At 61.4% G+C, this 226,309-nt stretch carries 212 protein-coding genes and 2 pseudogenes (2 of these 214 cut by a window edge); 150 read left to right on the top strand and 64 right to left on the bottom strand.

What is annotated here, in order from left to right; all coding sequences use genetic code 11:
* The 3 genes from era to pdxJ form a co-directional block, all read left to right on the top strand.
* Positions 1-843, top strand: partial view of a GTPase Era gene (gene era, locus J5M73_RS10050; protein ID WP_019094760.1) — the 3' portion only. Its footprint begins 60 nt before the window's first position; only the last 843 of its 903 coding nucleotides appear in the window; its start codon lies off the left edge, out of view; its stop codon occupies positions 841-843.
* 118 nt (positions 844-961) lie between these two features.
* The gene (gene recO, locus J5M73_RS10045) at positions 962-1,651 is read left to right on the top strand and encodes a DNA repair protein RecO (protein WP_102861279.1); all 690 of its coding nucleotides are present in this window, start codon (positions 962-964) and stop codon (positions 1,649-1,651) included.
* Between the two features lie 132 nt (positions 1,652-1,783).
* Positions 1,784-2,530: a pyridoxine 5'-phosphate synthase gene (gene pdxJ, locus J5M73_RS10040; RefSeq protein ID WP_047301928.1), complete on the top strand. Its 747-nt coding sequence runs from the start codon at positions 1,784-1,786 to the stop codon at positions 2,528-2,530.
* A 64-nt stretch (positions 2,531-2,594) separates the two neighbouring features.
* On the opposite strand, the gene mltF is transcribed toward pdxJ, so the two are convergent.
* Entirely contained in the window at positions 2,595-4,055 is a 1,461-nt protein-coding gene (mltF, locus tag J5M73_RS10035; RefSeq protein ID WP_102861280.1) for a membrane-bound lytic murein transglycosylase MltF, read from the bottom strand.
* Between the two features lie 286 nt (positions 4,056-4,341).
* On the opposite strand from mltF, the gene purL reads away from it, so the two are divergent.
* Positions 4,342-8,238 carry a phosphoribosylformylglycinamidine synthase gene (gene purL / locus J5M73_RS10030; protein WP_102861281.1) on the top strand — a complete coding sequence of 1,299 codons (3,897 nt, stop codon included), beginning with the start codon at positions 4,342-4,344 and terminating at the stop codon, positions 8,236-8,238.
* A gap of 5 nt (positions 8,239-8,243) precedes the next feature.
* A complete protein-coding gene (locus J5M73_RS10025) occupies positions 8,244-8,555 on the top strand; it encodes a YqfO family protein (RefSeq protein ID WP_102861282.1) in 312 nt (103 codons plus the stop codon).
* A 123-nt stretch (positions 8,556-8,678) separates the two neighbouring features.
* On the opposite strand, the gene nagE is transcribed toward J5M73_RS10025, so the two are convergent.
* From nagE to J5M73_RS09990, 7 genes are all read right to left on the bottom strand, one after another.
* Complete coding sequence (gene nagE / locus J5M73_RS10020) at positions 8,679-10,385, bottom strand: N-acetylglucosamine-specific PTS transporter subunit IIBC (protein ID WP_102861283.1); 1,707 nt, start codon at positions 10,383-10,385, stop codon at positions 8,679-8,681.
* A 22-nt stretch (positions 10,386-10,407) separates the two neighbouring features.
* Positions 10,408-12,930 carry a phosphoenolpyruvate--protein phosphotransferase gene (gene ptsP, locus J5M73_RS10015; protein WP_102861284.1) on the bottom strand — a complete coding sequence of 841 codons (2,523 nt, stop codon included), beginning with the start codon at positions 12,928-12,930 and terminating at the stop codon, positions 10,408-10,410.
* Between the two features lie 27 nt (positions 12,931-12,957).
* Positions 12,958-13,980: an SIS domain-containing protein gene (locus tag J5M73_RS10010; RefSeq protein ID WP_102861285.1), complete on the bottom strand. Its 1,023-nt coding sequence runs from the start codon at positions 13,978-13,980 to the stop codon at positions 12,958-12,960.
* A complete protein-coding gene (nagA, locus tag J5M73_RS10005) occupies positions 13,961-15,067 on the bottom strand; it encodes an N-acetylglucosamine-6-phosphate deacetylase (RefSeq protein WP_102861286.1) in 1,107 nt (368 codons plus the stop codon). Before nagA ends, J5M73_RS10010 begins: the two co-directional genes overlap by 20 nt.
* Positions 15,068-15,096: 29 nt before the next feature.
* Positions 15,097-15,828, bottom strand: coding sequence for a GntR family transcriptional regulator (locus J5M73_RS10000; protein WP_102861287.1), 732 nt, complete (start codon positions 15,826-15,828; stop codon positions 15,097-15,099).
* 274 nt (positions 15,829-16,102) lie between these two features.
* The gene (locus J5M73_RS09995; protein ID WP_102861288.1) at positions 16,103-16,606 is read right to left on the bottom strand and encodes a L,D-transpeptidase family protein; all 504 of its coding nucleotides are present in this window, start codon (positions 16,604-16,606) and stop codon (positions 16,103-16,105) included.
* A gap of 49 nt (positions 16,607-16,655) precedes the next feature.
* Positions 16,656-17,207 carry an NUDIX hydrolase gene (locus J5M73_RS09990; protein ID WP_102861289.1) on the bottom strand — a complete coding sequence of 184 codons (552 nt, stop codon included), beginning with the start codon at positions 17,205-17,207 and terminating at the stop codon, positions 16,656-16,658.
* A 146-nt stretch (positions 17,208-17,353) separates the two neighbouring features.
* Between J5M73_RS09990 and J5M73_RS09985 the strand changes: the two genes are divergently transcribed.
* The 5 genes from J5M73_RS09985 (at position 17,354) to purT (ending at position 20,583) form a co-directional block, all read left to right on the top strand.
* A complete protein-coding gene (locus tag J5M73_RS09985) occupies positions 17,354-17,953 on the top strand; it encodes a CoA pyrophosphatase (RefSeq protein WP_102861290.1) in 600 nt (199 codons plus the stop codon).
* Positions 17,954-18,008: 55 nt separating this feature from the next.
* Positions 18,009-18,533, top strand: coding sequence for a gamma carbonic anhydrase family protein (locus J5M73_RS09980; RefSeq protein ID WP_207815515.1), 525 nt, complete (start codon positions 18,009-18,011; stop codon positions 18,531-18,533).
* On the top strand, positions 18,530-18,745 hold the full coding sequence (locus J5M73_RS09975) for a DUF1289 domain-containing protein (RefSeq protein WP_102861292.1): 216 nt from the start codon (positions 18,530-18,532) through the stop codon (positions 18,743-18,745). The genes J5M73_RS09980 and J5M73_RS09975 overlap by 4 nt, the downstream gene beginning before the upstream one ends.
* 89 nt (positions 18,746-18,834) lie before the next feature.
* On the top strand, positions 18,835-19,302 hold the full coding sequence (locus J5M73_RS09970; RefSeq protein WP_102861293.1) for a VUT family protein: 468 nt from the start codon (positions 18,835-18,837) through the stop codon (positions 19,300-19,302).
* A 99-nt stretch (positions 19,303-19,401) separates the two neighbouring features.
* On the top strand, positions 19,402-20,583 hold the full coding sequence (purT, locus tag J5M73_RS09965; protein WP_102861294.1) for a formate-dependent phosphoribosylglycinamide formyltransferase: 1,182 nt from the start codon (positions 19,402-19,404) through the stop codon (positions 20,581-20,583).
* Positions 20,584-20,660: 77 nt separating this feature from the next.
* Here purT and J5M73_RS09960 read toward each other — a convergent pair whose 3' ends face one another.
* From J5M73_RS09960 to ccsA, 3 genes are all read right to left on the bottom strand, one after another.
* Complete coding sequence (locus J5M73_RS09960) at positions 20,661-21,977, bottom strand: MFS transporter (RefSeq protein ID WP_102861295.1); 1,317 nt, start codon at positions 21,975-21,977, stop codon at positions 20,661-20,663.
* Positions 21,978-22,278: 301 nt separating this feature from the next.
* Positions 22,279-23,508: a transporter associated domain-containing protein gene (locus tag J5M73_RS09955; RefSeq protein ID WP_102861296.1), complete on the bottom strand. Its 1,230-nt coding sequence runs from the start codon at positions 23,506-23,508 to the stop codon at positions 22,279-22,281.
* Between the two features lie 9 nt (positions 23,509-23,517).
* Complete coding sequence (ccsA, locus tag J5M73_RS09950) at positions 23,518-24,321, bottom strand: cytochrome c biogenesis protein CcsA (protein WP_180988523.1); 804 nt, start codon at positions 24,319-24,321, stop codon at positions 23,518-23,520.
* Between the two features lie 217 nt (positions 24,322-24,538).
* Between ccsA and ffh the strand changes: the two genes are divergently transcribed.
* From ffh to rplS, 5 genes are all read left to right on the top strand, one after another.
* Positions 24,539-25,915, top strand: a complete 1,377-nt coding sequence (gene ffh, locus J5M73_RS09945; RefSeq protein WP_102861298.1) for a signal recognition particle protein — start codon at positions 24,539-24,541, stop codon at positions 25,913-25,915.
* Between the two features lie 249 nt (positions 25,916-26,164).
* On the top strand, positions 26,165-26,416 hold the full coding sequence (rpsP, locus tag J5M73_RS09940; protein ID WP_007927680.1) for a 30S ribosomal protein S16: 252 nt from the start codon (positions 26,165-26,167) through the stop codon (positions 26,414-26,416).
* Between the two features lie 5 nt (positions 26,417-26,421).
* Positions 26,422-26,958, top strand: a complete 537-nt coding sequence (gene rimM / locus J5M73_RS09935; RefSeq protein WP_207815514.1) for a ribosome maturation factor RimM — start codon at positions 26,422-26,424, stop codon at positions 26,956-26,958.
* Positions 26,940-27,713, top strand: a complete 774-nt coding sequence (gene trmD, locus J5M73_RS09930) for a tRNA (guanosine(37)-N1)-methyltransferase TrmD (protein ID WP_170001093.1) — start codon at positions 26,940-26,942, stop codon at positions 27,711-27,713. Before rimM ends, trmD begins: the two co-directional genes overlap by 19 nt.
* A 45-nt stretch (positions 27,714-27,758) precedes the next feature.
* Entirely contained in the window at positions 27,759-28,109 is a 351-nt protein-coding gene (gene rplS, locus J5M73_RS09925) for a 50S ribosomal protein L19 (protein ID WP_007927677.1), read from the top strand.
* 58 nt (positions 28,110-28,167) lie between these two features.
* On the opposite strand, the gene J5M73_RS09920 is transcribed toward rplS, so the two are convergent.
* Positions 28,168-30,294, bottom strand: coding sequence for a DUF4132 domain-containing protein (locus J5M73_RS09920; RefSeq protein ID WP_207815513.1), 2,127 nt, complete (start codon positions 30,292-30,294; stop codon positions 28,168-28,170).
* A gap of 326 nt (positions 30,295-30,620) precedes the next feature.
* Here J5M73_RS09920 and J5M73_RS09915 point away from each other — a divergent pair, with 326 nt between their 5' ends.
* Positions 30,621-31,034 (top strand): acyl-CoA thioesterase, encoded by a 414-nt coding sequence (locus tag J5M73_RS09915; RefSeq protein ID WP_102861301.1) that lies wholly within the window; start codon positions 30,621-30,623, stop codon positions 31,032-31,034.
* 57 nt (positions 31,035-31,091) lie between these two features.
* Here J5M73_RS09915 and J5M73_RS09910 read toward each other — a convergent pair whose 3' ends face one another.
* On the bottom strand, positions 31,092-32,894 hold the full coding sequence (locus J5M73_RS09910) for a sodium:proton antiporter (RefSeq protein ID WP_207815512.1): 1,803 nt from the start codon (positions 32,892-32,894) through the stop codon (positions 31,092-31,094).
* Between the two features lie 107 nt (positions 32,895-33,001).
* Between J5M73_RS09910 and xerD the strand changes: the two genes are divergently transcribed.
* From xerD to J5M73_RS09880, 6 genes are all read left to right on the top strand, one after another.
* Positions 33,002-33,898 carry a site-specific tyrosine recombinase XerD gene (gene xerD / locus J5M73_RS09905; protein WP_102861303.1) on the top strand — a complete coding sequence of 299 codons (897 nt, stop codon included), beginning with the start codon at positions 33,002-33,004 and terminating at the stop codon, positions 33,896-33,898.
* Between the two features lie 149 nt (positions 33,899-34,047).
* Complete coding sequence (locus tag J5M73_RS09900) at positions 34,048-34,779, top strand: thioredoxin fold domain-containing protein (RefSeq protein WP_102861304.1); 732 nt, start codon at positions 34,048-34,050, stop codon at positions 34,777-34,779.
* A 135-nt stretch (positions 34,780-34,914) separates the two neighbouring features.
* Positions 34,915-36,219: a homoserine dehydrogenase gene (locus J5M73_RS09895; protein WP_060842565.1), complete on the top strand. Its 1,305-nt coding sequence runs from the start codon at positions 34,915-34,917 to the stop codon at positions 36,217-36,219.
* Positions 36,220-36,326: 107 nt separating this feature from the next.
* The gene (gene thrC, locus J5M73_RS09890) at positions 36,327-37,736 is read left to right on the top strand and encodes a threonine synthase (protein ID WP_207167113.1); all 1,410 of its coding nucleotides are present in this window, start codon (positions 36,327-36,329) and stop codon (positions 37,734-37,736) included.
* A 91-nt stretch (positions 37,737-37,827) separates the two neighbouring features.
* Entirely contained in the window at positions 37,828-41,442 is a 3,615-nt protein-coding gene (locus tag J5M73_RS09885) for a transporter substrate-binding domain-containing protein (RefSeq protein WP_207815511.1), read from the top strand.
* A gap of 89 nt (positions 41,443-41,531) precedes the next feature.
* Positions 41,532-42,797, top strand: coding sequence for an EAL domain-containing response regulator (locus tag J5M73_RS09880; RefSeq protein ID WP_102861307.1), 1,266 nt, complete (start codon positions 41,532-41,534; stop codon positions 42,795-42,797).
* Positions 42,798-42,815: 18 nt separating this feature from the next.
* On the opposite strand, the gene J5M73_RS09875 is transcribed toward J5M73_RS09880, so the two are convergent.
* Positions 42,816-43,469 carry a response regulator transcription factor gene (locus J5M73_RS09875; RefSeq protein WP_180988524.1) on the bottom strand — a complete coding sequence of 218 codons (654 nt, stop codon included), beginning with the start codon at positions 43,467-43,469 and terminating at the stop codon, positions 42,816-42,818.
* 218 nt (positions 43,470-43,687) lie between these two features.
* Between J5M73_RS09875 and J5M73_RS09870 the strand changes: the two genes are divergently transcribed.
* Positions 43,688-43,975: a DUF3509 domain-containing protein gene (locus J5M73_RS09870; protein WP_102861309.1), complete on the top strand. Its 288-nt coding sequence runs from the start codon at positions 43,688-43,690 to the stop codon at positions 43,973-43,975.
* A gap of 168 nt (positions 43,976-44,143) precedes the next feature.
* Here J5M73_RS09870 and J5M73_RS09865 read toward each other — a convergent pair whose 3' ends face one another.
* Both J5M73_RS09865 and J5M73_RS09860 read right to left on the bottom strand, forming a co-directional pair.
* On the bottom strand, positions 44,144-44,986 hold the full coding sequence (locus J5M73_RS09865; RefSeq protein ID WP_240322075.1) for a TIGR02285 family protein: 843 nt from the start codon (positions 44,984-44,986) through the stop codon (positions 44,144-44,146).
* A gap of 85 nt (positions 44,987-45,071) precedes the next feature.
* Entirely contained in the window at positions 45,072-46,271 is a 1,200-nt protein-coding gene (locus tag J5M73_RS09860; protein WP_102861311.1) for a CaiB/BaiF CoA-transferase family protein, read from the bottom strand.
* 318 nt (positions 46,272-46,589) lie between these two features.
* Between J5M73_RS09860 and J5M73_RS09855 the strand changes: the two genes are divergently transcribed.
* The 6 genes from J5M73_RS09855 to J5M73_RS09830 all read left to right on the top strand — a co-directional run bounded on the left by J5M73_RS09855 (position 46,590) and on the right by J5M73_RS09830 (position 56,807).
* Positions 46,590-47,210 carry a YjfI family protein gene (locus tag J5M73_RS09855; protein WP_102861312.1) on the top strand — a complete coding sequence of 207 codons (621 nt, stop codon included), beginning with the start codon at positions 46,590-46,592 and terminating at the stop codon, positions 47,208-47,210.
* Positions 47,211-47,225: 15 nt separating this feature from the next.
* A complete protein-coding gene (locus tag J5M73_RS09850; protein ID WP_102861313.1) occupies positions 47,226-47,921 on the top strand; it encodes a PspA/IM30 family protein in 696 nt (231 codons plus the stop codon).
* Between the two features lie 66 nt (positions 47,922-47,987).
* Positions 47,988-48,629, top strand: a complete 642-nt coding sequence (locus J5M73_RS09845) for a hypothetical protein (protein WP_102861314.1) — start codon at positions 47,988-47,990, stop codon at positions 48,627-48,629.
* A gap of 36 nt (positions 48,630-48,665) precedes the next feature.
* Positions 48,666-50,741 carry a flotillin family protein gene (locus tag J5M73_RS09840; protein WP_102861315.1) on the top strand — a complete coding sequence of 692 codons (2,076 nt, stop codon included), beginning with the start codon at positions 48,666-48,668 and terminating at the stop codon, positions 50,739-50,741.
* Between the two features lie 192 nt (positions 50,742-50,933).
* Entirely contained in the window at positions 50,934-56,078 is a 5,145-nt protein-coding gene (locus J5M73_RS09835; protein ID WP_102861316.1) for a DNA repair ATPase, read from the top strand.
* A 39-nt stretch (positions 56,079-56,117) separates the two neighbouring features.
* On the top strand, positions 56,118-56,807 hold the full coding sequence (locus J5M73_RS09830; protein ID WP_102861317.1) for a phospholipase D-like domain-containing protein: 690 nt from the start codon (positions 56,118-56,120) through the stop codon (positions 56,805-56,807).
* A gap of 29 nt (positions 56,808-56,836) precedes the next feature.
* On the opposite strand, the gene J5M73_RS09825 is transcribed toward J5M73_RS09830, so the two are convergent.
* Together J5M73_RS09825 and J5M73_RS09820 are read right to left on the bottom strand one after the other, a co-directional pair.
* Positions 56,837-58,567, bottom strand: coding sequence for a hypothetical protein (locus tag J5M73_RS09825; protein WP_102861318.1), 1,731 nt, complete (start codon positions 58,565-58,567; stop codon positions 56,837-56,839).
* Positions 58,568-58,705: 138 nt separating this feature from the next.
* The gene (locus J5M73_RS09820; protein ID WP_102861319.1) at positions 58,706-60,442 is read right to left on the bottom strand and encodes a hypothetical protein; all 1,737 of its coding nucleotides are present in this window, start codon (positions 60,440-60,442) and stop codon (positions 58,706-58,708) included.
* A 219-nt stretch (positions 60,443-60,661) separates the two neighbouring features.
* Between J5M73_RS09820 and J5M73_RS09815 the strand changes: the two genes are divergently transcribed.
* The 3 genes from J5M73_RS09815 (at position 60,662) to J5M73_RS09805 (ending at position 64,534) form a co-directional block, all read left to right on the top strand.
* On the top strand, positions 60,662-61,204 hold the full coding sequence (locus J5M73_RS09815; protein ID WP_041116152.1) for a YaeQ family protein: 543 nt from the start codon (positions 60,662-60,664) through the stop codon (positions 61,202-61,204).
* A 57-nt stretch (positions 61,205-61,261) separates the two neighbouring features.
* The gene (gene recJ, locus J5M73_RS09810) at positions 61,262-62,971 is read left to right on the top strand and encodes a single-stranded-DNA-specific exonuclease RecJ (RefSeq protein ID WP_207815509.1); all 1,710 of its coding nucleotides are present in this window, start codon (positions 61,262-61,264) and stop codon (positions 62,969-62,971) included.
* Positions 62,972-63,427: 456 nt separating this feature from the next.
* Positions 63,428-64,534 carry an NADH:flavin oxidoreductase/NADH oxidase gene (locus tag J5M73_RS09805; RefSeq protein WP_102861321.1) on the top strand — a complete coding sequence of 369 codons (1,107 nt, stop codon included), beginning with the start codon at positions 63,428-63,430 and terminating at the stop codon, positions 64,532-64,534.
* A 138-nt stretch (positions 64,535-64,672) separates the two neighbouring features.
* Here the strand turns inward: J5M73_RS09805 and J5M73_RS09800 are convergent, their stop codons facing one another.
* Positions 64,673-66,292 carry a glucan biosynthesis protein D gene (locus tag J5M73_RS09800; RefSeq protein ID WP_102861322.1) on the bottom strand — a complete coding sequence of 540 codons (1,620 nt, stop codon included), beginning with the start codon at positions 66,290-66,292 and terminating at the stop codon, positions 64,673-64,675.
* A 199-nt stretch (positions 66,293-66,491) separates the two neighbouring features.
* Here J5M73_RS09800 and J5M73_RS09795 point away from each other — a divergent pair, with 199 nt between their 5' ends.
* Positions 66,492-67,025: a GNAT family N-acetyltransferase gene (locus J5M73_RS09795; protein WP_102861323.1), complete on the top strand. Its 534-nt coding sequence runs from the start codon at positions 66,492-66,494 to the stop codon at positions 67,023-67,025.
* On the opposite strand, the gene J5M73_RS09790 is transcribed toward J5M73_RS09795, so the two are convergent.
* From J5M73_RS09790 to J5M73_RS09780, 3 genes are all read right to left on the bottom strand, one after another.
* A complete protein-coding gene (locus J5M73_RS09790) occupies positions 67,022-68,215 on the bottom strand; it encodes a DUF418 domain-containing protein (protein ID WP_102861324.1) in 1,194 nt (397 codons plus the stop codon). The two genes, J5M73_RS09795 and J5M73_RS09790, sit on opposite strands and share 4 nt — an antisense overlap.
* Positions 68,216-68,399: 184 nt before the next feature.
* Positions 68,400-69,422, bottom strand: coding sequence for a hypothetical protein (locus tag J5M73_RS09785; protein WP_243433737.1), 1,023 nt, complete (start codon positions 69,420-69,422; stop codon positions 68,400-68,402).
* 35 nt (positions 69,423-69,457) lie between these two features.
* Positions 69,458-69,868, bottom strand: coding sequence for a hypothetical protein (locus J5M73_RS09780; RefSeq protein WP_102861325.1), 411 nt, complete (start codon positions 69,866-69,868; stop codon positions 69,458-69,460).
* Positions 69,869-70,270: 402 nt separating this feature from the next.
* Between J5M73_RS09780 and J5M73_RS09775 the strand changes: the two genes are divergently transcribed.
* The 14 genes from J5M73_RS09775 (at position 70,271) to J5M73_RS09710 (ending at position 86,258) form a co-directional block, all read left to right on the top strand.
* Positions 70,271-70,996: a tellurite resistance TerB family protein gene (locus tag J5M73_RS09775; RefSeq protein WP_102861326.1), complete on the top strand. Its 726-nt coding sequence runs from the start codon at positions 70,271-70,273 to the stop codon at positions 70,994-70,996.
* A gap of 214 nt (positions 70,997-71,210) precedes the next feature.
* On the top strand, positions 71,211-72,833 hold the full coding sequence (locus J5M73_RS09770; RefSeq protein ID WP_102861327.1) for a methyl-accepting chemotaxis protein: 1,623 nt from the start codon (positions 71,211-71,213) through the stop codon (positions 72,831-72,833).
* Entirely contained in the window at positions 72,833-73,369 is a 537-nt protein-coding gene (locus tag J5M73_RS09765; RefSeq protein ID WP_102861328.1) for a chemotaxis protein CheW, read from the top strand. The genes J5M73_RS09770 and J5M73_RS09765 overlap by 1 nt, the downstream gene beginning before the upstream one ends.
* Positions 73,366-74,643: a protein-glutamate O-methyltransferase CheR gene (locus tag J5M73_RS09760; RefSeq protein WP_102861329.1), complete on the top strand. Its 1,278-nt coding sequence runs from the start codon at positions 73,366-73,368 to the stop codon at positions 74,641-74,643. The genes J5M73_RS09765 and J5M73_RS09760 overlap by 4 nt, the downstream gene beginning before the upstream one ends.
* Positions 74,640-75,326 carry a chemotaxis protein CheW gene (locus J5M73_RS09755; RefSeq protein ID WP_102861330.1) on the top strand — a complete coding sequence of 229 codons (687 nt, stop codon included), beginning with the start codon at positions 74,640-74,642 and terminating at the stop codon, positions 75,324-75,326. Before J5M73_RS09760 ends, J5M73_RS09755 begins: the two co-directional genes overlap by 4 nt.
* Positions 75,323-77,641 (top strand): hybrid sensor histidine kinase/response regulator, encoded by a 2,319-nt coding sequence (locus J5M73_RS09750; protein WP_102861331.1) that lies wholly within the window; start codon positions 75,323-75,325, stop codon positions 77,639-77,641. The genes J5M73_RS09755 and J5M73_RS09750 overlap by 4 nt, the downstream gene beginning before the upstream one ends.
* Positions 77,638-78,648 (top strand): chemotaxis response regulator protein-glutamate methylesterase, encoded by a 1,011-nt coding sequence (locus J5M73_RS09745; RefSeq protein WP_110652336.1) that lies wholly within the window; start codon positions 77,638-77,640, stop codon positions 78,646-78,648. The genes J5M73_RS09750 and J5M73_RS09745 overlap by 4 nt, the downstream gene beginning before the upstream one ends.
* A gap of 48 nt (positions 78,649-78,696) precedes the next feature.
* The gene (locus J5M73_RS09740) at positions 78,697-79,698 is read left to right on the top strand and encodes a PleD family two-component system response regulator (protein WP_102861333.1); all 1,002 of its coding nucleotides are present in this window, start codon (positions 78,697-78,699) and stop codon (positions 79,696-79,698) included.
* A 235-nt stretch (positions 79,699-79,933) separates the two neighbouring features.
* A protein-coding gene (gene prfB, locus J5M73_RS09735; protein ID WP_102861334.1) for a peptide chain release factor 2 occupies positions 79,934-81,029 on the top strand; the annotation gives its coding sequence in 2 pieces (ribosomal slippage) (positions 79,934-80,005 and positions 80,007-81,029; 1,095 coding nt in all).
* Between the two features lie 92 nt (positions 81,030-81,121).
* Positions 81,122-82,624, top strand: coding sequence for a lysine--tRNA ligase (gene lysS, locus J5M73_RS09730; protein ID WP_102861335.1), 1,503 nt, complete (start codon positions 81,122-81,124; stop codon positions 82,622-82,624).
* Positions 82,625-82,729: 105 nt separating this feature from the next.
* On the top strand, positions 82,730-83,446 hold the full coding sequence (locus tag J5M73_RS09725) for a TetR family transcriptional regulator (protein WP_102861336.1): 717 nt from the start codon (positions 82,730-82,732) through the stop codon (positions 83,444-83,446).
* 243 nt (positions 83,447-83,689) lie between these two features.
* Complete coding sequence (locus J5M73_RS09720) at positions 83,690-84,967, top strand: flavohemoglobin expression-modulating QEGLA motif protein (RefSeq protein WP_102861337.1); 1,278 nt, start codon at positions 83,690-83,692, stop codon at positions 84,965-84,967.
* 53 nt (positions 84,968-85,020) lie between these two features.
* Positions 85,021-85,935: an alpha/beta hydrolase gene (locus J5M73_RS09715; RefSeq protein WP_102861715.1), complete on the top strand. Its 915-nt coding sequence runs from the start codon at positions 85,021-85,023 to the stop codon at positions 85,933-85,935.
* A complete protein-coding gene (locus J5M73_RS09710) occupies positions 85,932-86,258 on the top strand; it encodes a hypothetical protein (protein WP_016967760.1) in 327 nt (108 codons plus the stop codon). The genes J5M73_RS09715 and J5M73_RS09710 overlap by 4 nt, the downstream gene beginning before the upstream one ends.
* A 112-nt stretch (positions 86,259-86,370) precedes the next feature.
* On the opposite strand, the gene J5M73_RS09705 is transcribed toward J5M73_RS09710, so the two are convergent.
* The 3 genes from J5M73_RS09705 to J5M73_RS09695 all read right to left on the bottom strand — a co-directional run bounded on the left by J5M73_RS09705 (position 86,371) and on the right by J5M73_RS09695 (position 88,252).
* Positions 86,371-87,159 (bottom strand): OmpA family protein, encoded by a 789-nt coding sequence (locus J5M73_RS09705; RefSeq protein ID WP_102861338.1) that lies wholly within the window; start codon positions 87,157-87,159, stop codon positions 86,371-86,373.
* A 50-nt stretch (positions 87,160-87,209) separates the two neighbouring features.
* Positions 87,210-87,623, bottom strand: a complete 414-nt coding sequence (locus J5M73_RS09700; RefSeq protein WP_016967758.1) for a DUF4398 domain-containing protein — start codon at positions 87,621-87,623, stop codon at positions 87,210-87,212.
* Between the two features lie 284 nt (positions 87,624-87,907).
* On the bottom strand, positions 87,908-88,252 hold the full coding sequence (locus J5M73_RS09695; protein WP_060837735.1) for a hypothetical protein: 345 nt from the start codon (positions 88,250-88,252) through the stop codon (positions 87,908-87,910).
* A gap of 205 nt (positions 88,253-88,457) precedes the next feature.
* Here J5M73_RS09695 and ppc point away from each other — a divergent pair, with 205 nt between their 5' ends.
* The 7 genes from ppc (at position 88,458) to J5M73_RS09660 (ending at position 95,712) form a co-directional block, all read left to right on the top strand.
* A complete protein-coding gene (gene ppc / locus J5M73_RS09690) occupies positions 88,458-91,088 on the top strand; it encodes a phosphoenolpyruvate carboxylase (RefSeq protein ID WP_102861339.1) in 2,631 nt (876 codons plus the stop codon).
* Between the two features lie 289 nt (positions 91,089-91,377).
* The gene (gene adk / locus J5M73_RS09685; protein ID WP_102861340.1) at positions 91,378-92,025 is read left to right on the top strand and encodes an adenylate kinase; all 648 of its coding nucleotides are present in this window, start codon (positions 91,378-91,380) and stop codon (positions 92,023-92,025) included.
* Positions 92,026-92,115: 90 nt separating this feature from the next.
* The gene (gene tsaB / locus J5M73_RS09680) at positions 92,116-92,790 is read left to right on the top strand and encodes a tRNA (adenosine(37)-N6)-threonylcarbamoyltransferase complex dimerization subunit type 1 TsaB (RefSeq protein WP_102861341.1); all 675 of its coding nucleotides are present in this window, start codon (positions 92,116-92,118) and stop codon (positions 92,788-92,790) included.
* A 186-nt stretch (positions 92,791-92,976) separates the two neighbouring features.
* Positions 92,977-93,279 (top strand): hypothetical protein, encoded by a 303-nt coding sequence (locus tag J5M73_RS09675; protein ID WP_102861342.1) that lies wholly within the window; start codon positions 92,977-92,979, stop codon positions 93,277-93,279.
* Positions 93,276-94,136, top strand: a complete 861-nt coding sequence (locus J5M73_RS09670; protein WP_102861716.1) for a DUF72 domain-containing protein — start codon at positions 93,276-93,278, stop codon at positions 94,134-94,136. The genes J5M73_RS09675 and J5M73_RS09670 overlap by 4 nt, the downstream gene beginning before the upstream one ends.
* Before the next feature lie 33 nt (positions 94,137-94,169).
* Complete coding sequence (locus tag J5M73_RS09665; protein ID WP_102861343.1) at positions 94,170-95,000, top strand: isocitrate lyase/phosphoenolpyruvate mutase family protein; 831 nt, start codon at positions 94,170-94,172, stop codon at positions 94,998-95,000.
* A gap of 13 nt (positions 95,001-95,013) precedes the next feature.
* Positions 95,014-95,712 (top strand): extensin family protein, encoded by a 699-nt coding sequence (locus tag J5M73_RS09660; protein WP_207815507.1) that lies wholly within the window; start codon positions 95,014-95,016, stop codon positions 95,710-95,712.
* A 9-nt stretch (positions 95,713-95,721) separates the two neighbouring features.
* Here the strand turns inward: J5M73_RS09660 and J5M73_RS09655 are convergent, their stop codons facing one another.
* A complete protein-coding gene (locus J5M73_RS09655; RefSeq protein WP_102861345.1) occupies positions 95,722-96,339 on the bottom strand; it encodes an energy transducer TonB in 618 nt (205 codons plus the stop codon).
* 93 nt (positions 96,340-96,432) lie between these two features.
* On the opposite strand from J5M73_RS09655, the gene J5M73_RS09650 reads away from it, so the two are divergent.
* The gene (locus tag J5M73_RS09650) at positions 96,433-97,215 is read left to right on the top strand and encodes a class I SAM-dependent methyltransferase (protein ID WP_102861346.1); all 783 of its coding nucleotides are present in this window, start codon (positions 96,433-96,435) and stop codon (positions 97,213-97,215) included.
* 147 nt (positions 97,216-97,362) lie between these two features.
* Here the strand turns inward: J5M73_RS09650 and J5M73_RS09645 are convergent, their stop codons facing one another.
* A complete protein-coding gene (locus J5M73_RS09645) occupies positions 97,363-97,998 on the bottom strand; it encodes a TetR/AcrR family transcriptional regulator (RefSeq protein ID WP_102861347.1) in 636 nt (211 codons plus the stop codon).
* A gap of 94 nt (positions 97,999-98,092) precedes the next feature.
* Here J5M73_RS09645 and J5M73_RS09640 point away from each other — a divergent pair, with 94 nt between their 5' ends.
* Both J5M73_RS09640 and J5M73_RS09635 read left to right on the top strand, forming a co-directional pair.
* On the top strand, positions 98,093-99,181 hold the full coding sequence (locus tag J5M73_RS09640) for an efflux RND transporter periplasmic adaptor subunit (RefSeq protein WP_102861348.1): 1,089 nt from the start codon (positions 98,093-98,095) through the stop codon (positions 99,179-99,181).
* A 6-nt stretch (positions 99,182-99,187) separates the two neighbouring features.
* Positions 99,188-102,244: an efflux RND transporter permease subunit gene (locus J5M73_RS09635; RefSeq protein WP_110596471.1), complete on the top strand. Its 3,057-nt coding sequence runs from the start codon at positions 99,188-99,190 to the stop codon at positions 102,242-102,244.
* A gap of 366 nt (positions 102,245-102,610) precedes the next feature.
* Here J5M73_RS09635 and J5M73_RS09630 read toward each other — a convergent pair whose 3' ends face one another.
* The 3 genes from J5M73_RS09630 to plsB are packed head-to-tail and all read right to left on the bottom strand — an operon-like array spanning position 102,611 to position 106,279.
* Complete coding sequence (locus J5M73_RS09630) at positions 102,611-103,300, bottom strand: DUF4197 domain-containing protein (RefSeq protein WP_025127623.1); 690 nt, start codon at positions 103,298-103,300, stop codon at positions 102,611-102,613.
* 24 nt (positions 103,301-103,324) lie between these two features.
* Positions 103,325-103,723, bottom strand: a complete 399-nt coding sequence (locus tag J5M73_RS09625; RefSeq protein ID WP_102861350.1) for a YbaY family lipoprotein — start codon at positions 103,721-103,723, stop codon at positions 103,325-103,327.
* 51 nt (positions 103,724-103,774) lie between these two features.
* Complete coding sequence (gene plsB / locus J5M73_RS09620; RefSeq protein ID WP_102861351.1) at positions 103,775-106,279, bottom strand: glycerol-3-phosphate 1-O-acyltransferase PlsB; 2,505 nt, start codon at positions 106,277-106,279, stop codon at positions 103,775-103,777.
* 253 nt (positions 106,280-106,532) lie between these two features.
* On the opposite strand from plsB, the gene J5M73_RS09615 reads away from it, so the two are divergent.
* Positions 106,533-106,742: a cold-shock protein gene (locus J5M73_RS09615; RefSeq protein ID WP_011059510.1), complete on the top strand. Its 210-nt coding sequence runs from the start codon at positions 106,533-106,535 to the stop codon at positions 106,740-106,742.
* A gap of 100 nt (positions 106,743-106,842) precedes the next feature.
* On the opposite strand, the gene J5M73_RS09610 is transcribed toward J5M73_RS09615, so the two are convergent.
* The 4 genes from J5M73_RS09610 to J5M73_RS09595 all read right to left on the bottom strand — a co-directional run bounded on the left by J5M73_RS09610 (position 106,843) and on the right by J5M73_RS09595 (position 112,046).
* Entirely contained in the window at positions 106,843-107,220 is a 378-nt protein-coding gene (locus J5M73_RS09610) for a hypothetical protein (RefSeq protein ID WP_102861352.1), read from the bottom strand.
* A gap of 88 nt (positions 107,221-107,308) precedes the next feature.
* A complete protein-coding gene (locus J5M73_RS09605) occupies positions 107,309-108,118 on the bottom strand; it encodes a putative RNA methyltransferase (protein WP_102861353.1) in 810 nt (269 codons plus the stop codon).
* Complete coding sequence (dapE, locus tag J5M73_RS09600) at positions 108,118-109,269, bottom strand: succinyl-diaminopimelate desuccinylase (RefSeq protein ID WP_102861354.1); 1,152 nt, start codon at positions 109,267-109,269, stop codon at positions 108,118-108,120. Before dapE ends, J5M73_RS09605 begins: the two co-directional genes overlap by 1 nt.
* A 185-nt stretch (positions 109,270-109,454) precedes the next feature.
* Positions 109,455-112,046 (bottom strand): glycosyltransferase, encoded by a 2,592-nt coding sequence (locus J5M73_RS09595; protein ID WP_102861355.1) that lies wholly within the window; start codon positions 112,044-112,046, stop codon positions 109,455-109,457.
* Positions 112,047-112,263: 217 nt separating this feature from the next.
* On the opposite strand from J5M73_RS09595, the gene tcdA reads away from it, so the two are divergent.
* Positions 112,264-113,073, top strand: a complete 810-nt coding sequence (gene tcdA, locus J5M73_RS09590; RefSeq protein ID WP_060842598.1) for a tRNA cyclic N6-threonylcarbamoyladenosine(37) synthase TcdA — start codon at positions 112,264-112,266, stop codon at positions 113,071-113,073.
* A 123-nt stretch (positions 113,074-113,196) separates the two neighbouring features.
* Here tcdA and J5M73_RS09585 read toward each other — a convergent pair whose 3' ends face one another.
* From J5M73_RS09585 to J5M73_RS09570, 4 genes are all read right to left on the bottom strand, one after another.
* Entirely contained in the window at positions 113,197-113,607 is a 411-nt protein-coding gene (locus J5M73_RS09585; protein WP_102861356.1) for a SufE family protein, read from the bottom strand.
* Positions 113,604-114,809: an aminotransferase class V-fold PLP-dependent enzyme gene (locus J5M73_RS09580; RefSeq protein ID WP_102861357.1), complete on the bottom strand. Its 1,206-nt coding sequence runs from the start codon at positions 114,807-114,809 to the stop codon at positions 113,604-113,606. Before J5M73_RS09580 ends, J5M73_RS09585 begins: the two co-directional genes overlap by 4 nt.
* 239 nt (positions 114,810-115,048) lie before the next feature.
* Positions 115,049-116,083, bottom strand: coding sequence for a 2,3,4,5-tetrahydropyridine-2,6-dicarboxylate N-succinyltransferase (gene dapD, locus J5M73_RS09575; protein ID WP_102861358.1), 1,035 nt, complete (start codon positions 116,081-116,083; stop codon positions 115,049-115,051).
* Positions 116,084-116,116: 33 nt separating this feature from the next.
* Positions 116,117-116,479 (bottom strand): ArsC family reductase, encoded by a 363-nt coding sequence (locus tag J5M73_RS09570; protein ID WP_102861359.1) that lies wholly within the window; start codon positions 116,477-116,479, stop codon positions 116,117-116,119.
* Between the two features lie 237 nt (positions 116,480-116,716).
* On the opposite strand from J5M73_RS09570, the gene J5M73_RS09565 reads away from it, so the two are divergent.
* On the top strand, positions 116,717-118,363 hold the full coding sequence (locus J5M73_RS09565) for a Na+/H+ antiporter (protein WP_102861360.1): 1,647 nt from the start codon (positions 116,717-116,719) through the stop codon (positions 118,361-118,363).
* Positions 118,364-118,432: 69 nt separating this feature from the next.
* Here the strand turns inward: J5M73_RS09565 and J5M73_RS09560 are convergent, their stop codons facing one another.
* The 7 genes from J5M73_RS09560 to map form a co-directional block, all read right to left on the bottom strand.
* Complete coding sequence (locus tag J5M73_RS09560) at positions 118,433-120,043, bottom strand: AAA family ATPase (RefSeq protein ID WP_102861717.1); 1,611 nt, start codon at positions 120,041-120,043, stop codon at positions 118,433-118,435.
* Positions 120,040-120,597, bottom strand: coding sequence for a 4Fe-4S single cluster domain-containing protein (locus tag J5M73_RS09555; protein WP_102861361.1), 558 nt, complete (start codon positions 120,595-120,597; stop codon positions 120,040-120,042). The genes J5M73_RS09560 and J5M73_RS09555 overlap by 4 nt, the downstream gene beginning before the upstream one ends.
* On the bottom strand, positions 120,598-121,230 hold the full coding sequence (locus J5M73_RS09550) for a DUF2997 domain-containing protein (RefSeq protein WP_102861362.1): 633 nt from the start codon (positions 121,228-121,230) through the stop codon (positions 120,598-120,600). It lies immediately after the preceding gene.
* A gap of 1 nt (position 121,231) precedes the next feature.
* Positions 121,232-122,215 (bottom strand): hypothetical protein, encoded by a 984-nt coding sequence (locus J5M73_RS09545; RefSeq protein ID WP_102861363.1) that lies wholly within the window; start codon positions 122,213-122,215, stop codon positions 121,232-121,234.
* 421 nt (positions 122,216-122,636) lie between these two features.
* Entirely contained in the window at positions 122,637-123,836 is a 1,200-nt protein-coding gene (gene dapC / locus J5M73_RS09540) for a succinyldiaminopimelate transaminase (protein WP_102861364.1), read from the bottom strand.
* A gap of 38 nt (positions 123,837-123,874) precedes the next feature.
* Positions 123,875-126,577: a [protein-PII] uridylyltransferase gene (locus tag J5M73_RS09535; RefSeq protein ID WP_102861365.1), complete on the bottom strand. Its 2,703-nt coding sequence runs from the start codon at positions 126,575-126,577 to the stop codon at positions 123,875-123,877.
* A 48-nt stretch (positions 126,578-126,625) separates the two neighbouring features.
* On the bottom strand, positions 126,626-127,408 hold the full coding sequence (map, locus tag J5M73_RS09530; protein ID WP_102861366.1) for a type I methionyl aminopeptidase: 783 nt from the start codon (positions 127,406-127,408) through the stop codon (positions 126,626-126,628).
* A gap of 396 nt (positions 127,409-127,804) precedes the next feature.
* Between map and rpsB the strand changes: the two genes are divergently transcribed.
* The 23 genes from rpsB (at position 127,805) to ispD (ending at position 153,924) form a co-directional block, all read left to right on the top strand.
* Positions 127,805-128,542: a 30S ribosomal protein S2 gene (rpsB, locus tag J5M73_RS09525; RefSeq protein WP_011059524.1), complete on the top strand. Its 738-nt coding sequence runs from the start codon at positions 127,805-127,807 to the stop codon at positions 128,540-128,542.
* 203 nt (positions 128,543-128,745) lie between these two features.
* Positions 128,746-129,612, top strand: a complete 867-nt coding sequence (gene tsf / locus J5M73_RS09520; protein WP_016962579.1) for a translation elongation factor Ts — start codon at positions 128,746-128,748, stop codon at positions 129,610-129,612.
* 208 nt (positions 129,613-129,820) lie between these two features.
* Positions 129,821-130,564, top strand: a complete 744-nt coding sequence (gene pyrH / locus J5M73_RS09515) for a UMP kinase (protein ID WP_011059526.1) — start codon at positions 129,821-129,823, stop codon at positions 130,562-130,564.
* Positions 130,561-131,118, top strand: coding sequence for a ribosome recycling factor (gene frr / locus J5M73_RS09510; RefSeq protein ID WP_102861367.1), 558 nt, complete (start codon positions 130,561-130,563; stop codon positions 131,116-131,118). The genes pyrH and frr overlap by 4 nt, the downstream gene beginning before the upstream one ends.
* Positions 131,119-131,133: 15 nt before the next feature.
* Entirely contained in the window at positions 131,134-131,889 is a 756-nt protein-coding gene (gene uppS, locus J5M73_RS09505) for a polyprenyl diphosphate synthase (protein ID WP_102861368.1), read from the top strand.
* Positions 131,889-132,695 carry a phosphatidate cytidylyltransferase gene (locus J5M73_RS09500; RefSeq protein WP_207815505.1) on the top strand — a complete coding sequence of 269 codons (807 nt, stop codon included), beginning with the start codon at positions 131,889-131,891 and terminating at the stop codon, positions 132,693-132,695. The genes uppS and J5M73_RS09500 overlap by 1 nt, the downstream gene beginning before the upstream one ends.
* Positions 132,692-133,882 carry a 1-deoxy-D-xylulose-5-phosphate reductoisomerase gene (gene ispC / locus J5M73_RS09495; RefSeq protein ID WP_102861370.1) on the top strand — a complete coding sequence of 397 codons (1,191 nt, stop codon included), beginning with the start codon at positions 132,692-132,694 and terminating at the stop codon, positions 133,880-133,882. Before J5M73_RS09500 ends, ispC begins: the two co-directional genes overlap by 4 nt.
* Positions 133,883-133,930: 48 nt before the next feature.
* Entirely contained in the window at positions 133,931-135,283 is a 1,353-nt protein-coding gene (gene rseP, locus J5M73_RS09490) for a sigma E protease regulator RseP (RefSeq protein WP_102861371.1), read from the top strand.
* Positions 135,284-135,357: 74 nt separating this feature from the next.
* Positions 135,358-137,748 carry an outer membrane protein assembly factor BamA gene (gene bamA, locus J5M73_RS09485; RefSeq protein WP_102861372.1) on the top strand — a complete coding sequence of 797 codons (2,391 nt, stop codon included), beginning with the start codon at positions 135,358-135,360 and terminating at the stop codon, positions 137,746-137,748.
* A gap of 44 nt (positions 137,749-137,792) precedes the next feature.
* Positions 137,793-138,296, top strand: coding sequence for an OmpH family outer membrane protein (locus tag J5M73_RS09480; protein ID WP_102861373.1), 504 nt, complete (start codon positions 137,793-137,795; stop codon positions 138,294-138,296).
* A 3-nt stretch (positions 138,297-138,299) separates the two neighbouring features.
* The gene (gene lpxD, locus J5M73_RS09475) at positions 138,300-139,355 is read left to right on the top strand and encodes a UDP-3-O-(3-hydroxymyristoyl)glucosamine N-acyltransferase (RefSeq protein ID WP_102861374.1); all 1,056 of its coding nucleotides are present in this window, start codon (positions 138,300-138,302) and stop codon (positions 139,353-139,355) included.
* Between the two features lie 109 nt (positions 139,356-139,464).
* Entirely contained in the window at positions 139,465-139,905 is a 441-nt protein-coding gene (fabZ, locus tag J5M73_RS09470) for a 3-hydroxyacyl-ACP dehydratase FabZ (protein WP_007924058.1), read from the top strand.
* The gene (lpxA, locus tag J5M73_RS09465; RefSeq protein WP_102861375.1) at positions 139,902-140,678 is read left to right on the top strand and encodes an acyl-ACP--UDP-N-acetylglucosamine O-acyltransferase; all 777 of its coding nucleotides are present in this window, start codon (positions 139,902-139,904) and stop codon (positions 140,676-140,678) included. The genes fabZ and lpxA overlap by 4 nt, the downstream gene beginning before the upstream one ends.
* 2 nt (positions 140,679-140,680) lie before the next feature.
* Positions 140,681-141,811 (top strand): lipid-A-disaccharide synthase, encoded by a 1,131-nt coding sequence (gene lpxB, locus J5M73_RS09460; protein WP_102861376.1) that lies wholly within the window; start codon positions 140,681-140,683, stop codon positions 141,809-141,811.
* Positions 141,812-141,822: 11 nt separating this feature from the next.
* Entirely contained in the window at positions 141,823-142,455 is a 633-nt protein-coding gene (gene rnhB, locus J5M73_RS09455; protein WP_102861377.1) for a ribonuclease HII, read from the top strand.
* Between the two features lie 69 nt (positions 142,456-142,524).
* The gene (gene dnaE, locus J5M73_RS09450) at positions 142,525-146,046 is read left to right on the top strand and encodes a DNA polymerase III subunit alpha (protein WP_102861378.1); all 3,522 of its coding nucleotides are present in this window, start codon (positions 142,525-142,527) and stop codon (positions 146,044-146,046) included.
* Positions 146,047-146,185: 139 nt separating this feature from the next.
* Positions 146,186-147,133 carry an acetyl-CoA carboxylase carboxyltransferase subunit alpha gene (locus J5M73_RS09445; protein WP_016964689.1) on the top strand — a complete coding sequence of 316 codons (948 nt, stop codon included), beginning with the start codon at positions 146,186-146,188 and terminating at the stop codon, positions 147,131-147,133.
* A gap of 115 nt (positions 147,134-147,248) precedes the next feature.
* On the top strand, positions 147,249-148,565 hold the full coding sequence (gene tilS, locus J5M73_RS09440) for a tRNA lysidine(34) synthetase TilS (RefSeq protein ID WP_102861379.1): 1,317 nt from the start codon (positions 147,249-147,251) through the stop codon (positions 148,563-148,565).
* A 274-nt stretch (positions 148,566-148,839) separates the two neighbouring features.
* Entirely contained in the window at positions 148,840-150,471 is a 1,632-nt protein-coding gene (locus tag J5M73_RS09435) for a CTP synthase (protein ID WP_207815503.1), read from the top strand.
* A gap of 5 nt (positions 150,472-150,476) precedes the next feature.
* A complete protein-coding gene (gene kdsA / locus J5M73_RS09430) occupies positions 150,477-151,322 on the top strand; it encodes a 3-deoxy-8-phosphooctulonate synthase (RefSeq protein ID WP_011059542.1) in 846 nt (281 codons plus the stop codon).
* A gap of 157 nt (positions 151,323-151,479) precedes the next feature.
* Positions 151,480-152,769, top strand: coding sequence for a phosphopyruvate hydratase (eno, locus tag J5M73_RS09425; protein ID WP_102861381.1), 1,290 nt, complete (start codon positions 151,480-151,482; stop codon positions 152,767-152,769).
* Between the two features lie 172 nt (positions 152,770-152,941).
* A complete protein-coding gene (ftsB, locus tag J5M73_RS09420) occupies positions 152,942-153,220 on the top strand; it encodes a cell division protein FtsB (protein WP_102861382.1) in 279 nt (92 codons plus the stop codon).
* Positions 153,217-153,924 carry a 2-C-methyl-D-erythritol 4-phosphate cytidylyltransferase gene (gene ispD / locus J5M73_RS09415; RefSeq protein WP_102861383.1) on the top strand — a complete coding sequence of 236 codons (708 nt, stop codon included), beginning with the start codon at positions 153,217-153,219 and terminating at the stop codon, positions 153,922-153,924. Before ftsB ends, ispD begins: the two co-directional genes overlap by 4 nt.
* 116 nt (positions 153,925-154,040) lie before the next feature.
* On the opposite strand, the gene J5M73_RS09410 is transcribed toward ispD, so the two are convergent.
* Complete coding sequence (locus J5M73_RS09410) at positions 154,041-154,940, bottom strand: LysR substrate-binding domain-containing protein (RefSeq protein ID WP_102878559.1); 900 nt, start codon at positions 154,938-154,940, stop codon at positions 154,041-154,043.
* 104 nt (positions 154,941-155,044) lie between these two features.
* On the opposite strand from J5M73_RS09410, the gene J5M73_RS09405 reads away from it, so the two are divergent.
* The 8 genes from J5M73_RS09405 to rpoS all read left to right on the top strand — a co-directional run bounded on the left by J5M73_RS09405 (position 155,045) and on the right by rpoS (position 162,272).
* Positions 155,045-156,157 carry an S-(hydroxymethyl)glutathione dehydrogenase/class III alcohol dehydrogenase gene (locus J5M73_RS09405; protein ID WP_102861385.1) on the top strand — a complete coding sequence of 371 codons (1,113 nt, stop codon included), beginning with the start codon at positions 155,045-155,047 and terminating at the stop codon, positions 156,155-156,157.
* 87 nt (positions 156,158-156,244) lie between these two features.
* On the top strand, positions 156,245-157,090 hold the full coding sequence (gene fghA, locus J5M73_RS09400; protein ID WP_102861386.1) for an S-formylglutathione hydrolase: 846 nt from the start codon (positions 156,245-156,247) through the stop codon (positions 157,088-157,090).
* A 52-nt stretch (positions 157,091-157,142) separates the two neighbouring features.
* Positions 157,143-157,616, top strand: coding sequence for a 2-C-methyl-D-erythritol 2,4-cyclodiphosphate synthase (gene ispF, locus J5M73_RS09395; protein ID WP_060837777.1), 474 nt, complete (start codon positions 157,143-157,145; stop codon positions 157,614-157,616).
* The gene (truD, locus tag J5M73_RS09390) at positions 157,613-158,671 is read left to right on the top strand and encodes a tRNA pseudouridine(13) synthase TruD (protein WP_102861387.1); all 1,059 of its coding nucleotides are present in this window, start codon (positions 157,613-157,615) and stop codon (positions 158,669-158,671) included. Before ispF ends, truD begins: the two co-directional genes overlap by 4 nt.
* Positions 158,659-159,408, top strand: coding sequence for a 5'/3'-nucleotidase SurE (gene surE, locus J5M73_RS09385; protein WP_102861388.1), 750 nt, complete (start codon positions 158,659-158,661; stop codon positions 159,406-159,408). The genes truD and surE overlap by 13 nt, the downstream gene beginning before the upstream one ends.
* Positions 159,409-159,449: 41 nt before the next feature.
* Positions 159,450-160,085: a protein-L-isoaspartate(D-aspartate) O-methyltransferase gene (locus J5M73_RS09380; RefSeq protein ID WP_170001073.1), complete on the top strand. Its 636-nt coding sequence runs from the start codon at positions 159,450-159,452 to the stop codon at positions 160,083-160,085.
* Between the two features lie 212 nt (positions 160,086-160,297).
* Positions 160,298-161,158: a peptidoglycan DD-metalloendopeptidase family protein gene (locus J5M73_RS09375; protein ID WP_102861390.1), complete on the top strand. Its 861-nt coding sequence runs from the start codon at positions 160,298-160,300 to the stop codon at positions 161,156-161,158.
* A 106-nt stretch (positions 161,159-161,264) separates the two neighbouring features.
* Positions 161,265-162,272, top strand: a complete 1,008-nt coding sequence (gene rpoS, locus J5M73_RS09370; protein ID WP_102861391.1) for an RNA polymerase sigma factor RpoS — start codon at positions 161,265-161,267, stop codon at positions 162,270-162,272.
* A 517-nt stretch (positions 162,273-162,789) separates the two neighbouring features.
* Here the strand turns inward: rpoS and fdxA are convergent.
* A complete protein-coding gene (fdxA, locus tag J5M73_RS09365; RefSeq protein WP_102861392.1) occupies positions 162,790-163,113 on the bottom strand; it encodes a ferredoxin FdxA in 324 nt (107 codons plus the stop codon).
* Positions 163,114-163,255: 142 nt separating this feature from the next.
* Entirely contained in the window at positions 163,256-165,823 is a 2,568-nt protein-coding gene (gene mutS / locus J5M73_RS09360) for a DNA mismatch repair protein MutS (RefSeq protein WP_207815501.1), read from the bottom strand.
* Between the two features lie 192 nt (positions 165,824-166,015).
* Here mutS and J5M73_RS09355 point away from each other — a divergent pair, with 192 nt between their 5' ends.
* Positions 166,016-166,873, top strand: coding sequence for a hypothetical protein (locus tag J5M73_RS09355; protein ID WP_207815498.1), 858 nt, complete (start codon positions 166,016-166,018; stop codon positions 166,871-166,873).
* Here J5M73_RS09355 and J5M73_RS09350 read toward each other — a convergent pair.
* The 13 genes from J5M73_RS09350 to J5M73_RS09290 all read right to left on the bottom strand — a co-directional run bounded on the left by J5M73_RS09350 (position 166,848) and on the right by J5M73_RS09290 (position 174,746).
* A complete protein-coding gene (locus tag J5M73_RS09350; protein WP_207815496.1) occupies positions 166,848-167,840 on the bottom strand; it encodes a tyrosine-type recombinase/integrase in 993 nt (330 codons plus the stop codon). The two genes, J5M73_RS09355 and J5M73_RS09350, sit on opposite strands and share 26 nt — an antisense overlap.
* A gap of 11 nt (positions 167,841-167,851) precedes the next feature.
* The gene (locus J5M73_RS09345) at positions 167,852-168,046 is read right to left on the bottom strand and encodes a DUF4224 domain-containing protein (RefSeq protein ID WP_065364539.1); all 195 of its coding nucleotides are present in this window, start codon (positions 168,044-168,046) and stop codon (positions 167,852-167,854) included.
* Positions 168,030-168,251 (bottom strand): hypothetical protein, encoded by a 222-nt coding sequence (locus J5M73_RS09340; RefSeq protein WP_207815492.1) that lies wholly within the window; start codon positions 168,249-168,251, stop codon positions 168,030-168,032. The genes J5M73_RS09345 and J5M73_RS09340 overlap by 17 nt, the downstream gene beginning before the upstream one ends.
* Entirely contained in the window at positions 168,248-170,281 is a 2,034-nt protein-coding gene (locus J5M73_RS09335) for a DNA cytosine methyltransferase (protein ID WP_207815488.1), read from the bottom strand. Before J5M73_RS09335 ends, J5M73_RS09340 begins: the two co-directional genes overlap by 4 nt.
* Positions 170,278-170,895, bottom strand: coding sequence for a hypothetical protein (locus tag J5M73_RS09330; RefSeq protein WP_207815487.1), 618 nt, complete (start codon positions 170,893-170,895; stop codon positions 170,278-170,280). Before J5M73_RS09330 ends, J5M73_RS09335 begins: the two co-directional genes overlap by 4 nt.
* A gap of 77 nt (positions 170,896-170,972) precedes the next feature.
* Positions 170,973-171,794, bottom strand: coding sequence for a DUF2303 family protein (locus tag J5M73_RS09325; RefSeq protein ID WP_207815486.1), 822 nt, complete (start codon positions 171,792-171,794; stop codon positions 170,973-170,975).
* Between the two features lie 33 nt (positions 171,795-171,827).
* Positions 171,828-172,172 carry a hypothetical protein gene (locus tag J5M73_RS09320; RefSeq protein WP_207815485.1) on the bottom strand — a complete coding sequence of 115 codons (345 nt, stop codon included), beginning with the start codon at positions 172,170-172,172 and terminating at the stop codon, positions 171,828-171,830.
* 52 nt (positions 172,173-172,224) lie between these two features.
* Positions 172,225-172,467, bottom strand: coding sequence for a pyocin activator PrtN family protein (locus tag J5M73_RS09315; protein WP_207815483.1), 243 nt, complete (start codon positions 172,465-172,467; stop codon positions 172,225-172,227).
* A complete protein-coding gene (locus J5M73_RS09310; protein ID WP_207815480.1) occupies positions 172,464-172,847 on the bottom strand; it encodes a hypothetical protein in 384 nt (127 codons plus the stop codon). The genes J5M73_RS09315 and J5M73_RS09310 overlap by 4 nt, the downstream gene beginning before the upstream one ends.
* A complete protein-coding gene (locus J5M73_RS09305) occupies positions 172,844-173,119 on the bottom strand; it encodes a phage antirepressor KilAC domain-containing protein (RefSeq protein WP_207815479.1) in 276 nt (91 codons plus the stop codon). Before J5M73_RS09305 ends, J5M73_RS09310 begins: the two co-directional genes overlap by 4 nt.
* 10 nt (positions 173,120-173,129) lie before the next feature.
* A complete protein-coding gene (locus J5M73_RS09300; RefSeq protein ID WP_207815477.1) occupies positions 173,130-173,705 on the bottom strand; it encodes a deoxynucleotide monophosphate kinase in 576 nt (191 codons plus the stop codon).
* Positions 173,702-173,887 (bottom strand): hypothetical protein, encoded by a 186-nt coding sequence (locus tag J5M73_RS09295; RefSeq protein ID WP_207815476.1) that lies wholly within the window; start codon positions 173,885-173,887, stop codon positions 173,702-173,704. Before J5M73_RS09295 ends, J5M73_RS09300 begins: the two co-directional genes overlap by 4 nt.
* A 136-nt stretch (positions 173,888-174,023) precedes the next feature.
* A complete protein-coding gene (locus tag J5M73_RS09290) occupies positions 174,024-174,746 on the bottom strand; it encodes a LexA family transcriptional regulator (protein WP_243433735.1) in 723 nt (240 codons plus the stop codon).
* 468 nt (positions 174,747-175,214) lie between these two features.
* Between J5M73_RS09290 and J5M73_RS09280 the strand changes: the two genes are divergently transcribed.
* From J5M73_RS09280 to J5M73_RS09115, 34 genes are all read left to right on the top strand, one after another.
* Entirely contained in the window at positions 175,215-175,703 is a 489-nt protein-coding gene (locus J5M73_RS09280; RefSeq protein ID WP_207815472.1) for a phage regulatory CII family protein, read from the top strand.
* Positions 175,696-175,902, top strand: a complete 207-nt coding sequence (locus J5M73_RS09275; protein ID WP_207815470.1) for a TraR/DksA C4-type zinc finger protein — start codon at positions 175,696-175,698, stop codon at positions 175,900-175,902. The genes J5M73_RS09280 and J5M73_RS09275 overlap by 8 nt, the downstream gene beginning before the upstream one ends.
* On the top strand, positions 175,899-178,595 hold the full coding sequence (locus tag J5M73_RS09270) for a DUF5906 domain-containing protein (RefSeq protein ID WP_207815468.1): 2,697 nt from the start codon (positions 175,899-175,901) through the stop codon (positions 178,593-178,595). Before J5M73_RS09275 ends, J5M73_RS09270 begins: the two co-directional genes overlap by 4 nt.
* A gap of 328 nt (positions 178,596-178,923) precedes the next feature.
* On the top strand, positions 178,924-179,406 hold the full coding sequence (locus J5M73_RS09265) for a hypothetical protein (protein ID WP_207815464.1): 483 nt from the start codon (positions 178,924-178,926) through the stop codon (positions 179,404-179,406).
* 263 nt (positions 179,407-179,669) lie between these two features.
* Positions 179,670-180,014: a phage holin family protein gene (locus J5M73_RS09260; RefSeq protein ID WP_207815462.1), complete on the top strand. Its 345-nt coding sequence runs from the start codon at positions 179,670-179,672 to the stop codon at positions 180,012-180,014.
* 205 nt (positions 180,015-180,219) lie between these two features.
* Positions 180,220-180,792 (top strand): terminase small subunit, encoded by a 573-nt coding sequence (locus J5M73_RS09255; protein ID WP_207815460.1) that lies wholly within the window; start codon positions 180,220-180,222, stop codon positions 180,790-180,792.
* 4 nt (positions 180,793-180,796) lie between these two features.
* Positions 180,797-182,809 (top strand): phage terminase large subunit family protein, encoded by a 2,013-nt coding sequence (locus J5M73_RS09250; RefSeq protein ID WP_102863741.1) that lies wholly within the window; start codon positions 180,797-180,799, stop codon positions 182,807-182,809.
* 1 nt (position 182,810) lies between these two features.
* On the top strand, positions 182,811-183,017 hold the full coding sequence (locus J5M73_RS09245) for a hypothetical protein (protein ID WP_065364517.1): 207 nt from the start codon (positions 182,811-182,813) through the stop codon (positions 183,015-183,017).
* Positions 183,017-184,498, top strand: a complete 1,482-nt coding sequence (locus J5M73_RS09240) for a phage portal protein (protein WP_102863740.1) — start codon at positions 183,017-183,019, stop codon at positions 184,496-184,498. Before J5M73_RS09245 ends, J5M73_RS09240 begins: the two co-directional genes overlap by 1 nt.
* Positions 184,495-185,637 carry a head maturation protease, ClpP-related gene (locus J5M73_RS09235; protein WP_207815458.1) on the top strand — a complete coding sequence of 381 codons (1,143 nt, stop codon included), beginning with the start codon at positions 184,495-184,497 and terminating at the stop codon, positions 185,635-185,637. The genes J5M73_RS09240 and J5M73_RS09235 overlap by 4 nt, the downstream gene beginning before the upstream one ends.
* Entirely contained in the window at positions 185,634-185,978 is a 345-nt protein-coding gene (locus J5M73_RS09230) for a head decoration protein (protein WP_207815456.1), read from the top strand. Before J5M73_RS09235 ends, J5M73_RS09230 begins: the two co-directional genes overlap by 4 nt.
* A gap of 63 nt (positions 185,979-186,041) precedes the next feature.
* Entirely contained in the window at positions 186,042-187,037 is a 996-nt protein-coding gene (locus J5M73_RS09225) for a major capsid protein (RefSeq protein WP_207815454.1), read from the top strand.
* A gap of 2 nt (positions 187,038-187,039) precedes the next feature.
* On the top strand, positions 187,040-187,354 hold the full coding sequence (locus tag J5M73_RS09220; protein ID WP_207815447.1) for a hypothetical protein: 315 nt from the start codon (positions 187,040-187,042) through the stop codon (positions 187,352-187,354).
* On the top strand, positions 187,351-188,007 hold the full coding sequence (locus J5M73_RS09215; protein WP_207815446.1) for a hypothetical protein: 657 nt from the start codon (positions 187,351-187,353) through the stop codon (positions 188,005-188,007). The genes J5M73_RS09220 and J5M73_RS09215 overlap by 4 nt, the downstream gene beginning before the upstream one ends.
* Entirely contained in the window at positions 187,997-188,509 is a 513-nt protein-coding gene (locus J5M73_RS09210; protein ID WP_207815444.1) for a hypothetical protein, read from the top strand. Before J5M73_RS09215 ends, J5M73_RS09210 begins: the two co-directional genes overlap by 11 nt.
* Entirely contained in the window at positions 188,506-189,099 is a 594-nt protein-coding gene (locus J5M73_RS09205) for a phage baseplate assembly protein V (RefSeq protein WP_207815439.1), read from the top strand. The genes J5M73_RS09210 and J5M73_RS09205 overlap by 4 nt, the downstream gene beginning before the upstream one ends.
* A gap of 64 nt (positions 189,100-189,163) precedes the next feature.
* Positions 189,164-189,367 (top strand): hypothetical protein, encoded by a 204-nt coding sequence (locus J5M73_RS09200; protein WP_207815438.1) that lies wholly within the window; start codon positions 189,164-189,166, stop codon positions 189,365-189,367.
* Positions 189,368-189,371: 4 nt separating this feature from the next.
* Positions 189,372-189,698, top strand: coding sequence for a GPW/gp25 family protein (locus tag J5M73_RS09195; RefSeq protein WP_072444073.1), 327 nt, complete (start codon positions 189,372-189,374; stop codon positions 189,696-189,698).
* The gene (locus J5M73_RS09190) at positions 189,695-190,576 is read left to right on the top strand and encodes a baseplate J/gp47 family protein (protein ID WP_207815437.1); all 882 of its coding nucleotides are present in this window, start codon (positions 189,695-189,697) and stop codon (positions 190,574-190,576) included. The genes J5M73_RS09195 and J5M73_RS09190 overlap by 4 nt, the downstream gene beginning before the upstream one ends.
* Position 190,577: 1 nt before the next feature.
* Positions 190,578-191,183, top strand: a complete 606-nt coding sequence (locus J5M73_RS09185; protein ID WP_207815433.1) for a phage tail protein I — start codon at positions 190,578-190,580, stop codon at positions 191,181-191,183.
* On the top strand, positions 191,180-192,571 hold the full coding sequence (locus J5M73_RS31840) for a phage tail protein (protein ID WP_243433734.1): 1,392 nt from the start codon (positions 191,180-191,182) through the stop codon (positions 192,569-192,571). Before J5M73_RS09185 ends, J5M73_RS31840 begins: the two co-directional genes overlap by 4 nt.
* 10 nt (positions 192,572-192,581) lie before the next feature.
* Positions 192,582-193,007 (top strand): phage tail assembly chaperone, encoded by a 426-nt coding sequence (locus J5M73_RS09175; RefSeq protein WP_243433733.1) that lies wholly within the window; start codon positions 192,582-192,584, stop codon positions 193,005-193,007.
* Positions 193,008-193,106: 99 nt separating this feature from the next.
* Positions 193,107-194,273: a phage tail sheath family protein gene (locus tag J5M73_RS09170; RefSeq protein ID WP_207815431.1), complete on the top strand. Its 1,167-nt coding sequence runs from the start codon at positions 193,107-193,109 to the stop codon at positions 194,271-194,273.
* A 12-nt stretch (positions 194,274-194,285) separates the two neighbouring features.
* Positions 194,286-194,795 carry a phage major tail tube protein gene (locus J5M73_RS09165; RefSeq protein WP_207815430.1) on the top strand — a complete coding sequence of 170 codons (510 nt, stop codon included), beginning with the start codon at positions 194,286-194,288 and terminating at the stop codon, positions 194,793-194,795.
* A gap of 12 nt (positions 194,796-194,807) precedes the next feature.
* A complete protein-coding gene (locus J5M73_RS09160; RefSeq protein WP_207815429.1) occupies positions 194,808-195,113 on the top strand; it encodes a phage tail assembly protein in 306 nt (101 codons plus the stop codon).
* Positions 195,114-195,254: 141 nt separating this feature from the next.
* Positions 195,255-197,813, top strand: coding sequence for a phage tail tape measure protein (locus J5M73_RS09155; protein ID WP_207815428.1), 2,559 nt, complete (start codon positions 195,255-195,257; stop codon positions 197,811-197,813).
* Between the two features lie 9 nt (positions 197,814-197,822).
* Entirely contained in the window at positions 197,823-198,668 is an 846-nt protein-coding gene (locus tag J5M73_RS09150; protein ID WP_207815427.1) for a phage tail protein, read from the top strand.
* On the top strand, positions 198,643-198,849 hold the full coding sequence (locus J5M73_RS09145; protein ID WP_207815426.1) for a tail protein X: 207 nt from the start codon (positions 198,643-198,645) through the stop codon (positions 198,847-198,849). Before J5M73_RS09150 ends, J5M73_RS09145 begins: the two co-directional genes overlap by 26 nt.
* Before the next feature lie 61 nt (positions 198,850-198,910).
* A complete protein-coding gene (locus J5M73_RS09140) occupies positions 198,911-199,954 on the top strand; it encodes a contractile injection system protein, VgrG/Pvc8 family (protein ID WP_207815425.1) in 1,044 nt (347 codons plus the stop codon).
* Between the two features lie 70 nt (positions 199,955-200,024).
* Positions 200,025-200,852 (top strand): methyltransferase, TIGR04325 family, encoded by an 828-nt coding sequence (locus J5M73_RS09135; protein ID WP_207815424.1) that lies wholly within the window; start codon positions 200,025-200,027, stop codon positions 200,850-200,852.
* Positions 200,853-201,052: 200 nt separating this feature from the next.
* On the top strand, positions 201,053-201,604 hold the full coding sequence (locus J5M73_RS09130; RefSeq protein ID WP_207815419.1) for a glycoside hydrolase family 19 protein: 552 nt from the start codon (positions 201,053-201,055) through the stop codon (positions 201,602-201,604).
* Between the two features lie 32 nt (positions 201,605-201,636).
* Complete coding sequence (locus J5M73_RS09125; protein ID WP_207815519.1) at positions 201,637-202,122, top strand: lysis system i-spanin subunit Rz; 486 nt, start codon at positions 201,637-201,639, stop codon at positions 202,120-202,122.
* Between the two features lie 231 nt (positions 202,123-202,353).
* Entirely contained in the window at positions 202,354-203,478 is a 1,125-nt protein-coding gene (locus J5M73_RS09120) for a DUF4238 domain-containing protein (RefSeq protein WP_207815417.1), read from the top strand.
* Between the two features lie 18 nt (positions 203,479-203,496).
* Complete coding sequence (locus J5M73_RS09115) at positions 203,497-203,970, top strand: hypothetical protein (protein WP_207815415.1); 474 nt, start codon at positions 203,497-203,499, stop codon at positions 203,968-203,970.
* A 497-nt stretch (positions 203,971-204,467) separates the two neighbouring features.
* Here the strand turns inward: J5M73_RS09115 and J5M73_RS09110 are convergent, their stop codons facing one another.
* Complete coding sequence (locus tag J5M73_RS09110) at positions 204,468-205,514, bottom strand: YaaC family protein (protein WP_207815412.1); 1,047 nt, start codon at positions 205,512-205,514, stop codon at positions 204,468-204,470.
* Between the two features lie 651 nt (positions 205,515-206,165).
* On the opposite strand from J5M73_RS09110, the pseudogene J5M73_RS09105 reads away from it, so the two are divergent.
* Positions 206,166-206,396 (top strand): annotated as a pseudogene (locus J5M73_RS09105) (glycoside hydrolase family 19 protein); the annotation flags it as partial.
* A 68-nt stretch (positions 206,397-206,464) separates the two neighbouring features.
* Here the strand turns inward: J5M73_RS09105 and J5M73_RS09100 are convergent.
* Both J5M73_RS09100 and J5M73_RS09095 read right to left on the bottom strand, forming a co-directional pair.
* Positions 206,465-207,031 (bottom strand): hypothetical protein, encoded by a 567-nt coding sequence (locus tag J5M73_RS09100; RefSeq protein WP_207815411.1) that lies wholly within the window; start codon positions 207,029-207,031, stop codon positions 206,465-206,467.
* Positions 207,028-207,498: a type II toxin-antitoxin system antitoxin SocA domain-containing protein gene (locus J5M73_RS09095; RefSeq protein WP_207815410.1), complete on the bottom strand. Its 471-nt coding sequence runs from the start codon at positions 207,496-207,498 to the stop codon at positions 207,028-207,030. Before J5M73_RS09095 ends, J5M73_RS09100 begins: the two co-directional genes overlap by 4 nt.
* Before the next feature lie 563 nt (positions 207,499-208,061).
* On the opposite strand from J5M73_RS09095, the gene J5M73_RS09090 reads away from it, so the two are divergent.
* From J5M73_RS09090 to J5M73_RS08980, 23 genes and pseudogenes are all read left to right on the top strand, one after another.
* Positions 208,062-208,808, top strand: coding sequence for an XRE family transcriptional regulator (locus J5M73_RS09090; RefSeq protein ID WP_102861394.1), 747 nt, complete (start codon positions 208,062-208,064; stop codon positions 208,806-208,808).
* A 519-nt stretch (positions 208,809-209,327) separates the two neighbouring features.
* The gene (locus J5M73_RS09085; protein ID WP_102861395.1) at positions 209,328-209,678 is read left to right on the top strand and encodes a phage holin family protein; all 351 of its coding nucleotides are present in this window, start codon (positions 209,328-209,330) and stop codon (positions 209,676-209,678) included.
* A 79-nt stretch (positions 209,679-209,757) separates the two neighbouring features.
* Positions 209,758-210,279: a hypothetical protein gene (locus J5M73_RS09080; RefSeq protein WP_102861396.1), complete on the top strand. Its 522-nt coding sequence runs from the start codon at positions 209,758-209,760 to the stop codon at positions 210,277-210,279.
* Entirely contained in the window at positions 210,276-210,866 is a 591-nt protein-coding gene (locus J5M73_RS09075; RefSeq protein WP_102861397.1) for a phage baseplate assembly protein V, read from the top strand. Before J5M73_RS09080 ends, J5M73_RS09075 begins: the two co-directional genes overlap by 4 nt.
* A 103-nt stretch (positions 210,867-210,969) precedes the next feature.
* Entirely contained in the window at positions 210,970-211,173 is a 204-nt protein-coding gene (locus tag J5M73_RS09070) for a hypothetical protein (RefSeq protein ID WP_102861398.1), read from the top strand.
* Between the two features lie 4 nt (positions 211,174-211,177).
* Positions 211,178-211,504 carry a GPW/gp25 family protein gene (locus J5M73_RS09065; protein ID WP_102861399.1) on the top strand — a complete coding sequence of 109 codons (327 nt, stop codon included), beginning with the start codon at positions 211,178-211,180 and terminating at the stop codon, positions 211,502-211,504.
* The gene (locus J5M73_RS09060; RefSeq protein ID WP_102861400.1) at positions 211,501-212,382 is read left to right on the top strand and encodes a baseplate J/gp47 family protein; all 882 of its coding nucleotides are present in this window, start codon (positions 211,501-211,503) and stop codon (positions 212,380-212,382) included. Before J5M73_RS09065 ends, J5M73_RS09060 begins: the two co-directional genes overlap by 4 nt.
* Before the next feature lies 1 nt (position 212,383).
* Entirely contained in the window at positions 212,384-212,989 is a 606-nt protein-coding gene (locus J5M73_RS09055) for a phage tail protein I (protein ID WP_102861401.1), read from the top strand.
* A pseudogene (locus J5M73_RS31835) lies at positions 212,986-213,465 on the top strand (phage tail protein); the annotation flags it as partial. The gene J5M73_RS09055 and the pseudogene J5M73_RS31835, both read left to right, overlap by 4 nt.
* A 473-nt stretch (positions 213,466-213,938) precedes the next feature.
* A complete protein-coding gene (locus tag J5M73_RS09045; RefSeq protein ID WP_146036383.1) occupies positions 213,939-214,709 on the top strand; it encodes a hypothetical protein in 771 nt (256 codons plus the stop codon).
* Entirely contained in the window at positions 214,706-215,158 is a 453-nt protein-coding gene (locus J5M73_RS09040; protein WP_242553905.1) for a phage tail assembly chaperone, read from the top strand. Before J5M73_RS09045 ends, J5M73_RS09040 begins: the two co-directional genes overlap by 4 nt.
* A gap of 101 nt (positions 215,159-215,259) precedes the next feature.
* Positions 215,260-216,426: a phage tail sheath family protein gene (locus tag J5M73_RS09035; protein ID WP_207167144.1), complete on the top strand. Its 1,167-nt coding sequence runs from the start codon at positions 215,260-215,262 to the stop codon at positions 216,424-216,426.
* A 12-nt stretch (positions 216,427-216,438) separates the two neighbouring features.
* Complete coding sequence (locus J5M73_RS09030; RefSeq protein ID WP_016965333.1) at positions 216,439-216,948, top strand: phage major tail tube protein; 510 nt, start codon at positions 216,439-216,441, stop codon at positions 216,946-216,948.
* Between the two features lie 12 nt (positions 216,949-216,960).
* Positions 216,961-217,266, top strand: coding sequence for a phage tail assembly protein (locus J5M73_RS09025; protein ID WP_060842616.1), 306 nt, complete (start codon positions 216,961-216,963; stop codon positions 217,264-217,266).
* Positions 217,267-217,407: 141 nt separating this feature from the next.
* The gene (locus J5M73_RS09020) at positions 217,408-220,032 is read left to right on the top strand and encodes a phage tail tape measure protein (protein WP_207815408.1); all 2,625 of its coding nucleotides are present in this window, start codon (positions 217,408-217,410) and stop codon (positions 220,030-220,032) included.
* 9 nt (positions 220,033-220,041) lie between these two features.
* Entirely contained in the window at positions 220,042-220,887 is an 846-nt protein-coding gene (locus J5M73_RS09015) for a phage tail protein (RefSeq protein WP_102861406.1), read from the top strand.
* Positions 220,862-221,068 (top strand): tail protein X, encoded by a 207-nt coding sequence (locus J5M73_RS09010; RefSeq protein WP_047302087.1) that lies wholly within the window; start codon positions 220,862-220,864, stop codon positions 221,066-221,068. Before J5M73_RS09015 ends, J5M73_RS09010 begins: the two co-directional genes overlap by 26 nt.
* A 61-nt stretch (positions 221,069-221,129) precedes the next feature.
* Positions 221,130-222,173, top strand: coding sequence for a contractile injection system protein, VgrG/Pvc8 family (locus J5M73_RS09005; protein WP_102861407.1), 1,044 nt, complete (start codon positions 221,130-221,132; stop codon positions 222,171-222,173).
* A gap of 104 nt (positions 222,174-222,277) precedes the next feature.
* On the top strand, positions 222,278-223,429 hold the full coding sequence (locus tag J5M73_RS09000; protein WP_102861408.1) for a glycosyl hydrolase family 18 protein: 1,152 nt from the start codon (positions 222,278-222,280) through the stop codon (positions 223,427-223,429).
* A gap of 181 nt (positions 223,430-223,610) precedes the next feature.
* Positions 223,611-224,111 carry a fimbrial protein gene (locus J5M73_RS08995; protein ID WP_102861409.1) on the top strand — a complete coding sequence of 167 codons (501 nt, stop codon included), beginning with the start codon at positions 223,611-223,613 and terminating at the stop codon, positions 224,109-224,111.
* A gap of 197 nt (positions 224,112-224,308) precedes the next feature.
* A complete protein-coding gene (locus tag J5M73_RS08990; RefSeq protein ID WP_102861410.1) occupies positions 224,309-224,893 on the top strand; it encodes a hypothetical protein in 585 nt (194 codons plus the stop codon).
* Positions 224,890-225,072 (top strand): DUF2635 domain-containing protein, encoded by a 183-nt coding sequence (locus J5M73_RS08985; protein ID WP_047302105.1) that lies wholly within the window; start codon positions 224,890-224,892, stop codon positions 225,070-225,072. Before J5M73_RS08990 ends, J5M73_RS08985 begins: the two co-directional genes overlap by 4 nt.
* Positions 225,072-226,309, top strand: the 5' portion of a protein-coding gene (locus tag J5M73_RS08980) for a phage tail sheath subtilisin-like domain-containing protein (protein ID WP_102861411.1). The gene runs 259 nt beyond the window's last position; only the first 1,238 of its 1,497 coding nucleotides appear in the window; its start codon is at positions 225,072-225,074; the stop codon falls past the right edge of the window. The genes J5M73_RS08985 and J5M73_RS08980 overlap by 1 nt, the downstream gene beginning before the upstream one ends.

Raw genomic sequence — 226,309 nt, 5'->3', positions numbered from 1 at the left:
GGCAAGTCGACGCTGCTCAACCACATCCTCGGCCAGAAGCTGGCGATCACCTCGCGCAAGCCCCAGACCACTCGTCACAACATGCTCGGCATCAAGACCGAAGGCGCCATCCAGGCGATCTACGTCGACACCCCCGGCATGCACAAGAGCAACGAGAAGGCGCTGAACCGCTACATGAACAAGACCGCTTCGGCGGCCTTGAAAGACGTGGACGTGGTGATCTTCGTAGTCGACCGCACCAAGTGGACCGACGAGGACCAATTGGTCCTTGAGCGCGTGCAGTACGTGCAGGGGCCGGTGATCCTGGCGATCAACAAGACCGACCGCATCGAGGACAAGGCCGAGCTGATGCCGCACCTGACCTGGCTGCAGGAGCAACTGCCGAACGCCGAGATCGTGCCGGTTTCCGCGCAGCAGGGGCATAACCTCGAAGCCCTGGAAGGCCTGATTGCCAAGCATCTGCCGGAGAACGACCACTTCTTCCCGGAAGACCAGATCACCGACCGCAGTTCCCGCTTCCTGGCGGCCGAGCTGGTGCGCGAGAAGATCATGCGCCAGCTGGGTGCCGAGCTGCCGTACCAGATCACCGTGGAAATCGAAGAGTTCAAGCAGCAGGGCAAGACCCTGCATATTCATGCCTTGATTCTCGTCGAGCGCGACGGACAGAAGAAAATCATCATTGGCGACAAGGGTGAGCGGATCAAACGCATCGGCATGGAAGCGCGCAAGGACATGGAGCTGCTGTTCGACTCCAAGGTCATGCTCAACCTCTGGGTCAAGGTCAAGGGCGGCTGGTCCGACGACGAGCGCGCCTTGCGCTCCCTGGGCTACGGCGACCTCTGACGCCCTTCGCCGGCCAGCCGGCTCCTGCAGCGCCCTGTAGGAGCCGGCTGGCCGGCGAACAGTTCCAACACTTCTTTCGGACCCGGTTCCCTCTCTGCCCCTGAGATCCCTCGCAACCATGTCCAGCACCGCTCCAGTCGGCCAACTTGCCTACGTCCTGCACAGCCGCGCCTACCGCGAAAGCAGTGCATTGGTGGATTTCCTTACCCCCCAAGGTCGCCTGCGTGCTGTCCTGCGCAACGCACGGGGCAAGGCCGGTACCCTGGCGCGACCCTTCGTTCCTCTGGAAGTCGAGTTTCGCGGCCGCGGCGAGCTGAAGAACGTCGGGCGCATGGAAAGTGCCGGCATCGCATCCTGGCTCAATGGCGAAGCGCTGTTCAGTGGTCTGTATCTGAATGAACTGCTGATCCGCCTGCTACCGGCGGAAGATCCCCATCCGGCGGTATTCGACCACTACGCCGCCACCTTGCTGGCCCTGGCCGAAGGCCGGCCCCTGGAGCCCCTGCTGCGGGCCTTTGAGTGGCGCCTGCTGGACGATCTGGGCTACGGCTTCGCCCTGGACAGCGACATCCACGGCGCGCCCATCGCTGCCGATGGGCTGTATCGCCTGCAGGTGGATGCCGGACTGGAGCAGGTGTTCCTGCTGCAACCGGGCCTGTTCAATGGCACCGAGCTGCTGGCCATGGCCGAGGCCGACTGGAGCGCTCCTGGCGCGTTGTCGGCAGCCAAGCGCCTGATGCGCCAGGCCCTGGCCGTGCACCTGGGCGGCCGGCCCCTGGTCAGTCGCGAGCTGTTTCGCAAGCCTTGAGCCTGGCTGTTGTCTGACCGTCGGCATCGGTAGTCCATCTGGCGCCGCCATTGTGCGTTCGCGCAAATGGCAACAGACCCTGTTCTCCCCGTATGCTGTGCGCCGAATCTTCATTTACTCAGGAGCGCATTCGTGACCACCAGCAATCGCATTCTTCTCGGCGTGAACATCGATCACGTTGCCACCCTGCGTCAGGCCCGCGGCACTCGTTACCCGGACCCGGTCAAGGCCGCGCTGGACGCTGAAGAAGCGGGCGCCGACGGCATCACCGTGCACCTGCGCGAAGACCGTCGGCATATCCAGGAGCGCGATGTGCTGCTGCTCAAGGACGTACTGCAGACCCGCATGAATTTCGAGATGGGCGTCACCGAAGAAATGATGGCTTTTGCCGAGCGCATCCGCCCGGCGCATATCTGCCTGGTGCCGGAAACCCGCCAGGAGCTGACCACTGAAGGAGGACTTGACGTGGCCGGGCAGGAAGCGCGGATCAAGGCGGCGGTGGAACGCTTGTCGAAAATCGGTGCCGAAGTGTCCCTGTTTATCGACGCTGACGAGCGTCAGATCGAGGCCTCCAAGCGCGTTGGCGCACCGGCCATCGAGTTGCACACGGGTCGCTATGCCGATGCCCAGACGCCGAGTGAAGTGGCCGATGAGCTGCAGCGTATCGTCGACGGGGTTGCCGTGGGCTTGGCCCAGGGGCTGATCGTCAATGCTGGCCATGGCCTGCATTACCACAACGTTGAAGCGGTGGCGGCGATCAAGGGCATCAATGAGTTGAACATCGGCCATGCCCTGGTGGCTCATGCCCTGTTCGTCGGTTTCAAGGGAGCGGTAGCCGAGATGAAAGCGCTGATCCTGGCGGCTGCAGCCAAGGCCTGATTGTTCTTCGCCGGCAAGCTGATTCCTGCAACCTCTGTAGGAGCCGGCTTGCCAGCGAAGGTTTTCAGAGCGGCGGATTGTCTTCCGTCGGCTTGGTCTTGTTGACCCCGGGGACGTGCAGGTTGCCCTCGGCGACCTGATCGCCTTCCAACTGCGGCTGGGTCACCCAGGTCAGGATGTCGTAGTAGCGCCGGATGTTGGCCACGAAATGCACCGGCTCGCCGCCTCGGGCATAGCCGTAGCGGGTCTTGCTATACCACTGCTTCTGCGACAGCCGCGGCAGCATCTTCTTCACATCCAGCCACTTGTTCGGGTTCAGGCCTTCCCGTTCTGCCAGCTTGCGGGCGTCGTCCAGGTGGCCGGTGCCGACGTTGTAGGCGGCGAGAGCGAACCAGGTACGGTCCGGCTCCTCGATCTTGTCGTCCAGTTGTTCCTTGATGTAGGCCAGGTACTTGGCGCCGCCGCTGATGCTCTGCTTGGGGTCCAGGCGGTTGGACACGCCCATGGCCTGGGCAGTGTTCTGGGTCAGCATCATCAGTCCGCGCACGCCAGTCTTGGAGGTGACCTCGGCCTGCCACATGGATTCCTGGTAACCCACGGCCGCCAGGAGTCGCCAGTCCACCTTTTCCTGTTTGGCCGAGGCCTTGAAGTGCTTCTCGTACTTGGGCAGGCGCTGCTGCAGGTGCTGGGCGAAGGTGTAGGCGCCGACATAACCGAGCACGTCCACGTGACCGTAATAGCGGTCCTTGAGGCGTTGCAGGGTGCCGTTCTTCTCGACCTTGTCGAGGAAGCTGTTGATTTCGTTGAGCAGGCTATTGTCGTCACCGGCGGCCACGGCCCAGCTCTGGCTGCGGGCGTCCCCGAGGTCGAAGGCCACCCGCACCTTGGGGAAGTACACCTGGTTCATCGCCAGTTCGTTGGAGTCCACCAGGGTCAGGTCGATCTGTCCCTCGTCCACCATGCGCAGCAGGTCCACGACTTCCACGGCGTCGGACTCTTCGTATTCGATCCCGGGGTACTTGAGCTTGAGCTCCGCCAGTTGCTCTGCGTGACTGCTGCCCTTGAGCACCATGATGCGCTTGCCCACCAGGTTCTGTGCGCTGGTGGGCCGGGACTGGCCATTGCGATAGATGACTTGCGGGGTGACTTCCAGATACGGATGGGAAAACCGGACTTGCTGCTTGCGCTTTTCGCTGCCGACCAGGCCGGCGGCGGCCAGCACCGGGCCCTTGGGTTGACCCAGCTGGTTGAACAGATCGTCGAGGTTGTCGGCGGTCTCGATCTTCAGCTCCACCCCCAGATCATCGGCGAAGCGCTTCACCAGCTCGTACTCGAAGCCGGTTTCGCCGTTGCGGTCCTGAAAGTAGGTGGCGGGGCTGTTACGGGTGATCACCCGCAGCACGCCATCCTCCTTTACGCGCTCAAGGGTGCTGGGTTTCTCAACACAGGCGCCGAGCATCAGGAAGAGTCCGGTTACGATGAGCCACTTGGCGCAGCGCGGACGTAAAGCCATAGGGGAAAACATTGGCGCAGTATACGCAAAGGATAACGGCCGCCATATCTCGACAGCGAAGGGCTTGTCTGCTAGCGCCGGGTGGCCTGGGCTGGAGGCCTCAAGAATGGGGCTTCGGCCGTCTATGTGACGATTAAAATAACCTACGGCAATGACCTTGATGAGCCTTTGTTATAGGCCGTCGGGTCTGGGCCGACGTCCGGGGGCACCACGGTTTGCGTTTCGAGTGCCGATGCCAACGGTTTACGTTAGAATGCACGGCCTCAAAGCACACCCCCTTCCCGAGGCTGTCCCGAAGATGTTGATCCTGCGCGGCGCTCCTGCCCTTTCTGCCTTTCGCCACAGCAAACTCCTTGAGCAACTGAGCCAGAAGGTTCCGGCTGTCAGTGGCTTGTATGCTGAATTCGCTCACTTCGCCGAAGTCACCGGCGTCCTGACCGGCGACGAACAGCAGGTGCTTGCGCGCCTTCTGAAGTACGGCCCAAGTGTTCCGGTACAAGAGCCGACCGGCCGTCTGTTCCTGGTCTTGCCGCGTTTCGGCACCATCTCGCCCTGGTCGAGCAAGGCCAGCGACATCGCCCGTAACTGTGGCCTGGCGAAGATCCAGCGCCTGGAGCGTGGTATCGCTTTCTACGTCGCCGGTGAGTTCAGCGACGCTGACGCGCAGTTGATCGCCGAAGCGCTGCACGATCGCATGACTCAGATCGTCGTGGGTAACCTGGAGCAGGCTGCCGGCTTGTTCAGCCACGCCGAACCCAAGCCGCTGACGGCCATCGACATTCTCGGCGGTGGTCGCGCCGCGTTGGAAAAAGCCAACAGCGAACTGGGCCTGGCCCTGGCCGAAGACGAAATCGATTACCTGATGAACGCCTTCCAGGGCCTCAAGCGTAATCCCCACGACATCGAACTGATGATGTTCGCCCAGGCCAACTCCGAGCACTGTCGCCACAAGATTTTCAACGCCAGTTGGGACATCGACGGCCAGAGCCAGGAAAAAAGCCTGTTCGGCATGATCAAGAACACCTACCAGATGCACAGCGAAGGTGTGCTTTCTGCTTATAAGGACAACGCGGCGGTCATCGTCGGTTCCGTTGCCGGGCGTTTCTACCCGAACCCTGATACCCGCCAATACGGTGCGGTGCAGGAGCCGGTGCACATCCTGATGAAGGTCGAGACCCACAACCACCCGACTGCCATTGCTCCATTCCCTGGCGCCTCCACCGGTTCCGGCGGCGAAATCCGTGACGAAGGCGCTACCGGTCGCGGCGCCAAGCCGAAAGCCGGCCTCACCGGTTTTACCGTGTCCAACCTGCAGATCCCGGGCTTCGAGCAGCCGTGGGAAGTGCCTTATGGCAAGCCAGAGCGCATCGTCACCGCCCTCGACATCATGATCGAAGGCCCGCTGGGCGGCGCTGCGTTCAACAACGAATTCGGCCGTCCGGCCCTGACCGGTTATTTCCGTACCTTCGAGCAATCCATTACCACGCCTCGTGGCGATGAAGTTCGTGGTTACCACAAGCCGATCATGCTGGCAGGCGGCATGGGCAATATCCGTGACGAACACGTGCAGAAAGGCGAGATCACCGTCGGCTCCAAGCTGATCGTCCTCGGCGGTCCGGCCATGCTCATCGGTCTGGGCGGCGGCGCGGCATCCTCCATGGCCACCGGCACCAGCTCGGCGGACCTGGATTTTGCTTCGGTACAACGTGAAAACCCGGAAATGGAACGCCGTTGCCAGGAAGTCATCGACCGTTGCTGGCAACTGGGGGACAACAACCCCATCAGCTTCATCCACGACGTGGGTGCCGGCGGCCTGTCCAACGCCTTCCCGGAACTGGTCAACGACGGCGGCCGTGGCGGTCGCTTCGAACTGCGCAACATCCCCAACGACGAGCCGGGCATGGCGCCGCACGAAATCTGGTCCAACGAATCCCAGGAGCGTTATGTCCTGGCGGTGGGCGCAGCAGACTTCGAGCGCTTCAAGGCCATCTGCGAGCGCGAGCGTTGCCCATTCGCGGTGGTCGGCGAAGCCACTGCCGAGCCACAGCTGACCGTGACCGACAGCCACTTCGGTAACAGCCCGGTGGACATGCCGCTGGAAGTGCTGCTGGGCAAGGCCCCGCGCATGCACCGTTCGGCGGTTCGGGAAACCGAGTTGGGTGATGATTTCGATCCAAGCAGCCTGGATATCGCCGAGAGCATCGAGCGCGTTCTGCACCACCCGGCCGTGGCCAGCAAGAGCTTCCTGATCACCATCGGCGACCGCACCATCACCGGCCTCGTGGCCCGTGACCAGATGGTCGGCCCATGGCAGGTGCCGGTGGCCGACGTGGCCGTGACCGCCACCAGCTTCGACGTCTACACCGGTGAAGCCATGGCCATGGGCGAGCGCACGCCGCTGGCCCTGCTGGATGCCCCGGCGTCCGGCCGCATGGCGATCGGCGAAACCCTGACCAACATCGCGGCGTCGCGGATCAACAAGATCAGCGACATCAAGCTCTCCGCCAACTGGATGTCGGCTGCCGGCCACCCGGGTGAAGACGCGCGTCTGTACGACACCGTCAAGGCGGTGGGCATGGAGCTGTGCCCAGAGCTGGGCATCACCATCCCGGTGGGCAAGGACTCGATGTCCATGGCCACCCGCTGGAACGAAGAAGGCGTGGACAAGAGCGTCACCTCGCCGCTGTCGCTGATCGTGACCGGCTTCGCGCCTGTGGCGGACATTCGTCAGACCCTGACCCCGCAACTGCGCATGGACAAGGGCACCACCGACCTGATCCTGATCGACCTCGGTCGCGGTCAGAACCGCATGGGCGCCTCGATCCTGGCCCAGACCCACGGCAAGCTCGGCAAGCAAGCGCCGGACGTCGATGACGCCGAAGACCTGAAAGCCTTCTTTGCGGTGATCCAGGGCCTCAACGCCGACGGTCACCTGCTGGCCTACCACGACCGTTCCGATGGCGGTCTGCTGGTCACTGCCGTGGAAATGGCCTTCGCCGGTCACTGCGGCCTGAACCTGAGCCTCGATGCTGTCGCGGAAAACGCTGCGGAAATCGCCGCCATCCTGTTCAACGAAGAGCTGGGTGCGGTGATCCAGGTGCGTCAGGACGCCACTCCTGACGTGCTGGCCCAGTTCAGCGCCGCCGGCCTGGGCGACTGCGTGGCCGTGATCGGCCAGCCGATCAACAACGGTGAAGTGAGCATCTCCTACAACGGCGAAAGCGTATTCACCGGCCAGCGTCGTCTGCTGCAGCGTCAGTGGGCAGAAACCAGCTACCAGATCCAGCGCCTGCGGGACAATGCCGAGTGCGCCGAGCAGGAATTCGATGTCCTGCTGGAAGAAGACAACCCGGGCCTGAGCGTCAAGCTGGGCTTCGACGTCAACCAGGACATCGCCGCGCCGTACATCAAGAAAGGCGTGCGTCCCCAGGTGGCGGTGCTGCGTGAGCAGGGCGTCAACGGCCAGGTGGAAATGGCTGCGGCTTTCGACCGCGCCGGCTTCAATGCCATCGACGTGCACATGAGCGACATCCTCGCCGGTCGTGTCGACCTAAACGACTTCAAGGGCATGGTTGCCTGCGGCGGCTTCTCCTACGGCGACGTACTGGGTGCCGGTGAAGGCTGGGCCAAGTCGGCGCTGTTCAACAGCCGCGCGCGGGATGCCTTCCAAGGCTTCTTCGAACGTACCGACAGCTTCACCCTGGGTGTGTGCAACGGTTGCCAGATGATGTCCAACCTGCACGAGCTGATCCCGGGCAGCGAGTTCTGGCCGCACTTCGTGCGCAACCGCTCCGAGCAGTTCGAAGCCCGGGTGGCCATGGTCCAGGTCCAGGAGTCGAACTCGATCTTCCTGCAGGGCATGGCCGGTTCGCGGATGCCGATTGCCATCGCCCACGGTGAAGGTCATGCGGAGTTCGAAAGCGAAGAGGCGCTGCTGGAAGCCGATCTGTCCGGTTGCGTGGCCCTGCGCTTCGTCGACAACCATGGCAAGGTCACCGAGCGTTACCCGGCCAACCCGAACGGCTCGCCGCGCGGGATCACCGGCCTCACCAGCCGCGACGGTCGCGTCACCATCATGATGCCGCACCCTGAGCGGGTGTTCCGTGCCGTGCAGAACTCCTGGCGTCCGGATGACTGGAACGAAGACGCGGCGTGGATGCGCATGTTCCGCAACGCTCGCGCCTGGGTGAACTGAGACTGATGTACAAGCTCAGTTTCTTCGTGCCTCCCAGCCATGTGGAGCAGGTCAAGAGCGCCGTATTTGCCGCCGGTGGCGGACGTATCGGCGCCTATGACCAGTGCGCCTGGCAGGTGCTCGGCCAGGGCCAGTTTCGCCCGCTGGACGGCAGCCAGCCGTTTCTCGGGCAGACCGGTCAGGTGGAGCGAGTGGAGGAATGGAAAGTCGAGCTGGTGGTGGCCGATGAACTGATTGCTGATGCAGTGGCGGCCCTCAAGCAGAGCCATCCCTACGAGACGCCGGCCTATGAAGTCTGGCGTCTGGAAGCGTTCTGAGGTTATCCACCGATAAGAAGCCCGCTGCACCGGAGACGGTCAGCGGGCTTTTTTGTGGGCCTTTTCAGGCAAGCCGGCACCTATAGGAACGGTGTAGGTGCCGGCTTGCCGGCGAAGGCGGCTTCAGACGCTCGCCTCCACCTTCTTGTGCAGCAGCGTTTGCAGAGCGGCCTGCAATCCCCCAGCCTTCTCGCCAATCAGCACGTGCCAGACATCCCCCTCCAGGCGCCGCGTACCCTGGCAGCCCAGGGCATTGAGCGCCGACTCCGACAGACTGCGGCTGTCACTGAGTTGCACCCGCAAACGGGTCAGGGCCACGCAATCCATCTGCAACAGATTTTCCCGACCACCCAAGGCGTTGAGCCACTGCTGGGCTTCCTGGTTGGAGACTTCGATCGATTGGGACGCCTCGACTGGTGCCGCTGGCGCCGCGACCGGGGCTGCCACCGGCAGCGCTAGACGAATCTGGTCGGCGATACTGTCGGCCATCGGTCCCACCACCACCTGCAAGCTGCCGCCCTTGCCGGGGCGTACCACAGCCATGGCGCCCAAGGTTTTCAGTTCGGCGTCCACAGCCAGGCTGCGATCCGCCAGTTCCAGGCGCAGGCGCGTGGTGCAAGCGCCGACAGTGATCAGGTTGCTCGCGCCGCCCAGGGCCTTGATGTAGGCCGCGGCACGCTGATCGGCGTTGAGTTCGGATTTCTCGCCGGATGGGCTGTCTTCGCGTCCCGGTGTCTTCAGGTTGAAGCGGCGGATGCAGAAGTCGAACACCAGGTAGTACACCACCGCATACAGCAGCCCCACCGGAAACACCTTCCAGCCATTGGTGGAGCGGCCCCAGCCCAGGGCCATGTCGATGGCGCCACCGGAGAAGGTGAAGCCCAGGTGGATGTTCAGCAGATTGGTCAGGGCCATGGCCAGGCCCGTCAGCAGTGCATGCACCAGGTACAACAGGGGCGCGAGGAACATGAAGGCGAATTCGATGGGCTCGGTGACCCCGGTCAGAAAGGAGGTCAGGGCCATGGACAGGAAGATCCCGCCCATCACCTTGCGCCGCTCCGGCCGGGTGTTGCGGTACATCGCCAGGCAGGCGGCGGGCAGGCCGAACAGCATCACCGGGAACATCCCGGTCATGAACTGGCCGCCTTTGGGGTCGCCGGCGAAATAGCGGGTCAGGTCGCCAGTGACCACCGCGCCGGTGCTCGGGTCGGTGAAACTGCCAAAGATGAACCAGGCCATGTTGTTGAGGATGTGGTGCAGGCCGGTGATGATCAGCAGGCGATTGAACACACCGAAGACGAAGGCGCCGAAGCTGCCGCTTTCCAGCAGCAACTGGCCAAAGCTGTTGATGCCGTGCTGGATTGGCGGCCAGATCAGACCGAACGCCACCCCCAGGCCCACGGCGGTAAAGCCGGTGGCGATGGGCACGAAGCGCCGACCGCCGAAGAACGCCAGGTACTCCGGCAGTTTGATGTCCTTGAAGCGGTTGTACAGCGCGCCGGCCATCAGCCCGCTGATGATCCCGGCGAGCATGCCCATGTTGATGCTGGCGTCCAGCACCTTGAGGGTCGATATCATCACCAGGTAGCCAATGGCCCCGGCGAGTCCGGCGGTGCCGTTGTTGTCCTTGGCAAAGCCCACGGCGATGCCGATGGCGAAGATCAGCGCCAGGTTGCCGAAGATCGACTGTCCGGCATCGTGGATGATGGGAATGTTCAGCAGATCGGTGTCACCCAGGCGCAGCAGCAGGCCGGCAATCGGCAGGATGGCAATGGGTAGCATCAGCGCCCGGCCGAGGCGTTGCAGGCCCTCGATGAAATACTGGTACATGGCGTCTCTCCTGGAGTTCTTGTTATGAGTGCAGAGGCCAAAGCCGTTCGCAGGCCTGACGGACTGCGGTGGCGCCGGGCAGGTTGAGCAGCGGTTGGCTGAGGTGGCGGCATTGGCCGGCGTCCAGTTGGCGAACCCGGTCCTTGATCTCGCCGATCTGAGGCGGGCTGACCGACAGCTCGCTGACCCCCAGGCCAATCAGGACGGGGGTGGCCAGCGGATCGGAAGCCAGTGCACCGCAAACCCCGACCCAGCGTCCGTGGCGCTCGGCGCCGGCACAGGTCTGAGCGATCAGCCGCAGCAGGGCGGGGTGCAGGGCATCGACCCGGGCTGCCAGGCCAGCGTGGTCGCGGTCCATGGCCAGGGTGTACTGGGACAGGTCGTTGGTGCCGATGGACAGGAAGTCGGCGTGTTCCGCCAGTTGCTCGGCCATCAGCGCGGCAGCCGGTACTTCGATCATCACCCCCAGCTCCGGGCGCTGGCTCAGTCCCAGTTCCACCGCGAGCCGATCCAGGCGCTGACGGATATGCAGCAGTTCGGCCACTTCGGTGACCATGGGCAGCATGATCCGGCAGCGCTGCACCGGGCTGACCTGGAGCAGCGCCCGCAGTTGCTGGTCCAGCAGTTCCGGGCGGGCCTGGGCCAGGCGGATGCCCCGCAGGCCCAGCACCGGGTTGGCTTCCACTGGCAGAGGCAGGTAGTCCAGTTGCTTGTCGCCGCCGACATCGATGGTGCGGATGATCACCGGCTTGTCGCCCATGGCATCCAGCACCGCTTGATAGGCCTGTAGCTGCTCGGCTTCATCCGGAGCGGTCAGGCGATCGACGAACAGGAACTCGGTGCGCAGCAGGCCGACGCCATCAGCGCCACCCTGGTGGGCGTCCCGCGCTTCATTGCTGGAAGCCACGTTGGCTGCCACCTCGATCTGCTGGCCGTCCTGGGTCAGGGCGGACTCATGGGCTTTTTGCTGTTGCAGCGCACGGCGCTGGCGTAGGGTTTCACCAGCCTGTTGCACCTGTGCGATGCGCTGCGGGCCGGGTGCCAGTTCCAGGCGCCCGCCGTCGGCATCCAGCACCACCTGGCGGTCGCCGTCCAGGCCCAGCACTTCCGGACCCATGGCCACCAGACAGGGCAGGCCTTTGCCGCGGGCGAGGATCGCCACATGGGAGGTGGCGCCACCGGCGGCCATGCACAGCCCGGCCACGCCCTGGGCGCTGAGTTGCAGCAGGTCGGAAGGGGTCAACTCCTCAGCGGCGACGATCGCTCCGGGTGGCAGGTCGTAGTGCCAGGCTTCGCCCAGCAAGGCCCGCAGAACGCGTTGCTGCAGGTCTCGCAGGTCGTTGGCGCGTTCGGCCAGCAGCGGATTGTCCAGTTGTTGCAGGACCTGGCACTGCTCGGCAATCGCTGCGCTCCAGGCGTGGGTGGCGGCGCGTCCCTGGGCGATGGCCGCGTCGGCCGCGTCCAGCAGGGTCGGGTCTTCGAGCAGGGCCAGGTGGGCGCTGAAAATGTCCTGTTCCTGCTGGTCGCGGCGTTGCCGGGCCTGCTCCAGGGTGTGGCGGATTTCTCCGCGCACCTGCTCCAGGGCAGCACTCAATGCCTGTCGTTGGGGCTCGGGCGGATGCTGGCCATGATCCTCTGCCAGGACCATGGCGTTGAGCCGCACCAATGGCCCGGACACCAGGCCCGGTGCGGCGCAGACGCCCGGCAGCACGCCATCTTCCGCGGGGCGTTGGGCGACCGGTGCCGGTGCCGGGGTTTCGCCATGGGCATCTGCGGCCATGGCGGTACCGAGGGTCAGCAGCATCGCCTGCAAGGCGTCCTGGCAATCGGCGCCCTGGCAATTGACCAGCACTTCATCCTGTTCACCGATACCCAGGCTCATCAGGGCGATCAGGCTGGTGCAGGGGGCGCTCTTGTCCTTGAAGGTCAGTTGCGAATGGCTGTTGAAACCCAGGGCGGTCTGGCGCACCAGGGCGGCTGGGCGGGCATGCAGTCCGCCGCGATGGGCCACCTTGATCCGGGCGCTGGCCTGCTGCTCGGATGGCTCTTGCGCCAGCGGTTGCGGGTCAGCGTTGGCACGGCGGCTGATGTGCAGCAACGGCTCGCCCACCTTGACCGCGGACAGGGGCAGGGGGCGCAGGTCGAAGCTCTCGCCGTTGGTCAGGATCAACAGGCTGATCAGGCTTCGGCAATGCTGCGCCACATGGTCCAGGTCAACCCGCAGCAGGGGCTGGCCGGCGCTGACCTGCTGGCCTTGCTCCACCAGCAGGGCAAACCCTTCACCTTGCAGTTCGACGGTGTCCAGCCCCAGGTGCAACAGCAGTTCGGCGCCGTTGGCCGCCCGCAGGGTCACGGCGTGCCCGGTGCGAGCCACTTGGATCACTTCACCGGCGCAAGGGGCGTGCAGGGTGTCGTTGAGCGGGTCGATGGCAATCCCGTCACCCATGGCGCCACTGGCGAATACCGGGTCGGGGACGCTGTGTAGCGGCAGGACAGGCCCGCTGAGGGGGGCACTGAGCGTCAGGTCGTTATTGTTGTTGTGCATGGCGCAGTACTCATCGATCAAAAGGGCTTAGTGCGTGCGGGTCACTTTGCTCAGGTGACGCGGCTGGTCGGGGTCCATGCTGCGGGCTTCGGCCAGGCCGGCGGCCATCACATAGAAACTCTGGATCGCCAGGATCGGGTCCAGCGCCGGGTGTTCCGCGCGGCTCAGGGTCAGGTCCCGTTCGCCGATGTCATCCGGTGCCGCCAGCAGCACCTTGGCGCCGCGCTGGCGCATGTCGGCGGCCAGGCTCAGCAGGCCGCCCTGTTCGGCGCCCCGGGGGGCGAACACCAGCAACGGGTAGTCGTGGTCGATCAGGGCCATCGGGCCATGGCGCACTTCGGCGCTGCTGAAGGCTTCGGCCTGGATCGCCGAGGTCTCCTTGAGCTTGAGCGCGGCCTCCTGGGCGATGGCGAAGCCGGCACCGCGGCCGATGACCATCAGCCGCTGGCAATCGCGCAGGGCGTTGACCGCCAGGTCCCAGTCCTGGGTCGCGGCCTGTTGCAGGCCTTCGGGCAGCGCCAGGCCGGCTTCCAGCAGGTGGCTGTCCTCGTTCCAGTGACCGATCAGCCGGGCGCTGGCGCTGAGGGTGGCAATGAAACTCTTGGTCGCGGCCACGCTCTGCTCGGTGCCGGCGTACAGCGGCAGGGAGAATTCGCTGGCGGCTTCCAGTGGGCTGTTTTGTGCGTTGACCATGGCCACGCTCAGGGCTCCGCGCTTGCGCAGCAGGCGCACGCTGTTCACCAGGTCCGGGCTCTGGCCCGATTGCGAGAAGGCGAACACCGCCTGGCCGCTGACCCGCAGGGGGGCCTGTTGCATGGTCACCACCGACATCGGCAGTGAGGCCACGGGGATGCCCACCTGTTGCATGGTCAGGTAGGCGAAGTAGCTGGCGGCATGGTCGGAACTGCCCCGGGCCACAGTCATGGCCACTTGTGGCGGCTGGCGACGCAGGCGGCCGGCGACTTCGAGCAGCGACGCATCCAGGTGCTGCAGTTGACTGCTTACGGCAGCGTGCGAGGACAGGGCCTCTTCAAGCATTTTTGAAGTCAATGTCTTCTCCTTCGACCATGACGGCGGTCAGTGTGAGTGCGCGGTCCAGGCGCACGCTGTCGGCCCAGCTGCCAGGTTGCAGACGGCCGCGTTCAGGGATGCCGAGGTAGTCGGCGGGAAATTGCGACAGGCGTTGGGAAGCGTCCGCCAGGGGCAGGCCGATCTTCACCAGATTGCGCAGGGCCTGGTCCATGGTCAGGGTGCTGCCGGCCAGGGTGCCGTCCGGCAGGCGCACGCCGCCCAGGCACTTGGTCACGGTGTGGCTGCCCAGTTGGTACTCGCCGTCGGGCATGCCGGCGGCCGCGGTGGAGTCGGTGACGCAATACAGGCAGGGGATCGAGCGCAGGGCCACGCGCATGGCGCCGGGGTGCACGTGCAGCAGGTCTGGGATCAGTTCGGCGTACTGGGCATGAGCCAGGGCCGCACCGACGATGCCCGGCTCGCGGTGATGCAGCGGGCTCATGGCGTTGTACAGGTGAGTGAAACTGGTGGCGCCGGCGGCGAGGGCGGCCACGCCTTCTTCGTAGCTGCCCAGGGTGTGGCCGATCTGCATGCGCACGCCACGGGCGCTGAGAGCACGGATCAGGGCGTCGTGGCCGGCGATTTCCGGGGCGATGGTGATCACCCGGATGGGCGCCAATTGCAGGTACTTCTCCACTTCCGCCATGAGCGCGGTGTGGGCGAAGTTGGGTTGTGCACCGAGCTTGCCGGGATTGATGTACGGGCCTTCCAGGTGCACGCCGAGGACCCTGGCGCAGCCCTGGGGACGCTGTTCGGCGTAGGTTCCAAGCTCAGCCAGAACCTGGCTGATTTCCGCGCTGGGTGCGGTCATGGTGGTGGCCAGCAGCGAGGTGGTGCCGAAACGCACATGGGTACGCGTGATGGTCTCGAAGGCTGTGCGGCCTTGCATGACGTCCTTGCCGCCACCGCCGTGGACGTGCAGGTCGATGAAGCCCGGCAGCAGGTAGGGCAGGTCGTTGTCCGCCGGGTCGCAGGGGCTGCCTTCGATGGCGACGACCTTGCCGTCCTGGTGGATCAGGCGGCCGCGGACCCAGCCTTGGGGCGTGAGGATATTGTCTTCGGACATGGGCGTTTCTCTGGCTCCAGGGGGCGGATTCAGCGTCGCAGTTCGGCGACGAAGTCGTAGTAGTCGTTGCGGCAATAGGTGTCGGTGACTTCGATCGGTGTGTTGTCTTCCAGGTAGCCAACCCGGGTCATCAGCAGCATGGCGGTGCCGGGGGCGATGCCCACCAGGGCGGCGAATTCGTCCGACGCGTTGATCGCCTGGATGTGCTGCAGGGCCCGGACCACGGGACGGCCGATGCTGTCGAGGTACTCGTAGAGCGAATCGCCGACGGCCTCGGGCTGGGCAATGATGCTGGCCGGCAAGGTACTCATCTCGATCGCCATGACCGCATCGTCGGCTTTGCGCAGGCGCTTGAGGCGCGCCACCTTGTCGTTGGGCGACAGCCCGAGGCGGATCAGCTCTTCGTGGGTCGGCGGGGTCAGTGTGCGTTCCAGCCATTGCGAGCCGGGGACGAAACCTTTGAGGCGCAGCATTTCGCTGAAGCCGGAAAGGCGCGACAGCGGTTGCTCAAGGCGCGGGGTAATGAAAGTGCCCGAGCCCTGGCTGCGCCGGATCAGGCCCCGTTCGAAGAGGACTTCCAGGGCCTTGCGCGCAGTCACCCGGGAGATGCCCAGCAGTTCGCTAAGGTTGCGTTCCGAAGGCAGCGCCTGCTCGGCTTTCCATTGGCCGGAGTGAATCGCCGCTTCCAGGTTGCGAGCCAGTTGCAGGTACAGCGGGGTCGGCTGAGTGTCGTCGGGACGCAGGGTCAGGAGGTGATTCATCTGTAGGTTTTCCGATGCGGTTATGAGGTTGTTGTCGCCCGGTAATGCCGAAAAACTAATACCACTTAAATACCATGTCAACGCCACCTATCAGGTGGAGGTGCAGTAAATCCGGCGCTTTCGGGGTGTTTAGGAGGATAAAGGATTGAAGTGGTATTAGGCAGGTCTGGCCGCGAAGGCTATAGCTCGAGGTGGCGACCCGCGGTGGGTCGCCAAGTGGTATGCGCGCTGGGGGAGGGCGGCGGGGAGGAAAATATTTTTTGTGCTGGAGGGATTAAGGGCGAATTTCGATCAGGGTGCCGTCTTTGACCAGGCTCCAGACTTCGCGCATGTCGACATTGCGCATGGCGATGCAGCCGTCGGTCCAGTCCAGGGTGTGGAAGTACTGCTCGGGAAACTCTTCGGTGTCTGGAGTGCCATGGATCATGATCATGCCGCCGGGATTGACCCCTTCGCGACGCGAGCGGGCGGCATCGGTGATGTTCGGGTAGGAGATGTGCATGGCCAGGTTGTAGCGGTCGCTGGTCTTGCGCCAGTCGAGCCAGTAGAGGCCTTCGGGGGTGCGTTTATCGCCTTCCATGAGCTTGGGCCCCTTGGGCTTCTTGCCCAGGGAGATCCGATAGGTTTTCAGGGGCTTGCCGCCATTGATCAACTGCAGTTGATGGGCGGACTTGAGCACCAGGACCTTTTCGATGACCTTGCCGTCCAGGGTTTCCACCGTGGAGGCCTGAGACAGAGTGACGACGGAACAGCACAGCAGGGCAAGCAACCAGCGCATTGACACGATATCCCCAGGCGCGCACAGAGTCCGTGCACGTTTTTATTGTTTAACTGATGGCAGGCTGAGAGAGCGGCGGAATGGATTCGGAGCGTACGGCATAAGCCTGTGCCCGCCGGTCAGCGAAGAAGCATTCTAAGGTACGACCGACGGTGCGGAAAGCCAGCTCGGACCAAGGGATATCGGCTTCGTCGAACAGCTGCACCTCCAGGCTCTCGGGACCGGCGGCAAAGTCCAGGTCCGCCAGCTCGGCGCGAAAGAATACATGCACCTGGCTGATGTGCGGCACGTCGATCAGGGTGTAGATATTCAGGTTGCGCACCCGGGCACAGGCTTCCTCGAAGGTTTCGCGGATGGCCGCCTGTTCCACCGTTTCGCCGTTTTCCATGAAACCCGCCGGCAGGGTCCAGTAGCCCAGGCGCGGTTCGATGGCGCGACGGCAGAGCAATACCTTGCCCTCCCAGGTGGCCAGGCAGCCGGCAACGATGTTGGGGTTCTGGTAATGGATGGTCTGGCAGTGATCGCAGACAAAGCGCAGGCGCGAATCGCCTTCGGGAATGCGCTGGGTCACCGGGTTGCCGCACTGGCTGCAAAATTTCATGAGGGGTATCCGAAAAGGCTGGGGCTATCTTGGCGCGCCGCCCGATTGTCGGCAAGTTGTCGTTAAGCGACATGCCCGAGAGCAGGGGTTGGGCCACCGATTGGATTGGTGCATGATGCACGGTAGCCAACAGATCGAGATGCCTCATGCTGGACGAGCTACTTCATCGGGTAAGCCATTACACGCCAAGAACGCTGGAGACCGACCGACGTTTTCCCGAGGCTGCGGTGCTGGTGCCCATCACCCGCAGCGATGAACCGGAGCTGGTGCTGACCCTGCGCGCCAGCGGGCTTTCGACCCATGGTGGTGAAGTGGCCTTCCCCGGTGGTCGGCGCGATCCGGAAGACCCGGATCTGATCTTCACCGCGCTACGGGAGGCCGAAGAAGAAATCGGCCTGCCGCCGGGACTGGTGGAAGTCATCGGCCCCTTGAGCCCACTGATTTCCCTGCACGGGATCAAGGTCACACCCTACGTCGGGGTGATTCCCGACTATGTCGAATACCAGGCCAATGATGCCGAGATCGCTGCCGTTTTCAGCGTCCCTCTGGAGTTCTTTCGCCAGGACCCCCGTGAACACACCCACCGCATCGACTATCAGGGCCGCAGTTGGTACGTCCCCAGCTACCGCTTCGGCGAGTACAAGATCTGGGGTCTGACCGCGATCATGGTGGTCGAACTGGTCAACCTGCTGTACGACGCCGATATCAGCCTGCATCACCCGCCGAAATCCTTTATCGACACCTGAAGCCATGGCTTGGCATGGCATAAACCGCGGCTGCCTGACCCATAAGGACAACAAGATGAAATACCGCCTGGGCGATGCCCGAGTCGACACCCATCCACAGAGTTGGGTGGCCCCGAACGCCACCTTGGTGGGTAAGGTCAAGCTGGAAGAGGGGGTCAGTGTATGGTTCAACGCCGTGTTGCGTGGCGACAACGAGCTGATCCTGATCGGCAAGCACAGCAACGTCCAGGACGGGGCCGTGATGCACACCGACATGGGCTTTCCGCTGACCCTGGGCACCGGCGTGACCATCGGCCATAACGCCATGCTGCATGGCTGCACCGTGGGCGATTACAGCCTGATTGGTATCAACGCGGTCATTCTCAATGGCGCGAAGATCGGCAAGAACTGCATCATCGGCGCCAATTCGCTGATCGGCGAAGGCAAGGAAATACCTGACGGTTCGCTGGTCATGGGCTCGCCGGGCAAAGTGGTTCGCGAACTGACCGATGCTCAGAAGAAAATGCTCGAAGCCAGCGCCGCCCACTACGTTCATAATGCTCAACGTTATGCCCGAGACCTGGTTGAGCAAGAACAATGACTGCCCCTGAAAGACCCGTCGCCTCGCCTTGCGTGAGCATCTGTGCCCTGGATGAGCAGGACATCTGCACCGGCTGTCAGCGCACGGTGGATGAAATCACCCGCTGGAGTCGCATGGACAACAGTGAGCGCCGCGCAGTCCTGGCCCTGTGCCATGAGCGAGCCAAATCCAGTGGCTTGCTGTGGATGATCGGCTCCAGCTCGGCAAGCTGATCCGCCCGTTCGCCGGCGCAAGGGTTTCTTGGCCCAACCCCGGGCCTGCAGTAACCTGTGCTCCTTCCCGATAGGTACCCTTGGCCCCCATGCTTTTCCTGATCACCTATATCAGCAGCGTCGTGCTGATCAATTACGCCTTTTCCGTCGCGCCGCAACTGGATATCGTCTGGTCGGCCTGGGGCGGGCTGGTGTTTGTCCTGCGGGACATGGTGCAGACACGCTTCGGCCATGGCGCCATCGTCGCCATGCTGGCGGCCCTGGTGTTGTCCTATGTCACCTCCGACCCGACCATTGCTCTGGCCAGTGCCACGGCATTCGCCGTCTCGGAATGCATCGACTGGCTGGTGTTCAGCATCACCAAGCGGCCCCTGCATGATCGCCTGTGGATCAGTTCTGCCCTGAGCATTCCCCTGGATACCTTCATCTTCTACGGCATGATCGATGCGCTGACCCCCGGGGTCGTGCTGACCGCCCTGGGGTCGAAGTTCGCCGGGGTCACCGTGGTCTGGCTGGCGATGGCCTGGCGTTTGCGCAAAGCGGCGTGCGTCGGCTGAGCCAAAGGCTGCGGTTCATGTAAAATGCCGCGCTCTTTCCCCATGGGTCGCCCGCCTGGCGCTCGGCCCTCGATGATCCGCTCCTTTGAGGACCTTCAGATGACTCGTATCGGAACTCCATTGTCGCCAACCGCGACCCGCGTCTTGCTTTGTGGCTGTGGTGAGTTGGGCAAGGAAGTGGTGATCGAGCTGCAACGCCTGGGTGTCGAGGTGATTGCCGTGGACCGCTACGCCAATGCGCCGGCGATGCAGGTGGCCCATCGCAGCCACGTGATCAACATGCTCGACGGTGCGGCCCTGCGGGCGGTGATCGAGGCTGAGAAGCCGCACTTCATCGTTCCGGAAATCGAAGCCATCGCTACCGCGACACTGGTGGAACTGGAAGCTGAAGGCTTCACCGTAATCCCCACCGCCCGGGCCACTTCGCTGACCATGAACCGTGAAGGCATTCGTCGTCTGGCGGCTGAGGAGCTGGACCTGCCGACCTCGCCTTACCATTTCGCCGATACCTTCGAAGACTATTCCAAGGCGGTGCAAGACCTGGGATTCCCTTGCGTGGTCAAGCCGGTGATGAGCTCCTCGGGCAAGGGCCAGAGCCTGCTGCGCAGTGACGATGACGTACAGAAAGCCTGGGACTACGCCCAGGAAGGCGGGCGTGCCGGCAAGGGCCGGGTGATCATCGAGGGCTTCATCGATTTTGACTACGAGATCACCCTGCTGACCGTGCGCCACGTAGGCGGCACCACTTTCTGTGCGCCGGTCGGTCATCGTCAGGAAAAGGGCGACTACCAGGAATCCTGGCAGCCTCAGGCCATGAGCCCCAAAGCCCTGGCCGAATCCGAGCGGGTGGCCAAGGCAGTGACCGAAGCCCTGGGCGGCCGCGGCCTGTTCGGCGTGGAGCTGTTCATCAAGGGCGATCAGGTGTGGTTCAGCGAAGTGTCGCCGCGTCCCCATGACACCGGCCTGGTGACCCTGATTTCCCAGGATCTGTCGCAGTTCGCCCTGCATGCGCGGGCGATCCTCGGCTTGCCGATTCCGCTGATCCGTCAGTTCGGTCCATCGGCTTCGGCAGTGATTCTGGTAGAAGGCAAATCCACCCAGACCGCGTTCGCCAACCTCGGCGTCGCCCTGAGCGAGCCGGACACTGCGCTGCGCCTGTTCGGCAAGCCTGAGGTCAACGGCCAGCGCCGCATGGGCGTGGCTCTGGCTCGTGATGAGTCGATCGAGGCCGCCCGGGCCAAGGCGACCCGCGCTGCGCAAGCGGTAGTGGTCGAACTCTGAGAAACATCGCGAGCAAGCTGGCTTCCACAAGGTTTGCATTGAACCTGTAGGAGCGAGCTTGCTCGCGAAGCGGTCGCTCAGACGACCCGATTCAGATCGTTATTGCGCGTTTCCTTCAAGCACAGCACCGCGATCAAGCTCAGGATTGCCGCCCCCGACACATACCCGCCTACCCAGCTCAACCCGCCCATCGCCACCAGTTTCTGGGCGAAGAAGGGGGCGGCCGATGCACCGACAATGCCCCCCAGGTTGTAAGCCGCTGAAGCGCCGGTATAGCGCACGTGGGTCGGAAACAGTTCCGGCAGCAGTGCGCCCATCGGGGCGAAGGTCACCCCCATCAGGAACAGCTCAATGCACAGAAACAGTGCTACACCGGCGGTGGAGCCCTGAGTCAGCAAGGGTTCCATGGTGAAGCCGGAGAGAATAGCCAGCACGGCACCGACAACCAGCACGGGCTTGCGCCCGAAACGGTCGCTGGCCCAGGCCGACAGGGGCGTGGCCGCGGCCATGAACAGCACTGCGAAACACAGCAGGCCGAGGAAGGTTTCCCGGCTGTAGCCCAGGGTAGCGACGCCGTAGCTCAGGGAAAATACCGTGGAAATGTAGAACAGCGCGTAGCACACCACCATCGACGCGGCGCCCAGCAGCACTGGCAGCCAGTACTGGCTGAAGAGCTCCACCAGTGGCATTTTCACCCGTTCCTGGCGTGCCATGGCGTTGGCGAACACTGGGGTTTCGTGCAGCTTCAGGCGCACATACAGGCCCACCATCACCAGCGCCGCGCTGAGCAGAAACGGAATGCGCCAGCCCCAGGAGCGGAACTGTTCGTCATCCAGGCCCATGGCCAGGGCCAGGAACAGGCCGTTGGCGGCGAGAAAGCCGATGGAGGGGCCCAGTTGCGGGAACATGCCGAACCAGGCGCGTTTGCCTGCCGGGGCGTTTTCCGTGGCCAGCAGAGCGGCGCCGCCCCATTCACCGCCCAGTCCGAGGCCCTGGCCGAAGCGCAGCACGCAAAGCAGGATCGGTGCCCAGGCGCCAATGCTGTCGTAGCCCGGCAGCACGCCGATCAGGGTGGTGCACACCCCCATCAGCAGCAGGGAGGCGACCAGGGTCGATTTGCGTCCGATACGGTCGCCAAAGTGGCCGAACAGCGCCGAGCCCAGGGGGCGGGCGAGGAAGGCAATGCCAAAGGTCAGAAAGGCCGAGAGCATCTGGGCGGTGCCGGACGTCTGGGGGAAGAATACCGGTCCGATCACCAGCGCAGCGGCGGTGGCATAGACGTAGAAATCATAGAACTCGATGGCGGTGCCGATAAAACTGGCGGTGGCCACCCGGGTGGTGGAATTGCTCGGTTGAGCGGGCGCGCAGGCGCTGTAGGCGGTGTTGGTCGTCATGCGGATATCCCTGACAGTCTGTGCTCCAGTGGAGCGAATTATTATGGTCGAGCACCCAGGGATGTGGGTTTGGCGCGGTCGTCACTCGGGATGGGAGTGGCGTCGAACAGTGGCGGGTGATGCATGCAGGATCGTCTGCGGTGCGGGTAGCACGCGGATCTGCGGGGCTTGGGTAAGCAGCGCGATTATAGAAAGGCTGCTAACGATCCAACAAGGGCTGTGGTCGTTGGTGGTCTTGCGTGACTGCGCCAGGCCTCGAAACTCCTTTGCAGAGGTTCAAGGCGCAGGCATCAGCATCGAGTCAGGCTCGGGCGGGAACGCTGCTGGTGTGCCAGAGCAGCACGCGGCTGACGCGGTTTTCCTCGGTTTCGAGGATCTCCAGGCGGTAGCGGCCGATCTTCAGGCACACGGCGCTGTCGGGAATGGTTTCCAGGGCTTCGGTGACCAGGCCGTTGAGGGTCTTGGGGCCGTCGCTGGGCAGGTGCCAGCCCAGGCTCTTGTTCAGTTCACGGATCGATGCCGCGCCCTCCACCACATAACGGCCATCGGCCTGTGGCTGGATGTGAGGGTTGTCCAGGCTGTGCTCGTTTTCGAACTCGCCGACGATTTCTTCGAGGATGTCTTCCAGAGTGACGATACCCAGCACTTCGCCGTATTCGTCCACCACCATGCCCAGGCGCCGTTGCTGCTTGTGGAAATTGAGCAGTTGTAACTGCAACGGGGTGCTTTCGGGGACGAAGTAGGGTTCGTGGCAGGCGGCCAGCAGGGTTTCCTTGGTCAGGCTGGCGTCCGGCAGCAGGTGGCGGATCTGGCGGGTGTTGAGCACCGCTTCGACCTGGTTGATATCACTGTGGAATACCGGTAGCCGGGTGCGCTTGTTCAGGCGCAGTTGGGCAATGATCTCTTCGATCGGGTCGTCGAGGTTGATGCCCTGCACTTCGCTGCGGGGCACCAGGATGTCGTTGACGGTGATGTTGTCCAGGGCGTGGATGCCGGACAGGGCGTGGTGTTCCTGAGGCGCGGGCTCATCGTCCAGCAGCGCCGGATCGTCGTCGCTGTGCCTGACCGCGCTGGCCTTGGCGGCGAACGGGCGCAACAGCAACTGGCCGATGGCCTGCAGCAGCCAGGCCAGGGGATAGACAAGCTTCATGGGGATGGCCAGCAGGCTGTTGCCAAAGCTCAGAGTGCTTTCCGGGTAGCGCAAAGCCAGGGTGCGGGGCAAGTACTCGGCCAGTACCAGCAAGCCGCTGGTGCTGATCAGGCAGGCCAGCCAGGGGCCGTTTTCCGCCCAGTAGAACAGCGCCAGCAAGGTGCTGATGATCACCGCCAGGACTCGGCACAGGGTGTTGCACAGGATCAGGCTTTCCTTGGGGAAGGCCAGCTGTGCCGTCGGTTTGTCGCCTGAGCGTGAGCCGTTGCGTTGGGTCAGCAGGTGCTGCTGGGCGGCATCGATGGCAGTGAACAGCCCCGACCAGACGATCAGCAGGGCGATTACCGTGAGCATGGGCCCGGAGGGCAAGGAGTCGGTCATGGCCGGTCGTCAGATGTGCAGGATGTATTCACGAACCAGCTTGCTGCCGAAGTACGCCAGCATCAGCAGGCAAAAACCCGCGAGGGTCCAGCGAATCGCCTTGTGCCCGCGCCAGCCCAGGCGGTTGCGGCCCCACAGCAGCACGCTGAACACCACCCAGGCCAGGCAGGCCAGCAGAGTCTTGTGCACTAGGTGCTGGGCGAACAGGTTCTCGACGAACAGCCAGCCGGAGATCAGCGACAGCGACAGCAGGGTCCAACCGGCCCAGAGAAAACCGAATAGCAGGCTTTCCATGGTTTGCAGGGGCGGGAAGTTCCTGATCAGCCCGGAGGGGTGCTTGTTCTTCAGTTGATGGTCCTGCACCAGTAGTAAGAGGGACTGGAACACCGCAATGGTGAACATGCCGTAGGCCAGGATCGACAGCAGGATGTGGGCGAGAATTCCCGGTTCCTCATCGATCACCGGCACGGTTCCGGTAGGCACGAACTGCGCCAGGAGCGCAGTCAGGGCGCCGAGGGGGAACAGCAGCACCAGCAGGTTTTCCACGGGAATCCGCCAGCAGGCCAGCAAGGTCAGGGCGATGACCGCGGCAGCGATCAGGCTGGCAGCGCTGAAGAAGTCCAGGCCCAGGCCCGTCGGGGTCAGCAAATGGGTCAGCAGGCTGATGCCGTGGGCGAGCAGGGCCAGGATGCCCAGCATAACCAGCAGGCGCTTGTTTGCCTTGGCGCCGGTGGCCAGGCGAGAGCCTTGATAGAAGGTCGCAGCGGCATAAAGGACGGCGGCGGCGAGGGTGGGTAGCAAACTGGGTGACAAGGGGAGCATAAATCCTGTTAGGCAAGCCCGAAAGTCACTGAGTTTGGCATAGAACCCACAGCCCTGAAAGACCACGCAAGCAGACGGCGAGGTGTCCGCCACGCACAGTCTTCGCTATAATCCGCGACCTGCCCACGCCGCAGGCTCATCGAGCACTTGTTTATTCCGCTCTGGGCCGCCATTACCCCGGTCTACCTTGGGCCTGAAAGGATCGAGCATGTTTGAAAACCTAACCGACCGTCTCTCGCAGACGCTGCGCCATGTCACCGGCAAGGCCAAGCTGACCGAGGACAACATCAAAGACACCCTGCGCGAAGTGCGCATGGCGCTGCTCGAAGCCGACGTTGCGTTGCCGGTGGTCAAGGACTTCGTCAACTCGGTGAAGGAGCGTGCGGTCGGCACCGAAGTGTCCCGCAGCCTGACCCCGGGCCAGGCCTTTGTGAAAATCGTCCAGGCCGAGCTGGAAAGCCTGATGGGCGCGGCCAACGAAGACCTCAACCTCAGCGCCGTGCCGCCAGCCGTGGTGCTGATGGCCGGTCTGCAAGGTGCGGGCAAGACCACCACCGCCGGCAAACTTGCGCGCTTCCTTAAAGAGCGCAAGAAAAAGAGCGTGATGGTGGTGTCCGCCGACGTCTACCGCCCGGCGGCGATCAAGCAGCTGGAGACCTTGGCCAACGACATCGGCGTGACCTTCTTCCCGTCGGACCTGAGCCAGAAGCCGGTGGCCATCGCCGAAGCAGCCATAAAGGAAGCGAAGCTCAAGTTCATCGACGTGGTGATCGTCGACACCGCCGGTCGCCTGCACGTCGACAGCGAGATGATGGACGAGATCCAGGCGCTGCATGCGGCGATCAAGCCGGTGGAAACCCTGTTCGTGGTCGACGCCATGACCGGTCAGGACGCCGCCAACACCGCCAAGGCCTTTGGTGACGCGCTGCCGCTGACCGGGGTGATCCTGACCAAGGTCGATGGTGACGCCCGTGGCGGTGCCGCACTGTCGGTGCGGGCCATCACTGGCAAGCCGATCAAGTTCATCGGTATGGGCGAGAAGACCGAGGCGCTGGAGCCATTCCACCCTGAACGTATCGCTTCGCGGATTCTTGGCATGGGCGACGTGCTCAGCCTGATCGAGCAGGCCGAGCAGACCCTCGACAAGGAAAAGGCCGACAAACTGGCCAAGAAGCTGAAGAAGGGCAAAGGCTTCGACCTCGAAGACTTCCGCGATCAGCTGCAACAAATGAAGAACATGGGCGGTCTGGGCGGCCTGATGGACAAGCTGCCGAACATCGGCGGCGTCAATCTGGCGCAGATGGGCAACGCACAGAATGCCGCTGAAAAGCAGTTCAAGCAGATGGAAGCCATCATCAACTCCATGACCCCGGCCGAGCGCCGCGACCCTGAGCTGATCAGCGGTTCGCGCAAGCGCCGGATCGCCATGGGTTCCGGTACCCAGGTGCAGGACATCGGCCGCTTGATCAAGCAGCACAAGCAGATGCAGAAGATGATGAAGAAGTTCTCCGCCAAGGGCGGGATGGCCAAGATGATGCGCGGCATGGGCGGCATGTTGCCCGGCGGCGGCATGCCGAAAATGTGAAGAATCCGCGCCGGCATTCATGTCGGCGCTATTCCACGGGGACGTGGAATCTCGAGCAAACCCTCGATTGGGGCGTGCTCACTCGCTGCCGCTTGCGGCGGCTCCATAGCAAATCTGAGTGGCAGCCGATAGGCGCCGGAAAAAGTCATTTGCAAAAGTCCGGATATTCCTTAGAATATGCGGCCTTTCGGGCACCCATGCCCGCTGTGCATTTAGATTTGCAGCACCGACTACAGGAACGATGTTCACATGCTAACAATCCGTCTTGCCCTTGGCGGCTCCAAAAAGCGCCCGTTTTACCACTTGACCGTGACCGACAGCCGTAACCCACGCGACGGTTCGCACAAAGAACAAGTTGGCTTCTTCAACCCGATCGCTCGTGGTCAAGAAGTCCGCCTGTCCGTGAACCAAGAGCGCGTAGCCTACTGGCTGAGCGTTGGTGCACAGCCTTCTGAGCGTGTTGCTCAGTTGCTGAAGGAATCGGCTAAGGCTGCAGCCTGAACCCTATGAACGCGACGCCAGCTCCTGCTGATGATTTGATCGTTATCGGCAAAATCTACTCTGTTCATGGCGTTCGCGGCGAAGTGAAGGTCTTTTCCTTTACTGATCCGATTAAAAACCTGTTGGACTACAAAACCTGGACGCTCAAGCGCGAAGGTAGTGTGAAACAGGTTGAGCTGGTCAGCGGACGCGGGAACGACAAGTTCCTGGTCGCAAAGCTCAAGGGTCTTGATGATCGCGAAGAAGCTCGTCTTCTGGCCGGTTACGAGATCTGCGTGCCGCGCAACCTGTTCCCTGAACTGACCGACGGCGAGTACTACTGGTACCAGCTGCAAGGTCTCAAGGTCATCGACACCGTCGGGCAACTGCTCGGGCAGATCGATCACCTGCTGGAGACCGGCTCGAACGATGTAATGGTGGTCAAGCCTTGCGCTGGCAGCCTGGATGATCGCGAACGCCTGTTGCCCTATACCGAGCAATGCGTGTTGGCCGTCGATCTGGCAGCGGGCGAGATGAAGGTGGAATGGGATGCGGACTTCTAAGCGTGGCTAACTTGCGCGTAGAAGTGATCAGTTTGTTTCCCGAGATGTTTTCCGCCATCAGCGAATACGGCATAACCAGCCGCGCGGTGAAACAGGGGCTCTTGCAGCTCACTTGTTGGAATCCGCGAGACTACACCACGGATCGACATCACACTGTGGACGATCGCCCGTTTGGCGGTGGCCCTGGCATGGTGATGAAGATCAAGCCCCTGGAGGATGCACTGGTTCAGGCCAGAAACGCAGCCGGGGAGGGTGCGAAGGTGATCTACCTGTCGCCCCAAGGCCGTCAACTGAATCAGTCGGCGGTACGCGAGTTGGCGAATGAGGATGCATTGATCCTGATTGCTGGTCGTTATGAAGGCATTGACGAGCGGTTTATTGAAGCTCATGTCGATGAAGAGTGGTCGATTGGCGACTATGTACTCTCCGGTGGCGAGCTGCCGGCGATGGTCCTGATTGATGCGGTTACGCGACTGCTGCCCGGAGCTTTAGGGCATGTGGATTCCGCGGAGGAAGATTCCTTCACGGACGGTCTGCTGGATTGCCCGCACTACACCCGACCGGAGGTGTATGCGGATCAGCGTGTTCCCGACGTGTTGCTAAGTGGCAACCACGCACACATCCGGCGTTGGCGTTTACAGCAGTCCCTTGGTCGGACCTATGAACGACGCGCCGATCTTCTGGAAAGCCGCTCGCTTTCTGGAGAAGAGAAGAAGCTGCTCGAGGAATATCTCCGCGAGCGGGACGATAGTTAACAACGTATCGATGGTAGATCCGACGATTTACCTTAGGAGCACAGCATGACCAACAAAATCATCCTTGCACTCGAAGCAGAGCAGATGACCAAAGAGATCCCAGCCTTTGCCCCGGGCGACACCATTGTCGTTCAGGTGAAAGTGAAGGAAGGCGATCGTTCCCGTCTGCAGGCGTTCGAAGGCGTAGTTATCGCCAAGCGCAACCGCGGTGTGAACAGCGCGTTCACCGTACGTAAAATCTCCAACGGTGTTGGCGTAGAGCGTACTTTCCAGACCTACAGCCCGCAGATCGACAGCATGGCTGTCAAGCGTCGCGGTGACGTGCGTAAAGCCAAGCTGTACTACCTGCGCGACCTGTCGGGTAAAGCAGCTCGCATCAAGGAAAAACTGGTTTAAGTCCAGCTTCCGATGCAGAAAAAAGCAGCCTACGGGCTGCTTTTTTGTTGCCTGTCATTTAATGCCCGGAGCGGTTCAGCAGGGCGCAGACCGTGTTGGCGATCCGTTCCAGCAGTACCTCGTCATAAGGCAGCCAGGGCAGGGCGGCCAATTTGCCACTTTGTGCCGCCAGTGGCAGGTCCACCGCGGCTCCATCGCGTGACACGCGCCCGGTCACCAGGTGCACGGCGTAGTCACCGACCCGCACATGGCGCTCATCCATACTCAGCTTTCCTGCCTTGATGTGCGTCGCAAAGGCGGTATTCAGCACCTGTTGGCGCATCAATGTCATTTGCGTGAGATTGTGCCCGGCCAGTCGATTCAGGCGCTCTTCGCGCTTGCCTGGCGAGGCCTGGGGAAGAGGAATGCCAGCGGCGGTCTGCGTCAGTTCTTCAACGGCGAAAGCGCTGATGCTGACCAGCAGATCGATGGCTCGGCAAGCCTCTGAAAAGACCTGCACCGGCACATTTTTCAGCAGCACAGGCTGCCAGTGTTTCTCGGTGCGACGAGCGAAGCACGTGGCGCCGGACAAGCAGTGCCCCTGTAAGCCGGGATAGAGTGGCACGTCGACATTCAGAGTCACTCGGATGTCGCTCAGGTTCCGGCTCAGGCTACCGTCTCTGTCGATCTTCCAGCCCTCGCGGCGTGCCAGGCCGATCAATGGGCGAATGGATAGGCTGTACCCGGCGAATGCTTGGTAGGAGGGGCTTTCCAGCTCATGCTCAGGCGCCTGGTAGTGCTCGCGAAATACCTGGCGCAGTGGTTGCCTGATCTGGCGCTCGGTGATCACGGCTTGCCAGGCTTGGCGCTCTGCTTCGTCGCTCGACAGGGGGTGCCACAGCGAAATCCGGCATCCGGCGTCCAGGGACAGCGGCTGACCCCGCACGTCAAGAGCTTGCGCGTTTTGGGTCAATAGGAAACTGCAGCGTTGGCCACAGTCGTTGTGAGCCACCCATATCAACGAGTGGGCAAAGGGCGCGCCCACGGCAGAATCCACCAGTTGCCTTCGCCAGTCGCTCAAAGACAGCTCGAAGTGTTGCCACAGTCCTGACTCCAGGCAACTGGCCAGAAGCGCGTGCTGGGCTTTTCCGGGAGCACTGACTGGGGCAAGGCGCAGGGCAATCTCGGGGCGTTGGGCCAGCCCGCGCTCGGCGGGTTTGAGATTGCGCGTGAGTTTTTTCTGCAGGCCGGCATGTCGCACCAGACTCAGGGCGCTGCGCAGCGTTTGCACGCTTTCCGGCGTTGGTATCTGTTCGATGCAATGACCCAGGGCAATGGCCAGGGATTGCGACGGCGCGGTTTTGGCCTGGGTTGGGGCGACGCAAGCCTTGGTCAGCAAAGTGTCCATCAGTGGCGGTAGCCAGGGCGCATCGCGCCGCAGGGCGATCCGGGCGGCACGGGCGATTACTGGCGTGTCATGGGTGCTGAAGGCACCATCGGCCACATAGGGGGTGGCGCCGCTGTGAATATCTTCCAGGCGCTGGGCGGCGGTGTTGAGGATCTGCTGGGAGAACTCGACGTAGGCCGCATCGTCGGCCAGCGCCGTTGCGGGGTCGCTGCTCAGTGAGTGATGACCGGTCCAGTACTCGCTGCTGGCAAGGGCCAGTCGGGATTGCGGTTCCAGTTGTTCAAGCAGTTCGAACTCCTGCCGGACGTAGGGCGCATCGGCGTAGTGTTGTTCCACGCAACGGTGCAGGGCTGCCTGGGCTTGTGCATCCAGCCATTGTGCCAATACGTACGTCTGGTGGTAGTCCGCAGCCCAGCGTATCGAGGGTTCGCCGAGGATTCTATGTAACTCGCGGCTCACTGCACTGCTCGGTCTGCCGCTGTGATAGGCAAGTTGCTCCACCGCCTCCTGGCCGCTCAGACAAGTGCGCAGCACCTCCAGCAGGGTGGTCTGATCGAGTTGTGGGCACAGTTCCAACTGTGCGGCCTGCTGCACAATTGAGTTCGCCATCTGCTGCGCAGCCGGGTTTTCAGGGGTGCGCAGTGCTCGGCGGATAGCCGGCCACAAGCTGCCCAATTGAGCGGGTGTCAGTGGGCTGATATCGATGGGCGCGCCAATGAAACTCGGATGATCCGTTGTCGCGGCGCTCAGGCGTTGCTGCAGGTGCTCGACGAGCGAAGGCGCGGAAAGGGCATCCATGACGGCGGTTCTCCTTGTTGGGGGCGCGGATGATCGCATTTTTTATCGCCGATCGTGACCTCTGACCCCTGCCGGGTTCTTTCGGCCCCTGCCGGGCGGCGATATACTCGCCGACCCAATAAAGTGTGATCGCCCGCGCCGTGCAGCCTGCACGGAACGCCCAGGGTGCGTCACACCCTCCCGGCGTTACTGGCCTGTTGTTATCCACAGGCAGGCAGCCCCCGATTGTTCCCATCAAGCCTTTGGTCGCTGCCTTGCAGCGCTCATCGGCGTTCCATGCCCGCAGCGTGCCCCTGCGCGGATCTATCCATTCAGGCAGTAGTCCGATGACCCTTCGTGAGCAAGAAATCCAGCGTCGTACCGAACTCTCGGTGACCCGTGTGACCAAGGCGGTATTCCCGTCCACCACCAATCATCACAACACCCTGTTCGGCGGCACCGCCCTGGCCTGGATGGACGAAGTGTCGTTTATCGCCGCCACGCGCTTTTGCCGGTTGCCACTGGTGACAGTGTCCACCGACCGTATCGACTTCAATCATCCGATTGCCGCTGGTTCTATTGTCGAGCTGGTAGGGCGGGTGGTGAAGGTGGGCAACACCAGCCTCAAGGTTGAGGTAGAGGTGTTTGTCGAGAGCATGAGTTGCGACGGACGGGAAAAGGCCATTCATGGTCTGTTCAGTTTCGTCGCCATTGATGACGACAAACGTCCGGTGCCGGTGCTTCCGGGATTCGCAGCGTAGGAGCCGGCTTGCCGGCGAAGGCATTCCTGCGGGCCCCTTCGCCGACAAACCCGCTTCTTAGAGAGACTCGGGTTGGATCAGTGCCAGCAGGGTCCAGCCAGCCGTCGGCTTGAGGCCGCTTTCCGGGGTGATTACATGCACCCAGCCGTTGCTGTCGCGGGCGAACAGCAGGGTTGCGCGTTCGCCGTGCAAAGTCTGGTAGTCGTTCCAGCCAAAGGCTTCGGTCAGGTGCGTGCTGTACAGCTCTGCGCCTTGGCCCAGCAGGCTGGCCAGCTTGGTGTAGGTCAGGGCCTCGCTGCCCAGTAGCTGGCCGCGATGTTCGTGGCTGGCGCGGTGCTTGTCGGTGCGTCGGCTCTCCTGACTGTTGGCCAGGGCAAAAAGGCGCTGATGGCCAAAGTCGTGTCGAAAGCGCATGGCTGCCAGGGTATTGAGTTCGCCTGAAGGTGAGAGCGCCAGCAAATGCCCCAATCCCACCAGATCCAGATGCGCGTCGGCGTGCTGCGAGGCCGGGTTGCCGAAATAGGTGGGCAGGCCTTCCATGCGTGCTGCACGGATATTCTCCCAACTGGAGTCGGTCAGCAGCACTCGGCTGCCCAGCTGCTGCAAGGCCTTGCCAATGGTGCGTGCCGGGCCATTGGCGCCGACAATCAGGAAGCCGCTGGGAGCGGGCTCCGCGACTTTGAGCAGGCGCGCCAAGGGCCGGGCAGTAGCGCTTTGCAGGACCACGGTGCCGATGATCACGGCAAAGGTCAGTGGCACCAGCAGCAAAGCCCCCTCGTGACCGGCTTCATCCAGGCGGATGGCGAAGATGGCCGACACCGCTGCCGCAACAATCCCCCGTGGCGCAATCCAGGCCAGCAAGGCGCGTTCACGCCAGTTGAGGCTGGAGCCGGCAGTGGACAGCAGCACATTCAGCGGGCGAGCGATGAACTGGATCACCAGCAGCAGGATCAGCACCAGCGGCCCCAGGGCGATCAGTGCCTTGAGGTCCAGGCGCGCTGCCAGCAGGATGAACAGTCCGGAGATCAGCAACACGCTGAGGTTTTCCTTGAAGTGCAGGATGTGTCTTACGTCCACGCCCTTCATGTTGGCCATCCACATGCCCATCAGCGTCACCGCCAGCAGCCCGGATTCGTGCATCACCTGGTTGGACGCGATGAAGATTCCCAGGACTGCGGCCAGGGTCGCCAGGTTGTGCAGGTACTCCGGTAGCCACTGGCGACGCATGATGGTGCCCAGGGCCCAGCCGCCGGCGATGCCGAACAGGCTGCCGCACAGAATCACTCCGCCAAAGGTCAGCAGGCTGTGGCTCAGGCCCTCGCCGGCGGCGCTGGCGATGATGAAGCTGTAGACCACCACCGCCAGCAGGGCGCCGATAGGGTCGATGACGATGCCCTCCCAGCGCAGGATATTGGCGATCGAGGCCTTGGGTCGTACCACTCGCAACATGGGCACGATCACCGTCGGCCCAGTGACCAGCGTCAAGGTGCCGAACAGCAGGGCCAGCATCCAGTCGAAGCCCAGCAGCCAATGGGTGGCCAGGGTGATCACCGCCCAGGTGGACAGCGCGCCGATGGTCACCATGCGGCGCACCACGCTGCCGATTTCACGCCATTCCGAGAGGTGCAGGGTCAGGCTGCCCTCGAACAGGATCAGCGCCACCGCCAGGGACACCAGGGGCATCAGCAGCGGGCCGAACATCTCCTGGGGATCGAGCCAGCCCAGCACTGGACCGGCAAGAATGCCGCTCAGCAGCAGGAACAGAATGGCTGGCAGTTTCAGCCTCCAGGCCAGCCATTGGCAGCCCAGTGCTGCCGCGCCGATGCCGCCGAAGGCCAGCAGAATCTGTTGTTCGCTCATCAATGCACCCTGTTCCTTGAAATGGCTGGCTATGAAAGACTAGCGACCCTCTGCGCAGTTCACTATTTTTTTACGCGTGGCCCCTGGGCCGTGCCTTTCGAGTCTTTATGCCCGCCATCGACCACCCCCTGATCGACCGTTTTCTCGATGCCCTGTGGCTGGAGAAAGGCCTGTCCGACAACACCCGCCATGCCTATCGCAGTGACCTGGCGCTGTTCAACGGCTGGCTGCAGGAGCAGGGGGTGGAGTTGCCGCAGGCCGGACGCGAGCTGATCCTCGATCATTTGGCCTGGCGCGTGGAGCAAGCCTACAAGCCCCGTTCCACGGCCAGATTCCTCTCGGGGGTGCGGGGCTTCTATCGCTATTTGCTGAGAGAAAAACTGATCGAGATCGATCCGACTTTGCAGATCGATATGCCGCAACTGGGGCGCCCGCTGCCCAAGTCCCTGTCGGAGGCCGATGTCGAGGCGTTGCTGGCGGCACCGGATTTGAGCGAGGCCATCGGCCAGCGCGATCGCGCCATGCTGGAGGTGCTCTACGCCTGCGGCCTGCGGGTGACTGAGCTGATCAGCCTGACCCTGGAACAGGTCAACCTGCGCCAGGGCGTGTTGCGGGTCATGGGCAAGGGCAGCAAGGAGCGCCTGGTGCCTATGGGCGAGGAATCGATTGTCTGGGTCGAGCGCTACATGCGTGATGCCCGGGCCGAGCTGCTGGGCGGGCGGCCCAGCGATGTACTGTTTCCCAGCTTGCGTGGCGAGCAGATGACGCGGCAGACCTTCTGGCACCGGATCAAGCACCAGGCCAAGGTCGCCGGGATCGGCAAGGCGCTGTCACCTCACACCCTGCGCCACGCCTTCGCCACGCACTTGCTCAATCACGGGGCCGATCTGCGAGTGGTGCAGATGTTGCTGGGCCACAGTGATCTGTCCACCACCCAGATTTATACCCATGTGGCGCGTGCCCGCCTCCAGGATCTGCACGCCAAGCATCACCCGCGGGGTTGATTTGGCTCCCGGGTGGCGCTTTGCGTCGCCCGTAGTCGGTGCCGGCAAACAGATGTGGTAGGCTTTGCCGGTTTGCAAAACGGGTGTTTGCGGGCCGTTGCCATTGCGACCGCTCCCAGTTGCCCATTTGCCCGCCTTCAGGAGTTCCCATGCGTTTGACCCAGATTTTTGCCGCCGCCTCCCTGGCGTTGCTCAGCACCTTCGCCGTGGCCGATGACAGTGCCGAGAAAGCCATCCGCAAGAGCCTCGAGACGCTGCAGCTCGAAGTGCCGGTGGAGAGCATCACCGCCAGTCCTCTGGCCGGGCTGTACGAGGTCAAGCTCAAGGGCAGTCGCGTGCTTTATGCCAGCGCTGATGGCCAGTTCGTGGTCCAGGGCTATCTGTTCCAGCTCAAGGACGGCAAACCGGTGAACCTGACGGAAAAAACCGAGCGCCTGGGCATTTCCAAGTTGATCAACGGCATTCCGGTCGCAGAAACTGTGGTCTATCCGGCCATCGGCGAGACCAAGACCCACATCACCGTATTTACCGACACCACCTGCCCGTACTGCCACAAGCTGCACGCGGAAATACCGGCACTGAACAAGCAGGGTGTGGAAGTGCGCTATGTAGCGTTCCCGCGTCAGGGCCTGGGTTCGCCGGGTGACGAACAGCTGCAGGCAGTCTGGTGTTCGGCGGACAAGAAAGCCGCCATGGACAAGATGGTCGACGGCAAGGAAATCAAGGCCGCCAAGTGCGATAACCCGGTGTCCAAGCAATTCGCCCTGGGTCAGTCGATCGGCGTCAATGGCACGCCGGCCATCGTCCTGGCTGATGGCCAAGTCATTCCCGGCTACCAGCCGGCACCGCAGATCGCCAAACTGGCCCTGGGTGCGAAATAATCCTGCATCGTCACGCTAGCCTTTGACGATCATGCTCCTCCGGTTGCAACCGAAGGGGCATTAATAGAGAGCCGTGCTGTTTGCGGCTGTTTTCCACGGCCGGCCTTGAGTCGGCCGTTTTATGGGGAGTTCAGAGTGAATCCGGTCAAAGTAGGCATCTGTGGGCTGGGTACTGTCGGTGGCGGTACCCTAAACGTACTTCAGCGCAACGCCGAGGAGATTGCCCGCCGTGCCGGGCGTGGAATCGAAGTAGCGCAAATTGCTACCCGTACGCCAAAGCCTCAGTTCCAGACGACCGGTATTGCGATTACCAACGATGTCTTCGCCGTGGCCACCAACCCTGAAATCGATATCGTTATCGAGCTGGTGGGCGGCTATACCGTGGCCCGTGAGTTGGTGCTCAAGGCCATCGAGAATGGCAAGCATGTGGTTACCGCGAACAAGGCGCTGATTGCCGTCCACGGTAACGAGATTTTCGCCAAGGCCCAGGAGAAGGGCGTGATCGTGGCCTTCGAAGCCGCCGTGGCCGGTGGCATTCCGGTGATCAAGGCGATCCGCGAAGGGCTCTCGGCCAACCGCATCAACTGGCTGGCGGGGATCATCAACGGCACCGGCAACTTCATCCTCTCGGAAATGCGCGAGAAGGGTCGTACCTTCGAAGACGTGCTGGCTGAAGCCCAGGCCCTGGGTTATGCCGAAGCCGATCCGACCTTCGACGTTGAAGGTATCGACGCCGCGCACAAGCTGACCATCCTGGCGTCCATCGCCTTTGGTATCCCGCTGCAGTTCGACAAGGCCTACACCGAAGGCATCACCAAGCTGACCACGGCCGACGTGAACTACGCCGAAGCCCTGGGCTACCGCATCAAGCACCTGGGTGTGGCGCGCCGCACCGAGGCCGGCATCGAGCTGCGGGTGCACCCGACCCTGATCCCGGCCGACCGCCTGATCGCCAACGTCAACGGCGTGATGAACGCGGTGATGGTCAATGGCGACGCTGCCGGTTCGACCCTGTTCTACGGCGCTGGCGCCGGCATGGAGCCGACCGCTTCCTCGGTAGTGGCCGATCTGGTGGACGTGGTTCGCGCCATGACCAGCGATCCGGAAAACCGCGTGCCGCACCTGGCCTTCCAGCCTGATTCCCTGTCCGATCACCCGATCCTGCCGATCGAGTCCTGCGAAAGCGCCTACTACCTGCGCATCCAGGCCAAGGATCACCCGGGCGTACTGGCCCAGGTGGCGAGCATTCTTTCCGAGCGCGGCATCAACATCGAATCGATCATGCAGAAGGAAGTGGAAGAACAGGATGGCCTGGTGCCGATGATCCTGCTGACCCACCGCGTTCTGGAGCAGCACATCAACGATGCGATTACCGCGTTGGAGGCCCTGCAGGGCGTCGTCGGCCCAGTGGTCCGTATCCGCGTCGAACATTTGAATTAATGAAGCAGCCGCAAGTGGCGAGCGGCAAGCGCCAAGTCAGAAGCTGATGTGCTTTGACTTGAGGCTTGAAGCTTGCGGCTTGAGGCTCAAACCGAAGGTTTGTCCCCATGCGCTATATCAGTACTCGTGGCCAGGCACCGGCCCTGAATTTCGAAGATGTGCTGCTGGCCGGTCTGGCCAGTGATGGCGGTCTCTATGTGCCGGAGAACCTGCCGCGCTTTACCCAGGAAGAAATCGCTTCCTGGGCCGGCCTGCCGTATCACGAGCTGGCGTTCCGGGTCATGCGCCCGTTCGTCACCGGCAGCATTCCGGATGCCGACTTCAAGAAGATCCTGGAAGAAACCTACGCGGCCTTCTCTCACAACGCCATTGCCCCGCTGCGTCAGCTGAACGGCAATGAGTGGGTGCTGGAGCTGTTCCACGGCCCGACCCTGGCGTTCAAGGACTTCGCCCTGCAACTGCTGGGGCGCCTGCTGGACTACGTGCTGGAGAAGCGCGGCGAGCGCGTGGTGATCATTGGCGCCACTTCCGGTGACACCGGTTCGGCGGCCATTGAAGGCTGCAAGCGTTGCGACAACGTCGACATCTTCATCCTGCATCCGCACAACCGTGTCTCGGAAGTGCAGCGCCGGCAGATGACCACTATCCTCGGCGAGAACATCCACAACATCGCCATCGAAGGCAACTTCGACGACTGCCAGGAAATGGTCAAGGCCAGTTTCGCCGACCAGGGCTTCCTCAAGGGCACCCGTCTGGTGGCGGTGAACTCGATCAACTGGGCGCGGATCATGGCCCAGATCGTCTACTACTTCCACGCGGCCCTGCAGTTGGGCGGCCCGGCGCGCTCCATCGCGTTCTCGGTGCCCACCGGCAACTTCGGTGACATCTTCGCCGGCTACCTGGCACGCAACATGGGCCTGCCCATCAGCCAGCTGATCGTCGCCACCAACCGCAACGACATCCTGCACCGTTTCATGAGCGGCAATCAGTACGTCAAGGAAACCCTGCACGCGACCCTGTCGCCGTCCATGGACATCATGGTCTCGTCGAACTTCGAGCGCCTGCTGTTCGACCTGCACGGTCGCAATGGCGCGGCGCTGGCGGGGTTGATGGAGAGCTTCAAGCAAGGCGGCGGTTTCAGCGTCGAAGAGGATCGCTGGAGCGAAGCGCGCAAGCTGTTCGACTCCCTGGCGGTGAACGACGAGCAGACCTGCGAGACCATCGCCGAAGTCTTCGAGCAGACCGGCGAGGTGCTCGACCCGCATACCGCGATTGGCGTCAAGGCCGCCCGTGAGTGCCGTCGCAGCCTGGATACACCGATGGTGATCCTGGGCACGGCGCACCCGGTCAAGTTCCCGGACGCGGTGGAGAAGGCCGGTATCGGCAAGGCTCTGGAACTGCCGGCGCACCTGTCCGACCTGTTCCAGCGCGAAGAACGCTGCACGGTCCTGGCCAATGACCTGAAAGCGGTGCAGGCTTTTGTCAGCCAGCACGGCAATCGTGGCAAGCCACTCTGATCCCTTGGTCTTGTCGTCCACGAAGCCCGTCTCCTGACGGGCTTTGTTTTTTCATGCGCAAGCTTGGCCCGCCAGGGGCAGGGAGGCCCGGATGATGCTTCGTCAAACGTACAGGGTAGGGCGCGTTCTGGGCCTGCTAGTGGCGAGCCTGCTGGCCTGGGCCGTGCTCTGGGGTGTCGCGCTGGCCGGCACGGCGAAGAACCTGCCCTTCAAGCTGGTGCCGGCGTTCGCCGATCTGCAGCCTCTGGCCTTGGCGCCTGCCGAACAGCAATGGTTGGCGAGGCATCCGCGCCTGAGGGTGGGGATCGCCATTGATGACTACCAGCCCATCGACATCACCCGTGACCGCAATCGCTATCAGGGCATCAGCGCCGATTACCTCGGTCTGGTGGGCGAGCGATTGGACGTGACAATGGAAGTCCTGGGGTTTTCCGAGCGCGAGCAGGCGGTCGAAGCGCTGCGTAACGGCACCATCGATGTGCTGACCAGCGCCAATGGCTATGAGCGCGGCCTTTCGGGGCTGCGCTTCACCAGCGACTACATGCCCGACAGGGCGGTGGTGGTGGTGCGCCGCGACGGGTCGAGCCCCAGTGATGATCTGGCCGGCAAGAAACTGGTGTTGTTGGACGGTTATGCCAACGCCGAACAGGTGCATGCGGCGTATCCGAACAGTCAGATCATGCTCTCGCCCAATCTTTACAGCGGCCTGGAGGCATTGAACCAGGGCGACGCCGACGCCTTCATCGGTAATGAGATCATCGTGCGTGCCTACAAGGCCCTGCGCCCTTACCTGGCGGTGCGGATTCAGGATGAAAGCCGTTTGCCGCCGACGGGCTTCGCTTTTGCCACCCGTGATGACAACGCCCTGCTGGCAGGCCTGCTGGAGCAGGCACTGCAGAGCATTGACGAATCCCTGCAGCGGGAAATACAGGCGCGCTGGACCACCGGCCTGGGGGCGAATATCTCCGGTGAGCGGATCGAGCTCAGTGCCGAGGAGCAGGCCTGGATTCTCCAGCATCCCCACGTGATGGTTGCCTCCCAGCAATATCCGCCCCATGTGTTCAAGGACAAGGAGGGGCGCTGGGCCGGTCTGAACATCGACCTGCTCAACCGTATCTCGCGCATGACCGGCCTGCATTTTGTGCACAAGGAGAGCCTTTCCACAGCGCAGACCCTGGAGTGGCTGGAGAGTGGGCAGGCGCAGATGACTTCTACCCTCACGGCCAGTGAGGACCGGCGGTTGTTCCTGAATTTCTCCCATGCCTTCGGTGGTGCCGCCTGGGTCTTTGTCGTGCGTCCCGAGGATCGCCGCCTGAGCAGCCTGGAGCAGATGGCCGGTGAGGTGCTGGCGTTGCCGGCGCGGCACACCCTTGAGAGCTACATCCGGCGCTACTATCCCGATATTCGGCTGCGCAGTGTCGACAGCTATGAGCAAGCCCGGGCCCTGGTCAGCAGTGGTGAAGCCATGGCCACCATTCAGAACGAGGTCCAGGTCCAGGCGCTGGGGTTGGGGCCCGCTGACGATGGATTGCGGGTGGGGCGCAGCGTCGAAGGTACCTGGTCGGCCGACGAGTTTTCCGTGCGCAAGGATCAACCCGAGCTGCTGAGTATCCTCAACAAGTCGCTGGAGGCGCTGCCCGTGGCGGAGCTTAGCGCCATCCGTCTCAAGTGGCTGGGGGCCACGCCGGTGCCGATGCCGGTCTGGCAGCGGGTGCCGACCTGGGTGTACTGGGCCATTTCCACCGCGCTGCTGTTCGGTCTGATTTCCCTGGCCTGGAGCAGTCGGCTCAAGCTGCAGATTCAGCAGCGATTGCAAGCCGAGCAACGGCTCAACGATCAGTTGGTGTTCATGCGGGCCCTGCTTGACGGCATCCCCAACCCGATCTTTGTCCGTGATCTGCAAGGGCGCCTGATCACCTGCAACAAGAGTTATGAACAGCAGTTGGGGACGAGCCTGGAACAGATTCGGGGGCGACAACTGACAGAGCTGGATCTGCTGCCTGCAGCCACCGCGCGCCAGCTGCATGGCGAGATCATGCAGTTGCTGGCGTCCGAGGAGTCGGTATTCGCCGACCGCCAGGTGCAGACGCGCAACGGATCGATCCACGCCTATCAATGGACGGTGCCGTTCTACAGTGCCGAGGGCCGTCTGCAGGGCTTGCTGGGTGGCTGGATCGATATCACCGAGCGCAAGCGTCTGGAGAACCAGTTGGTACAAGCGCGTCAGTCCGCCGACCAGGCCAATGCCGCCAAGAGTGCTTTTCTCTCCACCATGAGTCATGAGATCCGCACGCCGATGACCGCCATCGTTGGCTTGCTGGAACTGGAGAAAGAGCAGGCCAGGGTGCGTGGCGCGCCTTTTTCCGAGGCTCTGCGGGTGGCTTATCAGTCTGCCCAGGAGTTGATCAGCCTGATGGGGGACAGCCTTGATCTGGCCAAGATCGAGGCCGGCCATATGCAGCTGGTGCCGCAGGTCACCGCCCTCAAGCCTTTTTTCGACAGCGTCCGGCAGCTCTTCGAAGTGACTGCGCGCAACCAGGGCGTGCATTTGCAGCTGGTCTTCCACGAGGAAGCCCGGGGGCGTTATCTCTTTGATCCGTTGCGCTTGCGCCAGGTGCTGCACAACCTGTTGAGCAACGCCTTGAAGTTCACCGCTGAAGGTGAAGTGCGGGTGACGGTGGAGCGCCAGCCGGATGAGTCCGGTATCCCGTGTCTGCGTATCAGCGTCGCGGATACCGGCCCGGGAATCAGTGCCGAGCAGCAAGCGAGGATATTCACGCCCTTTGTCCAGGCCGATGCCATGACCTCTTCAACCTATGGCGGCACCGGGCTGGGTCTGAGCATCTGCCGGCAGTTGATCGAGTTGATGGGCGGGCGCATTCACCTGCTGAGTGAGCCAGGAGCCGGAACCGTTGTTGTCATCGAGCTGTATCTGGAGCGGGTCAGCGAGGATCTCGATCCGCAAGTCTCGCCGCCTGCCGAGCGTCCGCCGAGCCGCAGCATCGAAGTGCTGGTGGTGGATGACTTGAGCGCCAACCGCATGGTCCTGAGCCAGCAGCTGATGTTTCTCGGGCATCGGGTCGTGGCCTGTGACAACGCCCGTGAGGCGTTGCAGCGCTGGCGCTCCGGGACCTTTGATGTGCTGATGACCGATTGCAACATGCCGGGCATGAGTGGCTACGCCCTGACCGAGGCCATCCGCCAGATCGAGGCGCAGGAAGGGCGTTCGCCCTGCCCGGTGATCGGTTGCACGGCCAACGCGTTCGAAGACGAGCGCGAGCGTTGTGAGCGCGCCGGCATGGATCAGTTGCTGGTCAAGCCGGTGACCCTGGATCAGTTGGCCCAGTCTCTGGCCCGTTTCCTGCCGTCGCCATCCTTCAACATCCAGACCTTGCGCGGCATGACCCAGGCCGACGAACACGTGTTGCAGCGCATGTTGCAGGAGCTGTTGCGTAACCTTGCCCAAGAGCAGCAAGCGCTGGAAGAGGCTTTGGCGGTGCTGGATTGGGAGCGCCTGAGAGGCACCTTGCATCGGCTCAAGGGTGTGTGCTGCCTGATCGACGCCTTGCCCCTGGCCAAGGCCTGTATCGAGCTGGAGGTGCTGGTCAAGGAGCGCCAGGAGCAGGCGCTGGGCCGTCAATGGCCGCTGCTGCTTGAGGTCATGGGGATTTTACGCAGCGATATTCAGATGGCTCTGGACGAATAAGACTTGTCCTATGTGTGATTAGGACTTGTCTGATTACCGTATCGGCCCGTAGTGGACTGTTCCCACCTGCGCCGATCGGAGGTTGCCCCATGCATTCGCTAAAAGTGCTGATTCTCGAAGACAACTCGTTCCAATTGATGGCCTTGCACCAGATGCTCAACGCCAATGGTGTCTTCAACGTGCTGACCGCCGAGAACCAGCAGTCCGCGCGGCGCTCGCTGGACAGCAAGGGGCCGGTGGATATCGCCATCTGCGATCTGTACCTGGAGCAGACCGATGGCCTGGAGTTGATCCGCGAACTGGCCCAGCAGCAACTGGCCAAGGCCCTGATCATTCTCAGCGACGCAGAGCCGGATGTCCTTGAAGGTACAGCCGGCATGGCTCGCGAGTTGGGCTTGAAAGTGCTCGCGTGCTTGCCCAAGCCGGCTTCGGCTGCTGTGCTCGGCGACTTGCTCTGTGCCTATCAACAGCACGCCAGGGCAGCCGGCCCCGAACTGAACCAGACATTGCTCCGGGACTTGCTGGGCCTTGAGCCCTTTGTCTTCGAGGACGTGACTCAGGATGAGGGGCTTGCGGCGGTGCTGGGTTGTGGGGTTGCGCATTTTCAGCCGGTCATCCATGAGCATGGCGAGCTTCAAGGTGTCGAGGCGCTAGCACGCTGGCAGCATCCTGAGCGGGGCCTGCTGATGCCCGGCGAATTTCTTCCGCTGATCGAGTTCGCCGGCCTGCAAGAGGTCTTCACCTGGCACATGCTGGAGCAGGCACTGGAACTGGTGGCCGGGGTGAAACTGGTGCTGGGCTACTGGCTGCCGGTTGCCGTGAACATTCCCACCGGCATCCTCGAGCGGCCGTTGTTCCCCCGTCAGTTGGAGGCGTTGCTGAGGCGCTTCGAAGTGCCGGCCCGGATGCTGACCCTGGAAGTCATCGACACCACGCAACTGCAGACCGATACCGCCCATGTGGAGGCGCTGCTGCGCCTGCGGATGATTGGTTGCAAGTTGTCCATCGGCGATTTCGGCACCGGTGGAACCAGCCTGCAGCGCTTGCTGGAGTTGCCGTTCACCGAGCTGAAGATCCCTCCGGTGTTTGTCGCCGGCATGGCCGCGGATGAGCGCAAGCGGGCGCTGGTCGGCGGTGCGATGAACATGGCGCGACGCATGTCCCTGGGGGTGGTGGTGACCGGTATCGAGACCGAGTCCGACTGTGTGGCGGCCAGGGGCCTGGGGGCGGCTCATCTGCAGGGTTGTTTCATCGCCCCGCCGATGAGCGCCGCCCAGATGCGCCAATGGCTGGCCGAGACCCCAGGCGTGGGCAGCAATGGCCTGGATGGGCAGGCCGCCGGTCTGTGTGCTTAAGGTCGCTGCCCGTAGCGCCTAGGACAGCCCGTGTTCCTGGACATAGATGTACAGCGCGGCTTCGCTGGCCAGGCCCAGTTTGCGCATGGCGCTGACTTTCTGCGCGCTGACCGTCTGTTTGCTGCGGTTGAGCTGAGTGGCGATGGTTCCCACTGCATGGCCGGCGGCCAGCAGGCGGATCACTTCCAGTTCCCGGGGCGACAACTGATCCTTGGAGACCAGTCGATCCGGTCCCACTTCACCGGCAAGGCTCAATGCTCGCTTGATGGCCTGGGCCACATAGCGTTTGTGCTGTCGCGCATGGGCAATGGCTGACGGCAGTTCATCGGCCAGGCTGGCCTTGCTCAGCAACCCCATCACCCCCAGGTCGAGGATCGAGCGAAACAGCCCGGCGTGATTGAGCATGGTCACCACCACGATGGGCAGGTCGGGATGATGCCGGCGCAATTGCTCGATCAGGCGCAGGCCGTCGTTCTGCTGCTCCTCGGGCATCATGAAGTCCGTGACCAGCACGTCGCACTCGACTTCCTGCATCAGCTGGCTCAGGGCAGAAGGCGAGCGGGCTTCACCGACAATGGCCAGGCTGTCGTCCTGCTCCAGCACGGCACGCAAGCCAATCAGGAAGATCGGATGATCGTCGGCAAGGATGATGCGCAATTTGTTGTTCGACATTGCTTTCAAAGCTTGGGCTCCAATGCAACGGCGGCGTGGTTTGCGCCTGGTCGGCCGTTTTATATCTGTCATGTTACCCGTGCATGCTCGAATGACTCAGGTCGGCAGCAGTAGGTGTGGCGAACTTTCTTCTCTGAGCGATGGTCACTTGAATGTCAGAAAGCTACCGGCATTTTTGTTTTCGAACCTCTAATTCGAGCTATTGAGTGGTGATCTAGATGGAAAGTATCAGTCTTTTGTTGAGCGAGTCGCTGAGTCCGTACCAGGTCACACTGACGCCTTGCGGCGGCCATGGCGAATGCCTGGTGACCCTGAAGAACGCGGCTGGCGCCATGGTCTTGGAGCGTGAGGTCAATCAGGCCCAGCTCACCGACAAGCGCCTGCTTACCGACGTAGTCGATGGTCTGCACCGTGACGTGCTGATCGCCGAAGGCCGGCTGGAACCCTGTGTGATCGCCGCGTTGCGCCATGCAGCTGAAGGCAAGGTGTTCGATCAGCGCAACTGATGCAAATTTTTGCGGAACCTTCCTGTCACCCGGTCAGTCAGACTCAGTATCAGCAGGATCAGGCATTGTGCTCCGGTGCTTGTAGCCGGCTGATACCGGTCGTCAAAGACCGCGTTTAACCCCGAGTCGTCTCCCCACTTCTCGGGGTTTCTTTTTGCCCGGGATTTGTCAGTGGTCGTGCAGATCGCGGAAATAGGCCCGGGCGTCGGCACGGTATGGGTCGCGCATCTCCGGCTCCAGCCAGGCGGCATACAGCTCAACCAGGCGATCCTCACGCAGCTTGAGCAGGGCCTGGTTGATCCGGGCTATGGCTTGTCGCCCTTGGGCGGTCTTGCTGCAGCCGATATGGATCTCCTGATACTGCTGGGTGCCCTGGATCGGATAGAACTCCAGCTCCTGCGGGTCCATGCCTTGCTGCATTGCCTGGTAGCGAATTTCCGGCCAGTAGCCCAGCAACACACGCAGGCGCCCCAGGCGCTGCATCTGCAACAGGCTGCCCAGGGCGTCGTTGCCGTGGTGGGCATTGACCGAGTCCGCGGGGGCTGCTTGCAGCAGGTTATCGACTTGCTGGCCATAGCTGCGCTCGGCAACCACTCCGACTTTTTCCTGGCCGCTGGCGAGCAGGGCGCGCAGATCGACCTTGCCCTCCCGGACGAACGGGGTCAGGTGTTCATGGTCGGCGCGGCGGATCACCAGGCCATTGCTCAGGACTCGGAAGCTGGTGATGGAGAAGGTCACCCACTGTTCGCGCTCCTTGTTCATGATCAGCGACGGGTCGCAGACGAAGGTCGGCTCGCGCAGCATCTGCAAGCCCCGGGCGCGATTGACCCGCACTATCTGTTGTGGGTACTCCGGCAGGCTGGCGATCAGTTGCGGCATCAGCAGGTCGATGACCCCTTGTCCTTTCTGCTCGCCCTCGAAAATGCTCAGCGGCGGCAGGTCTCGCAGCAGCCAGAACAGCGTCTCCTTGGGTTCGCTGGAGGCGTTCGGCAGCCACAGCAGGGCGAGCAGAAACGTCACGCAGCACCTAAGGCGACGGCGTAGGAAGGGTGGATGGGCGCCGGACAGGGCGCTGATGGAAAACCGGTTTTTCAGCTTAGATCGCCCCAGAGTTGCGCAAGTGTTGGATCTGTTCGCTGCTGTAGCCCAGGCTCGCCAGGACTTCTGTCGAATGCTCGCCGAGCTCGGGGCCGACCCAGTCCGCGGAGCCGGGCGTCTCAGAGAGTTTCGGCACGATGCCGGGCATCTTGAAGGGCTTGCCGTCGGGCAGTTTGGCCTGGAGGAACATTTCCCGAGCGAGGAACTGCGGGTCGTGGAACATGTCCTCGGCGCTGAAGATCCGGCTCGCCGGGACGTCAGCCTGATTCAGCTGCTGCAGTACCTGGTCCAGGGGCAGGGAGGCCACCCAGCGGTCGATCACGCCATAGAGTTCATCGCGGCGGGTATCGCGTCCGTCGTTGCTGGCCAGGGCGGGATCGTTGGCCAGGTCGTCGCGACCGATAAGCAGCATGAAGCGCTTGAAGATCGCATCGCCGTTGGCGCCGATCTGCACATGCTTGCCATCGGCGCTGGTGTGGATCGAAGACGGGGTAATGCCGGGCATGATGTTGCCGCTGCGCTCGCGGATAAAACCGAACACGTCGAACTCCGGAACCATGCTTTCCATCATGGCGAAGATCGCCTCATACAGCGCCACGTCCACCACTTGCCCCTGGCCGCCGTTGACCTCGCGATGACGCAGGGCCATCAGCGCGCCGATCACGCCCCACAGGGCCGCGATGGAGTCGCCGATGGAAATCCCGGTGCGTACCGGCGGACGATCCTCGAAGCCGGTGATATAGCGCAGGCCGCCCATGGACTCGCCCACGGCGCCGAAGCCCGGCTGGTCCTTCATCGGGCCGGTCTGGCCGAAGCCCGACAGGCGCACCATCACCAGTTTGGGGTTGAGGGCGTGCAACACGTCCCAGCCCAGGCCGAGCTTTTCCAGGACCCCGGGGCGGAAGTTTTCGATCAGGATGTCGGCTTCGGCCAGCAGTTGCTTGAGCACCGCCAAGCCTTCGGGATGCTTGAGGTTCAGGGTCAGGGATTTCTTGTTGCGGGCCTGGACGAACCACCACAGCGAAGTGCCTTCATACAGCTTGCGCCACTTGCGCAGCGGATCGCCGCCGTCCGGAGACTCGACCTTGATCACCTCGGCACCGAACTCGGCGCAGATGCGCGAGGCGAAGGGGCCGGCGATCAAGGTGCCGAGTTCGATCACTTTCAATCCGGCGAGGGGCTTGCTGAGGCTGTTCATGGGGCATCCGCTGGGCAGGAAAATCCGCCTAGCCTAGACCATTGGTTGCCATTAAGGCAGCGCTGGACGGTGGCCTTCATTCATTATTTTCAGGTCGATGGCGGGATAATTGTGCTTCTCATTCTCTTGGGTGGCGGGTTTAATGGCGCCTTTCATGAGAAGGGCGGTTGCAAATCCTTCGATCTGGTCTATGCCCCGTGACAGGTTCGACGTTTTGTTCCGAGTGGATTGATAGAAAACTATTGTTACAAATACCCCATTAAAAAATTACATGTGATGAATTGAAAGTCTTACATGTGATGCTCTAGTCTGTGCGCCATGGAAAACAAATCCTCAGCCCATTACCAACGTTTATTCCGCCAGCGCCTGCGTGATCAGGGCTTGGTGAAAAAGGAAGTCTGGATACTGCCCGAGAACGCCCAGGCGTTGCTGGCGGTTGAACGCAAACTGCGTCAGCCCTTTGACGGGCTGGCTCCTGTGGAAAAGGATGGAGAAATGAGCATGCCGCAGATCTGGAATGCCCGATCGCTGTGCCAGGCCCTGATGGCCACCGAGTTGTTCAGCAGCGGCGAAGCCAGCATTGAACTGCTTGAAGGCGCCGAACCGAGCTTGCACGTGACCATGCGCGAATACGGCGACCTGCCGCTGTTTGTCGCCCTGTCCGGCGAGCAGATCCTGGTCGAAGCCCTGCTCTGGCCGCAAAGCGAAGTCACCGATGTGCAAGCCTTCAATGAAGAAGTGCTGCTCAGCCGCCAGTTGTTCCCGCTGTCGAGCATCGGCCTGGAAACCGGCTTGGGCGGCGAGCGCTTCTACATGATGTTCGGTGCGCTCAGCGCCACCTCGATCCTCTCCAACGTGCTTTACGAGATCGAAACCCTGGCCAGCAACGTGATCAGGGCTACCGAGGCCTATGAAGGCTACCTGAAGGCTCAGGCCTGACCTGGAGGAATGCACATGAACGTATGGAGCAAGTTGCTTACCGCCCTGCGCGGTGGCGCCAATGAGGCGGGCGAAGCCATGGTGGACAGCCAGGCCCTGAGGATTCTGGATCAGGAAATCCGCGACGCCGACCAGGAACTGCGCAAGTCCAAGGAAGCCCTGGCCGAAATCATGGCCCGGCAGAAACTCGCCGCCGAGCGCGCCAACGGCAGCGCGGCGAAGATCGCCGAGTATGAAAGCTACGCCCTCAAGGCCCTGGAAGCGGGTAATGAAAATCTTGCCCAGGAAGTGGCGCAGAAGATCGCCAATCTGGAAAATGACCTGGCGGTCGAGCGCGAGCAGGCCGATGGCTTTGCCGCCAGCGTGGCCCAATTGCGCAAGGCTGTGACCCAGGCCGAAGGCAATATCAAACATCTGAAACAACAGGTGGATACCGTCAAGGCCACCGAGAGCGTGCAGAAGGCCCAGCAGGCCGTGGCCCAGCGCTACGGTGGCTCGCAGAGCAAGCTGCACACCGCGGTGGAGTCCCTGGAGCGGATCAAGCAGAAGCAGGCCGAGCGTGCGGCGAAGATGGAAGCCGCAGCGGAGCTGGCCAGCACCAGCAACCCCGACGATGCCCTGGACGCCAAGTTGCGCGAGGCCGGGATCGTCGCCGGCAGCACCAGCGCCGACAGCGTGCTGGCGCGCCTCAAGGATCGCAACAAGTCCTGATTCATCGTTGTGTTGTAGGGGCGGGGCCGATGGGCCTTGCCCGGCTTTTTCAGGGATAGGAAAGCAATGGAAATCTTCCTGCAGACAGTGTTGTCGTTCCCCACAGTGCTGTTCAGCTTCATGCTCTGCCTGGCGGTAATCTACTGGGCCGTGGTGGCCATGGGCATGCTCGAGGTCGATCTGCTGGACTTCGAGGCTGATTCGCTGCTCGAAGGCGCCCATGCCACTGAAGGCCTGGCCGGGCTGCTGATCAAGTTCAAGCTCAACGGGGTGCCGGTCACCCTGGTGCTGACCCTGCTGATGTTCTTCAGCTGGTTTTTGACCTATTTCGCCGAACTCTACGTCCTCAGCCACCTGCCCCTGGGTTGGCTGCGTTATCCCCTGGGCCTGTTGCTGGCTGTGGTTGCGCTGTTTCTGGCGGCCCCCATCAGCGCGGCCATCTGCCGTCCGCTGCGTCCGCTGTTTCACAAGATGGAAGCCACCAGCAGCCAGTTGGTGCTGGGGCAGACCGCCGTGGTACGCAGCGGCAGAGTCACCCTGGAGCACGGCGAAGCCGTGCTCGAGAACGGCGGCGCGGGCCTGATCCTGCGTGTGCGTGCCGATGAGGCGCGAGCTTTCAAACGCGGCGATCGCGTCGTGTTACTGGAGTATCTGGAGGCGCAACACGCCTATCGGGTCATTACCGAGGACGAGTTTCGCGGCCTCTGAGCCCGGGCTTCCTCAGAATCAAAGGAGATTGATTGCATGAATTTACCGTCGCTGCTGCCCATCCTGCTCGGGATCGGCCTCGTCGTACTGGTGGTCTTCGGCCTGTTGGCCCTGTTCAAGGCCTTCTATATCAAGGTCCCCCAAGGCACGGCGCTGATCGTCAACGACATGTCCTCGACGCCCAAGGTGCACTTCACCGGCGCCCTGGTGTACCCGGTCATCCACCTCAAGGAGTTCATGCGGATCTCGCTGATCACCCTGGAAGTCGACCGTCGGGCCAAGGATGGTCTGATCTGCCGCGACAACATGCGCGCCGACATCACCGTGGCTTTCTACCTGCGGGTCAATGAAACCCAGGAAGACGTGCTCAAGGTGGCCAAGGCCATCGGTGTCGACCGTGCCTCCGACCGCGCCGCGGTCAACGAGCTGTTCAACGCCAAGTTCTCCGAAGCGCTGAAGACCGTGGGCAAGCAGTTCGACTTCGTCCAGCTGTTCGAAAACCGCCAGGACTTCCGCGACCGCATCATTGAGATCATTGGCAACGACCTCAACGGCTATGTGCTGGAAGACGTGGCCATCGACTACCTGGAGCAGACCGCCAAGCATTCCCTGGACCCGAGCAACATCCTCGACGCCGAAGGTATCCGCAAGATCACCGAGCTGACCGCGGCGCAGAACGTCATCACCAACGAACTGGAGCGCAACCAGGAACTGGCGATCCAGAAGAAAAACGTCGAGACCCGCGAAGCCTCGCTGTCGCTGGAGCGCCAGCAGGCCGACGCCGAAGCACGGCAGAAGCGCGAGATCGAAACCATCCGCGCCCGCGAGGAAGCCGAGACCGCCAAGGTCAAGGAAGAAGAGCGCCTGAAGGCCGAGCAAGCACGCATTCAGTCGCAGCAGGAAATCGACGTGCGCACCGAGAACCATCAGCGCGAAGTCGAAGTGGCCCAGCAGAACCGTCAGCGTGCGGTGGTCATCGAAGTGGAGAAAGTCACCCGCGCCAAGGACCTGGAAGTAGTGGCCCGCGAGCGTGAAGTGGAACTGCAGCGCATCGAGAAAGAAAAGGCTCTGGAAGAGCAGCGCAAGAACATCGCCACCGTGATCCGTGAGCGGGTAGCGGTCGAGAAGACCGTGGCCCAGGAAGAAGAGCGGATCAAGGAAGTACGCGAAATTTCCGAAGCCGAACGCGCCAAGCAAGTGGTGGTGATCCAGGCCCAGGCCGAAGCCGAGCAGGATCTGGTGCGTCAGGTCAAACAGGCCGAAGCCGACGAGACTCGCTCCAAGCACAAGGCCGTGGAGATCAACAACCTGGCCCAGGCCGAACTGGAAGCGGCGGCCAAACAGGCCGAAGCCAAGAAGCGCCTGGCCGAAGGCCTGGAAGCCGAGCGCGCCGCGCCTGGTCTGGCCGATGCCCGCGTGCTGGAAATCACCGCAGCGGCCCAGGAAAAAGAAGGCCTGGCGCAAGCCCGCGTCCGCACCGAGCAGCTGATTGCCGAAGCTCGCGGCGAGCAGGAAAAAGGCCTGGCCGACGCCCGCGTCATGGAAGCCCAGGCGGCTGCCAAAGAGAAGGACGGCCTGGCGGAAGCCAAGGTCATGGAAGAGAAGCTCGGTGCTCAAGCCCGTGGCGAAGAGCAACTGGGCGCGGCCAAGGCCAAGGCCACCAAGGACCTGGGTTCGGCCGAAGCCGAAGTGCTGCTGCAGCGTCTGAACGCCGAAGCCGAAGGCCTGGGCAAGAAGTTCGGTGCCCTGGATTCCCTCAGCGACAGCGCTCGCCAGCACGAAGAGTTCCGCATGCAACTGGAGAAGAACTTCGAGGAAGCGATGGCCGCCATCGCCGCCAACAAGGACATCGCCAAGGACCAGGCCGAAGTGCTGTCCGCCGCCCTCAGCAAGGCCAAGATCGAGATCGTCGGCGGCGAAGGCGACTTCTTCAATTCCTTCGCCAAATCGCTGTCGGTGGGCAAGGCCATCGAGGGCGTGGTGGGCAAGAGCCCGGTGGTCCAGGACGTCCTGGCACGCCTGCTCAACGGCAAGGGCGCACCGGCCGTTGCCGCTGAACTGGCCGCCGCTGCCGTCTCGCGCAAGGCCGAGGCGCCGTCTGCCGAAGCCTGACCCACACCTGACACACCTGTAGCCGCTGCCGAAGGCTGCGACCGACTCCGTAGGAGGCGCAGCCCTTGAGGGCCTTCGGGCCCTCAAGCACGCAGCCCGCGGCAGCGGCTACCGGCCTTGTGTCGGGTACCGGGCTCCAGGTTTGAGGAGCCCGCTTTTTTTGCACACCGCCGTAGATCCAGGAAGGCCACGATGTCGGACGCTCAAGTCGCAACTCCCCCGCAGGACGTATTGGACAAGGCCGTCGCCGAAGGCGGCGCCTATGAGGTGCTGCACAAGCGCCTGCTGGACCAGGGCCAGCGCCTGCGGGCCACCACCGACGACCTCAACCAGAGGCGTCTCGACGAGTTCGGCAACAGCCGCATGGAAGTGGTCGGGCGGGTGCGCATCCGCACCGAGAACAACTGCATCGCCCGGGACATCGTCCAGGTCGGCGACTGCCTGTTGTTCGGCTACAACGTGTTCATCGGCCTGAAGAAGGAAACCAGCGTCGCCGACGTGTTTTCCCTCTATCGGCTGGTGGAAGAGGGCGAAGGCTACGAAGCCGAGCCCGTGCCCCTGGAAGGCAGCTTCCTGGCGGCCCAGGGCTTCCTCAACGATTTCAACGAGCTCTACACCTATTACAAGAACACCCGCCTGCTGCAACTGGCGATCCGTGACGGCAAGCTGCTGGCGAGTTTCCAGATTGGCGAGCGCGTCACCGATGTGCGGGTGTTCCGCTGGTCGATCTCGGTGGACGGACGGGATGTCCGGTACATCGACAACCGCGGCGAGCGGGATATCGCCCTGCCGGCGCCCTTCGATTTCGAATGGAAGAAGGCCACCCGCGAGATGGTGGTCGAAGGCCGCTTCCCGCACCTGAACATCCTCGACACGGTGTTCGTCGAAACCATCGGCGGCGACCTGACCATCAAGGTCGAGAACAACACCGAGTCGGGCCTGGGCATCTACCGCGAAGAGGTGCTGGACAAGACCCAGTCCCTGGACGATTCGCAGATCGAATTCGCCCGCCTGGGCAGCCTGATCCTGCTCAAGGTCCTGCCGTACCGCGAAGAGCAGTGGCGCTACCTGGTGTTCAACAGCCTGACTCGCCAGGTGGAGCGCATCGACGCCATCGGCCTGGCCTGCGTGCAGTTGCCGGAAGACCACGGGATCATCTTCCCCGGTGGCTATTACCTGCAGAGCGGCGAGTACAAGACCTTCGAACAGTCCATGGACGGCATGCGCTTCAAGCGTTCGGTACGCTCGCCCAACGGTGAAGATGTGCAGTACATCTTCTACCACCCAGAGCAGGGCCGCTCGGTGCTGCTGACCTACAACATGATCAACCGCCAGTTGCAGAACCCGCTGTTCGGCCACGGTTACGCGCGCCTGGAAGACGGGCGCATGGTGATCTTCGCCGCCGAAGGCGACGAGCCGACCCGGGTCCACCCGATGCAGATCTGGCAGACGCCGTTCTTCACCGAGGAATACGCCGCGCGGCAACCGACCCGCAGCGGTTTCCTGGGGCGCATTGGCAACGCCGAACTGGTGCGTAGCGTTTCCGATCTCTACGACCTGTGCCGCGAGATCGATACCCCGGCGGTGTCGGTGCAGCGTTATTCGTTGCTGTGCCAGAACACCCGGCGCCTGTTCGATGTGTATCACTGGCTGGGCAGCGCCGAGCTCGAAGGCCTGGCCCCATTGCTGCGCGAGGTGGCCTCGACCTCGGAGCTGGTGCTGGATGAATACGAGAAAGTCGAAAGCATCCGCCGCCAGTCGGACCAGGCCATGGTGGCCGCCGAGGCCAAGCAGAAAGCCCTGCTCGACAGCCTGCTGGTGGACAGCTGGGACCAGGTGCAGAGCTTCGTCGATGCGCTCAACGGCATCACTGCCCAGCGCGGCCTGCTGCTGACCATTCGCGACTACCGCTACATCGACGTGGCGCGCATCGACGCCATGGAAGCCGATTTGCTCAAGGCCCAGGAGCGCACCGCCGCCGGCACCGCGACCTTCCTGGCCAGCGATCAGGCTCTGCAGCCCTTCGTCACCCAGCTGGAAACCCTCGACGCCCAGGCGCAGAAAGCCGAGACCGTGGCTCAGCTCAGCGAGCCCTTGGGGGCCTTGCAAGCCATGGCTGGCGATCTGGACATGCTGTCGAGCCTGATGGCCTCGTTGCAGATCGAAGACGCCACCCAGCGCACCCGGATCATCGAATCCATCTCGCAGATCTACGCCCGCCTGAACCAGGCCAAGGCCCGCGCCGAACAGCGGCGCAAGGGCCTGGGCTCGACCGAGACCGTGGCCCAGTTCGGGGCCCAGTTCAAACTCTTCAGCCAGGGCATCACCAATGCCCTGGCCCAGGCCCAGGACCCCGAGCGCTGCGACGAGCAACTGTCGCGCTTGTTGGTGCAGTTGGAGGAGTTGGAGAGCCGCTTCGGCGATCACGAACAGTTTCTCGGCGACATCCTCGGCAAGCGTGAGGAGTTGCTGGAAACCTTCGAGGCCCACAAGCAATCGCTGCTCGACGAGCGCCAGCGCAAGGCCCAGGGCCTGCTGGATGCGGCGCGGCGGATTCTCGACAGCCTCGGCCGGCGCACCGCCAAGTTCACCCAGGCCGAGGAGCTCAATGCGTTCTTCGCCGCCGACCCGCTGATCCTCAAGCTGCGGGAGCTGGCCGAGCGCCTGCGCGAGCTCAAGGACAGCGTCAAGGCTGACGACGTCGAGTCGCGCCTCAAGGGCGCCCGGGATCAGGCCGTTCGGGCCCTGCGCGACAAGACCGAGCTGTTCGAAGAGGGCGGCAACGTCATCAAGCTGGGGCCGCGTCATCGCTTCAGCGTCAACACCCAGGAGCTGGACCTGACCCTGATGCCCCGGGGCGACGAACTGCACCTGCACCTCACCGGCACGGATTTCCTCGAACCTCTGCGCGACCCCGAGCTGGAAGCCCTGCGCGACTTCTGGCAGGTGGCCCTGGAGTCGGAATCGGCCCAGCTGTACCGCGCTGAGTACCTGGCCGGGCAAGTGCTGGACGCTGCCGACCGGGGCGTGGAAGGGCTGAGCCTGGAAAGCCTGAAACCCTTGCTGGCGCAGCCTGAGGAATTGGCGCGGGTGATCCGCGACTTCGCCGCGCCGCGCTACAAGGAAGGCTACGAAAAGGGCATTCACGACCACGATGCGGCGGCGATTCTGTTGCAGTTGCTACCGCTGCGCGACAGCGCCGGCCTGCTGCGCTTCGGCGCGGCGGCGCGGGCCTTTGCCACGCTGTTCTGGGGCCGCCAGCAGCACCAGCCGCAACCGCAGCAATGGGTCGAGCGGGCCCGCACCAGCCGGCATATTCAGCAGCTGTTCGGGCGTCGAGAAGGCTTGCTGCAGTTGCAGGAGGAAATCCTCGCGGCACTGAGTGACTGGCATCAGCAGCACGCCTTCACCCTGGCCGCCGAGCTGTTGCCCGAAGCCGCCGAGTACCTGGTTCAGGAACTGGCCGCAGAACGCATCGAATTCACCTTCAGCAAATACGCCAAGCAACTGCAGGAAGCCCTGACCTTGCGTCTGCAGGGCGCGCGGATGTGGGACGACTACCAGCAGGCCTTGGCGCGGCTGGTGGAGCGGCCTGCTGCACAGTGGGCATTGACCGAGAACTGGCTCTCGGCCCTGTGCGCCGAGGGCGAGTTCGCCGAGTGGAGCGACTACGTACCCGAGGCGGTGGCCCTGTCGCTGCTGCGGGAAGACTTTGCCAAGCGCATCACTGAAGTCGACCTGCGGTTCAGCGTCGGCAACCTGATGGGCGAACACCCGCGCATTCACGAGCGCAGCCTGTCTCTCACCGTGGATGGTTTCTTCGCTCGCCTGCGGGCCCACCGCGAGCAGTTCCTGCCCGGCCTGCAGCGCTACCAGGCGCTGCGCCAGGGCATCATCAGTCGTGAGCGCTCGGCCCTGCGCCTGAGCGAATTCAAGCCGCGGCCGCTGAGCTCGTTCGTGCGCAACAAGCTGATCAACGATGTGTACCTGGGCTTTATCGGCGACAACCTGGCCAAGCAGATGGGCACCGTGGGCGAGAACAAGCGCACCGACCTGATGGGGCTGTTGATGCTGATTTCGCCACCGGGCTACGGCAAGACCACCCTGATGGAATACGTGGCGCACCGCCTGGGCCTGATCTTCATGAAGATCAACGGCCCGGCCCTGGGTCACCAGGTGCGTTCCCTGGACCCGGCCCAGGCGCCGGACGCTACTTCGCGCCAGGAACTGGAGAAGCTCAACCTGGCTCTGGAGATGGGCAACAACGTGATGCTCTATGTCGACGACATCCAGCACACCCACCCGGAATTCCTGCAGAAATTCATCTCGCTGTGCGACGGCACCCGGCGCATCGAAGGCGTGTGGAAAGGCCGCACCAAGACCTACGACATGCGCGGCAAGAAGTTCTGCGTGGTGATGTCGGGCAACCCGTACACCGAGTCTGGCGAGGTGTTCAAGATCCCCGACATGCTGGCCAACCGGGCCGACATCTATAACCTCGGCGACACCCTGGGCGGCATGCAGGAAGCCTTCGCCCTGAGCTACATCGAGAACGGCCTGACCTCCAACCCGGTGCTGGCACCCCTGGCCACCCGCGACATGGCGGACGTCTACCGCTTTGTCGCCAAGGCCGAAGGCAAGGCCTTCTCCAGCAACGAACTGAGCCACAGCTACAGCGGCGCCGAGATCAACGAAATCACCACCACCCTGCAACGCCTGATGCAGGTGCGCGACGTGGTGCTGCGGGTCAACCAGCAGTACATCGCCAGCGCCGCCCAGGCCGACCAGTACCGCAGCGAGCCGCCGTTCAAGCTGCAGGGCAGCTACCGCAACATGAACAAGATGGCCGAGAAAATCTCGGCGGTGATGAACGACGCCGAGCTCCTGCAACTCTTGGCCGACCACTACCAGGGCGAATCCCAGTTGCTGACCACCGGCGCCGAGGAAAACCTGCTCAAGCTCGCCGAACTGCGCGGTAACCAGACCCCGGAGCAGCGCGAACGCTGGACCCAGATCAAGCGCGACTTCGTGCGCAACCGCTCCATGGGCGGCAGCGACAGCGATGTCGGCACCCGGATGGTGGCCCAGCTCAACGATCTGGTGGAAGGCGTACGCGGTCTGGCCCGGCCCGCGCAGCAGCATGACCTGCGCGCGGTGCTGGAAAACCTCTCCGAGCACCTGGAGAACAGCTTCCTGCCGCTGATCAAGGTCATGCACAAGAAGATCGACGTCGACCTGCACAGCCACCAGCGCATTGGCGACATCGCCACGCGGGTGGACGAATTGAGCCGCATGCTCAGCCACGGTGATGTGCCGACCCTCAAGGACTCCCAATAGTAGGAGCCGGCTTGCCGGCGAACAGCCAAGGATCACGACATGGATTTTGCCCACCTGGACCAGCAGCTGCGCGACAGCCTGCTGGACCTGAAACTGAGCAACGAAGAGCGGGACGAACTGCGCCAACTGGGCAGCGAACTCAGTGCCGATCAGGTGCGTTACCTGCGCAATCGAGCTTTCGATCTGGTACGGGAACTGAGCCTGGCAGACAGCGCCAATGTGCTGCCGGCGTTGAAATGGCTGGAGCAGGTGGTCAAGACCCTGGACGCCAACAGCGCCCCGGTGCGCGACATGGCCAGCGCCCACTTCAGCCCCGGTGAAGACTGCCGGCGCAAGATCCGCGACCTGTGCCGCCAGGCCCGGATCTCGGTGGATATCTGCGTGTTCACCATTTCTGACGATCAACTGAGCGACGAAATCCGCGCCTGCCACCAGCGCGGCGTGGCCGTGCGGGTGATCAGCGACAGTGAAAAGCAGTTCGATGTCGGCAGCGATATCGCCGGGTTACGCGAGGCCGGGGTGCCGGTGCGGATCGACGACACGCCGTTCCACATGCACCACAAGTTCGCCGTGTTCGATGGCCGGACCCTGCTCAACGGCAGTTTCAACTGGACCCGCAGCGCCACCACCGGCAACGAGGAAAACCTGCTGGTGATCGACCATCCGCAACTGGTGGCCAGTTACCTCAAGGAGTTCAACGAGCTCTGGAGCCGCTACGCGCCGCGTTAAGGCGTGCAGCGGCGGGCCAGTACTCGGCCTCAGGCGGCGTTCGGCTGACTCCAGAGGCTGTTCTCGGCCAGCCTGTCGAGGAGTTTCTGGCGCAACCTATGGGCCTGTTCGGGGGCGCTCTGACTCAGGGTTTCCAGGGCCAGGTGCAACTGCTGCAGCGGGTTTTCGCTGTTAAACAGGCTGCCCAGTTCCAGGCCGGCAATTGCTTCTTCGAAACGTTGCTGGCGGATATGGTTCAGCAGCGTGGCGTGGCTCAACTGGTTGGCATAGGACAGGTTCTGTTCCAGGCGGCTCTTGAGCTCGGCGGCCTTTGCCTGCTCGTCGATGTAGAGGTAGACCAGTGCCAGCTGTGCCAGGTGGTAGTTTTTTTCCGCTGGGTCCAGGGCCGCATTCTGAGCTTCGTCGTCGAGCGCTTGCACGGTCTGGTCCAGCAGTTCGATGGCTGGCCGGGTCTGTTCCAGGTCGTGCAGCAATTTGGCCTGTGCTGCCTGTTTCACCGGGCGATCGGCGTATTCGAGCTGGGTGTTGAGGTGCGCCACTTCCTCAAGGCCGTTGCGGATCAGCTCGCTGTCGCGGCGCTCGGGCGCCAGGGCAGCCTGCACCCACAACTGGGTTTCCACGATCAGCAGGCGATACCACGGCCATTGCTCAGCGCCACGCCAGGTCTCCAGTGTCAGCAGGGCCTGCTCCAGCAGGTGGGCGCACCAATGCGGGTGCTCCTCGAAGTAGGTGCGCCACACAGAGAGCAGGCACCAGAGACGCTGCGAGGGCGCGACCGCGCAGGCCTGCAAGGCCGCCTCGGCCTCGGCCAGCTCATGGCGCGCGACATGCCAGTGCAACAGGCTCAGCAGCATCTCGCTGGCGTGTCTCACCGGCACCTGGGCGATCAGCTGTGCCGCCAGATCCGGGCGGCTGGCGTCCAGGATCAGCTTGAGCAGCGGTGGGTAGCCGCAGTAGTCCTCGGGTTCGGGGTTCTGCGCCAGCAGTTCGAATCCGGCGTCGAATTCCCCGGCTTGTATCAGCAAGACCACGACGATGATCTGGGCCGACGCGGGCAATTGCGCGGCCATGGCCGGGAACTGCGCGTCCTGCCCCTGGGCACGGTACTCGCGCAGGGTCTGTTCCACTTCATACGGGTCCAGTTCGTCGGCCGGCTGTTTGAGCAGCAGTTGCCAGGCCAGGCCGAGGCTGATGGCGGCTTGCTCGGGCAGGCCCACACTGCGTTGCAGGGTCGCCAACTTTCGGTGCTCACTGGCAGAGCCCTGGTTCAGCTGCTCGACACCGAAGGTCACCAGCAAGGCGCGGGCCTGCTCAAGTTCACCGCTGGCCAGCAACAGCGGGATGCGCAGCAGGGGCGCTGACGGCAGGGGCTGATGCAGGCGCTCCAACAGGCTCAGCACCGCCTGTGGGCCGTCCTTGTCGAGCAGGGTTTCGAGCAGTCGGTACAGCGCCATGGGCTGGTAGGTTTCATCGAGCTCGGCCAGGACTTCCAGGGCCTGGGCCTGGTTGCCTTGCCGGTACAGTGTGGCGGGTATCTGCAGCAGCCCCTGTTGCCGGGCTTTGCCCGTCAGGCGCTGGGCCAGTTGCAGGGCCACCTGCGGTTCGACGGCGCTCAGGTACGCCGCGCGATAGATCTGCGCCTCCTCGTCCAGGTTGATGCCCAGGCTGCTGCCCTGGTCATTGCTGCTGCCCTTGTGGGCATAGACCACCAGCAGCGAGATCACGCCGGTGATGAGCAGCAGGATGATAAACACTTCCATGATTCGGTTTTCCTTGGGGCGAGAACTGAGCCTGGCGGACCGCGGCAATGTGCTGCCGGCATTGAAACGGCTGGAGCCGATGGTCAAGCCCTTGGACGCCAATGGCGCCCCGTTGGGGGCGCGCAAAAGGCTGCTGGGTCAGTTCGCCTGGAAGGCGCGCCAGGCCATCCCGCTGCTGAACCGCTCCAGCAGCTGTTGCTGGAGTTCGCTGGCCCGCTCGGGGGCCCGTTGCTGCAGCTCCTCAAGGGCCTGATACAGGCGTGACAGAGGCTTCTTGTCGCTGAGCAAGACGCTCAGGGTCAGGGCCTCGATGGCCTGGGCGTAACGCTGGTGCTCGATGTGATTGAGCAGCAGGTCCTCTTCCAGGTCGCGACTACCGGCCTCCAGGCTGTGCAATCGATCCTGCAGGGCCTGGGCCTGCTCTGCTTCGTCGATGCTCAGGTAGGCGCTGGCGATGTCCTCCAGATAGAAGGTTTTGTCCATCTCATCGACCTCCGGCAGGCTGTCGCTGTCCAGCAATGCCAAGGCTTGCTCCAGCAGGGTCCTGGCCTGGGCGGTCTGACCCAGGTCGTGCAGCAGCTGGGTCTGCTCGCGAGTGCACAGCAATTGCTGTTCGCCGTCTTGTTGCTGGTGCAGGCGGTGCAACTCCTCAAGGCCGCTGCGTACCAGCCAGCTGTCCCGGCGATGGGCCGGCAGATGGCTTTGCAGCTGGAGCTGGGTGCGCAGGGCCTGCATGCGCATGCCGCTCCAGAACTCATGGTCATGCTTGTAACCGTCGATCTGTTGCAGCGCCTTGGCCAGCAGTGCCTCGGCCCATTGCGGCTGCGTGGCGTGGTGCTGTTCACAGAGGCTGAGCATCAGGCCGGGATGCTGGCTCGGTTCAGGTTCCAGGGTCAGTAACAGAGCTTCGGCTTCAGCGGTCTGGCCTTGTGCTGCCAGATGGTTCAGCAGGCTCAGCAGCAGGCTGTAGCGATGCTGGTCGGGGGCTTTGTCCAGCAGACGCAGGGCGTTATCGATCGGCGGCAGGGCCAGGGTCAGGTCCATCAGTTCGCTGTGCGTGGTGGAGTAGAGCGCGTCGCTGATGGGGGCCAGCAGGTTGAGGGCTGAGTCCAGCTGAGCGGCCTTGATCAGGGCGGCGACTGCCTGGGCCTGTTCTTCTGCCGGCAATGGCGCGGCCCGGGTCAGGATCGTGTCGAACTGACCCAGGGTTGCGCAGGCTTCGAACAGGCTGCGCAACGTCGACTGGCGATGGCCCTCTTCGGTTTCTTCAAACGCCGACCATGCCTGTTCGACGCTGGCCAGCGCCGCGTCCTGCATCCCGGCCTGATGCTGCAGGCGCGCCAGGATCAGCAGGTTGCCGATGCTCTGGCGTTCCTGGGCGGCCGCTTGGCGCGGGTCGCTCAGTTCGCCCAGCACGGCCAGGGCCTGGTCCTGTTCGCCGCGGGCCTGAAGGATACGCACTTGCAGCAGCGGCCAGCTGGGCAGGGCTTCACCCCAGTTATCCAGGAGTTCCAGGCAGGCTTGGGTATCGTCGGAATCGAGCAGGGTTTCGATCAGGGTATTGAGCACGTAGTCCCGGGCGTGGGGCGGCAGTTGCTGGTAGATCGCCAGAGCCTGGGCCTTGTGTCCTGCCAGGTAGAGCTCGCTGGCCACCAACTGCAAGGCCAGTTCCCGGGCCTCGCCGGGTAGCGTCTCTGCCAGTTTCAGCGCCAGCAGCGGCTCGGCCTTGCTCAACAGCAGGGTCTGATTGATCTGGGCGGTGAGGTTGCTGGTCATTACCAGACCCTCGCTCTGTTCGGCGATTTTTCGGCGGGAGTACAGAATCAGTGCGATGAACACCAGCACGATGACAAGCAGGATGACAAAGAGGGTCATGGACGTCCTTTTCTATTGAACTGCGGCGTTGGCGCGTTACGCGCCAGCCGGTTTGCGCGGGGTTATAAAGCCATGGCTACAGGCTGGCAACCGACTTTACCCAGCCAATGCGTTTCAGCGGATGTCACCCAGAGCAGGGTTGGCCCGGTCAGTGGTCGGGCAGGGCGGCAGGTTTCGGGTTAGACTTGCCGCCTTTTCGCACACTCAAGAAGCCCGCACATGGCCCAGCCGTCCACCACCTACAAATTCGAACTGAACCTGACCGACCTCGACCGCGGGGTCTATGAAAGCGTCAAGCAGACCATCGCCCGTCACCCTTCGGAAACCGAAGAGCGCATGACAGTGCGGCTGCTGGCCTACGCCTTCTGGTACAACGAGCACCTGTCGTTCGGTCGGGGTCTGTCGGATGTGGATGAACCCGCCCTGTGGGAAAAGAGCCTGGATGACCGCGTCCTGCACTGGATCGAAGTCGGCCAGCCGGACGCCGATCGCCTGACCTGGTGCTCGCGTCGCACCGAGCGCACCAGCCTGCTGGCCTACGGCAGCCTGCGGGTCTGGCAGACCCGGGTGCTGGACGCGGTGAAGAACCTGAAGAACCTCAATATCGCCGGCGTGCCCCAGGACGTCCTTGAGACCCTGGCCAAGGACATGCCGCGCGTCATCAAGTGGGACGTGATGATCAGCGAAGGCACGATCTTCGTCACCGACGATCGCGGCCAGCACGAAGTGCAGCTGGAATGGCTGCTGGGCGAGCGCGGCTGATCGCCCGCTCTGCCCCTGAACGATCCACCGTCCCCCCAGAGAAGTTGCTGTTAGCCCATGCGTATCGAACCCCGTGAGTTGCCCGCCGTCCTGCCCTTTCTTGGCGATCTGCCGCCACTGCTGACCCGCCTTTATGCTGCCCGTGGCGTGCAATCGGTGGAGGAGCTGGACAAGAGCCTGGCGCGGCTGATCCCGTATCAGCAACTCAAGGGCATCGACGCCGCGGTGGACCTGCTGGTGACCGCTCTGGACCAGCGCCAGCGCATCCTCATCGTCGGCGACTTCGACGCCGACGGCGCCACCGCCAGCACCGTGGGCCTGCTGGGCCTGCGCCTGCTGGGCGCGGCCCATGTCGATTACCTGGTGCCCAACCGCTTCGAATACGGCTACGGCCTGACCCCGGAAATCGTCGCCGTGGCCCTGCAGCGTGAGCCGCAGCTGCTGATCACCGTGGACAACGGCATCTCCAGCGTCGAAGGCGTGGCCGCAGCCAAGGCCGCAGGCTTGCAGGTGCTGGTCACCGACCACCACTTGCCCGGCCATGAACTGCCGGCGGCGGACGCCATCGTCAACCCCAACCAGCCGGGCTGCGAGTTTCCGAGCAAGGCCCTGGCCGGGGTCGGGGTGATCTTCTATGTGCTGATGGCCCTGCGTGCGCGCCTGCGCAGCCTGGGTCGCTATGAAACCCGGCCGCAGCCGAACATTGGCGAGCTGCTGGACCTGGTGGCCCTGGGCAGCGTGGCGGACGTGGTGCCCTTGGACGCCAACAACCGCATCCTGGTGCATCAGGGCCTGGAGCGGATTCGCGCCGGTCGCGCGCGGCCGGGGCTCAAGGCGATTCTCGAAGTGGCCAAGCGCGATCACTCGCGCATCACCTCCACCGACCTGGGCTTTATTCTCGGCCCGCGGCTCAACGCCGCCGGGCGCTTGGACGACATGAGCCTGGGCATCGAGTGCCTGCTCAGCGACGACGTCTCGGCGGCCCGGGCCATGGCCGCCCAGCTCGACGAGCTGAACCAGGACCGCAAATCCATCGAGCAGGGCATGCAGCGCGAGGCCCTGGCCCAGCTCAAGGAACTGCCGGTGGAGTCCATGCCGTTCGGCCTGTGCCTGTTCGATGCCGACTGGCACCAGGGGGTGATCGGGATTCTCGCTTCGCGCCTGAAAGAGCGTTATCACCGGCCGACCATCGCCTTTGCCGATGCCGGCGAGGGCATGCTCAAGGGCTCGGCGCGTTCGGTGCCGGGCTTTCATATCCGCGACGCCCTGGACGCCGTGGCCGCGCGCCATCCGCAACTGATCAGCAAGTTCGGCGGCCACGCCATGGCCGCCGGCCTGTCCCTGCCGGAGCAGAACTTCCCGGCCTTTGCCGAGGCCTTCGACGCAGAAGTGCGGCGCCAGCTGCGCGAAGAAGACCTCACCGGGCGCCTGCTGTCGGACGGCACCCTGGCGGTGGAAGAGTTCCACCTGGAACTGGCCCGCGCCTTGCGCCACGCCGGTCCCTGGGGCCAGCACTTCCCCGAGCCGATGTTCCATGGCGTGTTCGAACTGGTGGAGCAGCGCATCGTCGGCGAACGCCACCTGAAAGTGGTGCTGCGCAGCGAATGCGGCTCGCTGAAGCTGGACGGCATCGCCTTTGGCATCGACCGCGAAGTCTGGCCCAACCCGACCATCCGCTGGGTGGAGCTGGCCTACAAGCTTGACCTCAACGAGTTCCGTGGCCAGGAAACCGTACAGTTGATGATTGCCCATATCGAACCGCGCTAACCTGCAAAAGGGCCGCCGAGCCGTGCCCGGCGCCCTCCCGCCGCCCCTGTAGCCGCTGTCGAGCCTATGGCGAGGCTGCGAAAAGGCCCGGCGCTCTCTCGCCGCCCCCTGTAGCCGCTGTCGAGCTTATGGCGAGGCTGCGAAAAGGCCCGCAGGGCCTTGCCTGGCGATCTCCCGCCGAACCTCTGGCAGCCTTCAAATCCCGCGTCTGCTGCGTCGGAATGCCGCCCAAGCCGGTCGCAGCCTGCGGCAGCGGCTACAGGGGCCGGTGGTGCAGTTTTTTGCTCGGGCACTCTGTCGGCGACAGTGTTGTCGACTAGTCTCTAAGCACTGTCTGATTGGCCTTGTGACCTTTTGTCATTCTTCTACCCGCGGGGGCGGGCGCTTCACTTCGCAGTCACTCGTCGACCGTTCAAACAGAACCCTGGAGCCTGACCATTGATCGAGAGGTGCCCCATGAGTCTGCTGCTTGAACCCTATACCGTGCGTCAACTGACCCTGCTCAACCGCATCGCCGTGTCGCCCATGTGCCAGTACTCGTCGGTGGACGGGCTGGCCAATGACTGGCATCTGGTGCACCTGGGCAGCCGTGCCGTCGGCGGCGCCGGTTTGATCTTCACCGAAGCCACGGCGGTCACCGCCGAGGGCCGGATCACCGCCCAGGACCTGGGCCTGTGGAACGACGCCCAGATCGAACCCTTACAGCGCATCACCCGTTTCATCACCGCCCAGGGCGCGGTGGCGGGTATCCAGTTGGCCCATGCCGGGCGCAAGGCCAGTACCCATCGGCCCTGGCTGGGCAAGTCCGGCAGCGTCAAGCCCGAGGACGGCGGCTGGGTGCCGGTGGGGCCATCGCGGATTGCCTTCGATCCGCAGCACACGCCGCCCACACAACTGGACCAAGGGCAGATCGACGAGATTATCCAGGCCTTCGTCGCGGCCGCCAAGCGGGCCCTGGTGGCCGGCTTCAAGGTGGTGGAGGTGCATGCCGCCCACGGCTACCTGCTGCACCAGTTCCTCTCGCCCTTGAGCAATCAGCGTCAGGACCTGTACGGCGGTTCGTTCGAAAATCGCATTCGCCTGGTGTTGCAAGTGACCGAGGCGGTACGAAAAGTCTGGCCCGAAGAGCTACCGCTGTTTGTGCGGGTGTCGGCTACCGATTGGGTGGAGGACGGCTGGAACCCGGACGAGACCGTGGAGCTGGCGCGGCGCCTCAAGGATCTGGGGGTGGATTTGATCGATGTGTCGTCCGGCGGCACCGCGGCCAATGCCGAGATTCCCACCGGGCCGGGTTATCAGACGCGCTTTGCCGAGCGAGTGCGCAAGGAGTCGGGCATGGCCACCGGCACCGTGGGACTGATCACGGAACCGGCCCAGGCCGAGCACATTCTGCGCACCTGTCAGGCGGACATCATCTTCCTGGCCCGGGAGCTGCTGCGCGATCCTTACTGGCCACTGCATGCCGATGATGACCTGGGCGGGCGCAAGGCGATCTGGCCGGCGCAGTACCAGCGGGCCACCCACAGGGACCAGCCGATTCACGAGTCGGACTTGCGCGATTAAGGTTGTGCCGATGTAAAAAAACCGGCCCGTGTGGGCCGGTTTTTTTGTGTCTGACTGCTGGCCGCCTTCGCGGGCAAGCCCGCTCCTGCGGAGGCGGTGCGATCTGTAGGAGCCGGCTTGCCGGGGGCTGTCAGCCGATCAGGGGTATTTGCGCTTGTCCGGCGCCGGGGGGAAGTACTGGTACAGCCAGGTTTCGCTCAGGGTGCGGTCCTGGGTGCGGATGAACAGCCGCAGTTCCACCGGGTCGACGCTGTCGTTGGTCGGGTACCAGTCGAAGAGGATGCGGTAGCCCTTGATCTCGTCCAGCACCAGGATGCTGAAATCCTTGACCTCGCCGTTGGAGGCGGTGACCACCGGTTCGATGCCAGTGCCGGCGGGCAGACGATCGAGGCCGCCGCCGGTGAAGTCCACGGCAAAGCGTCGGGCCCAGACTGGCGGGTAGTGCTCGCCCGGGGCCCAGCCTTCGACGAAGCCGCCCATGCCGGAACGGGTGGCGTGGACCCGTGCCATTGGCGTGCCTACCGGCGGCAGGGCGCTCCAGTAGAGCTTGTAGCCGTAGTTCAGGGAGTCGCCGGCGGCCACGGGTTTTTTCGGGGTCCAGAAGGCCACGATGTTGTCCATGGTTTCGCCGGTGGTGGGGATTTCCAGCAGGTCGATGCTGCCTTCGCCCCAGGCGGTGGTGGGCTCGACCCACAGGCTCGGACGACGGCTGTACCAGTCCACGGTGTCCTGGTAGCTGGCGAACTCGTGGTCGGTCTGCACCAGGCCGAAGCCCTTCGGGTCCTTGTCGGCGAAAGCGTTGAATTGCAGGGTCGCCGGGTTGTTCAACGGGCGGCAGATCCATTCGCCATTGCCGCGCCACATGGCCAGGCGGTCGGAGTCGTGGATCTGCGGGTGGATGGTGTCGCACATGCGCCGTTCATGGGTGCCGCAGCTGAACATGCTGGTCATCGGTGCGATGCCCAGTTGTTCGATGGCGGTACGGGCATTGATGTGGGCGTCGATCTCCATCACCACGCGCTCGGCCTGGCAGTCGATGTCGAAGCGGTAGGCACCGGTGGCGCTTGGCGAATCCAGCAGGGCGTAGACCACGAAGCGGGTGCTGTCCTTGTCCGGGGTCTCGAACCAGAACTGGGTGAAGTCGGGGAATTCCTCACGGCGCTTGGCGTAGGTGTCGATGGCCAGGCCCCGGGCCGACAGGCCGTACTGGCCGGTGGCGTCCACCGCACGGAAATAGCTGGCGCCGAGGAAGGACACCACGTCATGCCTGTCCAGCTCCGGAGCCTTGAACAGCTTGAAGCCGGCAAAGCCCAGGTCGCCCTTGAGCTGGGCGGTGTCGACGCTGGTGTTCTGGTAGTTGAACAGCGCGGGACGGAAGTGCACTTCCCGCGCCTGACGGGTCTTGGGGTCGACGCTGTGCATGCGCACCGGTTGCTTGAAGCCCATGCCCACATGGAAGAACTGCACATCCAGCTGGCCGTTCAGGTCATTCCACAGCGAGTGCTGGCTGTCGTACTGGATGGCGTTGAAGTTCTGCGGCGTCATCTGCGCCAGGGTCGGTGGCAGCACCTGCTTGGTGTCCACGTATCGCTGGCCGGCCAGTTGCTTGGCCTGGGCCTTGAGACGCTCGAAGTCGAATGCCTGGGCTTGGCCATCAGCGGCGCCGGCCCAGGCCCTGGCTGCCAGCAGACCGCTGGCCGAGAGGCCGGTGTAGGCCGCCAGGGCCATGGAGGCTTTGAGGAGATTCCTGCGGTGCATAGGTGAACCTTATACGGGGAAAGATCCCCAGCCGTTCCTGGCTGTATGAGGGGATCGCGAGGTGAGGTTCGGTCAAGCCATCGGCCAAACGCAACTGAATGTAAACAGACGGCGGATAGAATAAACGGTTCGCCAGGGGCAGAAAAATGATTAGCTTGTGTCCATTGGTAACCACTGATCAGCTCCAGGAGCCTGTCCCATGCTGCACCCGCGCTTGCTCAGCGAAGACGATATCCAACGGCTCAAATTGATCGACCGTGCCGAGGTCATCGATGAGTTCTACCGCCTGCAGGAGGGGGTTCTGCTGCGTTATGCCCAGCATGAAGTGGTGGAGGGCTGGCCGGAGGGCGAGGCCGAGCATGACGCGCTGATCTTGCAGCAGTGTTACCAGCGCGGCGGCTGGTTGTACGGGGTGTTCGATGGCCCGGCTCTGGTGGCCGCGGCGGTGGTGGATTGCCTGCCCATCGAGGCTGCCGGGCTGGACTTGCGGCAGTTGAAGTTCCTGCATGTGAGCCGGGCTTATCGCGGCCTTGGCCTGGGCCGGCAACTCTTCGCCCTGGCTCGGGAGCAGGCCCTGTTCATGGGCGCCCAGGGCTTGTACGTGTCGGCCACGCCGTCGCGGCACACCGTGGATTTTTACACCGGCCTGGGCTGTGAGCTGCTGGCCATCCCGGACCCGGAGCTGCTGCGCCTGGAGCCCGAGGATATCCACCTCTATCTGCGTCTGGTTTAAGCCTGGAGGGGCTTGCGCCAGTTCGGCCAGGCACCGATGGTCAGCGCCCGCAGCAGCCACTCGCAAGGGCCGTACTGATGAGTACGCAGCCACAGGGCGCTGAGTTGCATCTGCAGCCAGTAGATGGCGATGACCAGGACGGGCATCCACAGCGGCGACAGATGGTTGATCAGCCCCAGTCCGTAGCCGGTGAACAGCAGGCAGAGGATCAGTGATTGCAGCAGGTAGTTGCTCAGGGACATCCGGCCCAGAGGGGCCAGGCGTTGGCACAGACGCTGGCCCAGAGGGGAATGAAAGGCCCTGAGCAGCAGCATGGCGTAACTGGCCGAGAGCAGCGGCGCGGTCAGTTGGCTGATGCTGTAGCCGATGACTTCCAGACCACCACCGGGGGCGTAGGCTGCCCAGTATCCGTAAAGCAGGGCGCCGCCCAGACCCAGGGGCAGGGTCAGGGCCAGCAGCCCTGGCAGCCTGCGTTCAAAGCGGTAAGGCGCCGCCAGCAGGCCTTTGCGCCCGGCGACATAGCCCAGCAGGAACATCGCCAGGGTGCTGGGGCCCTGCAGTAGCCACAGGGCAGAAGCGGTCTCCAGCAGGTGAGAGGCGTTGTAGGCCAGGGTATCCAGGGCATCGCCCCCCAGGGCCATGTCCTTGAGCACCGCTGCGCCGTCGGTGGCGCCGGTGTAGAGACCGGCGCTCAGCAGTTGGACACCCAACAGCAGGATCAGCACGGCGGTTCCCGTGATCAGCACCAGCGCCAGGGTCGCGGCCCACCTTGCCGACAACCCGCGCAACGCCAGCAGCACCAGGCCCAGCAGCGCGTACAGGGTGAGGATCTCGCCGTAGAACAGCAGCGCGCCATGCACCAGGCCGATGGCCAGCAAGGCCAGTTGCCGCCGCAGCATGCGCGGCACGAAGCGTTCGCCCGCTCGCTCGGCGGAGGCCATCTGCAGGGTGAAGCTGTAGCCGAACAGGAAGGAGAACAGCAGGTAGAACTTGGCCTCGAACAGCACCGACACCAGCCAGCGGATCAGGTGGTCGAGGTCGCTGGCGTAGGCCGGGTTGCTGACCGGCGAGGCGTAGTAGGGGTCGGCGAAAGACCAGATGTTCACCGCCAGGATGCCCAGCAGCGCGAAGCCGCGCAGGGCATCGACCTGCTGCAGGCGCGCGGCCTGGCGCGGTAATGGCGCGTTCATTTCCGGGACCTGGGCTGCGGGGCGTGTTCCAGAGCGGCGAGGTGCATGGGCGGGCCTGTCGGTGAACGGAGTGAAGGCTCAATTAACGCGATCAGGCGGTGTGCGGGCAATCAAACTCTTGTGAAAAAAAGTCAACAAACCTGCGGCGCCGTGTCCGCCCCGGGGCCCGCACGCCGCTCCGGGGTCAGCTCCCCGCCGGCGCCGTGGCTGGCAGGCACTGGGCTCCACCGGCGGGTGTTTGGCCTTTTTTCGTCCACCAAGTCAGGGGCCGGATGCTGTTCAGGTCGCCGCGCTTGATCGCTTCTTGGTAGCAGGCCAGGGCCCGGGGGCCATCGGTGGTGCCCCACTTGCCCTCGGCGTAGCCGCTGCCCAGGTAGTAGTAGGCGTCGGCCGATTCCAGTTCCCGGGCGGTGCGCTGCACCAGCTCTTCGGACTTGCGCGGTTGCTGGCATTCATTGACGGAGCCATCGCCGCGGGGGTCGCAGTAGTACATCGACAGCATCAACGCCGCCTCGGCATCGGTCTGGGCGTAAGGCAGCAGCAGTTCTTCCGGCTCCCCGGGCTTGAGCTCCGGTGCCATGCCCGAGTAACCCAGGCTCACGGCCCGCACCGCCGCCGTGGCCGAGCCATGCCGGGCGGCGTCCAGCAGAAGCTGCTGGCCCAGCTCGAAGAAGTACTGGGTCAACAGGTACTGCTCGCGACCGCCGTAGCCCAGGAACAGATCGGCCTTGCGCATCTGCCGCTGCAGGGCGGTTTCATTGGCCGGAGCATCCTGGTTGAGCAGGCCGTCCATGGACCACTGCTCCACCCGCACCAGTTGCCAGCAGGCGCCCTGTTGAAAGACGAAGGCCTGGACCACGTCGCCCAGCGGATCATGCACCACCAGGGTCTGGCTCTCCCAGAAGGCTTGCAGTCCGGCCCGAGCCTGGGCCTGTGGATCGAGCAGGGTCAGCAGGTGGCGGGTATCGCCCGTCAGCTTGTGCCGGGTGGTGATCTCGCGGCCGTACTCGTCATGGCTCGGGCGCTGTTCAATCAGCGGCGAGTCGGTGAACGCTTGCTGCAGCTGCGGGCTGCTGGCAAAGGCCTTGAGGAAGGTCGGCAGGTCGCTGGACGGGCAGGCGGGCGCAGCGGCCTGTGCCGCCTGGGTGGCGGCGCCAAGCAACAGGGCGGCGAGCAACGGGCGCAAGAGATGACGAAGGGCGGGCATCGGCGAACTCATCGAGGTTGGAGGCGGAGCGCGGTTCATGGCGTGTCCGGCGGGGGCGTCGGCACGCAGCAGCGGCACAGCCACTGCGCCAGCCAGATTGCCAGCAGCAGCGGCACGCTCATCAGGAAGCAATAGACGTAGCCACGTATCGGATGGTCGGGAAACATCGCCCAGGCGGTGAACAGCACCAGGGCGCCGACGAGGCCCAGCTTGGCCTTCAGGTTGGGCACCAGGGCCACCAGCACGCTGACGAGGATCAGCAATTGGAGCAGGAGTTCCACCATCACTCCCAGGCCAAAGCCCTTGGCGATGGAACCGAAGTGGCTGCGATACACCGATATGCCCCAGACATGTGCCAGATAGAACAGCGGCGCCGGCAGCGAAAGGGGCACGAGGCCGGTGATGATGCGTATCAGGTGATAACGGCCTACGGCGTCCAGGCTCATGGGCGGCACTCGTGGGCGGTGGCACAGTTCTGTCGGGGCATGGGCGCATCCTTGCTGCCGGAAGGTCTTCAGCGATTCCGGTCGGTGGCGCCGGGTTTTTTCAGGCGGGCGATAGTGCCGTAACTCGGGGCGCTAATCCAGTCTGGCAGCCTGGGTGGGTACTGATCGAGGACCCTTGATGCAGGCATTTCGCGCGCGTGGGGGGCTTCGTTGGCAAGCCGGCTCCTGCAAGGGGATCTTGGTCGTGGTGCAGGTCATGTGTCTGGCCTGTTGTCCGGTCCTGTGTCCGGTTCCTGGGAAAGCAACATTCAGAAGCACTATCGTCCCCCTGAACCTGGGCACTTCTCTCTAGGCTTACGGCCTTATGTGTCGATGTGACACCCAATTTTCCGGAGGCGGCAGATGAACACCCGTGGATTGCTCGATCAATTACTCAGGTCCGGTCAGGAGTTGCTGCAGAACAAGGCAGGCGCGGCGCCAACGGACAAGGCCCGGCCCGACTCCAGTGGCCTTGGCGGCTTGCTCGGCGGCAAGGCCGGCGGCCTGGGTGGACTGCTGTCCGGAGCGGGCGGCGGGGCCCTGGCAGCTGGCGCCATGGGCTTGCTGCTGGGCAACAAGAAGGCCCGCAAGTTTGGCGGCAAGGCCCTGACCTATGGCGGCCTGGCGGCTCTCGGAGTGCTGGCCTACAAAGCCTACGGCAACTGGCAAGCGCAACAGGGCACTGCTCCTCGCAACGAGCCGCAGACCCTTGACCGGCTGCCGGCGCAGCAGGTGGAGCAGCACAGCCAGGCGATCCTCAAGGCCCTGGTGGCGGCAGCCAAGGCCGATGGTCACGTGGACGAACGTGAGCGGGCACTGATCGAAGGCGAGTTCCGCAAGCTGGACAACGATCCGCAATTGCAGAACTGGCTGCACAGCGAGTTGAACAAACCCCTGGACCCGGCGGACGTGGCCCGTGCTGCCAGCACCCCGGAGATGGCGGCCGAGATGTACCTGGCCAGCGTGATGCTGGTGGATGAAGAACACTTCATGGAAAAGGCCTACCTGGACGAACTGGCGCGTCAGTTGAAACTGGCGCCGGGGCTCAAGGCCGAACTGGAAAGCCAGGTGCGCCAGAGCGTTCTCTGAAGCACCTGGGACTTGTCGTTTGCCAAGGATGGCGGTTCTGCCGGAAGGTATTGCCGAAATACCTTCTGCAAGCCTGAAAGTGCCCGCTAAGCCACCATCCAGAGCGGGTGCACAAAGATGCCGAAAGTGCCATTCGGGTTCTTAAACCACCCATAAAACCTGCATCGTCCTCGGCTATACTCCTCGCATTTTTGAATGGCTTCGAGGACTGACTGTGAAGAACTGGACGTTGCGCCAACGCATTTTGGCGAGCTTTGCGGTGATTATTGCCATCATGTTGTTGATGGTCGTCGTCTCGTACTCGCGCCTGTTGAAGATCGAAGCCGGTGAAGAGCGCATGCGCAATGACGCGGTGCCCGGGGTCTATTTCAGTTCGATGATTCGCGGAGCCTGGGTCGACAACTACCGACAGACGATGGAAATCATCGGACTCAAGCGGGACCAGGGCATCAGCGCCCAAGACCAGGAGAACTTCAGGAAATATGAAGAAAACCTGCAGACTCAGATGGCCGGTTACCAGCAGTCCATCACCGCTGAGGAGGATCGGATTGCGTTCGCGGCCTTCGAGAAAGACCATCAAGAGTTCAATCGCGTCATGGCCCAGGTGCTGGACCTGCACCTGCGGAACCAGAGTGCTGAGGCGATCCGCTTGTTCAACGAGCAACTGACCCCGCTCTGGATCAAGGGCCGCATCAAGCTCAACGAGCTCATCAGTTTCAACAAGCGCATAGCCGATTCTGCCACCCATGCCATCGACGATGCCGTGGCCGCAGCCAAGGTTGGGATGGGCGTGTCGTTGCTGGTGGCGATTTTCGTCGCTGGTCTATGTGGCCTGCTGTTGATGCGGGCGATCATGGCGCCGATGAATCGCATCGTGAGCATTCTTGAAATCATGCGCACCGGTGACCTCAGCGGCCGTTTGAACCTGGAGCGCAAGGACGAGTTCGGCGCGGTGGAAACCGGCTTCAACGACATGATGACCGAGCTCACCGCCCTGGTATCGCAGGCCCAGCGTTCGTCGGTGCAGGTCACCACGTCGGTGACCGAGATTGCCGCCACCTCCAAGCAGCAACAGGCCACCGCCACCGAGACCGCCGCCACCACCACGGAAATTGGTGCCACTTCGCGGGAAATCGCCGCAACATCCCGGGATCTGGTGCGCACCATGACTGAAGTATCCAGCGCCGCCGATCAGGCTTCGGTGCTTGCCGGTTCCGGCCAGCAAGGCCTGGCGCGCATGGAAGACACCATGCATTCGGTGATGGGCGCCGCGGACCTGGTGAACGCCAAGCTGGCGATCCTCAATGAGAAGGCCGGCAACATCAATCAGGTGGTGGTGACCATCGTCAAGGTTGCCGACCAGACCAACCTGCTGTCGTTGAACGCCGCCATCGAGGCGGAGAAAGCCGGCGAGTACGGTCGCGGCTTTGCCGTGGTGGCCACTGAAGTGCGACGTCTGGCGGATCAGACCGCCGTCGCCACCTACGACATTGAACAGATGGTCCGTGAGATCCAGTCGGCGGTGTCGGCGGGGGTCATGGGCATGGACAAGTTTTCCGAAGAGGTGCGTCGCGGCATGGCCGAGGTGCAGCAGGTGGGTGAGCAACTGTCGCAGATCATCCATCAGGTCCAGGCGCTGGCGCCTCGGGTGCTGATGGTCAATGAAGGGATGCAGGCCCAGGCCACCGGCGCCGAGCAGATCAACCATGCCCTGGTGCAACTGGGGGATGCCAGCAGCCAGACTGTCGAGTCCCTGCGCCAGGCCAGCTTTGCCATTGATGAGCTGAGCCAGGTGGCCGTGGGCCTGCGCAGCGGCGTCTCGCGTTTCAAAGTCTGATGGATGAGTTCGCGCACAAGCGCAGCGCCGCAGCCGGGGCGCGCAGTGCTCTGTTCCTGGTGTTCCGCATCGGTCAGGAGCGCTATGCACTACAGGCTGTTGACGTGGTGGAGGTGTTGCCGCGCCTGCAGCTCAAGCCCATTGCCCAGGCACCGTCCTGGGTCGCCGGGGTCTTTGCCTATCGCGGGGTGGTGGTGCCGGTCATCGACCTGTGCGAGCTGACGTTCGGGCGTGCGGCGCAGTTGCGTACCAGTACCCGGTTGGTGCTGGTGCACTACCGTGGCGACGGCTTCCAGCCACCCCGAGTGCTGGGTTTGTTGCTGGAGCAGGCCAACGACACGTTGCGCTGCGACCCCCAGGAATTCCAGCCCTATGGCCTGGACAACCGCCAGGCGCCGTATCTGGGACCGGTGCGTGAAGACGCCCAGGGGCTTTTGCAATGGGTGCGGGTCGATGACTTGCTGAGCGCGCAGGTGCGGGAGTTGCTGTTTCCGGCCGAGCCTCTGGACCCGGCGTCGCTTGAGGAGCTTCGATGAGCGACGAACAACGGTTTTTCGACTTTCTCAAAGAGCGAATCGGCCTGGACGTCGCCTCGGTGGGCCCGGCGATCATCGAACGCGCGGTGCGCCAGCGCAGCAATGCCCTGTATGCCCGCAGCAGCGATGAGTACTGGCAAAAGCTGCAAGGCTCGCGGGATGAGCAGCAGGCACTGATCGAGGCGGTGATCGTTCCGGAAACCTGGTTTTTCCGTTATCCGGAATCCTTTGCCACCCTGGTCAAGCTGGCCAAGGAACGTCTGTCACAGATCAAGGGCATGCGCGCCTTGCGCCTGTTGAGCCTGCCCTGTTCCACCGGTGAGGAGCCTTACTCGATTGCCATGGCTCTGCTGGATGGCGGCCTGGCTCCCCATCAGTTCAAGGTCGACGGCCTGGACGTCAGCCCGTTGTCAGTGGAGCGGGCCCGGGGGGCGGTCTATGGCAAGAATTCCTTTCGTGGCCAGAACACCGAGTTTCGCGAGCTGCACTTTTGCGCCGAGGGTGATCGTTATCGCTTGAGCGAGCGGGTTCGCGAGCAGGTACGGCTGCAGGTGGGCAATGTCCTGGACCCGGGCTTGCTGGCCAGCGAGCCGCCTTTCGACTTTGTCTTCTGTCGCAACCTGCTGATTTATTTCGACCAGCCGACCCAGCGTCAGGTGTTCGAGGTGCTCAAGCGCCTGACCCATGAAGAGGGGGTGCTGTTCATCGGGCCTGCCGAGGGCAGCCTGCTGGGGCGGCTGGGCATGCGTTCGATTGGCATTCCCCAGTCCTTTGCCTTCAGCCGGCACAGCGAGCCCGAGCCTGCACCGGCTCCCGTGGCCTTGCCTCAGCCCTTGTCCTTGCCCCTGCCGCCGCGCAGCTCGGTGCCTGCGGCGCCGCGCCAGCGCCCCTTTGCCGTCCGTGCAGCCCCGGCCCCGGTGGCCGAGAGCACGCCGCCGGACAGCGATGCCGCGAGCCTGCTGGCCAACATTGCCGCCTTGGCCAATGAGGGCAAGAGCGCGCAAGCCCGTGCCGCCTGCGAGCGCTATCTGCAACAGCATGAACCTGTGGCCCAGGTGTTCTATTGGCTGGGGCTGCTCAGCGATGTGGCCGGCAACGCCATGGAAGCCCAGGGTTTCTACCGCAAGGCCCTGTACCTGGCTCCCCAGCACCCTGAAGCCCTGGCGCACCTGGCGGCGCTGCTGGCATCCCAGGGCGATGTCGCCGGAGCCCAACGATTGCAGGAGCGCGCTGCCCGCAGCACTCGCTCTGCCGACAGTGAGTTGAAACGATGAGCCATTCCTACTCATTGGACGTGACCCGTGAAGATGCGCAGGCCATCGACGATTGCTGGAACCGCATCGGCATCCACGGCGACAAGTCCTGCCCCTTGCTCGCCGAGCATATCCATTGCCGTAACTGCGCGGTCTACTCCGCCGCTGCTACGCGCCTGCTGGACCGCTATTCGTTGCGTCAGGAGGACCGGGAACACGCGCTGAACCTGGAGGCCGACAGCGATGTGGTCACCCGTTCGCTGCTGATGTTCCGTCTCGGCGAGGAGTGGCTGGGACTGGCGACCCGGTGCCTGCTGGAGGTGGCACCGCTGCAGGAAATCCATTCCTTGCCTCACCAGCGTTCCCGGGCGTTGTTGGGGGTGGCCAACGTGCGCGGGGCCCTGGTGGCCTGTCTGTCATTGACCGAACTGCTGGGCCTGGATGGCACACCGGTGGTCGCTGCTGCCGGGCGGGTCATGCCGCGGATGCTGATCATTGGGGCCGAGGGCGGCCCGGTGGTGGTGCCGGTGGATGAGGTGCATGGTATCCATGCCCTCGATGAACGCCTTCTCAACGCTGCCTCGCTCTCCGGAGAACAAGCCAATGCCAAGTACACCCGTGGCGTGCTGCAATGGCAGGGACGTAGCCTGCGCTTGCTGGATGAAGAGCAACTGCTCTTGGCCGTGACCCGGAGCCTGACATGACCCCCGATCAAATGCGCGATGCCTCGTTGCTGGAACTGTTCAGCCTGGAAGCCGAGGCCCAGACCCAGGTACTCAGTACCGGGCTGCTGGCCCTGGAGCGCAATCCGACCCAGGCCGACCAGTTGGAGGCCTGCATGCGCGCCGCCCACTCACTCAAAGGCGCGGCGCGGATTGTTGGGGTCGATGCCGGGGTCAGCGTTGCCCATGTGATGGAGGATTGCCTGGTCAGTGCCCAAGAAGGGCGACTGTACCTGCAGCCCGAGCATATCGACGCCCTGTTGCAGGGCACTGACCTGTTGATGCGGATTGCCAGTCCCGGGGGCACCGAGACCGTGGCGCCGGATGTTCCGGGCTATGTGGCGTTGATGGAGCAGTTGCTGGCTCATGGACCGGGGGCGCCAAGCGTGCCGGCCCAGGCCAGCGCCGCGCCAGAGCCGCAGTTGGAAGCACCAGTGGCGCCCATGGCGCAGTTGCCGAGGGAACTGGAGCCCTTGCCGCCACCTAGCGATCCGGCCCTGGAGCCGGCAGTGAGCAGCGGGCGCCCAGGCAAGCGCATGACCGAAGGCGGCGAGCGGGTGCTGCGGGTGACCGCCGAGCGCCTCAACAGCTTGCTGGACCTGTCGAGCAAATCCCTGGTGGAAACCCAGCGGCTCAAGCCCTACCTGGTCACGATGCAGCGCCTCAAACGGATTCAGAGCAACAGCCTGACCGCCCTGGAAAATCTCAACCTGCACCTTAAGGAGCATGCGCTGAGCCTGGAGGCCCAGGAGGCACTGGCCGACGCGCGGCGCTTGCTGGCCGAGTCCCAGCAACTGTTGGCGCTGCAGACCGCCGAGCTCGATGAGTTCGGCTGGCAGGCCAGTCAACGGGCCCAGGTGCTTTATGACACGGCCTTGGCCTGTCGCATGCGGCCCTTTGCCGATGTCCTCACCGGTCAGGTGCGCATGGTCCGCGATCTGGGGCGCAGCCTGGGTAAACAGGTACGCCTGGAAGTTGAAGGCGAGAAAACCCAGGTCGACCGCGATGTGTTGGAGAAACTCGAAGCACCGCTGACTCACCTGCTGCGCAATGCCGTCGACCACGGCATCGAGCTGCCTGAGCAGCGCCTGTTGGCGGGCAAGCCGGCCGAAGGGGTGATTCGTCTGCGGGCCTCGCACCAGGCCGGTCTTCTGGTGCTGGAACTCAGTGATGACGGTAACGGCGTGGATCTTGAGCGCTTGCGCCAGAGCATTGTCGAGCGTCAGCTGTCGCCGGCCCCGACCGCCGCCCAGCTCAGCGAGGAAGAATTGCTGACGTTCCTGTTCCTGCCGGGCTTCAGCCTGCGGGACAAGGTCACCGAGGTTTCCGGACGCGGCGTCGGCCTGGATGCGGTGCAGCATATGGTGCGGCAGCTGCGTGGCGCGGTGGAGCTGGAGCAGACCAGCGGCCAGGGCAGCCGTTTCCACCTGGAAGTGCCCTTGACCCTGTCGGTGGTGCGCAGCCTGGTGGTGGAGGTCGGCGACGAGGCCTACGCCTTTCCGCTGGCCCATATCGAACGCATGTGCGACCTGGAGCCCGAGTCCATCGTCCAGGTGGAAGGGCGCCAGCATTTCTGGCACGAGGGGCGGCATGTAGGGCTGGTGGCCGCCAGTCAACTGTTGCAGCGGCCGGCGACCGAGACCAACGCGCCGACTCTCAAGGTGGTGGTGATTCGCGAGCGCGATGCGGTGTACGGGATCGCCGTGGAGCGCTTTATCGGCGAGCGCACCCTGGTGGTGCTGCCGCTGGATGACCGCCTGGGCAAGATCCAGGATATTTCCGCCGGGGCCCTGCTCGATGATGGTCGGGTGGCGCTGATCGTGGATGTCGAGGACATGCTGCGTTCGGTGGACAAACTGCTCAATACCGGCCGCCTGGAGCGCATCTCACGTCATCACCAGCAGCATGCACAGGCTGCGCGCAAGCGTATTCTGGTGGTGGACGACTCACTGACGGTGCGAGAGTTGCAGCGCAAGCTATTGATCAATCGCGGCTACGATGTGGCCGTTGCAGTGGACGGCATGGATGGCTGGAATGCCTTGCGTTCGGAAAGCTTCGACTTGCTGATCACCGATATCGATATGCCGCGAATGGATGGAATTGAATTGGTCACACTCTTGCGTCGCGACAATCGCCTGCAGTCCCTGCCGGTGATGGTGGTGTCCTACAAGGATCGTGAGGAAGACCGGCGCCGTGGACTGGATGCCGGTGCCGACTACTATCTAGCCAAAGCCAGTTTCCATGACGACGCCCTGCTCGACGCAGTGGTTGAGCTGATTGGAGGAGCGCGGGCATGAAGATAGCGATAGTCAACGACATGCCCATGGCCGTGGAGGCGTTGCGCCGGGCCCTGGCCTTCGACCCCAGCCACGAGGTGGTGTGGGTGGCCACCAATGGCGCCGAGGCGGTGAAATACTGCGCCGAACTGACGCCGGACCTGATTCTCATGGACCTGATCATGCCGGTCATGGATGGTGTCGAGGCCACGCGGCGGATTATGGCCGAGTCGCCTTGCGCCATCGTGATCGTCACGGTCGACCGCCAGCAGAATGTGCACCGAGTGTTCGAGGCCATGGGCCATGGCGCCCTGGACGTGGTGGATACCCCGGCCCTGGGTGCGGGCAATGCCCAGGAGGCGGCGGCGCCGCTGCTGCGCAAGATCCTCAATATCGGCTGGCTGATCGGCCAGCGTGGCAGTCGGGTGCGCTCGGCGCCGGTGCCGCTGCGCAGTGGTGCGCCACGCCAGAGCCTGGTGGCCATTGGCTCCTCCGCTGGTGGCCCGGCGGCCCTGGAAGTGTTGCTCAAGGGCTTGCCAAAGGACTTTCCCGCCGCCATCGTGCTGGTCCAGCACGTTGATCAGGTGTTTGCCGCCGGCATGGCCGAGTGGCTCAGCAGCGCCTCCGGCCTGCAGGTACGGCTGGCCCGGGAGGGCGAGCCGCCGCAAAGCGGCACCGTATTGCTGGCAGGCACCAACCACCATATCCGCTTGTTGAAGAACGGCACCCTGGCCTACACCGCCGAACCGGTGAATGAAATCTACCGGCCCTCCATCGACGTGTTTTTCGAGAGTGTCGCCAGCTATTGGAATGGCGATGCGGTGGGGGTGCTGCTGACCGGCATGGGTCGCGATGGTGCCCAGGGCTTGAAGTTGATGCGCGATCAGGGTTATTTGACCATCGCTCAGGACCAGAACAGTAGCGCGGTGTATGGCATGCCCAAGGCGGCCGCTGCCATCGGTGCCGCCGCAGAGATTCGCCCACTGGACAAGATTGCTCCACGTTTGCTGGAGATATTTGCCAAATGACTGAAAAACGCAGCTGTCCTGGCCAGGTAGCAACTCAGGTGACAACCCATGAATGATTTACAGCTCGACGAATTCAAGACCGACGAAAACGCCGCGATGGTGTTGCTGGTGGATGACCAGGCCATGATCGGCGAGGCCGTTCGGCGTGGGTTGGCGAATGAGGAAAACATCGACTTCCACTTCTGCGCCGATCCTCACCAGGCCATCGCCCAGGCCATCCGCATCAAGCCCACGGTGATCCTCCAGGACCTGGTGATGCCAGGGCTGGATGGTCTGACCCTGGTGCGCGAGTACCGTAATCATCCGGCGACCCAGAACATCCCGATCATTGTCCTCTCGACCAAGGAAGACCCGCTGATCAAGAGTGCGGCCTTTGCCGCCGGGGCCAACGACTACCTGGTCAAGCTGCCGGACAACATCGAGCTGGTGGCGCGCATTCGCTATCACTCGCGCTCCTACATGACCCTGTTGCAGCGCGATGCGGCCTACCGTGCGTTGCGGGTCAGCCAGCAGCAATTGCTGGACACCAACCTGGTGCTGCAGCGACTGATGAACTCCGACGGCCTGACCGGGCTGTCCAACCGTCGGCACTTCGACGAATACCTGGAACTGGAATGGCGTCGGGCAATGCGTGAGCAGAGCCAGCTGTCGTTGTTGATGATCGACGTCGATTACTTCAAGACCTACAACGATACCTTCGGCCACCTGGAGGGGGATGAAGCCCTGCGCAAGGTGGCCACGGCGATTCGTGAAGCCAGCAGCCGGCCCTCGGACCTGCCGGCGCGCTACGGCGGCGAAGAGTTCGTGCTGGTGCTGCCCAATACCTCGCCGGGCGGGGCGCGACTGGTGGCGGAGAAGCTGCGCCAGACCGTGGAAGCGTTGAAAATCCCTCATATCGTGCCGGTGGAGGGCGCCAGCCTGACCATCAGCATCGGTCTTTCCACCGTAACGCCGCAGCCCAACAGCCATTGTCGACAGTTGATTTCGGCGGCGGACAAGGGGCTGTACCTTGCGAAGAACAACGGTCGCAACCAGGTAGGGATCGAGTAGCGGCTCTGGGGGGCGGCTCATGGCCTGCGGGTAGCGGGCTGGCCCCGGCTGCGTTTCGGACCCGGGCGCAGGTGGATCAGGGCGGTAAAATGGCGCCTGCGCGCGAATCTCAGTGGTTCGCTCACTGAAATTAGATGGTCGATTGGCCTCTAAAGCCGCTAAGCGGGCTGCCGTGATTCGGTGATTCCGTTATAATCTCCGGCTTTCAAAAGTTCGCCAACGAGTGCCGCCCCCCATGGAAATCAACCCGATCCTGAACACCATCAAGGACCTGTCCGAGCGCTCCGAAACTATTCGGGGGTATCTTTGACTACGATCAAAAGCATGAGCGTCTGACCGAGGTCAATCGCGAGCTTGAAGATCCGAGTGTCTGGAACAAACCCGAATACGCCCAGGAACTGGGCCGCGAGCGCGCTGCGCTGGCACAGATCGTCGAGACCCTGGACGAGCTGAACGGCGGTCTGGCCGATTGCCGCGACCTGCTGGATATGGCGGTCGAAGAAAACGACGAAGGTGCGGTGGGCGATGTGGTCGCCGAACTGGCCCGTCTCGAGGAAAACCTCGCCAAACTAGAATTCCGCCGCATGTTCAGCCACGAAATGGACCCGAACAACGCCTACCTGGACATCCAGGCCGGTTCCGGCGGTACCGAGGCCCAGGACTGGGCCAACATCCTGCTGCGCATGTACTTGCGCTGGGCCGACAAGCGCGGTTTCGAAGCGACCATCATGGAGCTGTCGGCCGGTGAAGTCGCCGGGATCAAGGGCGCGACCGTGCACATCAAGGGCGAATACGCCTTCGGCTGGCTACGCACCGAGATCGGCGTGCACCGCCTGGTGCGCAAGAGCCCGTTCGACTCCGGCAACCGTCGCCATACCTCGTTCTCGGCAGTGTTCGTCTCGCCAGAGATCGATGACAAGGTGGAAATCGAGATCAACCCAGCCGACCTGCGGATCGATACCTATCGCTCCTCCGGTGCCGGTGGTCAGCACGTAAACACCACCGACTCGGCTGTGCGTATTACCCACGTACCGACCAACACCGTGGTCAGCTGCCAGAACGAACGCTCCCAGCACGCCAACAAGGACACCGCCATGAAAATGCTGCGGGCCAAGTTGTACGAGCAGGAAATGCAGAAGCGCAACGCGGCTTCCCAGGCCCTGGAAGACACCAAGTCGGACATCGGCTGGGGTCATCAGATTCGCTCGTACGTGCTCGACGCGTCGCGGATCAAGGACCTGCGCACCAACATCGAACGCAGCGACTGCGACAAGGTGCTCGACGGCGACATCGACGAGTACCTGGAAGCCAGCCTGAAGTCCGGCCTGTAAAACCCTGTAGGAGCCGGGGGGACGAAGAGTCCTTCCCCGGCGCCCCCCGGCCGCAGGCCGGGGGCAACGAACCTGATGGAAAATCTAAAGACATGAGCGACCAACAACTCGACCCGCAAGCCCTGCAACAGGAAGAAAACTCCCTGATCGCCCTGCGCAAGGAAAAGCTTGCTGCCGAGCGCGCCAAGGGCAATGCCTTCCCGAACGACTTCCGCCGCGAAAACTACTGCGAAGATCTGCAGAAAAAGTACGCCGACAAGACCAAGGAAGAGCTGGCAGAGGCGGCGATCCCGGTCAAGGTTGCTGGTCGCATCATGCTCAACCGTGGCTCGTTCATGGTGATCCAGGACATGACCGGTCGCATCCAGGTCTACGTCAACCGCAAGACCCTGTCCGAAGAAACCCTGGCCGCGGTGAAAACCTGGGACATGGGCGACATCATTGCCGCCGAAGGCACCCTGGCCCGTTCCGGCAAGGGTGACCTGTACGTTGAAATGACCCACGTGCGCCTGCTGACCAAATCGCTGCGTCCGCTGCCGGACAAGCACCACGGTCTGACCGACACCGAGCAGCGCTACCGCCAGCGCTACGTTGACCTGATCGTCAACGAAGACGTGCGCCAGACTTTCCGCGTGCGTTCGCAAGTCATTGCCCACATCCGCAGCTTCCTGATGAAGCGCGACTTCCTCGAAGTCGAAACGCCGATGCTGCAAACCATTCCTGGCGGCGCCGCGGCCAAGCCGTTCGAGACTCACCACAACGCCCTGGACATGGAAATGTTCCTGCGCATCGCGCCTGAGCTGTACCTGAAGCGGCTGGTGGTTGGCGGGTTTGAAAAAGTGTTCGAGATCAACCGCAACTTCCGTAACGAAGGCGTTTCGACTCGTCACAACCCTGAATTCACCATGTTGGAGTTCTACCAGGCCTACGCCGACTACGAAGACAACATGGACCTGACCGAAGAGCTGTTCCGTGAACTGGCGCAGCTGGTGCTGGGCAGCACCGACGTGCCTTACGGCGACAAGGTGTTCCACTTCGGCGAGCCGTTCGCCCGTCTCTCGGTGTTCGATTCGATCCTCAAGTACAACCCTGAGCTGACGGCCGATGACCTGAATGACATCGACAAGGCTCGCGCCATCGCCAAGAAGGCCGGCGCCAAGGTGTTGGGCTTCGAAGGTCTGGGCAAGTTGCAGGTGATGATTTTCGAAGAGCTGGTGGAGCACAAGCTGGAACAGCCGCACTTCATCACCCAGTACCCGTTCGAGGTGTCGCCGCTGGCCCGTCGCAACGACGAGAACCCCAACGTCACCGACCGTTTCGAGCTGTTCATCGGCGGCCGCGAGATCGCCAATGCCTACTCCGAGCTCAATGACGCGGAAGATCAGGCCGAGCGCTTCATGGCCCAGGTGGCCGACAAGGACGCCGGTGACGACGAAGCCATGCACTACGACGCCGACTTCGTCCGTGCCCTGGAATACGGCATGCCGCCCACCGCCGGTGAAGGCATCGGTATCGACCGTCTGGTGATGCTGCTGACCAACTCGCCGTCGATTCGCGACGTGATCCTGTTCCCGCACATGCGGCCGCAAGCTTAAGTGTTGTGAATAAGAAGCCGCCTTTAACAGGCGGCTTTTTATTGTCTGGTTGGAACTGACGTACCGCTTCTAATTCTGTGTGATTTTCAAGAGGGAATATCTGTCGTGAACCGCGCAATTGCTCAAGAAGGTGCAGCCGGCATAGCCACTGCGGTGGCTGAAAGTGTTCAGTACCAGGGGCGCAAGGCCAGCCGGCAGGGCAGTGAGCAGCGTAGACAGGACATTCTTGATGCCGCCATGCGCATTGTGGTGCGTGACGGCGTGCGGGCCGTGCGCCATCGCGCGGTGGCCGCCGAAGCCGGTGTGCCCTTGTCGGCCACCACCTATTACTTCAAGGATATCGATGACCTGCTCACCGATACCTTCGCTCAGTATGTGGAACGCAGCGCGGCGTTCATGGGCAAGCTGTGGGCCAACAACGAAGGGTTGCTGCGGGAAATGGTCGCCTACGGTGATGGCAGTCCGGCGTCTCGCTCGCAGCTGGCCGACGACATCGCACGGCTGACCGCCGACTATGTGCAGCGCCAGTTGAGCACCCGCCGTGAGCACCTGATGGCCGAGCAGGCCTTCCGCCAGGAAGCCTTGCTCAACCCGCGCCTGGCGCAGCTGGTGCGTTCGCACCAGCAGATCCTGCTCCACGGCACCTGTCAGTTCTTTGAGGTCTTGGGCTCGCGGGAGCCGCAGCAGGATGCCAAGGTGTTGACGTCTATAATCGGCCGGATGGAGTATCAGGGCCTGCTCAACGGCGCTGAGCCGCTGGCGGAGGAAGAGATGCTCGGCATTCTCACCCGCTACATGCATCTGGTTCTGGCTTCGGTCTGACGCGCCCCACACGGCTGACTGGCTGCGGCCTGTCGGCCGGGGCCCACGCCAGGGGCTACAGTCATTCTGGTGTTCAAAGGAGAGTTGCATGCAAGCCTGGCGCATTCTGATTGCCCCGTCGTTCCTGCTGCTCAGCGGTTGCCAGATGCTCTTCAAGGACCCGCTGCCGGCTGAACAGACGGCGCCTGCCCAATTGCTGGGCAAGTGACCCCGCGCTACAGACCCATTCAATAGGAGTTTCGGGTGGACGATTACCAGCAGACGATACGCACTTTGTCCGATCGCATAGTGCTGGCCCAGACACCGATCCGGGTGCTGGATGCGGTGAAGTGGGACGAGAACATCCGCAAGGGCTTTCTCAAGGCCAAGGGCAAGGAAATGCCGGCGGTGGACCGCGCCTATTACGAAGGGCGACCGCTGTCCTTTGACTCTGGCGCGGTGAAACTGGAGTTCCAGAACATTGAGCGTGACATCACCCGCCAGTTGGGCCAGTTCAACCCGGTGGGGCAGATCATGCGCCGCATGTGCAAGGAATACCGCATGGTGGTGCGCATGCTCGAAGCCCGGGGGACCGCTGATTTCGGGCTGATTTCCCAGGAGCTTTACGGCGCCGCGTCCGACGCCTTCCACGCCGGTGATCCGACTCTGGCGGACCTCGGGCTGATGATGTCCGACTACCTGAACAACATCGACGGGCGTGGCGATCTCAAGGACGAACCCAAGACTCTCAGTGCCAAGGAAGCGGTGAGCCTGCTGCAAAGCCGGTTGAACAAAGTGTTCGGCGAGGCCGAGGAAACCATCCGCGTATTCGAGTCCGATGGCATTGTCGCCGACGCGGCAGCGGGCGCCGACTACATCAAGATCCGCAGCGATGCGATGTTCAACAATCGGGACGTGCGGGCGCTGGAAGTCCATGAGGGGTTGGTGCATGTGGGCACCACCCTCAACGGGTTGAACCAGCCGATCTGCACCTTCCTGGCCAAGGGCCCGCCGTCGTCCACGGTGACCCAGGAAGGCCTGGCGATCCTGATGGAGATCATCACCTTTGCCTCCTACCCCAGCCGCCTGCGCAAGCTGACCAACCGCACCCGAGCCATCCACATGGTGGAGGAGGGCGCGGACTTTCTGCAGGTGTTCGAGTTCTTCCGTGAGCAGGGTTTCGAGATGGCCGAGAGCTACGGCAACGCCAGCCGGGTGTTCCGCGGTTCGGTGCCCAACGGGCTGCCGTTTACCAAAGACTTGTCCTATCTCAAGGGCTTCATCATGGTTTACAACTACATTCAGCTGGCTGTGCGCAAGGGCAAGCTGGAACAGATCCCCTTGCTGTTCTGCGGCAAGACCACCCTGGAAGACATGCGAACCTTGCGCCAACTGGTGGATGAAGGCCTGGTGGTGCCACCCAAGTACCTGCCCGACCAGTTCCGCGACATGAATGCGCTGTCGGCGTGGATGTGTTTCTCCAACTTCCTCAACCACCTGAGCCTGGATCGGATCGAGGCGGACTACTCCAATATCCTTTGAATTTTTCCGGGGGCGCACATGGACGTATTCATAGATACACGGATGGGCCGATGATGCGTTTGTTGGCCGCCCTGACGTTGCTGCTGTGCCTCACCGGCTGCAGCTCGTTGCTGTTCTATCCCGAGCCCGGGCTGCCCTTTACGCCCGAACGGGCCAAGCTCGAATACCGTGACATTACCCTGAGCACCGCCGACGGCCTCAAGCTGCACGGCTGGTGGCTGCCGGCCAAACCGGGGGTGACCGTCAAGGGCACGGTGCTGCACCTGCACGGCAACGGCGGCAACCTGGCCTGGCACCTGGGGGGCAGTTGGTGGTTGCCGGAGCAGGGCTATCAGGTGCTGCTGGTGGACTATCGCGGCTATGGCTTGTCCGAAGGTGCGCCGAGCCTGCCGGCGATCTACCAGGACGTCGATGCCGCGTTCAAGTGGCTGGACCAGGCCCCGGAGGTTCAAGGCAAACCCTTGATCGTCCTCGGACAAAGCCTTGGCGGTGCCCTGGCCATTCATTATCTGGTGGAGCACCCCGAGCGTCAGGCCCAACTCAAGGCCATCGTCCTCGACGGCGTGCCGGCCAGCTACCGTGATGTCGGGCGTTATGCCTTGAGCACGTCCTGGCTGACCTGGCCGTTGCAGGTGCCTTTGTCGTGGCTGGTGCCAGACGCCGACAGCGCGGTTCACCTGCTGCCGCGCCTGACCGGGGTGCCGAAACTCATCTACCACAGCATCGATGATCCGATCGTGCCTCTTTCCAACGGCATCCGGGTGTATCAAGCTGCGCCGCCGCCGCGGGTCCTGCAACTGACCCGCGGCGGCCATGTGCAAACCTTTGCCGATCCGACCTGGCGCCGCGTGATGCTGCGCTACCTCGACGATCCGCAGCATTTCGACGGGTTGCGCCGCCTGGGGGAAATCCCCAACTACCCGGCGACGCCGAATTCAGCAGTTGAACCTCCAGAGAGTCCGCAATGAGTGAAGAACGCAACGCCATTCCCATGATCATCACCGGTATCTGCAGCATCATCGTTACCGTGGGCAGCCTGTGGTACTACGGCTACCTGCACTTCGCCAAACCGGAGGACGCGCTGCTGCTCAGCGACTTCACCATGCTCAAGACCGTGCCCGGCGAGGACTACAAGATCTCCCTGCAACCGGCCGATGAAGTGGCCCAGTGCATCGATGGCGTGCTGGTGTTGTTCGACACTCAGCAGAAGGGCTTGACCGGGGTGCTGGTGAACAAGAAGAAGCAAGCCGTGCGCTGCATGGGGCAAGAGACGCCGCAACTGCAGCAGTGATCGGTTTGCCGGCCAGCCGGTTCCCATCTGGATAACCGCATAAAAAAACGCCGCCGACCTGAAGAGGTCGGCGGCGTTTGGTTTTACCTGCCTATATAAGCAGGGCGCTCCATCAGTTGCGGCTGATGGCCGAACGTGGCGCTACCGGCTGGTTGTCGTTGGAAATGGTCACTTCCACACGACGGTTCATGGCACGACCGGAAACGCTGCCGTTATCGGCCACCGGATACTCCTTGCCGTAACCCTGGCTGACGATACGCGCCGGATCGACGCCCATGCGGATCAGGGCCATCTGCACCGAGCCGGCACGGCGCTCGGACAGGGACTGGTTGTAGGAGTCGCTGCCGGTGCTGTCGGTGTAGCCTTCGACGATCACCTTGCGGTCCGGGTTCTGCTGGAGGAATTGCGCCAGCTTGTTGATGTTCACCAGGCCGCTGGACTTCAGGTCGGACTTGTTGGTGGCGAACAGCACGTCACCAAAGGTCACCAGGGTGCCGCGATCGGTCTGCTTGGCGTTGAGGCTGTCCTGCAGTTGCTTGATCTGCGCGTCACGGGCTTCGAGGATGGCGCGGGCACGCTGGTCGCCGGCGTCCTTGAGCTTGGCTTCGGCGGTGCGCAGGGCAATGGTTTCCTTGGCCACTTCAACCCGCTGGTTGGTCAGATAGGCCAGTTGATCGACCTTCTTCTCGTCTTCCTTGTTCAGGTAGGCCTTGTCGGCCTTGTCCATCCAGTCGGCGGCGTCCTTGGTTTCCAGGGCCGCGACCTTGCTTGCCTGCGGGTTGGCTTGCAGGCCGGAGAAGTTGGTCCGGGCGTTTTCCAGGTTGGCGTTAGGCGGGGTGGAGCAGGCCGCCAGGGCTACGCTCATGGCCAACAGGGCAGGGATCATCACTTGTTTGCGCATAATGGTTCGTCCTTTCAATCAAATACGAGTACGTGGGAATCGGCGGCGGCTTACTGCACGCTGCGCATACCTTCCTGACGCAGTTCCTGAACGCCTTTCTGCGAATCTTTCAGCGCCTGTTCGGCCTTGGCGGCCTGGGCCTTGCGTTCGGCGACACGGGCATCCCACTCGGCTTGTTCAGCCAGGCGACGGGCTTCGTCGTACTTCTTGTCGTGCATGGCAATCTCGGCTTGCTTGAGCTTGTCCTGGGCCGACTTCATTTCCACGGCGGCGAATTCGGTGCCGCCTGCGCTCACTGCGCTGTTGACCGCAGATTGCGTGACCGCGTACTGCTCGGAAGGCGGGTTACCGGCACAACCGGCCAGTACCATGCTGCTACCGAGGGCCAGCGCGGCCAGTTTCAGCCCGCGCAGAGAGGTGAACGAGGATTTGGCAGTGCTGATCTTCATGGTCTTCAACTCCATTGGGTAACTCCTGAAAAACATCAATATCCATCCCGGTCCTGGCGCCGTGACGCTGAGTGACGGGCGCTGATGGCAAAATTTGAAACGGCCGTTCCAGTGATGGCTACTGGGTGTGACCCGAGGCTTTTTTGAATAGTTCAGAGAAAGATGGCGATTGGCCGGAAAAAAACTGACGACTCGGACAAGGCTCTAAATCGGGAACTTTTGCCGTGCAGCGGGGTATCCCCGGCCCTGTTCAGGGCCGGGGACGATGAAGTTCAACGGGAGTTGGAGAGGGCGCCGACTCAGTGTTTGGGCTTGTCGGACTGGCTGGCCATGAGCTGCAGATGCTGGCGTGACAGGGCCAGGAAACGCGGGGTCGGACCGATATCCTCGTAGAGCGGATCGCCTTCCTCGTCGGTGGCCACCACCTGCCGACCCTGAATGTAGGGGAAGCTGGCTTCCAGCTCTTCCAGGGCGGCGCCGATCAGTTCGCCGAGCAGTTCCTCGGTCTGGCGTTTGGGGTACATCTCGGAGAGGGCGGCCAGGCGGGCGGCGGCTTCCACGTCCAGGTGAATCCGGTAGGCGGTTTTGCTCAGGCGCCCCTTGGCGTTTTCTTCCCAATGTTGTGCCAGTTCACGGATTTTCATGTTGACCTCGATGAACGCCTGCTTGTGGCAGGTTGGGTTGAGTAACCGGCCGGAGCCGGTGCGTGGCCCTTGTGCGGCCTACCCTTGAGACTAGTCCCATCGGCCAGGGTTGGCCCGGGGTGAGGTTGCACGCTTGCTAAGGCAGGCGTGCAAGCGGCACTCTTGAGCCTTCCGTGCCGCCTTGAGTCTGCTGGAGAACACCTCGATGACCGATATTGATGCGCGCTTGCGCGAAGACGTTCACCTCTTGGGAGAACTGTTGGGCAATACCATCCGTGATCAGTACGGGGAGGCTTTCCTCGACAAGATCGAGCAGATTCGCAAGGGCGCCAAGGCCGATCGACGGGGCTCGCCCGGGGTCGAATTGAGTGCCAGCCTCGACCAGTTGAGCGAGGACGAACTGCTTCCGGTGGCCAGGGCCTTCAACCAGTTCCTCAACCTGGCGAACATTGCCGAGCAGTATCAGTTGATCCACCGCCGCGACGAGTCGCAGCCGGCGCCATTCGAGGCCCGGGTACTACCGGAGCTGCTGGCCCGGCTGCGGGCTGCAGGGCATTCTGCCGATGCTCTGGCCCGGCAGTTGGGGCGCCTGGAGATCGAGCTGGTGCTCACCGCTCACCCCACCGAAGTGGCGCGCCGCACCCTGATTCAGAAATACGATGCCATCGCCGGGCAACTGGCGGCCCAGGACCATCGCGATCTCACCAGCGCCGAGCGCGGGCAGATCCAGGAACGCCTGCAGCGCTTGATTGCCGAAGCCTGGCACACCGAGGAAATCCGCCGTACTCGGCCGACGCCGGTGGATGAGGCCAAATGGGGTTTCGCGGTGATCGAGCACTCCTTGTGGCAGGCCATTCCCAACTACCTGCGCAAGGCCGACAAGGCATTGTTCGAGGCTACCGGGCTGCACCTGCCGTTGGAATCGGCACCGATCCGCTTCGCTTCGTGGATGGGCGGCGACCGGGACGGCAACCCCAATGTCACTGCCAGCGTGACCCGGGAGGTACTGTTGCTGGCGCGCTGGATGGCTGCCGACCTGTACTTGCGGGACGTCGATCACCTGGCCGCCGAACTGTCCATGCAACAGGCCAATGCGGCCTTGCTGGCCAGGGCCGGGGACAGTGCCGAGCCGTATCGGGCGTTGCTCAAGCAATTGCGCGAGCGTCTGCGGGCCACCCGTAACTGGGCGCACGCGGCGCTTGGCGCTCCGGTGCCGGCGGGGGCCGAGGTATTGCAGAACAACCGCGACCTGCTGGAGCCGCTGCAGCTGTGCTACCAGTCGCTGCATGAATGCGGGATGGGGGTGATCGCCGATGGCCCATTGCTCGATTGCTTGCGGCGGGCGGTGACGTTCGGCCTGTTCCTGGTGCGTCTCGATGTGCGTCAGGACTCCAGTCGGCACACCTCGGCCATGACCGAGATCACCGACTATCTGGGCCTGGGCCGCTATGAGGACTGGAGCGAGGAAGATCGCATCAGCTTCCTGATGCGCGAGCTGAGCAGTCGCCGTCCCTTGCTGCCGGGTTATTTCAAACCCTCGGCTGACACGGCGGAGGTGCTTGCTACCTGTCGCGAGATCGCCGTCGCCCCGGCGGCTTCCTTGGGTTCCTACGTGATTTCCATGGCGGGCGCGGCCTCCGATGTACTGGCGGTGCAGTTGCTGCTCAAGGAGTCTGGGGTGCTGCGGCCGATGCGTGTGGTGCCGTTGTTCGAAACCCTGGCGGACCTGGACAACGCCGGGCCGGTGATGGAAAAACTGCTGCACATGCCGGGCTATCGCTCACGCCTGCAAGGGCCTCAGGAAGTGATGATCGGTTATTCCGACTCGGCCAAGGATGCCGGGACCACTGCTGCGGCCTGGGCGCAATATCGGGCGCAGGAACGGCTGGTGGATATCTGCCGTGAGCAACAGGTGGAGCTGCTGTTGTTCCATGGTCGCGGCGGTACTGTGGGTCGCGGCGGCGGTCCGGCCCACGCGGCGATTCTGTCGCAGCCTCCGGGTTCGGTGGCGGGGCGCTTCCGCACCACCGAGCAGGGGGAAATGATCCGTTTCAAATTCGGCCTGCCGGACATTGCCGAGCAGAACCTCAACCTCTATCTGGCTGCGGTACTGGAAGCCACCTTGCTGCCGCCGCCGCCTCCGGAGCCAGCCTGGCGTCACCTGATGGACGAGCTGGCCAGCGACGGGGTCCAGGCCTATCGCGCGGTGGTGCGGGACAACCCGCAGTTTGTCGAGTACTTCCGCCAGTCCACCCCGGAGCAGGAGCTGGGACGCCTGCCCCTGGGCAGTCGGCCGGCCAAGCGCCGTGCCGGTGGCATTGAAAGCCTACGGGCTATCCCATGGATCTTCGGCTGGACTCAGACCCGCCTGATGCTGCCGGCATGGCTCGGCTGGGAAGCGGCCTTGAGCAAGGCGCTGGCCCGAGGCGAGGGTGAGTTGCTGGGGCAGATGCGTGAGCAATGGCCGTTTTTCCGCACTCGCATCGACATGCTGGAGATGGTCCTGGCCAAGGCCGATGCCGATATTGCCCGTTCTTATGACGAGCGCCTGGTGGAAGCGGAACTGCTGCCATTGGGTGCGCATTTACGCGACCTATTGTCGCAGGCCTGCGCGGTGGTCCTGGGCCTGACCGGGCAGTCGCAACTGCTGGCCCACAGCCCCGACACCCTGGAGTTCATCCGCCTGCGCAATACCTACCTCGACCCGCTGCATCTGTTGCAGGCGGAGTTGCTGGCGCGCTCGCGCAAACAGGAGGCGCCGCAAGGAAGCCCCCTGGAACAGGCGCTGCTGGTCTCCGTAGCGGGTATCGCCGCCGGTTTGCGCAATACCGGCTGAGGTTGCAGAGGGCTGTCGGCCTGCTTTGGCACGGCCCTGATCGGGACAATCCCAAGGTGTCGCTCAGATTCATCTGGCGACACTTTGTTATGGGGTTGCGACTTGTTCTACCGTGCCGATGGGGCACAAAAGGGCCGGGTTCCTCCGACTTTCGACTGCTTGTGTGCGCTGTGTCGGCTGTGTATCTTGATCAGCCTTTGGCCGTTTGGGCGGCCACTATCCTATTTTTGAGATTGGCCCCACGAGGCGAATCCGAGCGTTTCTAAATAAAAAATTGAGGAGCACATCGATGCGCGTAATTCTGCTGGGAGCTCCCGGGGCCGGTAAAGGTACTCAGGCAAAGTTCATCACCGAAAAGTTCGGCATTCCACAGATCTCCACCGGCGACATGCTGCGTGCTGCGGTCAAGGCCGGCACCGAGCTGGGCCTGAAGGCCAAGAGCGTGATGGACAGTGGTGGCCTGGTGTCCGATGACCTGATCATCAACCTGGTCAAGGAACGCATCAGCCAGGCCGACTGCGTTAATGGCTTCCTGTTCGACGGCTTCCCGCGCACCATTCCTCAGGCCGAAGCGTTGGTCAAAGCCGGTGTTGAGCTGGACAACGTAGTAGAAATCGCTGTTGACGACGAAGAGATTGTCCAGCGTATTGCCGGCCGCCGGGTGCACGAAGCTTCGGGCCGGGTCTACCACACCGTTTACAACCCGCCGAAGATTGCCGGCAAGGACGACATCACCGGTGAAGACCTGGTGCAGCGCAAGGACGACACCGAAGAAACCGTGCGTCATCGCCTGTCGGTCTATCACTCCCAGACCAAGCCGCTGGTGGAGTTCTACCAGCAACTGGCCGCGGCTCAAGGCAAACCGAAGTACAGCCATATCCCTGGCGTGGGTTCGGTGGAAGTGATCACCGCCAAGGTGCTCGAAGCCCTGAGCTGAGTTGCCTGATCGTTTGATCGTTCAACGGCCCGCTTGCGGGCCGTTGCTGTTTATAATGCGTCACTTTTTTCAATGCCGATGGAACCCCCGATGAGCACCTTGCTGGCCCTGGACACCGCGACTGAAGCTTGCTCCGTTGCTTTGCTGCATGACGGCAAGGTTACGAGCCATTACGAGGTGATTCCCCGCCTGCATGCGCAGAAGCTGTTGCCGATGATTCAGGAGCTGCTGGCCAATGCCGGCACTACCTTGCAGGCGGTGGATGCGATTGCCTTTGGCCGTGGCCCCGGCGCTTTCACCGGCGTGCGGATCGCCATTGGCGTGGTGCAGGGGTTGGCCTTCGCCCTGGAGCGTCCGGTGCTGCCGGTGTCCAACCTGGCGGTGCTGGCCCAGCGCGCCTTGCGTGAGCACGGTGCGACCCAGGTGGCCTCGGCCATCGATGCGCGCATGGATGAAGTCTATTGGGGCTGCTACCGGGAAACGGCTGGCGAGATGCGTCTGGTGGGCGCCGAAGCGGTGCTGCCGCCGGAAGTCGCGACCTTGCCGGAAGGGGCCAGCGGCGACTGGTTCGGCGCGGGCACCGGCTGGGGGTATGGCGAGCGCATCGCGGTCCCTCTCAGTGGTCAGGACGCGGGCATGCTGCCCCACGCCGAAGACCTGCTGACCCTGGCGAAATTTGCCTGGGAGCGGGGCGAAGCGATAGTTGCCGACGACGCACAACCGGTCTATCTGCGCGACAAGGTGGCCACGCCCAAAGCCCGTTGAGGGTTGTCCAAGTGTTTGCGGGGGTTCAGATTTTTTCGGTGTAAACCGGCCAATCGTCTGGTTTTCGGAGTCGATTCTGCTCGGGTTTAAACCTTTTGGCTTTTCTGTGTTCTAGTTATCACTTGGGCATTTGCTAAGTCGAAGCGGTGCCGCTAAATTGCCATCATTGACCCCGGGCTTTTCAGTATGCGCATAGACGGCATCTCCTCTCAGTCCTACCCCATCAAGCGCAAGCCTCGTAAAGGCCCGGCGCTGGTAGACGAGTCTCTGGACGATGACGACGCCATTGAAGTCCAGTCCGAACCTTCGACTCAAAGCCGTTCCCAGGCATCTGCCCCCCGCACCGGTAATCTCCCCGCCCGTCCTCAGGACATGATCTTTCAGCGCGCGATGAAAAAGAGCGTGGCCAATGCCCTGGCCAGCTACCTGACCACCGCCGGCTTTGTCGATTGGGATCTGGAAGTGGTAGGGCTCGACCTGTACATCTGATGCTGCCTTATTTCCTGGGTTGTCCTTCCTGGAGCGAAAACGCCTGGCGTGAGTACCTGTACCCGGAGGATGCGCGACCCACTGATTTCCTTGGCCTGTACTCCCAGGTCTTCAATGCCGTTGAAGGCAACACCACCTTCTATGCACGGCCCGCGCCCGGCACTGTGCAGCGCTGGGCCCAGATCATGCCCGAGCACTTTCGTTTCACCGCCAAGTTTCCCGGTGACATCAGCCACGGCGGTGACCTGCGCGAACAACTGAGCGCTGCCCAGACCTTTATCCAGTTGCTCAGCCCCCTGGGGGAACGTGTGTCGCCCCTGTGGCTGCAATTGCCGGCCAGCTTCGCCCCGCAGCGTCTGGGGGAATTGGCGGGCTTTATCGAGGGCCTGGAGCGGCCGCTGGCGGTGGAGGTCCGGCATCCGGAGTTCTTTGCCAAAGGCGATGCGGAGCGCATGCTCAACCGACTGTTGCGTGAGCGTGGCGTCGAGCGTATCTGCCTTGATCCACGGGCCTTGTTCAGTTGCACGTCCACTGCTCCCGCGGTGCTGCACGCCCAGTCGAAAAAGCCCAAGGTGCCGCCGCGACCTGCGGCGTTCACCCAGTTTCCGCAAGTGCGCTTCATCGGTCATCCGGAGCTTGAGGCCAACGATCCATTTCTCGTGCCCTGGATCGACAAGGTCGCCGGCTGGATCGAAGAGGGGCGTACCCCTTATGTCTTCCTGCATACCTCGGACAACCGACTGGCCGCTGAACTGGCCCGCCGTTTTCATGGCCAGCTGATGCAACGTTTGCCTGGCTTGCCCGCGTTGCCTGAGTTATACAGAGAGCCCGCCGCGGAGCAGCTCGGCTTGCTCTGAGGCGTCTTCATTGCCTTCTTCTGGAGCGAGCAAATGGACGCGCAAACCCTTCGAGCCAATGCCTTCAAGGCCCTGCATGAACGTGCCGGCGCCTTTGTCATACCCAACCCCTGGGATGCCGGTTCCGCGAAGATGCTGGCCGGTCTCGGGTTCGAGGCCCTGGCCACCACCAGCGCCGGTTATGCCTTCTCCCTGGGGCGCCCGGATGCCGAGGGCGCCGTCAGCCTGGAAGACACCCTGGACAATGTGCGGGTCATAGTCGGTGCCAGCAGCCTGCCGGTGGCGGTGGACTTGGAAAACGGTTTTTCCGACAGTCCTGAAGGTTGCGCCCAAGCGCTGTTGTTGGCGGCAGCCAGTGGTGTGGTTGGAGGCTCGATCGAGGACGCCAGCGGTCGCGCCGACGACCCTATCTATGACTTCAACCTGGCGGTGGAGCGTATCGAGGCTTGTGCTGCCGCCGTGCGCAGCTTGCCATTCCCCTTCATCCTGACTGCCCGGGCGGAGAACCTGCTCCACGGTCGTGATGATCTGCCGGACACCATTCGCCGCTTGCAGGCCTTTGCCGAAGCCGGTGCCGATGTACTCTATGCTCCGGCCCTGCGCAGCGCCGAGGAGATTGTGCAGGTGGTACGGGCTGTGGCGCCCAAGCCGGTGAACGTGCTGATGTCTGGTAGCCTCAACCTGAGCGTGGCGCAACTGGCGGAGCTGGGGGTCAAGCGCATCAGTGTCGGTTCGGCCCTGGCCCGGGCCGCCTACGGTGCTTTCTACCGGGCTGCGGAGGATATCCGCGAGCATGGTCGCTTTGATTTTGCTGATCGTGCGATGCCGTTTCGGCAGATCAATCAATTGTTCAAACAGCCATAAAGCGGGACATTCTGTGCGGGTGGTGAGAATTCTGGGCGTCCTGTTGTTGCTGGGCGCCTTGTTGTTGATCGGTATACGCCTGGGCTGGGTGCCGCTGGCGGATGCCTGGAACCCTTGGGCGCCGCTGGATGTAAGGGCCAAGCCGAATCTGTTGACCCGCTTCAAGCTGGCGCGGCTGCGGGACGATCCGCAGCTGTGCGACGAGGTGCTTGGCCGCTCTGGCCTGCGCACCAGTCGCCAGCCCGACAGTCGTGGTGATGTGGCCTGCCCATTGAGCAATACCTTGCGCGTGCAAGGTAGTGATGTCGCCTTGAGCAGCAGCTTCCTTGCCAGTTGCCCACTGGCGGTGGCCTTTGCCCTTTATGAGCGCCACGGGCTGCAGCCCGCGGCACAGGCGGTGTATGGGCAGCGCGTGGCGCGGGTCGATCATCTGGGCAGTTTTGCCTGCCGCAACATGTACAGTCGTGAGAATGGTGCTCGCAGTCAGCACGCCAGTGCCAACGCCCTGGACATTGCCGGTTTTCGACTGGCGGACGGGCGCAGCATCAGTGTGCTCAAGGATTGGCCGAAGGACAGCGATGCGGGACGTTTTTTGCGGCTGGCCCGGGACGGTGCCTGCGATGCATTCAATGTGGTGCTGGGGCCGGATTACAACAGCGCTCATCGCAACCATTTTCATCTGGATGTAGGGCCTTGGTGGATATGTCGCTGAGGAGCCGGCTCAGGCGGCGATGCGCAGGTTCTGCAGAATCAGTGGACGTGCCCAGCCGATGTCGAAGTCCATCTGCCGCTGTTGCTCGATAAGCTCCTGCGGCGGGAACGGTTCGGCCGGTTTATCCAGCAGGTCCAGTTCGAATTCGGCGATGGGCAGGTGCAGCGGACGTGGTTCCGGCGCCGGGCCGGGGGCCGGCAGCGGCTGACCGGCATTGAGCACGATCGGGCGGACCCAGCCACTCTCAAAGTCCTGCTGACGTTGCTGGGCAACGATTTCTTCCGGCGGGAAGGGCGGAGCCGGCTTGTCCAACAGTTCCATTTCGAATTCGGCGATCGGCAGGAACAGCGGTTCAGGGGGACGAATCTCGGTGTCCTGAATATCGCAATGGCGCTGGTTGACGATCTGCGTCAGTACATCGGTGCCGCCAACCGGTTCCACGGGACCATCGATGGCCACGGCGGGCAGCCCTTCAACGCTCGTGCCTTCTCCCTGTTGCTCGGCCAGGGCCTGGGCAAAGAAGTCCTGCCACAGATGGCTGACGCCGCTCAGTGCCTGGGAGTTGCGTAGGCCATAGTCGCCGTGGCGAGAGATATAACCTATCGATGTGCGTTGAATGTCTGACATTGCTCTCGGTCGACGCTGAGCTCTGGCAAAATGGCCGATAGTTCTGTTATCGGCAGTTTTTGCCGATCATTAATTTTTTGAGTGTGTTTTCAGATGAATGAGCAACCCGCGGCCTGCCGCATCAAAGTCGAGGCCCTGGACGCTGGATTCGCGCCGCAGGCTCAGCAATGGGCACAACGCCTGGGACTGCCGTTGCAGATCGACGAGGCCGAGTTTGCCCTGCAGGTGGGTGAGCAGGGGCTGCAATTGCAGCAGCTGGGCGCCGATGCACCAGGACCGGTGCGGGTGGACTTTGTTGAAGGTGGAGCGGCCCACCGGCGGCTGTACGGTGGTGGCAGCGGGCAGATGATTGCCAAGGCGGTGGGCGTTGCTCAGGGCGTGCGGCCACGGGTGCTGGATGCCACGGCAGGCTTGGGCAAGGACGGGTTTGTCCTGGCTACCCTCGGCTGTGAGATGAGTCTGATCGAGCGCCAGCCATTGATTGGTGCGCTGCTGGAGGACGGGTTGGCCCGGGGGGCGCTGGACGCCGAGGTGGCACCTATCGTTGCCCGCATGCACTTGCTCAAGGGCAACTCCATCGAGCTGATGCGCAACTGGGAGGGCGAGCCGCCTCAGGTGATCTACCTCGATCCGATGTTTCCCCATCGGGAGAAAAGCGCCTTGGTGAAAAAGGAAATGCGTCTGTTCCGGCCGTTGGTGGGGGACGACAATGACGCTCCGGCACTGCTGGCCGCAGCCCTGGCCCTGGCCAGTCATCGAGTGGTGGTCAAGCGCCCGCGCAAGGCACCGTGCATTGAAGGGCCGAAGCCAAGCCATGGACTGGAAGGCAAATCCAGTCGCTACGATATCTACCCGAAGAAGGCCCTCAAGGCCTGAACCCGATGTAGGCGCCGGCTTGCTGGCAAAAGCGGTTTCAGGGGCGGGCTCCTGGTTGGAGGAGCCGGCTTGCCGGCGAAGGCGATCTCAGGCCTCTTCGCTGGCAAGCCAGCTCCTACACCAGCTTGCTCCCGCGCATGCCGGTTTCTATGGCCGGTAGGCGCGCATGAACAGATCCACCACTTCTTGCACGTGCTCTTCCGCAGCGGGGCCTCTCAAGGGCTCGCCGCAACCATAGAGCAGGCGGAAGTTCGCCCCGCCCTTGAGCATGCAGAAGAAATGCTCGGCGGCATTGCGCGGCTTGTCGATGTGCAAGGTGCCCAACTGATTGATTCGCCCCAGCAGCCGTTCCATACCCTGCAGTACGCGTTCGGGGCCGGCCTCAATGAACATTTGCGAGAGCTTGGGATCCTGATTGCCCAGGGCCATGATCAAGCGATGCAGGTTCACCGACTCGTCGCTGTTGATCAGCTGATGAAAGCCTCGTGCGATGTTCAACAGGACGCCTCGCACCGGTGTGTCGGGCGTCAGTTCGTAGATCAGCGTGGGCAGCTGCTCTTCGCACTTGGCCACCACGGCGGCGGTGAACAGGGTCTCTTTGTCGTTGAAATGGCTATAGACCGTGAGTTTTGAAACGCCGGCTTCGGCGGCGACCGCATCCATGCTGGTACTGGCGTAGCCATTGCTCAGAAACAGGTTTTTCGCTGCTTCGAGAATGGCCTGGCGCTTGGCCAGATCCTTGGGCCTGCCTGGCCCAACGTTTGCGGAGTGATTGTCGGACATTTTTTCGCTGTTAATACTGGACTGGTGAGTTTGCTATTAATAACATACCGGCCAGTATAATTATTCCAAGCACCATTAGCGAAAGGTCGCCGCCATGTTCCGCTATGCCTTGCCAGTCAGCCTGGCTTTTTTTCTGTCTGCTTGTGGGCACGAAGAGCCCGTTCAAATTGGCGTCCGACCGGCCATGGTGGTCCAGCCAGAGCCTTCGGCGCGGGTTTCGGACAGTTATCCGGGCGAGGTGCGAGCCCGCTACGAACCCGACCTGGCGTTTCGTATCGGTGGCAAGGTCAGTCGACGACTGGTGGAAGAGGGCGAGCGGGTCAAGGCCAATCAGCCCCTGGCCGAACTCGATCCCCAGGATGTTCGTCTGCAACTGGAGGCCACTCGGGCCCAGGTCACGGCGGCCACTGCCAACCTCAATCTGGTGCGCGCCGAGCGTGATCGCTACAAGACCCTGCTGGAGCGGCAGATGGTCAGCCATTCCCAATACGACAACGCCGAAAACCTCTACCGAGCTGGTGAAGCACGCCTGAAGCAGATCAAGGCCGAGTTCGATGTGGCCAACAACCAGGCCGGTTATGCCGTGCTGCGTGCCCCGCAGGATGGCGTGGTAGCCAAGCGCGCAGTGGAAGTGGGGCAAGTGGTGGCGGCCGGGCAGACGGTCTTTACCCTGGCCACTGACGGTGAGCGTGAGGTGCTGATCAGCTTCCCCGAGCAGAACTACGGTCGCTTCAAGGTCGGCCAGCCAGTCTCGGTGGAACTCTGGACCCAGCCGGGCCAACGTTTCGACGGGCGCATCCGCGAGCTGTCCCCGGCTGCTGATCCCAAGTCCCGGACCTTTGCCGCACGCATTGCCTTCAGTGCCGGCGAGGTTCCGGCGGAGTTGGGCCAGAGCGCCAGGGTGTTCATCCAGAGCGCTGATGCGCTGTCGCTGTCGGTGCCGTTGTCGGCGCTGACTGCCGAAGGGGGCGCGACCTACGTTTGGCGAGTCGATGCCAACAACACCTTGCACAAGACGCCGGTACGGGTCGGTGCCTTCGGTGAGAAGACAGTGCCGGTGCTCGAAGGTTTGAGCGCCAGCGATTGGGTGGTGGCAGCCGGGGTGCATGTGCTCCATGAGGGCTTGCAGGTGCGCCCGGTGGATCGCTCCAACCGTGTGGTCAATCTGGCGGTCAAGGAGTAGTCCCCGATGGGTTTCAACCTTTCTGCATGGGCGTTGCGCAATCGCCAGATCGTCCTGTTCCTGATGTTGTTGCTGGCCATTGTCGGTGCGCTGTCCTACACCAAGTTGGGCCAGAGCGAAGACCCGCCTTTCACCTTCAAGGCCATGGTGATCCGCACCAACTGGCCGGGGGCCACGGCCCAGGAAGTGTCGCGCCAGGTCACCGAGCGCATTGAAAAGAAACTCATGGAAACCGGCGAGTACGATCGCATCGTTTCCTTCTCCCGCCCCGGGGAATCCCAGGTGACCTTCATTGCCCGGGATTCGATGCACTCCAACGAGATTCCCGAACTCTGGTATCAGGTTCGCAAGAAGATCAGTGACATTCGCCAGTCCTTGCCGCCGGGCATCCAGGGACCCTTCTTCAACGATGAATTCGGTACGACCTTCGGCAATATCTATGCGCTGACAGGGCAGGGCTTCGACTACGCCGTGCTCAAGGACTATGCCGACCGTATCCAGATCCAACTGCAGCGGGTCAAGGACGTGGGTAAGGTCGATCTGCTGGGCCTGCAGGACGAAAAGATCTGGATCGAGCTATCCAACGTCAAGCTGGCAACCCTGGGCCTGCCCCTGGCAGCGGTGCAAAAGGCGCTGGAGGAGCAGAACGCGGTGTCCACTGCGGGGTTCTTCGAGACCCCCAGCGAGCGGGTGCAATTGCGGGTATCCGGCAACTTCCAGACGGTGGAGCAGATCCGCAATTTCCCGATCCGGGTCGCCGATCGCACCTTCCGCATCGGTGATGTGGCGGATGTGCGTCGCGGCTTCAATGATCCACCGGCACCGCGCATGCGTTTCATGGGGGAAGACGCCATCGGCCTGGCCGTGGCGATGAAGGACGGCGGCGACATCCTGGTGTTGGGCAAGGCCCTGGAAGGCGAGTTCTCCCGCCTGCAGAAAAGCCTGCCGGCGGGGATGGAGTTGCGCAAGGTGTCCGATCAGCCGGCGGCGGTGAAAACCGGGGTCGGCGAGTTTGTCCGGGTGCTGGCCGAGGCCCTGATCATTGTCCTGCTGGTGAGTTTCTTCTCCCTGGGTGTGCGCACCGGCATGGTGGTGGCCCTGGCGATTCCCTTGGTGCTGGCGATCACGTTCGCCACCATGTACTACCTGGGGATAGGCCTGCACAAGATTTCCCTGGGCGCGCTGGTGCTGGCGTTGGGGCTGTTGGTGGATGACGCGATCATTGCGGTGGAGATGATGGCGATCAAGATGGAGCAGGGGTTCGACCGGATCAAGGCCGCCAGCTTTGCCTGGACCAGTACCGCCTTTCCCATGCTCACCGGCACCCTGATTACCGCAGCGGGCTTTTTGCCGATTGCCACGGCCCAGTCCGGCACCGGCGAGTACACCCGCTCGATCTTCCAGGTGGTGACCATTGCCCTGGTGGCGTCGTGGATTGCCGCCGTGGTCTTCGTTCCCTACCTGGGGGAAAAGCTCCTGCCGGACCTGGCCAAGATCCACGCCGCCAAGCACGGCGCCGAGTCCAATCCCCACGGCACGCCTTTCTACCAGCGCGTGCGCCGGGTGGTGGGCTGGTGCGTGGAGCGGCGCAAGACCGTGATCGTCCTGACCATCCTGGCGTTCGTCGGTTCGGTGATGCTGTTCCGTTTTGTCCCGCAGCAGTTCTTCCCGGCCTCGGGCCGCCTGGAATTGATGGTCGACCTGAAACTGGCCGAAGGTGCTTCCCTGAGCAACACCGCCGATGAGGTCAAGCGCCTGGAGGCGATGCTCAAGGACCACCCAGGCATCGACAACTACGTGGCTTACGTGGGGACCGGTTCGCCGCGTTTCTATCTGCCGCTGGACCAGCAACTGCCGGCCACCAGCTTTGCCCAGTTCGTGGTGCTGGCCAAGACCATCGAGGAGCGGGAGAGCCTGCGCAGTTGGCTGATCGCGACCCTCAATGAACAGTTCCCGGCCTTGCGCTCTCGGGTCACGCGCCTGGAGAACGGTCCGCCAGTGGGTTACCCGGTGCAGTTCCGGGTCACAGGCGAGCACATCGAGGAGGTTCGCGCCCTGGCGCGCAAGGTGGCGGCCAAGGTGCGGGAGAACCCCCATGTGGTCAACGTTCACCTGGACTGGGAGGAGCCGAGCAAGGTGGTCTACCTGAATATCGATCAGGACCGGGCTCGGGCGCTGGGTGTCAGCACCGCCAACCTGTCGAAGTTCCTGCAGAGCTCGCTGATCGGTTCCACCGTCAGCCAGTACCGTGAGGACAACGAACTGATCGAGATTCTCCTGCGCGGAACCCAGCAGGAGCGCACAGAGCTGGCCTTGCTGCCAAGCCTGGCAGTGCCCACCGACAACGGGCAGAGCGTGTCGCTGTCCCAGGTCGCGACCCTGGAGTACGGCTTCGAGGAAGGGGTGATCTGGCACCGCAATCGCCTGCCCAACGTCACTGTGCGTGCCGATATCTACGGCAAGGAACAACCGGCGACGTTGGTGCAGCAGATTCTGCCGACCCTGGAGCCGATCCGTGCCGAACTGCCGGACGGCTTCTTGCTGGAGGTGGGCGGCACTGTCGAGGATTCGGCCCGTGGCCAGAACTCGGTGAAGGCCGGCGTGCCGCTGTTCATCGTGGTAGTGCTGACCTTGCTGATGATTCAGCTGCGCAGTTTTTCGCGCACCGCCATGGTGTTCCTCACCGCGCCCCTGGGGCTGATCGGGGTCACCCTGTTCCTCCTGGTGTTCCGCCAGCCCTTCGGCTTTGTGGCCATGCTCGGCACCATTGCCCTGTCCGGGATGATCATGCGCAACTCGGTGATCCTGGTGGACCAGATCGAACAGGACATCAAGGCTGGCCTGCGTCCCTGGGATGCGATCATCGAAGCCACTGTGCGGCGTTTCCGTCCCATCGTGCTGACTGCCCTGGCGGCGGTACTGGCGATGATTCCGCTGTCGCGCAGTGTGTTCTTCGGGCCGATGGCGGTGGCCATCATGGGCGGCCTGATTATCGCCACGGTCTTGACCCTGCTGTTTCTGCCAGCGCTGTATGCGGCCTGGTTCCGGGTCAGGAAGGACTGATCCGAGCAACTCGCAAGGCATCAACCTGGGCCGGGTAGAGATTACCCGGCCTGGTTTTTCAGCAGTGCAGGTTTTCCAGCAATTGGGCAGCGTGCTCTTCGAACATCTGTTGCCTGGGACTTAGGGGGAGCAGGCCTGGAGCGCAAGGTCGTCAATGGACAGCAGGCCGCAGGGGGCGCCATGGCCGGACCGCCAGCTCTGGCATTTCATCCGGGGGCTGCCCCCTAGCCAGGGAGTCTGCCTTCAGTAGGAGCTGCGGGGCTTGCCCAAGAGTCAATGGGACCTGCACCGTCAGGGCAACCTGCTGTATTTTTGCCGGCACTCGCGGCCTTGCCCGCTAAGCAGTGGGCAAGGCCGTAGGGCGGATCAGAGGGTGCCGAAGACCTTCTTGGCCAGGCTGGTGGCCGCAGCGGCCGGGTTCTGGCGAATGGTTTCTTCCTGCTTGCCGATCATTTCGAACAGGCCATTGAGGGCTTGCTCGGTCACGTAGCTTTCGATGTTGGCGCTCTTGGCATCCAGCACACCCAGGGTCGCGGCCTGGCCGGCGAAGGAGTTGTACTGCTTGGCCAGGCCGACCTGATCGGTGGCTTGCTTGACGATAGGCAGGAACTTGGCGCGGATCTGTTCGCGGCTGCTCTTGTCCAGATACTGGGTGGCGGAGTCCTTGCCACCGGCGAGAATGCCCTTGGCGTCGGCCACGGTCATCTTCTTCACCGCGTCCACCAGCAGTGCCTGCGCTTGCGGCACGGCGGCCTCAGCGGCCTTGTTCATGCTGGTTTCCAGCTGATCGACCTGATCACCCATGCCGAACTGTTTCATTTTCTTCGCGACTTTGCCGAGGTTGCCCGGCAGTTCGATACGCACATCGGGGTTGTTGCTGAACCCGCCGGGTGTTCCCAGCTGTTTGACGGCGATCTGTGCGCCTTGGGTCAGGGCGTCCTTGAGACCACCGCTGGCGTCGCCCTGGGACAGGTCGCTCAGGGACAGGGCCAGGGCACTGGCGGAGATCAGCAGGCCAGCGCACAGGCTGGTGAAACGGAGCGAGGTACGGAGCATGGCGGCTTCCTTGGGCAATGAAAATTAACGTACAGCGTCGACACGGAGTTTCAACGGCTGGGGATCTTTGCCGTCGAGGTTGACCCCGTTGTGTTCGGTGGTGATGAACATCAGCTTGCCGTCCAGTTCGATCCGCGCACTGACCGCGTAGCGGTGGCCGGGCTTGACCTGGGCCGGGTCGTAGCTGAGGTGGAAGGGCAGCGGCACCTGGCCTTTGACCGGGCCACTCTGCTCGGCCAGGACCACCGCCGGAGCGTCCGCCAGGGAGACGTCCTGCAGGCTCACGCTCAAGGTGGCGGCAGGCGGCAGGGCGATGCGTTGCAGATAGAAGACTTCGCCGTCGAGGCTGGCCTTGGCTGCGGGTTGCATGGCCTGGCAGGCTCCAAGCAGCGCAGTGGCTGCCAGCAGGGTGAGTTTTTTCATGACGGATCTCCGTATCGAGGGCGCCGCAGGTTCTGCGGCGCCGATAAGAATCTAGTCGCTTTGCGCCGGTGTCGCGAGCTGGTCGGCGGCATCTTCGCTGCGGTGCAGGGCGACCTGGCGGATCGACAGGCGAATCTCCGCCGGCAGCACCCGTTTGGCTGCGCCCTCGGCCAGTTCCCCCAGCAGTGGGTGGTAGCTCAGCTTGCCGGCTTCGTCGCGGCGCAGCACGCCTTGATCCAGCAGGGTCTGGATGAAGTGGCGGAACAGGCTCTTGTCGAAGAACTCCGGGGCATTGAGGCCATGCAGGATCGACAGGCGCTGGGCCATGACCGTGCACAGGTCTTCCAGTTCTTCGGCGCTGATACTGTTCTGGCCGCTGTTGAGCAACAGGGAAATGGCCATGTAGAAGCGCTGCAGGGTCTGGGCGATGCTCTTGGACAGCAGGGTCAGCAGGACAAAATGCCGCGAGCTGGGCGCCGGGCGCAGGTACAGGTCTTTCTCGAAGCGCAGCAGGCCCTGTTCGACGAAGGCCTCCAGCCATTGATCCACCACGCCGTCCAGTTCTTCCAGGGACCAGCGAATGAACAGCTCCGACTGCAGGTAGGGATACAGCGCGCGGGTGTAGCGCAGGATCTGTTCGCGGCTCATGCGCGACGAACTCTGGAAGAAGCTCGCCAGCAGTGCCGGCAGGGCGAAGATGTGCAGCACGTTGTTGCGGTAGTAGGTCATGAGGACGGCGTTCTGCTCGTCCAGGTAGAGGATCTTGCCCAGGGCGTCGTTCTGCTCGGCCAGCAGGTTCATGTCCTTGACGTGCTGGATCAGCGCCTGGCCGTCGCCTTCCGGCAAGGTGGTGTGGGGCGAGTAGGGCACGCGGCGCAACAGCGCCAGGTACAGGTCCAGGACTCGGGCCATGGCTCGGTCGTCCAGGGCCAGGCGGCTGGTGGACAGCAGGGCCAGGGCCACCAGGTTCACCGGGTTGATCGCCGCGGCTTCATTGAGGTGCTGGGCCACCCGCTCGCCCAGGCGGTTGGTGGTTTCGTTGAGCCAGGCCGGGCGGTATTGCGGGCCCAGCTCCTGGGTGCGCCAGTCCGGTTGTTCCTGGTCGAGGAATTCCGCCAGTTTGATCGGTTCGCCGAAGTTCACCGCCACCTGGCCGAAGCGCTGCTTGAGGGCACCGATGACCTTGAAGATGTCGAAGATCGACTCCTTCTTCTTGCTCGCGCCGCGCAGTTCGCCCAGGTAGGTGCGGCCTTCCAGGACCCGCTCGTAGCCGATGTACACCGGCACGAAGACGATGGGCATGCGTGAGGAACGCAGGAAGCTGCGCAGGGTGATGGCCAGCATCCCGGTCTTGGGTTGCAGCATGCGCCCGGTGCGCGAGCGGCCGCCTTCGACGAAGTACTCCACCGGGAAACCCTTGGTGAACAGGGTGTGCAGGTACTCGTTGAACACCGAGGTATACAGCGGGTTGCCCTTGAAGGTGCGGCGCATGAAGAAGGCCCCGCCGCGGCGCAGCAGGCTGCCGATCACCGGCATGTTGAGGTTGATCCCGGCGGCGATGTGCGGCGGCGTCAGGCCGTTGCGAAACAGCAGGTAGGACAGCAGCAGGTAGTCGATATGGCTGCGGTGGCAGGGCACGTAGATCACTTCGTGACCCTGGGCGATTTTCTGTACGCCTTCGAGGTGGTTGACCTTGATCCCGTCGTAGATCTTGTTCCAGAACCAGCTCAGCACCACTTCCAGGAAGCGAATTGCAGTGTAGGTGTAGTCCGAGGCGATCTCATTGCCGTAGCGCAGGGCCTGGGCCTTGGCCTTTTCCGGGGAGATCTTCTCGCGCTCGGCCTCGTCGAGGATCGCCTGTTTCACCAGGGGCTGGTTGAGCAGGCCCTTGACCAGGTTGCGCCGGTGGGAAATGTCCGGGCCGATGACCGCGGCCTTGAGGTTGCGAAAGTGCACCCGCAGGATGCGCTGGGCCATGCGCACGGTGCGCTCGTGACCCTTGTTGTGCTCGATCAGTTCCCGCAGGTTGATCGGCGCGGAGAACTGCACCCGGGTCTTGCGCCCCAGGATCATGATGCTCAGCAGCCGGCGCAGGCGCCCGGTGACTGCCCAGCTGTCGGCGAACAGCAGTTTCCAGGGGCTGGACTCGCTGTCCGGGGACTGGCCCCAGAACACGCTGACCGGAATGATCTGCGCATCTTCGGCAGCGTTCTGGGTCAGGGCGCTGACCAGTCGGGTCAGGGTTGGCGGTGCGCCGCGTTTGTCCTGGCGACCGAGCCAGTCGGGTTCCGGGGTCAGGTAGAAGAACGCCGCGGGCTCCAGCAGGTTGCCTACCGACACCGGCAGTACCGGGCGTGGCAAGCCGGCCTTGGTGCATTCGGTATCGACCACGGCGAGGTCAGTCAGGGATGGGTTTTGCAGGACGTAGAACACCGGCCGGCTGCGGTCGAGGTCGAGGGTGAAGGACGACTGGTTGATGGTTTCCGAGCGCACCCAGAGGTACAGCAGGCGGCGCAAGGTGCCAAACACAAGACGACGGATCGGGGAGCGGGTCATACGGCTTCTGCGTGAGTGAATAAGAAATCAAAACCGAGCACCTGCTCGGGGCCGGTAGTGTGCCGGATTCGCCGAAAATCGGCAAAAAAGCACCCAAACAAGATTGAGTTGAGAGTTTTTACGCCTGTCATATACTCGGCCGACTCTCCCGCGGTCGTATTGCCTCCAGTCATAGAGAGGCAGCTCGAGGGAAAGTTCTCAAGGCAGGGTGGCAGTGCGCCCAGCCAATAATAAAAAAATGAGGTGTGGATTCATGACTACTCGTGAGACCGGCAACGTGAAGTGGTTCAACGACGCCAAGGGCTACGGCTTTATCCAGCGTGAAGGTGGGGCGGACGTGTTTGTCCATTACCGAGCGATCCGTGGCGAAGGCCACCGTTCGCTGACCGAAGGCCAGCAGGTGGAATACGCCGTGGTCGAAGGCCAGAAAGGTCTGCAAGCCGAAGACGTCGTCGGCCTGTAACCAACCCTGCAGGAGCTGGCTTGCCAGCGAAGGAGGCGCTGACGATGCAAGGCTCAGGAGCCTTTTCGCCGGCAAGCCGGCTCCTACCGGATTGCGCTGTTCAGGCAGTGCGCCAGGTAATCTCTTCTTCGCCGTCGGTGCTGATGCGAATCCAGCGATCGGCGGTCTCTTCACCTTCTTCCTCGACCCAACTGCCCGGTGCGCAGCGCACTTCCACATTCAGCGCGGCAAAGGCGGCGCGGGCACAGGCAATGTCGTCATCCCACGGAGTCTGGTCGCTTTCCAGGTACAGGCTGTTCCACTTGCCCACGGCCTTGGGCAGCCAGGTCACGGGTACTGAGCCTGCGGTGCATTTGTAGGTCTGGCCCTTTTGCACCCAGTCGCTGCACGGGCCGAGCACGGCGCCGAGCCAGGTGGCGATGGCCTTGTAGTCGACGTCGGCGTCTTTCAGGTAAATCTCGATATCGGGCTGGCGCATGGATGTCCTCATTGCCGGTCTGAAAAATCCATTCGCGGATTTCTTCGACCCCGGGCCCATGCCCGCGGTCGTTGGGTTAAGTAGGGGGTTATTGCAGCACGAAGTAATCGTAGCGCATCGACACGCTGACCTCGAAAGGCTCGGCCTGCTCGATCACTGCGGCCCGGCGTTCGGCGCTGGCGCGCCAGCCGTGGGGCGTCATGGCCAACAGGTTGGCGCGATCTTCCGGGCGTTCCAGGCGCAGCCTGAACTCCAGGGTTTCGCTGTGGGCCAGGGCCATGCCCTCCGGCACCAGGGCCAGGTGCTTGTCGTCGGTGTATTCACGCACTTCGTCGTACAGGCGTTCGCGCAGCTCCATCAGGTGGCCGCTGGTAGGGCCGACTTTCATCAGGCCGCCACCCGGGCTCAACAGGCGCTTGGCCTCTTGCCAGTCGAGGGGGCTGAAGACGCTGGCGAGAAACTGGCAACTGGCATCGGCCAACGGGATGCGCGCCATGCTGGCGACCATCCAAGTCAGTTGCGGCGCGCGACGACAGGCGCGTTTCACGGCCTCCCGGGAAATATCCAGGGCGTAGCCGTCGGCGTCGGGCAGGGCGTCGGCCAACTGCGCGGTGTAGTAACCCTCGCCGCAGCCGATGTCGACCCAGCGCTGGGGCGTGCGTTCTGCCGCCAGCTCTGCCAGGCGCCGGGCCACCGGGGCGTAGTGCCCGGCGTTGAGAAAGTCGCGGCGGGCCTCGACCATGGCCTGGTTGTCGCCCGGGTCACGGCTGTTCTTGTGCTGCACCGGCAGCAGGTTCAGGTAGCCCTGGCGGGCACGGTCGAAGCGATGCCCGGCCGGGCAGACCACGCCGTTGTCCACGGCGTTCAGCGGTGCGTTGCAAAGAGGACAGGCAAGCATCAGGCAAGCAACTTGACGAGAGTCTGATAGTAGATCTCGGTCAGCACATCCAGGTCGCTGGCCAGGATCCGCTCGTTGACCTGGTGGATGGTGGCGTTGACCGGGCCCAATTCCACCACCTGGGTGCCCAGGGTGGCGATGAAGCGCCCGTCGGACGTGCCGCCGCTGGTGGACGCCTGGGTCTCGCGACCTGTGACTTGCTTGATGCTGGCCGAGACCGCGTCCAGCAGGGCGCCGGGTTCGGTGAGGAACGGCAGGCCGGACAGGGCCCAGTCCACGTGCCAGTCCAGGCCGTGCTTGTCGAGGATCGCTGCAACCCGTTGTTGCAGGCCTTCAACGGTGGATTCGGTGGAGAAGCGGAAGTTGAACACCGCCACCAGATCCCCCGGGATCACATTGGTGGCGCCGGTCCCGGAATTGAGGTTGGAAATCTGGAAGCTGGTGGGCGGGAAGAAGGCATTGCCGTCGTCCCAGTGTTCGGCCGCCAGTTCCGCCAAGGCCGGAGCCGCCAGGTGGATCGGGTTCTTGGCCAGGTGCGGGTAGGCCACGTGGCCTTGCACTCCACGCACCGTGAGCTTGGCGCCGAGGGAGCCGCGGCGGCCGTTCTTGACCACATCGCCCACCAGGCTGGTGCTCGAAGGTTCGCCGACGATGCACCAGTCCAGGCGCTCCTTGCGTGCCGCCAGGCGTTCCACCACCGCCTTGGTGCCGTGGTGCGCCGGGCCTTCTTCGTCGCTGGTGATCAGGAAGGCTACCGAGCCCTTGTGGTCCGGGTAGTCGGCGACAAAGCGCTCGGCGGCCACCAGCATGGCGGCCAGGCTGCCTTTCATGTCCGCCGCGCCACGGCCACACAGCATGCCGTGTTCATCGATCAGGGCTTCGAACGGATCGTTCTGCCAGGCCTGGACCGGGCCGGTGGGCACCACGTCAGTGTGGCCGGCGAAGCACAGCACCGGGCCTTCATGCTGGCCATGGGTGGCCCAGAAGTTGTCCACGTCCTCGATGCGCATCGGTTCCAGCTTGAAGCCGGCATCCCCCAGGCGCTGCATCATCAGCTTCTGGCAGTCGGCGTCGATCGGCGTCACCGAGGGGCGACGGATCAGATCACAGGCAAGTTGCAGGGTCGGCGAAAGCTCGGCAGGGGCCGTCATGGGGAACTCCGGTGCAAGGCATTGTGTAGGAGCCGGCTGGCCGGCGATGGCGGTTTACTGGTTACACCGCGTCGCGTGGTTCGCTGGTCAGCCAGCGCCTACAGGGTTGGGCGGGGCGCGCAAAATGGCGGATATCTTAAAGCAAAACGGCGGCCTGAGGCCGCCGTTTAGTGCTTTGCATCGATTTAGGCGGCTGGAGCCGGCTCGGGGTGTTCCGCAGGTTTTGGCAGTGACGACAGGAACGCCATGATCAGTGCCGCCACATAGGGCAGCGACTGCACCAGAAGCATGGTCACCCAGAAGCGCATGTCGTTGCTGGGCAGGCCCTGCACCAGGAAGATCCCCAGCGCCGCGCCCCACAACAGCAGCATGATGAACAACTCTTCCCGGGCTTCCGAGATGGCTACCCAGAAGCCGTGGTTGTCGGCGTTCTTCGGGGTGCGGAAGAACGGGATGCTGCTGGTGAAGAAGCCGTACAGCACCGCCTTGGCGATGGTGTGGGACAAGGCCAGGCCTGCCAGGGCCGCGCAGAACGCATCCTTGAGGTTGACCCCCACGGCCCGGCGGTAGAGGAAGATGATCTTGCCGACCTTGAACACGAACAGCGCCAGCGGCGGGATCGCGAAGATCAGCAGCGGCGGGTCGACCCGTTGCGGCACGATGATCATCGCCGCCGACCACAGCAGGGCGCCGACGGTGAAGAAAATGTTCATGCCGTCCGCCACCCACGGCAGCCAACCCGCCAGGAAGTGGTAGCGCTGGCCACGGGTCAGCTCGGTGTCCTTGCCACGCAGCAGGCTGGCGGTGTGGCGCTTGATGATCTGGATCGCGCCATAGGCCCAGCGGAAGCGCTGCTTCTTGAAGTCGATGAAGGTGTCGGGCATCAGGCCCTTGCCGTAGCTTTCGTGATGGTAGGCCGCCGACAGGCCTTTCTCGAACACGCGCAGGCCCAGCTCGGCGTCTTCGCAGATGCACCAGTCGGCCCAGCCGAGTTCTTCCAGCACCGAACGCCGGGTCATGGTCATGGTGCCGTGCTGGATGATCGCGTCACGGTCGTTGCGGGTGACCATGCCGATATGGAAGAAGCCCTTGTATTCCGCATAGCAGAGCTTCTTGAAGGTACTTTCGTTCTGGTCGCGGTAGTCCTGGGGCGATTGCACGATGGCGATCTTCGGATCGGCGAAGTGCGGCACCATGTGCTTGAGCCAGTTGCGGTCGACGCAGTAGTCGGAGTCGATCACTGCGATCACTTCGGCATCCTTGGCGGTGTGCGGCAGCAGGTAGTTCAGCGCACCGCCCTTGAAACCGGCCAATGGCGCGACGTGGAAGAACTTGAAGCGCGGGCCTAGGGTCTCGCAATAGGCCTGCACCGGCTCCCAGACCGCCGGGTCCTTGGTGTTGTTGTCGATGATCAGGACTTCGAAGTCCGGGTAATCGAGGTTGGCCAGGGCATTGAGGGTCTGTTTGACCATCTCCGGCGGCTCGTTGTAGCACGGCACGTGGATCGAGACTTTCGGCCGGTAGCTGGAGTCGCCTTCCACCGGCAGGAACTCGCGCCGCCGCTTGTGGATCCACACCGCCTCGGCCAGCTCATGGGCCTCGGTGAGCAGCACGATGAACACCCCCAGCGCACCGAGCGCGAGGAGAAAGCCCACGGTCAGGCTGAACCAGGTGCTGTATTGCTGGCTGTAGTCGTAGCCGATCCACACCAGCACCGAACCGCAGAGGAAGGCGATGAAGGTCAGGAAGGTGCGGCCACGCTGGCGCAGGGCCGAGCCGTCGATCATCAGCAGGGTCAGCGACAGCAGCGCCAGCACCACCGAGCCGATGGCCAGCACCCGCCATTGCGGGATCGCCACTACCGGGCCTTCGAAGTTGAATTTCTGCTGGCGGGCGGCGTTGAACACGCCCCAGTAGGCGCCCACCGAACCTTCGTCGCTGGCCTTCCACGGCTGGTCGAAGGCTTCGATGACGAAGTAGTTGTAGCCCTGGCGGTTGAGCTTGTTGACCAGGGTGCGCAGGTAGATCGCCTGGTCCGCCGGACTGGCGTCGGCGCCACCGCGCATGCGGCCGTTGCTCGGCCAGCCCACTTCGGACAGCAGCAGCGGCTTTTTCGGGAACATCTTCTTCAGGTCGCGGGCGCGATCGAGGACGAACTGCTCGGCCTTGTCCACCGGGATGAACTCCCAGTACGGCAGGATGTGCGCGGCGATCAGGTCGACGTGCTTGGCCAGCTCCGGGTGTTCCTCCCAGACGTGCCACTGTTCCGAGGTGGTGACCGGGACTTTCACCGCAGCGCGGACCCGGTCGAGAATCACCGACAACTGGTCGGCGGCGATTTCCTTGCGGAAGATCGCTTCGTTGCCCACCACTACCCGCACCACGCTACGCGAGCTGTTGGCCAGTTCGATGGCGCGCATGATTTCCCGCTCGTTGCGCTCCAGGTCCGGGCTGATCCAGATCCCCAGGGTCACGCGCAGGCCGAACTCTTCCGCCAGCTTGGGAATATCCTGCAGGCTGCCGTCCACCGAATAGGTACGGATGTTGTCGGTCAGCTTGCTCATGATCTCCAGGTCACGACGCATTTCATCGTCGGACGGGTACTGCTCCTTCTGCGGGAACTGGCCCTGCTGGAAAGGCGAGTAGGAAAAACCGGAGATCTGTTCCGGCCAGTCGGGGGCCGAGACCGGGCGATTGATCAGCGCCCAGAAACCGGTGAACAGCGCGGCAATGGCCAGCACTATCACCAGATTGAGTCCAAATTTACGCGATGACATAGCTATTTCGGGTTCCAAAAGGTGTGGAACGAGGGAAGGGTTGGCAGGCGCCAAACGGCGGGCATCCTACACCGGCCCTCAACTGAGCGTACAGCGCACAGAGGAAAGCCAGACCTTGGGCACTGTATTCGGGTTTAAGTTCTTTACTTGTAGCTTCAAGGTTAAAACTTGTCGCCTTGAGGCCCTATAATGCTCGCCGGTTTTTTAGGTGATGGTCATGAGTACAGAAGATCCACGGTTTGCCGGCGTCGCCCGTTTGTATGGCATTGAAGGCCTGGAGCGGCTGCGGGCGGCCCATGTGGCGATCGTTGGCGTCGGCGGAGTCGGTTCCTGGGCGGCGGAAGCCATTGCCCGCTGCGGGGTGGGCGAGATCTCGCTGTTCGACCTCGACGATGTCTGCGTCAGCAACAGCAACCGGCAACTGCATGCCCTGGACAGCACCGTGGGCAAGCCCAAGGTCGAGGTCATGGCCGAGCGCCTGCGCGGCATCAATCCGGACTGCCGCGTGCATGCGGTGGCGGATTTCGTCACCCGCGAGACCATGGCCGAATACATCACCCCGAACATCGACTGCGTGATCGACTGCATCGATAGCGTGAATGCCAAGGCGGCGCTGATCGCCTGGTGCAAGCGGCGCAAGATCCAGATCATCACCACTGGCGGTGCCGGCGGGCAGATCGACCCGACGCTGATCCAGGTCTGCGACCTGAACCGCACCTTCAACGATCCACTGGCCTCCAAAGTGCGCTCCACGTTGCGCCGCGACTATGGTTTCTCGCGTACCGTGACCCGGCACTACAGCGTGCCCTGCGTGTTTTCCACCGAGCAACTGCGTTATCCGAAACCCGATGGCAGCATCTGCCTGCAGAAGAGCTTTGTCGGCGACGGGGTCAAGCTCGACTGCGCCGGCGGTTTTGGCGCGGTGATGATGGTGACCGCGACCTTTGGCATGGTGGCCGCGACCAAGGCGGTGGACAAGATCGTTGCCGGCGTGCGCCGCCCCTCGGAACGCAGTAAACCCTTGTAGCCGCGGCCGCAGGCTGCGAGCGGCCCGGCGGGCCGTGGGGGCTTGAGGCCGCTAGAGGTCTGGCGGGAGATCGCCAGGCAAGGTCCTGCGGACCTTTTCGCAGCCTCGCAGGCTCGGCAGCGGCTACAGGGCGCCGGCCAGTTCGTTCATGCGTTGCAAGACGGCGTTCAGGCCATTGCTGCGCGACGGCGAGAGCTGGCGCGACAGGCCCAGTTGGTTGAACCAGTCCGCCAGGTCCACTTCCTGCAATTGCTGCACCGTCAGGCCGTTGACCCGGGCCAGCAGCAAGGCCACCAAACCGCGAATCAGCCGTGCGTCGCTGGCGGCGGCAAACTGCCAATGACCATTGTCCAGGGCCGCCACCAGCCAGACCTGGCTTTCACAGCCATGGACTCGATTGGCGTCTACCTTGTCGTCCTCGCTCAGGGGCGGCAGGCGCTCGCCCCATTGCATCAGCAGGCGGGCCCGCTGTTCCCAGCCGGCAGCCCCCTGGAAAACTTCAAGGGCGGCTACGGCGTCCGCCGGCAGGCTCATCGCAGCAACTCCAGGGCCTGATCCAGGGCTTCGAAGAAACGCTCCAAGTCCTCGGAGTCGTTGTACAGCGCCAGGGATACGCGAATCGCCCCGACGAGGCCGAAGCTTTTCATCAGCGGCATGGCGCAATGATGACCGGCCCGCACGGCAATGCCCTGTTCGGTCAGCAGGTGGGCCAGGTCGGCGTTGTGCACGCCATCGACGACGAAGCTGACCAGGGCCAGTTGCGGCGTGCCCAGCAGGCGGATGCCATTGCGTGCCTGCAAGCCTTGCAGCAGATAGGCATGCAGCGCGGCTTCGTGCGTAGCCACTGCCTGCTGATCCAGGCCTGCGAGGTAATCCAGGGTCGCCCCCAGGCCAATGACTCCGGCGATCGGCGGGGTGCCGGCCTCGAATCCCAGGGGCGCCGGGCGAAAGCTGGCGTGCTGGTAGTCGGCGTCCTGGACCATTTCTCCGCCGAACTGCCAATGACGCAGGTGCTTGAGCGCGGCATGACGGCCGAACAGCACGCCGACGCCGTCCGGACCATAGAGTTTATGGCTGGAGAACACATAGAAGTCGCAGCCCAGGGCCTGCACATCGTGACGGCCATGGACCACGCCCTGGGCGCCGTCGATCACCGTCAGTGCGCCCTGGGCCTTGGCCATGGCCAGCAGTGGCGTCAAGGGTTGCCAGGCGCCGAGCACATTGGACAACTGGCTCACTGCCAGCAGGCGAGTGCGAGGGCCAATCAGACGGCTTGCCGCATCAATATCGATCAGTCCGTCGGCATCCAGGGGCAGGATCAGCAGCTTGAGGTCGCGACGTTGGGCCAACTGTTGCCAGGGCAGCAGGTTGGCATGGTGTTCAAGGGCGCTGATGACGATCTCATCGCCGCTTTCAAATTGCTGCTCCAGGCCATAAGCCAGGAGATTCAGCGCACTGGTGGCGCCGTGGGTGAAGATGATCTGTCCGCTGTCACCGGCATTGAGCCATTGGCCGACCTTGCTGCGACTGTCCTCGAAGGCCTGGGTGGCATGGGCGCCGGGCAGGTGCTGCGCGCGATGCACATTGGCCGCGCCATTGGCGTAGTAGTGGGCCAGGGCGTCCAGCAGGGCTTGGGGTTTTTGCGTGGTGGCGGCGTTGTCCAGGTAGGTCTGGTCCTGGCGATGTAGGGCGGCGATGGCCGGGAAGTCGGCGCGCCAGGGGGAGGTTACAAGCATGGTGGCAGAACTCGTTTGAACAGGCCGGGCGCCGATGATAAGCGCCCGGCAGGTTCCGATGAAACCGAATCTCTGCTTCGGCGCTGCAGGAAAACTGCCTGCGCTTCGAGCATGCGGCGCGCTGGGCGCCTTCGGCGTTACGCAGAAGCAGGCTCGGAAGGCTCATGTAGGTCCCTACACTGCGCTTCCTCGCCTGCTTTTGCCTGCCTGATCGTTGCTCGGCGAGTTTTCCTACAGGCCTAGTTGTGAGCGTGCAGCGCTTCGTTCAGCTCGATGGCCGACTTGTGGGTCTTGCACTCCACGGCGCCGGTTTCCGAGTTGCGGCGGAACAGCAGGTCCGGCTGGCCGGCCAGTTCCCGGGCCTTGAGCACCTTGACCAGCTGGTTGTTTTCGTCCAGCAGCGCCACCTTGGTGCCGGCAGTCACGTACAGGCCCGACTCCACGGTGTTGCGGTCGCCCAGGGGAATGCCGATACCGGCGTTGGCGCCGATCAGGCAGCCTTCGCCGACCTTGATCACGATGTTGCCGCCACCCGACAGGGTGCCCATGGTGGAGCAGCCACCGCCCAGGTCCGAACCCTTGCCGACGAACACGCCCGCCGATACACGGCCTTCGATCATGCCCGGGCCTTCGGTGCCGGCGTTGAAGTTGACGAAGCCTTCGTGCATCACGGTGGTGCCTTCGCCGATGTAGGCGCCCAGGCGAATCCGCGCGCTGTCAGCGATACGCACGCCGCTCGGCACCACGTAGTCGGTCATTTTCGGGAACTTGTCCACCGAGAACACTTCCAGCAGCTCGCCGCGCAGGCGGGCTTCCAGTTGCCGCTCGGCCAACTCGCCCAGATCGATGGCGCCCTGGCTGGTCCAGGCTACGTTCGGCAGCAGGGGGAACACCCCGGCCAGGCTCAGGCCATGTGGCTTGACCAAACGGTGGGACAGCAGGTGCAGCTTCAGGTAAGCCTCTGGGGTGGAGGTCAATTGAGCGTCTTCGGCCAGCAGGGTGGCTACCAGCGGCTTGTGGCTTTCGGCTAGGCGGGTCAGCAGCGCAGCCTGGGTGGCGTCGATGCCTTTCAGCGCGTCGGCCATTTGCGCGGCCTGGGCGGTGGTGAAGGTGATGGCCTGGTTGCCTTCGCTGTAGCCGAGGATCGGTGCGACAGCGGCAACGATTTCGGCGGCAGGATTGAGCAGTGGCGATGCGTAGAACACTTCCAGCCAGGCGCCTTGACGATTTTGGGTGCCGACACCGAATGCCAGGCTGAACAGAGTAGTGGACATGCAGTTACCTCTTGCGAAATAGAGTGAGCAGGCTTACTTGAGCGCCGCTGCGTAAAGGTCTGGCTTGAAGCCAATCAGGGTCTTGTCTCCGAGGTCGAGCACCGGGCGCTTGATCATCGAAGGTTGCGCGAGCATCAGTTCAACGGCTTTCGCCTGGTCGAGATCGGCTTTGCTTTCGTCATCGAGTTTGCGAAAGGTCGTGCCCGCGCGGTTCAACACCACCTGCCAGCCGTGCTCGTTGCACCACTGGTTCAGGTGCTCACGGTCAATGCCGGAGGTTTTGTAATCATGGAAGTCATAGCTGACAGCGTGTTCATCGAGCCAGGTGCGCGCCTTTTTCATGGTGTCACAGGCTTTGATGCCGAAAAGGTGCAACGTTTTGCTTGAAGCGGTCAAGGAATTGCCCCCTTTGGAGATGCTGGAGATGAAAGGTCACGGATTATGCCACGACCGCAGCGCTTCAGCGTCGGCCTGAAATCGGCTTTGTCGCAGGTTGTTGCATGGCAGGTCATGGGGCTTGCGACTTTTGTGCAGCGGTCAGTACCGAGTTTAAGCGGCTAATATGGCACTTCGTCGGCGATTCTCAGCTGAGATGCGTACGATTTTTCCTGTTGAGCCTTGGATTTTCGCTTTATGCAAACCGCCTATACCGTCCTCATCCTGCTGATGCTGGTGAGTCTTTCGCGACTGGTCGGACGGGTGATTCCGCTGCCCTTGCCTCTGGTACAGATCGCCGCCGGAGCCCTGTTGGCCTGGCCGACCCTGGGTTTGCATGTGGCCCTGGACCCGGAATTGTTCCTTTTCCTGTTCCTGCCGCCGTTGCTGTTTTCCGACGGTTGGCGCATGCCCAAGCGCGAGTTCTGGCGCTTGCGTGGCCCGATCCTGACCCTGGCGGTGGGCCTGGTGCTGTTCACCGTGGTCGGGGCCGGGTATTTCATTCACTGGCTGCTGCCGACCATCCCGTTGCCGGTGGCTTTCGCCCTGGCCGCGGTGCTGTCGCCCACCGACGCCGTCGCGGTGTCGGCCATTTCCCAGAACCGCCTGCCAACCCCGCTGATGCACATGCTCCAGGGCGAGGCCCTGATGAACGATGCCTCGGGCCTGGTGACTTTCAAGTTCGCCCTGGTGGCCGCCGTTACCGGGGTGTTCTCCCTGGCCAATGCCAGCCTGACCTTTGTCCTGGTGGCGGTGGGTGGCTTGGCGGTCGGTGTGGCCCTGAGCTGGCTGGTCGGGCGCCTGCGGGCCTGGATGATCGCCCGCGGCTGGGACGATCCGGCGACCCATGTGGTGTTCATGTTGCTATTGCCCTTCGCGGCTTACGTCCTGGCCGAGCGCCTGGGGGCCTCGGGCATTCTCTCGGCGGTGGCGGCGGGCATGATGCAGAGCTGGCTCGACCTGCTGCCGCGCCAGACCAGCACCCGACTGCTCAATCGCAGTGTCTGGTCGCTGCTGGAGTTCGCCTTCAATGGCCTGATCTTCCTACTGTTGGGGCTGCAATTGCCTGACATCATCAAGGCCGTGGTCAGTCATGAAACTTCGCTCTGGCCGACCCTGTTCTACCGCTGCCTGGATGTGCTGGCGATCTTCCTGGTGCTGTTGGTATTGCGCTTTATCTGGGTGCAGAGCATCTGGCGCCTGTCCGGGTTGCTGCGGCGCTGGCGCGGCAAGGGCGAGCTGACCCTGGTGCCCACGGCGCGCTCCTGCTGGCTGCTGACGGTGGGCGGGGTGCGTGGGGCGGTGACCCTGGCCGGCGTGATGTCGGTGCCCTTGTTCCTGGGCGCCGGGGAGGCCTTCCCCGAACGTGATCTGCTGATCTTTATCGCTGCCGGGGTGATCCTGCTGTCCCTGGTGGCGGCCTGCATTGCCCTGCCGCTGCTGTTGCGCGGTATCGTCAAAAGCCCCGACGACAAACGCCGTGGAGAAGTCCGCGATGCCTGGCGCAAGACCGCCGAGGCGGCGATCCATGCGTTGGAAGCCGAGGAAGTGGCTGAAACCAGTGAGGCCCCCGATGCGGCCCAGGCGGCACTGGCCACCGAGCTCAAGGGCCGTTTGATGGCTGAGTACCGGCATCAGTTGGAGGTCTACAACGATTCCGCCGAGGCCCAGGCCCTGGCATTGCAGATGGACTTGCTGGAACGGCGCCTGCGGCTCAAGGCCCTGCGGGCGCAACGGCTGGAGCTGTACCGCCTGAGCCGGCATCACCAGATCGGTGACGATGTGCTGCGAGAGGTGTTGGCGGACCTGGATTTGAGCGAGGCGAATCTGGGGCAGGTGAAGTGAATGCAGCGTTCCTAAGAGCGGACGGTTGGATTGAGGTTCCCCCTCCAGAGAGGGGGAAAGCAAAGACCATCAAAAGTCTATGCGGCGTCCCCCCATCTGTCTTTCAGCTCCATCTTCATTGACGGTCATGGCGGATGCACTGATTGCATTCTGATTTGCCCATTCGCGCAGTATTGCAAATTCATCCTTGCGTACTTTACTCATGGGCACCATACGTGAAATCGTTGCTTCAAAATCGCTCATCGCCAGGTCGTCCGGGTCGTTAGAACCACTCATACGCCTTGAGAAGGCTTCAATCAGGGCGTCGCCTACCCAGGCCTCCAACTCGGCACCGGAGAGCACAATATCTTTTCCGAAATTTGCCTCTCCCCCCAAGTCCACCAGACGATCCAGATCAAACTTGCCGGGGTCACGTTTGAGTTTTCTGAGGTGTATCTCAAGAATCTTTCTTCTCTCCACTGCCGAAGGGAAATCAACGAAGAAGATTTCGTCAAATCGACCTTTCCTCAGTAATTCAGGTGGAAGACTGGCAAGGTTGTTGGCTGTGGCAAATACAAAGACCGATGCGGTTTTCTCCTGCATCCAGGTCAGCAGCGTGCCAAATACTCGGGTGGCGGTTCCGCCATCCGAAGCGCCGCTGGAGGAGCCGGAGAGGCCTTTTTCAATTTCGTCGATCCAAAGGATACAGGGTGAAATGGCCTCGGCAGTTTGAAGTGCCGAGCGAATGTTCGATTCAGAGGAGCCCACGATACCTTGAAATATCTTGCCCATATCAAGGCGCAGCAATGGCATGTTCCATGACGAGGCTACGCACTTGGCAGTCAATGACTTGCCGCAGCCGGGAACACCGGTCAGCAGCAGGCCCTTAGGTGTTCCGACTCCGAACTCCTTGGCTGCTTGACCGAAGCACTGACTGCGCAGGTGCAGCCATTTTTTTAGCGTAGCTAAGCCGCCGACATCATCCAGGTTCAACTGGGAGTCTATGTACTCGAGGATCCCGGTTTTACGGATAATCTGTTTTTTCTCGGCAAGCAGATCCTTGAAGGTGTGTTCATCCAGCTTCAAGTTTGAGACAAGCGATCGTGAAAGAGAGTTGTCAATTTCCAGGCTGGTAAGCCCCAGCGCAGCGTCAATGAGCTTTTCTTTGCTGTCCAGAGGCAGATTGATTTTTACATTGTCGTTGTCTTTCCAGACATTCGAGAAGTTCTCGATCTGAGTCTTCACTTCATCCCTGGATGGAAGCGGAAAGTCGATTAAGGTTACTTCTTTCTGCAAGTCATTGGCGATTTCGAAATTGGGCGAAACTATTATGCAGTTACTTCTATATCCGTGTGAGCGGATGTTGATAGCCAGATCTTTCAGGCGGCGGCGATAGATGGCGTTGCAGCTGGTTGTAAGGTAGTTGTGTGCATCACAGAATACGAAAATATTCTTGCTGTTTTCCTCTCGCGCCTTTTCTTCGCAGAAATCTAGTGCCAGCTTCAGGTCAAAGGTCTTATCTCCGACAACGGCGCCGTTTGTCTGGATACCGAGCGTCGAGTTCCAGAGGAAAATTCGATGATTGAGCGACTTTGCGATCTCACTTAGCTCGGCAATTACACGCTCTTCTTCAAACGATTCGATAACCAAAATCGCATAACGTGCTTTTAGATAGTCGGTAATTTTCTGGGTGCGGTTCATGTCGGGCATCTCTTCAACGCATTGGACTCTTTGGATTGTATTGGGAGGCCGGTTCTGGTCATGCCAAGGCCGGAAACAACGAACTCAACGCTTCTTGTTGTCCTGAAAAAATTGATATCTACTCGGTCACTGGTCTTGATTAGCTGCTTGTGTTGATAAGGGTGAATGGCATTGCTGTTATAGCGGCCAGCAAGGGTTAGATCCACGGCCTTGACCACGCGTGTCATGGCGGCGTCACGAAAGATTTCCTTCGGTGCGTACCCGGTGTAAAGCACCCAGTTCTTCTCGCCATGCACGGCGTTAATGAGTTCTTCTATGGCTAGAGCCTGGTCGAGCGGTTCTCCACCCGAGACGGTTACTCCGTCGATCCCGTCCAGGGCATTTATCTGTTCGGCCAGGTCGCTCACGGAAATAGAGGTGCCGGTCTCGGAGTCATGGGTGTTCTGATTGAAACAGCCCTTGCAGTTCAGGTCGCATCCTTGCACCCATACAACCATCCGCAGTCCAGGGCCGTTTGCGCGACTCAACTCGGTATGATGTAAATACAGGTTCATTTAAAGCCTGGCGCTCAGTATTTGTAGCGTCTGTTCTTCATGTACCACCGTGTATTCCGGTTTCCATTCGGTCAGCAGTTCGGCCGTAGGGCTGGTCAGCAGCGATTCAAGTTCTTCGGTAAGCTTCGTACATATATCGCCCTTTACGCCAAACACCTCTTCTGCGACTGAATTGCCAGAAAAAGTGACGCGGATGCTGTATTCGTAGTTTGAGCCGAATTCTATTTCGAAGTGGTTATCTCCTTCTTTTAGTCGGGTTGGGATGCCGGAGGCATTTATGCGACTAATGGTGTTGTCGATGGCAACGCTGACATAGGCTCTTTGGAAGCGCGCTGCCAGGTCTGCCATTCTTTTTTCATCGCCTGGTATGGGGGTGCTTCGTTCGATAAGTAATTTGTAAAAGTTATTTTCTATCTTGCATGCAAAGTAGTTGAGGTCGTCTTCAGCGGATGCGCAGATGGCGCGAAATTGGCGACGACCCATGTAGCCCAAGGGGCCAAGGACCTCCTTGCTGAAATCACTGTTGAACTCGGACACAATGTCAGTTGTAGGTGTTAGTCCTAGTTTTACAAAAGCTTTGGTTATGGCTTCTTCGTCGGTGTAGGTGAAATCAAATTTTGTACAATGTGACATGTCAGAGCTCCAGCTTTCTACCAGACTTTACTTCTTCTGAATTCTTTATGTCATTCAGCGTGGTTGGCGCAATTTCTATATTTCGGGGTGTCGCCGCCGTTTCGGATTTGACCGGGGGCGTTGGGGCCTGTGTCGCGCTTTGAGGCGCAATCACCCGGCGTCGCTGAGAGGCTTTTGCTGCGCTGTGATCGCCAAGCAAGCTGGAATCTATCACTTCAAGTAGGCGTTTTATAACCAGGGCTGGGGTTGAAGTAAGCTTTTCATAAAGACCGATGCGCAACAATGCATCAGTGCCGTCATCGAAGATTAACTTGACAAAATAGGTCTCGGATTCGTTGCCGACGATGCCTATGTGAGTAATCTGATTAAGCTCGCGGGAAAATTTTTCCCAATGTTCGCCGTTGAAGGAGGCGATGATCAGCTTGGTCGCTGTGACGATAAAGGCGTTGCTACCTCTTTGGATGTCATCGTCATGAAAATTCTGGTAACTCGCCAGTACTTTTTCTCCAGGGACGATTTGCAAAGAGGAGGCGAGGTATTGGTTGGTCGAGAAGTCTATGTCTTCATGAAATTTTATGGACTTTGAGTAATGATAAAGACTAGTTAAGGCGCCGATGGTGCTCAGGCTAATGATTATGTATCTGGAAGGGATGATAAGTGTAAGTCCGGCAGCCAGTAAGATAATTATCCAGAAGCCATGTTTTATGAGTTTCTGCACCTTGGCTTGCTTTGAACGATAGCCTGTGAAGGATTTTCCAGGAATATATTTGCGCCCTGGAGTAAGCGTAATAACTGCGCCTAGGCCAAATAGAATTACGGTGATAAGTCCAAGTATCGCAGTTCTGGTTTTGCCGGTCTGCAAGCCTTCAAGAAATGCCAGAGCGCCACCAGTACACAAAACAGGAAACGTTGCAATAATGGCCAAGCCATAGGCCCTCCCCTTTGTTTCTGTGAACATTTTCCATAGGGGAATAGTTGTTATCACTCCCTCTCTCCTTGATGGGCAAAATTAGCGGTTTTTATGCGATGATTTTTCGTTAAATACCCAGCGTATTTTACACAGAGAGATAATAAAAAAAATGGGGGCTGGCACCCGGCATCGGTAATGGAAGCTCCGCAAAAGTACCGATATCAATCAGGTCGCGATGCCTGTCTTCAATGCGTGCTGGCTAGAAGCTGCGGTTGATGACCGAGGTTGCAGGTCGGTATCCGGTGATTGAATGTGGGGGAGGCAGACTCGGGGGCAATGGGCGCAAGCCCTTAGGGGAAGGGGCTCACAACAGGCCCGCGAGAACGCCAACAACCTTGTGGAAAGAGGGCTTGCCGGAGAAGGCGTTCTGGTGGGCAGTCAGGGGCGCGCCAGACGCTTCTCGGGCAAGGCTTTCTACAGTGGGGTGTCTCTCATATTACTTGCGACGCAACACGAAATCGCGAATCCGCTCGGCGGCTTCCACGCATTCCGCCAGCGGCGCAACCAGCGCCATGCGCACCCGTCCGGCGCCCGGGTTGGTGCCGTCCACATCCCGCGACAGGTAGGAACCCGGGACCACGGTCACGTGCTCCTGCTCGAACAGGTCGCGGCAGAAGGCGGCGTCATCCCCGGCCACGTTGGGCCACAGGTAGAAGCTGCCGTCCGGGCGCTGCACGTCCATTACCGGTGCGAGGATTGCCAGCACCGCGTCGAACTTCTCGCGGTACAGCGCGCGGTTGGCGCGCACGTGCACTTCGTCGTTCCAGGCGGCGACGCTGGCCAACTGGGTCTGCACCGGCATGGCGCAGCCGTGGTAGGTGCGGTACAGCAGGAAGCCCTTGAGGATGTCGGCGTCGCCGGCCACGAAGCCGGAGCGCAGGCCCGGCAGGTTGGAGCGCTTGGACAGGCTGTGGAACACCACGCAGCGCTTGAAGTCCTTGCGGCCCAGTTCGACACAGGCGCTGAGCAGGCCCGGCGGTGGGGTCTGCTCGTCGAAGTAAAGCTCGCTGTAGCACTCGTCGGCGGCGATCACGAAGTCGTGTTCGTCGGCCAGGGCGATCAGTTTTTTCAGGGTGTCCAGCGGGATCAGCGCGCCGGTGGGGTTGCCCGGGGAGCACAGGAAGAGGATCTGGCAGCGCTGCCAGATCTCGGCCGGTACGGCGTCGAAATCCGGGTTGAAGCCGTTTTCATCCAGGCACGGCAGGTAGTGCGGCTTGGCCCCGGCAAGGAAGGCGGCGCCTTCGTAGATCTGATAGAAGGGGTTGGGGCTGACCACCAGGGCGTCGTCACCGCGGTTGACTACGGTCTGGGTGAAGGCGAACAGGGCTTCACGGGTGCCGTTGACCGGCAGGACGTTGCGCGCCGGGTCGATCCAGCCGGTCGGCACGCCGAAGCGGCGCTCGCACCAGCCAGCGATGGCTTCACGCAGCGCCGGGATGCCCAGGGTGGTGGGGTACACCGCCATCTGATCGAGGTTGCTGGCCAGGGCTTCGGCGACAAAGCTCGGCGAGCGGTGCTTGGGTTCGCCGATGGACAGGGCGATCGGGCGCTTGTCCGGGTTGGGGGTCACGGTGCCGAGCAGGGCTCGCAGCTTTTCGAACGGGTAGGGCTGCAACTGGTTCAGAGCGTTGTTCATCGGTGCGTTTTCTCACTCAAAGCGGCGGTTCGGACCCTTCAGATGCTCAGGCGGGTCATTTCGATAGTCGGTTCATGGCTGACACTCAACTGTTCGACGATCGCATCCTGCAAGCGGCTGCACAGCTGGGGGTCGGAAAGGGGCTGGTTGTGCGCATCGGTGATGAAGAACACGTCTTCCACGCGCTCGCCCAGGGTGGCGATCTTGGCATTCTGCAGCGACAGGTCGAACTCCAGGAAGATCTTGCCGATCCGCGCCAGAAGGCCTGGGCGATCCGGGGCACTGAGCTCCAGCACGGTGACCGGGCGCTGGGCGTCGTTGTGGATGGTCACTTCGGGGGCGAAGGCAAAATGCTTGAGCTGGCGCGGCACCCGGCGCTGGATGATGGTCGGGTAGTCGTCGGGGTTGCGCAGGGCATCGGTCAGGCCCTTGCGGATCTGTTCGACCCGCTGCGGGTTGTTGCCGATGGACTCGCCGTCGTTGTCCAGGACGATGTAGGTGTCGAGGGTGAACTGGCTGCTGGAGGTGATGATGCGTGCGTCATGGATGTTCAGGTTGAGCTGGTCCATGGCGGCCACGGTCACCGCGAAGAAGTCGTGCTGGTCCGGGGCGTAGATGAAAATCTGGGTGCCGCCCTCGAACTCGCGCTGGGTGATTTCCTTGATCAGCACCAACGGGCCGCCGTCCGCCGGCTGCTGGAGGATCGCGTCGCTGTGCCAGGCCACATCGCCGGCGGTGTGGCGCAGGAAGTAGTCGTCCCCCAGTTGCGACCAGAGTTGTTCCACTTCGTCCGGGTCGGTGCCGTTGCGCACCAGGATGTCCAGGGCGGCGCTCTGGGTCTGGCGGATCTGCTCTTCGCGGTCCACCGGGTTTTCCAGGCCGCGGCGCAGGGCGCGCTTGGTTTCGGTGTAGAGCTGGCGCAACAGGCTGGCGCGCCAGGAGTTCCACAGGGTCGGGTTGGTGGCGTAGATGTCGGCGACCGTCAGCACGTAGAGATAGTCGAGACGGGTCTGGTCGACCACGGTCTGGGCGAAATCGTGGATCACCTGCGGGTCGGACAGGTCCTTGCGCTGGGCGGTGGTGGACATCACCAGATGGTTCTGCACCAGCCAGACGATCAGCCGGGTGTCCCATAAAGGCAGTTGGTGACGCACACAGAAGGCTTCGGCATCCACCGCGCCAATCTCCGAGTGGTCGCCGTGGCGGCCCTTGCCGATGTCGTGATACAGGCCGGCCAGGTAGATCAGCTCGGGCTTGGGCAGCTTGCCCATGAGCTTGCTGGCCAGGGGGAATTTCTCGGAGATCGGCGTGTACTGCATCTTGCGCAGGTGCTTGATCAGATTCAGCGTGTGGGCGTCCACGGTATAGATGTGGAACAGGTCGTGCTGCATCTGTCCGACGATGAAGCCGAACTCCGGCAGGTAGCGTCCGAGGATGCCGTAGCGGTTCATCCGCCGCAGGTTGCGGTGGATGCCGATCTCGCACTTGAACAGCTCGATGAACAGGCTGGTGTTGCGGATGTCGTGGCGGAAGTCGTCGTCGATCAGGTGCCGGTGTTCGCGCAGCAGGCGGATGGTGTCGGCGCGCACGCCCTTGATCTCCGGGTGCTGGGCCATCAGCACGAAGATTTCCAGCATGGCGAACGGCGTGCGCTTGAACACGTTGTCGTTGATCGCCTCAATGTAGCCGTCGTGCAGTTGGAAGCGAGCGTTGATCGGCTGCGGCGGGGCTTCGTCCTCGGGGGCGAGGATCACTTCCTCGAAGTGCTGGATGATCAGGTCGCTCAACTGAGCGATGCTCATCACCACCCGGTAGTACTGCTGCATGAAGCTTTCAATCGACTGTTTGACGTCTTCACCGCTGAAACCCAGTAGCTCGGCGATGGAGCGCTGGTGGTCCAGCAGCAGGCGGTCTTCGGCGCGGCCGGCGAGCATGTGCAGGGCGTAGCGGACCTTCCACAGGAACTCCTGAGAGGAGGCCAGCAGGGCGTTTTCGCTTTCCACCAGGAAGCCTTCGCCGGCCAGGGCTCGCAGATTCAGGGTGCCGTACTGGCGGCGGGCGACCCAGAGAATGGTCTGGATATCCCGCAGGCCGCCTGGGGAGCCTTTGACGTTGGGCTCCAGGTTGTATTCGGTGTCGTTGTACTTGTGGTGGCGGGCCTTCTGCTCGGCGTGCTTGGCCAGGAAGAAGTCCTTGCTCGGCCACATATGTGCGGTGCTGGTGACGTCCAGCATGCGCTGGCGCAGGCGCTCGGGGCCGGCGATGGTGCGGCTTTCCATCAGGTTGGTGATCACCGTCAGGTCGGCCCGGGCCTCCTCGGCGCATTCATCCACCGAACGCACGCTTTGCCCGACTTCCAGGCCGATGTCCCAGAGCAGGGTGAGAAAGCGTTCGATGGAGTCGCGAAAGATCTCGTGATCGGCGCTGTCCAGGAGGATCAGCAGGTCGATATCGGAATAGGGGTGAAGCTCGCCGCGGCCGTAGCCGCCGACCGCCACCAGGGCGATGTCGGCCTCGTTGCTCCAGGTGAACTGGTCCCAGGCCTTTTGCAGGATGTTATCGATGAACCAGGCGCGGTCCTCGATCAGCCGGCGGATTTCCCGTCCGCTGCGAAAGCGGTTGTCGAGCACTTCCCGTGCCTGACGGATGGCTTTCTTGAAGGCGGCGATGGGGCTGGCCTTCAGTGCCAGTTCCGCCTGGAACTGGCCACGGTCGAAGAGTTCGGGATCCACCTGCGGCATCGATTGGCTTTCCTTTCTATCTATAAGGTCGGGACGCGGCGTTGTGGATCAGGCAGATACCCGGGGGATGGTGTCATCGCTGCGCAGGGTAAAGATCTCGTAGCCGGTTTCGGTCACCAGCAGGGTGTGTTCCCACTGTGCCGAGAGCTTGCGGTCCTTGGTGATGGCGGTCCAACCGTCGCCCAGTACCTTGGTGTCGGCCTTGCCCTGGTTGATCATCGGCTCGATGGTGAAGGTCATGCCGGCCTTGAGTTCCATGCCGGTGCCGGCGCGGCCGTAGTGCAGGATCTGCGGCTCTTCGTGGAATACCTTGCCGATGCCGTGGCCGCAGAATTCGCGCACGACCGAGAAGCCGTTCTTTTCCGCGTGCTTCTGGATCACTTCGCCGATGTCGCCCAGGCGGCAGCCCGGCTTCACCAGTTCGATGGCCTTGTACATGCATTCCTGGGTGATCTGCGACAGGCGCTCGGCCCAGACTGGCACGGTGCCGACGTGGAACATGCGGCTGGTGTCGCCGTGGTAGCCGTCCTTGATCACGGTGACGTCGATGTTCAGGGTGTCGCCGTCCTTCAGGGGCTTCTCGTTGGGAATGCCGTGGCACACCACGTGATTGATCGAGGTGCAGATGGACTTGGGGAAACCCTTGTAGTTCAGCGGGGCTGGGATAGCGCCCTGCACGTTGACGATGTAGTCGTGGCAGATTCGGTCCAGTTCTTCGGTGGTGACACCGGGTTTGACATGCTCGGCAATCATTTCCAGGACTTCGGCGGCCAGTTTGCCGGCGACACGCATTTTGGCGATGTCCTCGGGAGTTTTGAGGGTGACGGTCATACAGGCTCTCTTGACGCTCAATGGCGCGATATACACGGAATGGCTTGAAAACCTGCCCCTGCAAGGCTGGAATCGGTGAGGTTTTCGGAAGCCGCAAAGATGCGATTCTAACAGAGGCTCAGCGTAAATCTGAGGTTCTGCTGGCGCTTGTCTCCATACAATGGTGCATTCAGGGCTGTTTCCAAGGTCAGGGCGAAAACTGCAAGGATCGACGGATGTGAATCCGGGTTCCGTTTTGGCCCTTGCTGTGGTATAAAATGCGCCGCTTTCCGGGGATGCCCCGAAAAGCTCAAACCCACACACGTGTCGACACGATGACCTGGGTGCCCTCAGCACATGCTGTTGGTTGGTCATTGGGATACGTGGAGGCCTAACCCGACTTATTAAGGAACTATCATGTCCCAAGTCAACATGCGCGATATGCTGAAGGCCGGTGTGCACTTCGGTCACCAAACCCGTTACTGGAACCCGAAAATGGGTAAGTACATTTTTGGTGCGCGTAACAAGATTCACATCATCAACCTTGAAAAAACCCTGCCAATGTTCAACGAAGCTCTGACTTTCGTAGAGCGTCTGGCCCAGGGCAAAAACAAGATTCTGTTCGTCGGCACCAAGCGTTCCGCTGGCAAGATCGTTGCTGAAGAAGCAGCACGTTGCGGTTCGCCGTACGTCGATCACCGCTGGTTGGGCGGCATGCTGACCAACTACAAAACCATCCGTGCTTCCATCAAGCGTCTGCGTGACCTTGAAGTGCAAGCAGAAGACGGCACCTTCGCCAAGCTGACCAAGAAAGAGGCGCTGATGCGCACTCGCGACCTGGAAAAGCTGGATCGTTCCCTGGGTGGTATCAAGGACATGGGCGGCCTGCCTGACGCACTGTTCGTGATCGACGTTGATCACGAGCGCATCGCGATCACCGAAGCCAACAAGCTGGGCATCCCGGTCATCGGCGTTGTCGATACCAACAGCAGCCCGGAAGGCGTTGACTACATCATCCCAGGCAACGATGACGCCATTCGCGCCATCCAGCTGTACATGGGTTCGATGGCTGACGCTGTGATCCGTGGTCGCAACAACGTTGCTGGCGGCACCGAAGTGTTCGAAGAAGCTGCAGCACCGGCGGCTGAAGCCTGAGTAACTGACGCTTAGCGTTTACTCAGTACGCAAAAAGGGGGCTTGGCCCCCTTTTTGCCAACTCGAAAATCATTTCGTCGTTGCGCCCCGGCAGTTTCTGTAATGCGGGGCTGTTATGAAGTGAATTCGGGGCAGCGCCCAAGAATTGAACGCCCGTTCGATCGGGTGGAATGGTTGAAAACCTATCCAAGAGGATTTTGAAAATGGCAGAGATTACTGCAGCGTTGGTCAAAGAACTGCGCGAGCGTACCGGCGAAGGCATGATGGATTGCAAAAAGGCCTTGACCAAGGCCGGCGGCGACATCGAAAAAGCCATTGATGACATGCGTGCTTCCGGCGCCATCAAGGCTGCCAAGAAAGCAGGCAACGTGGCTGCTGAAGGTGCTATCGCCATCAAGGACGACGGTAAAGCCGCTGTCCTGCTGGAAGTGAACTCGCAGACCGACTTCCTGGCTCTGCAGGACGACTTCAAGGCGTTCGTTGCTGCCAGCGTTGAAAAAGCGTTCGCTGACAAACTGACCGACGCCGCTCCGCTGATCGAGGCTCAGGAAGCTGACCGTCTGATCCTGGTGGGCAAGACCGGTGAGAACGTCAACATCCGTCGTCTGGCTCGCGTTGAAGGTGACGTGGTCGGTACTTACCTGCACGGTAACAAGATCGGTGTTGCGGTTGTCCTGAAGGGCGGCTCCGTTGAGCTGGCCAAAGACATCGCCATGCACGTAGCGGCAAGCAACCCTGAGTTCCTGCTGCCTTCGCAGGTTTCTGCCGAAGCCATCGAGCGCGAAAAAGCTGTGTTCCTGCAGCTGAACGAAGACAAGATGAAAGGCAAGCCAGCCGAAATCGTCGAGAAAATGATCGCTGGCCGTATCAGCAAGTTCCTGGCTGAAGCCAGCCTGGTTGAGCAAGCGTTCGTCAAGGATCCAGAAGTCACCGTAGGTGCTCTGGCCAAGAAAGGCGGCGCTGAAATCGTTTCCTTCACCCGTTTCGCAGTAGGTGAAGGCATCGAGAAGAAAGAAGACAACTTCGCTGAAGAAGTTGCTGCACAACTGGCTGCTGCCAAGCAACAGTAAGACGGTTTTTCAACTGTCGCCCAGAAGAGGCTGCCCGCTCACGCGCGCAGCCTCTTTTCAAATGGGCAGGGCAATTTTGTTGCTTTACCTCGGAACCGGTTTACAAAGTCGTGTTCTGATGGCGCTGTGACAGCGTCAAGCTAGAGTGAACGCAGGCTGAAAACAGCCCGCAAAGAATTTTTAAAATACGCCGCAGGAGAGATTCGCAATGGCTCAGCAGGGCAGTGGTTATCAAGCTCGCTATAAACGCATTCTACTCAAGCTTAGCGGCGAGGCCCTGATGGGCTCGGAAGAGTTCGGGATCGACCCCAAGGTGCTGGACCGCATGGCGCTGGAAGTTGGCCAACTGGTCGGCATCGGCGTCCAGGTAGGCCTGGTGATCGGTGGTGGCAACCTGTTCCGTGGCGCCGCCTTGAGTGCTGCCGGGATGGATCGGGTCACAGGCGACCACATGGGCATGCTGGCCACTGTGATGAACGCCCTGGCCATGCGCGACGCGCTGGAACGTGCGAATATCTCGGCCATCGTGATGTCCGCTATTTCCATGGTGGGTGTGACCGATCACTATGATCGTCGCAAGGCCATGCGCCACCTGAACTCCAAAGAAGTGGTGATTTTCGCGGCCGGTACCGGCAACCCGTTCTTCACTACCGACTCCGCAGCCTGCCTGCGCGCCATCGAGATCGATGCCGATGTCGTGCTCAAGGCAACCAAGGTCGACGGTGTTTACACTGCAGACCCGTTCAAGGACCCACATGCCGAGAAGTTCGATCATCTGACTTACGATGAAGTGCTGGATCGCAAGCTGGGAGTGATGGACCTGACGGCCATTTGCCTGTGCCGCGACCACAAGATGCCGCTGCGGGTATTCAACATGAACAAGCCCGGCGCCCTGCTGAATATCGTGCATGGTGGCGCTGAAGGAACCCTGATCGAGGAAGGCGAGCAATGATCAACGAAATCAAGAAAGACGCTCAAGAGCGCATGAAGAAAACCCTGGAGTCTCTGGCGCATGCATTCGGCCAGATCCGCACCGGCAAGGCGCACCCCAGCATTCTGGGCAGCGTGATGGTGCCTTACTACGGTACCGACACGCCGTTGAGCGGCGTTGCCAACGTGACCGTGAAGGACTCCCAGACCCTGCAGGTCGTGCCGTTCGAGCGCAACATGCTCGGAGCCATCGACAAGGCCATTGGCAGTGCCGGTCTCAACCTCAACCCGACCAACCTGGGCGAGCTGCTGCTGATCAAGATGGCGCCGCTGACCGAGGAAACCCGCAAGGGCTTCACCAAGCAGGCGCGCGCCGCAGCCGAAGATGCGCGGGTTGCCGTGCGCAACATCCGTCGCGACGCCCTTGGCGAGTTGAAGAAACTGACCAAGGACAAGGAAATCAGCGAAGACGAAGAGCGTCGTGGCAGCGCCGAAATCGACAAGTTGATCAAGGACTTTGAAGCTCAGATCGCCAAGGCGACTGAGGAAAAAGAAAAGGACTTGATGGCCGTATAAGGGTCAGGCGTTTTCATGGAAAAGACCAAGCAGTCCGTGTTGTCCTCGGTGCCGCGCCATGTCGCGATCATCATGGACGGTAATAACCGCTGGGCAAAAAAACGCTTTATGCCGGGTGTTGCCGGGCATAAAGCGGGCGTTGACGCGGTACGTGCAGTGATCGAAGTGTGCGCTGAGGCCAAGGTTGAAGTCCTGACCCTGTTTGCCTTTTCCAGTGAAAACTGGCAGCGCCCGGCCGATGAGGTCAGTGCCTTGATGGATCTGTTCTTCAAGGCGCTGCGGCGTGAGGCCAAGCGTCTTAACGAGAACAAGATCAGTCTGCGGATCATTGGCGACCGTTCGCGTTTCCATCCCGAGTTGCAGGCGGCGATGCGCGAGGCGGAAGCGATTACCGCGGGCAGTGATCGTTTCATTCTGCAGATTGCTGCCAACTACGGCGGTCAATGGGATATCGCCCAGGCCGCCCAGCGCCTGGCGCGTGAGGTTCAGGCCGGTCACCTGCGGCCCGAGGACATCACGCCGGGCCTGTTGCAGACCTGTCTGGCAACCGGCGACTTGCCGTTGCCGGACCTCTGCATCCGCACCGGTGGTGAGCATCGCATCAGTAATTTCCTGCTGTGGCAGCTGGCCTATGCCGAGCTGTATTTCTCCGACCTGTTCTGGCCGGACTTCAAACACGAAGCCATGCGCAACGCGCTGGCCGATTACGCATCTCGCCAGCGGCGCTTCGGTAAAACGAGCGAGCAGGTCGAGGCTGGAGCCCGGGTTTAATGCTTAAACAACGAATCATTACTGCGCTGATCCTGCTGCCGATCGCCTTGTGCGGGTTTTTCCTGCTCGAAGGTTCGGGGTTTGCCCTGTTCATCGGTCTGGTGGTGAGCCTGGGGGCCTGGGAGTGGGCGCGCCTGGCGGGTTTCGAGGCGCAGCCGGCTCGGGTGGCTTACGCGCTGGTAGTGGCGGCGCTGCTGTTCTTGATGTATCTGGTCCCGGGTGTTGCGCCTTGGGTACTGGGTGCCGCGGTGTTGTGGTGGGGGTTGGCGACTTTCCTGGTGCTGACCTATCCGCGCACCAGTGAGCAATGGTCCGGGGCGGCCCCCAAGCTGCTGATCGGTCTATTGATCCTGTTGCCGGCCTGGCAGGGCTTGGTGTTCATCAAGCAGTTGCCACTGGGCAATTGGTTGATCATGGCGGTAATGGTGCTGGTTTGGGGGGCAGATATCGGTGCCTACTTCTCCGGCAAGGCCTTCGGCAAGCGCAAGCTGGCGCCGCAGGTGAGTCCTGGCAAGAGCTGGGAGGGCGTCTATGGCGGCCTGGTATTGAGCCTGGTGATCACGGCAGTGGTCGGGCTGGTGCGTGATTGGTCCTTCGGACAGATCCTGTTGGGGCTGTTGGGTGCGGCCATTGTGGTCTTCATTTCGGTGGTCGGTGACCTGACCGAGAGCATGTTCAAGCGTCAGTCCGGCATCAAGGACAGCAGCAATCTGTTGCCGGGGCATGGCGGTGTGCTCGATCGGATCGACAGTCTGACGGCGGCGATTCCGGTGTTTGCGGTGTTGCTGTGGATGGCTGCACTGTGAGTCGTGTGCAACAGATCACGGTTCTGGGGGCTACGGGCTCCATTGGCCTGAGTACGCTGGGTGTGATTGCTCGTCATCCGGATCGCTATCAGGTGTTTGCCCTTAGCGGGTTCAGCCGTCTGGCCGAGTTGCTGGCGTTGTGCGTGCGCCATGTGCCGCGTTTTGCCGTGGTGCCTGAGGTCGCTGCGGCGAGGACTTTGCAGGACGATCTGCGAGCCGCTGGCCTGTCGACTCGGGTGTTGGTGGGGGAGCAGGGGTTGTGTGAAGTTGCCTCGGCGCCTGAAGTCGATGCGGTGATGGCGGCCATTGTCGGGGCGGCGGGCCTGCGTCCGACCCTCGCGGCGGTGGAGGCCGGCAAAAAGATCCTCCTGGCCAATAAAGAAGCGCTGGTGATGTCCGGCGCACTGTTCATGCAGGCGGTAGGCAAGAGTGGCTCGGTGCTGCTGCCTATCGACAGTGAGCACAACGCGATTTTCCAATGCATGCCTGGGGATTTTTCTCGGGGCTTGAGTCAGGTCGGGGTGCGACGGATTCTGTTGACCGCTTCGGGCGGCCCATTCCGTCAGACGCCTCTGGCCGAGCTCGAACATGTTTCGCCGGAACAGGCCTGTGCCCATCCGAACTGGTCCATGGGGCGCAAGATCTCCGTGGATTCGGCGAGCATGATGAACAAGGGGTTGGAGTTGATCGAGGCCTGCTGGTTGTTCGATGCCAAGCCTTCTCAGGTCGAGGTGGTGGTGCATCCGCAGAGCGTGATCCATTCCCTGGTGGATTATGTCGACGGCTCGGTGCTTGCCCAGTTGGGGAACCCGGATATGCGCACGCCTATCGCCAACGCCCTGGCCTGGCCGGAACGTATCGACTCCGGTGTCGCCCCGTTGGATCTGTTCGCGATTGCCCGTCTGGACTTCCAGGCACCCGACGAGCAGCGGTTCCCTTGCCTGCGTCTGGCGCGTCAAGCTGCCGAGGCGGGGGGCAGCGCTCCGGCGATGCTCAATGCGGCCAATGAAGTGGCTGTTTCGGCCTTTCTTGATCGGCGCATCCGTTACCCGGAGATCGCGAGTATCATCGACGAAGTCTTGCTCCTTGAACCTGTAGTTGCAGTCAATGAGCTCGATGCAGTGTTTGCGGCGGATGCCAAGGCCCGAAGCCTGGCAGAACAATGGTTGCAGCGTAACGGGCGATAGGATTTGCGACCGGGCGAGTGGCGGCGAATAGGATTGCGGAGAAAGTAGATGAGCGCGCTCTATATGATTGTCGGCACCCTGGTAGCCCTGGGTGTGCTGGTCACCTTCCATGAATTCGGTCACTTCTGGGTCGCACGTCGCTGTGGCGTCAAGGTGCTGCGCTTCTCCGTGGGCTTTGGCATGCCGTTGCTGCGCTGGCACGATCGTCGCGGTACCGAGTTTGTGATCGCCGCCATTCCCCTGGGTGGCTACGTGAAGATGCTCGACGAGCGTGAAGGCGAAGTGGCCCTCGATGAACTCGACCAGTCCTTCAATCGCAAGTCCGTGCGCCAGCGTATCGCTATTGTTGCCGCCGGCCCGATCGCCAACTTCCTACTCGCCCTGGTGTTCTTCTGGGCCCTGGCGATGCTGGGCAGTCAGCAGGTCCGACCGGTCATCGGTGGCGTAGAGGCGGGGAGCATAGCCGCCAAGGCCGGCCTCGGTGCCGGCGAGGAAATTGTTGCCATCGATGGTGAGCCAACTTCCGGTTGGGCGGCGGTGAATCTGCAACTGGTGCGCCGTCTGGGTGAAAGCGGAACGCTGCAGGTGCAGGTGCGCGAGCAGGGCGCGACGGTTGACTCCTCTCGCCAGCTGGTGCTGGACAAATGGCTCAAGGGCGCCGACGAGCCGGACCCGATCCGCTCCCTGGGGATCCGCCCATGGCGCCCGGCATTGCCCCCCGTGCTGGCTGAGCTCGATCCGAAAGGCCCGGCCCAAGCTGCCGGCCTGAAAACCGGCGACCGTCTGCTGGCGCTGGATGGGCAGTCGCTCAGTGACTGGCAGCAGGTGGTTGATTGGGTTCGTGTGCACCCTGATACGAAAATTGTGCTGCAAGTCGAGCGCGATGGTGCTCAAATCGACGTCCCTGTGACCTTGGCCAGCCGTGGCGAAAACAAAGCGCCCAATGGCTACCTTGGGGCTGGGGTGAAAGCTGTCGACTGGCCTGCGGAGATGCTTCGCGAGGTCAGTTATGGCCCGCTGGAGGCGATTGGCGAAGGGGCTCGACGGACCTGGACCATGAGTGTCCTGACCCTCGAATCACTGAAGAAAATGTTGTTCGGCGAGCTCTCGGTAAAAAACTTGAGTGGACCGATAACCATTGCTAAAGTGGCGGGCGCTTCTGCCCAGTCGGGCATTGCTGATTTCTTGAATTTCCTTGCTTATCTGAGTATTAGCCTGGGTGTTCTGAATTTGTTGCCCATCCCGGTATTGGATGGGGGGCATTTGTTGTTCTATCTGATCGAGTGGGCGCGTGGTCGTCCCTTGTCGGATCGGGTGCAAGGTTGGGGGATACAGATCGGTATCAGCTTGGTGGTCGGAGTCATGCTGCTTGCTCTGGTCAACGATCTGGGTCGTCTGTAACGCTTCGCTGAATTGCGAATCTGCCGCATTTTGCGGCAGTTTGTTTATTGCCAGTTGGAATAAGAAAGGACTTCATGAAACGTCTGCTGCTAACTGCGGTTCTCACCGTATTGATGATCGCCGAAGTTCACGCCGAGTCCTTCACTATCTCCGATATCCGCGTCAACGGCCTTCAGCGCGTTTCCGCGGGTAGCGTCTTTGGTGCCTTGCCGTTGAACGTCGGCGAGCAGGCGGACGACCGTCGCCTGGTGGAATCCACTCGTGCGCTGTTCAAAACCGGTTTCTTTCAAGACATCCAACTGGGCCGCGATGGCAACGTCCTGGTCATTACGGTAGTCGAGCGGCCGTCGGTTGCCAGTATCGAGATCGAAGGCAACAAGGCGATCTCCACCGAAGACTTGATGAAGGGCCTGAAACAGTCCGGTCTGGCCGAAGGTGAGATCTTCCAGCGTGCAACACTCGAAGGCGTTCGTAACGAGTTGCAGCGCCAATATGTCGCCCAGGGCCGTTACTCGGCCACCGTTGAGACTGAAGTGGTTCCGCAGCCACGCAACCGTGTCGGCCTGAAGGTCAATATCAACGAAGGCACGGTCGCAGCCATCCAGCACATCAACGTGGTGGGCAACACTGTCTTCCCAGACGAAGACCTGATTGGCCTGTTCGAACTCAAGACCACCAACTGGCTGTCGTTCTTCAAGAACGACGACAAGTACGCCCGTGAAAAGCTCTCCGGTGACCTGGAGCGTCTGCGTTCCTACTACCTGGACCGTGGCTATATCAATATGGATATTGCTTCGACCCAGGTGTCCATCACCCCGGACAAAAAGCACGTCTACATTACCGTCAACGTCAACGAAGGCGAGAAGTACAGCGTTCGTGACGTGAAGCTCAGCGGCGACCTGAAAGTACCTGAAGACCAGGTCAAGGCACTGTTGCTGGTGGAGAAGGGCCAGGTGTTCTCGCGCAAGCTGATGACCACCACTTCCGAACTGATTACCCGCCGTCTGGGTAACGAGGGCTACACCTTCGCCAACGTCAACGGCGTGCCTCAGCCTCATGATGAAGACCACACCGTGGACATCACCTTCGTGGTAGACCCGGGTAAACGTGCCTACGTCAACCGTATCAACTTCCGTGGCAACACCAAGTCCGAGGACGAAGTGCTGCGTCGTGAAATGCGTCAGATGGAAGGCGGCTGGGCTTCGACCTACCTGATCGACCAGTCCAAGACCCGTCTTGAGCGCCTGGGCTTCTTCAAGGAAGTCAACGTCGAGACCCCGGCTGTACCGGGTGTTGATGACCAGGTTGACGTGAACTACGCGGTTGAAGAGCAAGCATCCGGTTCGATCACCGCCAGTGTCGGTTTCGCCCAGAGCGCTGGTCTGATCCTCGGTGGTTCCATTACCCAGAACAACTTCCTGGGTACCGGTAACAAGGTCAGCATCGGTCTGACCCGCAGCGAATACCAGAGCCGCTACAACTTCGGCTACGTTGACCCCTACTGGACCGCCGATGGCGTGAGCCTGGGTTACAACGCTTTCTATCGCACCACTGACTACAAAGACCTCGACGTCGACGTGGCCAGCTATGCGGTGGACAGCCTCGGTGCCGGCGTCAGCGTGGGCTACCCGATCAGTGAGACTTCGCGTCTGACCTTCGGCCTGACCGCGCAGCAGGACAAGATCAAGACCGGCCTGTACACCGTCGACGAAATCTTCGACTTCGTGAACAAGCAGGGCGACAGCTACCTCAACTTCAAGGCGTCGGCCGGCTGGTCCGAGTCGACCCTGAACAAAGGTGTGCTGGCCACTCGCGGCCATTCGCAAAGCCTGGTTCTGGAAACCACTACTCCAGGTAGCGACCTGTCGTTCTTCAAGCTCGACTACCGTGGTCAGTTGTTCACTCCGCTGAGTGAGAACTACACCATGCGCTTCCATACCGAACTGGGTTATGGCGACGGCTTTGGTGATACCAAGGGCTTGCCGTTCTACGAGAACTACTATGCTGGTGGTTTCAACTCGGTACGTGGCTTCAAGGACAGTACCCTGGGGCCGCGCAGTACTCCGAGTCGTGGTGCTGGTGTAACCGGTAACGCCGGTACAGCTGCCGACCCAGACCAGGATCCACTGCCATTCGGCGGTAACGTATTGATCCAGGGTGGTGCCGAGTTGCTGTTCCCGCTGCCGTTTGTCAAAGATCAGCGTTCCCTGCGCACTTCGTTGTTCTGGGATGTGGGTAACGTCTTCAACTCTCGCTGTGAAAGCACGTCCAACACCATTGCGGCGTCGAATGTGAAAACGCAGTGCAACGATATCAGCTTGAGCAATCTGGCCAGTTCGGTGGGTGTTGGTGTGACTTGGGTCACTGCTTTGGGGCCATTGAGCTTTGCCCTGGCGATGCCGATCAAGAAACCGGATGACGCTGAAACTCAGGTGTTCCAATTCTCTCTCGGTCAGACTTTCTAATAGTCTACCCAAGATAACGACAATGGATTTTGTAGGAGTGCATCGTGCGTAAGTTGACTCAATTGGTTCTCCTGGCCTCCGTACTGGTCGCGAGCCCGGCGTTTGCCGAAATGAAAATCGCTGTTCTGAACTATCAGATGGCTCTGCTGGAGTCCGACGCGGCCAAGAAGTACGCGGTGGATGCCGAGAAGAAATTCGGCCCGCAACTGACCAAGCTGAAGACTCTGGAAAGCAGTGCCAAGGGCATCCAGGATCGCCTGGTGGCCGGTGGCGACAAGATGCAGCAAGGCGAGCGTGAGCGTCTGGAGCTCGAATTCAAGCAAAAGGCTCGGGACTTCCAGTTCCAGTCCAAGGAACTGAACGAAGCCAAGGCCGTTGCTGACCGCGAGATGCTCAAGCAACTGAAGCCGAAGCTGGACAGCGCCGTTGAAGAAGTCATCAAGAAAGGTGCTTTCGACCTGGTTTTCGAGCGTGGCGCAGTGATCGATGTCAAACCTCAGTACGACATCACTCGCCAAGTTATCGAGCGCATGAATCAGCTGAAGTAAGCCATGACCGCGACCATAAAACTCGGCCAATTGGCCGAGTTCCTCGGCGCCACCTTGCGTGGCGACGCGGAGAAGGAAATCACTGGGCTAGCCACCTTGCAGGAGGCTGGCCCAGCTCAGTTGAGCTTTTTGGCAAATCCGCAGTATCGCAAGTACCTGGTGGACTGCCAGGCGGGCGCGGTATTGCTGAAGGCCGCTGATGCCGAGGCTTATGCCGGCGATGCATTGGTGGTGGCTGATCCTTATCTGTCCTACGCCCGTATTTCCCATCTGTTCGATCCCAAGCCCAAGGCGCCAGCGGGTATCCATCCGTCAGCGGTGATTGCTGCCGATGCGCTGGTGCACCCGGCGGCCAGCATTGGTCCGTTTGCAGTGATCGAGTCTGGTGTGCGGATTGCGGCTGGAGTGACCATCGGCGCCCACTGCTTTATCGGCGCTCGCTGCGAAATCGGCGAAGGCGGCTGGCTGGCCCCGCGGGTGACCTTGTACCACGATGTGCGCATTGGTCAGCGTGTGGTCATCCAGTCGGGGGCGGTGCTCGGGGGTGAAGGTTTCGGCTTTGCCAATGAAAAAGGCATCTGGCAGAAGATCGCGCAGATTGGCGGTGTGACCATCGGTGACGATGTGGAAATCGGCGTCAATACGGCGATTGACCGCGGCGCTCTGGCCGATACCGTCATCGGCAACGGTGTGAAGCTGGATAACCAGATTCAGATTGCCCACAACGTCCAGGTCGGCGATCACACGGCGATGGCGGCTTGTGTGGGAATTTCCGGCAGCACCAAGATCGGCAAGCACTGTATGCTCGCCGGCGGTGTGGGTCTGGTAGGGCACATCGAGATTTGTGACAACGTATTCCTCACTGGAATGACCATGGTGACCCACTCGATTACCGAGCCGGGCGCTTACTCTTCCGGTACGGCCATGCAACCTGCTGCCGAGTGGCGCAAAAGCGCGGCACGCATCCGTCAGCTCGATGACCTTGCGCGGCGTTTGCGCCAGTTGGAAAAGCGCGTTGGGGACGTGACCCCTGACGGCAATGCTTCATCAGATGGCTGATACCATTTCCATATCAAGTGTGCACAGCCGCTAGACTGCCTCCTTGATTTGCTAGAGGGGCGTGCGTTAGTCGCGCGCTCCCACTCTTTACTACAGGCTTCCCCCCGAAATGATGGACATCAACGAGATTCGCGAATACTTGCCTCACCGTTACCCTTTCCTGTTGGTGGATCGGGTAGTGGACCTGGATGTCGAGGGCAAGTGCATTCGTGCCTACAAGAATGTCAGCATCAACGAGCCGTTCTTCAATGGTCACTTCCCGGCGCATCCGATCATGCCGGGCGTGTTGATCATCGAGGCCATGGCTCAGGCTGCGGGCATTCTCGGTTTCAAGATGCTCGACGTGAAGCCAGCCGACGGCACCCTTTATTACTTCGTCGGTTCCGACAAGCTGCGCTTCCGTCAGCCAGTACTGCCGGGCGACCAACTGATTCTTGAAGCCAAGTTCATCAGCTGCAAGCGTCAGATCTGGAAGTTCGAGTGCCAGGCGTCGGTAGACGGCAAGCCTGTCTGCTCCGCTGAAATCATCTGTGCGGAACGCAAACTATGAGTTTGATTGACCCTCGCGCAATCATCGATCCGACGGCCATCCTGGCCGACGACGTTGAGGTTGGCCCGTGGTCGATCATCGGCGCTGGTGTGGAAATCGGCGAGGGTACAGTGATCGGGCCCCATGTGATTCTCAAGGGCCCTACCCGGATCGGTAAGCACAACCGCATCTACCAGTTTTCCTCGGTAGGTGAGGACACGCCTGATCTGAAGTACAAAGGCGAGGAAACCCGCCTGGTTATTGGCGACCACAACGTGATCCGCGAAGGCGTGACCATTCACCGTGGCACCGTCCAGGACCGTTCCGAAACCACTCTGGGCGATCACAACCTGATCATGGCCTATGCCCATATCGGCCACGACAGTGTCATTGGCAACCACTGCATCCTGGTCAACAACACTGCGTTGGCCGGGCATGTGCACGTGGATGATTGGGCGATTCTCTCCGGCTTCACCCTGGTGCATCAGTACTGCCATATCGGCGCTCACAGCTTCTCCGGCATGGGCACCGCCATCGGCAAGGATGTGCCGGCATTCGTCACGGTGTTCGGCAACCCTGCCGAAGCCCGCAGCATGAACTTCGAAGGCATGCGCCGTCGCGGCTTTAGCGAAGATGCAATCCATGCACTGCGTCGCGCCTACAAGACGGTCTATCGCCAAGGGCTGACGGTGGATCAGGCCCTGGCCGAACTGGCCGAGCCGGCTGCACAGTTCCCCGAAGTCGCGGTGTTTCGTGACTCGATCCAGTCTTCGACTCGCGGCATCACCCGTTAAACATGAACACTCTGCGTATTGCGCTGGTGGCTGGCGAAGCCTCCGGCGACATTCTCGGCGCCGGTTTGATGCGAGCCTTCAAGGCTCAGCACCCGGCCGTTGAATTTATTGGCGTCGGCGGTCCGCTGATGGAAGCCGAAGGCCTCACTTCCTACTTTCCCATGGAGCGCCTGGCGGTCATGGGGTTGGTGGAGGTGCTTGGGCGGTTGCGTGAATTGCTGGCGCGACGCAAGAAGCTGATCCAGACCCTGATTGCTGAAAAGCCGGATGTGTTCATCGGGATCGATGCCCCGGATTTCACCCTGAATATCGAACTCAAGTTGCGTCAGGCCGGGATCAAGACGGTGCACTACGTCAGTCCGTCGGTCTGGGCATGGCGGCAGAAGCGGGTTCTGAAGATCCGCGAAGGCTGCGATCTGATGCTGACCCTGTTTCCCTTCGAGGCTCGCTTCTATGAAGAGCAGGGTGTACCGGTGAAGTTCGTCGGTCACTCCCTGGCCGATGCCATTCCGTTGCAAGCCGATCGCGCTGCAGCGCGTGCGGAGCTGGGCTTGCCCGACGGTCCGCTGGTGGCCTTGATGCCCGGCAGCCGTGGCGGCGAAGTAGGGCGCCTGGGTGCCTTGTTCCTCGATGCCGCCCAGCGTTTACGAGCCATGCGCCCAGGCGTGCGCTTCATCATGCCGTGCGCCAGCCCGGAGCGTCGGGTCCAGCTGGAAGAGCTGCTGGCCAGTCGCGACCTGCCGCTGACCTTGCTCGATGGTCAGTCCCATAAGGCCTTGGCCGCTTGTGACGCGGTGTTGATCGCCTCCGGTACCGCCACACTGGAGGCCTTGCTCTACAAGCGTCCGATGGTGGTGGCCTATCGCCTGGCGCCGCTGACCTTCTGGATTCTCAAGCGCATGGTCAAGAGTCCATATATTTCCTTGCCGAACCTGCTGGCCCAGCGTTTGCTGGTGCCCGAGTTGCTGCAGGACGACGCTACTGCCGAGGCCCTGGCTCAGACGCTGTCGCCGCTGATCGATGGCGGTGAAGAGCAGACCCGCGGCTTTGACGAGATCCACCGAACCTTGCGCCGTGATGCGTCCAACCAGGCCGCGCAAGCGGTACTTGGGTTGATCGGCAAAACCCTGTGAGTAATTCAAAGATGCAGATGGGCCTGGATTTCACCCTGGTGGCCGATGCCGAGGACCTGGTGGCCGGTGTCGACGAAGTTGGCCGTGGCCCTTTGTGCGGGGCGGTTGTCACTGCTGCGGTGATTCTTGATCCGCAACGGCCGATTCTGGGCCTCAACGACTCGAAGAAACTCACTGAGGCCCGTCGCGAGAAGCTGTTCGATGAAATCTGTGAGAAGGCCCTGAGCTGGTGCATTGCTCGGGCTGAAGTCGAAGAGATCGACGAGCTGAACATCCTCCACGCCACCATGCTGGCGATGCAGCGAGCGGTGGAAGGCCTGAGCGTGACGCCGAAGCTGGCGATGATCGACGGCAACCGTTGCCCGAAGCTGGCGATGCCGGCCGAGGCGGTGGTCAAGGGCGATAGCAAGGTTCCGGCGATCGCTGCAGCGTCGATTCTGGCCAAGGTCAGCCGCGACCGGGAAATGGCCGCTTTCGAGCTGATCTACCCGGGTTACGGTATCGGTGGCCACAAAGGCTATCCGACGCCGGTGCACCTGGAGGCCCTGGCCCGCCTGGGGCCGACGCCGATTCACCGGCGTTCCTTCGCCCCGGTGCGGCAGGCCTATGAAGCCCGTGAGGCGCAGGGCGAGATTCAGTCCTGAGGCTGATGTTTTAGTCGAGGCCCGGTACAATCCGGGCCTTGTTGTTTTCGCGCTTATTACAGGATCACTATGCCGGCTTCATTCGTTCACCTGCGCCTGCACACTGAATACTCCCTGGTCGACGGTCTGGTGCGGATCAAGCCGCTGGTCAAGGCTCTCACCGGCATGGGCATGCCTGCGGTGGCGGTCACCGACCAGAACAACATGTGTTCCCTGGTCAAGTTCTACAAAAACAGCATGGGTGCGGGGATCAAGCCGATCTGCGGCGCCGACCTGTGGCTGTCGAACAAGGACCCGGATAACCCCCTGAGCCGCATCAGCCTGCTGGTGATGAACGCCGTGGGTTACCGCAACCTGACCGAGCTGATTTCCCGCGGCTTTATCGATGGCCAGCGCAATGGCCAGATCATCATCGAGCGCGAGTGGGTAGCAGAGGCCGCAGAAGGCCTGATCATGCTCTCGGCGGCCAAGGAGGGCGAGATTGGCATGGCGCTGATCGCCGGTGACCTGGAGGTCGCCGAAACCCTGGCCCGGGAGTGGATGGCGGTCTTCCCGGACCGTTTCTACCTGGAAGTGCAGCGTACCAACCGACCCAATGATGAAGAGCAGCTACACGCCGCCGTGGCCCTGGCCGACAAGATCGGTGCGCCGCTGGTGGCCACCAACGATGTGCGTTTCATCAAGCAGGAAGATTTCGAGGCTCATGAAACCCGGGTGTGCATCGGCGAAGGCCGGGCCCTGGATGATCCGCGCCGTTCGAAGAACTACAGCGATCAGCAGTACCTGAAAAGCGCCGAGGAAATGGCCGAGCTGTTCAGCGACCTGCCCGAGGCGCTGGAAAACACGGTCGAGATCGCCAAGCGCTGCAATATCGAAGTCAAGCTGGGCAAGCACTTCCTGCCCGATTACCCCATTCCTGATGGCATGACCATCGATGAGTATTTCCGCAAGGTTTCCTTCGATGGCCTGGAAGAGCGCCTCAGCGTGCTGCTGCCCAAGGACACCACCGAGGACTATGAAGCCAAGCGCCAGGTCTACGTCGATCGGCTGAATTTCGAGCTGGATATCATCATCCAGATGGGATTCCCCGGTTACTTCCTGATCGTTATGGACTTTATCCAGTGGGCCAAGAGCAACGGCGTGCCGGTAGGTCCGGGCCGAGGCTCGGGTGCCGGCTCCCTGGTGGCCTACGTGCAGAAGATCACCGACCTCGACCCCTTGGAATACGACCTGCTGTTCGAACGTTTCCTTAACCCGGAACGGGTCTCCATGCCCGACTTCGACGTCGACTTCTGCATGGACGGTCGCGACCGGGTGATCGATTACGTGGCCGAGAAGTACGGCCGCAACGCGGTAAGCCAGATCATCACTTTTGGTTCCATGGCGGCCAAGGCGGTGGTGCGCGACGTGGCGCGGGTTCAGGGCAAGTCCTATGGCCTGGCCGACCGTCTGTCGAAGATGATCCCCTTCGAAGTTGGCATGACCCTGGAAAAAGCCTACGAGCAGGAAGAGATCCTGCGGGACTTCATCAAGGTCGATGAAGAAGCGGCGGAAATCTGGGAAATGGCGCGCAAGCTTGAAGGCGTGGTGCGTAACGTCGGTAAACACGCCGGTGGTGTGGTGATCGCGCCGACCAAGCTCACCGACTTCTCGCCGATCTACTGCGACGAAGAAGGCGGCGGCCTGGTGACCCAGTTCGACAAGGATGACGTCGAGGCGGCCGGTCTGGTGAAGTTCGACTTCCTCGGTCTGCGGACCCTGACCATTATCGATTGGGCGCTGAAAACCATTAACCGCGACCGCGCCAAGGTCGGCGAGGAACCGCTGGATATCGCCTTTATCCCGCTGGACGACAAGCCGACCTACAGCCTGTTGCAGAAAGCTGAAACCACTGCGGTATTCCAGCTTGAATCCCGGGGCATGAAGGAGCTGATCAAGAAGCTCAAGCCCGACTGCCTGGAAGACCTGATTGCACTGGTGGCCCTGTTCCGTCCGGGGCCGCTGCAATCGGGCATGGTGGATGACTTCATCAACCGTAAGCACGGTCGCGCCGAACTCGCCTACCCGCACCCCGACTATCAGTACGATGGCCTGCGCCCGGTTCTGGCGCCGACCTACGGCATCATCCTGTATCAGGAACAGGTGATGCAGATTGCCCAGGTCATGGCCGGTTACACCCTCGGTGGTGCGGACATGCTGCGTCGGGCCATGGGTAAGAAAAAGCCCGAGGAAATGGCCAAGCAGCGTGGCGGTTTCATTGAGGGTTGCGCCAGCAACAATATCGATGCGGACCTGGCGGGCAACATCTTCGACCTGGTGGAAAAATTCGCCGGTTACGGTTTCAACAAATCCCACTCCGCCGCCTACGGCCTGGTGTCGTACCAGACTGCCTGGCTCAAGGCTCACTACCCGGCGCCCTTCATGGCGGCGGTACTGTCCGCGGATATGCACAACACCGACAAGGTCGTGACCTTGATCGAGGAAGTGCGGACCATGAAACTGCGCCTCGATGCGCCAGACGTGAACACTTCCGAATTCAAGTTCACGGTGAACGATGAAGGTCGCATCGTTTATGGCCTTGGCGCGATCAAAGGGGTGGGCGAGGGACCGGTGGAAGCCATCACCGAAGCACGTGCTGAGGGGCCGTTCAAGGACCTGTTCGATTTCTGTGCCCGGGTCGACCTCAAGCGCATTAACAAGCGGACCCTGGATGGTCTGATTCGCAGTGGTGCCCTGGACCGTCTCGGCCCGCACTTCTTCGACGAGCCCAAGGCCTACCAGGCCAACATCGACCAGAACCGCGCGGTACTGCTGGCCGCCATGGAAGAGGCGATCAAGGCGGCGGAGCAAACTGCCCGTACCCACGACAGCGGCCACGCCGACCTGTTTGGCGGGGTGTTCGTCGATGAGGACGCGGATGTCTACGCCAACCATCGCAAGGCCAAGGAGCTGACCCTCAAGGAGCGCCTTAAAGGCGAGAAAGATACCCTCGGTCTGTACCTGACCGGGCACCCGATTGATGAGTATGAAGGCGAGATCCGCCGCTTCGCTCGTCAGCGCATCATTGACCTGAAACCGGCCCGGGATACCCAGACGGTAGCGGGCATGATCATTGCCCTGCGGGTGATGAAGAACAAAAAGGGCGACAAGATGGGCTTCATCACCCTCGACGACCGTTCGGGGCGGATCGAGGCCTCCTTGTTTGCCGATGCCTTCCACTCGGCCCAGTCGCTGTTGCAGACCGACGCCATGGTGGTGGTGGAAGGCGAGGTGAGCAACGACGACTTCTCCGGCGGCCTGCGTTTGCGGGTCAAGCGGGTGATGAGCATGGAAGACGCGCGGACCAACCTGGCGGAAAGCCTGCGCCTGAAAGTCCATACCGATGCCCTCAAGGGCGATCAGCTACGCTGGCTGGGTGAGTTGTTCAAGCGTCACCGCGGTGCGTGCCCGATCACCATGGAGTACACCCGTAACGACGCCAAGGCCTTGCTGCAGTTTGGCGAGAACTGGCGGATCGACCCGGCAGACAGCTTGATTCAAGCCCTGCGTGACCAGTTCGGGCGAGACAACGTCTTCCTCCAATACCGTTGACGGTGAGGTGCCATCATTGCGCCTCATCGCCACATGAATTTTTAATCTCGACCTCAACGCGTCCGTCCCTTAAGGTAGGGCGCGAATAGACAACCGGCCGGCCCAAGCCCCCTTGGACGTCGAGCCCAGACGGACGCCTATGAACCCGAATTTTCTTGATTTCGAACAGCCGATCGCCGACCTGCAAGCCAAGATCGAAGAGTTGCGCTTGGTCGGTAATGACAATTCGCTGAATATCGGCGATGAGATTTCCCGCCTGCAGGACAAGAGCAATACCCTGACCGAAGACATCTTCGGCAAGCTCACCAGCTGGCAGATCGCACGTCTGGCGCGGCACCCGCGTCGTCCGTACACCCTGGATTACATCCAGCACATCTTCACCGAGTTCGACGAGCTGCATGGCGATCGCCACTTCTCTGACGACGCCGCGATCGTCGGCGGCGTTGCTCGCCTGGACGAGCAGCCGGTGATGATCATCGGTCATCAGAAAGGCCGCGAAGTGCGCGAGAAGGTACGCCGCAACTTCGGCATGCCGCGTCCGGAAGGCTACCGCAAGGCCTGCCGCCTGATGGAAATGGCCGAACGCTTCAAGATGCCGATCCTGACCTTCATCGACACCCCGGGCGCCTACCCGGGCATCGACGCTGAAGAGCGCAACCAGAGCGAGGCGATTGCCTGGAACCTGCGGGTCATGGCGCGCCTGAAGACCCCGATCATCGCCACCGTGATCGGTGAGGGTGGTTCCGGCGGCGCATTGGCCATCGGCGTCTGCGACCAGTTGAACATGCTGCAATATTCCACTTATGCGGTGATCTCGCCGGAAGGCTGCGCCTCGATCCTGTGGAAAACCTCGGAAAAGGCCGCCGATGCAGCCGAGGCCATGGGCATCACCGCCGAGCGTCTGAAAGGCCTGGGCATTGTCGACAAGGTCATCAGCGAGCCGCTGGGTGGCGCCCATCGTGATCCAGCCGCCGCGGCTGCCTCGATCCGTGCCGAACTCAGCTCGCAGCTGGCAATGCTCAAGGAAATGGATAACGACACCCTGCTGGCCCGTCGTTATGACCGCCTGATGAGCTACGGTCTCTGATCGAGCACTGTTCCCCCTTGTAGGGGTACGCTTGCTCGCGACCCAGGCGCCGCAATCGATCAGATTGCGGCGTCGTCCTTTCTCGAGCACATGCTCCTGCGGGGCTTGAAGCTTCATGAACTCTCTCTCCGCCAAACTCCTAAAAAGCCTGGCGCCCTGGCGTGAAGCCGCTCATTGGCGCATCGCTTTCTCCGGTGGACTTGATTCCACCGTCCTGCTGCATCTCCTTGTCGATCTGGCGCATCAACATGGCCTTCCACGGCTCACGGCTGTGCATGTTCATCACGGGCTGCAAGCGGCGGCGGATGCTTGGCCGGCCCACTGTCAGGCGATCTGTGCTGCCCTGGGTGTGCCGTTGCAGGTGATTCATGTCCAGGTGCGGGCCGGTTCCAGTCTCGAAGGGGCTGCCCGGGAGGCGCGTTATGGGGCATTCGAGCGCTTGACCGCTGCCAATGAGTTGCTGCTGACAGCCCAGCATCGTGATGATCAGGCCGAAACCCTGTTGTTTCGACTGTTGCGCGGTGCTGGCGTCCGGGGGCTATCGGCAATGCCGGAAAGCCGACCTTTGGGCGCAGGGCACCTGTTGCGACCTTTGCTTGGTGTGTCCCGTGCCGAACTTGAACGTTACGCCGCCGAGCATTGCCTGAGCTGGGTCCAGGACCCTTCAAATGCCGATCATCAATATTCGCGCAATTATCTGCGGCATCAGGTGATGCCGTCGTTGATTGCTCGCTGGCCTCAGGCCGCGACCAGCATGAGTCGCAGCGCCGCCCACCTGAGAGAAGCACAGGGCCTGCTCGATGAGTTGGCGATGATGGATCTGGCGCCAGCCGAGGGGGAGAGCGACTTTCCCTGGCTGGACTTGCCGTCACTGGCCCTTGCTCCTTTGCAGTCGTTATCCCCGGCCCGGCAGCGCAACGTCTTGAGTCACTGGCTGAGCAAGCGTGGCCGTTTGCCGGACACCGATCATTGGGCCGGCTGGGAGAGTCTGCGGGATGCCAGCGCGCAGGGGCATCCTCGATGGTGCCTGGCCGACGGCGAAGTGCATCGCGCGGGAGGGCGAATCTGGTGGCTGTCTGGTGCCTGGTTGCAGCAGGTGAAAAGCGGGATCGAATGGCAGGATCCGGGCAGTCCGTTGCAGTTGCCTAACAATGGCCAGGTGTTTTTCGTCGGCTCGGCGCCCCAGGGCCCGTTGCACATCCGTTATCGGCAGGGTGGGGAAGTCTTGCAGGTGGCCGGACGTGGTCATCGTGACCTGAAGCGTCTGCTCAACGAGGCCGGACTACCAAGCTTCGTCCGTGGCAGATTGCCGCTGCTGTACCAGGATGAGCGGTTGCTGGCAGTGGCAAACCTGCCGGCGCTTGCGGCAAATCCCCAGGCCGACTGGCAATTGCATTGGCGACCACTGACCAGCGATCAAGGTTTGAGCTGAAAGGGGCTTTCCGGTAGACTACGCTCCCTTCTTGATACAACTTCTGTGGATTCGCCTGAATTGCAGGAGTTGCCGATTACCAAGCAGTCTTTGCTGGGCGATTCCAAAAAATGTGTAGCGAGCAACCTACCGGTGTTTTTGCATCCGGTCTGTCACCACGCGGCGGTTTTTTTGAAAGGTGCACTGTGATTAATGCAGGTGATCGGGGGCTTCGGCCTTCCTTCGCTTTCCCCGGCGGCACTGACCGCTTTAACGCAGACTTCTAGGGTTTTTCATGACGCGCTACATATTCGTCACGGGCGGTGTTGTTTCTTCATTGGGGAAAGGCATTGCCTCGGCTTCATTGGCGGCCATCCTGGAGGCGCGGGGGCTTAAGGTCACCATGCTCAAGCTGGACCCGTACATCAACGTCGATCCGGGCACCATGAGCCCGTTCCAGCACGGTGAAGTGTTCGTCACCCACGACGGCGCCGAGACCGACCTGGACCTGGGCCACTACGAGCGGTTCATCCGCACGACCATGACCCAGAACAACAACTTCACCACTGGCCGTGTCTACGAGCACGTGCTGCGCAAGGAGCGCCGTGGTGATTACCTGGGCGCCACCATCCAGGTGATTCCGCACATCACCGACGAGATCAAGCGTCGCATCATCAAGGGCGCCGGCGATGCCGACGTGGCCCTGGTGGAAATCGGCGGTACCGTGGGCGACATCGAGTCGCAACCGTTCCTTGAAGCCATCCGCCAACTGCGGGTCGAAGTCGGCTCCAAGCGCGCGATGCTGATGCACCTGACCCTGGTTCCGTACATCGCCACCGCTGGCGAGACCAAAACCAAGCCGACCCAACACTCGGTGAAGGAACTGCGCTCCATTGGTCTGCAGCCTGACGTGCTGATCTGCCGCTCCGACCATCCGGTGGATGTGTCCTCGCGTCGCAAGATCGCCCTGTTCACCAACGTTGAAGAGCGTGCGGTGATCTCCCTGGAAGACGTCGACACCATCTACAAGATCCCGGCCGTACTGCACGCCCAGGGTCTGGACGATTTCGTCGTCGAGCGTTTCGGCCTGCAATGCAACGGCGCCGATCTGTCCGAGTGGGAAAAGGTGGTAGACGCCAAGCTCAACCCTGAGCATGAAGTCACCATCGCCATGGTCGGCAAGTACATGGAACTGCTGGACGCCTACAAGTCGCTGATCGAAGCGATGAGTCACGCCGGCATCACCAACCGCACCAAGGTCAACCTGCGCTATATCGATTCCGAAGACATCGAGAACCAAGGCACCGCGCTGCTGGAAGGCGTTGATGCGATCCTGGTCCCGGGCGGTTTCGGCCTGCGTGGCGTGGAAGGCAAGATCACTGCAGTGCAATACGCCCGCGAGAACAAGGTGCCGTACCTGGGTATCTGCCTGGGCATGCAAGTAGCGGTCATCGAGTTCGCCCGTAACGTCATGGGCTGGAAAGATGCCAACTCCACCGAATTCGATCGCACCAGCGGTCACCCGGTCGTCGGTCTGATCACCGAGTGGGAAGACGCCACCGGCGCTGTCGAAGTGCGTAACGAAGCGTCCGATCTGGGTGGCACCATGCGTCTGGGCGCCCAGGAATGCTTGCTGGAAGCGGGCTCCAAGGTCCACGACTGCTACGCCAAGGACGTGATCATCGAGCGTCACCGTCACCGTTACGAAGTGAACAACAAGCTGCTGCCACAGCTGATCGAGGCTGGCCTGAAGATCTCTGGTCGCTCGGGCGACGGCGCGCTGGTTGAAGTGGTCGAAGCTTCGGATCATCCATGGTTCGTCGCTTGCCAGTTCCACCCTGAGTTCACCTCGACGCCACGTGACGGTCACCCACTGTTCAGCGGTTTCGTCAAAGCAGCATTGGCTCAACACCAGAAGAAGGCTTGAACCTGATGGCGCAGAAGATCATCCGCGTAGGCAACATCGAGATCGCCAACGACAAGCCGATGGTGCTGTTCGGCGGCATGAACGTGCTGGAAAGCCGCGACATGGCGATGCAGGTCTGTGAAGAGTACGTACGGGTTACCGAGAAGCTCGGTATTCCCTACGTGTTCAAGGCCAGCTTCGACAAGGCCAACCGTTCGTCGGTGACTTCTTATCGTGGTCCTGGCCTGGAAGAGGGCATGCGGATTTTCGAAGACGTGAAGCAGGCCTTCGGCGTGCCGATCATCACCGATGTCCACGAGCCGGCCCAGGCCGCCGTGGTTGCCGAAGTCTGCGACATCATCCAGTTGCCGGCGTTTCTCTCGCGGCAGACCGACCTGGTGGTGGCCATGGCCAAGACCGGCGCGGTGATCAACATCAAGAAGGCCCAGTTTCTCGCGCCTCAGGAAATGAAACACATCCTGAGCAAGTGTGAAGAGGCGGGTAATGATCAGTTGATCCTCTGCGAGCGCGGTTCCAGCTTCGGTTACAACAACCTGGTGGTGGACATGCTCGGCTTCGGCATCATGAAGCAGTTCGAGTACCCGGTGTTCTTTGACGTGACCCATGCCCTGCAGATGCCGGGCGGTCGCGCCGACTCCGCTGGTGGTCGTCGGGCTCAGGTCACCGACTTGGCCAAGGCCGGCATGAGCCAGTCCTTGGCCGGCCTGTTTCTGGAAGCCCACCCGGATCCGGACAACGCCAAGTGCGACGGCCCTTGTGCTTTGCGCCTGGACAAGCTTGAGCCGTTCCTGGCTCAGCTCAAGGCTCTGGACGAGCTGGTCAAGAGTTTCCCCACGGTAGAAACCGCGTAAAACCGGCGACTTCCTCTGTAGGAGCCGGCTGGCCGGCGAAGGTGTCCTCGCGGGCCCGTTCGCCAGCCAGCCGGCTCCTACAAGAATGCAATTTGACCCACAAGTTATAAATCGAGCGGTACTCAGCGTTTTCGTCAACTTTGGAGTGTTTACAACAATGGCAAAAATCGTCGACATCAAAGGTCGTGAAGTTCTCGACTCCCGTGGCAACCCCACTGTCGAAGCGGACGTGCTTCTCGACAACGGCATCATCGGCAGTGCTTGCGCGCCGTCCGGTGCCTCCACCGGCTCGCGCGAAGCGCTGGAGCTGCGTGATGGCGACAAGAGCCGTTACCTGGGCAAGGGCGTGCTCAAGGCGGTAGCCAACATCAACGGTCCGATCCGCGACCTGTTGCTGGGTAAAGACCCGATCGACCAGAAAGCGCTGGATCAGGCGATGATCAAGCTCGACGGTACCGAGAACAAGGCCTCCCTGGGCGCCAACGCCATCCTCGCCGTGTCCCTGGCCGCGGCCAAGGCTGCCGCCCAGGACCAGGACCTGCCGCTGTACGCTCACATCGCCAACCTCAACGGCACCCCAGGCGTCTACTCGATGCCGGTACCGATGATGAACATCATCAACGGTGGCGAGCACGCCGATAACAACGTCGACATCCAGGAGTTCATGGTGCAGCCGGTCGGCGCCAAGTCCTTCTCGGAAGGTCTGCGCATGGGCACCGAGATTTTCCATCACCTCAAAGCCGTGCTGAAGGCCCGTGGCCTGAACACCGCTGTGGGCGATGAAGGTGGCTTCGCCCCGAACCTGGCTTCCAACGAAGATGCGCTGAAAGTCATCTCCGAGGCCGTGGCCAATGCCGGTTACACCCTGGGCACCGACGTGACCCTGGCTCTGGACTGCGCCGCCAGCGAGTTCTACGAAGACGGCAAGTACAACCTGTCCGGCGAAGGCCAGGTGTTCACCGCCGAAGGTTTTGCCGAGTACCTCAAAGGCCTGACTCAGCGCTACCCGATCATCTCCATCGAAGACGGCCTGGATGAGTCCGACTGGGCTGGCTGGAAGATCCTCACCGACAAGATCGGCGACAAGGTGCAACTGGTCGGTGACGACCTGTTCGTGACCAACACCAAGATCCTGAAAGAAGGCATCGACAAGAAGATCGCCAACTCGATCCTGATCAAGTTCAACCAGATCGGCACCCTGACCGAAACCCTGGAAGCCATCCAGATGGCCAAGGCTGCCGGTTACACCGCCGTGATTTCGCACCGTTCCGGCGAAACCGAAGACTCGACCATCGCCGACCTGGCCGTGGGCACCTCGGCTGGCCAGATCAAGACCGGCTCCCTGTGCCGTTCCGACCGCGTATCCAAGTACAACCAATTGCTGCGTATCGAAGAGCAATTGAACGGCAAGGCCAAGTACAACGGTCGCAGCGAGTTTCGCGGCTAAGCCGTAGATGGTAAAAAGACACCGGATTGTGTCGGGAAAATCGCTACAGCGAGTTTTTTGCCACTAATCTGATGCCTTAAGAGCACAAGCCTGGTTCTTCCAGGCTTCGTGCTATCAGTAGGTCCGAAGTTGTTGGCATGGCTGTCTTTTTTCACTGGATACCCGATATTCGATGCGCAGTCCCAATTGGTTGTTCCTGGTCTTGCTCTTGCTGCTGGCTGGCTTGCAGTACCGCCTGTGGGTGGGGAGCGGCAGCTTGGCCCAGGTAGCTGACCTGACTCAGCAGATTGCCGACCAGCACGCTGAAAACGAGCGTTTGCTGGAGCGAAATCGCGTACTCGATGCGGAAGTCATGGAACTGAAGAAGGGCATGGAGACCGTTGAAGAACGGGCTCGCCACGAATTGGGCATGGTCAAGGAGGGTGAAACCCTCTACCAGTTGGCCCAATGAGCGATAGATTGCCGGCCTTCTGGGCCGTGATTCCTGCCGCGGGCGTCGGTGCCCGCATGGCCGCGGATCGTCCCAAGCAGTACCTGCAACTGGGCGGACGCACAATTCTCGAACACAGCCTCGGCTGTTTCCTCGACCATCCTGGCCTCAAGGGGCTGGTGGTCAGCCTGGCGCTGGACGATCCCTACTGGCCAACCCTGGCCTGTGCCCACGACTCGCGGATTCAGCGGGTCGAAGGCGGCGCCGAGCGTTCCGGGTCGGTACTCAATGCCTTGCTTCATCTGCATGCTCAGGGCGCGGCCGATGAGGATTGGGTTCTGGTTCACGATGCCGCACGCCCCAATCTTTCCCGAGATGACCTGGACAAGCTGCTGAGTGAATTGGCGCACGACCCGGTGGGCGGGCTGTTGGCGGTGCCGGCCCGGGACACCCTGAAGCGGATCGACAAGCACGGAAGGGTTTTGGAAACCGTGGATCGCAGCCTGATCTGGCAAGCCTACACACCGCAGATGTTCCGTCTTGGCGCGCTGCACCGAGCCTTGGCCGACAGCCTGGTGGCCGATGTGGCGATCACCGATGAGGCTTCGGCAATGGAATGGGCCGGGCAGGCGCCACGCCTGATCGAAGGCCGTTCCGACAATCTCAAGGTCACTCGCCCCGAGGATCTTGAGTGGCTGCGCCAGCGTTGGTCCAATCGGCGCTGATCGCGGGCGGGCGCTGAACCTTGTAGCCGCTGCCGCAGGCAGCGAACGACTCCGAAGGAGGCGCCGCTCCTGAAACCCCGAAGGCTCTGCGGGCCTTGCCGCAGCCTGCGGCAAGGCTACACATCACGGTATTCCGGGCGTTCGGCCAAGCCCTGCTTGAGATAGTCCACCAGCTTGCGCACTTTCGGCGACAGATGCCGTTGCTGTGGATAGAGCGCCCAGACTGCGGTGTTGGGCGGCTGGTGAGCTTCCAGCAAGGAAACCAGCGTACCGTCCTGCAGGTGCTCCAGAACGTAGTAGTCCGGCAGTTGGCAGAGTCCGACGCCTTGTAACGCCGCGTCCAGCACTGCCTGTCCGCTGTTGCAGCGCCAGTTGCCCTGCACCCTTTGCGAAAATTCGCGCCCGTCGACCTCCAACTGCCAGATATCCGAGCTGCCGATCAGGCAGTTGTGCCGGCTCAATTCCGACAGGCTGTGAGGGCGGCCATAGCGTTCCAGATAGGACGGCGATGCACATAGGTACATGCGGCGTGGTGCCAGGCGAGTGGCGACCAGGCGTGAGTCCTGCAGGCGTCCCAGGCGAATGGCCAGGTCGAGCCCCTCGTGCACCAGGTCCAGGGGACGGTTGCTCAGTTCTATGTCCACCCGCAACTGCGGATAAAGGCTCATGAAACGCGTGACCAGCGGCACGATAAAACGCTCGCCATAGGCCACTGCGCAAGTCATGCGCAGCATGCCCTTGGGCTCGCTGGTCAGGTCCCCCACGGCGCGCAACGCTTCCTCGCGCCCGTCCTGCAAGCGTTGGCAATGCTGGAGAAAGGTCTGCCCGGCCTCGGTCAGGGTGACGCGGCGGGTACTGCGATACAGCAGGCGGGTCTGCAAGCGCTCTTCCAGGCGCACCACCTGGCGGCTGATATGAGATGAGGACACCCCCAGGCGTTCGGCAGCGGCAGTGAACTGGCTGCATTCGGCGACTGCGACAAATTCGTCGATGCCTTCCCAACGGTTTTCGCTCATTGATTATCCCTGCATGGCAATAATGTTTTGCTTTTGCCTGGATTATTCATCGCCTTGCGCTGTTTTACACTCACTGCCTCGTTTTTATTCGCTGGAGAGTCAGGATGATCAAGTCACGTGCTGCCGTAGCCTTCGAGGCCAAGAAGCCCCTGGAAATCGTCGAAGTGGATGTTGCCATGCCCAAGGCCGGCGAAGTGCTGTTGCGGGTTGTCGCTTCCGGCGTCTGCCACACCGACGCCTATACCCTGTCCGGCGCCGACCCGGAAGGTATCTTTCCGGCGATCCTCGGCCATGAGGGTGGTGCAGTGGTGGAAGCGGTGGGCGAGGGCGTGACCTCGGTGGCCGTGGGCGATCATGTGATCCCGCTCTACACCCCGGAATGTGGCAAGTGCAAATTCTGTCTGTCGGGCAAGACCAACCTCTGTCAGGCCATTCGCGCTACCCAGGGCAAAGGCTTGATGCCTGACGGCACCACGCGCTTTTCCTACAAGGGTCAGCCCATTTTCCACTACATGGGTACCTCGACATTCTCCGAGTACACGGTGCTGCCGGAAATCTCCGTGGCCAAGATTCCCAAGGACGCGCCTCTGGAGAAGGTCTGCCTGCTGGGTTGCGGCGTGACCACAGGCATTGGCGCGGTGATCAACACCGCCAAGGTCAAGGCCGGTGACACCGTGGCCATCTTCGGCCTGGGCGGCATTGGCCTGTCGGCGGTAATCGGCGCGGTCAAGGCCAAGGCCGGGCGCATCATCGCCATCGATATCAACCCGGCCAAGTTCGAGATCGCCAAGCAACTGGGCGCCACCGACTGCGTCAACCCCAAGGACTTCGATCGTCCGATCCAGGAGGTCATTGTCGACATGACCGACGGCGGTGTGGATTTCTCCTTCGAATGCATCGGCAACGTACAGTTGATGCGCGCCGCACTGGAATGCTGCCACAAGGGCTGGGGCGAATCGGTGATCATCGGTGTGGCTGGTGCCGGTCAGGAAATATCGACCCGTCCCTTCCAACTGGTGACTGGCCGCGTTTGGCGCGGTTCGGCATTCGGTGGCGTGCGTGGTCGCAGCGAGCTGCCAAGCTACGTGGAAATGTCCCAGACCGGCGAAATCCCGCTGGATACCTTCATTACTCACACCATGGGCCTGGAAGATATCAACAAGGCTTTCGACCTGATGCACGAAGGCAAGAGCATTCGTTCGGTCATTCATTTCTAAGAGCAGCGGCAAGCGGCAAGCCACAAGCACCAAGAGGGGCTTCCCACTTGCTGCTCGTAGCTTGCGGCTTGTGGCTGGAGGTCTGCCATGAGTCTGGAAAACCTTTCCTGCCAGAAGAGCTTCGGCGGCTGGCACAAACGCTACAAGCATCATTCTCAGGTGTTGGGCTGTGACATGGTGTTCGCCGTGTACTTGCCGCCCCAGGCGGAGCTGGGGGGCAAGTTGCCGGTGCTTTACTGGTTGTCCGGCCTGACCTGCACCGACGAGAACTTCATGCAAAAGGCCGGCGCCCAGCGCCTGGCGGCGGAACTGGGCCTGATCATCGTCGCTCCGGATACCAGCCCTCGCGGCGCTGGGGTGCCCGGTGACCCGGAGGGCGCCTGGGACTTTGGCCTGGGGGCCGGGTTCTATCTGAACGCGACACAGGAGCCCTGGGCCCAGCATTATCGGATGCATGACTATGTGGTGAACGAGCTGCCGGAGTTGGTGGAGGCGCACTTTCCCGCGTCGCAGAAACGTGGGATCAGCGGCCACTCCATGGGTGGTCACGGGGCGTTGGTCTGTGCGTTGCGTAATCCCGGTCGCTATCAGTCGGTTTCGGCGTTCGCTCCTATCAGTAATCCAATGGATTGTCCTTGGGGGCAGAAAGCGTTTTCCCGGTATCTGGGGGAAGAGCGCTCACGCTGGCGCGAGTGGGATGCCAGCGTATTGATCGCCGAGGCCACGGAGAAGCTGCCGTTGCTAGTGGATCAGGGGGATCGCGACGATTTCCTTGCCGGCCAGCTCAAGCCTGAAGTTCTGCAGCAAGCGGCAAAGAATGCCGGGCATGAGCTGACGCTGCGCATGCAGCCCGGTTATGACCACAGCTACTTCTTTATCGCCAGCTTTATAGACGATCACTTGCAGCACCATGCACGTGCTCTTAACGCCTAATACCCGCCAAAGCAGGTAGAATCACGCCCTGACTTTTTCGGGGCGTTTTTTTATGCGTATTGGCCACGGCTACGATGTGCACCGTTTCGCTGAGGGCGACTTCATTACTTTGGGTGGTGTGCGTATCGCCCATCATTGCGGCTTGCTCGCCCACTCCGACGGTGATGTGTTGTTGCACGCACTCAGTGATGCCCTGCTGGGCGCCGCGGCGCTGGGGGATATCGGCAAGCATTTTCCGGACACCGATCCGCAGTTCAAAGGTGCCGACAGCCGCGTCCTGCTGCGTCATGTTGTCGCGCTGATCCATGCCAAAGGCTGGAAGGTCGGCAACGTCGACAACACCATCGTCGCCCAGGCCCCAAAAATGGCGCCTCATATTGAAACCATGCGGGCCTTGATTGCCGAGGACCTGCAAGTCGAACTGGATCAAGTGAACGTGAAGGCCACCACCACCGAAAAACTCGGTTTCGTCGGTCGCGAGGAAGGTATCGCGGTGCACTCCGTGGCCTTGTTGCTGCGCCCATGAATGAACTGCAACTGTTGGGCCCGCGGGCCTATGGTGATGCCCTGGGCAGCGCGGTGCTCAAGGCTACTGCCGAAGATTTCCAGGTCGATGAAGTGCTCGATATCCCGCTGAGCGGTGAAGGCGAGCACCTGTGGCTGTGGGTGGAAAAGCGTGGCTTGAACACCGAAGAGGCCGCGCGGCGGATTGCCAAGGCCGCCGGAGTGTCGTTGCGCACCGTGAGCTACGCCGGGCTCAAGGATCGCCAGGCGCTGACTCGCCAATGGTTCAGTGTGCAACTGCCGGGCAAGGCTGATCCGGATCTTGGCGCGGCGGAAAACCACACCCTGAAAATCCTCAAGGCCACCCGCCACAAGCGCAAGCTACAGCGTGGAGCCCATGCGGCCAACGGTTTTACCCTGCGTCTCACAGAGCTTACGGCGGACCATTCGGCCATTGATGAGCGTTTGCAGCAGATTGCCCAGTTTGGGATTCCCAACTATTTCGGCGCCCAGCGTTTTGGCCACGACGGCGGCAATCTAGTGGATGCCCGCGGCTGGGCCGCGCGCCAGGCACTGCCAGAGCAGCGCAATGTGCGTTCGCGGTTGTTGTCTACGGCCCGCAGCTACTTGTTCAACCAGGTGCTGGCAGCACGGGTGGCGGACGGCAGCTGGCAGCAGGCGCAGATAGGTGACCTGCTGGCGTTTACCGACAGTCGCAGCTTTTTCATGGCCGGGCCTGATGAATGCTCGGACCCACGCCTGGCGATTCTCGACCTGCACCCCACCGGGCCGCTGTGGGGGGAGGGTGTTTCTCCGGCGGGCGGTGTATCCCATGAGCTTGAGCAACAGATTGCCGATCGTGAGGCGGCACTGTGCGATTGGCTGATTAAAGCCGGCATGAGCCACGAACGACGCATCCTGCGGCTGCCCATTGGCGGTTTGACGTGGCATTATCCCGAGCCTGACATTCTGCAACTGGAATTCGTCCTGCCGGCCGGGTGTTTCGCCACCGCATTGGTGCGTGAACTCGTCGATCTGGTGCCGGTGGGGCAGACGGACAGCTCATGCGTATTCTGATTTCTAACGATGATGGGGTAACTGCACCCGGTATCGCCGCGCTGCATGCTGCGTTGGCGGATTACGCCGAGTGTGTGGTTATCGCACCGGATCAAGACAAAAGCGGCGCCAGCAGTTCGCTGACGCTCGACCGTCCGTTGCATCCGCATACCCTCGGCAATGGCTTCATCAGTATCAATGGCACACCGACCGACTGTGTTCACCTGGGGCTTAACGGCCTGTTGGAGCATGAGCCGGACATGGTGGTGTCGGGAATCAACCTGGGGGCCAACCTCGGTGATGACGTGCTGTATTCCGGAACGGTCGCCGCTGCGCTTGAAGGACGTTTCCTGCAGCGCCCGGCGATTGCCTTTTCGCTGGTGTCGAGGCAGGTAGAAAACCTCGCCACTGCTGCCCATTTCGCGCGCAAGCTGGTACAGGCTCAGGGCTTGCTGGATTTGCCACCACGGACGGTGTTGAACGTGAATATTCCCAATCTGCCGCTTGATCATATCCGTGGCATACAGCTGACCCGCCTGGGCCATCGCGCGCGCGCAGCGGCGCCCATGAAGGTCGTCGATCCCCGTGGCAAGTCGGGTTACTGGATTGCCGCCGCAGGGGACGCCGAAGATGGCGGTCCAGGTACTGACTTCCATGCTGTCATGCAAGGTTATGTGTCGATCACGCCGTTACAGCTCGATCGCACCTTCAATGAGGCGTTCAGGAGTCTGGATGGTTGGTTGGAGGGGCTGCGCTGATGGCTCGTGAGCAGGACGATTTGCTACGACGGGGAATAGGCATGACTTCCCAGCGAACCCGCGAGCGCCTGATCCAACGGCTTTACGATGAGGGCCTGTCCAATCCCCAGGTATTGGAAGTCATTCGTCGTACACCACGGCATCTGTTCGTTGATGAGGCTCTGGCGCACCGTGCCTATGAAGACACTGCGCTGCCCATCGGCCATAACCAGACGATCTCCCAGCCTTATATGGTGGCTCGCATGAGCGAGTTGCTGTTGGCGGCAGGTCCGCTGGACAAAGTGCTGGAGATCGGTACCGGTTCCGGCTACCAGACGGCAGTACTGTCGCAGTTGGTTGAGCGGGTGTTTTCGGTGGAGCGGATCAAGGTCCTGCAGGATCGGGCCAAGGAGCGTCTGCAGGAATTGAACCTGCGTAATGTGGTGTTCCGCTGGGGCGATGGTTGGGAGGGCTGGCCAGCGTTGGCGCCTTACAACGGCATCATCGTCACCGCCGTGGCTACCGATATTCCTCAGGCACTGCTTGATCAACTGGCGCCTGGTGGGCGCCTGGTCATTCCAGTGGGAGCCGGAGAAGTACAGCAGTTGATGCTGATCATTCGTGAAGAACATGGCTTTGCCCGACATGTCCTGGGGGCGGTGCGGTTTGTGCCGTTGCTCAATGGGCCACTGGCCTGAGCATTTATCGCCGCGTGGGTGAATTCTGTTTGCCGGGTTGTGTCTTATTGCCGTATTGATCGGCAATGAGTGGGACGGCGATCAATGGCAACCTCTTGTGACTGTGTGTTGCGCTTTGCCAGCCGTAAAGCGCCTGCCTCCAGTTATACTTGCGTCATTTCATGCCTGAGCCAGGCAATTAATATCGTCAACCACCATAAAGGGAGCGGCGGGTGAGTCTCACAGTCATTGCGCAGCGTATGGGTATAACAAGCTTTCAGCGACTGATGATTGGCCTTGTCTTGAGTTCCTTGTTGGTCGGTTGCTCCAGCACCAAGTCCAGCAGTGTGGGTGTGGTTGAACGCAGTAATAATGCGGCGCCTCAGCGTCCAACTGTGACCACGGGACAGTATGTAGTACGTCGCGGGGATACGCTGTTCTCCATCGCGTTTCGCTACGGCTGGGATTACAAGGCGTTGGCTGCTCGTAACAATATTGCCGAGCCCTATACCATCCATCCTGGGCAAACCATTCGTTTTGATGGTCGCACGGGTGTTGCGCCGACAACTGTGGTTACCAGCACCCAGTCTGGTGCATCGTCCTCCAGCAAGACCACGGTTATTCGTCGTCCGGCGGGGGCAACGACAGCCACCGCAACGGGCACTTCTACAGCTACTGCAAGCAAGCCGGCGCCCGCTCCGGCTACGCCTGCAGGCCCCGCTCCGACGGGCTGGGGCTGGCCTTCCAACGGTGTTCTGATTGGAAAATTCTCTTCAAACGGTAGTTTGAATAAAGGCATTGATATCGCCGGGGATTTGGGACAGCCTGTTTTAGCTGCGTCTGATGGGACGGTGGTTTACGCCGGGAGTGGCTTAAGGGGCTACGGCGAATTAGTCATCATCAAACACAACGAAACCTACGTCAGTGCTTACGGCCACAACCGCAAGCTATTGGTTCGGGAGGGACAGCAGGTCAAAGTCGGACAGACAATTGCCGAGATGGGATCAACTGGTACAGACCGGGTGAAACTGCACTTTGAGATTCGCCGACAAGGTAAACCTGTAGATCCGCTGCAATTCCTGCCACGTCGTTGATCCGTTACCAGCCTGTTCCGCTCACGTAGAGGGAACAGGCTCCAGCGTTGCCAAGGATTAAGGCGACGCTTGAGCCTGAGGTCGAACTCACCAAAGGACTATAACAATGGCTCTCAGTAAAGAAGTGCCGGAGTTTGACATCGACGATGAAGTTCTCCTTATGGAGAGCAGCATCGATATGGATTCGATGTCGAATAATGAGGGGGCAACTCCACCTTCCGTTCGCGCCAAATCCAAAAGCTCCGCTTCAGTTAAGCAACACAAGTACATTGATTACACGCGTGCCCTCGATGCAACGCAGTTGTACCTCAATGAAATCGGCTTTTCTCCATTGCTCTCTCCTGAAGAGGAAGTGCACTTTGCGCGTTTGTCGCAGAGTGGCGACCCCGCCGGGCGCAAGCGCATGATTGAAAGTAACTTGCGACTGGTGGTGAAAATTGCCCGGCGCTATGTCAATCGTGGATTGTCGCTGCTGGACCTGATCGAAGAGGGTAACCTCGGCCTGATCCGGGCAGTGGAGAAGTTCGACCCGGAACGCGGCTTCCGCTTTTCGACCTACGCCACCTGGTGGATTCGCCAGACCATCGAACGGGCGATCATGAATCAAACCCGGACCATTCGGTTGCCGATTCATGTGGTCAAAGAGCTTAACGTCTACTTGCGCGCCGCCCGTGAGTTGACGCAAAAACTCGATCATGAACCCTCTCCCGAAGAAATCGCCAACCTGCTGGAGAAGCCGGTGGCTGAAGTCAAACGCATGCTCGGTCTGAATGAGCGGGTTTCTTCGGTTGATGTCTCGCTGGGACCGGATTCGGATAAAACCCTGCTGGATACCTTGACTGACGATCGTCCAACGGATCCTTGTGAACTGTTGCAGGACGATGATCTGTCGCAAAGCATCGATCAATGGCTGTCCGAATTGACTGAAAAGCAGCGTGAAGTGGTGGTTCGCCGCTTTGGCCTGCGAGGTCATGAGAGCAGCACTCTTGAAGATGTTGGCCTGGAGATTGGCCTGACCCGTGAGCGGGTTCGACAAATCCAGGTTGAAGGCCTCAAACGCCTGCGAGAGATCCTTGAAAAGAATGGGTTGTCCAGTGAGTCTCTATTTCAGTAGCTTCTGGAACTGACTCGCAAGAGCCCCGATCTATTCGGGGCTTTTTATTGCTTGATTATTTTGATTCTGAGCTTTGGGATTCTGGTCAGGGTTGGGATTACTCTTCACTGGCGTGTAAGCAATAGATTACGTTTTCGTAAGTGTTCGGTTCTCGATTGCTTCAGACTTGCCTGAAATGTTTTAAGTGATTTTTTATGTTGTTGATTTATAAGTATTTTTTAAGTCTTTCTGTTTGTGTTCGACAAGTTTTCCGGGGAATAGTGCGATTGCTCTTACCAGGGAATTCTCTAATATCAGCCCTGTGTCGACGGATAGACACAGCCATCAAGGATGATGGTCAGGACATCGCAGGAAGCGATTCATCAGGACGATGAAAAGGAACACAGGGACTAGGGAAAAATGTGGGCGGGTCATACCGCCCCTTTTTTTTGCCTGTCGAAAAGTCCGGAGGACAAGAGCCCTATTCCCAGAAATGCAAAAAGGCCCGCAAGGGGCCTTTTCAGGAACGCGGGGGCAATCAGCGTTCGAGGTCTTTGATCTTGCCTTTGACGCCATCCCACTCTGCGGCATCCGGCAACGATTCTTTCTTTTCAGTGATATTCGGCCAGATCTCTGCCAGCTCGACGTTCAGCTGAATGAACTCCTGCATCTCCTCCGGGACTTCATCCTCGGAGAAAATGGCTACAGCCGGGCATTCAGGCTCGCACAGCGCGCAGTCAATGCACTCATCCGGGTGAATCACCAGGAAGTTCGGCCCTTCGTAAAAGCAGTCCACCGGACAGACTTCTACGCAGTCGGTGTACTTGCACTTGATGCAGTTGTCGGTGACGACGAAGGTCATTTCTAATTCTCTCCTCAGGCGGCGGCAGCGGAGCCCCTACATGACGGGGTCGCCAGGTTTGGGAGCGATAGTCTGCGAACCAGGCTAATAGTCCGCAGCATCCCAAACCGCGCGAGATTCTAACAGCTTGAAGGCGTTCGCGTTAGATGCGTGTCTTCAATGTATAGAGCATTTCCAGTGCCCGGCGTGGCGTCAGGTCATCCAGATCCAGTTTGGCCAGTTCCTCGAGGACTGGGTGCGGCAGGCTGGCAAACAGGTCGCTTTGCTGCGGAACCGAGGCTTTGCCTGGCGCGGGGCGTGGCGTTTCATGGGGCAGGCTGGTGGTCTCCAGGCGGCTCAAATGTTCACGGGCTCGCCCGATGACGGCGCTGGGAACCCCCGCCAGCTGGGCTACCGCCAGGCCATAGCTCTGGCTGGCAGGGCCGGGCAATACATGGTGCAGGAAGACGATGCGCTCGTTGTGCTCAGTGGCATTGAGGTGCACGTTGGCCACCAGCGGCTCGCTTTCCGGCAGTACGGTCAGTTCAAAATAGTGGGTGGCGAACAGGGTGTAGGCCCGCAGATGGGCGAGACGTTCTGCCGCAGCCCAGGCCAGGGAAAGTCCGTCGAAAGTACTGGTGCCGCGGCCCACTTCGTCCATCAGCACCAGGCTGCGTTCAGTGGCGTTGTGCAGGATGTTCGCGGTTTCACTCATTTCCACCATGAAGGTCGAGCGACCGCCGGCCAGGTCGTCGCTAGAGCCGATCCGAGTAAAGATCCGATCCACCAGGGACAGCTCGCAGCTCGCCGCCGGGACAAAACTGCCGATATGGGCCAGCAGTACGATCAGCGCAGTCTGGCGCATGTAGGTGGATTTACCGCCCATGTTAGGACCGGTGATCACCAGCATCCGGGTGTTGTCGTCCAGATTCAGGTCGTTGGCCACAAAAGGTGTGGTCAATACTTGCTCCACCACCGGGTGACGGCCCTGGGTGATGCGCATGCAAGGCTCGCTGACAAAACGCGGGCAATTGAGGTCCAGGTTCAGCGCGCGTTCGGCCAGATTGCTCAGCACGTCCAGTTCCGCCAGGGCACCGGCGGTATCCTGCAGCGGCGGCAGATGGCTGATCAGGGTTTCCAGCAGCGCATCGTAGAGCATCTTTTCCCGGGCCAGGGCGCGGCTCTTGGCCGACAGCGCCTTGTCTTCAAACTCCTTGAGTTCCGGAGTGATGAAGCGCTCGGCGCCCTTCAGGGTCTGGCGACGAATGTAATCCGCCGGTGCCTGCTCGGCCTGTTTGCTCGGCAGCTCGATGAAGTAGCCATGAATGCGGTTATAGCCGACTTTGAGGTTGGCCAGGCCGGTACGGGCTTTTTCCCGGGCTTCCAGATCGATCAGGAATTGCCCGGCGTTCTCGCTCAACGATTGCAGTTCGTCGAGCTCGGCGTCGTAGCCGGTCTTGAGCACGCCGCCGTCGCGGATCACCGCCGGCGGGTTGTCTATGATCGCTTTGGCCAGCAACGCGGCCAGTTCCGGGTAGGTGCTGGTGGTGACTGCCAATTGCTTGAGGTGCTCTGCCTCCAGTTCGGTCATCGCCTCTTGCAGCTCTGGCAAGGCTGCCAGGGCATCACGCAGGCGGGCCAGGTCCCGCGGGCGGGCGTTACGCAAGCCGATTCGCGCGAGAATCCGCTCGATATCGCCGATTTCCTTCAACTGCGGCTGCAGCCGTTCGAAACGGTAGCCGTCCAGCAGGCAGGTGATCGAGGACTGACGCGCCTGCAAGACCTTGAGATCCCGCAGCGGGCGGTTCAGCCAGCGGGTCAGCAGGCGGCTGCCCATGGCGGTCTGGCAGCGATCGACTACCGATTGCAGGGTGTTGTCGCGTCCACCGGCCAGGTTGGTGTCCAGCTCCAGGTTGCGGCGACTGGCACCGTCCAGCACCACCGTGTCGTCCAGGCGTTCGTGCCGCAGGCTGCGCAAGTGGGGCAGGGCGGTGCGCTGGGTTTCCTTGGCGTAGCTCAGCAGGCATCCGGCGGCGCCGATGGCCAGGGTCAGGGTCTCGCAACCAAAGCCCTTGAGGTCTTGGGTGGAGAATTGCTGGCAGAGGCTCTTGTGGGCCGAGTCGCGCTCGAAGTCCCAGGGGGCGCGACGTCGAACACCCCGGCGCTTTTCCGCCGGCAGGCCTTGTGGCCAGTCATCAGGGATCAGCAGCTCCACTGGATTGATGCGTTCCAGCTCCGCCAGCAAGTTCTCCCAACCCTTGATTTCCAGGACACTGAAATTGCCGCTGGTGATGTCCAGCACCGCCAGGCCGAACAAGCGCTCATCACCCAGTACGGCCGCGATCAGGTTGTCGCGGCGCTCATCCAGCAGGGCTTCGTCGCTGACGGTGCCCGGGGTAATGATGCGCACCACCTGACGTTCCACGGGGCCTTTGCTGGTGGCCGGATCACCCACTTGCTCGCAGATGACCACCGACTCGCCGAGCTTCACCAGCTTGGCCAGGTAACCTTCGGCGGCGTGGTAGGGAATGCCACACATGGGAATCGCCTGTCCCGCCGACTGTCCGCGTGCCGTCAGGGTGATGTCCAGCAGCTTGGCGGCCTTCTTCGCGTCTTCATAGAAGATCTCGTAGAAGTCGCCCATGCGGTAGAACATCAGTTGATCAGGGTGCTGGTTCTTGAGGCGCCAGTACTGCTGCATCATTGGGGTGTGGCTTGAAAGATCGGTCATACGCGGGGTTCGGCTCTATATGTCTATTTGACAGAGGTCAAACGTCTAATACTACAGATAATTTTGCTGGGAGGCGCCTCCATCCCAGTGCTTGGGGTTCTCGCGTTGTCATTAGGTGGCTCAGGGATTTCCTATAGCGTTTTTGATAAGCTCTCGGCTTGAAGTCAAAATGCCATTATGTGTGAGGTCTGTATGCTGGAAGAAGAACAGTCGGTAAGTAAAAAAGGAATTGGAACTGGTTTTCTAACATTCGCGGTTGCGCGCGATGTATCGATCATTGCTTTTGTGTTGGTTGTCGCAATTCGGTTCTCAACAGCAGATTTCAATATTGAACTAAAGGATTTCAGTTTTACTGATCTCCTTAGCCTTTTTTTAGCAGTTTCCTCAGTGGCACTGTCGGCCGCTTTCTACTTTAAGGCGGATGAGTCCGCTCGTAGTTTCTATACTCATACATATAAGTTTACGAAGGACGTCTCGGAAATGCTCGGTCGGATTGATTCGGGCTTTGGTGAGAAACTTAGAAATATTGATCAGGGCTATATAGGGCTTAGTGAGAAGTTTGATCGTTTTACTGTCGATCCTGCTCTTTCTTCTTCAGTTGTAGCTGCCGCAAAGGCGAAGCAATTTGAAATCCAGGAGCAAGAGGCGGAGCGTTATGACATAATTTTAGATCTTGTAAATCGAGCAAAAATAATTGGGGATGAGAAGCAAGAGCTATTGCAGAAGTATGGTCAGTTGACCAAAGAGTTAGAGCAGTCAAGATTGGAACTGGCCGCTCAGGAGCAGACTAGTATTTCTGCACGCTTTGGTATCGCTCCGGGTTTTGTGGATTTTATGATTCCTATTGTCGCTAGACATTACAATGGGATGCCATACATGACTCCCGATCAGGTTGTTTTAGATGCGTTTACCGGTTTGATGCTGGATCCGGCATTTACTGAAGCTACTAGAAGTTATATGGAGTCAAAAGGGCTAATGGCTGGGGTTCACCTTACTGACAAAGGGGTCTCATTTGTTAGGGCTATTATTGGGAAGCAGTTGGGTATTTAATATTTGGCATCATAGGTGGGTCTGCTATTTCAATCTTACGCAGCCGTAAATAGCGCGCAGTCATTTTGGCATCAGTATGACCGCCTAGTCTCTGTGCGTTATTACCTTGATCATCGGTGTCAGTAAGGGATTTGGCGCGTAGGTCGTGAATGGTCGCATCGATTACTTCGGCACGCTTGCAGGCGAGGGCGAAAGCGTCTTTCACCGAGCTATAGTGCACAGGTTTACCACCCCGCGGGGAACAAAACAAAGTTAGGCCACGGATCTTCCGTGGCAGGGCCTTGATCCTACTGATCAGGTCTTCCAGATCTGGAGTCATGCGGACGACAAGGCGGGCGCCGGTCTTCTCTTGAGTGAAGGCAATCCCCTCGGCCGTAATGTCCGCGAGTCGTATCGACAGAACATCGCCAATGCGCTGCCCGGTCAAGTAACACATCTCATAAATCACCCTCATGTTATCGCTCGACTTACCGCAGATCGCGGCAAACTCCGCATGGGTGATGTACCTATCGCGCTGCTTTTCGGGGTGTCGGCGGATGCCGGTGCAAGGATTGAAGTCAACAATCTGCTGTTCCAGGGCGTAGCTGAATACGCCTCTCAGAACAGATATCACGCGGTTGGACATATTCGGAGTGTCCGCCATGTGCATCTTGAGCTTCGCGACGTGTCTAGGCAGTACGTCGCGAGGTTCGAACTCCACAAAGGCTTCTTTCAGCCGTACGGCTGCGGCCTGGTATTGAACAATGGTGTTTGGCTTGAGCTTCTTCGACATCTGTTCTAAAGCGTCATCGATCAGCTTGCCCATACCGCCTTGGCTGCCGCTATCGATGATCTTCGCATATTCGGCCATGGACGCCTGGAAGTCACTTCCCAGGCGTTTCCATTTGCCTTTGCGCACCAGGTAGTAAGCCCCATGCTTTTCGTACATGCATGCGGGCAGGTGCCGATCTTTCTTGCGAGGACGCATTTGTTCTCACCTCACCCCAGCCGAAGCTCCGGCTCCTTCCTTGATTGAACCCCACCCATCCTGCCGATCACAACCTGCCGCAGGACTTTCGGGTGACCATCTCCACCAACTGCAAAACCGTATTTGTGGGCGGTCAGCCATCTGATCTGGGCGCCGTAGCGCTTGTAGCCCGTCAGTTCGGCCACTTCTTCAGGTGTCAGAAACATATGGGCCCCCAACGTCTGAAGATGTTGCCGCATCAAGAGCGCGAGCATGATCGCTATGTCGTTCTGCCTGGGCTGCCTTGATTGCAGCTACGAAGACGAACAGCGGGATACCTGCAGCATCTTCACCACACACATTCTTCGCTGCGATAGCCATAAGGCATAGCACGGCAGCCGAAGGCGGCAATGCATCATCGCGCTTGCTCATGCGGCCTCCTTGAGTTGTTCGGTTTGGCGCCAAGGATCATTTGCACGGGCAAGGGCTGCCATTGGCGGCGGGCTGACGCTGTTGCCGCACATGTGAACTTGTTGGGTCTTGGTGAACGGCTTGCCGTCGGCGCCGTGGCTGATGATGTAGTCGTCGGGGAAGCCCTGAGCCTTGTACAGCTCTAAGGGCTGTAGCATTCGCAGGCAGATATCGACGATCACATAGGGGGTGCCCTTGATGGTGACAGTGACTAGGCCCAGACGATCCTTGGTAGTAATTGTGGGGGCTGGCTCATTGGCGCCTCTCACGTTCTCGGCGCCGTAGTAGCTGATCAGGAATGCCGCGACCCGCAGGGCCCCGGCTTCAACTTCAGGCGAGAGCTGCAGCTCGACCAGCGAGCTCTTGCCGCCACCGCCGGCAGTGATGGTTGGTGCCGGTTCGCTCATGCCCTGTCCTACGCTGGCGCCGAACTGGCGCTCCATGAAGGCGGTGACCAGCCCGTGGTGAGTGCCCCCGGCGCTGATTGTGTGCAGAGGATCACCAGCATCCCGCGCATCGCAGTTACCGCGCAGGTGTACCAGGTTCGCCGTCACCAGTTGCTGCTGGCTGCCGGTGTTGGTCACTGTGGTCATCGGGTCCTCAATGCTCTTGGCGGCCGTGGTGTTGAAGCCACCATTCATCTGTGCCATGAGCGCAGTCACCACTGATCGGTGGTTCTGAGTCATCAGGGTGCCGGCAGGCTGGTCAACTGGCGCCGGTTTGCCGGAGTACTCAGGGCCGCCAGTACCTACCAGCACAGCGCCGGCTATGGCGTGTTTGATGCCACCGGCAACAACGGTGCCCAGCGGCTGGTCAAGGCCAGGCACTCTGGGTTTCTGGCCGGCACGCTCGCCGTATCCGGTTTGGATTAGGGTTGGGCTGATCAGTGTCAGCTCACCGCGATTCGCGCAGGTCACAGTCGGAAGCGGGGCTGTTGGATCGTTGATGCGGTCGCTACCCTGGTGCGTTGCTGGTGCGATGATCGGGCTGGCGATGGCGAACGATCCGCCGCGAGGCCAGGACGTCACAGTACGCAGCGGCTCACGGGCTGACTGCACGCTGTCGCCGGACCAGTTCGCGATAGGCACGATGAACGGGTCGGCAGCATCAATGACGAATTTCTTCATGCCCTTGGCGATCCGGCGCAGGGTTGCAGGGGCCAGCGGCTTGGGCCGGTCGAAGATACTTTTGCTCGGGATGGTCCAGTCGATGCACTCGGCTGCGGTCCGCCACTTCTTTTGCCCCTTTGTGGGGCTCTTCGCGTGGGTTGGCTCTGGCCAAACGATGGGCTGGCCGTCGCAGCGGGCGATCATGAACAGGCGTTCTCGGCTGGTCGGCGCGCCGAAGTCGCACGCCTTGATCACACGCCACTCAACGGCATAGCCCAGGCGCTGCAGCTCGGCGACGAACACGGCCCAGGTTCGCCCGCGCCGGGCTGGATCTGGCACCAGGAACTGCTGGTGGACCGGCACAACCTCACCAGGGGCAGCCACACTGCCACCGAGTTTCACTACCCGGCCTGTAGCCTTGTCGCGCTTTGCAACGAGGGGGCCCCACTGCAGGATCTGCTTCACGTTTTCCAGGCTGATCACCCTGGGCTTCTTCTTACCGGCCCACTTGAGGCCGACCCACGACAGATTGCGGATCTCGCGCTTGCGCGGTTGTCCGCCAGCGGCCTGGCTGTGGTGTGTGCAGTCGGGGCTCATGTGGAACCAGCCAACGCGGCGGCCCTGGCATTCTTCGTCGGGGTCGCCGTCGAACACGTCGGTGGTGTAGTGCCGGGCGTGCGGGTGGTTGGCGGTGTGCATGCTGATCGCTGCGCGGCTATGGTTCTTGGCCACGTCGACCTTGCGGCCCAGGCCCATTTCGAGCCCGGTGCCTGCGCCGCCGCCACCGCAGAAGAAGTCGACAACGATTTCATCATCCTGGGCGTTGAGGTTCAGGGAATACTGGGTCTTGAAGTCGAAGGGGGGCGTTTTCAGGGACGTCATGCCGCGTCCTCCTGGCCCGTCTCGCGGGCCTCGCGCTGCTGGTGCCGCTCGTAGGCTTCCCGAAGTGCTTCGCGTACATGCGGATAGCCCTCGGTGTCTGCCTCATGCGGGAAGGTGATTGTGCTGTTCTCAGGCTCACCCCAGAGGTTGCCGTGAGTGTTGAGCCATTCGATGAGCTGGGTGTCCAGCGATTCGCCGTTGTGCGCGGTAGCCGCGGTGACGGTCTGGAAGACTCTATAGGCCAGGGCGCGGGCTTGGGCGGCCAGGGCATCTGCTTTGGCCTGGACGGGGGCAGTCCCTGGGATTGCCTTGTACGTCGAGGCGGCAAGGCCGAGGGCCTGGGCGATGCTGATCAGGGTCTGGTGGTCTTCCAGGGTGAAGGGTTGCGCCTTGAGCTGGCGCTGGCGGGTGTTGTGGTCGGCGAGCTGCTTCTTCAGTCCCTCGCAGCTCTCGACAGCTCGGGCCAGATCGTTGTTCAGTGCATAGATCCGGTCGCGGTCGTCTGCTGTGGCGCGTGCCAAGGCGCGCAGAAACGCCCGGCGGATGAAGTAAGCCATTAACGCCAGCCCAGTCAGTTGGCCCGTGGCGATGATGATCAGGTGTTGAGTTTGCATGTGCTGTGATCCTCGTTAGAGCCCGCCGCCGGACGGATAAGTGGTGAGAGGACGGCGGCGGGGTGTTGCAAGCTGAGTTAGCGGGTGGCTTCGTACAGCGGTACTTCGTTGATCGCGGCCTTGATCTTGGCGCGGACGGCGTTGTATGCCTCTTCAAGCACCTTTTCAGGGCGGATCAGTTCGAACCACATCACAAGGCGACCCTCGGCGATGCGATAGCGGAAGCGTGCCGGGATGCAGAAGCCATCGCCGCCGAGGAAGGGCTTCACGCCGATGAAGAACTGTTCAGGGATGTTGAGTTGCCCGGACTCGCCTGCGCGTCCGTCGATTTCCTCGTTGTAGGTCAGCTGGACCTGGCCGTTATCGAGGCGGGTGCCTTGGCGGAAGCTGATGTTTTTCTTCGCTTCCAGGGTGCGGCTGATTTCCAGCATGTCCGCCGCGCTGGGGGCTGCTGGGAGGTCCTGGGGCTGGGTGATGTCCTTCACGTTGTCTTCGATGAACTCGGCGAACGATGCCTGATCCATCTTCTTACGGTCTGCTGCCTTCCAGCGGCCCCACTCAACGGTGATAGGGCAGCAGTAGCTGACCGTGTGCTCGGTCCAGGCCGGGCTGTCGGGTTGGTGATAATCGAGGACGGCAGTGAACGTCCGGCCTTCAGGCCCGTTGCAGAAAACCGAGGTAGCTGAGGTGGCGAAGCGGTTCACGTAGTCGATGAAGCTGTCGGCATCGAGCATGGTTACTTTCTGGCGGATACGGCTGGGGGAGGGCAGCAGCTTCTCCAGGTCCATCACCGTGACACCATCGGGCACCAGGGCAATCGGGGCGTGCAAGCCCGGATGGTCGAGGGGTTTGCCCAGGGCCTGAGACAGGCTGACGAGGTGTTGAATGGCTTCTTGCATTGGATGTGCTCCAGTCTTTGTGGTGAGAGGCGGTTACTGCGAAACGTTGCGCAGGGTGGCTGTGCTGTCCTCGTCGAGGACGGGCCGCAGTGGTAGATCCTGCTGGCGAGGGTCGCGCCGGGTGAGGTTTCCTTCCGGTGTCAGGAAGAACAGCGACGTGCCCCGGGAAAGGGTCGGTTCTTTCACCTTCACGTCGGCCTTAATGTTCATCTGGCCGCGCCCGTCGGGCTTGTAGGTCAGTTCAATGACCAGCTTCCCGCCTTTGCCGGAAAGGCGGATGGCATCGATCAGCCCAAACTGGGCCTCGCTCAGTTCATCGAGCAGGCCGCCGGCCTCGATGTCGCGAAGGGTGTCGATAAAGGGTCGTGCTTTGCTCATGTGCTGTGTCTCACTTGATAGCCGCCCCTGGACGGCAGGGGCCACCGTTGAATCAAGCCGCTTCTTTCTTGGCCTGGGCGTCGAGAAAGGCCGCCAGGTCGTGCAGGTAAACCACTGGCTTGGTGCGGACAGAGCCATGCAGATGCTTGACCACCAGTTTTACCCGGCCTTTCTTGATCTCGCTGAGTAGGTAGCGGTCAGTGCGGATGTGCGGGAAGTACTGTTCACGTACGGCCGCCAAGGTGGGGCAGGGCGTGGCGAACTGGCGCCGCAGTTGGTCTAGGGTGTCGCTCATTTGCTTGCCTCCCCGGCCCCCACGTCGGCGGGCTGCAGCTTGAGGCGTATCAGCTCCGCCAGCCCCTCTTTGCTGGCTCCTCGGGCAGCTGCGCAGATCAGGCCGCGCTCATCCGCCACGACAGCGCCGAAGGGCGTCTCGGGGACATTGGTCGGGGTGACGTAGGCAATCTGGCCGGGTTGAATCACGCTGCTGACGCACCGATAAACCTCCGCCAGCTCGACCGCGCAGGCGGGCATGCTCGCCAGGGCCAGCGTGGCCTCGTTGGCGGTGCCGATCAGGGTGGCTTTGCTCACGGTGCCCGGGCTGGTCAAGTAGAGCGGGATCAGAGCCAGGGCGCCGAGGGCTTGGGTGTAGGCGTTGAAGTAGTTGGTCTTCATGCTGCGGCTTCCTTGTTCGCGATGGTGATGTCCAGTTTCTTGGCCAGGTACTGCACACCGCTTTCGGTGACCATCACCACGGCGTAGTGCTTGTACTGGCCGGACTTGCCTATCTGCACAGAGCGCGGGTCGGAGTACAGGTGGCCCTGGTCGCGGTGGTGGCTGGCCAGGGTCCCGTCCTTTGCCAGCACCCGCAGTTCCCGAAGCTTTGAACGGAAGGCGCGGGGCTTGAGCCCTAGCAGCGCCGCTGTTTCGTCAAGGGTGCGGTTCATGGCCATGTCCTCAGGCTGCGTTCTGGGCCAGGGTGCGACGCCGGACTGCTGCAATGCAGTCGTCAAGCTGGAGTACCAAGTGCGCTCGACCCTTGGTGTTACGAACGGTCAGGTCGTGCTGATGGCGATGAACGCCGGCCTCGCTGGAATGCGGGTTCACTGCTGGCGCGTCGGGGCGCTCGATGTGGATGATGGTGCCGCCGCGCTGGCGGATGAACTCGGCCTCATTCTCGAAGCGCACGTCACTGACGACGAAACCGACCACGCTCGACAGCGAGTTCTGTAGGTAGTTGAGGTTCTGCTCAGCGATCTTTACCCAGACGTCCGGGTGCACCAGCTGGCGGGCCCACTCGGTGCCCATCGACTGCATCAGTTCACGCGGGGACCGGCCAAGCCAGTCCAGGGGCTGCTCTTTGTGCTCGCCTTCGAAGTCGTCCGGGTCGAGGTTGAAGATCTCCATGAGCCCGGAGCGCAGCGGGTCGGCGAAGGCGTAGTGCTCCAGCAGGTGGTTGCGCACCAGGTGGTCAGCGGCAGTGGATTTTCCCGAGCGAGCCGGGCCGGCAAGGCCAATCAGCAATGGTTTCATGCTGCGTCACCCCCGAACGGGCCCAGGTCTGCCGGTTTAGCAGTGGCGGTGCGGCGGGTGGTGGCGATCACCAGCAGGCCGGTCTGGCGCTGGATCTTGTCGACGGCTTCGGGGCTGGTGCAGGCTGCGGGGTGTAGGTACACCGGGCAGCGGGTAGGGCTGTGCTGTGTAGTGGTTTGCATGTCTCGTACTCGTGGTGAGAGGTGTACGAGACAAAATTAGTGTTAGTGGTTTATTAAGTCAATAGTGCTACTGCTATTTAGTGTTTTTTGCGCACAAAAAAAGCCCGCTAATAGCGGGCTTCGTTCTGTTGAGTGATCAGAGGTCTACAATTTTGCGGCGGGCACGTCCGTAAATCTTCCATTCTGGGCTGATCTTGATGACCCTCTCCGGCCAATTTGGATTGGTCGCGTAGAGGTACTGCTCGCCGCCTTCCTCGCTGATTTGTCGCAATGTCGCCGCTTTTTCATTGGGGCGTCTTGCGACCACAAAGTCGCCAGAGTTCCACGGCATGTCCGGGTCAATGACGACTTTATCGCCAGGCATGAAATCGGGTTCCATACTTTTTCCTTCAACGCGCAGGATGAATGCGCGTGGTCCAGCAGGGCCTCCTGCTTCGACCCACTCTTCAACATCGTCCTTTTTGAATCCTTCATCCGCCTCACAAAAGGCTACAGCTTTTACATATCCGATCACAGGCAACAGCCTCCCCGCCGGTCCCATCTCCGTGGTGTTCTGATGCAAGCCCCCAGAACTAGGGCTGCTTATCTTCGAACCGTTATTTGCCGTGACCATGGTTTCTGCTAGTCGAGGACTAACGCTCTCGGGTGCGAAACCTATGGCTCGGCTGAGGCTTAATAACGCGGGGAGGTTCAGGGCAATCTTGCCTGTCATGTATTGGCTGACGGCGCTTTGTCCGGCCCAGCCGCAAATGTCCGCAACCTTTTCTTGAGTCAGGGTGCGGTCTTCTGCTTTGCGGACATTGTAAGCGGCCTTGAGGCGGGCCGCTTCTTCGGCGATGTAGGGCGGTTTGGTCGTCATGATCGCGATGCTATAAGGGTTACTTATATCCAACAAACACTGATAGTGTTTTTATCTTGCTCAAATTTATGAGTTGGCCTAATATTTTGACCTGCGTCGGTTCTGAGGAATTGAGAATGACAGTTGAATATGGAGTTCCTTTGCGAGAGTTCGCAAAGGGGAAGAGTCAGGTGGAGGTTGCTGAGCTTCTTGGTGTAACCCAAGGAGCAATCTCCCAGATGATGCTGAGTGGTCGGGATGTCCGAGTAGTCAGCGGTTCTGACGGGAAGCCCGAGGGTTTCGAAATCCGTCGTATTGGCAGCCGTCGCAAATCACTGGCTGCCTAATAAAGGTGCCGGGCTGGGGCCTCTCACCACAAGATTCCCCCAGCCCGGCTACGACGATACACAGCACATGCACATCGGTCGTGGTTGTAGGATAGGGCGTGCCCGTTTCTATGACTAGACCGTAAAAGAGGTATTTACGGTTATGAGTCGCGTATCAAAGCCAACGGCCGTTGAGCCGGTTCTTCCCCTACGTAAGGCGCTCTACCGCGCCGGCCATTCCTACAAAGGCGGTGTCACCGCCCTGGCGTTGGATATGGTGATTGATTACGACACCCTTCAAAAGAAGCTGAAGCACGACTTCGAGCCGCGCTGGCTGGACCCTGACGAGCTTGAGGAGGTCATCCGGTTGACGGCCAGCCCGGTGTTGCTGGACGCGCTGATGCGGCCGGCGGGTATGGTTTGGTACAAGCCGGAGCCTGCAGCCCCGACCAAGCAAGCGCTTTTGGCTGTCAGCAAGTTGCTGCACGAAACGGGCTTGTTCGTCTCCAGCATGCATGAGGGGGCGGCCGACAATATCTGGGAGCCTCATGAGGTTGCGGAGCTGGAGAAGCACGGCCATGACGTGATTCGGGCAGTGCTCGGCATCATGGCAGGCGCCCGCCAGGCCATGGAGGGGCACGACCATGGCTGACGTGATCGATATTGCCAACGACCAGGCCGACTACTTCTTGCAGGTAGCGTTGGACCGCCGCCAGCGGCAAGCGACGACCGCCGCCAGCGCGGAATTCTGTGAAGACTGCGACGATCCGATCCCGTTACGTCGTCAACAGGCGGAACAAGGGTGTCAGACCTGCATCAGTTGCCAGGAGTTGCGGGAGCGTCGCAGGTGAGTGAACAGGCCAATGGAATGCCCACCGCCGAGTGGGCGCGGCGCTACATCGAAGACTTCGGTCTGTCCCTGGTACCCATCGAGCCCGGCGAGAAAGGCCCCAAGGGCCTGGGGTGGAACAAGCCCGGCGGCTACTTCACAGAAGCCGCCAAAGCCGATGCGTTCTGGCAGAAGAATCCTGGGCACAACCTCGGCGTAGTCCTGGGCCCGAGCCGGGCCTGCTCGCTCGATGTCGATGATGTGCGATGGACCCGCCACGTACTTTACGAGCTGTTAGGCATCGATCTGGATGCAATGGCGCTGGTGTTCCCGGCTGTGGTCGGTAACCCGGCGCGCTTCCGGGTGATGTTCCAGGTGCCGGATGGCGTTGAATTGAGCCGCCATTCCCTGTCGTGGCCGAATGAAAACGACCCTGATGGTTCGATCTACAAGCGGTTGACGGCGCAGGCCAGGGAGGCCAAGGCGGCCGGAGACTTGGCGGGGGAGGCCGCTGCCAAGGCCGAGGCGCAACTGTATCAGCGCTTCACGGTGCTGGAGCTGCGCGCCGGCCTGGTGCAGGACCTACTGCCGCCATCGATCCACCCAGGCACCGGTAAACCCTATTTCTGGCGAACAGCGCCCAATGCAGCCGATGGCTTCCCCGTACTGCCGTCAGAGCTGCTGACGATCTGGAACAACTGGGACATCTTCAAGCGTGACGCCGATGCGGCTTGCCCTTGGGCGCCTAAGCCCAAGAAGGACCCAGGCAAGGCAATCAAGCGACCGGCCCCCAAGGGTGACCAGCCGTCGGTGATCGATGAGTTCAACCGTTGCCACGATGTCGAGGAACTGCTGCGTGCCCATGGCTATATCAAGCGGGGCAGTAAGTGGCTGTATGCGCAAAGCAGCACCGGCATGCCCGGTATCACGGTCAAGGAGGGCAAGGTTTACTCGCACCACGGTGCCGATCCGCTGGCCAACGGTCACCAGAATGATGCCTTTGAGGTGTATTGCCTGCTGGAACATAGCGGCGACCAGTCCCGGGCGGTGAAAGAGGCGGCGCGCATGCTCGGCATGCAACATTCTTCGCGTCCAGATCCTCGGGACCTTCCCCCGCCCCCTTCTGATGACATGAGCGGGCCGAGCCAGGGCAGCGGCATCGAGGCCAGCGAGGCCGCTCCGGCTTCTATGGGGGGCGCGGGGGAGGCGCTGACACTCGATCAAGTGCTGAGGCGGTTTGCCCTGATCGAGGGCACCACGCATGTGTGGGACTGCGATCAAGCGCGGGCGATGAAGAAATCGGCATTTGAAGCGCGGGTGAGCAAGCCTATTGCCAAGGAGTGGCTAGACAACACCGCCAAGCGCCTTATCTCCGCTGATCACGTCAGCGACATCGAGCAGGCGCGGCGCATGGCCGGTAAGAAGGGTGATGCCTTCGGCATGTCGCCGACTGACCGCTATGTGTACATCGACGGGACCAAGGACGTCTGGGACCGGGAGAAAAAACGGCGCATAGCCGAGGGCGCGGTAAAGATGGCCCTTGGCGATACCTATCCGCTGTGGCTGAACAGCAGTGAGAGGCGCACGGTGGACGTTGAGCACATCGTGTTCGACCCGACCATGACCAAGGACCCGGCGGTGTACATCAACACTTTTGATGGCCTGCCGCTGGAGCCAGTCAGGAACGATGCCGCCTGTGCAAACCTGCGTTGGCTGATCTCGTTTCTGTGCAACAACGATGAAGCGGCGTTGCAGTGGCTCACTCGTTGGCTTGCGTATCCGTTGCAGCATCTGGGCGCCAAGATGGATACGGCGGTGCTGATGCACTCCACGATGGAGGGGTCGGGCAAAAGCCTGCTGTTCGCTGATGCGTTGGGCATGTTGTACGGCCAATACGCGGCGACCGTGGGTCAGACCCAGCTGGAAAGCAACTTCAACGCTTGGCAAAGCCGCAAGCTCTGGTCGGTGTTTGAAGAGGTGGTCAGCCGTGACCAGCGTTACAACCAGGTGGGCAAAATCAAGCATCTGATCACGGGTAAAACCGTGCGGATGGAATCGAAGTTCATCAACGGTTGGGAAGAAGCCAACCACATGAACGCGGTGTTCCTCAGTAACGAAATCCTGCCCTGGCCGATCAGCGACAGCGACCGCCGGATGTTGGTCATGTGGCCCATGGAAACGTTGCCGGTGGAGCGGCAGAAGGCGATAGGCAAGGAGCTGGAAGAGGGCGGCGTCGCAGCGCTTTATGGCTGGCTGCTTTCGGTCGACCTGGGCGACTTCAACCAGCGAACACGCCCACCCTCGACCGAAGCCCGGGAGCGGTTGGTGGCGTTGAGCCGGGCCGGCTGGCAGACGTTCCTGCACCTATGGCGCTACGGCGAACTGGGCTATGGCCTGTGGAGCCCGTGCCTCTCCTCGGATGTGTACTCGATGTTCCTTGAATGGTGTCAACGCAACAAGGAACACGTGATGAGCCAAACCAAGTTCTCGCTGTTCATCAGTTCAGAGGTCGACAAGACGCGTGCGATTCCCTGGACCGAGGGGAATACCCGCAAATTTGGCGCGTTCTTCCTCCCTGCGAATCTTGATCCTTCCCCGCCCCCTTCGATGAAAGCGGCCGACCTGGGTGAGCAGGTGGAGGAATGGCGGGCTCGTGCACGGCTCGCGGGCTGGAACGTGGACAACTGGGACCATGTAAAGGGGCCAGCAACATGACTACGACTAAGAGTGTGTCGGGTGTGTTGGGTGTGTGTCGGGTCGATATTGGAAACCCAACACAGGTTTGGCCCTTCAATTTCGCGGGTTTGCGGGCTGTGTGTCGGGTGTGTTGGGTTTTGCTTCGCGTGCGCGCATGCGTGACGTTATTTGTTGGTGAAAGCGGCCCCGGAATTTCTTCTCATGCGAGGACCGATAAACCCAACACACCCAACACACCTAACTCAAAGTTGATAAAGATATTGATTTTAAAGGGATTTATTTGTGTTGGGTTTGTGTTGGGTATGGCGTTTTTTGTGTCGGGTTCGATTTTCAGGGGGATGGCGCGATGATTGAGGAAATCGAAGAGCTGATGAAGCATTGGGCCCACCAGTGCTGCCGGGTTGGTGAGGGCAGCGGGCTGGGTAGCCCAATGGCGACGATCATGGAGTGGGGCGGCAGCGCTCCCCGTGGCACGCCGGGGCCTCGCTTGCCTGGTGGTGGTGCTGGTATGGATCACATTGCCTGTGAAGTTGCAGCAGCACTTGCACAACTTGAGCGCCAATCAGAGAAGGGCGCCCAGTTGGCAAAGCTGGCCTACAACCGGTACTTGCCGGAAAGGCCCCTGACTGTTCGCGCTCAGTTGGCGCTACTGGGATTGTCTGAGGATGCTGACCGTACCTACAGAAACTGGGTTCATCGTCTCCATCAGCAGGTGCAGCTCATTCTCACGGTGCGCAGCGCTACGACACGCGGTATCACTCGCCGCAGTGGGCATGCGGAAACGGATCTGACCCGTGTGTCGACGGTGAAACGCCGGCAAGCCTGCTGACCGTTCGTCGGGGTGGTTTACCTCAAAGGTGAGCCAAGGTTGCGTCAAAGTTGCGTGGAGTTGAACAACCGAAAATGACCCCTTTTCGGTTTTTCCGGAGGGGGGTAAAAAGTCACCACGATATGCAATCTGCGCCTTGGCGCTCACCGAGCACGTGCTGTGCACCCCCGCCTTGGCGCAAGCCAGGACACTGAAAACCCTGCCTTCCCTGGCGGGGTTTTCTTTTTTCGGCGTCTGCCGCGCTCAATCATTCGAGGCACAACATGACTAATGAGCAACAAGCGCTGGCAGAGATGCCGATCTGGTTGGTGATCGTTCTTTCTCTGGTGGGCGGCGTCTCCGGGGAGATGTGGCGAGCAGACAAGGAAGGGGCGCGAGGTTGGGCCTTGGTGCGGCGTCTCGCGCTGCGTTCCGGTGCCTGCATCGCCTGCGGTATGGCGGCGATGATGTTGCTCATTGGCGCCGGTGTGTCGGTCTGGACTGCGGGCGCCTTTGGCTGCCTGACGGCGATGGCCGGCGCGGATGTCGCCATTGGCCTGTATGAGCGGTGGACGGCGAAGCGAATCGGGGTGTGCGAGGTGCCGCCTGTTCCCGAGGACAGGGTGTAGTGCTCTGGAGGCCACGTAATACGGGGCTTTCAGCTTTTTGCACTGATCTGGGGCGCGAAAATCCCGCCGGGGACCCTGGAAGCGTCCCGAGGACACGGGGTCGGAAACCCGCGGATCTTTGTTAGCGGCTGGTTCACCTGCTTAGTGAACTGGCGGTGAACTGGTGAACTCCCCGTATTCATTGGGTTAACTGGACGTCAAACACATGACCGTTATCAGCAAGTCGGACTTTGCAGCGCGGCGCGGTTGGGCCAAGTCCTACGTTTCCAAACTGGCTAAGCAAGATCGGCTGGTGCTGACCGCAGACGGCAAGATCGAGTTGGAGGCTACCGAAGCCCTGCTGGCTGAATCTGCAGATCCCAGCAAGGTGGCCGTGGCTGCTCGGCATGAAGAAGCGCGCATTGATCGCGATGTGCGCAGCGGTCTGGTGCCGACTGCTGAAACCGATGCGGTGCCGCAACTTCCCAGCAAAGGCCCGGATTTCCAGAAATCCCGGGCCCACCGGGAGCATTACCTGGCCAGGCTGGCCGAGGCTGAGTTTTACAAGGTCCAGGGTGACCTCGTTGACCGCGAGGCGGTAACGGTCGCGGCCTACAACGCGGGGCGCATGGTTCGTGATCTGTTTTTCGGCATGTCGCCGCAACTGGCTGCCGAGGTAGCCGCGTTGAGCGATCCCTGGGAAATCGAGCGACACCTGACAGGGGCGTTTCGCCGAGCCTTTGAGGACGCTGGGCGCATGACCGCCGTCGACCTACAACAAGCCATCACACAGAGCTAGACCTATGCCCGAATACGCAAACGGTGCAGAGGTGTACCGCGATGCGTATTGCCGAGGGCTCCAGCCAGACCCTGAACTATGGGTCGACGAATGGGCAGATGAATACATGCGAATCCCGCGTGACACGGGAGCCGCAGAGCCCGGCAAGTACCGCACGGACCGGACGCCGTACGCACGAGAACCCATGCGCTGCCTGTCCCCGGCCCACCCCTGCAAACGGGTGGTGACCATGGTGGCCTCGCAGCTGATGAAAACCCAAATCGCCTTGAACTGGATCGGCGGCCTGATCCACATGGCCCCATCCAATATCCTGACGTTGCTGCCGAGCCTGGGCCTGGCCAAGCGAGTTTCGTCGCGGATCGGTAAGACGATCAAGGCCACCCCGGAGCTGAATAAGCGTGTGGCGTCCAGCCGCTCCCGCGACTCCCGCAACACCATGGACACCAAGGAGTTCGAAGGCGGCTCGCTGTACGTGACCACGGCTGGCTCTGCCGCCAACCTTGCCGAGCTGTCGGCCCGGTATGTGTACGGTGACGAGGTGGACCGTTGGGAGGTCGATGTGGGCGAGGAGGGCGACCCCATCGAACTGGCGGAAGCCCGGGGCAGTACCTTCGGCCGCAACGCCAAGTTCTACTTTTCCAGCTCGCCGACCATCAAGGGCGCCTCGCGGATCAGCGATCTGTTCGAGTCGAGCGATCAGCGGCATTACTACGTGCCGTGCCCAACCTGCGGCCATCATCAGGTGCTGGAGTGGGAGCGTCTGCTGTACTCCTCAGACTTCAGCGTGGCGCACTACCAGTGCGCCGGCCCTGAGTGTGATGTTCTGATCGAGGAGCATCACAAAGGGTGGATGCTGGCTAACGGAGAGTGGCGGGCGCATGCCGACGGCGACGGGGAAACCGTGGGGTTTTACCTCAACGCCTTGTATGCCCCATCCGGCTGGACCGACTGGCGGACCTTGGCCCGGCAGTACGAGAAGGCCAAGAAGGCCCAAGCCGCTGGCAACCTGGAGCCGATGCAGGTGTTCTATAACACCCGTCTGGCCAAGGTCTGGGACAGCGCCCAGGAGCAAACCAAGGCCCACGTCCTGCGGGACCGGGCCCGTCTTGAACGCTACAGCCTTGGCTCGATGCCGGCGGGTGTGCTGCTGCTGACCGCTGCGGTCGACGTGCAGGCCAACCGCCTGGAACTGATGGTGATGGGCTTCGGTGTTGGCTTGGAACGCTGGGTGATCGACCACCAGGTGATTTGGGGCGATCCGGCGAACCAGAAGACCTGGGATGTGCTGGACGAGAAGCTCAAGGCCCGGTATCGGCATCCTTGCGGTGTCGCGCTGGCGATCCTGGCCGCTGGTGTCGACTCCGGTGGTCACCACACGGACGAGGTTTACCAGTTCTGCCGCCTTCGCCGGTGGCGCAACATCTTCGCCATCAAGGGGGCGAGCAAGCCCGGGCGTCCAGTCATCGCCCAGCGCCCGTCGATGGTCGATGTTACCTGGCGGGGGCAGACCGAACGTAACGGCGCCGAGCTGTGGTTTGTCGGCACCGACACCGCCAAGGACTGGATCTACAACCGCTACCCGTTCGAAAGCGGCCCTGGTGCGCTGCACTTCGCCAACGACTTGCCCGATGAGTTCTTTGACCAGTGCGTAGCCGAAAGCAAGGTGGCTCGCTACGTCAAAGGCTACAAGCGTATCGAATGGGTTAAGGGCAAGGCAGATCGAAACGAAGCGCTCGACCTGATGGTGTATTGCCTGGCGATGGCCCATTACCTGGGCATCAATCGCTACCTGGACACTGATTGGGAGCGGGTCCGGCAGGCGCTTGCCCAGGGTGGACTGTTCGACGACGAGGCCGGCCAGCAGACGGTGTCGCCAACACCTGCGAACGATGAACCGGAGCCGGCCACCATCGAGCGACCGGCTCCGTCACCTGCGGCGTCTGTCGCCAGGGCCCAACCCGTAGCGCCACAACCTCAACGCCGCATGTCCACCAGCGGCTATCTCAAGAGACGCTGATATGTCCTTTACCCAGAAACACCTCGACGCGATCGAGGCGGCTATCGCTCGCGGTGAAAAAACCGTGCGCTATGGTGACCGCACGGTGGAATACCGGACGGTGGACGAACTGCTCAGGGCTCGCGAGGAGATCCGAGGCAGCCTTGCTGCAGCTGCTGGCCCACGCTCGCGCGTGGTTCGGCTTTACCACGGGGGCAAGGGACTGTAATGGCTCGTCACTACCCAACGTTGAGCCGTCAAGGCTTCCTGCTGCCATCGAACATCAAGGCCAGCTATGAAGGCGCCGGTGAGGGGCGCCGGTCGGCTGGCTGGGATGCTCCGGACAGTAGTCTCAACAGCATAAACACCCCGGCCTTGCGCAATCTGCGCTCGCGCTCCAGGGCGGCGGTGCGCAATGACCCCTACGCCTTCAACGTGGTGGACAAGCGAGTCAGCAACCTGATCGGCACCGGCATCACCCCTCGGGCCCAAACCGCCGACAACGACCTGCGCAAGCAATTGCAGGTGCTGTGGGAGGATTGGGTGGACGAGTCGGATGCCGACGACCTGACCGACTTCTATGGCCAGCAGGCCTTGGTCGCCCGGACGGTGGAGACCTCGGGTGAATGCTTCGTGCGGTTGCGGCCTCGTCGGACCGAGGATGGCCTGGCGGTGCCGTTGCAGGTGCAACTGCTGGCGCCGGAGTTCGTGCCCCATGACAAGTTCGAAACCACCCGCGACGGCAATGTCATTCGGGCCGGGATCGAGTTCAACGGCGTAGGCAAGCGGGTGGCGTACTGGATGTATCGCTCGCACCCGGGAGAGTCTTTCTCATTGGCCAGTGGTTATAACCAGCTGGTGCGAGTGCCAGCCACCCAGGTGCTGCATATCTTCGATCCGCTGGAGCCCGGCCAACTGCGTGGCGTACCGCGCCTGTCGCCGGTGTTGAAACGCCTGCGCAGTCTCGATAACTACGATGACGCGGTGCTGTTCCGGCAGGAGGTCGCGAACCTTTTCGCGGGCTTCATTACCCGGCCCACGCCGGAAGGTGGTCCGCCGCCACTCGACCCTGTCACCGGTCAGCCGTTGACGCTGGATCGAGACGGGTTCACGCCCATGGTGGCGCTGGAGCCGGGGACCATGCAGGAGCTAGGGCCCGGGGAGGAGGTCGAGTTTTCCAAACCTCCTGATGCGGGCAACAACTACCCGGACTTTATGCGTCAGCAACTGATGGCCGCTGCTGCGGGGGCGGGGGTGCCCTACGAGATCGTTACCGGCGATATGCGTGACATCAATGATCGAGTGATGCGGGTGGTGCTGAACGAGTTTCGTCGGCGCCTGGAACAGTTGCAGTTCGGCGTTTACGTGCACCAGCTCTGCCGCCCCGTACGTGCAGCTTGGCTGGATATGGCGTTCTTAGCCGGTGCCGTGCAATTGCCGGACTACGCCCAGCGCCGCCGTGAATACCTGCGTACCCGTTGGGTGCCGCAAGGGTGGCCGTACCTCCAGCCGGTGCAAGACGTTCAGGCCCGACGCATGGAAGTACAGGCCGGCTTCGCCTCACGTAGCGAGATGTGCCTTCGTACCGGCTACGACGCCGAAACGGTCGATGCGGAAAACGCCGCTGATCTAGAGCGGGCCAACGGCCTGGGCCTCAATTACAACACCCTCGAAAGCGTCGAGCTGCTCGACGACAAGGAGCAACCATGAGCAAGAAAACTCAGGTCCGCGTCTACGACGCTGCCGGCGCCTTGGTGCCGGTCAAGGATCAGACCTGGTACACGCTGCGGGCCAGCGGCGAAGCCGAGCAACGGAACATCGAAGTGTTCGTGTATGGCGAGATCGGCGCCTGGGGCGTGACGGCGAATCAGTTTGTGCAGGACCTGCGGGCCCTGGACGACGGAGAGTCTCCGGTGGTGGTCGCCTTCAACAGCATTGGCGGGGATCTGTTCGACGGTCTGGCAATGCACAACGCGCTTTCGCGCTTGGGCGAGCGCTGTACTGGCCGGGTAGACGCCCTGGCCGCCAGCGCTGCCAGTGTGGCGGTGTGCGGCGCGCACCGGGTGGTAATCGCCGCCAACGCCATGCTGATGATTCACAACCCATGGACCTATGCGGCTGGCGATGCTGGGGACTTTCGCAAGGTCGCCGATGTGCTGGACCAGACCCTGGAAGCGATCATCGCGGCGTACAAGTCCAAAGCCCCGGACATCGACGATGCCGAGCTGCGGCGCCTGGTCGATGCCGAGACCTGGCTGACAGCCAACGAGGCTGTAGCCCTGGGCCTGGCGGATGAAGTAGGGGACGGTGTTAAGGTCAACGCTTGCTTGGGTCGTGGTGATGCGCTGCGGCGCTTTCGCAACGCTCCCCCTGGGTTGCTGGCCCAGCTGGATGAGCAGCCCCCAGCGGTCCCTGATGAGCCAGCAACACCGCCCGAGCCTGCTCCGGTGGTGGACGCTGCCCAGCTTGCTCTGCTGATCACGCAACGTTGCGCTGAGTCCGGTATCAGCAACCTGGTCGAACCGCTGCTCAAGTCCACCCAGCTGGAAAGTGAAGCCGTGGTCCAGGCTGGCCTGACTCGGGCCAAGACCATCAATGATCTGTGCGTAGCCGCTCGACTGCCGGAATTCAGCGCCGAGTTCGTGGCGGCCGGTCTGGATGCGGCCAGTGTTCGCGCTCGCTTGTTCGACAAGCTGGTGGGCACGGGTAAGGGCTTCGAAATCAACAACAGCCTGCCGTTGGAAAACGACCCGCCGCCCAAGGTACAGGCCAAAAAAATCGACCAGCCTTCGATCTGGGCTGCTCGCCAAGCTGCACATCAACCATCCGCGAAAGGAACCAGACCATGACTGTTCAACGTGAGCCGATGCATGCGGGTGAATTCCTGCTGTCCGAAGGGGCCGGCACCATTTCCCGCGAAGCCATCAACGTGGCGGCGGGCCCAGCCCTGGAGCCGGGGCAAATCCTCGGCCTGGTAGTGGCTACCGGTGAGTTTGCTCCCTACAGCCCGACCGCCGAAGACGGCAGCGAAAACGCTCAGGCCATCCTCTATGGCCCCTTGGGCGAGTCGGATGTGGTCCGCCGTGGCCGCGCTGTGGTGCGTTTGGCCGAGGTCAGCGAAGCGCACCTGACCGGCCTGGACCCTGCGGCCGAGAAGGCACTGGCCACTCATTTCGTGATCGTCCGCTAGGGCGATTCATCCTCGTTTACCGAGCCCGCCTTTGCGGGTTTTTTGCTTTCTGGAGATTGATTCATGGCTGACATTGAGATCTTTAACGACGATGCGTTTTCTGTTTCCTCGCTGACGGCGGCGATCAACGATCAGGAGTATCTCCCGGGTCGTATCAGCAGCCTGGGATTGTTCCAGGAGGAGGGCATTACCACCCTGACGGTGCAAATCGAGAAGGACGGCGACACCATCGCGTTGGTCCCTGCGGGCGAGCGTGGCACCTCGGGTCTGGTGGTCGGTGGTAGCAAGCGTAACCTGATCCCGTTTAACACCGTGCACCTGCCGGAACGCTTCGCCATCAAGGCCGACGAGATCCAGGGCATCCGCGCCTTCGGTACCCGCAGTGAGCTGCAGTCGGTGCAAGATGTTGTTAACAAACGCCTGGCCAAGTGCCGTCGACAGTTGGACGCCACCCACGAATTCCAGCGCATGGGTGCCTTGAACGGCCAGATCCTCGATGCGGACGGCAAGACGGTGCTGTTGGACATCTATAAGACCTTTGGGGTGACTCGTAAAAAGATGCCGATGGGGCTCAACAGCCCAGACACTGAAATTCGCGTCAAATGCGGCGAGGCCCTGGACCTGCAGGAGGAGGCGTTGGGCAGTATCACCAGCACTGCAGCACGGGCTTTCTGCGGCAAGAACTTTTGGAACAAGCTGATCGTCCACGAGAAGGTCAAGCAAACCTTCCTCAACACCCAGCAGGCTGCAGCACTGCGGGGTGATGCCCGCGAGAGCTTCGAGTTCGGCGGCATCGTCTGGGAGCGCTATCGCGGCAAGGTTGCTGGGGTTTCCTTTGTTCATGACGACAAGGCGCTGCTGATTCCGGAGGGCGTGCCGGATCTGTACATCTCGGTGTTTGCCCCGGCCGACTACATGGAGACGGTCAACACCGAGGGCCTGCCGTACTACAGCAAGATCGAGCCGATGCCGTTCGGCAAGGGCATGGCCGGCGAAGCGCAGTCCAACCCGCTGCACCTTTGCACGCGGCCATTGGCGCAGATCCTGCTGGAGATGTAGCCGTGGGCATTCGCGAGCTGGTCGCCGATGTTGACGATGCGGTGTTCGAGACGCTGGGGGATACGGCCTACATCGAAGGGCGCGAGGTGCTGGGGATGTTCTCGGCGCCTTGGCTGCAACCCAAGCTCGGCAAGATGAATACGGGCCTGCGCGAGCCACATCTGGTGATCCGTGTATCGGATGCCGAGGGGGTAGAGGTACGTCAGCAGGTGCGCATCGATCTGCCCGCGCACGATGGAGGTGGCCTGTACACCTTGGTTCTGATCGAGCCAGGAGGCGATGGCCTGGTCAGTCTCATTCTGAGGATCAATCCATGAGCATCGGCAGTCACGTCAAGCAGTCCGCTAACGACGGCATGATCACACTGCAAGCCTCATCCGTCGATTTTCAGGCGTTCAAGGACTTTGCAGCCGTGGTGCCCAAGGCCGCCGCTGCGGCCCAGCGCCGGGCGATCAACAAGACCTTGCGCTGGTTGCGGACCTACATTGCCCGGGCTGTCAGCAGCAAGGAGCGCATTGCGGTTGGGGCTGTTCGCCAGCGTTTGCGGGCTTACCCCATCAACAGCAACGGACAGGGCAAGCTCTGGTTCGGCATCAATCCGATTGAATCGAGCCGGATCGGTCGAGCCCGCCAGAATCGGTCGGGTGTGTCGGTCGCGGGGCGTCGCTATCAGGGGGCTTTCTTCAAGAAGGTCTATGGCAGCCAGGCCGACATCTGGATTCGGACTGGCAGCAAGCACTACGACCCGAGCGACTACCCCGAAACGCGGCAGGGAAAGCGGCGTTCTGGCTTCATCAACGAGAACGACAACCGCTTCCCCCTGGCCAAGGCCAAGGTGTCGCTGGATGACGTGCGGCCGATCTTTGATGAGTGGGTCAGGCGTGCCGATGAAAGGCTGCTGGAAATCCTCGAACAGGAACTGAACTTTGAGCTGCAGAAGTATCTGCGAGGTGGCAAACGTGCCTGGTGAACCTTTCAGTCTTGATCAGTTGTACAGCGCGATGGAGCGACACATTCGTGATGCCATCCCTGGCTTGGCCTATGTCGCGGTCATGCCCGATTTGTTGGATCGTGTGGCGATCCCGGCGGTGGTGATTGAGTTGGTGGAGCTGGAGCCAGGTAGTGATCAGATGACCGGCGAAACGGCGCTGGACGCTCGCTTTGAGGCGCGAGTAATCGTGGGATCTGAACTGCCCCAGTGTCAGCAGCAAGCGGCCTTTGTCGCTTCGCAGATTGCGGTTCTGTTGCGCATGCAGACCTGGGGCGTCGAGGTGGCCGCCGCAGAGTTTGTGCGGTCGGCCCAGGACTGGACCCGTCCCGAGTTGGACGGGTACGCGGTCTGGGTCGTGGAGTGGACCCAGGGGATCTATCTCGGCAAAGAGGAATGGCCGTGGCCTGATCAACCGGCGGGTGTTCTTGAGCTCAATCTGGGAGAGGATGCCCCGGGTGTCCGTGTCGAGGTCCAGCCATGAGCGGCTACGTTGCAGCTGCACATGACCGCATGATCGCGGGCCTGATCATCCCATGCAGTGTGGTCGGTGTAGATCTCGCTGGCGGGACGGTGCGGGTTTCTGATGGTGCCGGCTGGACCAGCGCCTGGGTTCGCTGGCACAGCCAAGCTGCCGGTAAGGCTCGGCACTGGCGGGCGCCGAGTCTGGGTGAGCAGGGAGCCTTGATCAGCCCCAGCGGTGAACCAGCACAAGGTACGTTTGTGCCTGGCCTGTACGGCAACGCTGGTGCGCAGCCGGACAACCGCGACCACGTCGAAGTCTGGCGCTTCGATGATGGCGGTTCGCTGGTCTACGACTGGCAGACCAAGAGCTACAGCATCAACCTGCCCAGCGGAACGGTGACCATTCAGGTCGGCGGTAGCTCGGCGGTGGTGACGGATAGCGCCATTACCGGTAAGGCCGACACCATCACGCTGACTGGACAAATTACGTTGAATGGCGATGTGAAAATCAACGGTGCGAGTCTAAAACATAACGGAGTTAATGTCGGATCGACCCATACACATCTGGGCGTCCTGCCTGGGCCTGCATCAACCGCACCGCCGCAGTGATATCCCTGCAACAGTTACTCACACCCAGCCGCCTAGAGCGGCTTTTTTGTACCTGGAGGAATGTATGTCCACCCCCAAGAGACTCACCGACGAATCGGCCAGTGCTGGCCCTGCGGTGTTCCGCGACACCCTCTACACCTCCCGGGTGCTGATCCTGCCGGACGGCCGCCAGTTGGCCGTGGCCCAGGGGCGGGTATCCGCTCCGACCGGTGACAGCGTCGCGCTGGAGTACCTGAGCAAGCACCCGGATCTGCAACTGCAGGAGTAGCGCAATGATCGGAATGGATCGCCGCACCGGCCAGCCGCTGTCCGGCATCGAGCATGTGCGGCAGTCCATCGAGGACATCCTGACCACGCCGCTGGGCAGCCGGCGGATGCGGCCGGAGTACGGCAGCAACCTGCGCCGCTACGTCGACTTGCCGGTGACCGGCGGGTGGAAAAGCGCGGTGCAGGCCGAGGTGGCCCGGGCGCTGTTGCGCTGGGAGCCACGCTTGAAGCTGGAGCGGGTGCGGGTAGTAGCGGTGGTGGGTGGCCAGATCAGCTTCGAGCTGGTCGGTCAGTACCTGGGTAATAACGCGGTTTTGGAGGTGACGGCATGAGCATGCTGGACTTGTCGGTACTGCCGGCGCCGCAGGTGCTGGAAGCCCTGGACTTTGAAGCGTTGTACCAGGCCAAGTTGGCAACCTTTCGCCGGCACATGGGCGAGAATTGGACCGCTGACCTGGAGAGCGACCCGGTCACCAAGCAGCTGGAGCTGTCGGCCTACGGCGATATGCAGCTGCGGGCCCGAGTCAACGACGCGGCCAAGGCGCTGTTGTTGGCCCACGCCAAAGGCACGGACTTGGATCACCTGGCGGCCAACGTCAACTTGAAGCGCCTGGTGATCCAGCCTGGCGATTCGCAGGCAGTGCCCCCCGTTGAGGAGGTCAAGGAAGCTGACGATGCTCTGCGCGAGCGTGTTCAGTTGGCCTATGAGGGGCTGACCACGGCGGGCCCGCGCAATAGCTACATCCTGCATGCGCGCAACGCCTCGGCCCTGGTGGCCGATGCCGAGGCCGAAAGCCCGTCACCGGCCTGCGTGACGGTCACGGTGCTGAGTCTGGAAGGTGACGGCGCGGCCGCTCCTGAGCTGCTGGCGACAGTCGCTGCCGCCCTCAACGATGAGGACGTGCGGCCGCTGGGGGATCGGGTCACGGTGCAGAGTGCCCAGGTGCTGCCGTACCGCATTGATGCGGTGCTGCACATGAAGGGGCCGGGGCCGGAGAGTGACGCCGCGCTGGCAGAGGCAGAGCGCAAGCTGGCCGCCTGGGTCAACCCGCGCCGGCGCCTGGGCATCGAGGTGGCCCGTTCGGCCATTGATGCGCAGTTGCATGTGGCTGGTGTGGCCCGAGTCGAGTTGCCGGGGTGGCAGGACATCGCCCCGACCCGGGCCCAGGCGGCGTACTGCACCGGCTACAGCGTCACGCTGGGAGGCTGACATGACCAGCCTATTGCCGATCAACAGCACGCCGCTGGAAAGGGCCCTTGAGGCCGCTAACGCCGGTGACACCTCGATTGTGCTGCGCACCCTGTACAACCCCGCGACCTGTCCGGTGCATCTGCTGCCCCAGTTGGCCTGGGCCTGGTCGGTGGATCGCTGGGACCCGCGCTGGTCCGATACGGTCAAGCGCAACGCGATCAGGGCGGCCCACTTCATCCATGCCCGCAAGGGCACCATCGGCGCGCTGCGCCGTGTGGTGGAGCCCCTGGGCTACCTGATCGAGGTGGTCGAGTGGTGGCAGACGGTGCCCGCCGGTGAACCGGCCACCTTTGCCTTGAAGGTCGGTGTGCTGGACACCGGCATCACCGAAGAGATGTATCAGGAACTGACCCGGCTGATCGACGACGCCAAGCCCGTCAGCCGACACATGACCGGCCTGGCCATCAGCCTGGAAACCTCCGGGGTGATCGGCTACGGCGCCTATGTGGACCAGGGCGAAGTGATCGACGTTTACCCCCCGACACCCCGCGATATCGAAGTGACCGGCCGTTATGGCCAGGTCGTGTGCATTGACGAAATAGACACCCTGGACGTGTACCCATGATCGACTCTAACAGTCAGTTCTTCGCCATCCTCACGGCGGTAGGCGAGGCGAAACAAGCCAACGCTACGGCGCTCGGTGTGCCCTGGACTTTCAAGGAAATGGCGGTGGGTGATGCCAACGGAGCCGACCCCATCCCGAACCGGACCCAGACCAAGCTGATCAACGAATGGCGCCGGGCTCCGGTCAATCAGGTACGCACTGACCCGGCGAACCCGAACATCATCATCACCGAGCAGGTGATCCCGTCTGATGTGGGCGGTCGCTGGATTCGTGAGATCGGTCTGTTCGATGCAGACGGTGATCTGGTGGCAGTGGCCAACTGCGCGCCAAGCTTCAAGCCGCTGCTGGCCCAAGGCACCGGCAAGACCCAGGTTATCCGCATGAACTTCATCGTGGCCAACACCGCGCAGATCGTGCTGAAGATCGACCCAGCGGTGGTCCTGGCTACCCGCGAGTACGTCGACAATGCGGTGATCGAGGCGCTGGCCAAGCTGGATTTCAAGCACTCGGCGCTGGTGGCCACCACGGCCAACATCGCGTTGAGCGGGATTCAGACCATCGACGGCGTGCTGCTCCCGGCCGATGCCCGGGTGCTGGTGAAAAACCAGGCCCAGGCCAAGGACAACGGGCTGTATGTCGTGTCGTCGACGGGCGTGTGGAAACGTGCCCAGGATGCGGACACCAGTCTGGAGGTCACTCCGGGGCTGTTCGTCAGTATCGAGACAGGCACGGTCAACGGCGACAGTGTCTGGCAGTTGGTCACTGACGGGCCGATTGTCCTCGGCACCACGCCGCTGGCCTTCGAGATGGCCACCGGGCGAACCGGTATCAGCGCGGGCTCCTATGCCAACGTCACGGTCGACAAGTACGGCCGGGTGATCGCCGGGACCAACCCGAACACACTGGCCGGGCATGGCATTACCGATACCTACACCAAGCCTGAGATCGAGTCGATGATCGCCCAGGCCTCCTCATTGGCCGCCCAGGCTACCGAAGCGAACCAAGGAACGGCGAAAATTGCGACTCAGGCGCAGATGATCGCAGGTACTGACGATACGGTGATGTCCACACCGAAGAAATTACGGTGGGGGCTTTCCATAAGTCTGGCCGCAAATGGTTACATTGCAGCGCCATTCTGGCTGGGTGGCTGGGTTATTCAGTGGGGTACATCCCTAGGTTTCAGCTCTACTCCTGTCGCTGTGACATTCCCTATGGCATTTCCTAACGCTGCTTTTGCAGTTGTTGCCACCACTCACATAGGGACAACGAATGCCGTGCCCACCCAAGATGCTGTCGCATCGTTCGGGCTATCGCAGACGGGTGTCAGTTTCAGGACCAACGCGGGCGCCGCCCCAAACGGCGCCAAATACATCGCAATCGGAAGCTGAGGGAGGTCCCATGCGCTTTTATAGTCAGGCAACTCAAACCACTTACTTGCGCGGCATGCACGCTTCGATGCCCGCCGATGCAGTCGAAATCACTGATGAGCTTTACATGACGGTGATCGGTAACCCTCCCGCAGGCAAAGTTCGCGCTCACGATGAACGCGGTCTGCCATACCTTGTCGATGCCCCTGAGGTGGTCCCAGATCCGGCTGCACTGGAGCGCGAGTGGCGCGACGACGAGCTGTCCTCGGTGATGTGGTTGCGCGAGCGTCACCGTGACCAGCTCGAAATAGGCGCGGCTACCACGCTGACAGGTGATCAGTTCAACGAGCTGCTGTTGTACATGCAGGCCCTGCGCGACTGGCCACAGTCGGTGGACTTTCCACAGATCGAGCACCGCCCGGTGGCTCCACCTTGGATCGCCGAGCAAACCGAGTAAACGCCCCGCACTGACGGGGCGTTTTCTTTCCCGCGCTTCGGCGCCTGTTCCTCCCACAGCCTCGCTCATGCGGGGCTTTTTCATGTCTGGAGCTTATCCATGAGTGGTTTCTTTCACGGCGTTACCGTCACCAACGTCGACACCGGCACGCGCACTATCTCGCTGCCGTCGTCCTCGATCATCGGCCTGGTGGACACCTTCACCGAAGGCCCCGACTTCAGCGCCAAGGCCAACGACTTGTTGCTGATCACCAACGAGCGCGAAGCCATCGCGGCCTGGGGCCCAGATGCGGCCATCACCAAGGCGTGCAAGGCCATCTACCAGCGCGCCAAGGCGGTGATCGTTGCGTGCGGCGTGGCGAAGGTTCAGGACGCCGCACAGCAGACCTCGGCGATCATTGGCGGGGTGCTGGCCAGCGGCAAGCGTACCGGCCTGCAGGCCCTGCTGGATGGCAAGAGCCGTTTCAATGCTCAGCCGCGGTTGCTGGTGGCTCCCAAGCACAGCGCCGGCTTGCCGGTCGGTACTGCCCTGGTGGCCCTGGCCGACAAGCTGCGCGGCCTGGCCATCCTCGACGGCCCCAACACCACCGACGAGGCGGCCATGGAGTACGCCAAGAACTTCGGCGCCAAGCGGGCCTACCTGGTCGACCCGGGGATTCAGTACTGGGACACCGGCGAGAGCGCGACCGTTGATGCGCCGGCCTCGGCCTGGGCGGCGGGCTTGTTCGCCTGGACCGACAACGAGTACGGCTTCTGGGCTTCGCCGTCGAACAAGGAGTTTGTCGGCCTCACCGGCACCACCCGGCCTATTGAGTTTCTGGATGGGGACGAGACTTGCCGGGCCAACCTGCTGAACAACGCCAACATCACCACGATCATTCGTGATGCGGGCTTTCGGCTGTGGGGCAACCGCACGCTGTCGAGCGATCCGAAATGGGCGTTCGTCACCCGGGTGCGAACCATGGACATCGTCATGGACGCGATCCTCTACGGGCACAAGTGGGCGGTCGACCGCTCGATCACCGCGACCTACGTCAAGGACGTGACCGAGGGCCTGCAGGCGTTTATGCGCGACCTGAAGAACCAGGGCGCGATTATCAATTTCGAGGTCTACGCGGACACCGAACTCAACACCGCCAGCCAGCTGGAGCAGGGCAAGGTGTATTGGAACATCCGCTTTACCGATGTGCCGCCCGCCGAAAACCCCAACTTCCGCGTCGAGGTCACCAACCAGTGGCTGGCCGAAGTCCTCGATTCCGCCGCTTAAGGAGCCGCAGCAATGGCAATGATTCCCGAAACTCTGGCGAACATGAACCTGTTCGCCGATGGCATCAGCTTTCAAGGCGATGTCCCGAGCCTGACCCTGCCCAAGCTGACGCTCAAGACCGAGGAGCACCGGGCCGGCGGTATGGACCTGCCGGTGGAACTGGACATGGGCATGGAAAAACAAGAGGCCGGCTTTACCACCACCGGCGTGCGCCGCGAGTCGTTGAAGCTCTTCGGTCTGGCCGACGGGACCGCCTTCAACGGCGTGTTCCGGGGCGCCTTCAAGGGCCTCAAGGGCAAGGTCACCCCGGTGATCGTCACCCTGCGCGGCATGCTCAAGGAGGTCGACATGGGCGACTGGAAGGCCGGCGATAAGGCCGAGATCAAGCACAACGTGGCGTTGACCTACTACAAGCTGGAAGTGGACGGCCGCCTCATCTACGAGATCGATGCGCTGGGTATGAAGCGCGTGATCAACGGCGTCGACCAGCTCGCCACTCAACGTTCGGCCCTGGGCCTGTAAGGAAAAACACCCATGACTCAAGCATCGAAAAAGACACCGGCCTGGATGACCCTGAGCGCCGAGAGCGTGGCCGTGACCCTCACCAAACCGGTGGAGATGAATGGCGTGGTCTGCGACAAGGTCACCCTGCGCGCACCCACCGTGCGCGATGTGCGCGCCGCTAACACTGCCGCCGGCAGTGACGACGAACAGCGCGAACTCATGCTTTTCTCCAGCTTGGCCGAGGTCGGCGCCAAGGATCTGGAGGGTATGACCCTCAAGGATTACCAGCGTCTGCAGGCCGGCTACTTTCGCCTGGTGCAAGACGACGAACTTTGACCCGGCGGTGATGAAGATGGCGGCGAAGCGGCTCGCGAGCGAGCTGCATTTTTCCGCCGAGGAAATCATGACCATGAGGTTTTCCGACATGGTCTGGTGGCTCACGGACTGAGCCCATCAACTCGGGCATAGGTGAATCAGATGGCAAGCAAACTGGCGTTGGGGCTGGTGATCGGCGGCGCCGTCAGTTCGACGGTGGGGGCAGCCTTCAAAACGGTTGAGGGCCGGATCAAGAAGCTGGAGGAACAAGGCAACAAGGCCAAGGTGCTGAAGAACACCATCGGCGAAACCATGCGCCTGCGGGATGAATGGAAGAAGGCCCACGAAACCGGTGCGGCCTCGGCCGCCGGTTTGTTGCGCAAGCTGGAGGGAAACCTGAGCAGCCTGCAGAAGCAGGGTATTCAGGTCAACAAACTGCGCCAGGAGTATCAGGCACTCGGCCGCGTGGCCAGGGGGGCGGATCTACAGCTCAAGGGGCACCAGCAGATCCAGCAGGGCAAGGAGGGCCTCAAGTCCGGGATCGGCCAGGCCGTGGCCGGGGTCGGTGCGGTGGCCATTCCGACCAAGATCAGTGCGGACTATCAGGCGATCATTCGCGACATTGCAATCAAGGCCGATGTAGCGAACAAGCCACAAGAAGCCCAGTTGACCCGCACCATCATTCAGACCTCGCAAGACACCGGGATGGGCCGCAATGAGGTAGCCGATCTGGTGAACCAGTTGGTCGGCGCCGGCATGGAACTGGACAAGGCGCTGTCTTATGCGCCGGTGGCGGCCAAGTTTGCGGTGGGACAGGGCTCTGGTGGTGAAGACACCGCCAAGATGATCCAGGCGCTGGAGCAGAACGCCAAGATCAGCGACCCCAAGGTCATGGAGAAGGCCCTGGAAGCCATCGCCATGCAGGGCCAGGCGGGCAGCTTTGAGGCCGCCGACATGGCGCGCTGGTTCCCGCAGCTGCTGGCTGGCATGGGCAAGATGGAAATCACCGGCATGGATGCGGTGAGTCAGTTGGGCTCGATGCTGCAGGTGCAGATGAAGACTGCCGGCGGCTCCGATGAGGCAGCCAACAACCTGAAGAACTGGATGGAGAAAATCGGCTCCAGTGAAGTGGTCAAGGCGTACAAGGATGCTGGTATTGATTACCAGGCCTCGATGAGTACCGGTGTTCAGAAAGGTAAGTCGACCTTGGAGTCAAGCTTTGAACTGGCCATGAGGTACATCAAGGCAACCGACCCGGCCAAGGCCGCGAAGATGGCCGAGGCCCAGGCTAAGATCAGCAAGGAGGCGGACCCAGTCAAGGCCAAGGCCATGCTGAACGCTCTGGAACAGTCCCTGCGCACCGGAGATCTGTTCGCCGACATGCAGGTCAAGGCAGCGCTGACGGCGTACTCGCAGAATCGGGAGCTGTACGAGCAGCTCAAGAAAGATTCGCTAGGCGCTAAGGGCATTCTCGACAAGAACCTGGCCGAGCGCCGGGAAACCTCATCGCAGCTTTGGGCCGAAACAGCTCACGCGATGAACGACGGTATGCGGGCAGTGGGGGATGCTCTGCGGCCGGCAACGGATGCGGTAGCCAAGCACATCACCTCGGTAGCCAGGTCGCTGACCGGATTGGCAGAAAAATCCCCGCCCCTGGTTATGGGGATCACTGCTCTGGGCGCCGGGCTGGTCGCGCTGAAGAGCGTGGTGTCCGCCTTCAAGATCGGCAAAGGCCTGCTCAACGTGGCCCGGGGTTCGTTGATGGGTAACCCGAACGTGATTCAGCGGGTCTTTGTCACCAACGCCGGCGGACTGGGCGGTGGCGACTACGACCTCGATGGTGGCAGGGACAAGAAGGGTGGCAAAGGCGGTAAGGGAACCAGTGCAGGAAGGGCGGGGCGGCTCGAGCGTGTCGGCCAGGCGCTCAGGAATGTCTTTAGCCGCGGCGGTGTGGGGGCCGTTGCAAAAGGTGCGGTGGGTTTAGGCTCGACGGCCTTAAAGGGTGTCGGCTCCCTGTTCAAGGGGCTGGCACCGTTGGTTAAGGGTGGGGCCATCCTGTCGGTACTGGGTGCCGGTCTCAAGGCTGCGGATACCTATCAGAATGCCAAGACCAAGGACGAGAAAGCGGAGGGCTATGGCGGCGCGGCTGGCGGTCTGGCGGGTGCTTTGGTCGGGACAAAAATGGGGTTGGCTGCCGGTGCGGCCATTGGCTCTGTCGTTCCAGTGCTTGGCACTGCCATTGGTGGGGCTATCGGTGCCGCCATCGGGGGCACTGTCGGTTACCTGGGAGGGGATGCCCTGGGCTCCTATGCCGGCAAAGCGATGTTTGGTTCCGACGATTCGCTCAAGCGGATGCCCGCAGCGGGGCCGCTGATGATGGTCAACGCCGGAAAGGACATTCCTCCGGTCCTGGGTGACATCGCGAAATCGTTCAAGACCGGACAGACACCCCTGATGATGGGGCAGGTGGTGCGCTCCATGGGGACCGCCTCACCGCCGGCAGCTGTGCCGGCAATGCTCAAGGCGCCCGAGCCTGCGAAGCAGGTGTCCAAGGTCGACCAGCAATTTGCTTTCTCGCCGAGCCTGCAGGTCACGGTGCAGGGGGACGTTAAAGACCCGGCTCAGGTGGCCCGGGAGGTTGAGCCTTATATGCGGCGGATGTTCGACGAGTACAGCCGCCAGGCTGCGGCTCGTCAGCTGTCGGACGAACCACACGTTTAAGGAGGTGCCATGGCGTACATGGAACAACTGCAGTCAGGGTTCCAGTCCCTGGTTGAGGCGGGGGAGGCGGGCCGCAGCAGTGCGGATGGCATGCTGACCCCGTTGAACGGAGCCATCAGCGAGATTACCGGTGCTGCCTCGGAGCTGGAGAACATCCCGTTTGTGGGGCCTGAGATGGGCGCAAAGCTGCAGCGGACCTTGCGCGGCATCACCGCCGCGCAGTCCGTGGTCGGTGAGGTGGCGGCCAAGTACAGCCAGGCCGTGTCGGCGGCGGGGCAGATCCAGCAGCGGCTCGGTACGCTGCAGGAACAGACCGCCAAGGCAAGTGCTGCGATCAACCGGATCGGTGGGCAGGTCAGTCCTTCCCTGGGCAACATCCTCTCGACCGGTTCATTCGGCGGTCTGGGTACTCCGGCCGCCGAGGCGGTGAAGCCGTTCCCGCACCTGCTGATCATCCATCCGCTGAAGACTGGTGGACAGCCGTATTACTTCAATCTCGATACGGCCGCCTTTGAAGAGCTGCGCCGTCAGACCGGGTTCCGCTGGGCTGGCCAGGAACGCCTGACCCGCAGCATCGCGCAGCAGGCGGTGGGGCAGGGCGACGACAAAATCACCCTCAAGGGCGCGGTGTTTCCTGGGTTCAAGGGTGGGCTGGGTCAGTTGCAGAAACTGCGCAGCATCGGGCGACGCCTGCAGCCGCTGAGCCTGACCACGGGCTATGGCGAGGTGCTGGGCACCTGGTGCCTGACCAGCCTTGAGGAGGAGCAGAGCCATCTGCTGGCCGGGGGCATCCCGCGTAAGCAGGGCTTTTCAATGGAGTTTGTGAGCTATGGCGACGACATGCAGAACGTCTGACGGGGATCTGCTCGACACCTTGTGCCACCAGTACTACGGGCACCTGAATGGCAGTGTCGAAGCGGTGCTGGATGCCAACCAGGGGCTGGCCGATGAGCCCCAGCCGTTCCGGGGTGGGGTGCTGATCGTGCTGCCGGAGCTGCTGAGCCAGACCGATGCCTCCGTACTGCTCTGGGATTGATTGTCAGAGTCACCTACAGACCCCGCCATGTGCGGGGTTTTCCATTTCTGGAGCATGAGCAATGAGACCAGAGTTCCGAATTGTTGCGGACGGTAAGAACATCACCGCACTGATCAATGACCGGCTGTTGACCCTGCGCACCTCGGACAAGCCCGGCATGGAGTCGGACGAGTTTGAGCTGCGCATCGACGACCGCGACGGCGCTGTGGCGCTGCCCAGCCGTGGCGCTAGCATTGAGGTGTTCATGGGCTACGCTGGCCAGTCACTGACGCGCCTGGGTCGCTACATGGTGGATGAGATCGTGGTGACGGGGCCGCCCGACTCTATCGAGATCCGGGGCAAGGCCAGCGACATGCGCGGCAGTGGCAAGACCACCCGCAGTGGGAGCTGGGAAAACGTCCCTCTGCAGCAGATCGTGCGCGATGTAGCGATTCGCAATGGTTGGCAGCCGGTCTGTCCGGTCACCACCAAGGTGCCCCGGGTCGACCAGCTCAATGAATCCGACTTCAACTTTATCACCCGCCTGGCCAAACAGTACGACTGCACGGCCAAGGTGGCCGACGGCAAGCTGCTGGTGCTGCCCCGACAGGCCGGTCAGAGCGCCAGCGGTAAGGCCCTTGGCACCGTCACCATCACTCGCCGCGACGTGAGCCGCTATCAGTTCCGCCTGGGTGACAAGAGCACCCACAAGGCGGTGCAGACCAAGCACCAGGACAAGAAGAGCGGAAAGCTGCGGGTCGTCGACCTGGGCAACGAGGACTCGCCGGATGGCCTGCCGCCGGTACACACCGACCGCCACATCTACCCGAACAAGTCCGCAGCCGAACAGGCTGCCAAAGCACGTCTGGCGGCATTCAACCGCAGCACCGCCGGCGTGCGCCTGGAGATGCCGGGACGAACCGATCTATTCGCTGAACGCATGATCAATGCCCAGGGCTTCAAGGTCGGCCTCGATGGCGAGTACCTGGTGGACTCGGTCGAGCAGGTGTTTACCCAGTCCGGGTGGAGCACCACGGTCGAGTGCAATGGTGGTAAGAGGGGCAAGGCGAAAGCCAAGGGCAAGAAAAAGAAAGCAACCAAGCCGCTCAGGATCGAGAACCTTTAGGGAGTGAGTATCAGTCTTGACGCAAATTGATTACAATTCTGTATAAATACTTGGCGGAACCCATAGGGAAATGGACTTTAAAAAAATTATTCTATTAATTTGCCCTCCACTGATCACAAAGCTTTTTTCTAGGTTTAGAAGAAAAGTTCGCACATTTGAATCATATGCAGAAGCTCTCGAAAATTGTGGTCCTGGATATGATAGTAATATCATTGCAAAGGTTGTAGTCGAGAAGAATAAGGTTGTGCGAGACGCTGTCTCGAGCGGGCGGGCTGCGTTTGATATGAATGCACTTCGTGCGTTAAGCGCAGGTCTTGCTCTGAGTGACAGTGATAGTGAAACGTTAAATGTTTTGGATTTTGGTGGGGGTGGCGGTTACCACTATTATTTTTTTAAGTCTGCCATGGGCGATAAAAAGCGAGTCCGTTGGTGTGTGGTGGAAACTCCACAAATGGTTTCCGCAGCAAAAGAGTTAGAAAGTGATGAGTTGATTTTTGCAGATTCGATAGAAGGGGCTTTAGAAAGGCTTGGTCGCATAGACTTTGTTCTGATCTGTGGGTCGATTCAATATACGCCAGATCCGCTCCGCTTTCTTTCCAGGCTTGTATCTTTAGGAGCAGAGCGCTTATTCGTCACAAGGACTCCTCTCTCTGAAACTGACAAGACGGCAGTGCTTGTTCAGCGCTCAATGCTATCTTCTAATGGGCCTGGAAGGCTTCCTGAGGGAGTTGAAGATGGTGAGATTATCTACCCAGTAACGGTCCTCGCAAAAACAGCGCTAGAGAAGGTTATATCTTCTGCTTATGAAATCCAGGTAACTCTTATTGAAGAGGGGCGAGCGCATTTTATTGGTGGTGGGTTTGTTGGTAATTATGGGTACTTGTGTTTGAGGAAATAGATTTTTAGTCTGTGGCAAGTTTTTGTTGTAAATGGTCAGTATAGCTTTTCTTAGCCCGCCAAGTTGCGGGCTTTTTAATGTCCGCTTTTTGGCTGCTAGTGAGTGGGTGTTCGCGTTGGCGTTAAAGTGAACGGGGGTAGCCTTGTTTTATCTTGCGTGCCTCCTTCTTTGGAATATCATCAATACCGGAGTATTTAATGATGGCTATTACAACGCAGCTGCTGCTGCAGATCCTCCCCAACGCCGGCGCTAAAGCCGGCGTTTTTGTTCCTGCTCTCAACGCCGCTATGAGCAAATACGGCATCATCACCCGCCTGCGCGTAGCTGCGTTCATCGCGCAGATCGGCCACGAGTCCGGCCAGCTGCAATGGGTGCGCGAGCTGGGCAGCGATCAGTACTTGCGCAAGTACGACACCGGCACTCTGGCAAAGCGCCTGGGCAACACCCCCGAGGCTGATGGCGACGGCCAGAAGTACCGGGGCAGGGGGCTAATCCAGATCACAGGTCGCGCCAATTACGAAGCCTGTAGCGAAGCGCTATTCAGTGATGCTCGACTGCTCAACACTCCTGAACTGCTGGAAGTCCCGGTCTATGCCGCGCTGTCGGCGGGGTGGTTCTGGCAGCGTGCGGGCCTGAACACGCTGTCCGACAAAGGCGACTTTCTCACCATCACCAAGCGCATCAACGGCGGAACCAACGGCCTGGCAGATCGCGAGACGCTGTATGAGCGTGCATTGAAGGTGCTGCCTTGAAGGCCCCGGGCTGGTTATTGCCTGCCCTGGCCATGGTGTTGGGGTTCGCCCTGGGTGGTTGGCTGGCTTGGACGTGGCAGGCCAACGCCTACGGTAAGGATCTGGCTGACCAGGCCGAGGCGTACAACAGGGACCGCGAGCAGGCCGCCACGGCGGTGATCAACTGGCAGGAAATCCAGCAGGACGCCCGCCGGGCGCTGGAGGACCGCCTGCAGGCGAATGATGAAACCCATTACAAGGAGCTGCGTGATGCTCAAACGAACCAAGCTCGCATGCGTGATCGGCTTGCTACTGCTGACTTGCGGCTGTCAGTCCTTCTCAACACCGCCGCATCGAGTGTTGGCGGTGGGTTGCCAGCCGCTGCCGGCACCTGCGGCGTGGTTCATGGAACATCGCGAGCCGAACTTGACCCAGCGGCTGCTCAACGAATTGTCGCCATCGCCGGAGACGGCGACCAAGGATTAATCGCCCTGGCGGCCTGCCAGAGCTATGTCAAAGAAATCGTTTCAACGAAGTGAAAATAAGCTGGTCGGTGGGAGGCGACAACATCCGCCGCCGCGCAGAATGGCCCTGCAAGTCCAGCCAAGGCTCCTGCCCTGTGCACAAAGCGCGGAGAGCCGGGGGGGTATTAATGGTAGGGCTTCTATTCATGTGGCGAATCACCTAGATTTGACTCTGGAAGCAAGCTGGAGAATGTTTTAGGCGTATAAAAACGACGAGCTGTTATTGGCGCAGGAATGGAGGCTTCAATGCCAAAGCAACAGTCCTATCGACACCACTACGTTCCGCAGTGGTATCAAAGGGGATTCCTTGTTGAAGGATGCACCGCATTTAAGGTGTTGGATATGCGTCCTCATGTCTACCGCGATGACAAGGGCGTGATTGTGGGTAAAGGACGGCAGATGCTCAGCAAAGGCCCGGATGCTTTGTTTTTTGAGCGAGATCTGTACACAACTAGAGTGTTGGGTGTGCCAAATGATGACATTGAGCGATTACTGTTCGGAAGAATAGATAGCACTGGGAAGGACGCGATAAAGGCGTTTGTAGAAAATGATTTAGAGAAAATGCACTTTACATACACCCAGGTATTTGAGTTTCTCGACGCGCTTCGGCTACGTACACCCAAAGGACTCCGCTTTCTCCGGGCTAAACTTAAAGCGAGAAATCAACAAGAGCTCATGAGCTGTATGCAAGAAGTTCGTAGGATGCACTGTGTAATGTGGATGGAGGGCGCGATTGAAGTTTTTGAGGCTGCACAGTCTGCTACTAAGTTTATTTTTTCAGATCACCCGGTGACGTTTTTTAATCCCTATGTATTTCCATGTGACCGAGAAATACCTAAGGGCTTGGATGCTCCCCAGCATTGGCTGGGCACTCAGACTCTGTTACCTCTTGATCGTGACCGTTTGATGGTGATTACTCATCGGGAATGGGGGCGGAAGCAGGGTGAGCGTCGGGCCAGAAAGCCCCGAACCAATCCTCGATTATTTGATAATCCAATGATCATGTACGATGGAGTTCAGAGAGGAAGACAACTTTCTGAAAAACAGGTTCGGGAGGTCAACTATATAGTTAAGATGCGTGCGGAGCGCTACGTCGCCAGTTGTACAGAGGGAGACCTATTTCCTGAGCGGCACCTCAAAACAACACTCTGGAATAGGCTGGGTAGGTTTCTCCTACCTAGGAGCTTTGCGACGGCACTTCAAGTCGGTTTCATGACAATGAAGACGCAAGATGGGAGTTACTATTTTCAGGATGAATTCGGACGTCGCCCGAAAAGTAAGGCTGAAGTTGATAGGGCTATGAAGCATGCTAAGGATATGGAAGCAATGATGAAACGGATTTTGGGCGAGCGTTTCAATGACAATAATTGACTGAAGGTGGGCGTAAAAATGGAGGGGATTGTGGCAGCGGGAATTGGCGACAAATTAAATCTTGTGGGGTTTTTCTTTACCTTAGTAGGTTTATTGGCAGCATTTGTTGGTGCGATATTAATGTTTCTTGGTTCCAGTATCTCTGGGGAGAGTGTTTGGCAGAACCTGAAAAAAATTCAGGGGGTGGCTGAACAGGCGTCGATTGTAGCTCCTGAGCAATGGACTGCGCCTCGCCTTCTTGATCTTTCCAATGAGATACCGTCCACGGCTATCAGCGTTCATCTAGCATATAAAATGTCCTCGTCAGATACACGAACTCCGGTCTGCATGACATTGACGACTCGATGTGATGGAGGGGTCATTGGCTACGCGAACGGAGGGCAGGGTAACTTGACTATGATGTTAGACGACTCTCGTCAGTTATACATTGCCTTATCCCATCCTGAGATTGCGTGGAGCCTGGCAGTTACTGGTTGGGAAGATTCCTTATAGATCCCTCGATTGACTCGGCGCGCTTTCAATTGCTCGAAGTGCTGATATCTGATGAAAATGTTTAGGCATACCTGCTTGACCATTGCTGCATGGTCAAGCTCGGATGTAATAAAAGTCACATGACTCAGGGGGCGTAGTTATCAAGCATCCAATTCATCATCGAACGGTGGGAGGCTGACTACTAAGTCCCGTGCCTGGGGCAAAAATGTGGCAAACCGTACGCCATTCAATGTCCTTTAATGCCAAATGGCGATCTATCTAGCTTTGTCAATAAAACCCTGCTGCCCTTGTTGTTCGGGGCTGTAGGGCTTTTTTGCGTTAATACCCGAGCACAATCGGCGTGTGGCAATGTAAAGATCTTGAGCGTTTAAATTCATCGTACTCAAAATACCCGGCTTGGTGTTTGATGTGCAAACCCTGGATGACTCGAAAATCTCTTAGAAGATATGTATTTAATATTCTAATGTGGGTGACTACTACTGTTTGATTTGAGATGTTTAGTCGGTATGCGTAACCTTGTTTTTTTTGCTATTAGCTAAGTGGTTATCTAAAAATTCTAAGAGTAATTCAGGGTAGCAAAGGTCAATGTATTTTTGGGTTAAGTATATTTCTGGCCATCGTCCATCTCCCTTTTCTCCGCTAAAAAGTGATGTCCAGTGTGTGGGGTAGTAACGACAAAGCATGCCCAGAAAATATGATGTCATGTATGCGGTTGCTATTTGGGAATAGCGTGAACCGCTTTTAAATGGTGCAGTAATGTGTAGCTCTGGAATTGAGCTGAAGATCTTGTTTATATATGAGTGTGAGAATTGTAGTGGTTTTTTTTGGAAGCTTTGTGCGTCACATGTTAAGTTGTAAGGTGGCGCATCGTTTGTGATTTGGTAGCCATCTGCGCGATATATATCACTAAGGGCTAGGACGTTATCGGATGTGATCTGTGCCGTGAGTCCACTGTCGGGGCTGTAGGTTAATTCTTGAACAGAAGAATATAAAGCTGTTTGAGACGACCGTAAATGTTCTGATTTGAGATCTGGAAGTCGCAGCATTAAGTCGTCAAAACATAATTCGTCTCCCAGTTTAGGTATTTCATATGGTATCTGCCAGTCAACCGCTGATGAGTTTATATGAAGGCATATTGTGTTTTCTGTTTGATTTATGATATCAAAAAATAGTCCTTTGCAAATTTTTACTCTTAGGTTCCCTAGCGCCGCAAGGCCTTGAGAGATATTGCCAGACAATGTCTTCGACCATTCCACGGTCGTGAGGCCGTGCCCTGGAGTTAAGCCGGATTCACCGCCTTGAGGGTTAAGAAGAAGGGCTGCAGATCTGCTGAGGCTCGCAACCCCGTAAAATGTTAATAATGGTTTTACCGAAATGTTGGACTCGGAAGAGTTTCTAAAAAACTCCCGAGCTTGTCTTGCAGCTGATGTTATCTCTTTTACCCTGCGGGCATTAAGCGTTCTAGAAAATACCTGCTGGTGCCATGCTATGACAGAATCATGGCTTTCTAGAAAAAGAAGTTTTTGCCACGTCGAGCTTTGCATTGTTGAGCTCATAAATTACTCAAAGGTATTGTTAAAAAACTGTAAGTTTTCATGTTAACGCTCGTTCCGATGGTGTCGTTACCATGCTTGTAGCATGCTTATGCTTCTTCTGTTGATTCTGGATGTCAACTAGCGTGCCTGATTTTTCCTACCTTGAGTCGTCGGCTTGCCAGCCCTCGTTCATAAAATACGACTCACCTTTAAAGCAGAGAGGGAATGAACTCGTTTTGTTATCAGCAGCTAATGACCGCGAGCCGCCTCTTAGGACACTTCGTATTACCCATAAGCAGGTTTAGCGGGTGCTACTGGAATATCACAGGCCTGGTTAAGCAGTGCAGCGCCGTTCAGACGGAAGGGTTTGGGGCAAATTTAGGGTAAGCTCGGGATCGCTGTAGAGCTTGCTATGCCATATACGGCGCGCAAAAGTGTCACATATGCTGGTCAGGAGCGGTCCTGAGAGACATCGGAAGGGGGGGGGCAAATCCCTATCCTCTATGGCGTTACTTTGATTGGATAGACTCTGATCAAAATGTGATCGGATTGCCGGTCTTTCTCGCTTTGCTGCTTAATTTTTGCTACAGCAAAGAGATTAATTTAACTAACTTACTGAAATATATGTAGTTTTTTATTCAGTGTACCCGATCCATCATCGGCACCCTGGCCAAGCGCCTGGGCAACATCCCCGAAGCGGATGGCGACGGCCAGAAGTACCGGGGCAGGGGTCTGATCCAGATCTCCGGCCGGGCGAGCAATGAAGCGTGCAGTGAAGCGCTGTTCAGCGATTCGGGACTGCTCAATAACCCGGAACTGTTGGAGAGCCCGGTTTATAACGCGCTGTCGGCGGGCTGGTTCTGGCAGCGGGCGAGCCTGATAGCCCTGGCGGCGTGCTAGGTATATGTCAGAGAAGTGGCTCGACAGTTCTCAACCCAGAAATAAGAAAAGGCCCAGCATTAGCTGGGCCTTTTCTTGTCTTTGGAGGTATTTTTACCCTCCTGCTTCGGCTTACCGTAGAGCCAATAAGCGGCGATTCCATACAACCCCAGAACAGTCGCGGTGGTGGTTGTCATGAAAGCAATTAGTACCGAATCCGAAATCTCAAAATGCAGGGGTTTGAAGCCAGGCATCATTGGGACAAACCACCTACCAAAGCCTTGAAGAAGAATCACGATCCAAATTACGTATACCCAGATTATAGTCAGACCAAAAAGAAGCCATGCATGAACCATGCGCAAGCCATGAATTTCATTATCTTGCTTACGCTTCTGAGCTTGGTCCTGATCTTCGTTATTAGCGAAGGCCTGGATTTCACCAACAATGGTTGGATCAAGTAGTGGAGATTCCAGCGGTGGAGGCGGCGGTCGGAACTCGCTCTTAGCTTGATCTTCGTTATCAGCGAAAGCTTGAGCCTCACTGGCAATATTGGGATCGAGCAACGGAGATTGCGACTGGGAGGACGGTGGCTGGAAGCTGCCTGGTAATCCTTCTGGCGAGCTTCCGCCACTTGTACCTTCGCTCATAGCATCGAATGAGTTGGCTGAGACAGAATCCAGCGATAAAAGCTTTCAATCATGTCGTTAGAAATCACAGCATTTTTGCCCTGATTATTCCAAGTCACACTCCAAGGTGTGCCAGGCTGATGGGTGGCTGCCGAAAGCGTTACGCCATCTGCTTTCCCATAAGTCCTTGCGACGTCCCTCATGATAGTCCGCTCATCCGCATTAAAGTTTTCCATAGGTGCGGAGGGAACCTGAGTAACTGGTGAGGAGCGGAAGTCTCTTACCGCTTGGTAAACACTGCGGACCACTGGGCCGTATTGCCAAGCTTGTACAGGCTCGTTGATCAATGGCACCCCATGCCTTGCAAGCATGTATCCATGAGCGATGTACACAAGCTTCAAAAGCTGCATTGGCGTTACAGCAGGATCCCCAGCCTCACGGCACTCGTTAAGGATTTGCTGGGCAACTGCGCGCGCATCTCTACTCATCGTCTTGCCCTCCTTTATAGATCATCAATATCAAAATGAGGCGCGAGTCTGCCGAAGTCAAGGGTGGATGTCAATTTCTCCTTGACACACCTGTGCTAGCTCGTTCCTGCGCCTGATTTTATCAGTTAGCTGTACGCATATCCAGTATTTGGTTCAAGTCCACTCGGTGGTGGATGGTGCCTATCTGTAGAGCTAGAAGCTGTCTAAAAGTATCTGGCATAGCTCGATTTCATTGGTTGAAACATGTGCTATTCCGTTGAATGGTTTTAGACAGTGAATCGCTGTAACCCACGGTTTACGCGGCCTATGCATTGTTTCGGCTAATACTGCTGCATCATCGGCGTGTGGGAGGACAGATCGGAGGTATTTTTACTCATTGGTATTTAGGCGGATTCGTTGAATGGGTGAAGCAAAGGAGCGCTGGGCCCGGCTTTTTGCAGATGGCGGCAAGGTTACCATGGGCGCCCTGGCCTCGCAGACACCAAGGCACTACTGCGTTTGTCCGGTAAATGCAGCACAAATATGCAAAACAGCATTTGTCATGGGCTAAAAGTTCGAGCACTATGCGTTCTATGCAAATACGCAATGTTTCTACCGTCTTAAGAGAGCTGCTGGATCGTGATGGAATCTCCCCCACGGAGCTTCACCGTCGGACTGGTGTGCCTCAATCCACCCTCTCGCGGATTCTCAGCGGGAAGATCGTCGATCCTTCGGATAAACACATCTCGCGGATCGCTGAATACTTCCAGGTGAGCACCGACCAATTGCGCGGGCGCGTGGATATCGCGCCTGCCCGGGTTGCTGCGCCCCGCGACGAGATTCATTCGGAACTCAAGGACATAAGCCTGTGGGACGACGATACCCCTGTCGATGACGACGAGGTGTCGGTTCCTTTTCTGCGTGAGGTTGAATTGGCTGCTGGATCAGGAAGATTCGTCATCGAGGAGAGCGAGCGCGCCAGCCTGCGCTTCGGCAAGCGCAGCCTGCGGCACAACGGCGTGCAGTTCGATCAGGCCAAATGCGTCACGGTGCGGGGCAACAGTATGTTGCCGGTGCTGCGCGATGGTGCAACGGTCGGGGTCAATGCCGGCAAGTGTGCCATCGGCGATATCGTTGATGGCGACCTGTATGCGATCAACCACAATGGCCAACTGCGAGTGAAGCAGCTGTATCGCTTGCCCACCGGGATTCGCCTGCGCAGCTTCAACCGCGATGAGCATCCGGATGAGGACTACAGCTTCCAGGAAATCCAGGAGGAGCAGATCAGCATCCTCGGTCACGTCTTCTGGTGGGGCATGTACGCCCGCTAAGCCATCACTGTCAGACAAAGCCCGCCACTGAGCGGGCTTTTTTTCGCCCTCGAAAAATCCCTACCGCCCTGCATCTATGCGGCTCTCATGCACTCGCGCAATTCGCATGCATAAATAAATGCATTTACGCATTGACTGCATATGCATGAATGCATATTATCCATCTCAAGCCGTTCAACAACGGCTGCAACGACGCTCTTTAGTGGCAAAGCAAAGGCAGCGATGAACCGGCCTCGACGGTTCAGAGGGTTGGCAACTGACCCGGGTGTGCAGCGTAAAGCACCAGAAGCAGTTATCCGGCGGACAGGGTCGCGGTCGGAGGAACAATTTGAATGGGTCCGTACCGCACCAGTCGTGCCGAAAGACCAAGGTTTGCATTACTGAAAAGCCCGGGCGACCGGGCTTTTTGGAATGCCTGCCTAACGTGGGCCACCAACAGACAGGGACCCCTTGAAACATCGTTATCAGCCTTCTATCAACTGGCCATCTCGCTGGCCTCAATCCGCACGGGAGACGTGAATGACAAACGAGCAACAAGCGTTGCTGGACATGCCGATCTGGCTGGTCATCGTCCTGGCGCTGGTCGGTGGCGTTTCCGGCGAAATGTGGCGCGCCGACAAGGAGGGCGCTCGTGGCTGGTCGCTGTTGCGGCGCCTGGCGCTGCGCTCCGGAGCCTGCGTGGTGTGCGGGGTCTCGGCGATCATGCTGTTGTATGCCGCCGGCGTCTCGATCTGGACCGCCTGCGCCTTCGGCTGCCTGACCGCCATGGCCGGCGCTGACGTTGCCATCGGCCTTTATGAGCGCTGGGCGGCCAAGCGCATCGGGGTTTGCGAACCGCCTTCACGGGATTCGAACTCGGATCAGCGCTGATCCGCTCCGGCCTTTAAAAAGGTCCACTGGACTTGAGCCCGAAGGCTGGACCGCCTCGACCTTATTCTGGAACTAGACAATGAACGAACTGACCCAGCTAAAAGACGCCATCACGTCCACGATCAAGCTGGCGATGCCCCATCTGCAGACGGTTGAGGCATTCCCCAAGGCGTTTGAAGGCGCCACTGAGCCGGCGCTCTACTTTGCCGTCACCGGCCTGGACCAGGCAGCCGACCCGGGTGACGGTCGCTGCTGCATGCGGGCCACTTTGGAGGCCCGGGTACGGGTTGACCCCGAACTTGCACAGGCACCTTTGCAGGCGGCCATTCTGGCGGCTCAGTTAATCGAGCTGCTGCGTTGTCAGCAGTGGGATCTGGACTTTGTCGAAGGCGCGACGGCGGTGTGGGCCAAGCCTGCTGGTACGGCTGCAGAGTCGGTTTACCGGGCCGAGTGGATCGTGCAGTGGCAGCAGCTTATCTACCTGGGTCAGGAGCAATGGCCCTGGCCGAATCAACCACCGGGCACCCTGGTGTTGGGGTTCAGCCCCGATACCGGCCCAGGTCATGAGGGCGGCTACCAGTCGCCGGAGCACATGGCGTGAGTTACGTGTCTGCAACCCACGACCGCATGATTGCCGGCCTGATCCTGCCTTGCAGCGTGGTCGGCGTGGATCTGGCTGCTGGCCTGGTGCGGGTATCCGATGGCGCCGGCTGGACCAGCGCCTGGGTGCGCTGGCACAGCCAGGCCGCGGGCAAGGCCCGGCACTGGCGGGCGCCGAGCCTGGGGGAGCAGGGCGTGCTGATCAGCCCCAGCGGCGAGCCGGCCCAGGGCACCTTCGTTCCCGGCCTGTATGGCAACGCCGGTCCCCAGCCGGACAACCGCGACCATGTCGAGGTCTGGCGTTTCGAGGATGGCGGCTCGCTGGTCTATGACTGGCAGGCCAAGAGCTACAGCATCAGCCTGCCCAGCGGCACGGTGACCATTCAGGTCGGCGGCAGCTCGGCGGTGGTGACCGACAGCGCCCTGAGCGGCAAGGCCGACAGCATCACCCTGAGCGGAGCGATCACCTTGAATGGCGATGTGCACATCAACGGCGGCAGCTTGAAGCACAACGGGGTCAACGTCGGTTCGACCCATACCCATCTGGGTGTGATGCCGGGTCCCGGTTCAACTGCAACGCCGCAGTGACCCATGCGGGTCGTGGCCCTCACGACTCAGCGCTCACGTCTCACCCATCACCGAACACCCCATCAACCCGCCCCGAGCGGTTTTTTTGTACCCGGAGATACCTATGGCCACCCCTAAGAAAACTCCCGGCCGCCCTGTGGGCGCCGGCACTGTGGTGTTTCGCGACACCCTTTACACCTCGCGCAATTTGATCCTGCCGGATGGCCGCCAGTTGCGGGTTGCCCAGGGACAGGTGTCGGTAAAGGCCGGCGACCTTGTCGCCCTGGACTACCTGAACGCCCACCCGGATCTGCAAGCGCAGGAGTGACACGATGATCGGAATGGATCGCCGTACCGGCCTGTCGCTGTCCGGCATCGAGCATGTGCGGCAGTCCATCGAGGACATCCTGACCACGCCGCTGGGCAGTCGGCGGATGCGCCCGGAATACGGCAGCAACCTGCGCCGCTACGTCGACTTGCCGGTAACCGGCGGGTGGAAAAGCGCGGTGCAGGCCGAAGTGGCCCGAGCGCTGTTGCGCTGGGAGCCCCGGCTGAAGCTGGAACGGGTAAGAGTGGTTGCGGTGGTGGGTGGTCAGATCAGCTTTCAACTGACCGGCCAGTACCTGGGCGATAGCGCGGTTTTGGAGGTGACGGCATGAGTACGTTGGACTTGTCGGCGCTGCCGGCGCCGCAGGTGCTTGAGGCCCTGGATTTTGAGGCCTTGTACCAAGGCAAGCTGGCCACCTTTCGCCGGCATATGGGCGATAACTGGACGGCCAACCTGGAAAGCGACCCGGTGAGCAAACTGCTGGAGCTATCGGCCTACGGCGATATGCAATTGCGGGCCCGGGTCAACGATGCAGCCAAGGCGCTGCTGCTGGCCCATGCCAAGGGCACGGACCTGGATCACCTGGCGGCCAACGTCAAACTGCAGCGCCTGGTGATCCTGCAGGGTGACCCGCAGGCGGTGCCGCCGGTGGAGGAGGTCAAGGAAGCCGACGACGCTCTGCGCGAGCGCGTGCAGTTGGCCTATGAAGGACTGACCACGGCCGGCCCGCGCAACAGCTACATCCTGCATGCCCGTAACGCTTCTGCGCTGGTAGCAGACGCCGAGGCCGAAAGCCCGGCACCGGCCCGGGTGACGGTCACGGTGCTGAGCCTGGAGGGAAATGGCGCGGCCAGTCCTGACTTGCTGGCGACCGTTGCCGCAGCCCTCAACGATGAAGACGTGCGACCGCTCGGCGACCGGGTCACGGTCCAGAGTGCCCAGGTCTTGCCGTATCGCATCGACGCGGTGCTGCACATGAAGGGCTCCGGCCCGGAAGGTGACGCTGCCCTGGCAGAAGCCGAGCGCAAGCTGGCTGCCTGGGTCAACCCACGCCGGCGCCTGGGCATCGAGGTGGCTCGTTCGGCCATTGATGCGCAGTTGCATGTGGCCGGCGTGGCTCGGGTCGATCTGGCGGGTTGGCAAGACATCACCCCGACCAAGGCTCAAGCGGCGTATTGCACTGGTTACAGCGTCACGCTGGGGAGCTGAGATGACCAGCCTATTGCCGATCAATAGCACGCCGCTGGAGCGCGCCCTTGAGGCGGCCAGCGCAGGCGATACCGCCATCATGCTGCGCACCCTGTACAACCCCTCCACCTGCCCGGTGCATCTGCTACCGCAGTTGGCCTGGGCCTGGTCGGTGGATCGCTGGGACCCGCGCTGGTCCGAGACGGTCAAGCGCAACGCCATTCGTGCCTCGTACTTCATCCACGCTCGCAAAGGCACCATCGGTGCGCTGCGCCGGGTGGTGGAACCGCTGGGCTACCTGATCGAAGTGGTCGAATGGTGGCAGACGGTCCCTGAAGGCGAACCGGCCACCTTTGCCTTGAAAGTCGGGGTGCTGGATACCGGCATCACCGAGGAGATGTACCAGGAGCTGACCCGGCTGATCGATGACGCCCGGCCTGTCAGCCGGCACATGACTGGCCTGGCCATCAGCCTGGAAACCTCCGGCGTCATCGGTTACGGCGCCTACGTGGATCAAGGCGAAGTGCTCGACGTTTATCCCCCGACACCCCGCGACATTGAAGTGACCGGCCGTTATGGCCAGGTCATGTGTATTGATGAAACAGACACCCTGGATGTGTACTCATGATTGATTCCAACAGTCAGTTCTTTGCCATTCTCACGGCGGTGGGCGAGGCGAAACAGGCGAATGCCACGGCCCTGGGCACGCCCTGGACTTTCAAGGAAATGGCGGTCGGCGATGCCAACGGCACCGACCCCATCCCGAACCGGGCTCAGACCAAACTGGTCAACGAGTGGCGCCGCGCCCCGGTCAACCAGGTACGCACCGACCCGGCCAACCCCAACGTCATCATCACCGAACAAGTCATCCCGCCTGATGTTGGCGGTCGCTGGATTCGTGAGATCGGCTTGTTCGATGCCGACGGCGACCTGGTGGCGGTGGCCAACTGCGCCCCGAGCTTCAAGCCCCTGCTGGCCCAGGGCACCGGCAAGACCCAAGTCATCCGCATGAACTTCATCGTCGCCAACACCGCGCAGATCGTGTTGAAGATCGATCCGGCGGTGGTTCTGGCTACCCGTGAATATGTGGATAGTGCGGTGGCCGCAGCGGCTTTACCCGGGGACAAAAAGCCCGGTATCTACCGGCAGGTGACGATTGATAAAAGAGGGATTGTACTGTCGGGCGCTAACCCGACAACGCTTGGGGGATATGGAGTTACCGACGCATATACAAAAGTTGAAGTAGATCAACTCATCTCATCCGTACCAACTCAGGCGACCGAAGCTGTCTTGGGCATGGCGAAAGTTGCGACTCAGGCTCAGATAAATGAGGGTGTTGACAACACTACGTTCATTACGCCGCTCAAACTGTCTTGGCGAGTTGCAACGGAAACTATTGGAGGTACGGCAAAGGTTGCGACTCAACTTCAGGTACTAGCTGGGGTAGATGACTCAACGATTGTCACACCTAAAAAACTGCAGGCTGCGTTTTCAGACCGTTTTATCCATTCTCCTGTTGCCCCTAAACCAACTGATGGCTCGGTCGGTACGCTTTGGCTGCAGTACGAGGAACCATAATGAACTTCCACGTAAAACTGGATGGCGGTTACCTGCCTGGTGTCATGCCTTATGTGAAACTTGCAGACGGCTGGCGAGAGGGGGCGGAGCTGTTCATCAAAACCGAAAGTGGGTGGCGCACGGTCTGGCGGCGAACCATTGTGTTTATCAACACAGTAGAACGAGCGGGTGCGAGCATTTTTGACCTCATGGGCAAGCCGACCAAGGCGCGACGTTATCTCTTTATCAACCGTGCAATGATCTACGGTGGTGGGAAGGGATACTCATTGAGAACGGGAGTTTTTCCACCAGGCTCCACGCTAAAAATCATCAATGAACACTACATCCGTGGTGCGGGTGGCGCGGGGGCTTATCCCGCTCGGCCCTTGCCAGGCGCCACAGCTGTTGTTCTTGATTTTCCTGCAACGCTCGATAACCGCAATGGCTACATTTTCGGTGGCGGAGGTGGCGGCGGGGATGCCTACTGGCCCAACGTACTGCATACCGGAGGTGGCGGTGGCGCGGGACGTCCTGGCGGCGCAGGTGGCGGAATGTATCAAGTTTCTACTTACGGCTATGGCTACCCAGCGGCAGGCAGTTTGGATGCTGGTGGCGCTGGGGGCTGGTATACAGCCGGATGGAACGGTGGCGCAGGCGGCGCTCCTGGTAGCCCCGGTGCAGCGTCGACCAATGCACCTGGTGCTGGTGGCTATTCGATTGAGAAAAATGGCAACAACTTGATCTTTGAAGGGGGCAACAGCCCTGATCGAGTAAAGGGGAATATCTTGTGAGTGGATTTAAAGTTCTCTCTGTGTCGGCTCCCGCTGGCACCATGCTTGTCGACTGGGGAAATGTGACGTTAAACCACTATATCCCCCAAGAAATCTTAACTAACCCTGACATCGACTCGGTGGCATTGGCAAAAGTCATCGAAGGTATGCGGCCGGCACCTGCAGTCACGTTGCCGCTGCCTGATGCGCTCCACGCTATGGTTGAACCTTTCAACCAGGGTGAGGATGAACGAATCTGGCGAGCTGCCGAGTTGGCGGCCGTTACATGGCTGCGCGACCGCCATCGAGATCAGCTTGAAATCAAAGTGCCTACTGCCCTTTCGGACAATCAGTACAACGAGCTGCTTGTGTACATGCAATCCCTACGCGACTGGCCGCAATCCCCGGACTTTCCACAGATTGAACATCGCCCGGTGGCGCCGCCCTGGATCGCCGAGCAAACCGATTAAACGCCCCGCACCGCCGGGGCGTTTTCTTTCCCGCTTCCCACCAATCAATCATCCCTACGAGCCCCCTTCACCCGGGGCTTTTTCATGTCTGGAGTTTATCCATGAGTGGTTTTTTCCACGGCGTTACCGTAACTAACGTCGACACCGGCACGCGCACCATTTCGCTGCCGTCGTCTTCGATCATCGGCCTGGTGGACACCTTCACCGAAGGCCCGACCGCCACTGCCAAGGTCAATGACCTGCTGCTGATCACCAACGAGCGCGAGGCCATTGCCGCCTGGGGCCCGGATGCGGCCATCACCAAGGCCTGCCAGGCCATCTACCAGCGGGCCAAGGCGGTGATCGTCGCTTGTGGCGTGGCCAAGATGACCGACGCGGCCGAGCAGACTTCGGCGATCATCGGCGGGGTGCTGGCCGACGGCAAGCGTACCGGCCTGCAGGCGCTGCTGGACGGCAAGAGCCGTTTCAACGCCCAGCCACGTCTGCTGGTCACCCCCAAGCACAGTTCGACCCTGGCCATCGGCACCGCCCTGGTGGCCCTGGCGGACAAGCTGCGTGGCCTGGCTATTCTCGATGGTCCCAATACCACCGACGAAGCGGCCATGGCCTACGCCAAGAACTTCGGTGCCAAGCGCGCCTATATGGTCGACCCGGGTGTTCAGCACTGGGATAACGGCGCCAATGCCACCGTCGATGCGCCGGCCTCGGCCTGGGTTGCCGGTCTGTTCGCCTGGACCGACAACGAGTACGGCTTCTGGGCCTCGCCGTCGAACAAGGAGTTCGTCGGCATCACCGGCACCAAGCGGCCGATCGAGTTCCTCGACGGCGATGAAACCTGCCGCGCCAACTTGCTGAACAACGCCAACATCACCACCATCATTCGCGATGCGGGCTTCCGCCTGTGGGGCAACCGCACGCTGTCCAGCGATCCGAAATGGGCCTTCGTCACCCGGGTGCGGACCATGGACATCGTCATGGACGCCATCCTCTTCGGCCACAAATGGGCCGTGGACCGCTCGATCACCGCGACCTACGTCAAGGACGTCACCGAGGGCCTGCAGGCCTTCATGCGTGATCTGAAGAACCAGGGCGCGATCATCAATTTCGAGGTCTACGCCGACACCGAGCTCAACACCGCCAGCCAGTTGGAGCAGGGCAAGGTGTACTGGAACATCCGCTTCACCGACGTACCGCCCGCCGAAAACCCCAACTTCCGGGTCGAGGTCACCAACCAGTGGTTGACCGAAGTCCTCGACCAAGCCGCTTAAGGAGCCGCAGCAATGGCAATGATTCCCGAAACCCTGGCGAACATGAACCTGTTCGTCGATGGCATCAGCTTTCAAGGCGACGTGCCGAGCCTGACCCTGCCCAAGTTGACCCTCAAGACCGAGGAACACCGTGTTGGCGGCATGGATGTGCCGGTGGAACTGGACATGGGCATGGAGAAACAAGAGGCCGGCTTCACCACCACCGGCGTGCGCCGCGAGTCGCTGAAGATGTTCGGCCTGGCCGATGGCAGCGGCTTCAACGGTGTGTTCCGTGGCGCCTTCAAGGGCCTCAAGGGCAAGGTCACCCCGGTGATCGTCACCCTGCGCGGCCTGCTTAAAGAGGTCGACATGGGCGACTGGAAGTCCGGCGACAAGGCCGAGATCAAGCACAACGTGGCCCTGACCTACTACAAGCTGGAAGTCGACGGTCGCCTGATCTACGAGATCGATGCCCTGGGCATGAAGCGCGTGATCAATGGCGTCGACCAGCTCGCCGCCCAACGTTCGGCCCTGGGCCTGTAAGGAAGACACCTCATGTCTCAAGCAAGCGACAAGACCCCGAGCTGGATGACCCTGAGCAGCGACAGCGTGATGGTGGCGCTGAGCAAGCCGGTGGAGATGAACGGCGTGGTCTGCGACCGGCTCACCCTGCGGGCGCCGACGGTGCGTGATGTGCGCGCCGCCAGTGCCGCCGGCGTTGGTGACGATGAACAGCGCGAGCTGATGCTGTTTGCCAGCCTCGCGCAAATCAGCACCAAGGACCTGGAGAGCATGGCACTCAAGGACTATCAACGCCTGCAGGCCGGCTATTTTCGCCTGGTGCAAGACGACGAGCTTTGATCCGGCGGTGATGAAGGTGGCGGCGAAACGGCTCGCTCGCGAGCTGCATTTCGCCGCTGAGGAAATCATGACCATGAGGTTTTCCGACATGGTCTGGTGGCTCACGGATTGAGCCCGTCACCCAAGGATCAGGAGAAGCACATGGCGAACAAACTGGTATCGGGGTTGGTGGTAGTGGGTACTGCCCTCAGTTCGACCTGGGACGCCGCCTTCAAGACGGTGGAAGACCGGATCAAGCAGCTGGAGCAGCAGGGCAGCAAGGCCAGGGTGCTGGAAAAGACCATCGGCCAGACCCTGCGCCTGCAGGATGAATGGAAAAAGGCCCATGACACCGGCGCCGCTTCCGCGGCCGGGCTGTTGCGCCGCTTGGAAGAAAGCCGCAACGGACTGCGCCAGCAGGGTATTGAGGTGCACAAGCTGCGCCAGGAATATCAAGCGCTGGGCAAGGTGGCCCGGGGTTCTGAGCTTCAGGCTCGTGGGCTGCAGCAGGTAGCCCAGGGCAAGGCCGACTTCAAGGCGGCTTATGACTGGGCAAAGTTTGGAGTCGATAAGCTCCGCGCCCCGGTCAAGATCAGTGCTGATTATCAAGCGCTGATCCGCGACATGGCGATCAAGGCCAATGTGGTCAACCAGCCTCAGGAAGCGCAGCTGAGCCGCACGGTGATTCAGACCTCCCGTGACACGGGCATGGCCCGTAACGATGTGGCGGCTCTGGTGAGCCAGATGATGGCCAGCGGCATGTCGCTGGACAAGGCGCAAGGCTACACAGGGTTGGCCGCCAAGTTTGCGGTGGGGCAGGGCGCGAGCGTCGACGACACCGCGAAGCTGATGCGGGCCCTGGAGCTCAAAGCTGGAATCAGCGACCCCAAGGTCATGGAGCAGGCTCTTGAGGCCATCGCCCTGCAGGGGCAGGCCGGCAATTTCGAGGCGGCCGACATGGCGCGCTTGCTCCCGGCGCTGCTCAAGAGCGCGAGCGCGGAAGGACTCACCGGTATGGAGGCGGTGAGTCAGTTGGGGTCCATGCTGCAAGTGCAGATGAACACTGCGGGCAGTGCCGATCAGGCCGCTGGCCAACTGCAGAACTGGATCGAGAAAATCGGCTCCAGTGAGGCGGTCAAGGCTTATGAAGACGCCGGCATTGATTATCAGGCTTCGCTGAATACCGGTATCCAGAAGGGCATGTCGAGCCTGGAGGCGAGCTTTGCCCTGGCCATGCGCTACGTCAGGGCCATCGACCCGGCCAAGGCGGCGAAGATGGCCGAGGCCCAGGCGAAGATCAGCCAGGAAACCGACCCGGCCAAGGCCAAGGCCATGCTTGAGGCTCTGGAAGAGTCCCTGCGTACTGGTGACCTGTTTACCGATATGCAGATCAAGGCGGCCTTGCTAGCCCAGACCCAGGGTCGGCAGCAGTATGAGCAAGTGAAGAAGGACTCGTTGAGCGCTTCGGGGGTTATCGACAAGAACCTCGCGGAGCGTCGAGAAGCCTCCAAGCAGTTGTGGGCTGAAGCCGGTCACTCCATCGATGAAGGCCTGCGGGTCGTGGGGCAGGCCCTGCAACCGGTGACGGATCTGGTGGCCAAAAGCATCACCGTGGTGGTCGGAAAGCTGACCGAGCTGGCAGAGCACAACCCATCGCTGGTGCAGGGTGTGGTCGCTTTGGGCGCCGCGTATGTCGCGGTGCAAAAGCTCATGGCGGTCTACACCATGAGCAAGGGCCTGATCAATGTCTTGCGGGGTGGGTTGAAGATTGACCCCAAGGCGGCAAAGCGAGCGCCTGGCCGCAGTGCGGGAGGCATTGACTGCTGTGAGCTTGCAGGCAAGCCAAAGGCGAGAAAGCGAGCGCCCGGTCGCAATGCGCCAGGCATTGACTGTTGCGAGCCCATGATCGACTGCGGCTTGGACAAGCAACGCCGTCGGGGCCGTGGTGGGCGTAAGGCTGAAAGGCGCAGGCCACCTGCGAGGGGGGCGGGCATTCAAGGTGGCAAGAGCCCTTTGACGCCCAGTGGTCTGGAAAAAATGCCCAGAGGGGCGGTCAGGTCTGGCGTGGCCGGTGCCGCACTGAAAGGCGCTGGCTCTGTGGCCAAAGGTTTCGCACCTTTGCTCAAGGGCGGCGCGATCCTATCGGTGCTCGGTGCCGGTTTCCAGGTTGCGGACACCTATCTGAATGCCAAGACCCAGGATGAAAAAGCCGAAGGCTATGGCGAGGCGGCAGGCAATCTTGCAGGCGCCGCTGCCGGAGCAGCAGCAGGGGCCGCCATTGGTTCCGTGGTGCCGGTCATCGGTACTGTTATTGGTGGGCTGGTGGGCGGTGCACTGGGCGCCTGGGGCGGTTCTGCCGCTGGTGGGGCCTTGGGCAAAAAACTGTTTGGCTCCGACGACTCGCTCAAGCAAATGCCCGCAGCCGGTCCGCTGATGATGCGCAACGCCGGGCAGAACATCCCGCCGGTGATGGGCGATATCGCCAAGTCCTTCCAGCCGGGCCAGACGCCTCCGCTGATGGGGCAGGCCGCGCGTTCGCTGGCCAGTCCGGCACCGTCGGCGTCGAGCCTTTCGCTGAGCAATCCTCCGGAGCCGTTCAAATCGGCGGCACTACCGGCGATTGAACAGCAGTTCAGCTTCGCGCCTTACCTGTCGATTTCGGTGCAGGGCGATGTCAGAGATCCGGCGCAATTGGCCCGGGAGCTGGAACCCTATCTGCGCTTTCAGTTCGACGAATACAGCCGTCAGGCGGCGGGTCGTCAGTTGTTCGACGCGGCACACGTTTAAGGAGGTGGCATGGCCTATATGGAACAGCTGCAATCGGGGCTTACGTCCCTGGTGGCGGCAGCGGAGGCGGGGCGGCGCAGCGCCGATGAAATGCTCGGGCCCATGAACGGCGCCATCAGCGACATCACCGGCGCCGCCTCGGAGCTGGAAAATCTGCCCTGGGTCGGCCCGGTGCTGGGCGCCAAGCTGCAACGCACCATGCGCAGCATCGGCGCGGCGCAGTCGGCGGTGGGTGAAGTCGCGACCAAGTACAGCCAGGCCGTGACCGTGGCGGGGCAGATGCAGCAGCGTCTTGGCGCCCTGCAGGAGCAGGTGGCCAAGGCCGGCGCGGCGATCAACCGCATCGGCGGGCAAATCAGTCCGGCCCTGGGCAATATCTTTCCTTCCGGCGCGCTGGCGCCTCAGGACACCCCGGCGGCGGAGGCGGTGAAACCCTTCCCGCACCTGCTGATCCTGCAGCCCCTGGGGGCCGCGGCCGAGCCGTTCTACTTCAACCTCGATACCGCGGCCTTCGATGAGTTGCGCCGGCAAACCGGCTTTCGCTGGGCGGCCCAGGAGCGCCTGAGCCGCAGCATTGCGCAGCAGGCGGTGGGGCAGGGCGACGACAAGATCTCCCTCAAGGGCGCGATCTTTCCCGGGTTCAAGGGCGGGCTGGGGCAGTTGCAGGCGTTGCGCAGCATTGGCCGGCGCCTGCAGCCCCTGAGCCTGACCACGGGCTACGGTGAAGTGCTGGGCACCTGGTGCCTCACCAGCATCGACGAGGAACAGAGCCACCTGCTGGCGGGCGGCATTCCCCGCAAACAAGGGTTTTCACTGGAGTTTGTGAGCTATGGCAACGACCTGCAGAACCTCTGACGGCGATCTGCTCGACACCCTGTGTCATCGCTACTACGGGCACCTCAATGGCAGCGTCGAGGCGGTGCTGGACGCCAACCAGGGCCTGGCCGACGAGCCACAACCCTTTCGGGCCGGGGTACTGATCCTGCTACCGGAGCTGCCGATCCGCACAGAGGCGATGGTTCAGCTATGGGACTGACCTGGCCTCCACTCAACAGACCCCGCTGCGTGCGGGGTCTTCATTTTCTGGAGCACAGGCCATGACCCCGGTCTTTCGCATCCTCGCCGATGGCCGCGACATCACCGCGCAGATCAATGACCGGCTGCTGACCCTGCGCACCCTGGACAAACCGGGCATGGAAGCGGACGAGTTCGAACTGCGCATCGATGACCGTGACGGCGCGGTCGCCTTGCCCGGTCGTGGCGCCGCCATCGAAGTGTTCCTCGGCTATGCCGGGCAGGCATTGACTCGCCTGGGGCGCTACACGGTGGATGAAGTGGTGGTCAACGGGCCGCCGGATTCCATCGAGATCCGCGGCAAGGCCAGCGACATGCGCGGCAGTGGCAAGACCACCCGCAGCGGCAGTTGGGAGAGCGTGGCGCTGGCGCAGATCGTCCGCGATCTGGCGGCCCGCAACGGCTGGCAGCCGGTCTGTCCGGTGGCGACCAAGGTGCCGCGGATCGACCAGCTCAACGAATCCGACTTCAACTTCATCACCCGCCTGGCCCGGCAGTACGACTGCACCGCCAAGGTGGCCGAAGGCAGGTTGCTGGTGCTGCCCCGTCAGTCCGGGTTGAGTGCCAGCGGCAAGGCCCTGGGCGTTGTCAGCCTCAGCCGTCGCGACGTCAGCCGTTATCAGTTCCGCCTCAGTGACAGCAGCACCCACAAGGCGGTGCAGACCAAGCATCAGGACCCGAAGAGCGGCACGCTCAAGGTCATCGACCTGGGCAACAGCGACTCGCCGGCCAGCGTGCCGGCGGTGCACACCGATCGGCACCTGTACCCCAACAAGTCCGCCGCCGAGCAAGCGGCCAAGGCTCGCTTGGCAGCCTTCAACCGCAGCAGCGCCAGCCTGCGCCTGGAAATGCCCGGGCGCACCGATCTGTTTGCCGAGCGCCTGATCAATGCCCAGGGCTTCAAGGCCGGACTGGACGGCGAGTACCTGGTGGACTCGGTGGAGCAACTGTTCAACCCGTCGGGCTGGAGCACCACGGTCGAATGCAACGGCGGCAAACAAGGCAAGGCCAAAGCCAAGGCCAAGAAAACCCCCACCAAAAAACCACTCAGAGTGGTGCAGCTTTGACGCTGCGTCAGCCCCGCGAGCTTTGCCGTAGCCACCCCATGTGCAGCGTTGCGCTGCAACCCACTCTGCCTTTTCAAGTACGCGGACAATCCGCAGGAGTAGTCATGAACCCAGGCATCAGCAGCCCGGCCTCGAAGCGAGGCCTGCGCTTTCTGTTCCAGACATTGATCGTCGGCTGCAGCTTGCTGCTGGCGGCCACAGCCCATGCCGGGCCCTTTGTCCTGGCCTACACCGACGGCCAGGTCGAAGCCTCCTATAGCAACCTGCAAGCGTTCCACGGCAACCTGTCCGCAGTGGGCCTGGGCAGCATCTACGGGCTGACCGTCACCGGCCAGTTGCACCAGGAAGGGATGAACCCGACCAGCGAAAACATCATTCGCTTCGCCCAGTCCAAATCGCTGCCGCTGTACCCCACCGTCTCCGACTACAACGAAGGCATTGCTGATTTTGACCCGGCCATTTCCCACTCCATCGTCAACGACAAGACCTTGAGTGCCGGCAGCATCAAGCAACTGGTGAGGCTGGCCAGGGAGGGCGGTTTTGCCGGCATCAATCTGGACTTCGAACAGGTCGAACCGAGGAATGCCAAGGCCTTTTCCGCCTATGTCAAAGCCCTGGGCAACGCCCTGCATGCCAGCGGCAAGAAACTGATCATCAGCGTCCCGCCCAAGTCCAGCGACCGCGAGCCCGAGTACCTGCAAGGCTACGACTACAAGGCCCTGGGCACGGCGGTGGATTACGTCCAGGTCATGACCTACGACCAGGTCGGCCCGGGCTGGAGCAGCGGCGGTTTCCATGACGAAGTCTGGCCCGGCCCGGGCTCCGGCGCCGACTGGCAACGGGCTGTGCTCGGCTACGCGGTATCGCGAGTCGCGCCGGGCAAGGTCCTGGCCGGGCTGCCGGCCTACGGTCAGGACTACAGCATTGGCAACCGGGTGCACTGGTCGGCCTATCGGGAAATCATTGCCGAGCACCGCGCCGTCACCCACCGGGACGCCGCTTCCGCAACGCCTTACGCCACCTGGGGGCCAGTGAAGAGCTTCGCCGATGGCGTGGAATGGACCCCGGAGCGCGCGCAGCCGGTGCTCTGGTACGACGATGCCACGAGCATCAAGACCAAGACCGCGCTGGTGACCAAGCTGGGCCTGGGCGGCACCAGCGTCTGGGCCATGGGCTATGAAAATGCCGAGTTCTGGACGGCGCTGCAGGCGGGGCTCAATGAAGGTCGAGCACTGCTGCCTGTCGGGCAGGAGTGAGAGGTCGATCAGCGAAAAAACAGCGGCCGTAGAACCGCGTTTCCTGCGGCATCGCAGTCCTTGCCGGCGGAAGTCTATGCGTTGCGCGTAATGTCCCGGGAGTTGCCGGGAGCCTGAGCTTTAACCATACAGGTGCCGGATCAACGTCTATCGGCTCCTGTCGACGTGAAGGAATAGATCAATGGCTTCGCAAAAGCATCTTCAGTTCATGAATTTCCTGGCAAGGGTTGTCGCGCCTGCCTGCAGCATCGACGACGATCTGTGTACCGGTGTGGAGCTTCTGCCATTGCGTGCTCGCGCCGTGGAGTGGGAGCGGTTTGTCGATCTGGGAGCGACATCGGTCTCGCAGATTGACCAGGGGGGCGGCCCGGCGGTCACGTTCGAGGTCTTGCTTGACCCGCAAAAGTGCCACGGCGCGAAGACGGTTCAGGTCTATTTCGATGGTGTTAGCCATGACGGCCTGACACTGGAGAACGAGCGCAGCGGAGCGAGCGCGGCGCGAAATGTCGGTGTGCAGATCCTGGACGCGCTCGGCAATGCCCTGACCCTGGGGCAAGCCGCTGCGCACTACCCCGCGGATACCGACAGGTTGCAGTTCATGGCTCGACTGGTCGGAACTCAAGGGCCGGTCACGGCCGGACTCTACGCCGCGCTGTCCGAGTGCGTGATCGTTTATGCCTGAACCTGGGGTCCTGCGGGCATTCGCAGGACCCTGTCATCGGCCTGGGGCGGATGCTTCAGGCTACTTCTCTCCCACCCGCTGCGGCGGGTTTTTTGTGCCTTGGAGAAACCTATGGCAACTGCTTCCCGAGAGGCCCTGATGCTCGATCGTGGCAGCCCGCAACGGACCTGGATCGGTCCCGGTCCTGGAGCCACTCGATGAAACTCAGCGCTGTTATCAACCAGCTGCACAGCCAGTGTCCCCGTCTCAGCGGGCGCATTCTGGCGGGCATCAACCTCGATACTCTGGGCGGTAACACCAGCCAACCCCTACCGGCTGCGTACTGGGCTCCGATCAACGACTTGGCTTCCGGCAACACTGCCCAGAACGTCCACCGCCAGACCATCCGCGACCGTTTCGAAGTCGCCTTGCTCCTCGACGCCACCGACCCACAACAAGCTCTGGACCAACTCCACGACCTGCGCGCCGAAGTCTGGCGCGCCCTGGTCGGTTTCAAGCCCGGCGCCGAGTACAACCCGATCCAATACGACGGCGGTGAACTGGTGTCGTTCGACGCCACCCGCCTGCTCTACCGCCTGCGCTTCTTCGCCGAGTTCCAGCTGGGGCGCAATCTGCCCGGGCAGCCGGCGGAAACCTGGCATGAGCGTGAACTCGACGGCTTGCCGTCCTTTACCGGGGTCACGGTGCGGGTCGATGCCATCGATCCGGCGGACCCCAATTTGAAGAAACCGGGCCCCGACGGGCGCCTGGAGCTGACTTTTTCAGGAGAGCTGAAGCAATGAGCAAACGCATCACCGTGCTGCCGGTCGCTGGCCGCGCCGTACCGGACCCGGAAGCAGGCGATCTGCTGCCCGCCTCCGGCCGTGAAGTGCCGGACAACGCCTGGTGGCGCCGGCGTCTGGCCGATGGCGATATCACTAGCAAAGCCGTGAAAGCGGCGAAATCTCAAGGAGCCAAATAATGGCGATCGGTTTCAGCAATATCCCGGCGGACATCCGTGTTCCGCTGTTCTACGCCGAGATGGACAACTCGGCGGCCAATAGCGCGTCTTCGGCCATGCGCCGTCTGATCGTCGCCCAGGTCAATGACAACCAGGCCGGCGATGACCTCGGCAAGCTGGTGCTGGTGTCCAGCGTGGCCCTGGCCAAGAGCATCGGCGGGCAAGGTTCGATGCTCGCCTCGATGTATGAAACCTGGCGCAAGACCGACCCGGTGGGCGAGATCTGGTGCCTGCCGCTGCACAGTACTGAAGGCAGCGTGGCCAAGGCCGAGCTGAAGCTCACCGGTAGCGCCAGCGCCGCCGGCCTGCTCAATCTGTACGTCGGCGGTGTGCGGGTGCAGGCCTCGATCGTCAGCGGCGCCACTGCCGCTCAGGCGGCCAGCGCCCTGGCGCTGAAGGTCAATGCGGCGGTGGACCTGCCGGTGACCGCAGCAGCGGTCGACGGCACGCTGACCCTGAGCGCCAAGTGGACCGGCGACAGCGGCAATGACATCAGCCTGCAACTCAATCGCCTGGGCAAGAGTAATGGCGAAGAAACCCCGGCCGGCCTGACCCTGGTGCTGGGCAAGATGGCCGGCGGCACCGGCGTGCCGGATCAGGTCGCGGCCCTGGCGGCCCTGGGCGACGAGCCGTTCGAGTTCATCTGCATGCCCTGGACCGACACCGCCAGCCTCAATGCCTGGCAAGCGGTGATGGACGACAACACCGGCCGCTGGTCCTGGGCCAAGCAGCTGTTCGGCCATGTCTACAGCGCCAAGCGCGGCACTGTTGGCACCCTGGTGGCGGCCGGTCAGGCGCGCAACGACCAGCACATCACCATCCAGGCCCTGGAAACCGGCGTGCCACAACCTGTCTGGGTTCAGGCCGCAGCCCTGGCGGCGCGGACTTCGGTGTTCATCTCCGCTGACGCCAGCCGTCCGACCCAGAGTGGCAGCCTGCCGGGGATCGATCCGGCGCCGGCCAGCGAACGCTTCACCCTCACCGAGCGTCAGTCGCTGCTCAGCTACGGCATCGCCACCGCCTACTACGAAGGCGGCTACATGCGCATTCAGCGGGCGATCACCACCTACCAGAAGAACGCCTACGGCCAGGCCGACAACTCCTACCTGGACAGCGAAACCATGCACCAGTCGGCGTTCATCGTGCGTCGCCTGCAAAGCGTGATCACCAGCAAGTACGGGCGCCACAAGCTGGCCGC

Origin of the sequence: Pseudomonas sp. 50_B (genome assembly GCF_017491625.1) — a bacterium.
In the GTDB taxonomy this organism is placed as follows: domain Bacteria; phylum Pseudomonadota; class Gammaproteobacteria; order Pseudomonadales; family Pseudomonadaceae; genus Aquipseudomonas; species Aquipseudomonas danubii.
The sequence above is the reverse complement of the archived record's forward strand: the minus strand, read 5'-3'. Positions and strand labels throughout refer to the sequence as shown.

What these genes read in the sequence shown, in the direction of transcription:
- J5M73_RS09645 (WP_102861347.1), bottom strand. Translation starts at nt 97,998, where the DNA reads ATGTCCGACAATCACTCCGCAAACGTTGGGCCAGGCAGGCCCAAGGAT.
- J5M73_RS09315 (WP_207815483.1), bottom strand. Translation starts at nt 172,467, where the DNA reads ATGAGCGACACCCTAGACCAACTGCGGCGCCAGTTCGCCACGCCCTGC.
- purT (WP_102861294.1), top strand. Translation starts at nt 19,402, where the DNA reads ATGACTCGTATCGGAACTCCATTGTCGCCAACCGCGACCCGCGTCTTG.
- J5M73_RS09975 (WP_102861292.1), top strand. Translation starts at nt 18,530, where the DNA reads ATGACTGCCCCTGAAAGACCCGTCGCCTCGCCTTGCGTGAGCATCTGT.
- J5M73_RS09070 (WP_102861398.1), top strand. Translation starts at nt 210,970, where the DNA reads ATGGCCACCCCTAAGAAAACTCCCGGCCGCCCTGTGGGCGCCGGCACT.
- J5M73_RS08990 (WP_102861410.1), top strand. Translation starts at nt 224,309, where the DNA reads ATGAAACTCAGCGCTGTTATCAACCAGCTGCACAGCCAGTGTCCCCGT.
- pyrH (WP_011059526.1), top strand. Translation starts at nt 129,821, where the DNA reads ATGGCTCAGCAGGGCAGTGGTTATCAAGCTCGCTATAAACGCATTCTA.
- tsf (WP_016962579.1), top strand. Translation starts at nt 128,746, where the DNA reads ATGGCAGAGATTACTGCAGCGTTGGTCAAAGAACTGCGCGAGCGTACC.
- J5M73_RS09255 (WP_207815460.1), top strand. Translation starts at nt 180,220, where the DNA reads ATGACCGTTATCAGCAAGTCGGACTTTGCAGCGCGGCGCGGTTGGGCC.
- J5M73_RS09780 (WP_102861325.1), bottom strand. Translation starts at nt 69,868, where the DNA reads ATGAGCCTGGACGCCGTAGGCCGTTATCACCTGATACGCATCATCACC.
- J5M73_RS09985 (WP_102861290.1), top strand. Translation starts at nt 17,354, where the DNA reads ATGCTGGACGAGCTACTTCATCGGGTAAGCCATTACACGCCAAGAACG.
- purL (WP_102861281.1), top strand. Translation starts at nt 4,342, where the DNA reads ATGTTGATCCTGCGCGGCGCTCCTGCCCTTTCTGCCTTTCGCCACAGC.
- J5M73_RS09850 (WP_102861313.1), top strand. Translation starts at nt 47,226, where the DNA reads ATGAACGTATGGAGCAAGTTGCTTACCGCCCTGCGCGGTGGCGCCAAT.
- J5M73_RS09910 (WP_207815512.1), bottom strand. Translation starts at nt 32,894, where the DNA reads ATGAGCGAACAACAGATTCTGCTGGCCTTCGGCGGCATCGGCGCGGCA.
- J5M73_RS09250 (WP_102863741.1), top strand. Translation starts at nt 180,797, where the DNA reads ATGCCCGAATACGCAAACGGTGCAGAGGTGTACCGCGATGCGTATTGC.
- J5M73_RS09015 (WP_102861406.1), top strand. Translation starts at nt 220,042, where the DNA reads ATGGCCTATATGGAACAGCTGCAATCGGGGCTTACGTCCCTGGTGGCG.
- J5M73_RS09350 (WP_207815496.1), bottom strand. Translation starts at nt 167,840, where the DNA reads ATGCGTCCTCGCAAGAAAGATCGGCACCTGCCCGCATGCATGTACGAA.
- J5M73_RS09000 (WP_102861408.1), top strand. Translation starts at nt 222,278, where the DNA reads ATGAACCCAGGCATCAGCAGCCCGGCCTCGAAGCGAGGCCTGCGCTTT.
- J5M73_RS09145 (WP_207815426.1), top strand. Translation starts at nt 198,643, where the DNA reads ATGGCGACGACATGCAGAACGTCTGACGGGGATCTGCTCGACACCTTG.
- nagE (WP_102861283.1), bottom strand. Translation starts at nt 10,385, where the DNA reads ATGTACCAGTATTTCATCGAGGGCCTGCAACGCCTCGGCCGGGCGCTG.
- J5M73_RS09740 (WP_102861333.1), top strand. Translation starts at nt 78,697, where the DNA reads ATGAATGATTTACAGCTCGACGAATTCAAGACCGACGAAAACGCCGCG.
- eno (WP_102861381.1), top strand. Translation starts at nt 151,480, where the DNA reads ATGGCAAAAATCGTCGACATCAAAGGTCGTGAAGTTCTCGACTCCCGT.
- J5M73_RS09745 (WP_110652336.1), top strand. Translation starts at nt 77,638, where the DNA reads ATGAAGATAGCGATAGTCAACGACATGCCCATGGCCGTGGAGGCGTTG.
- J5M73_RS09635 (WP_110596471.1), top strand. Translation starts at nt 99,188, where the DNA reads ATGGGTTTCAACCTTTCTGCATGGGCGTTGCGCAATCGCCAGATCGTC.
- J5M73_RS09825 (WP_102861318.1), bottom strand. Translation starts at nt 58,567, where the DNA reads ATGGAAGTGTTTATCATCCTGCTGCTCATCACCGGCGTGATCTCGCTG.
- J5M73_RS10000 (WP_102861287.1), bottom strand. Translation starts at nt 15,828, where the DNA reads ATGAATCACCTCCTGACCCTGCGTCCCGACGACACTCAGCCGACCCCG.
- tsaB (WP_102861341.1), top strand. Translation starts at nt 92,116, where the DNA reads ATGAGCACCTTGCTGGCCCTGGACACCGCGACTGAAGCTTGCTCCGTT.
- J5M73_RS09025 (WP_060842616.1), top strand. Translation starts at nt 216,961, where the DNA reads ATGTCTCAAGCAAGCGACAAGACCCCGAGCTGGATGACCCTGAGCAGC.
- J5M73_RS09160 (WP_207815429.1), top strand. Translation starts at nt 194,808, where the DNA reads ATGACTCAAGCATCGAAAAAGACACCGGCCTGGATGACCCTGAGCGCC.
- J5M73_RS09830 (WP_102861317.1), top strand. Translation starts at nt 56,118, where the DNA reads ATGGATTTTGCCCACCTGGACCAGCAGCTGCGCGACAGCCTGCTGGAC.
- J5M73_RS09355 (WP_207815498.1), top strand. Translation starts at nt 166,016, where the DNA reads ATGCTGGAAGAAGAACAGTCGGTAAGTAAAAAAGGAATTGGAACTGGT.
- J5M73_RS09640 (WP_102861348.1), top strand. Translation starts at nt 98,093, where the DNA reads ATGTTCCGCTATGCCTTGCCAGTCAGCCTGGCTTTTTTTCTGTCTGCT.
- J5M73_RS09560 (WP_102861717.1), bottom strand. Translation starts at nt 120,043, where the DNA reads ATGAACCGCACCCAGAAAATTACCGACTATCTAAAAGCACGTTATGCG.
- lysS (WP_102861335.1), top strand. Translation starts at nt 81,122, where the DNA reads ATGAGCGACCAACAACTCGACCCGCAAGCCCTGCAACAGGAAGAAAAC.
- J5M73_RS09200 (WP_207815438.1), top strand. Translation starts at nt 189,164, where the DNA reads ATGTCCACCCCCAAGAGACTCACCGACGAATCGGCCAGTGCTGGCCCT.
- rseP (WP_102861371.1), top strand. Translation starts at nt 133,931, where the DNA reads ATGAGCGCGCTCTATATGATTGTCGGCACCCTGGTAGCCCTGGGTGTG.
- J5M73_RS09280 (WP_207815472.1), top strand. Translation starts at nt 175,215, where the DNA reads ATGAGTCGCGTATCAAAGCCAACGGCCGTTGAGCCGGTTCTTCCCCTA.
- J5M73_RS09835 (WP_102861316.1), top strand. Translation starts at nt 50,934, where the DNA reads ATGTCGGACGCTCAAGTCGCAACTCCCCCGCAGGACGTATTGGACAAG.
- J5M73_RS09135 (WP_207815424.1), top strand. Translation starts at nt 200,025, where the DNA reads ATGGACTTTAAAAAAATTATTCTATTAATTTGCCCTCCACTGATCACA.
- J5M73_RS09955 (WP_102861296.1), bottom strand. Translation starts at nt 23,508, where the DNA reads ATGACCGACTCCTTGCCCTCCGGGCCCATGCTCACGGTAATCGCCCTG.
- ptsP (WP_102861284.1), bottom strand. Translation starts at nt 12,930, where the DNA reads ATGCACAACAACAATAACGACCTGACGCTCAGTGCCCCCCTCAGCGGG.
- plsB (WP_102861351.1), bottom strand. Translation starts at nt 106,279, where the DNA reads ATGACCCGCTCCCCGATCCGTCGTCTTGTGTTTGGCACCTTGCGCCGC.
- frr (WP_102861367.1), top strand. Translation starts at nt 130,561, where the DNA reads ATGATCAACGAAATCAAGAAAGACGCTCAAGAGCGCATGAAGAAAACC.
- J5M73_RS09290 (WP_243433735.1), bottom strand. Translation starts at nt 174,746, where the DNA reads ATGACGACCAAACCGCCCTACATCGCCGAAGAAGCGGCCCGCCTCAAG.
- J5M73_RS09030 (WP_016965333.1), top strand. Translation starts at nt 216,439, where the DNA reads ATGGCAATGATTCCCGAAACCCTGGCGAACATGAACCTGTTCGTCGAT.
- J5M73_RS09800 (WP_102861322.1), bottom strand. Translation starts at nt 66,292, where the DNA reads ATGCACCGCAGGAATCTCCTCAAAGCCTCCATGGCCCTGGCGGCCTAC.
- J5M73_RS09595 (WP_102861355.1), bottom strand. Translation starts at nt 112,046, where the DNA reads ATGTCATCGCGTAAATTTGGACTCAATCTGGTGATAGTGCTGGCCATT.
- J5M73_RS09855 (WP_102861312.1), top strand. Translation starts at nt 46,590, where the DNA reads ATGGAAAACAAATCCTCAGCCCATTACCAACGTTTATTCCGCCAGCGC.
- J5M73_RS09060 (WP_102861400.1), top strand. Translation starts at nt 211,501, where the DNA reads ATGAGTACGTTGGACTTGTCGGCGCTGCCGGCGCCGCAGGTGCTTGAG.
- recO (WP_102861279.1), top strand. Translation starts at nt 962, where the DNA reads ATGTCCAGCACCGCTCCAGTCGGCCAACTTGCCTACGTCCTGCACAGC.
- J5M73_RS09785 (WP_243433737.1), bottom strand. Translation starts at nt 69,422, where the DNA reads ATGCCCGCCCTTCGTCATCTCTTGCGCCCGTTGCTCGCCGCCCTGTTG.
- lpxB (WP_102861376.1), top strand. Translation starts at nt 140,681, where the DNA reads ATGAACACTCTGCGTATTGCGCTGGTGGCTGGCGAAGCCTCCGGCGAC.
- J5M73_RS09275 (WP_207815470.1), top strand. Translation starts at nt 175,696, where the DNA reads ATGGCTGACGTGATCGATATTGCCAACGACCAGGCCGACTACTTCTTG.
- dapE (WP_102861354.1), bottom strand. Translation starts at nt 109,269, where the DNA reads ATGACGGCCCCTGCCGAGCTTTCGCCGACCCTGCAACTTGCCTGTGAT.
- J5M73_RS09225 (WP_207815454.1), top strand. Translation starts at nt 186,042, where the DNA reads ATGGCTGACATTGAGATCTTTAACGACGATGCGTTTTCTGTTTCCTCG.
- J5M73_RS08995 (WP_102861409.1), top strand. Translation starts at nt 223,611, where the DNA reads ATGGCTTCGCAAAAGCATCTTCAGTTCATGAATTTCCTGGCAAGGGTT.
- J5M73_RS09065 (WP_102861399.1), top strand. Translation starts at nt 211,178, where the DNA reads ATGATCGGAATGGATCGCCGTACCGGCCTGTCGCTGTCCGGCATCGAG.
- J5M73_RS09300 (WP_207815477.1), bottom strand. Translation starts at nt 173,705, where the DNA reads ATGAAACCATTGCTGATTGGCCTTGCCGGCCCGGCTCGCTCGGGAAAA.
- J5M73_RS09860 (WP_102861311.1), bottom strand. Translation starts at nt 46,271, where the DNA reads ATGAACAGCCTCAGCAAGCCCCTCGCCGGATTGAAAGTGATCGAACTC.
- J5M73_RS09190 (WP_207815437.1), top strand. Translation starts at nt 189,695, where the DNA reads ATGAGCATGCTGGACTTGTCGGTACTGCCGGCGCCGCAGGTGCTGGAA.
- J5M73_RS09020 (WP_207815408.1), top strand. Translation starts at nt 217,408, where the DNA reads ATGGCGAACAAACTGGTATCGGGGTTGGTGGTAGTGGGTACTGCCCTC.
- lpxD (WP_102861374.1), top strand. Translation starts at nt 138,300, where the DNA reads ATGACCGCGACCATAAAACTCGGCCAATTGGCCGAGTTCCTCGGCGCC.
- J5M73_RS09080 (WP_102861396.1), top strand. Translation starts at nt 209,758, where the DNA reads ATGAACGAACTGACCCAGCTAAAAGACGCCATCACGTCCACGATCAAG.
- J5M73_RS09260 (WP_207815462.1), top strand. Translation starts at nt 179,670, where the DNA reads ATGACTAATGAGCAACAAGCGCTGGCAGAGATGCCGATCTGGTTGGTG.
- J5M73_RS09630 (WP_025127623.1), bottom strand. Translation starts at nt 103,300, where the DNA reads ATGCTCCGTACCTCGCTCCGTTTCACCAGCCTGTGCGCTGGCCTGCTG.
- map (WP_102861366.1), bottom strand. Translation starts at nt 127,408, where the DNA reads ATGACCGTCACCCTCAAAACTCCCGAGGACATCGCCAAAATGCGTGTC.
- xerD (WP_102861303.1), top strand. Translation starts at nt 33,002, where the DNA reads ATGCCCGCCATCGACCACCCCCTGATCGACCGTTTTCTCGATGCCCTG.
- J5M73_RS09615 (WP_011059510.1), top strand. Translation starts at nt 106,533, where the DNA reads ATGACTACTCGTGAGACCGGCAACGTGAAGTGGTTCAACGACGCCAAG.
- J5M73_RS09625 (WP_102861350.1), bottom strand. Translation starts at nt 103,723, where the DNA reads ATGAAAAAACTCACCCTGCTGGCAGCCACTGCGCTGCTTGGAGCCTGC.
- J5M73_RS09115 (WP_207815415.1), top strand. Translation starts at nt 203,497, where the DNA reads ATGGAGGGGATTGTGGCAGCGGGAATTGGCGACAAATTAAATCTTGTG.
- ppc (WP_102861339.1), top strand. Translation starts at nt 88,458, where the DNA reads ATGACCGATATTGATGCGCGCTTGCGCGAAGACGTTCACCTCTTGGGA.
- J5M73_RS09230 (WP_207815456.1), top strand. Translation starts at nt 185,634, where the DNA reads ATGACTGTTCAACGTGAGCCGATGCATGCGGGTGAATTCCTGCTGTCC.
- J5M73_RS09585 (WP_102861356.1), bottom strand. Translation starts at nt 113,607, where the DNA reads ATGAGCCTGCCGGCGGACGCCGTAGCCGCCCTTGAAGTTTTCCAGGGG.
- J5M73_RS09840 (WP_102861315.1), top strand. Translation starts at nt 48,666, where the DNA reads ATGAATTTACCGTCGCTGCTGCCCATCCTGCTCGGGATCGGCCTCGTC.
- J5M73_RS09750 (WP_102861331.1), top strand. Translation starts at nt 75,323, where the DNA reads ATGACCCCCGATCAAATGCGCGATGCCTCGTTGCTGGAACTGTTCAGC.
- J5M73_RS09960 (WP_102861295.1), bottom strand. Translation starts at nt 21,977, where the DNA reads ATGACGACCAACACCGCCTACAGCGCCTGCGCGCCCGCTCAACCGAGC.
- J5M73_RS09500 (WP_207815505.1), top strand. Translation starts at nt 131,889, where the DNA reads ATGCTTAAACAACGAATCATTACTGCGCTGATCCTGCTGCCGATCGCC.
- J5M73_RS09995 (WP_102861288.1), bottom strand. Translation starts at nt 16,606, where the DNA reads ATGCGCTGGTTGCTTGCCCTGCTGTGCTGTTCCGTCGTCACTCTGTCT.
- dapD (WP_102861358.1), bottom strand. Translation starts at nt 116,083, where the DNA reads ATGTCCACTACTCTGTTCAGCCTGGCATTCGGTGTCGGCACCCAAAAT.
- J5M73_RS09715 (WP_102861715.1), top strand. Translation starts at nt 85,021, where the DNA reads ATGCGTTTGTTGGCCGCCCTGACGTTGCTGCTGTGCCTCACCGGCTGC.
- J5M73_RS09695 (WP_060837735.1), bottom strand. Translation starts at nt 88,252, where the DNA reads ATGAAAATCCGTGAACTGGCACAACATTGGGAAGAAAACGCCAAGGGG.
- J5M73_RS10025 (WP_102861282.1), top strand. Translation starts at nt 8,244, where the DNA reads ATGTACAAGCTCAGTTTCTTCGTGCCTCCCAGCCATGTGGAGCAGGTC.
- J5M73_RS09700 (WP_016967758.1), bottom strand. Translation starts at nt 87,623, where the DNA reads ATGGAGTTGAAGACCATGAAGATCAGCACTGCCAAATCCTCGTTCACC.
- J5M73_RS09155 (WP_207815428.1), top strand. Translation starts at nt 195,255, where the DNA reads ATGGCAAGCAAACTGGCGTTGGGGCTGGTGATCGGCGGCGCCGTCAGT.
- J5M73_RS09340 (WP_207815492.1), bottom strand. Translation starts at nt 168,251, where the DNA reads ATGAGCAAGCGCGATGATGCATTGCCGCCTTCGGCTGCCGTGCTATGC.
- J5M73_RS09555 (WP_102861361.1), bottom strand. Translation starts at nt 120,597, where the DNA reads ATGAACCTGTATTTACATCATACCGAGTTGAGTCGCGCAAACGGCCCT.
- kdsA (WP_011059542.1), top strand. Translation starts at nt 150,477, where the DNA reads ATGGCGCAGAAGATCATCCGCGTAGGCAACATCGAGATCGCCAACGAC.
- J5M73_RS09195 (WP_072444073.1), top strand. Translation starts at nt 189,372, where the DNA reads ATGATCGGAATGGATCGCCGCACCGGCCAGCCGCTGTCCGGCATCGAG.
- ispD (WP_102861383.1), top strand. Translation starts at nt 153,217, where the DNA reads ATGAGCGATAGATTGCCGGCCTTCTGGGCCGTGATTCCTGCCGCGGGC.
- J5M73_RS09710 (WP_016967760.1), top strand. Translation starts at nt 85,932, where the DNA reads ATGAGTGAAGAACGCAACGCCATTCCCATGATCATCACCGGTATCTGC.
- J5M73_RS09330 (WP_207815487.1), bottom strand. Translation starts at nt 170,895, where the DNA reads ATGCAAACTCAACACCTGATCATCATCGCCACGGGCCAACTGACTGGG.
- J5M73_RS09915 (WP_102861301.1), top strand. Translation starts at nt 30,621, where the DNA reads ATGACCCTTCGTGAGCAAGAAATCCAGCGTCGTACCGAACTCTCGGTG.
- J5M73_RS09565 (WP_102861360.1), top strand. Translation starts at nt 116,717, where the DNA reads ATGCAAACCGCCTATACCGTCCTCATCCTGCTGATGCTGGTGAGTCTT.
- J5M73_RS09765 (WP_102861328.1), top strand. Translation starts at nt 72,833, where the DNA reads ATGGATGAGTTCGCGCACAAGCGCAGCGCCGCAGCCGGGGCGCGCAGT.
- J5M73_RS09235 (WP_207815458.1), top strand. Translation starts at nt 184,495, where the DNA reads ATGAGCAAGAAAACTCAGGTCCGCGTCTACGACGCTGCCGGCGCCTTG.
- J5M73_RS09845 (WP_102861314.1), top strand. Translation starts at nt 47,988, where the DNA reads ATGGAAATCTTCCTGCAGACAGTGTTGTCGTTCCCCACAGTGCTGTTC.
- ispF (WP_060837777.1), top strand. Translation starts at nt 157,143, where the DNA reads ATGCGTATTGGCCACGGCTACGATGTGCACCGTTTCGCTGAGGGCGAC.
- J5M73_RS09150 (WP_207815427.1), top strand. Translation starts at nt 197,823, where the DNA reads ATGGCGTACATGGAACAACTGCAGTCAGGGTTCCAGTCCCTGGTTGAG.
- J5M73_RS09550 (WP_102861362.1), bottom strand. Translation starts at nt 121,230, where the DNA reads ATGTCACATTGTACAAAATTTGATTTCACCTACACCGACGAAGAAGCC.
- dnaE (WP_102861378.1), top strand. Translation starts at nt 142,525, where the DNA reads ATGCCGGCTTCATTCGTTCACCTGCGCCTGCACACTGAATACTCCCTG.
- tilS (WP_102861379.1), top strand. Translation starts at nt 147,249, where the DNA reads ATGAACTCTCTCTCCGCCAAACTCCTAAAAAGCCTGGCGCCCTGGCGT.
- fabZ (WP_007924058.1), top strand. Translation starts at nt 139,465, where the DNA reads ATGATGGACATCAACGAGATTCGCGAATACTTGCCTCACCGTTACCCT.
- J5M73_RS09010 (WP_047302087.1), top strand. Translation starts at nt 220,862, where the DNA reads ATGGCAACGACCTGCAGAACCTCTGACGGCGATCTGCTCGACACCCTG.
- dapC (WP_102861364.1), bottom strand. Translation starts at nt 123,836, where the DNA reads ATGAACAACGCTCTGAACCAGTTGCAGCCCTACCCGTTCGAAAAGCTG.
- J5M73_RS09120 (WP_207815417.1), top strand. Translation starts at nt 202,354, where the DNA reads ATGCCAAAGCAACAGTCCTATCGACACCACTACGTTCCGCAGTGGTAT.
- nagA (WP_102861286.1), bottom strand. Translation starts at nt 15,067, where the DNA reads ATGTCCGAAGACAATATCCTCACGCCCCAAGGCTGGGTCCGCGGCCGC.
- J5M73_RS09990 (WP_102861289.1), bottom strand. Translation starts at nt 17,207, where the DNA reads ATGAAATTTTGCAGCCAGTGCGGCAACCCGGTGACCCAGCGCATTCCC.
- tcdA (WP_060842598.1), top strand. Translation starts at nt 112,264, where the DNA reads ATGAGTACAGAAGATCCACGGTTTGCCGGCGTCGCCCGTTTGTATGGC.
- recJ (WP_207815509.1), top strand. Translation starts at nt 61,262, where the DNA reads ATGCGTATCGAACCCCGTGAGTTGCCCGCCGTCCTGCCCTTTCTTGGC.
- rnhB (WP_102861377.1), top strand. Translation starts at nt 141,823, where the DNA reads ATGCAGATGGGCCTGGATTTCACCCTGGTGGCCGATGCCGAGGACCTG.
- J5M73_RS09095 (WP_207815410.1), bottom strand. Translation starts at nt 207,498, where the DNA reads ATGAGTAGAGATGCGCGCGCAGTTGCCCAGCAAATCCTTAACGAGTGC.
- J5M73_RS09240 (WP_102863740.1), top strand. Translation starts at nt 183,017, where the DNA reads ATGGCTCGTCACTACCCAACGTTGAGCCGTCAAGGCTTCCTGCTGCCA.
- J5M73_RS09100 (WP_207815411.1), bottom strand. Translation starts at nt 207,031, where the DNA reads ATGAGCGAAGGTACAAGTGGCGGAAGCTCGCCAGAAGGATTACCAGGC.
- J5M73_RS09090 (WP_102861394.1), top strand. Translation starts at nt 208,062, where the DNA reads ATGCGTTCTATGCAAATACGCAATGTTTCTACCGTCTTAAGAGAGCTG.
- J5M73_RS09405 (WP_102861385.1), top strand. Translation starts at nt 155,045, where the DNA reads ATGATCAAGTCACGTGCTGCCGTAGCCTTCGAGGCCAAGAAGCCCCTG.
- J5M73_RS09820 (WP_102861319.1), bottom strand. Translation starts at nt 60,442, where the DNA reads ATGACCCTCTTTGTCATCCTGCTTGTCATCGTGCTGGTGTTCATCGCA.
- J5M73_RS09875 (WP_180988524.1), bottom strand. Translation starts at nt 43,469, where the DNA reads ATGTCGAACAACAAATTGCGCATCATCCTTGCCGACGATCATCCGATC.
- J5M73_RS09760 (WP_102861329.1), top strand. Translation starts at nt 73,366, where the DNA reads ATGAGCGACGAACAACGGTTTTTCGACTTTCTCAAAGAGCGAATCGGC.
- J5M73_RS09320 (WP_207815485.1), bottom strand. Translation starts at nt 172,172, where the DNA reads ATGAGCAAAGCACGACCCTTTATCGACACCCTTCGCGACATCGAGGCC.
- bamA (WP_102861372.1), top strand. Translation starts at nt 135,358, where the DNA reads ATGAAACGTCTGCTGCTAACTGCGGTTCTCACCGTATTGATGATCGCC.
- fdxA (WP_102861392.1), bottom strand. Translation starts at nt 163,113, where the DNA reads ATGACCTTCGTCGTCACCGACAACTGCATCAAGTGCAAGTACACCGAC.
- J5M73_RS09435 (WP_207815503.1), top strand. Translation starts at nt 148,840, where the DNA reads ATGACGCGCTACATATTCGTCACGGGCGGTGTTGTTTCTTCATTGGGG.
- J5M73_RS09380 (WP_170001073.1), top strand. Translation starts at nt 159,450, where the DNA reads ATGACTTCCCAGCGAACCCGCGAGCGCCTGATCCAACGGCTTTACGAT.
- trmD (WP_170001093.1), top strand. Translation starts at nt 26,940, where the DNA reads ATGGGATGCGGACTTCTAAGCGTGGCTAACTTGCGCGTAGAAGTGATC.
- J5M73_RS09310 (WP_207815480.1), bottom strand. Translation starts at nt 172,847, where the DNA reads ATGAAGACCAACTACTTCAACGCCTACACCCAAGCCCTCGGCGCCCTG.
- fghA (WP_102861386.1), top strand. Translation starts at nt 156,245, where the DNA reads ATGAGTCTGGAAAACCTTTCCTGCCAGAAGAGCTTCGGCGGCTGGCAC.
- rplS (WP_007927677.1), top strand. Translation starts at nt 27,759, where the DNA reads ATGACCAACAAAATCATCCTTGCACTCGAAGCAGAGCAGATGACCAAA.
- rpoS (WP_102861391.1), top strand. Translation starts at nt 161,265, where the DNA reads ATGGCTCTCAGTAAAGAAGTGCCGGAGTTTGACATCGACGATGAAGTT.
- J5M73_RS09870 (WP_102861309.1), top strand. Translation starts at nt 43,688, where the DNA reads ATGGAAAGTATCAGTCTTTTGTTGAGCGAGTCGCTGAGTCCGTACCAG.
- J5M73_RS09305 (WP_207815479.1), bottom strand. Translation starts at nt 173,119, where the DNA reads ATGAACCGCACCCTTGACGAAACAGCGGCGCTGCTAGGGCTCAAGCCC.
- J5M73_RS09610 (WP_102861352.1), bottom strand. Translation starts at nt 107,220, where the DNA reads ATGCGCCAGCCCGATATCGAGATTTACCTGAAAGACGCCGACGTCGAC.
- J5M73_RS09535 (WP_102861365.1), bottom strand. Translation starts at nt 126,577, where the DNA reads ATGCCGCAGGTGGATCCCGAACTCTTCGACCGTGGCCAGTTCCAGGCG.
- J5M73_RS09345 (WP_065364539.1), bottom strand. Translation starts at nt 168,046, where the DNA reads ATGTTTCTGACACCTGAAGAAGTGGCCGAACTGACGGGCTACAAGCGC.
- rimM (WP_207815514.1), top strand. Translation starts at nt 26,422, where the DNA reads ATGAACGCGACGCCAGCTCCTGCTGATGATTTGATCGTTATCGGCAAA.
- J5M73_RS09580 (WP_102861357.1), bottom strand. Translation starts at nt 114,809, where the DNA reads ATGCTTGTAACCTCCCCCTGGCGCGCCGACTTCCCGGCCATCGCCGCC.
- truD (WP_102861387.1), top strand. Translation starts at nt 157,613, where the DNA reads ATGAATGAACTGCAACTGTTGGGCCCGCGGGCCTATGGTGATGCCCTG.
- J5M73_RS09140 (WP_207815425.1), top strand. Translation starts at nt 198,911, where the DNA reads ATGAGACCAGAGTTCCGAATTGTTGCGGACGGTAAGAACATCACCGCA.
- J5M73_RS09045 (WP_146036383.1), top strand. Translation starts at nt 213,939, where the DNA reads ATGAACTTCCACGTAAAACTGGATGGCGGTTACCTGCCTGGTGTCATG.
- J5M73_RS08985 (WP_047302105.1), top strand. Translation starts at nt 224,890, where the DNA reads ATGAGCAAACGCATCACCGTGCTGCCGGTCGCTGGCCGCGCCGTACCG.
- J5M73_RS09110 (WP_207815412.1), bottom strand. Translation starts at nt 205,514, where the DNA reads ATGCAAAGCTCGACGTGGCAAAAACTTCTTTTTCTAGAAAGCCATGAT.
- uppS (WP_102861368.1), top strand. Translation starts at nt 131,134, where the DNA reads ATGGAAAAGACCAAGCAGTCCGTGTTGTCCTCGGTGCCGCGCCATGTC.
- J5M73_RS09605 (WP_102861353.1), bottom strand. Translation starts at nt 108,118, where the DNA reads ATGCTTGCCTGTCCTCTTTGCAACGCACCGCTGAACGCCGTGGACAAC.
- J5M73_RS09055 (WP_102861401.1), top strand. Translation starts at nt 212,384, where the DNA reads ATGACCAGCCTATTGCCGATCAATAGCACGCCGCTGGAGCGCGCCCTT.
- ffh (WP_102861298.1), top strand. Translation starts at nt 24,539, where the DNA reads ATGTTTGAAAACCTAACCGACCGTCTCTCGCAGACGCTGCGCCATGTC.
- J5M73_RS09900 (WP_102861304.1), top strand. Translation starts at nt 34,048, where the DNA reads ATGCGTTTGACCCAGATTTTTGCCGCCGCCTCCCTGGCGTTGCTCAGC.
- J5M73_RS09980 (WP_207815515.1), top strand. Translation starts at nt 18,009, where the DNA reads ATGAAATACCGCCTGGGCGATGCCCGAGTCGACACCCATCCACAGAGT.
- J5M73_RS09880 (WP_102861307.1), top strand. Translation starts at nt 41,532, where the DNA reads ATGCATTCGCTAAAAGTGCTGATTCTCGAAGACAACTCGTTCCAATTG.
- J5M73_RS09130 (WP_207815419.1), top strand. Translation starts at nt 201,053, where the DNA reads ATGGCTATTACAACGCAGCTGCTGCTGCAGATCCTCCCCAACGCCGGC.
- J5M73_RS09175 (WP_243433733.1), top strand. Translation starts at nt 192,582, where the DNA reads ATGCGCTTTTATAGTCAGGCAACTCAAACCACTTACTTGCGCGGCATG.
- mltF (WP_102861280.1), bottom strand. Translation starts at nt 4,055, where the DNA reads ATGTTTTCCCCTATGGCTTTACGTCCGCGCTGCGCCAAGTGGCTCATC.
- J5M73_RS09805 (WP_102861321.1), top strand. Translation starts at nt 63,428, where the DNA reads ATGAGTCTGCTGCTTGAACCCTATACCGTGCGTCAACTGACCCTGCTC.
- J5M73_RS09790 (WP_102861324.1), bottom strand. Translation starts at nt 68,215, where the DNA reads ATGAACGCGCCATTACCGCGCCAGGCCGCGCGCCTGCAGCAGGTCGAT.
- J5M73_RS09815 (WP_041116152.1), top strand. Translation starts at nt 60,662, where the DNA reads ATGGCCCAGCCGTCCACCACCTACAAATTCGAACTGAACCTGACCGAC.
- J5M73_RS09215 (WP_207815446.1), top strand. Translation starts at nt 187,351, where the DNA reads ATGAGCATCGGCAGTCACGTCAAGCAGTCCGCTAACGACGGCATGATC.
- J5M73_RS09295 (WP_207815476.1), bottom strand. Translation starts at nt 173,887, where the DNA reads ATGCAAACCACTACACAGCACAGCCCTACCCGCTGCCCGGTGTACCTA.
- J5M73_RS09185 (WP_207815433.1), top strand. Translation starts at nt 190,578, where the DNA reads ATGACCAGCCTATTGCCGATCAACAGCACGCCGCTGGAAAGGGCCCTT.
- J5M73_RS09665 (WP_102861343.1), top strand. Translation starts at nt 94,170, where the DNA reads ATGGACGCGCAAACCCTTCGAGCCAATGCCTTCAAGGCCCTGCATGAA.
- J5M73_RS09445 (WP_016964689.1), top strand. Translation starts at nt 146,186, where the DNA reads ATGAACCCGAATTTTCTTGATTTCGAACAGCCGATCGCCGACCTGCAA.
- J5M73_RS09650 (WP_102861346.1), top strand. Translation starts at nt 96,433, where the DNA reads ATGAATGAGCAACCCGCGGCCTGCCGCATCAAAGTCGAGGCCCTGGAC.
- thrC (WP_207167113.1), top strand. Translation starts at nt 36,327, where the DNA reads ATGCGCTATATCAGTACTCGTGGCCAGGCACCGGCCCTGAATTTCGAA.
- J5M73_RS09170 (WP_207815431.1), top strand. Translation starts at nt 193,107, where the DNA reads ATGAGTGGTTTCTTTCACGGCGTTACCGTCACCAACGTCGACACCGGC.
- J5M73_RS09795 (WP_102861323.1), top strand. Translation starts at nt 66,492, where the DNA reads ATGCTGCACCCGCGCTTGCTCAGCGAAGACGATATCCAACGGCTCAAA.
- adk (WP_102861340.1), top strand. Translation starts at nt 91,378, where the DNA reads ATGCGCGTAATTCTGCTGGGAGCTCCCGGGGCCGGTAAAGGTACTCAG.
- J5M73_RS09125 (WP_207815519.1), top strand. Translation starts at nt 201,637, where the DNA reads ATGGTGTTGGGGTTCGCCCTGGGTGGTTGGCTGGCTTGGACGTGGCAG.
- J5M73_RS09085 (WP_102861395.1), top strand. Translation starts at nt 209,328, where the DNA reads ATGACAAACGAGCAACAAGCGTTGCTGGACATGCCGATCTGGCTGGTC.
- J5M73_RS09165 (WP_207815430.1), top strand. Translation starts at nt 194,286, where the DNA reads ATGGCAATGATTCCCGAAACTCTGGCGAACATGAACCTGTTCGCCGAT.
- rpsP (WP_007927680.1), top strand. Translation starts at nt 26,165, where the DNA reads ATGCTAACAATCCGTCTTGCCCTTGGCGGCTCCAAAAAGCGCCCGTTT.
- J5M73_RS09970 (WP_102861293.1), top strand. Translation starts at nt 18,835, where the DNA reads ATGCTTTTCCTGATCACCTATATCAGCAGCGTCGTGCTGATCAATTAC.
- J5M73_RS09755 (WP_102861330.1), top strand. Translation starts at nt 74,640, where the DNA reads ATGAGCCATTCCTACTCATTGGACGTGACCCGTGAAGATGCGCAGGCC.
- J5M73_RS09705 (WP_102861338.1), bottom strand. Translation starts at nt 87,159, where the DNA reads ATGCGCAAACAAGTGATGATCCCTGCCCTGTTGGCCATGAGCGTAGCC.
- J5M73_RS09775 (WP_102861326.1), top strand. Translation starts at nt 70,271, where the DNA reads ATGAACACCCGTGGATTGCTCGATCAATTACTCAGGTCCGGTCAGGAG.
- J5M73_RS31840 (WP_243433734.1), top strand. Translation starts at nt 191,180, where the DNA reads ATGATCGACTCTAACAGTCAGTTCTTCGCCATCCTCACGGCGGTAGGC.
- J5M73_RS09005 (WP_102861407.1), top strand. Translation starts at nt 221,130, where the DNA reads ATGACCCCGGTCTTTCGCATCCTCGCCGATGGCCGCGACATCACCGCG.
- surE (WP_102861388.1), top strand. Translation starts at nt 158,659, where the DNA reads ATGCGTATTCTGATTTCTAACGATGATGGGGTAACTGCACCCGGTATC.
- J5M73_RS09920 (WP_207815513.1), bottom strand. Translation starts at nt 30,294, where the DNA reads ATGGATGCCCTTTCCGCGCCTTCGCTCGTCGAGCACCTGCAGCAACGC.
- lpxA (WP_102861375.1), top strand. Translation starts at nt 139,902, where the DNA reads ATGAGTTTGATTGACCCTCGCGCAATCATCGATCCGACGGCCATCCTG.
- J5M73_RS09265 (WP_207815464.1), top strand. Translation starts at nt 178,924, where the DNA reads ATGATTGAGGAAATCGAAGAGCTGATGAAGCATTGGGCCCACCAGTGC.
- mutS (WP_207815501.1), bottom strand. Translation starts at nt 165,823, where the DNA reads ATGACCGATCTTTCAAGCCACACCCCAATGATGCAGCAGTACTGGCGC.
- J5M73_RS09675 (WP_102861342.1), top strand. Translation starts at nt 92,977, where the DNA reads ATGCGCATAGACGGCATCTCCTCTCAGTCCTACCCCATCAAGCGCAAG.
- J5M73_RS09885 (WP_207815511.1), top strand. Translation starts at nt 37,828, where the DNA reads ATGATGCTTCGTCAAACGTACAGGGTAGGGCGCGTTCTGGGCCTGCTA.
- ftsB (WP_102861382.1), top strand. Translation starts at nt 152,942, where the DNA reads ATGCGCAGTCCCAATTGGTTGTTCCTGGTCTTGCTCTTGCTGCTGGCT.
- rpsB (WP_011059524.1), top strand. Translation starts at nt 127,805, where the DNA reads ATGTCCCAAGTCAACATGCGCGATATGCTGAAGGCCGGTGTGCACTTC.
- J5M73_RS09335 (WP_207815488.1), bottom strand. Translation starts at nt 170,281, where the DNA reads ATGACGTCCCTGAAAACGCCCCCCTTCGACTTCAAGACCCAGTATTCC.
- J5M73_RS09245 (WP_065364517.1), top strand. Translation starts at nt 182,811, where the DNA reads ATGTCCTTTACCCAGAAACACCTCGACGCGATCGAGGCGGCTATCGCT.
- J5M73_RS09655 (WP_102861345.1), bottom strand. Translation starts at nt 96,339, where the DNA reads ATGTCAGACATTCAACGCACATCGATAGGTTATATCTCTCGCCACGGC.
- J5M73_RS09035 (WP_207167144.1), top strand. Translation starts at nt 215,260, where the DNA reads ATGAGTGGTTTTTTCCACGGCGTTACCGTAACTAACGTCGACACCGGC.
- J5M73_RS09205 (WP_207815439.1), top strand. Translation starts at nt 188,506, where the DNA reads ATGAGCGGCTACGTTGCAGCTGCACATGACCGCATGATCGCGGGCCTG.
- J5M73_RS09325 (WP_207815486.1), bottom strand. Translation starts at nt 171,794, where the DNA reads ATGCAAGAAGCCATTCAACACCTCGTCAGCCTGTCTCAGGCCCTGGGC.
- J5M73_RS09410 (WP_102878559.1), bottom strand. Translation starts at nt 154,940, where the DNA reads ATGAGCGAAAACCGTTGGGAAGGCATCGACGAATTTGTCGCAGTCGCC.